This window comes from Saccharothrix sp. NBAS 001 (genome assembly GCF_056640475.1).
Genome location: NZ_CM153251.1, coordinates 284,576 through 512,715, shown reverse-complemented (window position 1 = coordinate 512,715; position 228,140 = coordinate 284,576). Strand labels below are relative to the sequence as shown.

Sequence of the window (228,140 nt, the reverse complement as noted above, 5' to 3'; positions counted from 1 at the left end):
CACCGCGTACCAGAGCACCAGCACCACGCTGTGCACCCGGCGCAGCGGCGCGAGGGCGGGCCACGTGTCCAAGGTCGTGTACCAGAACAGGGGGATCATCACGACCCACACGACGAGGCAGTACGGGCACAGGGCGTGGATGTCGTAGAGGCTCGCCACGATCAGCCAGTGCACGAACACGATCCCGAACGCCGTGCCCGCGTCGAGCGCGATCCGGTACCAGCGCGGCGGGTCGAAGCCCGCCAGCACGGCCACGCCCGTGGTCACCACGACCGCGAACGCGGCGATCCCCAGCAACGGGTTGGGGAAGCCGAACGCGGACGCCTGGGCGCTGTCCATCACCGAACCGCACGACACCACCGGGTTGAGCGAGCACGTGGGCACGTAGTCCGGGTCGCGGAGTTTCGCGATCTTCTCCAGCGTCAACGCCCCCGCGGCGACCAGGCCGAGCCCGCCGCCGACCACGTACAGCCACGCGAGCGCGCGACTCATCGGGCGAGTTCCCGGTCGATCCGGTCGCGCAACTCGCGGTCGACCTCGACCAGGGTCCGGCCCTGGGGCTGGAACTTCTCGCCGTTCACGAACAACGTCGGCGTGCCGGTGACGCCCAGCTCCCGGGCGTCGGCGACGTCCCGGTCGACGGTCCGGCGCAGCTCGGGCGAAGCCAGGTCGGCGCGGAACCTCGCCAGGTCGAGCCCGGCCGCCTCCGCCAACCGCTCGAACGTCGCGGCGGCGGCCGCCGGGTCGGTGGCGACGGACCGGCCGTCGAGCGCCCAGGACCCGTAATTCCCGTACAGGGCGTGGTACATCTCGGAGTACTTGCCCTGCTTGCCGGCCGCCTCGGCGGCGAGGGCGGCGGGCAGCGCCAGCGGGTGCATCTCCAGTGGGAGGTTGCGCGGGACGAACGTGATGCGGCCCCGGTAGTCCTCCTCCAGCTTCCTGGTGACCTCGCTGTAGTAGGACGAGCACGCCGGGCACTGGAAGTCCAGGAACTCCACCACCGTGACCTTGTCACCATCCACTGTGGACAGGGTGTGGGCATCGGCCGGGCGGAGCGCGCTGCCGGCGGACGTGCCGGCCGAGCCCCGGTCGGCGAGCAGCACTCCCCCGATCACGGCGGCGGCGACCACGACGACCGCGACGGTCAGGACCAGGTTGAGCGACGGGCCGCGCCGGGCGGTCACCGGGTTGCGGGACTTGCGGGACATCGGGTCGGCCACCTCGCGGTTCGGGGACGTGGGGCATCGACCAGGTAGTCGGATGGCGGCCGGAGTAGTTCCGGGCGGTTCCGGGAACCGAATCACACGTTCGTGCGACGGCCCGCGAGGCGGGTGGCGGCCCCATCGGCGGCGCGACCTAGCGGGCGTCCTTTGTGGACGATGTGGCGCCCGAGGTCGAGGCGGAACACCACACCCACCGGTCAGGCCGCGAACGCCTCGGCGAACGTCTCGTAGGTCCGCCCCCGGTCGAGCACCGCGAACGTCACGTGCTCGAACCACGGCGCGTCGCGCAACGCCGCCGCGAACGCACCGGCCACCTCCGCCGGGGCGTTGCCGAACACACCGCAGCCCCACGCACCCAGCACCAGCCGGCGGTGGCCGTGCGCGGCGGCCACCGCGAGCACGCGGGCCGCCCGGCGGTGCAGCGTCGCGGCGATCGCGCCGGCGGAACCGGGCTGGGTGCGCACGATCGCCGACCGGTTCGGCGCGGCGGCGGTCAGGAACGACACCGGGTACGGCTCGGGCAGCAGGTTCCCCCCGTCGTCGCGGAACACCGGCACGGCGGGCGAGTGGATCACCCGGTCGCTGTAGAGCAGCGACGGCTCGGCCCGGTGGTGGGTGTAGAACTCCTCGGCCGCGAGCAGGCAGGGGTGGAGCGCGGAGCCCCGGGCGACCGACTCCTCCTGGGCCTGCGCGCCGTTGAGGAAGCCGCCGCCGGGGTTGCGGGCCGAGGCGAAGACCAGGCACGCGAGGTCGCCGCCGAGCCGGCGGGTGGCGGCCAACGTCGACTCGCCGGTCACCTCGACGCGCGCGGACAGCCGTCCGGACGCGGGTGGCAGCACGTCGTCGGGCAGGTGCAGCCGCGTTCCCGCGACGGCGCGCGCCACGGCGTCCCCGATGTCCACCTCGGTGCCGTTCGGCGTGCGGTACGCGCCGGCCGCGGTGATCGCCGCGGTGTCCCGGGCGATCGCCCTCAACCTGCTGCTCACGGCCGTGAGCGTGGACGACGGCGGTGCGACCGGCAACCGAATTCGGTCGGAGCGGCACGCCGGGCCGGGCGACGGTCGGCAGACCGGAACCACCGCCGACCCGAACCGCCGGCGCTTCCGCCACCGCGGTGTCCACTTCGGACACCCACGACCCGGGCCAGGCCGGGCGCAGTCTCCCGGACCTCGCCACGCGCCGCCGAAGGTCGCGGTCAGGTCCGGGGGACGAGCCGGGACGGGGGCAGGCCGAAGGTCGCGGTGAAGGCCGCGGTGAACGCGGCCGGGGACGAGTAGCCGAGTCGGGCGGCCACCTCGGTCACCGGGTGGCTCCGGAGCAGGGGTGCGGCGGCGAGCAGCCGGGCCCGCAGCCGCCAGGCGGCCGGGCTGAGGCCGAGTTCGCCCCGGAACCGGCGGGTGAACGCCCGTTCGCTCATCGACATCTCCGAGGCCCACTCGGTGTTGGTCACCCGCGCGTCCGGCGCGTCCAGGTACGCCCGGCACAACTCGGCCAGGTCCGGCGACGACGGGAGGTTCACGTGCAGCGGCAGCGGGGCGAGCGCGGCGATCTCGTGCAGCAGCAGGGCCGCCACCGCGCCGTCGCGGCCGGCCAGGTCGTAGTCCGGCTCGAACTCGACCGCCGCCAGCAGGAGTTCGCGCAGCAGCGGCGTGACGTCCACCACCCGGCAGGTGCCCGGCCACCACGGCACGGCGGCCGGTTCGACGTAGAGGCTGCGGGTGCTGACGCCGAGCATCCGCACCCGGTGCGGGGTGCCGGCCGGGATCAGCACGGCGCGGTCGGTGGGCACGGTCCACGTGCCGTCGCGGGTGTCGACGGTCATCACGCCGGTCGCCCCGTACAGGAACTGGGCCCGGCGGTGCTCGTGCCAGTCCAGGACGTGCCGGGGCGGGTAGTCGGTGCCGATCGGCAGCACGGCCCGGTCGACGTGGTCGTGGTCGGCCAGCGACACGTTCCTCACAGCGGGTTCCTCACAGCGGGTTCGTCACGGGGAGTTCGTCACGGCGGCGGGTTCCTCGCGCCCACGGTACTGGCCGACTCGCGACAGCTTCGCGCCGAACATCGAATGCGAGACTGCCTCGTGTCTGATGGCATGGTGGGGTGCTCCTCGCGTTGCTCGCCATCGGCGTCCTCACCGGTCTGACCACGGTCCTGTTCGGCTTCGGGGGCGGGTTCGTCACCGTGCCCGCGATCCTCTGGGCGGACGCCCACCTCGGCGGCGACGTGCCCCGGGTCGCGGTGGCCACCTCCGCCGTGGTGATGGTGGTCAACGCCGCGATCGCCACCGCCTCGACCCGCCGGGACGTGCTGCGCACCCTGCGCGGCGGCCACGCGCTGCTCGGGCTGCTCGCGCTCGGCGCGGCGCTGGGCGCGGTCGCGGCCGGCCTCGCCCCGCCCGACCTGGTGCGGTGGGGGTTCGTCGGCTACCTGGTCGGCACGATCGCCGACCTGGTGGCCCGGCCGGGGTTCATCCGGCCGAACGCCGACCGGCCGGCACCCGGCCCCGGCGTGATCCGCTCGGCGCTGGGCCTGCCGATCGGGGCCGTGGCCGCGTTCCTGGGCGTCGGCGGCAGCGTGCTGACGGTTCCGCTGCTGCGCCGAGGCGGCCTGCCGATGCGCACCGCCACGGCCCTGGCGAACCCGCTGACGCTGGCCATCGCCGTCCCCTCGACCGCCGTGTTCCTGGCCGGCGGGGGCACGGCGGCGGCGGGCGCGCACCTGGTCGGCCTGGTCGACTTCACCGCCGCGGGCGCCCTGCTCGCCGGCGCGATCCCGGTGATCCTCGCCCTCAAGATCCGGCCGCCGCGCATCCCGGACCGCGCCTACGCCCACGTCTACCTCGGCCTGCTGGCCGTCGTCACGATCACGACGACGGTGTCCAACCTCACCGGGCCCTGACCGGTCGCCGCCGCCGGGCCGGGCGGATGATCCCGGGCGTGGACCTGCGCCCGGAACTGCTCCCGCCCGCCGTGCCCGACCGGCTCCTGGCCGACCTCGGCGCGCAGATCGAGCGGATCTCGTCACTGGTGGCCGGCGGGCGGCCGGCGGCCGACGCGGTGGCCGCGTTCACCCTGCGGACCGGCCACGACTACGCGCCCGCCGACTTCGCCGGCTACCAGGGGTCGCGCGGTCTCGCGGACTTCGCCCGGGAGGCCGCGCGACCGGCCCGGCCCGTGGTGCCCGACATCACCCACGCCGAACTCGCGGAGGTCGTCCGGCGGATCGCGGCCGCCGACGACGACTGGTTCCTGCTGCTGTTCGAGGCCAACGTGCCGCACCCGCACGCCGCCGACCTGGTGTTCCACCCGCCGGCGGAACTGGCGGACGCGTCCGCCGAGCAGATCGTGGCCGCCGCCCTGGCCTACCGGCCGATCGCGCTGTGAGCGCGGTGCGTGAGCGGAGCCACTGCCGCGCACCGGACGTCCTGTCCTAGGGTCGGGCGAAACGGCTCGGCGGGGAGTGGCGTTCGTGGGCGATGTGGACATCCGGGTGGAGGGCGGCGTCGGCCGCATCACGCTGAACCGGCCCGAGGCGATCAACGCCCTGAACCACGGCATGGTCCGGGCGGTCGACGCCGCGCTGGTCGAGTGGGCGGCCGACGACGGCGTGCGGTCGGTGCTGCTGGACGGGGCCGGGGACCGGGGGCTGTGCGCGGGCGGCGACATCCGGGCCGTGCACCGGGACGCGGTCGCCGGCGGGACCGCCACGCCCGGGTTCTGGGCCGACGAGTACCGGCTCAACGCCCGGATCGCGCGCTTCCCCAAGCCCTACACGGCGTTGATGGACGGCGTGGTGATGGGCGGCGGTGTCGGGGTGTCGGCGCACGGGTCGGTGCGGGTGGTCACCGAGCGGACCCGGCTCGCGATGCCCGAGGTCGGCATCGGTCTCGCGCCCGACGTCGGCGGCACGTACCTGCTGTCCCGGGCGCCGGGCGAAACGGGTACCTACGCGGCGCTGACCGGCGGTGTGCTCTCCGGCGAGGACGCCGTCCACTGCGGACTGGCCGACTTCCTGGTGCCGGCCGACCGGCTGGACGCGCTGCGCGACGGGGCCGACGTCGCCGGGCTCGCCGTCGCGGCCGGGCCGTCGCGGCTGGCCGGGCAGCGGGCGTGGATCGACGCGTGCTTCTCCGCCGACACCGTGGAGGAGGTCGTCGAGCGCCTGATCGCGCACGGCGAGGACGCGACGGCCAAGGAGGTCTCGGCGAAGTCGCCCACCGCGTTGAAGGTGACGCTCGCGGCGCTGCGCCGGGCCCGTGCGCTGCCGGACCTCGAATCCGTGCTGGAGCAGGAGTACCGGGTGTCCGTGGCGTGCCTGCGCGACCACGACCTGGTCGAGGGCATCCGGGCGCAGATCATCGACAAGGACCGGTCGCCGCGCTGGTCGCCCGCCGCACTGCCCGATGTGGACGACGCCGCCGTGGCGGCGCACTTCGCCGAGCCCGCCGTCCCGTTCCGGCTCGACCGGCCCTGACCGCCGGGCCTGGTCCCGGGCTACCGGGCGGGCGCGAGCAGGCCCACCGGGTTGACCTGCCACCGGCCCGCGTGCTCGACGGCGGTGAACCGGGCCCGCGCTCCCCCGCTGTCGTGCACCTCGACCGTCCGGTCGTGCACCACGACCCGCCACGGCCCGTCGTGCGGCAGCTCCGCCTGGCCCGCCAGGAACTCGGCGACCGCACCCGCGTCACCGGACACCGGGCCGCCGAGCAGGTCCTTCAGCGCCGCCGCGTCGCGCGCGTTGAGGGCGGTCTCCAGCGAGCGGCCCAGTTCGGGCGCGTCGGCCGCGCCCGGCGCGGGTTCGTCGGCGATCGACGTGACGACGACGACCAGCCACACCAGTCCGACGAGGACCAGGGCGAAGCGCAGCAACCTGGTGACGGGGTGGTTCTCCGGACCTGACCGCGCGGACACTCGGGAACCTCCTCGGCGGACCCGGCCGCACGTTCGGCCCGGCCACCCCGACTGTAGATCGCGGGAGGTCGGCCGGGCGAGCGTTCGGGGCGCAGCCCACGTGCGGGGCTACCGCCCGGAGGTCAGCGCCTCGACCTGGGCCCGCGCGAAGTGGACGGCGTACTCGTGGTCCACCAGCTGCGCGCCCGCGCCGTACCGGCCGTGGTACATGACCAGCCGGACCTGCTCGCGTTGCAGGTCGCGCAGCGCGCGGGCGGCCTTGCGGCCGTGCGCCTTGCGGACCAGCTTGCGGGCGTGCCGACGGCGGCGCAGCGACGCCAGGTCGGCGCGTTCGCGGGCGGTGATCAGGTCGTCGGTGACGAAGTGGTCGGCCAGCACCTTGAGGTACGCGCCCTCCTCCCGGCCGGCCGTCCGCCAGATCAGGTAGCCCACCACCGCCACCGGGACCGCCTTGATCAAGGTTCCGGGTAGGAAGCCCAAGTCGGTGAAGAACGGCGAGTTCCACAGGAAGTGCAGCGCCATCGCGGTGACGAACGCCGCGACCGCGACCAGCAGCCGCTGCGCGAACGGCTGGTGCTTGCGGGTCAGGAAGTAGCCGATGCCGAACGCCGCGATGGACGTGTACATGGCGTGGCTCCAGATGCCGCTGAGGATGCCGCGCGTGCCGAGCATCAGCACGACCGGCAGCACCTCGTTGTCCGACGGGAACCTGATGGCGGTGTTGATCGAGTAGCTCAGGTCCTCCACGACCTGGAACCCGAGGCCGACCACCGCACCGGTCACCACGACGGACAGGACCGTCGGGAACTGCGTGCGGGCCACCAGGACCAGCAGGACCACGCCGAGGATCTTCAGCGTCTCCTCGACCGGCGGACCGGCCAGGGCCGGGCCCCACTCGGCGGCGAACTCCGGGCCGCCGAGCTTGGACGCCAGCGAGAACACCGCCGAGTTGGCCGGGATCGCCAGGTAGACCGCGGCCAGGCCGCCCCACCCGAAGGCCAGCACGAAGCCCAGCGGCGGGTGCTGCTCGAACACGTCCAGCGCCCGGAAGAACAGCAGCACCGGGATCGTGTAGAGGGTCCACACCACCACGCCGAGCAGCACCGCCGTCGGCACGATCCGGGCCGCCGTGAGGAACTGGCTGACCACCGAGAACAGCCCGTTGGCCATGAAGAAGACCAGCACCCAGAACGCGGCCCGCCGGGGCTGGAAGAACCCGTCGACGCCGATCGGCGCGAGGAAGTCGGGTGCCGCCGGTGTCCGGTTCACCCGCCCGCCCCGGTGATCCTGATGCTGTCCACCATCGCGTCGACCTGGTCGGCGACCTGCTGCTCGACCTGGGGCGCGCTGATCGCGTACACCACCACGGCCCGCTGCGCCGCGCGGTCGACCGCGACCCACGTCCGGCCCTGCGTGCTCGGGCCGACGAAGGCCAGCCGGACGCCGGTCAGGCCGCCCTGGGAGTGGAAGGAGACGTCGGCTCCGGTGAGTTCGACCGAGTCGTCGGCCGCGAGGCCGCGCCGGGTCCGGTCGACCTGCTCGGCGAGCGTGCCGGCCCAGTCGGCGGACTTCACCGCGAAGGTCGCGCCCTGCTTGGCGATGGTCGAGGTCTCGCCGGGCGTGGTCCGCTCGCGGACCAGGTACCAGCCGTCGGCCGGCACGTAGGTCACGCCGCCGCCGACGTCGACCGTGCTGCCGGGCGGGATCGCCTCCGCGCCGGAGACGTTGTCGTCCACCACGACCAGCGTGCCCACCAGCGCCACGATCACCGCGAACACGACCGCCGCACCCGGCAGCGTCCGGTACGGCTCGCGGCGCGGCAGTTCGGGCAGTGCCCCGGCACCCGTGGCGCCGACCATCCCCACCTCCGAGGTTCCGCGCCCGCCCGGTCCCGGACCGGCGGGGTACGTGCGTCGGCAACGAACTCGCGCAACGGGCCGATCATCACACGAAGTGATCGCGACCGCGCGTCCACCCGGCGCTGATCGACGGATCGTGACCACGCGCCGGGGGGCGGGTACAGCCAGGTGTACCACCGGGGCGGCACCTCGGGCCGCCCGTGTGGCGGGGTGTCCGGACTCCTGGCGTTTGCGGGGTGGAAGGTTCAGTGTGGTCGGCGATGGCGGGCAACCCGCTGCGGTTCCCGGTCTCGGCCCGCCCGTGGCGGTGCGTGGCCTACCTGTCCGGCGCGCTCGCTTTCGCGGTGGCGCTGCCGCTGCCGGTGCTCCTGCCGGCGTTGCCGCTGGTCGGCGTGTTGGTCGGCGCGGTCGAACGCCGACGGCTCGGCTGGTCGACCCGGTGCCCGCGCGCGATCCGCACCGCGCCGCCGGGCCGGGCGTCCGGGCGTGGCTGCGGCGCAGGTTGACCGAACCCGTGACCTGGCGGGAGCCGGGTACGCGCTGTGCCTGCCGACCGTGCTCCCGGTGGTGGACGCGGCGGGGCCGGCCGTCCTGCTGCTCGCGCTGCTGGTGGCCGCCGCGCCGGTCCTGCACCTGTTCGGCGGCGCGGTCGACCTGGGGGGTGGGGCCGCTGGTGCTCGACTCGTTCGGCGGGGCGTGCGTGGTCGGTCCGCTGATCGGGCTGCCGGCGACCGCACTGGCGCTGTAAGCGCTCGCGGCCGGCCAGGCGGCGTTCGCCCGGCGGCCGATCACGCCCACACCGGACGAGCAGGGCCGGCGGGTGGCCGAACTCGTCGCCGCCGCCCGGCACCAGGCCCGGCCGGCGCTGGGGGCGGTCCGGGAGCAGGTCCGGGGCATCCACCCGCAGGTGCGGATCGGCTTCACCGCAGCCGACCGGCTGCCCGACGCGATCGAGTCGGCGGCGTACTTCGCGGTGTCCGAGGCGTTGACCAACGCGGTGCGGCACGCCGGGGGGAGCCGGATCGACATCGACGGCGGGGTGTCCGGCGGGCTGCTGGTCGTGACGGTGGCCGACGACGGGCGCGGCGGGGCCGACTTGGGAGCGCGGCACCGGGTTGCACGGGCCGGCCGACCGGGTGGCGGTGGCGGGTGGCACGCCGGCCGTGGTCAGTCCCGCCGGGGGCCGACGACGCTCCGGCTGGAGGTGCCGTGCCACTGCGGGTAGTCCTCGCCGAGGACGCCGTCCTCATGCGCGAGGGCCTGATCAGCCTGCTGGAGCGGTTCGGGCACACCGTGGTGGCGGCGACGCCGGCGCGCTGCTCGCCGCCGCCCGCGCGCACCGGCCCGACCTGGTGGTCACCGACGTGCGGATGCCGCCCGGCCACACCGACGACGGCCTGCGCGCGGGCGACCCCGCGCGGCGGTGCTCGTGCTCTCCCAGTACGCCGCGACCGCCTACGCCGCCGGACTGCTCACCCGGCCGGGCGGGCGTCGGATACCTGCTCAAGGACCGGATCGGCGAGAGCGCCGACTTCGCCGACGCTTTGGTCCGGGTCGCCGCCGGCGAGACCGTCATCGACCCGGACGTGGTGCGCCGGCTGCCAGCCTGGCAGCGCACCACCGGCCCGCTGGACCGGCTCACCCCGCGCGAGCACGACGTCCTCGGCCTGATGGCGCAGGGCCGGGCCAACCTGGCGATCGCCCGCGCGCTCGACGTCAGCGACAACGCCGTGGCCAAGCACATCGGCAACACCTTCACCAAGCTGGACCTGTCCGTCGAGGACGGGCACCGCCGGGTGCTCGCCGTCCTGACCTACCCGCGCGGCCGACTCACCGGCAGGTCCGGTCCGCCGCCGGCAGCGCACCGCCAAGCAGGTGGTCCCGCACGGCGGCGTCGGCGCACGCGCTGCCGGCCGTGACGAACACGCCGTGCCGGAACCGGTTCTCCAGCGTCACCATCCGCGAACCCGCGAGGGCGCGGTGCAGGGCGAGCCGACCGGGATGCGGCGTGGCCGGGTCGCCGTCCGCGCCCAGCATCAGCACGGGCGAGGCGTTGCGGATCGCGGTGGCGGGTTCGGCGGGCATCACCGGCCAGAACGCGCACGGCGAGATGTTGCGCGCCAGCGGACCGAACAACGGCTCGGACGCCCGATGCGCCTGGATGTCCCGGTAGTACGTCGCCGGGTCGCGCGACGCCTTGCGGTCGGCGCAGACGGTCGGCACCCCGGACCGGTCCTCCGCCTCCCCCGCCCCGGTGGCCAAGCCGTCGAGCAGTTCCTCCGGCAGCGGGGTCGACGCGGCCGGCAGGCCCCGGGAGGCGTCGGCGAGCACCCGCGCGGCACCAGTGAGGGCGGCGCGATGCTCCGGGCTGTCGCTGTACAGGCCCGCGAACAACAGGTACGGAAGCACGTGACCGTCCACCGTGTACTTTCCGATCGCGAGCGGGTGCCGCTCGACGGAGCGCGCGGTCCCGTGCACCGTCGCCACGACCTCGTCCGCCGTCGCGCCGAGGCCGGACCCGACCGCACCGCCCGCCCAAGGAGCACCGCCCCGCCGAAAGCAGGTAAGTCGAGGTCTTCCCGTCGCACCGCAACGGCGAGCCGCGCCCGACGAACCTCGGATCCACGCCGACCAGGTGGTCGTGCGCCCGCGCGGGTGGTGGTAGTCGACCGCCTGCAACCCCGTCGCCGACAACACCGCCGCGACGGCTCTTGCCCTTTGCAACGTGGGAACCCTCTCGAAAGGTGTTGCCACGGCAGGAATCCACCGGCTCCCGGCACGATGGCGCGAGGTGCGCGATCGTCGGTGCGCCAGGTGGAGTCCGTTGGTACGGCTGGGTGTACCAACGCGCGCGGTCCTGTTGCGACAAGTGGTCAATATTTCGTTCGGAAGCCGGGGGTGGCGGGGGTGCGTCGCGTAAATTCGGCGAATGGGGGAACTGGGGTTCGCAGAGGTGCCCGCGCTGCGGCGCAGGAGAGATGTCCGAACTGTCCTCGGAGTGCTGTCCGGCTTGGTCTGCCTGGTGTTCACCGCCGGCACGATCCGGTCGTCGTCGAAACCGGGCTACCGGTACGCCGACGGTGAACTGGTCGGGGAGATCGCGATCGTCGCGGTGTCCGGCGTGGTGGCCTCCCTGGCGATCCGGGCCGGGGTGCGCGCGCACCGGGCGATCGCGCTGCTCGTCGGGTGGCTCGCGGTGGTGCTCGCCCACGATCATGCCGCGCACCTTGACGTCCGACGCGACCAGCAGCTGGTTGCCGATCCGATCGGTTTTCAGCGTCACCTTCACGACCTTGGTGAAGGCGTCGTCGGCACGGCGTCGACCCTGGTGGCGGTCGGCGTCGCGGCGCTGCCACCGCGGGCGGGGTCGCGACGCACGTGGCGGTCGGCGGGGATCGTCGTGCTGATCGTCCTGTCGTTCACGTACGGGATCCCGATGTCCGCCGTGGCCGCGCACGGGTGGCCGCGCCGCTTCCGCGCGGTCCTCCGGTCGGGCCGGCACCGCGCCCACGTCGACGTCCGGACGGGAGGGCCGGACCGCCTTCCCCGCCCGCGGTTCCGCATCCGCTACGAGGACGGCAGCACCGCCGACGCGGTGGCCACCCCGGCGTTCCGCTGGCCGGTCAAGGGCGAGGATCTCCCGGTGTGGATCGGCGGGGACCGGCACGTGGTGAACGTGCTGCCGAACCTTCGTGCCGTGCCGGCGACGGTGAGCACCCGGTGATCCCGACCGAGCGCCAACTGCGGCGGGCCCGGCGCGGAGGCCCGCCGAAGTCCGTGCGATACGCCTGGGGCACCTTGGCGGCACTGGTGTTCCTGTACTTCCTGCTCACCGTGGTGACGTTGGCGGTGATGCCGAACCGGCACCAGACCCCCGGCGCGATCGCGTTGGAGGTCTTGGTGATCGCGGTCTCCGGAACGGTGGCGTTCCGGGCTTTCCGGCCCGCGCAGCCGCCACCGGCGGTCGTGGTCGGGCCGGCCACGCGTGACGCGCAGGTCGCCCGGATGCTCACCGCCCGGCTGCGGTGGTCGGTGCTGTTCGTGCTGTCGCTCGGCGCAGTGCTGATCGGGGTCGAACTGCTGGTGGTGCGGGACATGCGCGCGGACTGGTTGGCGGCCAACGGGATCCGGGTCAGCGGGACCGTGGTGGCGGTAGAGGACGACCGGACCGAGGGGTCGTACTTCGACGCCGAGTCCGGGATCGGAACGGTGCGGATCACCTCGCACTCCGGCCGGACCTACCACGTGGGCGACGCGGTGACGCTGATCCACGGCCCGGCCGACACCTCGTGGGTCCGCACCCCGGACGAGCCCAACCACCCGGAGTTCCTGGGGCTGATCATCCTGCTGATCGCCGCCGGCCTGCTGGGCGCGCCGATCTCGGCGGTGTCGGCGCGCGCGTGGCGGCTGCGGCACCGCTCCGTGGTCGAGTCCGGGTGGCAGAAGGCCCGGGGCGTGTTCACCGGGTCGCACAGCGGACGCGTCCGGTACCTGACCCTGGCCGCCCGCTACCCGGACGGGCGGGAGGTCGAGCTGTGGGCCGCCTTCTTGCTGGCCCCGCCGAGCCGCTGGAACGGGCTGCCCGACGTCCTGGTGTGGATCGGCGGCGAGGGTCCGCGCGTGGTGGTCGTCCTGCCGAACGGCGAGGGCCTGCCGATGAAGGTGTCCAAGCCGCGCACGACGACACCGGACGAGGGTCTGTACCTGTACCGGCCGGCCGCAGGACGCGGCGATCGCGCTGCGCCACGCACTGCTCGGCCAGGACCGCCGGCAGGGTCGTGATCGGGTCGGACGCGGCCGGCGCGAAGGCGGACGCGGAGACGGGCGCGGTGTCGCGGTGGCCGTGCCCGAGTTCGGCGGCGGCCATCGCGCGGTCGACGGCGGGAGCGGTGTTCATCGGCGGTCCTTTGCGAGGTGGCGGCGGAGCCTTGCCGGGCTGAGCGGCGGGTGACGACCTGCACCGGGCAATCCGCCGACCTGACGGCTCCGCACCGAAGAACGTCGCGCCGCGCGGCCCGGCGCTCGGGATCATCCGGCCGGAGCCACGCGGGGTGTGACCGCCTGGCACGATTCGCGTGTGGAGTTCGCCGTGCGCGAGGGCTACGCGTGGTACCGGGGGCCGGCGACGGACAGCGCCGCGCACCGGCACGCCGCGTTCCAGGTGGCGATCGCGGTGCGCGGCGAGGTGGTGATCGTGGACGCGGCCGGCGAGCACCGGGGCCCGGCGCTGCTCGTGCCGCCGATGGTCCGGCACCGGATGCTCGCGACCCCGGACCTGCTGTCGTACTTCGTGGAACCGCAGTGCGCGTTCGCCGACCGGCTGCGCGGGCTGTGCGGTGCCGGGGTGGTCGCCGTGCCGGCCCTGCACGGGCTGCGCGAGGCGGAGATCCGGGCCGGGGCGGGCCCGTCGGACGGGGTGGACGGCCGGCTGCTGGCGGCGCTGACCGCCTCGGGCCCGGTGCCGCTGGCGGACCTGGCGGCCGAGGTCGGGTTGTCGCCGCAGCGGTTGCGGGCGCTGGCCCGGCGGCAGTTGGGGATGCCGCTGGCGCGGTGGCGGATCTGGCGGCGGCTGGCGTCGGCGGCGGAGGCGGTGCGCGCCGGGCAGTCCCTGGCCGACGCGGCGGTCACCGGCGGCTTCACCGACCAGGCCCACTTCACCCGCCGGATGCGCGAGATGCTGGGCGTCACGCCCGCCGCCGTGCTCCCCGCGCTGCGCGGGCCCGATCCCGGCCCGGCGGGCTCCGCTCAGGCGCGGCGGGCGACGTAGACCGAGATCGAACCGTTCGCGGTGGCCACCACCTCGGCCTCGCGGACGTCGGCGAACCCGGCCGACGCGATCAGGTCCGGCAGCACGCCGTCGGCGTTGGGCTGGGTGTCGGCCCGGCCGTCGGCGAGCTGCACGACCCGGAACGCCAGCCGCATCAACCTCGTGCGCTGCCAACCGAAATCGCCGATCACCAGTTTGCCGCCGGGCCGCAGCACCTCGTGCATCGACGCCAGCACGGCCCGCTTCACCGGCATCGGGCACTGGTGCAGCACCAGGCTGGACACCACCGTGGTCACCGAACCCCGGTCCACCACACCGGTCAGCGCGTCGCCCATCGCGATGTGCCACCGGGCCGCGCCGGGGGCTTTGCGGCGCGCCACGGCGAGCACGTCGGGATCCGGGTCGACCCCGATGATCCGGGCGCGCGGCTCGATCCGGTCGAGCAGCAGCGCCAACGACCCCGTGCCGCACCCGACGTCGAGGATCACGTCGTCGGGGCGCGGGGCGACGTGCATGGCGAGCAGGCTGCGCCACAGGCGTTCCCGGGTCAGCGCGATCAGCGGGTCGTAGAGGCGGCCCAGGACGGGCAGCGCGGCCGACAAGCGGCCCGTGGCGGGGGTGAAAGGTCGGGTCACACCGGCGAGTCTGGTGCGCTCCCGGTGCCGCGGTCTTGTACGAACCGCTCGCGCTCGGCGGCGGAGGCGCGCCCGTCCACAGCGGACGTCCGGTGGGCGGTGTCGGGCGGAGCGCGATTACCGTGGGTGGCTGGTCGGGATTGGGGCTGCTCATGGTGAGGCTGGACCGCTTGGTGAACGTGCTGGGCGGCTACGGGGTGCGGTTGGCCTGCTGTCCCGTGCCGCGCTCGGCGGAGTTGCGCAGCGTGGCCGTGCACGACCCGGCGGACGGGCGGACGGTGCAGGGCGACGTGTTCCTGGCCGTCGGAGCGGGCTCGGTGGACGAAGCCGTGGCGTGGGGTGCGGCGGCGCGGGCGGCGGTGGTGCTGGTGCGGACCGGGTCCGACCGGGAGGCGGCGGCGGTCGGCGAGGCGCGCGGGGTGGCGGTGCTCGCGGTGGACCCCGCCGTGTCGTGGAGCGAGCTGGCGGGCGTGGTCTACGGGCTGGTGCTGGAGGGCCGGGAGACCGAGTCCGGGCGCGGGCCGACGGACCTGTTCGCGCTGGCGGACAGCCTGGCGGCGGCGGTCGGCGGCGCGGTGACCATCGAGGACCGGCGGTCGCGGGTGCTGGCCTATTCGAGCCTCCAGCAGCACGCGGACCCGGCGCGCTCGGCGACCATCCTCGGCCGCCGGACGCCGGAGCCGTTGCGCCGGCTGTTCGACGCCCGGGGCGTGGCGGCGCACCTGGCGTCCTCGGACGAGCCGCTGTTCGTCCCGCCCGACCCGGCGCACGGCCTGTCCGGCCGGATGGTGGTGGCGGTGCGGGCCGGGCGGGAGGTGCTGGGGTCGGTGTGGGCGACCTGCGCCGAGCCGCTGACCGGCGTGCGGCGCACCGCGCTCGCGGACGGCGCGCGGACCGTCGCGCTGCACCTGCTGCGCTCGCGGGCGAGCGCGGACCTGGAGCGCCAGGTGGAGTCCGACCTGGTCAGCCGGCTGCTGGAGGGCACGGTGGACGCCGCGACGGTGGTCAGCAGGCTCGGTCTGCCGCCGGGTCCGCTGCGGGTGATCGCGGTCCGCGCGCACGTCGCCGACGAACGGCACGCCGCGCTGCTGCTGGCCTTCGACCGGGCCACCACGGGGTTCGGCTGGTCGCGGCCGGGCCGCAGCGCGCTGGCCGGCACGTCGCTCTACACCCTGCTGCCCGGCGAGCGGGCCGCGCCCGCGCGGGAGTGGGTGGCCGCGCTGCGGTCGGCGCTGCCCCCGCAGGTCACGGTCTGGGCCGGGATCGGCGGCACGGCGGTGGCGGCCGACCTGCCCGCCGCCCGCCGGGAGGCGGACGAGTGCCTCGCCCTGCACGAGTCGCGCACCCCGGACGACCCGCCGCCGGCCTACGACGAGTCGTGGGACGACATCCTGCTCCAGCGCCTGCGGGCGGCGGCGAAGGCGGGCCGGACGCCGACTCGCGGCCCGGTGGCCGAACTGCGCCGGCACGACGTCGAGCACGGCACCCGCTACACCGCGACGCTGCGGGCGTGGCTGGCGGCGCAGGGCGACCTCGCGGAGGCCGGGCAGCGGCTGGGCGTGCACCAGAACACCGTGCGCAACCGGCTGCGGAAGATGACCGGCGTGGCGGGGCTGGACCTCGACGACGCCCGCAAGCGGCTCGCGCTGGTCATCGCCCTGGCCGCCGAGGACGACACCGACCTGGGCACCGCTGTGGGGAACGGACAAGGAGCCGACCCCGAACTGTAGGCAACGGACAGCCACCCGCCGGTCCGGCCGGTCCATCCTGGTGCCGAGAGCAGGTTTCCGGGTGCTGGAGGTGGTCATGGTCGGGCGCGTCGACGGCGGGCCGAGGTCGGCCGTCGTGGTCGGGGCGGGCATCGTGGGCCTGTCCACCGCGTGGTTCCTCCAGGAGCGCGGCGTCGAGGTGACCGTGGTGGACCGCACGGGCGTCGCCGCCGGCGCGTCGTGGGGCAACGCCGGGTGGCTCGCGCCGGGCCTGGCGATCCCGCTCAACGAGCCGAACGTGCTGCGCTACGGCCTGCGGTCGCTGCTGAGCCCGACCGCGCCGCTGCACGTGCCGCTGTCCGCGGACCCGGGCCTGTGGAGCTTCCTGGCGCGGTTCGCCGCGCACTGCCGCTGGTCGTCGTGGAACCGGGCGGTGCGGGCGAACCTGCCGCTCAACGACGAGTGCGCCGAGGCGTTCGACGTGCTGACCGCCAACGGCGTGACCGCGCCGGTGCTCGACGCGCCGATCACCGCCGGGTTCGAGACTCCCCGCCGGGCGCAGGGCCTGCTGCGGGAGCTGCGGCGGATGGCCGACCAGGGCCAGCCGGTCGAGCACGCGGTGCTGTCGGCCGACGAGGTGCGCGCGCAGGTCCCGCTGGCGTCCCCGGCGCTCACCGCGGGCGTCCGGGTGGACGGGCAGCGGTACGTCGACCCCGGCGGGTTCGTGCAGGCGCTGGCCCGTGCCGTGGTGGCGCGCGGCGCGGACGTCCGGCTGTTCGAGGTGGCGAGCATCCGCCCGTACAGCAAGGGGGTCACGGTGCACCCGCGCTTCGGTGACGCCGTGGCGGCCGACGTCGCCGTGGTGGCGACGGGCGCGTGGCTGTCGCGGCTGGCACGCGGGTGGGGCGTGCGGGTGCCGGTGCGGGCCGGTCGCGGGTACTCGTTCACCGTTCCCGTCGAGCACCCCGTGCCCGGTCCGGTGTACCTGCCGGACGTGCGGGTGGCGTGCACGCCGTACCAGGGCGGGCTGCGGGTCGCGGGCACGATGGAGTTCCGCGACCCGGACGCGCCGGGCGTGACCGCGCGGGTGGACGCCGTCGTCGCGTCGGCCCGTCCGCTGCTGCGCGGCGTCCGGTGGGACGAGCGGACCGACGTGTGGGTGGGGCCGCGTCCGGTGACCCCGGACGGGCGGCCGGTGATCGGCGCGGTGCGGGCCCCGAACGTGTACGTCGCGGGCGGGCACGGCATGTGGGGTCTCGCACACGGCCCGATCACCGGGCGGCTGCTGGCCGAGCAGGTGACCACCGGCAAGACGCCGGACGCCCTGCGCGAGTTCGACCCGTTGCGATGAGCGCCCCGGAGACCACCGCGGCCGGGCTGACCGAGGACGAGCGCGCCGAGTTGGCGTGGTTGCGCTCGGAGAACACGTTCCTGCGGGCCCAGCGCGACGTGCTGGTGCGGATCGCCACCGGCTACGCGCACGACATGGACGCGCTGCTGCGGCGGCGCGACCCGCTGTCGCACTGACCACTCCCCCATGTCCGTGGGGGCCGGCGTCGGCAGAACACCCGGCAATCACGGACCCCACCGCCGTCAGGGCGGGCCCCCAACCGCCCTGACGGCGCACTTCCCGGAGCACACGATGACCGACTGGCTGACCCCGCAGGCCCACGACCGGCTGCGCGCCGAACTGGCCGACCTGCTCGCCCTGCCCGCACCGCGCGCCGACGACGACCTGGTCACGATGACCCGGCGGCAGCGGGAGGTGCGCATCCGCGAGGTGCGCGACCTGCTGGCGCGCGCGGTGGTCGGCGAGGACCCGCCGGACGACGGGGTCGCCGAGCCGGGCATGGTGCTGACCGTCCGCTACGACGACACCGGCGAGGTGGAGACGTTCCTGCTGGGCGTGCGGGAGGCCGAGCACGGCGACGTCGAGGTCTACTCCCCCGACTCGCCGCTGGGCACCGCCCTGGACGGGGCCCGGCGCGGCGAGCAGCGCGCGTACGTCGTGCCGAACGGGGCGACCGTGCGGGTGACGCTGGTCGACGCGGTCCCCTACGGCCGCCGGGTCACGACCGGGGACGCCAGCGCCAGCTGAAGTCGGCGGGTGCCGGCGGCGGTCCGGGCAGGTCGGGGCCGTCGGCCCGGGCGAGGCTGTCCACCATCATGGCCAGCACCCGGCGGCGCAGCTCGGCGGTGCGCGCGCCGTCCGGCACCCGGATCGCGGCACAGCACTCCAGGACCAGGCCGACGTCCTGCACGACGACGTCGGCCCGCAGCCTGCCGCCCGCGTGCGCGCGGTCGACCAGCGCTTGCGCGAGCTGCCCGGCGCGTCGGGCGTCCTCGTCCATGTCCGGGGTGGGGGTGAAGGTGCCGGCCAGGTGCACGGTCAGCGAGTGCACGTCGGCGTCGACCACGCCGACCAGGAACGCGGTGAACGCGGCCCAGTCGTCCGGTTCGGCCAGCGCCGCCTCGGCCACGGCGATGTACCGGCGCAGCCCGTCGTGGCAGAGCTTGCGCAGCAGCTCCTCCTTGCTGGGGTACCGGCGGTAGAGCGCGCTGATCCCCACGCCCGCGTGCTTGGCCACGTCGGCGATGGGGGACCTCGGGTCCTTGAGGAACACCTCGCGGGCGCCGGCGAGGATGGCCTCGTCGTTGAGCGCGGCCTGCTGGCGGCGGCCGGAGAGGCCGGCTTCGGTCGGTGACGGCATGGTGACCAGAATAGCACTGGAACGGATCGTTCCGCTCCGCTATGGTGAAACGGAACAAAGCATTCCGTTCCAGAGGAGCAGAGATGACCAGCACCGCCATCCGCCCGTTCCGCGTCGAGGTCCCGCAGGCCGACCTGGACGACCTGCACCGCCGGCTGGACGCGGTGCGCTGGCCGGACGAGCTGCCCGGCGTCGGGGACGCGTACGGCGTGCCGAACGCCCGGGTGCGCCGGCTCGCCGACCACTGGCGGTCCGGGTTCGACTGGCGCGCCGTCGAGGCCAGGCTCAACTCCCACCCGCAGTTCACCACCGAGATCGACGGCGAGGACATCCACTTCCTGCACGTCCGGTCCTCCCGCGAGGACGCCACCCCGCTGGTGCTCACCCACGGCTGGCCCGGCACGGTGGTCGAGTACCTCGACCTGATCGCCCCGCTGACCGAGCCCGAGGACGACGGCCCCGCGTTCCACCTGGTGATCCCGTCGCTGCCGGGCTTCGGCTTCTCCGGCCCGACCCGCAGCACCGGCTGGGGCACCCACCGGACCGCCCGCGCGTGGGTCGAGCTGATGCACCGGCTGGGCTACCGGCGCTACGGCGCGGTCGGCAACGACGGCGGTTCGATGGTCTCCCCCGAGGTCGGCCGGCTCGACCCGGAGGGCGTGATCGGCGTGCACGTCACCCAGATCTTCTCGTTCCCGTCCGGCGACCCGGCCGAGTTCGAGGGCCTGGGCGAGGCCGACCTGGCCGCGCTGAAGCACCTGGAGTGGTTCTACGCCAACAAGTTCTCGTTCAACGCGCTGCACAGCCAGCAGCCGCAGACGCTGGCCTTCGCGCTGGCGGATTCCCCGGTGGGCCTGCTCGGGTGGAATGCGCAGTTGTTCGGCGAATCGTTGGACGACGATTTCGTGGTGGCCAACGTGGCGATCCACTGGTTGACCCGGACCGGCGGTTCCGCGATCCGGTTCTACTACGAGGACGCGCACCACACCGACCGGCCGACCGGCCCGACCACCGCGCCGACCGCACTGGCCATGTTCGCCGGCGACTTCCAGTCCATCCGCCGGTTCGCCGACCGCGACCACGCCAACATCGTGCGCTGGAACGCTTACGGCACCAAGGCGGACGGCAGCGCCAACGACGCGGCGGGCCACTACGCCGCGCACGAGGCGCCGCAGGTGCTGGCCACCGACATCCGCGAGTTCTACGCCGAGTTGGGCTGACCCGCCGAAACCGCCGGGAATCGTCCGCAATTGTGCGGCGCAATTCCCGGCGGTTTTTTCACGGGCCCGTGTCGGACTTGCCGGCGGTGGTCGACCGGTGCCATTGTCCGGGGTTCCGCCGAATCGTCCCGGCGGCGAATCGTCCGCGAGGAGTTCGAGCGTGGCGGAAAACCGCATCGACGGACCGGTCCGGCAGGTCGTGCAGGCTTCGGTGGTGCACGGCGGCGTGCACGTCCACGGGGCGGCAGGACCCCCGCACGTCGCCGACGAGTTCCCGGACGTGTTCGGCGACCTGCGCGGCCTGCACGTGACCACGCGGCCGTGGCTGCGCGACCGGGTGGACGCGTTCCTGGCGGGCGGGCCGCGCGGGTACTTCTTCGTCGAGGGCAAGACCGGCGTCGGCAAGACCACGTTCCTGGCCGCGCTGGCGCGCGAGCGCGGCCTGCCCGGCCACTTCGTCACCGGCCTGCCGTCCCGGCGCACGGTCGCGGGCGCGCTGCGCGGCCTGGGCACCCAGCTGATCAGCCGCTACGGCCTGGCGCACGAACCGGAGACCGCCGCCGACCCGGTCGGGTTCCTGGAGGTGCTGCACGCGGCGGCGGGCGCGGCGTCCCGGGAGGGCCGGCGGCTGGTGCTGGCCGTGGACGGGCTGGACCGGGCGGCCGAGGGCGCGGACCTGCCGCTCGCGCTGCCGACCAGCCTGCCGGACAACGCCTACGTGATCGCGACCGTGCGCGAGGGCGTCCCGCTGCACGCCCGGCAGGAGCGCCACGACCACGTCCGGATCGACCCCGCCGGGCAGGCCAACCTGAACGACGTCCGGCGGCACGTCGAGCAGGCGCTGGCGGCCGACGACGTGCTGCGCGCGCGGGTCGTGGCGAAGACGTCGGCGGAGGCGTTCCGGGACGAGGTGGCGCGGCGCTGCGGCGGGGTGTGGATCTTCCTGCGGCACGTGCTGGCCGACGTCCGGGAGGGCCGCACCGAGCCGGACGGCCTGGCCGCCCTGCCGGTCGGCCTGTGGGCCTACTACAGCCACACCCTCGACCAGCTGATGGCCGAGGGCGACGTGCTGCCGGCGCTGAGCGTGCTGGCCTGCGCGCCCGAGCCGCTGACCCTGGACACCGTGGTCGCGCTGACCGGCGCGCCCGACGTCGCGGACCTGCGGGCGCTGGTCTCCGGGCGGCTGCGGGCGTTCGCGACCGACCGGGACGGGCGGTTCGCCCCGCTGCACGACAGCGCCCGCGACTACCTGACCGGCGTGCGCCCGGACGGCGCGATGACCGGCGACGAACCCCGGCTGGACCTGCTGGCCACCACCGCGACGGCGACCCGGCGGCGGATCGCGGACCGACACCTCGCCGCGCTGGCCCGCGACCCGGCCGCGCTGGGCGACCTGGACGACGGCTACGGGCTGCGCAACCTGGCCGGGCACCTGGCCGAACTCGGTGCCGCGCCGGAACTGCACGACCTGCTGACCGCGCCGCACGGCGGCTCCACGGCGTGGTTCCGGGCGCACGAGGCGCACGGCACGTTCGCCGACTACCGGGCGTCCCTGGCGCTGGGCCGCCGGCTCGCCGCCGACGCGACCGACGCCGAGCTGGCCGAGGGCGGCCGGGCCCGGCCGATCGGCCGGGAGATCCGCTACGCCCTGATGGACAGCAGCGTCGAGTCGATCGTCACCGGCGTCCGGCCGGGCCTGCTGCGCACCCTCGTGGAGGGGCGGGTGTGGCCGCCCGGGGTCGCGCTGGCCAGGGTGCGGGCGGTGGAGCACTACGCGGACCGGGTGGAGCTGGTCGGCGCGCTGGCCCGGGCCCGGCGCGACGACGAGCCGTGCCTGGACCCGGCGCGGGCGGCCCGGGCGCTGGCGCTGATCAGCCCGCCCGCGTCGCGGAGGGCCCACGAGGTGGTCGCGCTGCTGGCCCCGCTGCTGGCCGCCGACGACCGGGCGCGGCTGGTCGCCGGGCTGCTGCCGGCCGACGGGACGCCGAACCGGGCGGACCGGCTGGTCGCGCTCGCCCCGGTGCTCGCGCCCGATGAGCTGGACCGGGCGGTCGCCGAGGCGCTGGACCTGCCCGACCCGGCGCGGGCGCTGGCCGGGCTCGTCCCGCACCTGCCGGCGCGGGCGCTGCCCGCCCTGCGCCCGGTGGTGGCCGGCTACCACGAGCCGTACGGGTTCCGGCAGATCGCCCGGCGGGCGCTGGTGCTGCGGCTGGCCGCCGAGGGGCTGGAGCCGGCGTGGGTGGCGTCCTGCCTGGCGCACGAACTGCGGTCGTTGAGCGTGCAGGCCGCCATCGGCGGTCCGGAGCACGTCCGCGCCTTGGTGCCGCTGGTCGACGGGCCGACCTTGGCGGCGGCGCTGGACGACGCGCTCGACCACGTGGACCAGGCCACCGAGCCGGACGTGCCGGTGCTGTCCGCGCTGGCCGAGTTCCTGCGCGGCCCGGCCGTCGACCGGGCGCTGGACCTGGCGCGCGCGGTCGGCCGGATCCGGCCGGTCCGGTTGCGCGCCGAACCGCACTGGGCGCGGGCGTCGGCGCTGGCCGCACTGCTGCGCGCGGTGCCGGCCGCGCACCGGGGGGCGGTGGTCGCCGAGGCGTTGCGCGCCCTGCCGAAGCCGGGCGACCGGTTCGACCTGGTGCGCGGCGGGACGCTGGCCGCGCTGGCCGCCCACGCCGACCCGAAGAACGCCGGCGCGCTGCGCGCCGAGGCCCGCCGGCTGGAGCCCCGGCACCGCGCCGCCGTGCTCGCCGCGCTGGCCGGCCGGGTACCGCCGCGCGACGCGACCGCCCTGCGCCGGGAGGCGCTGGAGCAGGTCGCGGCGGAACACGGGTGGCGGCGGGCGGAAGCGTTGCGGGCGGTCGCGCCGCACCTGGACCACGACTCCCGGCGGGTCGCGCTCGGGCTGCTCGCGGACGTGGACCGGGGCCGGGCCGAGACGCTGGAGGCGCTGGTCGAGGGCGTGACCGACGAGGAGGCCCTGGAGGAGGCGGCCGAGGCGGTGGCCGTGATCGGCGACGCCCGGCCGCACGTGCTGCTGCCCGCCGCGCTGGTCGGGCACGTGTCCCGGGCGCAGCGGCCGGCGCTGTGCGCGCGGGTCGAGGTGGCCGCCGCCGACCTGCCGCCGACCGACCGGGCGGACGTGCTGATCGCGCTGGCCGCCGGGGTGGCCGGGGAGGACCGGGAACGCCTGCTGCGCCAGGCGGCCGGGCTCGCGCCGGTCGCCCGGGACCCGTCCGACCGGGGACACGCGTCCCGCCTGGCGGCCCTGTGCGGCGCGTTCACCACCGCCGACCTGCACGCCCGGCTGGCCGACGCGGTCACCCTGCTCGACGACGAGGACGCGCTCGACACCTGGCACACCCTGGGCGCGCGGCTGGGCGACGACCGGGTCACCGAGCGGTTCTGGGACGCGCAGAACCGGCGGCTGCGCGGCGCGCCGGACCACCGGTACGCCCGCTTCCTGGCGATGATCGCGCCGTGGGTGGACGCCGACCAGGTGGCCGGGCTGCCCCCGGCCGCCGCCGACCTCGACGCCCGCTACCGGGGCCTGCCGCTGGCCGCCGCGGCCACCCGGCTGACCGGACCGGCCCGCCGGGACGCGGTGCGGGTCGCGTTCGCCGACCTGGCCGCCGACCCGGCGCTGACCCGCCCGCACCTGGTCGCGCTGCTGGCCCGCGCGATGACCGCCGACGAGCGCGACCGGCTGGTGGATCTGCTGGGGACCCGGGTCCGGCTGCGCTGGTTCCCCGACGTGCTGGCCCGGGTGCTGCCCGAACTGGACCAGCCGCAGCGCGAACGGCTGTGCGCGGCGGCCGTGCCGACGTTGCCGACCCAGGCCCCGTTGCCGGGCCGGGACTTCACCGCGGTGGCCGCGCACGCGACCGTGCCGTTCCTGCGTGCGCTGCTGGAGGCCGCCCGGTTCGCGCCGGAGGGCAACCGGGCGCGGGCGACGGCGGCGGTGCTCTCCGCCGGGGCGGCGGCGCGGGTGTCGTGGCAGCGGGAGGTCGCCGGGCTGCCGCCGTTGCGCGAACTGCTGTCCGGCTTCGACCGGCCGGGCCTGGTGACCGTGCTCGCGGCGGCGGTGCCGCAGCTGGTCCGGGATGGCGGGCGGCGGGCGGGCGAGGAATGCCTGCGGGCCGTGGACGACGTAATGCGCTGGTGGCCGTGACCTCGCGGCCGACGTCCGTCGATCATCCCGCCCGACGACGCCCGACCAGAAGCGCTCCGGCCCGACGTCCCGCGTGCAGCCCGAAGTCGCGGCGGCGGTGCCACAACGGGTCTGGGACGGCGGGCGGCGGGCGGGCGAGGAATGCCTGCGAGCCGTGGACGACGTGCTCCGCTCGCCGGCCAGAACACTTCGGCTCGGCATCCTGAGCCCGACAACCGCCAACGGAGTGCGGGCACCGCGCTCGCGACGGGCGGTGCCGTAACTGGTCCGGGACGGTGGGCAACGCATCGGCGGGAAATGCTGGCAGGCCGTGGAAGACACACCGCACTAGCGGGCATGGCCACGCAGCAGACGTCCGTTGGCCATGCCGCCGACGAACCCTGCGACGGCACTCCGGCCCGACATCCCGGGCCCGACGACAACCGGCCGAACCTGGTCATCGTGCTCGCGGCAGCAGTGCCGCAACCGGTTCGGGGCGACGGGCAACGAACCGGCGAGGTCGGCTCGGCATCCCGAGCCCGACAACAACCGGCGGAGTGTGGACACCGCGCTCGCGACGGGCGGTGCCGCAGCTGGTCCGGGACGGCGCGTAACGCATCGGCGGAGAACGCAAGCAGGCCGTGGACGACGCGCCGCACCGGCGGGCATGGCCACGCCGCAGACGTCCGTTGGCCATGCCACCGACGAAATCCGGCCACGGCACTCCGGCCCGACATACCTTGCCTGACAACAGCCCGCTGGCTCTGGTCATCGTGCTCGCCGCGCCGGGCCGTAACTGGTTCGCGACGAACCGGCGAAGAGTGCCTACAGGCCAGGGAAGACGTGCCGCACTGGCGAACGTGACCACGCCGCAGGCATCCATTGACCATGCCCCCCGCCGAGCCCCCACGAGAGGCACTCCGGGCCCGGCCTCCTGAGCCCGACGACAGCCGGCCGAGCCTGGTCATCGTGCTCGCGGCAACAGTGCCGCAACTGGTCCGGGACGGCGGGCAACGAACCGGCGAGGAATGCCTACGAGCCGTGGACGACGTACTGCGCCGGCGAACGTGACCACGCCGCAGACACCTGTTGATCATGCCGCCCGACAACAAACCAGCTCTGGCCACCATGTTCGCGACGATGCCTCAGCGGGTCAGCGACGGCGGGCGACGAACCGGCGAACAGTGTGTCTACAGGCCGAAGAAGACGTGCCGCACTGGTCGCCGTAGACGCCAGTACCGTGCGACGGGTGTCCACGATCATCCCGCCCGACGAAGACCGGCCCGGGGTACTCCGGCCCGACGTCCTGGTGCAGCCCGACAACGGCCGGCCGACCTTGGCGTGGTCGTTCCCGGACGGGGTGCGGGCGGTGTCGACGGCGGTGGTCGGTGGCGGGCTCGGGCCGTGTCGCTGGGTGGTCAACGTCGAGGTGGACGACGAGTACCACCGCGACCCCGTGGCGCACATCGCCGAACTGGCCGGCTCGTGGGGTCTGGTGGGTCCCGGATCGGGCCTGTTGACGGCCGCCGTGGTCACGGCGTTCGCGGTCGGCGCGGATCGGGGGGTCGAGTGCGTCGCCACGGTCGGGCTCAGCCACCCGACGTTCGCCGCCGCCCGCGCGGACCGCGCGGTGTGGGCACCGGGGACGATCAACACGGTCTGCTGGGTGCCGGTCGGCTTGGACGACGGCGCGCTGGTCAACGCCGTGGTCACGGCGACCGAGGCGAAGGCGCAGGCGTTGGCCGACGAGGGCGTGCACGGCACCGGCACGCCGAGCGACGCGATCGTCGTGTGCTGCCCGGACGGCGGTGGCGAGCCTTACGGCGGTCCACGGTCGCTGTGGGGGCAGCGGGTGGCGAACGCGGTCTACGCGGCGACGGTGGACGGCACGCGGCAGTGGCTCGTGGACAACGGCGTCACGGCGTGAGCGAGCCGTCGATGGCCGCAGCGACCATCGGGGTCATGGACCGCATGTAGGTGGCGCTGACGTGGTTGTCGTCCAGGTACACGTACACGTTGCCGATGATCGGCGGGCACGTGTCCACCGCGCAGTAGTAGTCGCTGAAGTCCAGGAACGTCACGTTCGACGGCAGGTCCGGGATCGCGGTGTAAGGCGCGTCGGGCGCGAGCAGTTCGGCGCGCGGTGTGCTGCACTGCGGCGCGTCCGGCCCGTGGGTGGCGGCGCAGATGCCCGGCGGGGACGCGAAGCGCGGGTTGTCGCGGGTCGCGAACACCGGGATGCCCTCCTGCTCCAGGATCCGCCAGGCGCCGACGAACCCGTCCGGCGTGGTCTCGGTGAGACCGGCCCGGACGTCGCGGCTGCCGTTGGCGAACACCAGGTCTGGGCGCATCGAGACGATCTCGGAGATGGCGTCGGCGTTCCACTGGGTGCACAGCTTGTCGCCCGGGATCGCCTCGGAGGTGGTCGCGAACGGGCACGCGCCGCGCAGCATGTGGATCAGCTGCCAGCCCCGGTCGCGGGCGATCGGCTCCAGCGCCGCCAGGAGCTGCTGCATGTGCGAGTCGCCGACGACCACGACCCGCTTCTCCGGGTTCGCGACCGGTGCCGAGCAGATCTCCAACGTCTTGTTGCTCGGCGAGACCTTGCAGGTCGCGTCGGGGATGCCCGCGTAGTCGCCGCCGAGCGAGATCATCGGCGGCACGGCCGGCGCGTCGGGCGCTCCCCAGTACTCGAAGTCGGGGGTCAGGGCCAGCGCGCCGGGGTGGTCCGGGTCGTCCACCAGGGCGTCGTAGGACGCGGCCTTGCGCTCGCTGACCACCTGCCAGCAGCCGGCCAGCAGCAGCACCGGCACCAGGCCGGCCACCGCGAACCGGTACCCGCCCCAGTCGGCGCGCAGCCGCACCGGGTTCTCCACCAGGTGGTGGGTGGCGGCGGCGAGCACCAGCGACAAGCCGATGATCACCGCGCCGCCGAGCGGCCCGACCTCCTCGCGCTGCCGGATCACCAGGTAGAACACCAGGACCGGCCAGTGCCACAGGTACAGCGGGTAGCTGATGTCGCCCAGGTAGCGCAGCGGGCGCGCGGTCAGCAGCCGGCCGGAGCCGCCCGCGCCGGCCGCCACGACGATCGCCGCGCCGCACAGCGTCGGCCACAGCGCGGCGTAGCCCGGGAACACCGTGCCGACCTGGAGGACCAGCCCGCACGCCACCAGCCCGACCACGCCCAGCCACCCGAGGACCGCGCGCACCGCGCGGGGCAGCACCAGGGCGTCGATCACCAGGGCCAGCAGCGCGCCCAGGGCGAACTCCCACACCCTGGCGAACGTGTCGAAGTACGCCAACTGCTGGTTGGTCGAGGTCACCACGACCGAGTAGGCCAGGGACGCGGCGAACACCACCACCAGCACCACGGCCAGGGCGCGCCGCAGGTCGCGCCGGGCGAGGACGGCGACACCGGCCACCAGCAGCGGCCACACCAGGTAGAACTGCCCCTGGATGGCCAGCGACCAGAAGTGCTGCACCGGGCCGGCCTCGTCGTGCCGGGCGAAGTAGTCGGCCGTGTCGGCGACCAGCTGCCAGTTCTCCAGGTAGAGCGCGGCGGCGACGACCTCGCGGATCGTCTGGAACCACCGGTTCTCCGGCAGCGCGACCACCGCGACGGCCATCGTGGCCGCCAGCACCAGCAGCGCCGCCGGGAACAGGCGCTTGACCATCCGCCCCCAGAACTCCCGGAACGCGATCCCGTCGCCGGCCGCCGCGCGCACCAGCTGCCCGGTCACCAGGAAGCCGGAGAGCAGGAAGAACACGTCCACGCCGCCGGACACCCGGCCCAGCCAGACGTGGTAGACGACGACCAGGGCGACGGCGAGCCCGCGCAACCCCTGCAACTCGGGGTGGTACCGGGCACGGCGGGGCAGCACGGACAAGATCGACTCCGGGGTGACGTTTTCGGCAGGGACGGTACCCCGTCGCCCGGCGGAGACGTCAACCACGCACGGCCGGCCGCGCGACAGGGCGACGGACGGTGACGGAGGGCAACGGACCGTGGACCACGCGCTCCCGTGCGGACGCGCCCGGCGTGTTCGGGCTCGGCCCGCACATCCCGCCGGGCGGGGAAGATCGGGCGCGGGCGTTTCTGCCTCGGCGTGCACGGGATGGCAGAGGTCGGCGAGGTGCACCCCGGGGATCACCGTGGCCGGACTCGACGGCGTGGCCGAACGGATCGCGCGGGTGTCCAGGTGCGTCGGGACGGCGATTCCCGGGGGTGCGGCGGTGCTGCGCGTCCGGCGTGTTCGGCGGCTGGCTGGAGTTCCTGTCACCGCACGGTGGTGCGTGACCGCTTGGACGTCCCGTGCGCTACGGGCACGGGACGTCCGGCTTCCCGATCAGGTCCGGCGGCCTCGGCGCAGGAGCAGGGCACCGGTCGCCAGCAGGGCCAGGGCCGCCAGGAGGAGTTCCAGCACCCGGGTTCCGGTGTCGGCCAGCGGTTTCGGCGCGGTCACGTCGGTCACGTCGGTCTTCGTGGTGCAGTCCGGCCGTTCCGCCGTGCAGTTCGCGCCCGGCGTCGCGGACACGGCGGTGTTGCGCAGCGGGCCCTTCGCGTCGGCGCGCACGGTCACCGAGTAGGTGATCGTGGCCAACTGGGCCGGTGCCAGGCGGCCTTCCCAGCGCAGCGTGGTCCCGGTGACGGACAACGTCCCGGTGTCGGCCTCGGCGTTGCCGTCGTAGGTCGCGTCGTCCAGCACGTCCGCCAGGTCGTCGGTCAGCTCCGCCCGCTCGTACCGGGCGGTGCCGGTGTTGTGCACGGTCACCGTGTAGCGGACGGTGCCGCCGGGCGCGACGGTCGGGCTCGGGTCGGCGGTCTTGCGCAGGGTCAGCTCCCGGATCGGCGTCTCGGTCGCGCACGCCGGGTCGACCGGGCCGGTCGCCCGCGCGTACAGCGCCGGCATCGGCAGGGGGCAGTTCGTGCCGTCCGGGCTGGTGACGGCGTTGCGCAGGAAGCGGTCGCCGGCCGGCGGGGTGCCGACGGTCACCGTGTAGGTCACGGTGACCTCCGCGTTCGGGGGCACGTCGCCGGTCCACGTCAGGCTGGGCGCGGCGTAGGCGACCGCGCCCGAACTCGCCGCCGCGTCGCCGTTGTAGGTCGCGTCGTCCACCACGCCGGTCAGGTCGTCGGTGAACCGCGCGCCCCGGTACGGCGCTTCGCCCGTGTTGCCGATGACGATCCGGTAGGTCACGGTCCCGCCGGCGGGCACCGCGTCGGGGGTGGACGTCTTGCGGATCGCCAGCTTCGGCACCGGGAGCACCGAGCGGCAGTCCGGGTCGTCGGAGCCGGGCTCGCAGTTGGAGCCGTCGGAGGTGACCACGTTGGCCAGCCTGCGGTCGCCGAGGTTGGTGACCGTCACCGAGTAGGTCACGGTGGCCGTCGCGCCCTTCGCCAGCGAGCCGGTCCAGGTCAGTTTCGGTGCGGTGTAGGCGACCGCGCCCGTCGACGCGGTGGCGTCGCCGTTGTAGGTCGCGTCGTCCACCACGCCGGTCAGGTCGTCGGTGAACGCCGCGTCCGGGTGCGCGGCCTCGCCGACGTTGGTCACGGTGATCGTGTAGGTGACCGTGTCGCCGGTCTTGGGGTCGTTCGGCGTGCCGCTCTTGACCACCTTCAACGCCGGGACGGGCGTGGTCGTGCCGCAGGCCGGGTCCGCGCTGCCCGGCGGGCAGTTCGTGTCGGCCGGGCCGGTCACCGCGTTCTTGAGGACCTTGTCGCCGCCGGGTGGGCGGTTCACGGTGACCGAGTACGTGACGCGGACCTCCGCACCCGCCCCGACGTCGCCGCTCCAGGTGAGGACCGGCGCGGCGTAGGCGACCGAGCCGGCGGTGGCCCGGGCGTCGCGGTTGTAGGTGGCGTCGTCCAGCACGCCGGTCAGGTCGTCGGCGAACGTCGCCCCGGCGTAGGTCCCCTTGCCGGTGTTGGTCACCAGCACGGTGTAGGTCACCTCGTCGCCGGGCTTCGGGTCGGCCGGCGCGACGGTCTTGGCGATGCGCAGCGCGGCGACCGGGGTGACGGTGCCGCAGTCGCCTTCGCACGTCGAGTCGGCCGGGCCGGTCACCGCGTTGCGCAGCTCGCCGTCGCCGGCGGGCGGTGAGCCGACCGTGACCGAGTAGGTGACGGTGACCGTCGCGCCGGCGGGCAGGTCGTGCCGCCACGTCAGGTTCGGTGCGGTGTAGGCGACCTCGCCCGCCGAGGCGGTGGCGTCGCCGTCGTAGGTCGCGTCGTCCAGCACGCCGGTCAGGTCGTCGGTGAAGGTCGCGCCGACGTAGGTCGCGGTGCCGGGGTTGCGGGCGGTGACCGTGTAGGTGACCTTCTCCCCCGGTTTCGCGGTCGCCGGGGACGCGGTCTTGGCCAGTTCCAGCAGCGCCAACGGGGTCACCGTCGAGCAGTCCGGGTCGGTCGAGCCCGGCGGGCAGGTGGCCCCGTCCGGTCCGACCACCGCGTTGCGCAGTCGGCGGTCCCCGGCCGGGGGTCGGCCGACGGTCACCGAGTAGGTCACGGTGACCGTGCCGCCCGCTGCGACATCCCCGTTCCACACCAGGGTTTTCGCGCCCGCGTCGAACACGGCGGAACCGGAGGTCGCGGTGGCGTCACCGTTCCACGCCGCGTCGTCCAGCACGCCGGACAGGTCGTCGGTGAACCGCGCGCCCGGGTAGTCGGCTTCGCCGGAGTTGCTCACCACGACGGTGAACGTGACGGTCTCACCGGCCTTCGGGCCGGCCGGCGCGGCGGTCTTCACGATCTTCAGCAGCGCGACCGGCGTGTCCGTGTCGCAGGCGTCGGTCGGCGGACAGGTCGAGTCCTCCGGCCCGGTCACCGCGTTGCGCAGCTTCTTGTCCCCGGCGGGCGGCGTCCCCACCGTCACCTCGTAGGTGATCGTCACGGTGCCGCCGGCCGCGACATCCCCGTTCCACACCAGGGTTTTCGCGCCCGGGTCGAACACCAGGGAACCGGAGGTCGCCGTGGCGTCACGGTTCCACGCCGCGTCATCGAGCACGCCGGACAGGTCGTCGGTGAACTTCGCGCCCGTGTAGGGGGCGTTGCCGCTGGTTTCGGTGACGACGACCGTGTACGTGACGACGTCGCCGGGCTTCACGCTGGTCGCCGACACCGTCTTCACGATCCCCAACTGGGGCTTGGGAAGCACGCTGGTGCAGTCCGGGTCGTCCGAGCCCGGCGGGCAGTTCGAGCCGTCGCCGCTGACCACGTTGCGCAGGAACTTGTTGCCGCCGTTGGTGACCGTGACGGTGTAGGTGACCGTCGCCGTCGAGCCGACCGCCAGGTCGCCGGTCCAGGTGAGCTTCGCGCCCGCCGCGTCGAACGTCGTGGTGCCCGTGGTCGCGGTGGCGTTGCCGTTCCACGAAGCGTCGTCCAGCACGTCGCTCAGGTCGTCGACGAACGCCGCCCCGGCGTAGGGCGCGGTCCCGGTGTTGGTCACCACGACCGTGTAGGTGACGACATCGCCGACCTTCGGGTTGGCCGGGCTGCCGGTCTTGCGCAGCGCGAGCGACTTGACCAGCGTCTCGGTGCCGCACGCCGGGTCGGCCGAACCCGGTGGGCAGTTCTCGCCGGTCACCGCGTTGCGCAGCTTCTTGTCCCCGGCCGGCGGCGTCCCCACCGTCACCGAGTACGTGATGGTCGCGGTCGCGCCCTTCGCCACGTCACCGGTCCACGTGAGCCGCTTCGCGCCGGCGTCGAACGTCGCGGTGCCCACGCTCGCCGTGGCCGGGCCGTCCCACGTCGCGTCGTCGAGCACGCCCGAGAGGTCGTCGGTGAACGTCGCGCCCGGGTAGTCGGCCTGCCCGGTGTTCACGACCGTCACGGTGTAGGTGACGCGCTCGCCGGGCGCGGCGGTCGCCTTGTCGGCGGTCTTGCGGACGGTGACCGCGCCGACGGGCGTCACGCTGCCGCACGCCGGGTCGGCCGAACCGGGCGGGCAGGTCGACCCGTCCGGCCCGGTCACGGCGTTGACCAGGGAGAAGTCGCCGGTGGGCGGTGATTTCACCTTGGCCGTGTAGGTGATGGTGACGGTCTGGCCGACGCCGACGTCACCGGTCCAGGTGAGCTTGCGGGTGCCGGCGTCGAACGCCGGCTGGGTGGGCGCGTTCGCGCCGCCGACGCGGGCCACCGCGTCGCCCTGGTAGTCGGCGTCGTCCAGCACGCCGGTCAGGTCGTCGGTCAGCGTCGCGCCGAGGACCGCCGTGCCGCCGACGTTCTCGGCGGTGACGGTGAAGGTGACCGTGTCGCCCGGTTTGACGGTGGTGGGCGCGGCGGTCTTGCGGATCACCAGGCCGGTGACGACCTCGTCGGTGGCGCAGTCCGGGTCGGTGGAGCCGGCCGGGCAGTTCGAGCCGTCCGGCCCGACGACGGCGTTGGTCAGGCGCTTGTCGCCGCCGGGCGGGCTGCCCACGGTCACCGAGTAGGTCACGGTCACCGTGCCACCGGGCGGTACGTCGCCCGTCCAGGTGAGTTTCCGGCCCGCCGGGTCGTAGCCGACCACGCCGCCGCTGGCCGTGGCGTCGTTGTTGTAGGCGGCGTCGTCCAGCACGCCGGAGAGGTCGTCGGCGAACGTGGCCCCGGTCCACGGCGCGGTGCCGTCGTTGGTCGCGGTGACCGTGTAGGTGACGGTACCGCCGGGCTTGGGATCGGCCGGGGCGCTGGTCTTCCTGAAGCGCAGCAACGCGATCGGCACCTCGTTGGAGCACCCGTCCGAGCAGTTGCCGTCGGGCGAGGTGACGGTGTTGCGCAGCGTCTTGTCGCCGCCGGGCGGGCTGCCCACGGTCACCGAGTAGGTGATGGTGACGGTGGCCCCGGCCTCGATGTCGCCGGTCCACCGCAGGAGGTTCGTCGCGGGGTCGAACACGGGCTGGGTGGAGGGCCCGACGGCGACCGCGTCGTTGTTGTAGGTGGCGTCGTCCACGACGCCGCTCAGGTCGTCGACCACGGACACCCCGGACGCCGGACCGGTGCCGGTGTTGCGCACCGTCACCGTGTACGTGACCTTGTCGCCCGGTCGGGCGGTGGTCCGGTCGGAGGTCTTGGCGACCACGATCTTCTTGGTCAGGTCGGGCGCGACCCGGCACGCGGCGAGGTCGGTGATCGGCCAGGTGCCGCCGCCCTCGGACTCGATCCGCCCGACCTGGTTCTGGTGCGCGTAGCCGCCGGCGACCTCCTCGGACACGCCGGTCACCGGGTCGACCTTGTAGAGCGCGCCCCAGTACGCGCCGAGGTAGATGGCGTTGTGCGCGTAGGCCATGCCGTAGTTGTTGAACCCGTTGCCGGACGCGGGCCCGGTCACGTGCACGGCCTGGGTCGTCGTCCCGGTCGCCGGGTCCAGCCGGTACACGTAGGACGAGCCGCCGTAGGAGATGCCGTAGTACGCGCCGCCGTTGCTGTCCACGAACATGTCCGGCACCATCGACCCGCCCGCGAACACCGGGTCGTCGGACGGCACGGACGTCAGGTTCGTGCCGCGCGTCCACTCCTGCGTCGCCCCGGTCGCCAGGTCCATCCGGAACAGCTTGGGCACGCCGCCGTTCTGCGCCCCGTACAGCGCGCCGGTCACCGGGTCGGCGGCGATGCCGCCCCAGTTCGTCCCGGCCGGCAGCTGCCGCCCGGCGCCGCCGGCGATCTCGTCGGTGACCGTGTTGGTGCCGGAGACGTGCTTGTACAGCGTGCGGTTCGAGGTCGTGTAGTTCGCGTAGAACGCGGCGACGTTGCCGGTGTCCGGGTCCTTGCCCAGCGCCATGCTGGTCGACCAGTAGTCCGGCGGCCCGGCCCCGACCCGCTTGCTGATCACCGTGTTGTCGATGACCGGCTCGCCGGAGGCGTCGTTCGCGAACTGCATCCCGGACCGGTAGTTGCTGTAGTAGAGGTGGTCGCAGTCGAACGTGGACGGGTCGTTCTCGCCCTCGACCGCCCACGTGGCGGCGGACGCCTCGGGCACGGCCACCAGCGCCGCCGCGATCGCCACCACGACCGCCTGGGCGACCACCCGGCGTCCCCGACCCAGCCGGGCGATCAACGACATCGTGCCTCCACCGTGCTCCTCCGCGACGACGTCCGGATCCTGACACGGGGTTTTGGCGCACGCCGGGCGAAACGTCCGCCACGAACGGGTGACCCGTCGCGTGTGGACGGTCGGCGCGGCGGTCGGTCAGCGGCGGATCAGGCCGCGCGCGGTGGCGGCGGCCACGGCGGCGGTGCGGGAGTCGACGCCCAGTTTCGCGTAGATGTGCACCAGGTGGGACTTCACCGTGGCCAGGGTGAGGTCGAGGCGTTCCCCGATGGCGTGGTTGGACAGGCCCTCGGCGACCAGGGCCAGCACCTCGGTCTCCCGCCTGGTCAGCGCGACGCCGGGGGTGCGCAGCCGGTTCATCAGCCGGTCGGCCACCGCCGGGGCCAGCGCGGTGCCGCCTGCGGCGGCGGTGCGGACGGCGGCGGCCAGCTCCTCCGGCGGCGCGTCCTTGAGCAGGTAGCCGGTCGCGCCCGCCTCGATCGCGGGCAGGGTGTCGGCGTCGGTGTCGTAGGTGGTGACGATCAGCACCCGGGGCGCGCCGGGGCGGGCGCTGATCGCGGCGGTGGCCTGGGAGCCGTTCATGCCGCCGCCGAACTGGAGGTCCATCAGCACGACGTCCACGTCCAGCTCCTCGGCCAGCGCCACGGCCTGCTCGGCGGTCGCCGCCTCGGCCACCACGACCAGGTCCGGCTCGGTCTCCAGCACGGCCCGCAGGCCCGCCCGGACCACCGGGTGGTCGTCGGCCAGCAGCAGTCGGATCGGGGTCACGGTGCCGCCTCCGGGGTGGGGAGCCACGCGGTCAGGGTGGTGCCCCGGCCGGGCGCCGAGTCGATGGTGAGGGTGCCGCCCAGCGAGCGCACCCTGGCGGCCATCGCGGCCAGGCCGAACCCGCCGGCCGCCGGGTCGGGCGCGGGCAGCGCCGCCGGGTCGAAGCCGACGCCGTCGTCGGCGACCTCCAGCGCGGTCCCGTCGGCGCGGTGGTCGAGGGTGACGGTCGCGGTGCGCGCGTGGGCGTGGCGGACGGTGTTGGCCAGCGCGGACTGGGCGATCCGCAGCAGCGCCACGTCGTGCGCGGTGGGCAGCGGCACGGGCCGCCCGACCAGCCGGAAGGTGGTGGACGGGGACCGGGTGGTGGCGCACAGCCGTTCCAGCGCGCCGGCCAGGGTGGTGCCGTCCAGCGCGGGCGGGCTGAGCGCGGCCACGAAGCGGCGGGCCTCGGCGAGGTTGTCCACGGCCGTCCGGCGGGCCTGCCCGACGTGGCGGGCGGCGTCGTCGGGGCGGTCGGGCAGGATGCGCTCGGCGGCGCGCAGCAGCAGTTGGATGCTGGACAGGCCCTGCGCGAGGGTGTCGTGGATCTCGCGGGCCAGCCGTTCGCGTTCGGCGAGCACCCCGGCCGTGTGCTGGGCCTCGGCCAGGTCGGCGCGGGTGGCGGTGAGTTCCTCGATCAGCCGGCGGCGGCGCTCGCTCTCCCGGTAGAGCGCCTGGTAGCCCCACACGACGGCGACCGCGACGGCCGCGCCGAGCACCGGTCCGATCACCGCCGCCGGGGTGAAGCCCTGGTGCAGCGCGAACGAGGTGACGGCGGCGAACGCCGTGCCGGCGACCGCGAGGACGCCCGCGCGGCGCGGCAGCAGGTGCAGTTGCAGGAAGTAGAGCGGGAACGCCACCCACAGCGCGTCGGCGGTCAGCACGAGCAGCGCCACCCACACCGCGCACACCGCGGCGAGCCACCACCCGGCGGCCCGGCGGGTGCGGCGCAGGCCCGGCACCAGCGCGCCCGCCGCGTACACGGCGACCAGCAGAGCCGCGACCACGACGGGACCGGGTGCCGCCGCGCGCAGGGCGGCGAGCGCGATCAGGCCGACGACCAGCAGGTGCAGGCACCAGGTGAGCACGACGCGGGTGGTGAGGGTGTTCTCCATGGGCACCGTCCAGGGTAGGTGAGCGGGCCGGAACCGGCATCAACCGAAAGTTCGAGGTCCGGGGCCTCCTCGCGGCGCGGGAAGTCCGTTCCCCCGCGCGATGCGGCGGACCCCTCCGCCGGGCGACCGTGGAGGCACACCGCTGCTGTGGGAGGAAGGACGAGATGTTCGTCGGCTGGAGAGACCTCAGGTTCGCCAAGGGGCGCTTCGCGCTCATGGGGAGCGTCATCGTGCTCATCACCCTGTTGGTGGGGTTGCTGTCCGGGCTGACCGCCGGGCTCGGCCGGCAGAACACCTCGGGGATCGCGGAGCTGCCCGTGGACCGGATCGCGTTCGGCGGGCCGGAGGTGTCGTTCGCCGACTCGGCCGTGACCGACGAGCAGGTGCGGCGGTGGGCGGACGCGCCGGGCGTGCGGTCCGCCGAGCCGCTGGGCATCGCCACCACGAAGATCTCGACCGGTGGCCGCAACGCCCCGGTCACGGTGTTCGGGGTGCGCCCCGGGACGTCGTTCGCCCCGGTGGGTGACGACGGCTCGATCGTGCTGTCCACCGGGGCCGCCGACGACCTGGACGCGGCCCCCGGCGACACGATCACCCTGGCCGGCCGCGCGCTGACCGTCACCGCCGTGCAGGGCGACACCTGGTACAGCCACACGCCCGTCGTCTGGACCACTGTGGACACCTGGCGGCACAGCGCGCCGCCGGACGCGCGGGCCGCCACCGTGATCGCCCTGACCACCGACGGCACCGACACCGCCGCGACCGACGCCGCGGCCGGCACCCGGACCGTGCCGACCGGCGACGCGCTGGCCGGCATCGGCTCCTACACCTCGGAGAACGGCTCGCTCCAGCTGATGCGCGCCTTCCTGTTCGCCATCTCGGCGCTGGTGATCGGCGCGTTCTTCACCGTGTGGACGATCCAGCGGGCCGGGGACGTCGCCGTGCTCAAGGCGCTGGGCGCGTCCACCGCCGGGCTCCTGCGCGACGCCCTGGGCCAGGCGGTCGTCGTCCTGGCCGGCGGGACCCTGCTCGGCACGGGGCTCGCGGTCGCGGCGGGCGCCGCGCTGGCCGGTACCGCCGTCCCGTTCCTGCTCACCCCCGCGACGGTCCTGCTGCCGGCCGCCGTGACCATCCTGCTGGGTGCGGCCGGCGCGGCGCTGGCCGTGCGCCGCATCACCTCCGTGGACCCGCTGACCGCCCTGGGAGCCGCCCGATGAGCCTCGAACTGCACGACATCACCCTCACCTACCCGGACGGCGACGGCCGGCTGACCGCGCTCGACCGGGTCGACCTCGTCGTCCCGGCGGGCACCCTGACCGCCGTCGTGGGCCCGTCCGGCTCCGGCAAGTCCAGCCTGCTCGCGGTCGCCGCCACGCTGGTCACCCCGGACTCCGGCACGGTCGTCGTGGCCGGCGTCGACACCACCGGCCTGGGCCGGGGCGAGCTGGCCGCGCTGCGCCGGCGGTCCATCGGCACGGTGTTCCAGCAGCCGAACCTGCTGCCGTCGCTGACCTCGGCCGAGCAGCTCCAGGTGATGGCCCACCTCGACGGCCGCTCGCCCACCGCCGCCCGGCCGCGCGCGCTGGAGCTGCTGGACGCCGTGGGCCTGGCCGACCTCGCCGACCGCCGACCCCACCAGCTCTCCGGCGGGCAGCGGCAGCGGGTCAACATCGCCCGCGCGCTGATGAACGAACCGCAGGTGCTGCTGGTGGACGAGCCGACCAGCGCGCTGGACCACGAGCGGGGCGCGGCCGTGGTCGACCTGATCACCCGGCTGACCCGCCGCCAGGCGACGGCCACCGTCCTGGTCACCCACGACCGCACCCACCTGACCGCCGCCGACCGGGTCGTGGAGGTCCACGACGGCCGGCTCACCGGCGCGCCGGTCGGCGCGTGACCTACCGGTCCCGCATGGACTTCGCGGTGTGGCCGGACAGCGAGTCGCCGGCCACCTCCGCGTTGTGCGCGTGCGCGGCGTGGTGCAGGCCGAACACCGAGTCCATGCCCGCCCGCAGGCCCATCAGGTCTTCGGCCTGGTTGACCGCCTTCTTCGCCAGGGCCAGGCCGAGCCTGGGCATGCCGGCCACGGTCGCCGCCAGGCCGAAGGTCTCCTCCTCCAGCCCGGCCCTGGCCACCACCCGGTTCACCATGCCCAGCGCCAGCGCCCGGTCGGCGGTGACCCGGTTGCCGGTGAACAGGAACTCCTTGGCGTGGCGGGGACCCATCACCCACGGGTGGGCGAAGTACTCGACGCCGGGGATGCCCATGCGCACCACCGGATCGGCGAAGAACGCGTCGTCGGCGGCCACGATCAGGTCGCAGCACCAGGCCAGCATCAGGCCGCCGGCCACGCACGCGCCCTGCACCATCGCGATGGTGGGCTTGGGCAGCTCCCGCCACCGGCGGCACATCCCCAGGTAGACCTCGGACTCGCGGGCGAAGCGGCTGTCCACGCCGTCCTTGCCCACGTGGTCCCACCACAGGCCGGCCCGGCGGTCGAAGGACCGGTCGACGTCCCGCTCCGGGGTGCCGATGTCGTGCCCGGCCGAGAAGTGGTCGCCGGCACCCGCCAGGACGATCACCTTCACGTCGTCGTCCGACGCGGCCCGGTAGAAGGCGTCGTCCAGGGCGTAGGTCATGGCGGAGTTCTGCGCGTTGCGGTAGCGGGGGCGGTTCATCGTCACCACGGCGACGCCGTCGCGCACCTCGTAGAGGACCGTGCTCACGGTCGGACTCCCTTCTCTCCCAGGCCCAGCGCAGCGGCGACGGCCGCGCGGTGCCAGGCCGCGGAGCCCCAGTCGGCGGCCAACGCCCAGGTCCGCTTCGCGTACAGGTGCAGGTCGTACTCGGTGGTGTAGGCGATCGCGCCGTGGCACTGGATCGCCGCCCGCGCGGCGGTCAGCGCCGCCCCGGACGCCAGGGCCTTGGCCATCGACACGTCCCGCGCCCGGTCCGGGTCCCGGCACGCCAGGGAGAACCCGGCGCGGGCCACGGCGGGCGCGGCGAACTCGACTTCCAGGTACGCGTCGGCCAGGCGGTGCTTCACCGCTTGGAAGCTGCCCACCGGGACGCCGAACTGCCGCCGCGTCCCCACGTACTCGACGGTCGTCTCCAGCATCCGCCGGGCCAGGCCGACGAGCTGCGCGGACGCCGCCAGGACTCCGCGCAGCCACGCGGTTTCCACGACTTCCGGATCGTCCACCGTGGACGTCACTGCCCCGGCCACCCGGTGCAGGTCGGCGGCCGGGTCCACGGCGGCGACGGGCTCGCGGGTCGCGTCCGCCAGGTCGACCACCCGGATCGGCCCCACGCCGCCGAAACCGCCGGACAGCAGGGTCCGCGCGTGGCCGGAGTGCCGGACCAGGCCGCGACCGCTCGGGTCCGCGACGCACTCGGCGGTCGGCAGGCCCGCCGCCGCCAGGACGCCGGACCCGAAGGCCACCGTGTCGACCAGGGGCAGGGGCACCGCCGCCCAGCCCGTCTCGACCATCACCGGCACCAGGTGGTTCTCGTCCAGCTCCAGGTCGGTCAGCAGGCCGTGCACGCCCAGTTCGGCGAGCCTGGCGCGCAGTTCGGCGTGCTCGGGCGAACCGGGGGCGGCCCGGACCACGGCCGGCGGGCACCACCGCCGCACCAGGTCGTGCACCACGGCCCGCAGGTCCGCCTGCTCGGCGGTCGGCGCGAAGCGCATCCCGGTCACCTCCTGGGCAGGCCGAGCACGCGCTCGGCGATGATGTTGCGCTGGATCTCGTTGGTGCCCGCGTAGATCGGGCCGGACAGCGAGAACTGGAAGCCCCGGCTCCACGCGTTGTCGGTCTGGCCCTCCGGGCCGAGCAGCTCCAGCGCCGTCTCGTGCAGCCGGATGTCCAGCTCCGACCAGAAGACCTTGTTGAGGCTCGACCGCGCGCCCGGCGCGCGCCCCTCCACGATGTCGGTGACCTGCGCGAGGGTGAACAGCTGGTAGGACTGCGCCCGCATCCACACGTCGGCGGTCTCCGCCGCCGCGCCGCCGCGTTCCCGGGCCAGTTCCACCAGCCGGTCGGCGGCGCGCAGGAACCGGCCGGGCGAGCGCAGGGTCAGGCCGCGTTCGGAACCCGTGGTGGCCATCGCGACCCGCCAGCCCTGGCCGACCTCGCCCAGGACCGCGCTGTCGGGCACGAAGGCGTTGTCGAAGAACACTTCCGCGAAACCCTCGTCGCCGTCGAGCCGGTCGAAGCCGCGCACGGTCACGCCGGGCGCGTCCAGCGGCACCAGGAAGTAGGTCAGGCCGTGGTGGCGTTCGGCGGTCGGGTCGGTGCGGAACAGCCCGAACAGGTGGGTGCAGAACGCGCCGCGCGTGGTCCACGTCTTCTGCCCGGACAGCCGCCACCCGCCGGCCTCCCGGTCGGCGCGGCTGCGGATGCCGGCCAGGTCGCTGCCCGCGCCGGGTTCGGACCAGCCCTGGCACCACAGGTCCCGCGCCGCCGCCATCCGGGGCAGCAGCGCGTCCCGCTGCTCCGGGGTGCCGAACTCGAACAGGGTCGGCGCCAGCAGGAAGATCCCGTTCTGGGTCACCCGTTGCGGCGCGCCCGCGCGGTAGTACTCCTCCTCGAAGATCAGCCACTCCCACAGCGACGCGTCCCGTCCGCCGTAGCGGGCGGGCCACGACACGACGGACCACCGGTCGGCGTGCAGTCGCCGTTCCCACTCCAGGTGGCGGGCGAAGCCCTCCCGGGTGTCGCCGGAGGGCAGCGGTTCGCGCGGCACGTGCTCGGCCAGCCACGCGCGGGCCTCGGCCCGGAACGCCTCCTCGGCGTCGCTCCACGTCAGGTCCACCTCACCCACGCTCCTCGACCCGGCGCAGCTCCTGCCGCGCGACCGTGCGGACGTGCACCTCGTCGGGGCCGTCGGCGATGCCCAGGATCCTGGCGCTGGCCCACATCCGGGCGATCGGGAAGTCCTCGGTGACGCCTCCGCCGCCGTGCGCCTGGATGGCCCGGTCGAGCACCGCGCGGGCCACCCGGGGCGCGACGACCTTGATGGCGGCGATCTCGGTGGCCGCGCCCTTCGCACCCACCTGGTCGATCAGCCACGCGGTCTTGAGCACCAGCAGCCGGGCCTGCTCGATCTCCATCCGGGACTCGGCCAGCCACGTGCGCACCACGCCCTGGTCGGACAGCGGGCCGCCGAACGCCTCGCGGGAGAGCACCCGCCGGGTCATCAGCTCCAGGCCGCGCTCGGCCATGCCCAGCGCGCGCATGGCGTGGTGCACGCGGCCGGGCCCGAGCCGGGCCTGGGCGATGGCGAACCCCTCGCCCGCGCCGCCGAGCAGGTTGCCGACCGGCACGCGGACGTCGGTGAACTCGATCTCGCAGTGCCCGTGCTGGTCGTGGTAGCCGAAGATGGGCAGGGAGCGGATGATCCGCACGCCCGGCGTGGCCACCGGCACCAGGATCATCGACTGCTGCCGGTGCGCGGGCGCGTCCGGGTCGATGCGCCCCATGACGATCAGCAGTTCGCAGCGCGGGTCGGCCGCGCCGGTGGTCCACCACTTGCGGCCGTTGACCACGTAGTCGTCGCCGTCGCGCACGATCGACGTGCTGATGTTGCGGGCGTCGGAGGAGGCGACGGCGGGCTCGGTCATCGAGAACCCGGAGCGGATCCGCCCGTCCAGCAGCGGTTCCAGCCACCGCTCGCGCTGCTCGGGCGTGCCGAACAGGTGCAGCAGCTCCATGTTCCCGGTGTCCGGGGCGGAGCAGTTCAACGCCTCCGGCGCGATGTAGGGCGACCGGCCGGTGACCTCCGCCAGGTAGGCGTAGTCCAGAGTGGACAGACCGGAGAGGTCGGGCAGGAAGAGGTTCCACAGGCCCAGCGACCGGGCCTCGGCCTTCAGCTCCTCCACCACGGGCGGCAGCACGTGCGAACGCGGCCCGGCGGCTGCCAGCTGCTCGGCGTACACCGGCTCGGCCGGGTACACGTGCCCGGTCATGAAAGCGTCGAGCACGTCGAGCAGTTCCCGCGCTCGCGGCCCTGGTCCCAGATCCATCATCGGGTGTCCCCCGTCCGCAACACGACCTTGCCCAGCGCACGCCGGTTCATCACCACGTCGAGCGCGGCGGCGGCGTCGGACAGCGAATACGTCAGGCCCACGTGGGGCCGCAGCAGTCCTTCGGTGTACCACTGGAAGAGCCGCGCGGTGTTCGCCGCGTCGGCGGCCGGCTCGCGCCGCGCCCACGCACCCCACAGCACGCCCAGCAGCGAAGCTTCCTTGAGCAGCAACCGGTTCAGGCCGACCTTCGGGATGTCGCCGGACGCGTAGCCCACGGTCAGGTGCCGCCCGCCCCAGTTCAGCGCGCGGACCGCCCGTTCCGCGACCGCGCCGCCGACCGGGTCGTACACCACGTCGGCCGCGACGTCCGGCAGCCCGCCGCTGTAGTCGACCAGCTCGTGCGCGCCGTTCTCCCCGCACAGGGCCAGCTTCTCCGCCGACGACGCGGCGGCGACCACCCGCGCGCCCAGCGCGACGCCGATCTGCACGGCGGTCAGGCCGACCCCGCCGGACGCGCCCAGCACCAGCAACGTCTCCCCCGCGCGCAGCCCGGCCCGGTCGACCAGCCCGTGGTACGACGTGCCGTACGCCACCGGGAACGCCGCGGCGTCGACGAAACCCATGCCGTCCGGGATGCGGTGCGCCCGTTCGGCGTCGACCACGACCTGTTCGGCGTACCCGCCCATGCCGCAGAACACCGCGACCCGGTCGCCCGCGGCGAGCCCGGCCACCCCCGGGCCGACCGCGCGCACGACGCCCGCCGCCTCGCTGCCCGGCGTGAACGGCGGATCCGGCTTGGTCTGGTACTTCCCGGCGACGATCAGGCCGTCCGGGTAGTTCACGCCCGCCGCGCGCACGTCCACCAGCACCTGTCCGGGCCCGGCCACCGGGTCCGGCACGTCGGCGGTCTCCAGGTTCTCCGGGCCGCCCAGCGCCCGGCACACCGCGGCCCTCACGGGCGACCGAACTCGTCCCGGACGCGGTCGGCCACGCCGGAGAGGTTGAGTTCGAAGGTGAAACCCTGCTCGAACCGGTAGCTGCGGTTGACGTCCCACGGGTCGATGCCGTTCAGCGACGCCTTGGCCGCCCGGATCACGTCCGGGTCCTTGGCCGCGATCTCGCCCGCGAGCCGCAGCGCGGCGGCGCGGAGTTCGGCGCGCGGCACGACGGCGTGCACCGAGCCGTAGGCGTGCAGCTCGGCGGCGGTCGCCGTGGCGGAGGTGTAGACCATGGCCCGCATCCGGTGCTGCGGCACCAGCCGCGACAGGTGGGTGGCCGCGCCGAGCGCGCCCCGGTCCACCTCCGGCAGGCCGAACGTGGCGTCGTCGGCGGCGATGATCACGTCGGAGTTGCCGACCAGCCCGATCCCGCCGCCCAGGCAGAACCCGTGCACCGCCGAGATCACCGGCACCGGGCACTCGTAGACCGCCTTGAACGCCGCGTAACAGCCCCGGTTCGCGCCGACCAGGGCGGTGAAACCCCGGTCCCGCTGCATCTCCTTGATGTCGACGCCCGCGTTGAAGCCCCGGCCCTGCGCGCGCAGCACGACGACCCGCGTCGTGGGCGCCGCGCCGGCCGCCGTCACCGCGTCGGCCAGGGCGAACCAGCCCGCGACCGGCAGCGCGTTGACCGGCGGGTGGTCCACCACGATCTCCACCACGCCGTCGGGGTGCGCGACCCGCGTCACCAGGTCCGGTTCCAGCGGCGGGAAGTGCTCAGTCGGCATCGGGGTCCTCCTGGTCGGAAAGCACGAAGGTGGACCACGCGGTGACCGCCGGGTTCCCGTTCTGCCGCCGGCAGGTCAGCTCCACGTCGACCCGCCGCCCGCCGTCCTCGGCGTACTCGCGCAGCACCTGGCCCGTGCAGGTCAGCACGTCACCCGGCCAGACCTGTTCGCGGAAGCGGACGCGGAACACCCGGACGTTCTCCGGCCCCAGCCAGTCGGTGGCGTAGGTGCCGAGCAGCCCGGCCTGCCACATGCCCACCGAGAACGGGGTGGGGAACCCGGCCGCGCGGGCGAACTCCTCGTCGTGGTGGATCGGGTTCATGTCGCCGGAAGCGCCCTGGTAGCGGACGAAGTCGGTGCGGGTCACCGGTCCCACCACCCACGGGGCCGGCGCGTCGGGCACGGTCACGGGTCCTCCCGGGCTGCGGGTTCCGCCGGCGGCCGGGCGGTTTCGACACCGGTCATGGTCGACCGGGCGACGAGCCGGCCGGTCTCGTCGTGGAAGTCGGTGTGCATCACGGCGAAGGTCATCTCGCCGCCGCGCCTGCCCTGCTTGGTGAACACCTCGCCGATCCGCGACCGCGCGGTCAACCGGTCGCCGGCGCGCGGCGGCGGGCCGAAGAACACGAACTCCTGCTCGGCGTGCAGGCCGCGCCGCTGGTCCAACTCCACGGCGGGCCACGGGTTCGCGCCCTCGGTCTGCCAGAAGAACGTGGTGGTGAGGAAGGTCGGCGGCGACACCGGCCGGTCGCCCGCCAGGTAGTACGGGTCGGTGCCGCCGGTCGCGGCGGCGAACTCGCGGATCTTGCCCCGCTCCACGTCCATCCGGAACGGGTCGCCCTCGACGCCCGCGGCGTCCGGGTTGGCCATGCTCGGCTCCTTAAGGGTGCTGGCTGCTGACCGAGACGACCTCGCCCGTCAGGTACGACGAGTAGTCGCTGGCCAGGAAGACGATGACGTTGGCGATCTCCCACGGCTGCGCCGCGCGCCCGAACGCCTCACGCGCGGACAGCTCGGCCAGCAGGTCGTCGGTGGTGACCTTGGCCAGGTGCGGGTGGATCGCGATGCTGGGCGACACGGCGTTGACGCGGATCCCGTGCGGCGCGACGTCCATCGCCGCGCACCGGGTCAACGCCATCACGCCCGCCTTGGCCGCCGCGTAGTGCGCCTGCCCGGCCTGCGCCCGCCACCCGATCACCGAGGCGTTGTTGACGATCACGCCGCGCCCGGCGGGAACCATGTGCCGCAACGCCGACCGGGTCGCCTTGAACGTCGCGGTCAGCGTCACCGCGATCACCGAATCCCACTGCTGGTCGGTCATGTCGACCACGCTCGCCGTACCGCCCAGACCGGCGTTGTTGACCAGCACGTCCAACGACCCGTGCGCCTCGACCACCGCGTCCATCAACGCGTCCAGCTGCGCCTGGTCGGTCACGTCGCACGGCACGGCCAGCGGGCGCGTGCCGGTCAGCGACGCCAACCGGTCCGCCGCTTCGCCGAGGCGGCGTTCGTGCCGGTCGCTGATCACGACCAGCGCGCCCTCCTCGGCGGCGCGACGCGCTGTGGCGTAACCGATCCCGGTCCCGGCGGCGGCGGTGACCAGCACCGAGCGGCCGGCCAGCAACCCGTGCGCCGGCCCCGCCCAGTCCCGCTCCGCCCCGGCCGATCCCGTCGTCTCATCGGACACGGTCGCTCAACTCCTCGTCCAGCTCCGCCACGGTCCACCGGGCGCCCTTGTCGACGGTCCAGCCGTAGCTCCACGGCGCGAACTCGCGCACCTCGCCGCCCTTGGCGTAGAACACCTTCCCGGTCGCCGGGCAGTTCTCCGCGAGCAGCCACGCGACCAGCGGCGAGACGTTGCCGGGGTGGTAGACGTCGAACGCGTCCGGGTCGGCGGGCGCGGCGACCAGCTCGCCGATCACCGGCAGGTCCCGGGTCATCCGGGTGCGGGCGACGGGGGTGATCGCGTTGGCGCGCACGCTGTAGCGGCCCAGCTCCTGCGCCAGGATCACGGTCAGCGCGGCGATCCCGGCCTTGGCCGCGCCGTAGTTGGTCTGGCCGACCGCGCCGATCAACCCGGAGGTGGAGGACACGTTGACCACCGACGCGCGGTGCGCGCGGCCCGCCTTGGCCTCGTCGCGCCAGTGCGCGGCGAACACCCGGCTGGGCGCGAACGTGGCCCGCAACTGGCCGCGGACCACGGCGTCCCAGTCCTCTTCGGACATGTTGACGAACATCTTGTCCCGCAGGATGCCCGCGTTGTTCACCAGGCCGTGCACCGCGCCGAACGCGTCCACCGCGAGGTCGAGCAGCTCTTGCGCCCCGGCCAGCGTCGCGACGTCCGCGACAGCGGCCACCGCACGTCCGCCGGCGGCGGTGATCTCGTCCGCAACCGCTTGCGCGACAGCGGGGTCGGTCCCCCGGCCGGCCGCGTCCGCGCCGTGGTCCGCCACCACGACGGCCGCGCCCTCGGCGGCGGCGAGCAGGGCGTGCTCCCGGCCGATGCCCCGGCCCGCGCCGGTCACCACGACGACCCGATCGGCGAGTGCCGTCACGTTGCCTCCTTCAGCCGGCGCAGGACGTCCTCTGCCTGCGCCACGATCCGCTCCACCAGCTCCGCGCAGGTCGGCAGGTCGTCGATCAGTCCCACCACCTGCCCGGTGGCCATCACGCCGACGTCCGTGCGGCCCTCCACCAGCGCCGCCCGGTAGAGCACCGGGGCGTTGGCGGCCATCACGACCTGGCTCCAGGTCAGGTCCCGGCTCTTGCGCATCGCCAGGCCCTCGCGCACCAGGTCCCGCCACGAGATCCCGGACTCGCCCCGGAACGCGACCGCGTTGCGCACCGCCCGCAGCAGCCTGGTGGGCGCGGAGCTGCGTTCCAGCCGGTCGACGGTGCCGGCCCGCAGCACCCGCTGCGGCAGCCCGTCGACCTCGTTGGTGAGCACCGTGTCGTTGACGGTCCTCGCCAGGTAGAACTCCTTGACCTGGTCGGCCACCGGGGATTCGCGGGTGAGCAGGAACCGGGTGCCCATCGCGATCCCGGCGGCCCCGTAGGACAGCGCCGCGACCAGGCCGCGCCCGTCGAAGAAGCCGCCCGCGCCGATCACCGGGATGTCCACCGCGTCCACCACCTGCGGCAGCAGCAGGCTGGTCGGCACGCCGCCGGTGTGGCCGCCGCCCTCGCCGCCCTGCACGATGACCGCGTCCGCGCCCCACCCCGCGACCTTCTCCGCGTGCCGCCGCGCGCCGATGGACGACACGACGACCAGCCCGGCGTCCTTGCACTTGGCGATCAGGTCCTGGCGCGGGGCCAGCGCGAACGACGCGACCTTCACCCCGGCGGCGATCAGCAGGTCCAGCCGCTTGCCCACGTCGGGCTGGTCGGCCCGCACGTTCACGCCGAACGGCCGGTCGGTGCCCGCCTGCACGGCGTCGACGGCGGCGGCGAGTTCGTCGTAGGACAGCAGCCCGGCGGACAGGATGCCCAGGCCGCCGGCGTTGGCGGTGGCCGTGGTCAGCCGGGCGTCGGACACGTGCCCCATGCCGGTCTGCACGATCGGGTACCGCACGCCGAACAGGTCGCACGCCCTGGTGCGCAGGGCGGTCACGCGGGCACTTCCCGGTCGCGCAGCCGCGTCGGGTCCAGCACCTCGCGGATCAGCCGCAGCTCCTCGTCGGTGGGCAGCCGGCTGGTCGGCACGTCCTCGGGGACCACCAGCGGGAACCCGGTCGCCGCGCGCACCTGCTCGACGGTCACGCCGGGGTGCACCGACGCCAGGCCCAGCACGCCCTCGGCGGTGTAGTCCAGCACCGCCAGGTCGGTGACGATCCGGCGCAGGTCGTGGAAGCGGGTCACGGCGGGCCCGGCCTGCGCGGCCCGGTCGGTGCCGACGCCCGCGACCATGTCCACCTTCGGCACGAACACCCGCGTCGAGTGCCGGGGCACCCAGTAGCTGGTGGGGTGGCAGACCGTGTTGCCGGGCGCGCCGCGCACGCCGAGCAGCTGCACCTTGGGCCTGCGGTGGTCGCCGATGGCGGAGATGTTGGTGTTGCCGTGGAGGTCCACCTGCGACGGGATCATCATCACGTGCCGCTTGCCGTGCCACACCAGGTCGAAGATCGTGCGGAACGGGGCCCACGCCTCGACCTCGTCCGGCGCGGGCGTGCCCACCGGCCAGGTGCCGCGCACCAGGTACGCCTCGCCGTCGGAGATCATCAGGTCGGGCGCGAACGTGCGGCGGGCCAGCCGCACGCCGATCAGCGGGACGGTGCCGAACGCGCTGGCGAGCACCTCGCCGCTGTCGCGGAACGCGTCCGCGCAGGCGACCGCGCACACCTCGGCGCGGGTGGCCACCCCGGTCTCGACGGTCGCGGTCATGCCGACACCTCCTGCCGCCGCGCGATCGCGGCCTCCCACTGGGACTCGGGTCCGTTCAGGTAGCGGTTCGCGAACTCCTCCCACGCGGCCGGGTCGGCGGCGGCGGTCGCGTACTCCCGCTGGAACTCCTCGTCGCGCTCGTAGTCGGGCACGCAGGAGGTGAAGTGCGCGCCGCCGGGCGCTTCCACCACGCCGGTCACCAGCAGGCGGCTGATGCGCAGCGTCGCCGGGTGGGCGGTGGCGGTCAGCTCGGCGGTCGGCACGATCTTCTCGCAGGACACGAAAGCCTGCTCGGCGGCCATGCAGTACAGGTCGTCGAAGTACGGGTCGGGGCCGAGGAACTGGGCGTTGCCGTGCACGTCGGCGCGGTTCATGTGGACCAGCGCGGCGTCCAGGTGCAGCGCGGGCATGGCCAGCACCTCGTCACCGCCGTACGGGTCGGCCACCGTGCGCAGCTCCGGGTTGACGGTGAGCACGTCCGAGCCCAGGCCCGCGCGGGTCGGCAGGAACGGCAGGTTGAGCCCGGCGGCGTAGAGGCCCCACTGGAGCATCCCCTCGTCGTACTCGGCGACCTCGACGGCCCCCGCCTGGCGGGCGGCGCGGAAGTGCGGGTCGAGCGCGATCGAGTCCAGCGACACGAACCCGTAGACCAGCTTGCGGACCTTGCCCGCCGCGCACAGCAGGCCCACGTCCGGGCCGCCGTAGCTGACCACGGTGAGGTCCCGCAGGTCCGACCGCAGGATCTCGCGGACCAGGGACATGGGCTTGCGGCGCGAGCCCCAGCCGCCGATCCCGACGGTCATCCCGGACCGGAGCCTGGAGACCACCTCGGCCCCCGTCATCCGTTTGTCGGCCATGTGCAGCTCCCCGCTCTCCATCGCTTTGTAGCAAGCGCTTGGTTGGGTACCGTACCAGGCGAGCGACCCCCGTCAAGAAGGCGCGGCTGGGGTGCGGATCACAAGGGAGGACAACGCCGATGACGGTCCACCAGGAGCGCGCGGGCGCGGTCGCCGTGCTGACCATCGACCGGCCCGAGGCGCGCAACGCGCTGGACCACGCGACCCTCTACGCGCTGCACGGCCTGCTGGTGGCGGCGGCCGAGGACCCGGCGGTGCGGGCCGTGGTGCTCACCGCGACCGGGGACCGGGCGTTCAGCGCCGGGCTCGACCTCAAGGACCTGGCCCGCCGGGGCGTGCCGGACCGCACCCGCAGCCCGGTCAACCTGCTGCGCGACGGCTACCCCAAGCCCGTGGTCGCCGCGGTGAACGGCGCGGCGGTCGGCGGCGGGTTCGAACTCGTGCTGGGCTGCGACCTGCGGGTGGCCGCCGAGCACGCGGTGTTCGCGCTGCCCGAGGCCGCGCGCGGCATCGCCGCCACCGAGGGCGGCACCGACCTGCCGCGCCAACTCCCCCTGGCCCTCGCGCTGGAACTGGGCCTGACCGGGCAGCCGCTGGGCGCCGCCGACGCCCTGCGGTTCGGCCTGGTCAACCGGGTGGTGCCGGACGTGCTGCCGGTCGCGCTCGCGCTGGCCGAGCGGATCGCCGCCAACTCCCCCGCCGCCGTGGCCGCCACCAAGCGGCTCATGCGGCTCGCGCTGCGGGTGGACGAGGCGACCGCGCGCGAGGCGAACCTGCTGGCCACCGCCGACCTGCTGGCCGGTCCGGACGCGGCGGAAGGCGCGGCGGCGTTCGTCGGCAAGCGCGCGCCGCGCTGGGCCGACCCGGTGAGACCTTCCGACACCCGGCCCAGGGCGGGCGGCTGATCGGGCTCGAACTGCCAACTGTTGACGATCAACGCCGGATAGGTCTACACCACTCGACAGCGCGACCATGGCCTCCGACCCGTGCCGCGAACTCCCTGCCGACGCACGGGCGAGGAGGATTCCATGCGCAAGTCCCTCGTGGGGGCCGCGGTCCTGGCCGCGCTCGCCGGCACCGTCTTACCGGGCGGACCGGCGGCCCACGCCGACGACCTCACCCTGGCCCGCGCCGCGACCACCGGCGACCTCGCCCCGCTGGCCACCACCGACTCCGGCGACCGCGCCACCGTCCGGTTCGGCCAGCTCCACCGGGGCGTGCCGGTGTTCGGCGCGCAGACCCTCGTGCACCTCGACGGTCCGGCGGCCAAGCGCACCGTCGCGGCCACCACCGACCGGACCGCGCGCGGCCTGACCGTGGACACCACGCCGACCGTGCCCGAGGACCGGGCGGTCGGCAGCGCGCTGGCGGCGCTGGACCCGCAGACCCGGTCCCGGGTGAAGACCGAGCAGCACGGCCTGGTCGTGCTGCCCGGCGGGACCGGCGTGCTCGCCTGGCACCTCACCGTGCGCGGCGAGGACGTGCCCAAGGGCGAGCCGCTGCGGCGCGAGGTGTACGTCGACGCGCACACCGGGACCGTCGCGCTGGAGTACGACAACCTGCACTTCGCCGAAGGCCCGGCCACCGGCGAGGGCGTGGCCGCCAACGGCAGGACCAAGCCGCTGGCCGTCTACGAGCGCGCCGACGGCAAGTACGAACTCCGCGACCGCAGCCGGGCCATGTTCCCGGCGACCGGCGGCGAGATCCTGACCTACGACGCCGAGAAGCGCGACTACTACGACTTCCTCGGCGAACTCCCGCCGGAGACCAGGCTGTTCGCCGCCGACACCGCGCGGTTCGACGGCGCGGCGGCCGAGACCGGCGGCGTGGACGCGCACTGGTCGGCGGGCCAGGTGTACGAGTTCTACAAGCAGCGGCTCGGCCGCGAGGGCATCGACGGCAAGGGCGGCTCCAGCCTGTCCGTCGCGGGCGTCACCAACCGGGGCCGGCCGTACCTCAACGCCTTCTGGGACGGGCAGAAGATGGTCTACGGCTGGGCGACCGGCGAGCGGCTCCCGCTGTCGGCCGACCTCGACGTCGTCGGCCACGAGATGACCCACGGCATCACCGAGCACACCGCGGGCCTGGTCTACCTGGGCCAGTCCGGCGCGCTCAACGAAGCGGTGTCGGACTACCTCGGCAACGCCATCGACGTGACCGTGAGCGGCACGCCGATGACCGACCCGGACGCCGGCCTGCTCGGCGAGGACCTGTGCCGCACCACCGCGCCGAAGGACTGCGCGATCCGCGACCTCGACGACGGGCGCACCACCGTGCGCGACTACCTCGGCGTCACCAACAGCACCGACAACGGCGGCGTGCACCTCAACTCCACCATCTTCGGCGGCGCGCTGTGGGACATCCGCGAGCGCCTCGACCCGGCGCTGGCGGACAAGGTCGTCTACACCGCGCTCACCGAGTACATGACCCCGCTGGACACCTTCGTCGACGGCCGCACGGCCGTGCTCGGCGCGGCGGCGGCGCTCAAGCTCACCGCGCGCCAGCAGGCGACGATCGCCAAGGCGTTCGACGACCACGGCATCGTGCCCGGCTGGGAACGCAAGCTCGGCACCGACACGACCACGCTGGTCGGCGGGGTGACCTCCGGGTCGCCGTTCCCGTCCGCCGCGAACGGCCGGTACGTGGTGCTGCTGTCCGACGCGCGCGGCGAGCAGCTGCCCGAGGTGTTCACCGGGCGCACCGACCGCACCACCCCGCCCGTGCGGCTGTCCGCGAAGGACGGCACGGGCAACGCCCAGACCAACACCGACGGCACCACGGCGGTGTGGAGCAACCGGTCGCGGACCGGCAGCCGGATCCTGGCGCGGACGCTCGACGGCGGCCCGATCCGGACCGTCGCGGACGGCGGCACGAACGCCGACCTGTCCGTGCCGGTGGTCTCCGGCGACGTCGTGGCGTGGCAGAACTTCGACTTCGCCGGCGCGTTCGAGACCGACGTGTGGGTGCGCGTCGGCGACGGCCCGGCCCGCAACCTCACGCCCGAGCCCGGCGTGCAGGGCAACCGGCCGTTCCTGCGCGGGCACCTGCTGTCCTACACGCAGGTCCGGCGGGACGCCACCGGCTGGTACTACAACGCCGTGGTGGAGAACCTGCGCACCGGCACCCGGACGGTCATCCCGTCGCCGGCGGGCTCGGTGTTCGTCAAGGACGTCGTGCTGACCGCGAGCGGGGTGGCGTGGATCCAGGACGTCGGCATCGACGGCCGGTCCGGCGTCATGGCGGCCGACAGCACCGGCGGGCACGTGCGCGCGGTCGTCGCCGAGGACGGCGAGCACGCGCCGATGTACCCGGCGCTGGACGCGAGCGACCAGTGGCTGACGTTCAGCACCCGGGTCGGCGCGGCGGGCACCAACGCCGGCCTGCCCAAGCTCGTGCAGGTCCCGGTGTGGGGCGGCAGGCCCGAGCGGGTGTCGTGCAACCGGGGCGACCAGGCCGGTTTCGCGGCCGACCGGGGCCGGCGCGTGGTGTGGCTGGACGGCACGGCGGGCGGCACCGACCTGGTGACCCGCGAGGGCCCGGCCCGACGCGGCTGCTGATCCCGCCGGGCGGTCGGGGTCGCGGCCCCGACCGCCCGGCGGGCGGCGTCCGGCGCTCGGGCGGGGTCAGCGCTCGGGCGGGGGCGCGACCAGGATCGGCCACGTCTCCTCGCCGGCCAGGGCGTCTTCCAACGTCTCGTCCGGGCCGAGCGCGAACACCGCCGCGCCCGGCTCGGCGCGTGCGAACACCCCGGGGTCGACCCGGGTCTCCACCCGCAGCACGACCACCGCCTCCGGGTCGGTCGCCGACCGCACCGGGAACCCCGCCGGGTCGACGTCGACCTGCCGGAGCGCGGCCGGGTGGGCCACGATGTCGACGGTGAGCCGGTCGCCCGTGAGCGCGGACTCCGCCCAGCCGTCGGTCTGCGAGAAGTACAGGACGCCGTCGCCCTCGTAGCAGTAGTTCGACAGGTTGTTCACGGCCTGCTCGGCCGGCGTGCCCCCGGGGTCGATCAGCACGACCACGACGGGCAACTCCGGCTCGTCCGGGTCCACCCCTGGACGCACCTGGATCCGAGCCACTCCACGACCTCCCCCTGCGACGGACGGGGTCAGTACAGCATCACGCCCGGCCGAGCCGCGCGGCGGTCCACGCCACCGCCCGGCGCAGCGCGCTCTCCGCGCCCTCGGCGTCGATCGCGGGCCCGGTCAGCTCGATGTCGACCGTGCCCCGGTACCCGGCGGCCAGCACGTCGGCGAGCAGCCGGGCCATCGGCAGGTCGGCGTCACCGGGCACCCAGCGGTTCGGGAAGCTCAGCGTGCCCACCCGGAAATCGCTCACCTGGAGCAGCCGGATCCGGTCCACCTCGGCGCGCACGGTCTCCGCCAGCCCGCCCTCCTGCCAGCAGCAGTACAGGTCCACGCACAGCCCGACGTCGAGCACGCGGGCCAGCCGCGCGGTGTCCCGCACGGTGTGCGTGAAGCTCAGGTCGCAGCGCACCGGCAGCGTGTTCTCCAGCGCCAGCGCCACCCCGACCTCGCCGGCCCGCGCCACCACCGGGGCCAGCCGGGCGGCGAACCGGTCGGCGGCGGCCTCCCAGGTCAGGTCGCCGGACGGCCCGGTGGTCAGGTAGACCGTGGGCGCGCCGAGCCGTGCCGCCCGTTCCACCGCCGCGGCCAGGTCCGCCACCTGCGCCGACCATCCGTCCTCGTCGTGCGGGTCGGCGGTGAAGGCGTGCACCAGGTACTCCAGGTCGACGCCCGCGCGGGCGATCTCGACCGACGCCTCCCGCCACCCGAACGCGGCGAGCTTCGCCGCGCCGACGCCCACCAGGTCGGTCCCGACCCGCCGGTACATCGCCAGTTCGTCGGGCAGCGGCCAGGCCACCGCCGCCATCCCGCTGACGCAGATCGGGTTCACCCGGCCCGGGTCCGCCCCGCCGGAGCCCGCCCTCGCGGCCGTCACCCGACGACCTCGGACCGCACCCGACGGACGCCGATCGGCTGCTGCCGCGCGGCGAGGTGGCCGGCGAACGCGTCCGCCACCGCCTCGACCGTCCACTCCGGGCTCCGCACGGCCGGGTCGAGCACCGCCGGGTGCGTGCACAGCATCAGCTCGTCGCCCGACAGCCGCACCACCTGGCCGGTCACCTCCGCCGCGAGATCGGACAGCAGGTAGACCACCAGGGGTGCGTTGGTCCCCGGTGGGATGCCGGCGTTGCGGCTGCCCGCTTCGCCCCGGAACGCCTGGTACGTGTCGGCCATCCGGGTGTGCGCGTTGGGCGAGACCGCGTTGACCCGCACCCCGCGTTCAGCGACGTCCAGCGCCCACGAGTACGTAAGGGTCGCCACGGCCGCCTTGGTCGCGCCGTACACGGCGGTCGCGGTGTTGCCCATCTGCTCGCCGGAGGTCACGTTCAGCACGACACCGCTGCCACGCGCCACCATGTGCCGCAACGCGTGCGTGCCGCAGGCGATGGTGCCGAACACGTTCACGTCGAGCATCCGGCGGGCGGGCTCGGGCCGCTGGTCCTCGGGCCGGGCCAGGCCGAACACGCCCGCGTTGTTGACCAGCCCGTCGATCGCGCCGAACTCGGCCACGCACCGCTCGACCAGCTCCTCGGCGCCCTCCCACGACGTGATGTCGCCGGGGTGGGCGACCACCGAGCCGGTCGAGCGCAGCTCGGCGGTCACCCGGGCGACCTGGTCGGCGTCGACGTCGTTGACCACGACCGCGCCGCCGGCGGCGACGACCGCGCGGGCGTAGGCCTCACCGAGGCCCCGGCCCGCGCCGGTCACCACCACCGCCTTGCCGGCCAGGTGCGTCACTTGGCCGCGCCGTAACGCCCGTCCTTCAGCACCGCGGCCGGCACGATCGCCACCGCCGCCGGGTCCACCGCCGGGCCGTGCGACTGCGCGGTGAACGTGTAGCTGGACAGCGCCCACAGGCCGGTCTGCGCGGGCGTGAGCTTCTCCAGCCACGCGGCCTGGGCCTTCACGTCGGTGACCGACTTGGTCTCCTCGGCGGCCTTCGCGGCGAGCATGATCGCGTCGTAGGCGAAGTAGGTGTTGAGCGGCAGCTTGATCTCGCCCTCCTTCTTGAGCGCGGCGAGCATGGTGTCCAGCGCCTCGGCGTTGGACTGCTTCGCGCCCTCCACCGCGCCCGCCAGCACGTGCAGGTAGACGTTCTCCGCGGCGGGGGTGCCGACCAGTCCGTCCGGGGCGGTCCGGTTGAGCAGCGAGGTGACCGCGGCGGTGGAGTCGGCGACCAGCGGCACGTCCGTCCAGCCGATCTTGCGACGGCTCTCCAGCACGTACCCGACGGCCGCGCCCGCGCCCTGCATGAACAGCATGTCCGGCTTGCCGGCGCGCAGCCGTTCGAGCTGGGCGGTGACGTCGAGGTCCTCGGCGGTGTAGGTCTCCTCGCCGGTCAGGGTGAGGCCGGCGGCGGCCAGCGCGGTGCGCGTGGCGGCGACCGTCGCCTGGGCGAACGCGTCCTTGCCCGCGATGATCGCGACCTTCGTCGCGCCCTTGCCCTTGGCGTGCTCGGCGAAGCTCTTGGCCCACGACGCCGGGATCGGCGGGGTCTTGAAGACGTAGGGGAACTTCTTCGGGTCGTCGAGGGCGTCGGCGCTGGCCTGCTGCACCGAGAACACCTCGTGCTCGGTCAGGATCGGGGCCATCGGCAGCGCCTCGGCGCTGGTGTTGCCGGGCAGCACCAGGTTGGGCTTCGGGCCGGAGTTCAGCCGGGCCTGGAGCTTGGTGACGGCCGTGGTCGGGTCGCCGCCGTCGTCGATGACCTCCAGCTCGACCTTGTTGCCGAGCACGCCGCCCTTCTCGTTGAGCACGGCCACGGCGGCCTTGGCGGCGTGCGCCGCGGCCTGCGCGTTGATCGCGGCCGGGCCCGCCTGGTTCTGCCCGACGAGCTGGACGATCCGGTAGGTGCCGTCCGCCTTCGAGTCGCCTTCGCCGGGATCCGGGCTGCACGCGGTGGCCAGCACGGCGGCCACCGCCACAAGTCCGCCAAGTCGCTTCCGCACGGGGCGCGCCTCCTTGTCCTTGGCTTGCCACGCCGATGTAGCAAGCGCTTGGTCGGGACCGTAGGTGTGACCCGGGACCACGTCAAGGGACCGATGCACAGCCGTGACCCGAGTGGCGCAGACCTCGGTGATCCGAGTGGCGCAAATCCGCCGGAGTGCTCCCGGGCGGTTGCGGACCGTGGTATAACAAGCGCTTGATTGGTAGTCTTCCGGCCCGGACCGGGCCCAGGAAAGGGACGACATGGTAGCGACACCGGACCGTCGCGAGATCATCCTCCAGCACGCGGCCGACCTGTTCGCGACCAAGGGCATCGTGGCCACGACGGTCCGCGAGATCGCCGACGCGGTGGGCATCCTCTCCGGCAGCCTGTACCACCACTTCAAGTCCAAGGACGAGATGGTGCTGGCCATCCTGACCGGGTACGTGGACGACCTGAACGCCCGGTACGAGGAGGTCACGGCGGCGGGCGCGGACCCGCGCACCAAGCTCGCGGACCTGGTCAGGGGCTCGCTGTCGGTCATCGAGGCGCACCCGCACGCGACCGAGATCTACCAGAACAGCGGCGCGTACCTGGCCTCGCTGGAGGGCTACGACCACATCAAGCTGACCGCGAACGCCATCCAGAAGACGTGGATCGCGGTGCTGGAGGAAGGCGTGGCGAGCGGCGCGTTCCGCTCCGACGTCCCGATCCGCGTGCTGTACCGCCTGCTGCGCGACGCCCTGTGGCTGTCGGTGCGCTGGTTCAAGCCGACCGCGGACTACTCCATGAAGCGCTTCGCCGACGACTTCGTCTCGACCTTCATGGACGGCCTGCTCCCCCGCTGACCTCGACCCGGTGCGGGCGGGCGGCGGGAAACGTGCCGCCCGCCAGCGCTCGCGGCACCGCGCCGATCGTGGTGACCACGTGTCACCGAGCGCTGGAACGCCCTGCGAGATCGAGTGAGATTCCGCCCCGTCGAGGGATCTCCGGGCCAGGGGCTCGCGGCAGGTCCGCCCGCCCGAAACCCTGGAGCCATCCGGAACGAGAAGGGGTGTTCCCGCGATGGCGACACGACAACTGGCCGCGGTGCTGGGCGTGGGCGCGGTGCTGGCCGCGGTGCTGGCGACGGCCCCGGCGGCCTCCGCCGCCCAGGGCGTGCTCAAGGTGGGCGACCGCGAGTACGTCAACCCGAGCGGCTGCTACCCGAACACCTCGACCCCGCTGCGGGTCGAGAACCGCACGGACCGGATGGCGACCATCTTCCACGACTCGCACTGCGCCGGGGCCCGCATCGGGCTGATCGGGCCCGGCGGCTACCTGGTCAGCGAGTTCGGCGGGAGCGTCCAGGTGCCGTGAGCCGGGCGGCGGGCGGCGCCGTCAGACCCGGCCGAAGTACGCCGACGTCAGCTCCTCCGCGCCGGAGATCTCCGCCGCCGGCCGGTCCAGCACGGTGCGCCCGACCTCCAGCACGGTCACCCGGTCGGCCACCTCCAGCGCCGCCGCCACCGCCTGCTCCACCAGCAGCACGCCCAGGCCGCTCTCCTTGAGCTGCACCACCGCCGCCATCACCTCGGCCACCACGGACGGGGCCAGCCCGCCGGACGGCTCGTCCAGCATCAGCAGCGTCGGCCGGGCCATCAGCGCCTGCCCGATCGCCAGCATCTGCTGCTGCCCGCCCGACAGCTGCCCGGCCACCGCGTCGCGCCGGTCGGCCAGCACCGGGAACATCGCGTACACCGGTTCCAGCTCGGCCCGCAGCTTCCGCTTGCCCAGCCCGCGCGGGTACCCGCCGAGCAGCAGGTTCTCCTCGATGGTCCGGCGCCGGAAGACCCGCTTGCCCTCCTGCACGAACGCGATCCCGGCACCGACCCGCCGGTGGGCGGCCACGCCGGTGATGTCGCGGCCGTCGAACGCGACCGTCCCGGCGTCCACCCGGTTGAGCCCGGCGACCGCGCGCAGCGTCGTCGTCTTGCCCGCACCGTTGCGCCCGAGCAACGCCGTCACCTCGCCGGCCCGGACGGTCAGCGTCGCGTCCCACACCGCGCGGATGTCCCCGTACCCGGTGGCCAGCCCGCGAACCTCCAGCAACGTGCTCACCGCTTGGCCTCCTCCACGCCGAGGTACTCCGACAGCACCCTGGGGTGGTGCTCGATCTCGTCCGGCGTGCCGTGCGCGACCAGCTGCCCGCGCGCCAGCACCCACACCACGTCGGCCAGGTCGAGCACCAGCCGGAAGTTGTGCTCCACCAGCACGACCGTCGTGCCGGCCGCCCGGATGGCCCGGATCAGCCCGGCCAGGCGGTCCACCTCGTCCTCGTCCAGACCGGACGCGACCTCGTCGAGCAGCAGCACCTTCGGCCGGGCGACCAGCGCCCGCGCCACCTCCAGCAGCCGCCGGGTGCCCAGCGGCAGGGACGCCGCCTCGACGTCGGCCAGGTGCGCCAGGCCGACCAGGCGCAGCACGCCGGTGACCTCCTCGCGGTCGGCGGCGGCGGCCCGGCGGTAGTTCGGCAGGCGCAGGATCGAGGACGGCATCCCGACGTACCGGGTCGTGTAGGTGCCCGCCGCGACCGCCTCGCGGACGCTCACGTGCGCCGGGAACAGCGGCGTCTGGAACGTGCGGGCCACGCCGGCGCGCGCCACCCGGTGGGTCGGCAGCCCGGTCACGTCGTGCTCGCCGATCCGGATCACGCCCACGTCGGTCTTGTAGTAGCCGCACACCATGTTCAGCAGGGTGGTCTTGCCCGACCCGTTGGGGCCGATCAGCGCGGTGATCCGGCCGGGTTCGGCGCTCAGCGTCACGTCGTCGAGCGCCTGGTTGCCGCCGAACCGCTTGCCCAGGTGCTCCACGGAAAGCCGCGCGCCGGGCAGTTCCGGCAGCGCCACGTCCGAGGGCTCGTCGGCGACCGCCGGCGGGGTCTTGTCCAGCCGCGCGACCAGCGCGCGGATCCCCCGGTTGGCCAGACCCGCCAGGCCGTTGGCCACCAGGGTCCCCGCGATGATCAGGAACACGCCGTAGACGACCTGCGCGTACTGCTCGAAGTCGGTCGAGCGCAACGGCCCGTACTGCATCACCGCCGCGCCGATCAGCGGCCCGTAGATGCTCTTGGCACCGCCCAGGATGGACGCCGCGAGCACGGTCACCGCCATGGTGAAGCCGAACGAGTGCGGCGAGAGGTACTTGTCGGCGAAGGCGAACAGCACGCCCGCCACCCCGGCCGGGATCGCGCCCACGGCGTAGGCGGTGAGCTTGAGCCGGTACACCGAGATGCCCAGCGACGAGGCCAGCACCGGGCTCTCCCGCAGCACCTGGAACGCCACGCCGTGCCGGGAGGTGATCAGGTTGCGGATCACCGCGAACCACAGCACGGTCACCACCGCGACGACCACGTAGAAGTCGACGTTGCCCAGCTCCGCGCCGAACAGCCGGGGCTTGGGGATGCCGACCAGCCCGACCGCGCCGCCGGTGTAGTGCTCCAGCAGGTCCAGGAAGTGCGGCACCAGCAGCACCAGGAAGAACGAGGTCATGGCCAGCGACCAGCCGCCCAGCCGCAGCCCCGGCACACCCGAGACCAGGCCGACCACCAGCGCGGCCAGCGCGCCGATCGCGATCAGCGCGGCCAGGTCGTTGAACAGGTGGATGGCCAGGTAGCCGGACAGGTACGCGCCGGTCGCGTACATGGCGGTCTGGCCCAGGGCCAGCTCGCCCGCGTAGCCGAAGCTGAGGTTCAGGCCGCTGGCGACCAGGGCGAGCACGCAGGTCAGCAGGAGCAGGCGGCGGGTGCCGGAGTCGACGCCCAGCCAGGGCGCGGCGACCAGCAGCGCGCCGAACACCAGCGGCAGCAGCCACGACGGGAGCGCGCGGAACAGCCGGGGCATCGCGCTACACCACCCTTTCCCGGGTCGTGCCGAACAGGCCGGCGGGTTTGAGCATGAGGATCAGGATCAGCACGGCGAACACCGCGATGGTCGGGAACTCGCTGCCCAGCCACCGGCCGGACAGGGATTCGACCAGCCCCACGACGAACCCGCCGATCAGCGCGCCGGGCAGGCTGCCGAAGCCGCCGATGGCGACCGCGACGAACCCCTTGAGCGCGAGCGCCGCGCCGAGCGTGGCCACCGCGAACGTCTTCGGGCCCACCAGCGGCCCGGTCAGCCCGGCCAGCACGCCGGTGAACACGAACGCGGCCAGCGCCAGCTTCTTCACGTCGATCCCGCGCAGTTGCGCGGCCTCGCGGTCCTCGGCCATGGCCAGCAGCGCGAGGCCGGTGAGCGAGCGGCGGCTGTAGAGGGTGAGCGCGGCGGTGACCACCAGGACGCCCGCGATGAGCACCAGCTCGACCACGCCGACCCGGCCGCCGAGCAGGTCGAGGGTGGCGTCGGAGGTGGTGGCGGGCACCTTGAGCACCTGGTCGCCCCAGATCAGCCGGGTCACCCCGTCCAGCAGGGTGGCCATGCCCAGGGTGGTGACCAGGTGCGCGTGGCTGCCCTTCACCGGGCGGATCGCGACCAGCTCCTCCACCAGGGCGATCAGCCCGACGCCGACGGCGGCGATCAGGAAGATCAGCAGCACCGGGAGTTCGGCCACCACGAGGCCCCAGTACGTCACGAAGATCGCGAACATCATCAGCTGCGCGTGCGCGAAGTTGAAGGTCGTGTACGCGATGAAGACCAGGTTGTACCCGATCGCGACCAGTGCGTAGACCGCTCCGATCGACAGGCCCGACCAGATCGATGTCACGGACCTCCTCCTTCCGGCCACGTCGCCGACTTGGTGGTGGCACTGTAGCTTGCCAACCAAGCGCTTGGTAGTGTCCGGACGCGAACGATTTCCGCGATTTTCGGAGGTGCCCGCGATGGGTCAGGACGACGCGCTCGGCATCTCCCCCGCAGTCGGCGACCTGCTCGCCGAAGTGCTGCCCGACCTGCGCGGACCGGTCCGCTACACGCGCCTGGCGGGCGGCCGGTCGAACCTGACGTTCCTGGTCTCCGACGCCGACGCTAACCGATGGGTGCTGCGCCGCCCACCCCTCGGCGACCACCCGGCCGGTGCGCACGACGTGCTGCGCGAGGCCCGGCTGCTGCGCTCGCTGGCCGGCCGGGTGCCCGTGCCGCAGGTGCTCGCGGTGTGCGAGGACGCCGAGGTGACCGGCGCGCCGTTCGTCGTGCTGGAGTTCCTGGACGGCCTGGTCCTGCGCGACCCCGACACCGCCCGCGCCGTCCCGCCCGGGATTCGCGCGGCGGCCGGACCCGCGCTGGTCGACGCGCTGGCCGCGCTGCACGCCGTCGACCCCGCGGAGGTCGGCCTGGGCGGCCTGGCCGCCCGCCGCGACCACCTGGCCCGCCAACTGCGCCGCTGGCACGACAACTGGCGGCGCACCGCCACCCGCCCCCTGCCGGACCTGGAACGCGCGCACGCCAAGCTCGCCGCGCACGTCCCCGCCCAGCGCCGGACGGCGATCGTGCACGGCGACTACCGGCTGGACAACTGCCTGCTCGACCGGGACGGCCGGGTGCGGGGCATCCTCGACTGGGAACTCACCACCGTCGGCGACCCGCTCGCGGACCTGGGCCAACTGCTCGTGTACTGGACCGAACCCGGCGACCGGCACACCGCCCTGCACGCCCCGCCGACGTCGGTGGAGGGCTTCGGCAGCCGGGCGGAGCTGGCCGAGCGGTACTTCCGGGCGCTGGGCGCGGACCCGGAGCCGATCGACTACCACCTGGCCTTCAACTGGTGGAAGACCGCGTGCATCGTGGAGAACGTCTACACGCGGATGGCCGCCGGCGCGATGGGCACGACCGACCGGACCCCCGCCTCGTTCGCCGACCAGGCCGCCGGGCTCGCGGCGGAAGCCTGGCACCACGCCGCCCGTCTCGGCTGAGCACCGCGCCGGGACCGCCGTCGAGGGGCGGCCCGGGTCGGCCGACTCGTGGTGGAGGTGCGTGGCCACCGGGTCCGGGCCGACCCGTGTCGCGGGGTGCGGTTGAAGCAGTCCGCCCTGCCGCTGGTCCAAGGCGGCGGGTCCGGTGAAGCGGCGGCGGATCCGGAGCGCGACTCAGGCCGCCAAGCCGGGGCACCGGTGAGAGGGTCGGCCACGGCGGCGGCCGGCGGACCGGAGGCACCGGACCGCGTCGCACAGTCCGCCGGACCCTCACGCCGACGCCACGGCGGCACGGGAATCCCGAGCCGCTCGACCCCGCCGGAGACCCCCGTTCCACCCCCGGCCCGCCGCAGTCGACCTGACCAGTCAGTACACCTAGGACAGCCGCTCCAGCACCAACGCCATCCCCTGGCCGCCCGCCGTGCACAGCGTGACCAGGCCGAACTGCCCGTCACGGGCGCGCAGGCCGTTGATCAGGGTGGTGGTCATCCGCGCGCCGGTCTGCCCGAACGGGTGGCCCAGCGCGATCGCGCCGCCGTGCACGTTGACCCGGTCCACGTCCAGCTTCAGGTCGTCGACCGCGGGGAGCACCTGGGCCGCGAACGCCTCGTTCAACTCCACCAGGTCCAGGTCGGACACCGTCATCCCGGCGTTGGCCAGCGCGATCCGGGACGCCTGCACCGGCCCGAGGCCCATGATCTCCGGCGACAGCGCGGACACCCCGGTCGCCACGACCCGCGCCAGCGGCGTCACGCCCAGCTCCGCCGCGCGCCGGTCGGACAGCACGACCAGGGCCGCCGCGCCGTCGTTGAGGCCGCAGCAGTTGCCGGCGGTGACCGTGCCGTCCGGGCGGAACGCGGGCTTGAGGCCCGCCAGCGACTCCGCCGTCACGCCCGCGCGCGGGCCGTCGTCGGACGCGACCACGGTCCCGTCCGGCAGGGTGACCGGGGTGATGTCGCCGGCGAAGAACCCGTCCGCGATGGCTTGCTGCGCGCGTTGCTGGCTCAGCGCCGCGTACTCGTCCTGCGCCCGCCGGCTCACGCCGCGCGCCTGGGCGACGTTCTCCGCGGTCTGCCCCATCGCCAGGTACACGTCGGGCACGTCGCCGGTCGCGCGCGGGTCCGTCCACACCGGAACCCCCTGCCCGGTGCGGCTTTCGCTGCGCGCGGCGGCGGCGTCGAACAGGGGGTTGCGGGTGTCGGGCATCCCGTCGGACTTGCCCCGGCCGAACCGGGACACCGCCTCCGCGCCGGCCGAGATCAGCGCGTGCGCCTCACCGGCCCGGATCGCGTGCAGGGCCATCCGGGTGGTCTGCACGCTGGACGCGCAGTAGCGCTGCACGGTCGTGCCGGGCACGTCGTCCAGGCCGAGCGCCACGGCGACCACCCGGGCCAGGCCGTAGCCCTGCTCGCCGGCGGGCTGGGCGGTGCCGAGCATCAGGTCCTCGACGGTGTGCGGGTCCAGCGCGGGCACCTGGTCGAGGGCGGCGCGGACCATCGCGACGGCGAGGTCGTCGGCGCGCACCCCGGTCAGCGAGCCCTTGAAGGCCCGCCCGATCGGGGAGCGGGCGGCGGCGACGATCACGGCTTCGGGCATGGTGGCTCCAAGGTGGGGACGGGGAACGCGGCTCACCCTCGGGCGAGCCGGAACTTCTGGATCTTGCCGCTGGGCGTGCGGGGCAGTTCGGCGAGGAAGGTGACGCCGCGCGGCACCTTGAAGTTGGCCATGGTGCGGCGGCAGTGCGCGATCAGGTCGGCCTCGGTCGGGTGCGCGTCGGCGCGCGGCACCACGTAGGCGTGGCCCACCTCGCCCAGCCGGTCGTCCGGCACGCCGACCACGGCGACCTCGGCGACGTCCGGGTGGTCGCCGACCAGCCGTTCGACCTCGGCCGGGTAGACGTTGAACCCGCCGACCACGAACATGTCCTTGAGCCGGTCGGTGATCCGCAGGTAGCCCTCGTCGTCCAGCCGGCCGAGGTCGCCGGTGTGCAGCCACCCGTCGGCGTCGATCACGGCCGCCGTGGCGTCCGGGTCCTCGAAGTAGCCGAGCATCACGTTGTGGCCGCGCACCACGATCTCGCCCTGCTCACCGGCCGGCAGCGCACGGCCCTCGGCGTCCACGATGGACACCTCGGTGCCGGGGATGGCCCGCCCGCAGCTGGTGGACAGCCGTTCCAGGTCGGTGTCGGGCGGGCAGACCGTGGCCGTGCCGCAGGTCTCGGTGAGGCCGTAGGCGGTGATGACGTCCTTGAACCCCAGCACTTCACGCATGTCCTTGAGCAGCGGGACCGGCACCACGGTCGCACCCGTCACGGCGAGCCGGACGCTCGACAGGTCGTACCCGGCCCGCCCGGGGTGCGCCAGGATCGAGGTGTACACGGTGGGCGCGCCCGGGAACACGGTGATCCGCTCGCGCTCGACCAGCCGCAGCGCGGCCTCGACGTCGAACACCGCCAGCGGCACCATCGTGGCCCGGCGCAGCAGGCACGCCAGGATGCCCGCGCGGTAGCCGAAGCTGTGGAAGAACGGGTTGACCAGCAGGTACCGGTCGCCGGGCAGCAGGCCGCACATCGCACTCCACGCCTCGTCCACCAGCAGGTCGGACCGGTGGGTCACCATCGCGCCCTTGGGGTAGCCGGTGGTGCCCGAGGTGAACAGGATGTCGGCGACGTCGTCCGGGCCGATCGCGGCGATCCGGTCGTCCACGGCGGACGCCGGCACGTCGTCGGCGGCGGCCAGGAACCGTTGCAGCGACAGCACTCCAGGGCCGGGCGCGGCGGAGCCCGGCGCGGCGTCCAGCGTCACGACGGTCCGCAGGTGCTCCAGCGCCGGCACCGGCCGGTCGGCCGGCTCGGCGGGGCCGGTCCCGCGCAGCATCGCCAGGTAGTCGTGGCCGAGGAAACCGTTGTCCACCACGAGGAAGCTCGCCCGGACCTTGTCCAGCGCGTAGCGCGCCTCCGCGCCCTTGAACCGGGTGTTGACCGGCACGAGCACGCCGCCGGCGGCGAGGACGCCCAGCGCCGCGATCACCCAGTCGGCGGAGTTCGGCGCCCACACGGCAGCGCGCTCGCCGGGGCGCAGGCCGTGCGCGATCGCGGCCCGCGCGAACCGGGTGACCTCGGCGTCCAGGTCGGCGTAGGTCAGCCGGCGCGGACCGTCGACCACGGCCTCCACGTCCGGTTCGCGCGCGGCCGCGGCGCGCAGGCAGGCCGGGATGGTGGTGAACTCCTCCGACACACGAGCCTCCCAGGGGTTGGGTTCCGGGACGATCCTAGCGGACCAACCAAGCGCTTGCTAGACTGCGCTGGACCCGTTCGCCGCACCCCACGGAGCCCAGATGGCCGAGGTCTACATCGTCGAAGCGGTCCGCACGCCGGTCACCCGGCGCGGTGGCGCGCTGGCCGGGGTGCACCCGGCCGACCTGGGCGGGCACGTGCTCGCCGGGCTGATGGCGCGCTCCGGGGTCGACCCGGCCGCCGTGGACGACGTCGTGCTGGGCTGCGTCGACACCATCGGGCCGCAGGCCGGGTGCGTGGCGCGCACCGCGTGGCTGGCCGCCGGGCTGCCCGACCACGTGCCGGGCGTGACCGTGGACCGGCAGTGCGGTTCGTCCCAGCAGGCCGTGCACTTCGCCGCGCAGGCCGTGCTCAGCGGCACGGCGGACGTCGTGGTCGCGGGCGGCGTGCAGAACATGAGCGCCATCCCGATCTCCGCCGCGATGACCGCCGGGCAGCCCTACGGCTTCGCCGACCCCTTCAGCGGGTCGGTCGGCTGGGCGAAGCGCTACGGCACCACCCCGGTCTCCCAGTTCCGGTCCGCCGAGATGATCGCCCGCAAGTGGGGCGTGTCCCGCGCGGACATGGAGGCGTTCGCGCTGCGCAGCCACCAGCGGGCCGTCTCCGCCATCGCCGAGGGCCGGTTCGACCGCGAGGTGCTCCCGCTGGGCGACGCGACCGTCGACACCTGCCCGCGCCCCGACACGTCGCTGGAGAAGATGGCGGCGCTGCGACCGCTGGAGGAGGGCGGCAGCGTCACGGCCGCGACCGCCAGCCAGATCTGCGACGGCGCGGCGGCCCTGCTGCTGATGTCCGAGCGGGCCGTGCGCGAGCACGGCGTCACCCCGCGCGCCCGCGTCCACCACCTGTCCGTGCTCGGCGCGGACCCGGTCTGGATGCTCACCGCACCCATCCCGGCCACCGCCCGCGCGCTCGCCCGCACCGGCCTGACCATGGCCGACGTCGACCTGGTCGAGATCAACGAGGCGTTCGCGTCGGTCGCGATGGCGTGGCTGGTCGAGTCCGGCGCGGACCCGGAGCGGGTCAACGCCAACGGCGGCGGCATCGCGCTGGGCCACCCGCTGGGAGCGACCGGCGCGCGGCTGATGACCACCCTCCTGCACGAGCTGGAGCGCACCGGGGGCCGGTACGGCCTGCAAACCATGTGCGAGGGCGGCGGGCAGGCCAACGTCACGATCATCGAGAGGCTCGGATGAACCGCGCGGTCGTCGTCACGGGGGGCACGCGCGGCATCGGCGCGGTGATCGCCCGGAGGTTCCTGGAGGACGGCGCGGACGTCCTGGTGTGCGGGCGGTCCCCGGCGGCGGAGCTGCCCGCCGGCGGTGGGCGGACCGCCGCGTTCGTGCGGGCCGACATCCGCGACCCGGAGGAGGCCGCGGCCGTCGTGGACGCCGCGGTCGACCGGTTCGGCCGGCTGGACGTGCTGGTGAACAACGCCGGCGGCGCGCCGCCGGCGGACAGCGCCACCGTCTCGCCCCGGTTCGTCTCGGCGGTGATCGCGCTGAACCTGATCGCGCCGTTCTACCTGGCGCAGCGGGCGAACGCGGTGATGTCCGGGCAGGACGAGGGCGGGCTGATCATCAACATCGGCAGCGTCGCCGGGCGCGACCCGGCGCCGCAGGCGGCGGCGTACTCGGCGGCCAAGGCCGGGCTGACCGCGCTGACCCGGGCGCTGGGCATGGACTTCGCACCCAGGGTGCGGGTCAACCAGGTGACCGTGGGGCTGGTGCGCACCGAGCTGTCGCACCTGAGCTACGGCGACGAGGCCGGGCAGGAGCGGGTCGCGGCGGCCATCCCGATGGGGCGGATGGCGGTGCCCGACGACATCGCCGCCGCGTGCCTGCTGCTGGCCTCGCCGGGCGCGGCCTACGTGAACGGGGCCGAGCTGCTGGTGGACGGCGGCGGCGAGTTCCCGACCCGCCACCTGGCCGCCCGGGAGCGGCCGACCGGTGGCTGACCTGCACCACCTGGACTTCCGGCTGTCCTACGCGGACTGCGACCCGGCCGGGATCCTGTACTTCGCGGCGTGGTTCCCGTGGATGGAGCGGGTGCACACGGAGTGGCTGTTCCTGCACGGGCTGCGGCAGGACGCGTTGCAGGAGCGGTACGGGTTCCGCACCATCACCCGGGCCGCCGAGTGCGAGTACCTGGTGCCCGTCGGGCTGTTCGAGCGGATCCGGATCGGGCTCGGGGTGGCGGCGGTGGGCCGCACGTCGTTCCGGTGGAGCCTGCGGATGACCCGCCTGGACGACGGCGTGCCGGTCGCGCGCGGCTCGATGACCTTGGTGACGATCGACACGGCCGGCCGACCCACCCCCGTCCCTGACCCGCTCCGACCACTACTGGAGCGAGCAGTCGCAAGCAATGTGACCTGATCGGGCTATGAAATACACCCTTTCGGGGGTATATGTGCACGGTGCGCACTTTTTCGACAGTGAGATCAGGATCCCTGGTGGCGTCCACGCTGCTGCTCGCCGCCGGCGCGGGGCTCATCGCGCCGTCCGTCGCCGCGGCCGAGTCCGAGGCGGCCCGCGCGAGCCTGGTGCGACTCACCGTCGCGGACGTGCCCGCGCTGGGCCTGAGCGCGTTCAGCGGGCAGTACGGGTCCGCCGTCAGCACCGCCCACGGTGAGGACCCCGGCGACTTCGGCGACCCGGACGGCGTGCTCGACCGGATCGGCATCGCCACCAAGACCACCCGCACCGCCTCCTCCGACGGCAAGAACTACGCCCAGGCCCAGCTCACCGCGCTGACCGTGCCCCACCACGGCCGCAACCTGCTGGAGGTCGCGTCGTTCGACTCCTACGCCGAGTGCGTGCCGCCGCCGGTCGGCCCGTGGGCGCTGGCCTACAACCGGGCCGACAGCAGCGAGATCACCGTCCTGGACCACCGGGTCGGGATCGGCGTCACCGCGCTCGGGGTGACCGGCGCGGACCTCGGCGTGGACGGCCTGGGCTCCGGCACGCTGACCGTGACCGTGACCCCGCACGAGGACCCGGCCGCGCAGTCCCGGCAGGGCGCCGCGAGCGCGTGGCTGGACATCGCCATCGCCGGTTCGTTCGCGGGCTCGTACGAGGGCTCGATCGCGTCCGTGCGGCTGGGCGAGGTGACCGCGAACTGCGGCCCGGTCACGACCACGACCCCCACCTCGCCGACCACGGACCAGCCCACCACGGCCGTCCCGACCTCCGGCACGACGACCGCGCCGACCACGCCCTCCGGCACGACGGGGGTGACCGGCGGGACGACCGGGGCGACCACCACGTCCCCCGGCGCGCTGCTGCCCGGCGACGGTTCCGGCACCGACGACTCCTCGCTGGCCAAGACCGGTTTCGGCGGCCTGCTCTGGCAGTCGATCGCGGCGCTGGCCCTGCTCGCGGCGGGTCTGGGCGCGGTCGTGGTGGCTCGACGCCGACGGAGCGCGTGACGCCTCAGCCGAGGCTGATCCGCCGCCGCGTCAAGACCCACCGACCGGCCACGCGCGCGAACTCGTCCCGGTAGACACCCATGCCGGTGAGGGCGGGCGCGTGGTCGGTCGAGGTGTAGAAGCGCCAGTAGGACACGGCGGTCGCCCGGTCGCCGTCCGGTGCCACCGACGTGCCGGTCACGACGTGCCGGGTGGCGGTGCCGGGGCCCTGGGTGCCCGCGGCCCGGCGTTCGACGACACCGGCGGCGATCTCCGCGAGTCCCGTGCGGACCTGGGCCGCGACGCCGGCCGCCGGGTGCTCGGGCATGTCCCACACCGCGTCCGGCGCGAACAGCGCCAGGTACTCCGCCACCGTGCCGTGGTCGGCGGTGTGCGCCAGCCGGGCGACGAGATCGCCGATCAGCACCCGGTCGCCGATGCCGGCCGGTGCGGGGTCGGCGGTCACAGGCCGGCCAGCCGCGCGACCCGTTCCCGCAGCACGGGCCCGGAGCCGAACAGCAGCTGGTTCGCCTTGGCGCGCTTGAGGTACAGGTGCGCGTCGTGCTCGAAGGTGAACCCGATGCCGCCGTGCAACTGCACCGACTCCGCCGCCACGGCCATCAGCGCGTCCGCGCACACGGCCTTCGCCAGCGGCGCGACCAGCGCCCGTTCCTCGTCGCCCGACACCGCGTACCAGGCGGTCGCCAGGGCGCCCTGCACCACCACCGCGAGGTCCGCGCAGCGGTGCTTGAGCGCCTGGAACGACCCGAGCGGCCGACCGAACTGGTGCCGCACCTTCAGGTACTCGACGGTCAGGTCCAGGCAGGTCTGGGCGGCTGCCGCCGACTCCACCGCGAGCGCGGTCAACGTCAAGTCGCCCAACAGGTCCACGGCCTGCGGTCCGCCGACGCGGGTCCCCCCGTCGACCGAGACGGCGGCCAGCGCGCGGGTGTGGTCGAGCGCGGTCAGCCGACGCCGGGCGACGCCAGGCGCGGCGCCGTCCACCGCGTACAGGCCGTCGTCGGCGGCGAACAGCAGGACGTCGACGTCCACGCCGTGGATCGCGATGCCGTCGACGACGTGGGAAACCGAAGCGCCGTCGGCGATCCGGGTCAGCAGGGCGTCGGCTTCGGGGGTGGCGCACGAGTCCAGCGCGGCGGTCGCCACGAGCGTGGTCAGCAGCGGCGACGGGGTGAGGCGGCGGCCGAACTCGGCCAGCACCACGGCGGCGTCGGCGAACTCCGCCCCCATCCCGCCACAGCGTTGCGGCACCAGCAGCGCCGAGACGCCCAGTTCCGCGCACGCCCGTCGCCACAGCTCCAGGTCCAGCCCCGGCTCGGTGAACGCGACGTCGCGCGGCCGGTCGTGGCCGGCCAGGAAGTCGGCGACGGTGCGGCGCATCTCCCGCTGCTCGGTGGTGTCGTTCATCGCCTCTCCTACCGGGCTCGTCGGTGCTCTACCGGGGCAGGCCGAGCATCCGCTCGGCGATGATCGTGCGCTGCACCTCGTTGGTGCCGCCGTAGATGGTGTCCGCGCGGGTGTAGAGGAACAGCCGCTGCGCGTCGGTCAGGTCGTACGGCGGGCCTTCCGCGACCAGGCCCGCCGCGCCGGCCACGTCGACGGCGAGTTCGCCCAGGTCCCGGTGCCAGTTCGACCACTGGAGCTTGGACACCGAGCCCTCCAGGCCGGACACCCCGTCACCGGCCGAGGTGAGCGTGCGCAAAGCCGTGTAGCGCATGACTTTCAGGCCGATCCACGCCTCGGTGACCCGGGCCCGCAGCACCGGATCGGCCAGCGCCCCGTTGGCGCGGGCGGCGGCGATCACCGCGTCGAGTTCGCGCTCGAACCCGATCTGCTGGCCGAGCGTGGCCACGCCCCGTTCGAACGCCAGCGTCGCCAGCGCGACCCGCCACCCGTCGCCCTCCGCGCCGACCAGGTTCTCCACCCCGGTCACCGCGCCGTCGAAGAACACCTCGTTGAACTCGGAGGTCCCGGTGAGCTGGGCGATCGGCCGCACCACGACGCCCTGCTGGTCCATCGGCACCAGCAGGTAAGACAGGCCCCGGTGGCGCGTCGAGGCCGGGTCGGTGCGGGCGACCACGAAGCACCAGTCGGCCAGGTGCGCCAGCGACGTCCAGACCTTCTGCCCGGTGATCTCGTAGTGGTCGCCGCGGCGGACCGCCCGGGTCCGCACGCCCGCCAGGTCCGACCCCGCGCCGGGCTCGGAATAGCCTTGGCACCACAGGGTTTCGCCGCGCAGGATGCCGGGCAGGAACCGCCGCTTCTGCTCGGCCGTGCCGTGCGCCAGCAGGGTCGGCCCGACCAGCTGCTCGCTCATGTGCCCGAGCCGGCCGGGCGCGCCGGCCCGCGCGCACTCCTCGTGGAAGATCACCTGGCGGACCAGCGACAGCCCGCGCCCGCCGTCCTCGACCGGCCAGCCCAGGCCGATCCAGCCGCCTTCACCGAGCCGGCGCTCCCACGCCCGGCGGCGGTCCTCCGCCTCGTGCTCGTGGCCCGGCCCGCCCGCGCCGACCACGTCGGCGAACTCGCCGGTCAGCTGCTCGGCCAGCCACGCCCGCACCTCGTCGCGGAACTCCTCGTCCTGCGCGCTCAGCAGCATGTCACGCCCCGTAGACCGGCGTCGGCGGCTCGGCGTCGGCGACCAGCCCGGCGATCACCGGACCGAGTTCGGCGGCCTCCCAGCGGCGCTCGCGCGCGGCCGGCGGCCCGTGCCGCCACCCGTCGGCCAGCGACACCTCGCCGCCCGCGATCTCGAACACCCGCCCGGTCACGCCCTCGGCCTCGTCGCTGCCCAGCCACGCGACCAGCGGCGAGACGTTCGCCGGGTCCATCTGGTCGAAGCCCTCGGCGGGCCGGGCCATCCGGTCGGCGAACACCGCCTCGGTCATCGGGGTGCGGGCGGAGGGCGCGATCGCGTTGACGACCACCCCGTAGCGGGCCAGTTCGACCGCGGCGATCTGGGTCAGCACCGCGATCCCGGCCTTGGCCGCCGCGTAGTTGCCCTGCCCGACGCTGCCCATCAGGCCCGCGCCGGAGGACGTGTTCACCACCCGCGCCGCGAGCCGCTCGCCGGCCTTGGACCGGTCGCGCCAGTAGGCGGCGGCGTGCCGCAGGGGCGCGAAGTGGCCCTTGAGGTCGATCCGCAGCACCTGGTCCCACTCCTGCTCGGTCATCGTCACGAGCATCCGGTCCCGGTTGACGCCCGCGTTGTTGACCAGGGTGTCCAACCGGCCGTAAGCGCGCACGGCGGAGGCGACGAGGTCTTCGGCGTACGCCCAGTCGGCGACGTCGCCGAGGCTCACCAGCGCCTCGCCGCCCTCGGCCCGGACCCGCGCGGCGACCTGTTCGACCGCCGGGTCCACGTCGTTGAGCACCAGCCGCGCGCCTTGGCGGGCGAACTCCAGCGCGTGCGCCGCGCCCAACCCCTGACTCGCGCCGGTGACGACCACCGACCGCCCCGCGCACACCCCTGTCACCACTGGCCGCACCTCGCCCCTTCGTCCGTTCGGCTGAGGAAACCACACGTTGACCAGACAAGCAAGCGCTTGGTAGAGATGCCCGCCATGGGCATGTTCCGCGCGATGCGCCACCGGCCGTTCCGCCTGCTGTGGGGGTCGGTGCTGCTGGTGCAGCTCGGCTACTGGTTCACCACCATCGCCTTCCAGTGGCAGGTCGCGCACCTCACCGGCAACGACTCGCTGGCGCTGGGCGTGCTCTACTTCGCCACCTTCGCGCCCTACCTGCTGTTCTCGCTGCCCGCCGGGGTGCTGACCGACACCCGGGACCGCCGGGCGCTGCTGCTGGCCGCGCTGGTCTGCTCGATCGCGCTGGCGGCCGGGTGCGTGGTCCTGGCACTGCTCGACGCGATGCCGATCGCCGTGGTGCTGCCGCTGGCGTTCCTGGCCGGGTGCGTGATCACGGTGGTGTCGCCGGCGAACCAGGCGCTGACCGCGAACGCCGTGCCGGCCGCCGACCTGGGCAGCGCGGTGCCGTTGCAGTCCATGGGCCTCAACCTGGCCCGGATCGCCGGGCCGGCGTTGGCCGGACCGGTGCTGCTGGTGTCCGGCGCGACGGCGGCGTTCGGCGTCTACGCGGTGACGTGCGTGGCCGCGCTGTCGCTGGCCCTGCGCCTGCGGGTGCCGCACCTGCCCCGGCCGCACCTGCGGGAGAGCGCGCTGCGGCGGGTCGCGGCCGGGATCGCGCACGCCCGGTCCCGGCCGCCCGCGCCCGCCGCGCTGGTCGTGGTGGCGGTGACCTCGGTGTTCGGGTCGGCGTTCCAGTCGCAGCTACCGGTGCTGGGCGCCCGGGTCGCCGACGACGGCGAGGCGGCGTTCCTGGTCCTGGTGGTGGCCGGGGGCGTCGGGTCGCTGCTGGGCGTGGTCGCGGTGGCCCGACGCCGGGAGCCCGTGACCCTCGGGTCGGCCGCCGGGCAGTTGGCCGTGCTCGGGGTGGTGGTGGGCGCGCTGGGCGCGGTCCGGTGGTTCCCGCTGATGACCGCGCTGCTGGCGGTGGCGGGCGGGTTGACGTTCTCGATCATGACCTCGGTCAACACCATGCTCCAGCGCCTGGTGGACGACGCCCAGCGCGGTCGCGTGCTCAGCCTGTACTTCCTGTGCTGGGGCGGGCTGCTGCCCTTCGGCGGGCTGGGCATCGGCTCGCTGATCCCGACCGCCGGGCCGGTGCCGGCGTTCGGCCTGGCCGGGCTCGTGGCGGCGGTGACCGGCGGGGTGATCGCACTGCGCGCCCGGCCCACCGCGCCGGGCACCGCCGGTTGACGCGGCGGCGAGGGGTTTGACGGCGGGGCGGCGCGCTCCTAGCATCCAACCAAGCGCTTGTTTGACCACGGGAGGTGGCGTGACCGACTTCGCAGCGCGCGACGGCGTGGCCGTCGTGACCGGCGGCACGGGCGGGCTGGGCGCGGCGGTCTGCCGGCTGCTCGCCGAACGCGGGTCCGCCGTCGCCCTGACCTACCGGGCCAACGCGGACGCGGCCCGGTCACTGGTCGCCGACCTCACCGCGGCGGGCGCGCGGGCGCGGGCCGAGCAGGTCGACCTCGCCGACGCGGAGCGCACCGACGAGGTGCTGACGTCGTTCGGCGAGATCCACACCCTGGTCCACGCGGCGGGCCCGCACATCCCGATGGTGCACCTGTCCGCCGTGCCGCCCGCGCGGTACGCGGCCCAGCTCAACCAGGAGGCCGCCGCGTTCTTCAACGTGGTGAGCGCGGCGCTGCCGTCGTTGCGCCGCAACAGGGGCAACGTCGTCGCGGTCACCACGGCCGCCACCACCCGCTACCCCGTGCGGGACGGGCTCTCCAGCGGTACCAAGGGGGCCGTGGAAGCGCTGGTGCGGGCCTTCGCCGCCGAGGAGGGCCGCTACGGGCTGCGGTTCAACAGCGTCGGGCCGGGGATGCTGACCGACGGGATGGCCGAGCGGCTGATCGGGTCCGGCGACCTCGACGAGCGGGCGCTGGCCGTGGCGCGCGGCAACATCCCGCTGCGGCGCTTCGGTCGCGCCGCCGACATCGCCGAGGCGGTCGCGTTCCTGGCCTCGGACCGGGCCGGGTTCGTCACCGGCCAGAAGCTCGACGTGGACGGCGGCTATGGAGTCTGAGCTGCTCGCCGAGCGCGAGATCCACCGCGCGCTGCTGCGCTACTGCCGGGGCGTCGACCGGCGGGACCGTGAGGCGGTGCGCGCGGTCTTCCACCCCGACGCGGTGATCCGGATGGGCCGGTTCACCGGCGGTGTCGAGGAGTTCGTGGCGTTCCTGTGGGACGTGGTCACCCGCCGGGACATGACCGTGCACTACCTGACCAACACCCTGGTCGAGTTCGACGCGGGCGGCGCGGACGTCGAGTCCTACGGCATCGCGTTCCAGCGCGGCCCGAACCCGCCGCCGGACGGCAACCTCGTCACCGGCTTCCGCTACCTCGACCGGTTCACGCGGCACGACGGGCGGTGGCTGCTGCGCGAGCGCAGCACCGTGTCCGAGTGGGCCCGCGTGGACGACCTGTCCGGCCGTTGGCCCCGACCCTCCGGGAGTGCACGTTGAGCGTTTCACTGGGATTCCGCGCGGGCGACGTCGTCGTGGTCACCGGAGCGGCGAGCGGTATCGGCCGGGCGGTGGCCCGTTCGGCCGCGGCGCAAGGACTCGTCGTGGCGGCCTGGGACCTCGACGGCGACGGCGCGGCGGACACCGTCGACGGGATCGCGGCCGAAGGCGGCACGGCGCTGGCGGTGACCGCCGACGTGAGCGACGCGGCGCAGGTCGCCGACGGGTTCGCGCGCACCCGTGAGCTGGGCGAGATCCGGCACCTGGTCAACAACGCCGGGCCGTCGTCGGCCGTGGAGATGGAGTTCGAGGAGGCGCTGCGGGTCTCGGTGGGCAGCATGCGCCGGATGGTCGAGACGTGGCTGTCGCCCACCGCGCCGCCGGGCGCGACGCTGGTGAACATCGCCTCGGTGGCCGGCAACGTCATCGGCACCGCGTCGGACTGGTACTGCGCGAGCAAGTCCGCGATCGCCGGGTACACCAGGCACCTGGCCGCGTACCGCAGCCACGAGGTGCGGGCGAACGCCGTCGCGCCCGGCATGACCGACACGCCCCGGCTGGCCGGTTTCGCGGCCGGCGCGGTCGGGCGGCGCGCGTTGGAGCGGATTCCGCTGCACCGCATGGGAGAACCGGAGGAGATCGGCTGGGCGGTGCTGTTCCTGCTGTCCCCCTTGGCGTCCTACGTCAACGGCGCGTTCCTGCCGGTGGACGGCGGCTGGACGGTGACCCAGTGAGCGCCGCCGAGGTGCACGAGGTGGTGCTGCGGTACTGCCGCGGTGTCGACCGCCTCGACCTGGACCTGGTGCGCTCGTGCTACCACCCGGGCGGCGTCGACCACCACACCGGCTTCACCGGCGACGTGGACGCCTACCTCGCCTGGGTGGAGCCCGCGCTGCGCCGGTTCGCCGGGACCATGCACGTCGTGGCGAACCACCTGGCGGAGTTCGCCGGCGACGTGGCCGTGGCCGAGACCTACGGGTACGCCGCGCACTGGGGCGATCCGGCCGACGACCCCCGGCTCAACTTCACCAGCGGATTCCGCTACGTGGACCGGATGACGCGGGAGGGCGGCCGGTGGGCGATCCGGGAGCGCTGGGCGGTGCGCGAGTGGACCCGGTCCGACGCGGGCCGGCTGATCCCGAAGGAAGCTGCCGGGCCCTCCCCCGCCCGGGACCGCACCGACCCCTGGTACCTGGCCCGGGAGGCGGCGTTCGGCCCCCGATGACCTCGGTCAGGACGGGGTCGGCGGGTCGGCCTTGCCGGCGGCGGCCTCCTGGTAGAGGTCCGCGTAGGTGCGCGAGTCCTTGATCAGGCCGTCGCAGAACGCGGCGACGTCGTCGCCGACGAGTTCCAGCACGCCCTTGCCGGCCGCGACGCCCTCTTCGAAGAAGTCGACCACGTCGGCGAGCAGGGTGCCGTCGAGCAGGTCGACCGGCCCGACCTTGAAGATGTACTTCTGCATCTCCTGGTAGACGATCCGGTAGTCCGGCGGGAGCGTCTTGACCCGCGCCACGTGCGCCCGCCACTGCTTCTTGCCCTCGATGATGTCCTGGATTCCCACGTCAGCCTCCCAGCCGGCCCAGTTTCCGCGCGACGTTCCGGTTCAACTGCTCGCGCCACCGGTCGCGGTAGTTCCGCGCCCCTTCGCCGCCGGCCAGCGCCGCGCAGAAGCCCGCGACGTCGTCGCCCAGCACCTCGTGCACGCCCTGCCCGTCGGCCGCCGTCACTTCGAGCAGCCCCAGCGCGCCGTCGAGGATCGGCATCAGGTTGCGGCCGGTGAAGTCCCCGTAGTGGGACAGGTGGCCCTTGACCTGTTCCCACGCCGCCCAGTGGTCGGCCGGCAACGCGGCGGCCCGGACCTCGAACGCCTTCCACTCCCTGGTGAGATCGCTGCCGGTGATGGTCTCCCAGAAATTCATGTCCCACCCTCCTTGAGCCTGTCGATCCGTGCGGTGATGAACTCCCACTTCGCCCAGAACGTCGCGAGTTGCGCGCGCCCCGCGTCGTTGAGCGCGTAGAACTTGCGCGGCGGGCCGAGCCCGGACGGCCGCTTCGCCACCTCCACGAGCCCGTTCTTCTCCAGCCGCAGCAGGATCGTGTAGACGGTCCCCTCCACGACGTCGGTGAAGCCCAGTTCGTTGAGCCGGCGCGTGATGGCGTACCCGTAGGTCTCCTCGCCGCCGATGATCTCCAGCACGCAGCCCTCCAGCGTGCCCTTCAGCATCTCCGTCAGGTCGTCCATCGTGTGAGCCCTCTTCGATCTGCCAGTACTCGGTGCCACCGAGTACTACTACACCGTATCACCAAGTAGCGGTCCTGCCCAGCTCGTCCCGGTCAGGGATTCCCCGGGCCGGTCAGCAACGCCACGACTTCGCAGTCGCAGGTGCAGGACAGGATGTTCAGGGCGCGGTACAGGCGCGACCACGGGAGTTCCCTCGCCCGCGCCCACTGCCTGGTCGAGGTGAGCTTGTCGTCGCACCCGGCGGCCACGCCTCCGGCGACGTGCGCCACGAGGCCGTCCGGCGCGCCGATGATCGAGTCGAGCCGGACGCGGGCGCGGCGGCGCTGGTCGTCGTAGAACTCCTCGCGCAGCGCCCGGCACCGCTCCTCCCGGTCGGGCAGGTCGGCCGTCCGCAACGCCAGGCGCTGCTCGAACACCACGACCCGGAACCGCTCCAGCGACAGCACGACCGCCGGAAGACCCTTGGCGGGGAAGATGATGATCTCGTCGTCGTACTCGTCGTGGCGCTCCAACCGCTCGTCGAGCAGCTCGTCGAGGTCGAGCGCCCCCGGCTCCTCGCCGTCGAGCACCAGAGCGCCCACCTCCTCCTCCAGCTCCACGAACCGGGGGTGCGGCCACAGCGGGAGGAAGAGGTTGTCCGAGCCCTCCAACTCGATCACCATGCCGCCGCCCACCGCGCACACCGCACCGGTCCGCGCGATGGTCGAGAAGAAGTACTCGCGCCGCGAGATGCCGTCCCCGCTCCACACCTGACGCGCCTCTTCTTCCGGGATCAGGGGGAACGTCGTCATCGGCGGTACTCCTCACCAGTCGCTTTACGGCGGACGACAGCCTAAAGGTGCCGCGCGGGCGCGCCGCCGCGCGGCAACTCCCCGAATTGCGGATCCCGCCGTGGTCCCGCACCCTGGGCCGGTCGGCGGGAGGCGGCAACCGGGAACGGGAGCGCGGGGCATGTGGTCGATGCCGGACGAGGGGTTGCCGCACAAGCGGACGTGGATGGCGTTCGGCGTCGGCGACCGGATCTGGGAACCGTCGCAGGTGCCGGTGGTCCGCCGCGACCTCGCCACGATCGCCACCACCATCGCGCGGTTCGAACCGGTCTCCCTGCTGGTGCGCCCGGAAGAACTGGACCTGGCACGCGACCTGCTCGGCGACGCCGAGGTCGAACTGGTCCCGGCGGCGCTGGACGACCTGTGGATGCGCGACACCGGGCCGGTGTTCGTCAAGGGCGACAACGGCAAAGCCGCGATCGACTTCAACTTCAACGGCTGGGGCCGCAAGCAGGCGCACCGCGACGACGCCCGCGTGGCGGCGTTCACCGCCGCACGGGCCGGTGTCCGGACCGTGCGCACCGATCTCGTGCTCGAAGGCGGCGGTGTCGAGGTCGACGGCGACGGCACGGCCGTCGTCACCGAGAGCTGCGTGCTCAACCGCAACCGCAACCCCGGGCTGTCGAAGCAGGACGTCGAGTCCCGGCTGGCCGAGCTGCTCGGCGTGCGGAAGATCATCTGGCTGCCCGGTGTCGCCGGGCAGGACATCACCGACGGCCACACCGACTTCTACGCCCGCTTCGCCGGCCCCGGCGTCGTGGTCGCCGCACTCGACAACGACCCGGAGTCCTACGACTACGACGTCACGCGACGCCACCGGGAACTGCTGGCGGCCGCCACCGACGCGCGAGGGCGTCGACTGCGGGTCGAGGTGATCGAGGCCCCGTCCCAGGTGCGCCCCGCGCACGCCGACGACGAGGACTTCGCCGCCGGCTACGTCAACTTCTACGTGTGCAACGGCGCGGTCGTCTGCCCGGAGTTCGGCGACCCCGCAGCAGACTCGGCGGCCCGCGCCACGCTGCAACGCCTCTACCCGGGCCGGCAGGTCGTGCAGATCGACATCGACGGGATCGCCGCCGGCGGTGGCGGAATCCACTGCACAACGCAACAGGAACCTGCGGACTGGAGCCTGACCTGAAAGCCGGGCCTGGTCACCGGCCGTCTCGGACCCGGTCGCCGGACCCCGACCCCCGGCCATGACCTGTGGACATGGTGCGGTCGTTGACGTTGCCGCCGGTCAGGGCGACCGACAGTGGCCGGAGATGCCCGTCGCGGGCGAGGCGGATCCGGTGGTGGGTCCGCTGCGGGACCGGCCGACGGCATGATCACCTGGCCCGCCGTGCCCCGGCGCGGTCCAACCGCCTGTGTGGGACGCGGACGCGATCGTGCGGCGGGCGCGCACGATGCCGGTCTCGACCAGGACCTCACGGTCGAGTTCGTCGGTCGCCTCGGCGACCACCCGCACCCCCGGCCGCCGGCGAGGACGGGGCGCCGTCCCGGGACCACCGCGCAAACGCGCGGACCGTCGACCACCCGACGGCCGTCACCTACCGCCGGACAGCGGTCCAGCCGGGTCGTCCGCCTCCGTCCGCACACCCGGCGACGCGGCACGTTCCGCGTTGCGGCGCACGAGATCCGCGCGGTCCGGGCCGCTGCGGGCACGGGCGGCGGCGCGGTTGCCGGACGTCACCCAGACCGGGCCGTCCGCGAGGTGGGCCAGCGCTTCGGCGGCGACGTCCGCCGGGTCGTCGGCGTGGTCCAGGCGCAGGCCGGCGCGGCGCATGGCCGGGGTGTCGGTCAGGCCCAGCACCAACTCCACGACGTCCACGCCGTGCGGCCGGAGTTCGGCCCACAGACCCTCGGCGAAGATCCGGCCGAACGCCTTGGCCGCCGCGTACGCGCCGATCTCCCGGTGCCCGAGGTAGCCCGCCAGCGAGCCGACGAGCAGGATCCCGCCCCGGCCACGGGCCTTGAGGTCCGGGCCGAACAGGCGGCACAGCTCCAGCCGCGCCGTGACGTTGAGGTCGACCACCTTCCGGATCTCCGCCAACTCGCTGTGCACGAACTCGCCCCGGTGCGTGTTCGCCCCGGCGTTCACCACCAGCAGGCCGACGTCCAAGTCCCGCGTGGCGTCCCGCACCGCCTCGACGGCACCCGGGGCCAGCAGGTCCAGCGCCAACGCCCGGACCTGGACCCCTTGTCGCGCAACCGATTCGGCGACCTCGGCCAGCGGCCCGGGTTTGCGGGCGACGAGGAGCAGGTGGACGCCCGCCCGCGCCAACTCCTCCGCCAGCGCCGCGCCCACGCCCTCCGAACCTCCCGCGACCACCGCCCACGGGCCGTACCGCCCGGCGTCGATCACCGGTCCGCGCCCAGCACCAGCGCACTGGTCGGCACCGGCGAACCGCCCGTCACCAGCACGTGCTCGACCCGCGCGGGCTGGTTGACCGACGTCCCCCGGACCAGCCGCACGGCCTCGGCGATCCCGTTCACGCCGTGCACGTACGCCTCGCCCAGCTGCCCTCCGTTGGTGTTGCACGGCAACGACCCGTCCACCTCAAGGTGCCCGTCCCGCACGAAGTCCTTGGCCTCGCCCCGCCCGCAGAACCCGTACTCCTCCAGCTGGAGCAGCACCATCGGCGTGAACGCGTCGTAGAGCACCGCCGCGTCCATCTCCGCCGGGCCCAACCCGCTCTGCGCCCACAACTGCTCCGCGCACACCCGGGCCTCGGGCAGGTCGGCGATGTCCGGACGGGAGAAGCTGCTCATCGAGATCTGCTGCGGCCCGACGCCTTGCGCCGCCGCCCGGATCACCGCGGGCGGCTGCGCCAGGTCGCGGGCCCGCTCCAGGCTGGTGATCACCAGCGCCTGCGCGCCGTCGGTCTCCTGGCAGCAGTCCAACAGCCGCAACGGGTCCACGATCCACCGGGACGCCTGGTGGTCGGCCAGCGTGATCGGCCTGCGGTAGCCCCACGCGCGCGGGTTGACCGCCGCGTGCTTGCGCGCCAGCACGGAAACCCGACCGAAGTCCTCGCTGGTCACGCCGTAGTCGTGCATGTACCGCCGGGCGACGACGGCCTCCTGCTGCGCGGGCGTGAGCAGACCGTAGGGGTTGATCCAGTTCCGGTACTCCTGGTCGGTGGACGGCTGGTAGGCGAACGGCGGCGGTCCCGCGCCGAACCGCACGCCCGACCGTTCGTTGAACGCCCGGTACACCACCACGACCTCGGCCATGCCGGTCGCGATCGCCATCGCGGCCTGCTGCACGGGCGCGCACGCGCCACCGCCGCCGTGCGGGATGCGGCTGAAGAACCGCAGGCGCGGGATGCCCAGCGCCCGCGCCACGGCGATCTCCGGGTTGCCCTCCATGGTGAACAGCGACACGCCGTCCACGTCCTCGGGCCGCAGACCGGCGTCGCCCAACGCCGCCAGCACGCTCTCGCAGGCCAACCGCCACTCGCTGCGCCCCGAGTTCTTGGAGAACTCGGTCGCGCCGATCCCGGCGACGGCCGCCACCCCGGAGATCACGCCCGCTCCCGCAACGTCGGCAGCACGTCGCCGCCGTGGTGCGGCGCGAACACCACCTCCACCGGCAGCCCGATCCGCACCCGCGCCGGGTCGACCGCCGGCATGTCCGCCACCAACCGCACCCCTTCGTCCAGCTCCGCCAAGCCGATCACCAGCGGGTAGTCGAACGCGGGGTCCTCGGGGTGGTAGGAGATCGCGTAGCTGTGCAGGACGCCGGTCCCCCGGGACGCGACCGCGTCCCACTCGAACGACCGGCAGTGCGCGCACGTCGGCGCGGGCGGGTGCCGGAGTTCCCCGCACGGCGCGCAACGCTGGAACACCAGCCGCCCCTCCCGCGCGGCGGCGAACCAGAACTCGTTGTCCGGCGTCACGACCAGCCGGGGCACGGCGGTCACGTGGTCACGTCCGCGGGCGTGAGGAACCGGCCGTCGCGGTCCCTCGGGATCGGCACCGGGATCGCCTTCAGCAGCCGCTGCGTGTACTCCGCCCGCGGCGACTGGAACACCTCCTCGACCGTGCCCTGCTCGACCACCTCGCCGGAGGCCATCACCAGCACCCGGTCCGCGATCACCTCCACCAGCGCCAGGTCGTGGCACACGAACAGGTAGGCCAACCCCAACTCCTCCTGGAGGTCGCGCAGCAGGTTCAGCACCTGCGCGCGCACCGAGACGTCCAGCGCCGCAACGGGTTCGTCGCACACGATCAGGTCCGGCTCCAGCGTCAACGCCCGCGCGATCGCGACCCGCTGCAACTGCCCGCCGGACAGCTCGGCCGGGTACCGCGCCAGGTAGCGGCTCCCGATCCCCACGCGGTCCAGCAGCCGGGCGACCTCGCGGTCGCGGGTCGCGCGGTCGCGACCGGTGTGCACGAGGAGGGGTTCGGCGACCGCGTCGGCCACGGCCATCCTCGGGTCGAGGGAGCTGTACGGGTCCTGGAAGATCATCTGCATCCGGGGCCGCAACGCGCGCAGCCGCGACCGCCGCACCCGCCGGAGGTCGATCCCGTCGAAGGTGATGGTGCCGCTGTCCGCCTCGACCAACCGCAGCACCATCCGCCCCACGGTCGACTTGCCCGCGCCGGACTCCCCCACCACCGCGAGGCACTCGCCCGGGTCGAGGTGGAACGACACGTCCTTCACCGCGTGCGTCCACCGGGTGCGCCGGCCGAGCAGGTCCCGCCCGGAGGAGAACGACTTGGACAGCCCCGAAACGTCGAGCAGCGCCATCAGAGCACCACGCCTTCCAGGTTCAGCTCCGCCGCGCGCAGGCACCGCGCGCGGTCCCCGTCCAGCGGCGGGTGCACGACGTCGCAGCGGCCCGCCACGCGGTGCGCGCACCGGTCCTGGAAGCGGCACCCCGACGGCCACCCGCCGGGCGCGGGGATGCCGCCGGGGATCGCGACCAGCCGCCGGGAGTGGTTGCGGGCGTTGGGGATCGACGCGAGCAGGCCCGCCGTGTAGGGGTGGCGCGGCCGGTAGAACACCTCGCCGGCGGTGCCGCGCTCGGCGATCTCGCCCGCGTACATCACCACGACCTCGCGGCACAGCTCGGCCACCACCGCCAGGTCGTGGCTGACGAACAGCAGCGACACGCCGGTCTCGGCCTGGAGTTCCCGCAGCAGTTCCAGGATCCGCTCCTGCACGGTCACGTCCAGCGCGGTGGTCGGCTCGTCGGCGATCAGCAGCCGGGGGTTGCACGCCATCACCATCGCGATCATCACGCGCTGGCACATGCCGCCGCTGAACGCGTGCGGGTACTCATCGACCCGTTGCGCCGCACCGGGAATCCGCACCAGGTCGAGCATCTCCACCGCGCGCGCCCTGGCCTGTCCGCGGTTGAGCCCGAGGTGGCGGCGCACCGACTCGGCGATCTGGTCGCCCACCGTGTACGCGGGGTTGAGGCTGCGGGTCGGCTGCTGGAAGATCATGCCCATCCCCGGCCCGCGCAGCCCGCGCCACCGCTTCGGGTCGCCGCCGGTCAGTTCCTCGCCGTCGAACACGACCGACCCGGCGGCGATCCGCCCGCCGGAAGCGCCGGTCAACCCCATGACGGCCAGCGAGGTCACCGTCTTGCCCGACCCGGACTCGCCGACCAGCGCCGTCGCGCCGCCCTCCGCCAGGTCGAACGAGACCCCTTCGACGGCGCGCACCCAGCCGCGCCCGGTGTCGTCGGGGAACTCGACGGCCAGGTCCCGAACCTCCAGCAACGCGCCCACGTCAGTCTCCGTTCCCGCCGGACCGGCTGCGCACCAGGGCCCGGCGCACGCCGTCGCCGAGGTAGGTGAACGCGAGCACGGTGAGGAAGATCATCACGCCGGGCGGCCACACCAGGTGCGGCGCGAGCGCCATGTTCGACGACGCGGTCGACAGCATGGAACCCCAGCTGGCGTCCGGCGGGCGCACGCCCAGGCCGAGGAAGCTCAGGCTCGCCTCCGCCGCCACCGCCGCGCCCAGCGACACCGACATCACCAGCACCACGGGCGGCAGCACGTTCGGCAGCACGTGCCGCACGGCGGTCCGGGTCGTGGTCAGCCCCAACGTCACCGACGCCTCGATGTAGGTCTCGTGCCGCACGTCCATGGTCGCCGCCCGCGCGACCCGGAAGAACCGGGGTGCCATCACCAGCCCCACGGCCAGCATCGCGTTGGTGATGCCGGACCCGAGCACCGCGACGATCGTGATGGCCAGCACCAGCGACGGCGCGCTCATCAACGCGTCCATCACCCGGGTCAGCACCACCCCGAGCCACCCGCCGCGATAGCCCGCGAGCACCCCCAGCGGCAGCCCGATGACGATCGAGACCACCACGGCCTGCGCCGCCGCCCACAGTGACACGCGCGCGCCGAACAGCAGGCGGCTCAGCACGTCCCGGCCGTAGTCGTCGGTGCCCAGCAGGTGCTCGCCGCTGGGTGGGCGCAGGCGCACCAACAGGTTCTGGGTGTTGGGTTCGTAGGGCGCGATGAGCGGCGCGAGCACCGCCACCACGATCAACAGCACGATGAACACCGCCGCGAACACCGTGGACCTGCGCCGCAGCACTCCACGCGCGATGCCCGTGCGGGCGGTCGTTGCGCTCATGTCCGCACCTTCGGGTTGAAGTAGCCGTAGGAGACGTCCACCAGGAGGTTGACCAGCACCACCACGACGGTGGAGAACAGCACGAAACCCAGCAGCACCGGGATGTCCCGGCTCTGCACGCTGTCCACGGCCAGCCGGCCCAGCCCCGGCATGTTGAAGATCAGCTCGATGGTGACCGTGCCCGCGAGCACCTCCGAGACCCGGAAGCCGAACACGGTCACCACCGGGATGGCGGCGTTCTTCAAGCCGTGCTTGAGGACCACGCTGCCCCGGCTGAGCCCCTTCGCCTCGGCGTTGAGGACGTAGTCCGACTTGAGCACCTGCCCCAGCGCGGAGCGCAGTTGCAGGGTCACCTCGGCGGCCGGCAGCAGCCCGAGCGCGAGGCCGGGCAGCACCAGGTGCGACAGCCACGTGCCGACCCCGGCCGACAGCGGCTGGTAGCCGAACGCCGGGAACACCTGGTAGGTCACCGCGAACAGCGACGCCAGCACCAGCGCGAACCAGAACGCCGGGATGGCGATGGCGATCGACGCGAGCCAGTTCACCGTCCGGTCAAGCGCCCCGCCGGGCCGCATCGCGGACAGCACGGCCAGCGCCACGCCGATCAGCACCGCCATCACCATGGCCACCAGCACCAACGACAGCGTGGTCGCCATCCGCCGCAGCAGCAGGTCCGACACGAACTGCCCGGACATGAACGAACTGCCCAGGTCGCCCCGCACGGCACCGCCGACCCAGCGCAGGTAGCGCTCCAGCACGGAGTGGTCCAGGCCGAGCTGGGTGCGGATCGCGGCGATCCGCTCCGGTGTCGGCTCGTCACCCGCGAGCACCACCGCCTGGTCTCCCGGCGCGAGGTCGATCAGCAGGAAGACCAGCAGCGGCACCACGAACAGCAGGGGGATGGCGGCGAGAAGTCGCCTGCCCGCATAGCGCAGCACGGTGCGTCCCTCGTCTCGTCGGATCGGTGTCGGATCGGGTCGGATCGGTGTCGTCGGCTCGGGCCGTCGCTCAGCCCTTGCGCATGGCCACGGTGCGCAGGTCCCAGATGCCGATGTCGGCCCACGGGACGTCCGCCACGTACATCACCTTGTTGTTGGAGATCGCGGCGTTGGTCAGCCGGCAGACCGGGATGTACCAGGCTTCCTTGAGCGTGGTGGTCCAGATCTGCTCGTACAGCGGCGCGCGCTGCTCCTGGGTCAGCGTCGGGTCGGCGGCCTTGGCGGCCGTCTCCTTGATCAGGTCCGGGTTCGCGGCCAGCTTGTAGGTGCCCAGCAGGAACGTGTTCACGGTGTCCGCCGGGTCGACCTTGGGGCTCATCGAGGTGGCCACCAGCAGCTCGAAGTCGCCGGCGATGAACCGGGCTTCGCTCTCCGAGTTCGGCACCGGGTTGAGCTGCGCGTCGATGCCCGCCGCCGCCAGCGCGCCCTGCACGACGTTCGCGGGCTGCTCGGCGTTGGTGCCGGCGGCGAACGTGACGCTCACCTTCGCGCCGCCGGCGGCGGTCACCAGCGACTTGGCCTTGGCCGCGTCGAAACCGTAGGGGTACTGGTAGTTCTTGATCGCCGACCACTCGTTGTCCGGGTGGATCTGGCGGTGCGGCGCGCACATGCCGGAGAACAGCGCGTTGACCGCCTCCGGGTCGATGGCGTGCGCGATGGCCTGGCGCACCTCGGGCTTGGCCAGGTCGCCCCGCCCGGCCCGCAGGTACAGGCCGACCACGTTGCGGTAGGTCACCGGCTGGAAGTTGAGCTGTCCGGTGGACGCGAGCTGCTTGGCCTGCGCGAGGTCGTTGGCGGAGCTGACGTAGGACAGGTCGGTCTGTCCTGTTTGGACGCCCTTGAGCCGGGTCGCGGCCTCCGGCACGCGTTCGAGCCGCATGCCGGCCACCCGGCCGGCCTTCGGGTCCCAGTAGCCCTCGGCGCGCTTGACGACCAGCTTCTCCTGCGGCACGAACTCGCTGACCACGTACGGGCCGGAGCCGGCGGTGCCGGGCTTGGCGGACAGGTCCGCCGCCGGGTCGGCGATCGCCTTGGGGCTGAGCATCATGCCGACGTTGGTGGCGAACGAGCTGGGCAGCGCGACACCGGTGCCCTTGGTCAGCTTCAGCCGCACGGTGGCCGGGTCGACCACCTGCACCTCGGTGATGTCGTTGAGCGCGGACTTCACCGTGCTGCCCTGCAGGGTCTTGCCCCGGTTGATGTTCGCCTTGACCGCTTCGCCGTCGAACGCCGTGCCGTCGTGGAACTTCACGTCGGTGCGGAGCTTCAGCTCCAGGTACGAGCCGTCCTCGGCGTACTCCCACGAGGTGGCCAGGCCGGGGACGATCTTGTTGTCCTTGTCCAGCATGGTCAACCGGTCGTAGAGCAGCGCGAGGTAGCCCTGGAGGCCGTAGGAGGGCTGCAACGCCGGGTCCAGCAGCGGCAGCGGCGCGGCCGAGCTGAACCGCAGCTCCGCGTTCGGGTCGATGTCGGACTCGGCGTCCGAGGGCGCGGCGGACGTGGCGCCACCGCCGCCCGAGCAGCCGGCCAGGGCGAACACCGCCGCGGCGGCCAGGGCGAGACGGCGGTGTCCCGCTTTCCGAACGTTCATGGCACTTCTCTCATTCATCGGGGGTCGGTGGTCAGCAGGAGGGCGCTGGTCGGTACGCCGACACCGGCGGTGACCAGGACGTTCGACACGTCGGCGGGCTGCGTGGTGGAGGTGCCCCGGACCAGCCGGACCCCCTCCGCGATCCCGTTGACGCCGTGCAGGTAGCCCTCCCCGAGCTGCCCGCCGTGGGTGTTGGTCGGCAACCGGCCGCCGACCTCCAGGTGGCCGTCGGCGATGAAGTCCTTGGCCTCGCCGCGCCCGCAGAACCCGTACTCCTCCAGTTGGTGCAGCACGTACGGGGTGAAGTGGTCGTAGAGCACGGCGGCGTCCACATCGGACGGTCCGAGGCCGGACTGCGCCCACAGCTGCCGCGCGCACAGCTCCACCTCCGGCACCCGGGTCAGGTCCGGCCGGTAGTAGCTGGTCATCGAGTACTGGTCGGGTCCGCTGCCCTGCGCGGCGGCGGCGATCACCGCCGGCGGGTGCGGCAGGTCGCGCGCCCGCTCGGTGCTCACCACGACCAGCGCCTGCCCGCCGTCGGTCTCCTGGCAGCAGTCCAGCAGGTGCAGCGGTTCGGCGATCCAGCGCGACCGCTGGTGCTCGGCCAGCGTGATCGGGCGGCCGTGGAACCAGGCGCGCGGGTTGACCGCCGCGTGCTTGCGCGCCACCACCGCGACCCGGCCGAAGTCCTCGCTCGTCGCGCCGTAGACGTGCATGTAGCGGCGGGCGAACATCGCGGTGTGCTGGGCCGGGGTGAGCAGGCCGTACGGGTTGACCCAGCTGCGGTACTCGTTCTCGGTGGTGCCGGCGGTCTTGCCGGGCGGCGGGCCCAGGCCGAAGCGGACGCCGGAACGCTCGTTGAACGCCCGGTACACCACGACGACGTCGGCGATCCCGGTGGCCACCGCCATGGCGGCCTGCTGCACGGGCGTGCACGCGCCGCCACCGCCGTGCGGGACGCGGCTGAAGAACGTCAGCTCGGGGATGCCCAGCGCGCGGGCCACCATGTTCTCCGAGTTGGTCTCCATGGTGAACGTGGACATGCCGTCGACCTCGGCGGGCGCGATGCCCGCGTCGTCCAGCGCGGCCCGCACCGCCTCCACCGCCAGCCGGAGTTCGCTGCGCCCGGAGTCCTTGGAGAACTCGGTCGCGCCGATGCCCGCGACGGCGGCCTTGCCGGACAGGAAATCCGATGTCACGCCGGCACCTCCAGGGTGACCTCGGAGAGGGCGTGCGCGCCCTTGCTGTTGGTGCCGCGCACCGAGACCCGGACCGTGCCGCCGTCCACCGCGAGCACCTCGCCGGTGAAGGTCAACGTGTCGCCGGGGAAGTTCGGCACGCCCAACCGGGTCTTGAGCCTGGTCAGCCGGGCGCCGGGGCCGGCCCAGTCGGTGACGTACCGGCCGACGAGTCCGTTGGTGTTGTTGATGCTCATGTACGTGTCGGGGGTGCCGCGCTCGACCGCGCGCGCCGGGTCGTGGTGCACGTCCTCGAAATCGCGGGTGGCCAGCGCGCCCGCGACGATCAGCGTGCGGGTGATCGGGACGGCCAGTTCGGGCAGCTTGTCACCGGTCTTCACACCAGACCCCCGATCCGGTGCAGGTGGTAGGAGGCGGAGCCGAAGGTGTTGGCGAGCTGGGTGGTCCACAGCATGTGCCGGTGGATCGGGTACGTGACGTCCGCACCGAGCCCGCCGTGCAGGTGCTGCACGGTCCGCGCCACCCGGTCGCCCGCGTCCGCCGACCACCAGCGCGCCACGTGCACGGCCGCCGCCGAGTCGCGGTCGGTGGCCAGCCGCCACACCGCGTTCCACAGCGTCACCTCCATCGCCTCGGTGTCGATGTGGCAGTTCGCGGCCTGGTGCGCGACGGCCTGGAAGGTGGCCAGCGGCACGCCGAACTGGTGGCGCTGCGAGACGTACTCCGCCGCCTGCCGCACGGCCGACTGGCTGACGCCCAGTTGGAGCGCGGCGAGGCCGGTCCAGGCGTGCCGGGTCAGCCAGCCCGGCCGGTCCTCCGCCGGGCCGTCGCCGAGCCGTTCGGCGGGCGTGTCGGCGAGCACGAGGTCCACGGCCACGCCCCGGTCGGTGCGTTCGGCGCGGTGCCGTTCGACGCCTTCGGTGGCGACCAGGAAAAGGTGGGTGTGGCCGGTTTCGGTGCGCGCGGGCACGATGACGGCGTCGGCGAGGTGTCCGGCGGGAACGGCCCGGGTGACCCCGCCGAGCGTCCAACCGTCGTCGGACCCCTTGGCCTCGCAGGAGACTTGCCACGGCTGTTCGAGCGCCGCCGTCAGCACGGCGGTGCCTTCCGCGATCCGGGGCAGCCAGTGCGCGCGCTGCTCGTCGGTGCCGTAGCGGACGATCGGCAGCGCGCCGAGCACGGCGGTCTCCCACAGCGGCACCAGGCCGAGCGTGCGGCCCTGTTCGACCAGGGCGGGCACCAGGGCGTCGAAGCCCAGGCCCGCACCGCCGTGGTCGGCCGGCACGACGAGACCGAGCACGCCGCTGTCGGCGAGGTCGCGCCACAGCCGCCGGTCGAACCGGTCGGGTCCGGCCTCCAGCTCCGCGAGGCGGGTCGGGTCGGCGCGGCGCTCGAACACCCCGCGCGCCAGGCCCGCGACCGTTTCCTGGTCCTCGGAGGGTCGGAAGTCCATCAGGCGTCCTCCTCGACGGGCCGGAACCGGGGCAGCACCAGGTCCGGGGCGTGCTCGACCCACTCGACCTCGACCCGCGCGCCGATCCGCGCGGTGTCCCCGGCGAAGTCGGCGACCAGCCGGGTGCCCTCGTCGAGGTCGACCAGCACGGCGGTGAGCGGGTAGTCGAAGCCGGGGGCCTTCGGGTGGTGGCTGGTGACGAAGCTGTGCACGGTGCCGCGCCCGGCGGACGGGACTTCGTGCCATTCCAGGGAGTTGCACCGCGCGCACATCGGCGTGGGCGGGTGGCGCAGCACGCCGCAGTCCGAGCAGCACTGGATGACCAGCCGCCGCTCCCGGGCCGCCGCGAACCAGAACTCGTTGTCCCGCAGGATGAACGGCCTCGGACGCGCCCCGAGGTCCGGCGCGGCGGGCTTGGGCGCGAAGCGGAGGATGCGGAACCGCTGCCGGGCCACGACTTCGCCGTCCTGGTCGGTGTAGGTGCGCAGGGTGGTGATGAAGTGGCCGTCGCCCAGCGCGGTCCGCTTGCGCGGCGAGACGTCCTCGATGACGGTGGTCATCGCGAGCTGGTCGCCGGGCACGAGTTCGCGCAGGTACTCGTGCTCGTCGTCGGTGGCGACCACGCCGGTGAACCCGGCGTCGCCGAGCAGGCCCAGCAGGCGGGTCATCGGCGAGTCCGGCGCGCCGTCGCGCAGCGCGGCGGTGTGCGCGCGGTAGCCGGCCATCAGCCAGGTGGACAGCATCGGCGGCGGTGCGACGATCCCGGCCCGGCCGGTGGCCTTGGCCGCCTCGTCGTCCAGGTAGACCGGGTTGGTGTCGCCCACGGCCTCCACGAAGTGCCGGATCATCGGCCGGTTCACCGGCTCCTGCGCGTGCCGGACCGGTGTCGCCTCCTGGCCGACGAACGCCCGCAACAGGTCCACGGTCACCGCCCCCTGCGCGGCAGGCCGAGCCCGGCGACCGCGATCATGTCCCGCAGCACCTCGTTGGTGCCGCCGCCGAACGTGTTGATGTACGACCCCCGGGTCAGCGCCTCCAGCCGGCCGCCCAGCGCAGCGTCGGGCGAGCCGGGACGCCGGGTCGCGGGCCACCCGACCGCGCCGACCAGCGTCCGGCACACCTCGTCGTGGGTCTCGGTGCCGAACACCTTGGCCACCGAAGCCGCTGCGGGAGAGGGGTTCTCGCCTTCGCCGACCACCGCGAGCTTCCAGTTCAGCAGCCGCATCGCGGCCACCCGCGCGTAGCTGCGGGCCAGGTCCGCGCGCACCCACGGCAGCTCGGCCGTCCCGGTTTCGGCGCACCACGCGGCCACGTCGTCCCACAGCTGCTCGGTGCGCCCGCCCATGGCGGCCAGCCCGGCGCGCTCGTGGCCGAGCTGGGAGGTGATGAGCCGCCAGCCGCCGTTCACCTCGCCGACGACGCTGCCCTTCGGCACGCGGACGTTCTCGTAGTAGGAGGCGTTGGTGTGGGTGATGCCGGACGTGGCGATGGGCGTGCAGCTGAAGCCCGGCGCGGACGTCGGCACGATCAGGATGGTGATGCCCTTGTGCTTCGGGGCGTCCGGGTCGGTGCGGCAGGCCAGCCACACGTAGTCGGACTGGCTCACCCCGCTGGTGAACACCTTGCTGCCGTTGACGACCCACTCGTCGCCGACGAGTTCGGCGCGCGTCGACAGCGACGCCAGGTCCGTGCCCGCCTCGGGTTCGCTGTAGCCGATGGCGAACACCACGTCCCCGGTCAGCATCCCGGGCAGGTACGCGGCTTTCTGCTCCTCGGTGCCGTGGCGCTGGAGCATCGGGCCGATGTTGTTGATGGTGACGAAGGGGAACGGGGCCTGCGCGCGTTGCACCTCGTCGAACAGGATGTACTGGTCGACCGCGCCGCGGCCCTGGCCGCCGTGCTCGACCGGCCAGCCCAGGCCGAGCCAGCCGTCGCGGCCCATCCGCCGCACGACCTCGCGGTAGGCGGGCCGGTCCTCGTTGGTGCCGCCGATCGCCTCCCGCACCTCGGGGGTGAGCAGCGCGGCGAAGTACGCGCGCAGCTCCCGGCTCAGCTCCCGCTGGTCGGGCGTGTACTCCAGGAACATCCGGGTCCTCTCCGTCGTCACGCAGGTCTGTCGTCGCGCAGGGCCGGGGTTCACGCGGGCAGCAGCGCGGTCCGGCCGTGCCGCTCGAACTCGCGTTCCAGCCCGGTGCGGGCGGGCGCGTCCAGCGGGCGGTAGGCGTGGTCGTCGCGGAGGAACACCGGGTCGTCGGTGCGCCACGCGGCGCGGCGCAGCACCGTCTTGGCGACCTTGCTGCTGCCGGTGGTCGGCACCTCGGCGGAGATCCGCACGAACCGGGGCCGCCACTTGGTGCCCAGGTCGGGCTGCGCGTCCAGGAACCGGTCGAACTCGGCCGGGTCGAACGCCGCGCCGGGCCGCAGTTGCAGGGTGCACATCACCTGGTCGCCGGTGCGCGGGTCGGGCACCGGGTAGACCAGGGCGACCGCGACCCGGTCCCAGCGCTCCAGGATCCGCTCGACCGGCGCGGCGGAGAAGTTCTCGCTGTCCACCCGCAGCCAGTCCGAGGAGCGGCCGGCGAAGTAGAAGAACCCGTCGGCGTCGCGGTAGGCGAGGTCGCCGGTCCAGAAGTCGTCGCCGCGCACGCGCTCGGCCTGCGCACCAGGGTTGCGGTAGTAGCCCTCGAACTGGGCGGCCCGGCCGACGGCGACGATCTGGCCGATGGCGGCGTCGGCGTTGAGCAGCCTGCCGCCGGCGTCGAGCACGGCGGGCGGGCACTCCGCGCCGGTCTCCTCGTCCATCACCCGCACATCCGCGCCCGCCACCGGCAGGCCGAGCGAGTCGGGCGGGCTGTCCGGCGTGCGGTTGATCCGCAGCACGCCCTCGCTGAGCCCGTAGCCCTCCGACACCCGGCAGCCGAAGCGGGCGGTGAAGCGCGCGATGTCGGCGGCGGACGCCTCGGTGCCGATGGCCAGGCTCAGGCTGCTGGTCGCGTCGCGCGGGTCATCGGGCTGCGCGAGCACGTAGGACAGCGCGCGGCCGACGTAGTTGACGAACGTGGCGCGGTAGCGGTGGACGTCGCGGACGAAGCCGGACGCGGAGAACTTGCGGGACAGGCAGATCGTCGCGCCGACCCGGATCGCCGGGGCGAAGTTCATCATCGCCGAGTTGCCGTGGAACAGCGGCATGCACAGGTACGACACCGAGTCCCGGGTCAGCTCGGTGCGCGCGGTGAGCGCCTCGGCGAGGCCCGCCAGGCGGCCCTGCGAGCAGATCACCGCCTTGGGCGCGCCGGTGGAGCCGGAGCTGAACAGCAGCAGCAGGATCGCGTCGGCGGGCGGGATCTCGTCCGGCAGGGGCGAACCCCGGTGCGGGGCGAGCAGGTCGTGGTAGTCGGGGTGGTCGATGTTCCACACCCGGGACACGCCGTGGTCGATGCCGTCGAGCAGGCCGTGCAGGCGGTCCTCGGTGACGATCACGTCGCACCGGGTGTGCCGGATGTCGTGCGCGAGTTCGGCACCGCGCCGGGTCGGGTTGATGCCGACCACGACCGCGCCCGCCAGGGCGGCCCCGGCAAGCCAGAACACGTAGTCCGGCACGTTCTCCAGCAGGACGCCGACGTGCGGGCGGCGGCCCGTGCCGGAGGTGTCCAGGGCGGCGAGCACGGCGGCCCGGTCGGCGGCTTCCCGCACCACCTGGTCCCAGGTCCACGAGTCGTCGCCGAAGCGCAGACCGATCTGCCCGTCCGCCGTCCGCGACCGCACTACCTCGGCGAATGTGGTCAACGTCGAAACCTCCCTGTGCTCGTCCGGGTGCTTCACGGGGCACCCAATCAAGCAAGCGCTTGGCCGACCATAGCCGTGGGCCGGATGGTGGTCAAGGACACATCCGGTGGCGGGCAAGGCGGTTCGGCCTTGCGCCGCAACGGCCCTCTTCCTACTGTCAACCAAGCGCTTGATCACACGAAAAGAGGTGGCCATGAGCCAGACGACGGCCGTCACCGGGACGGGACGGACCGGCGGGACGGCGGGCGTGGCGGCGGCGGCGCGGCGGCTGGTCGACGCGATCGTGCGGGCCGGCGACGCGATCGAGGACGAGTCCGGCGAGCTGGCCGCCGCGCTGGACGCGGTGGCCGACCGCATCGACCGCTGCGCTCCCCCGCTGGCCGAACGGCTGGAGCGGATGTGGCTGCCGGTGGACTCGCGGCTGCACAACCCCGTCAACGGGCTGGAGAACCCGCTCGCGCCCCCGCTGGCACTCGCCCCGGACACCGACGACGTGACCGGCACGGTGACGCTGGGCCTGCCGTACCAGGGTCCGCCCGGCCACGTGCACGGCGGGATCTCCGCGCTGCTGCTCGACCACGTGCTGGGCCTGGCGAACATCCGCTCCGGCAGCCCCGGCATGACCGCGCGGCTGACCTTGACCTACCACCACCCGCTGCCGCTGTTCGAGGAGCTGACGGTGACCGGGCGGCAGGAGGCCGTCGACGGCCGCAAGGTCCACGCGACCGGGTCGATCGGCACCGCCGACCGCGTGCACGTCACGGCCGAAGGTCTGTTCGTGCGCCCCCGGGACGTCCCGTGACCTCGCCCGCCGGGCCGGGTGCCGACGCGACTTCGCCGAGGTGACGGGTGGAACTGGTCACCACCTTGCCCGCGCGCACCGAACTGGCCGACGTCGCGGACGCCGTGCGGCGCATCGAGCGGCTCGGCTTCGACACCGTGCACATCCCGGAGACCGTGCACGACTCGCTCGCCGTCGCCCTGCTGGCCTTGGAGCACACGACTTGGCTGACCGTGCGCACCAGCATGACGCTGGCGTTCCCGCGCAGCCCGATGACCGTCGCCTACGCGGCGCGCGACCTGGCCAGGTACTCCGGCGGCCGGTTCGAACTGGGCCTGGCCACCCAGGTGCGCGGGAACATCGTCGGCCGGTTCTCGGTGCCGTGGTCGGCACCGGCGCAACGGCTGGCGGACTACCTCGTTTCGCTGCGCGCGATCTTCGCCGCCTTCGAGACCTCGGGACCGCTGCACCACGAGGGTGCGCACTACCGGTTCGACCGGTTGCAGCCGTACTTCAACCCCGGCCCGTCCGGGGTCGGCGCGCCGCCGCTCTGGACCGGCGGGGTGAACCGGCGGATGTGCCTGGTGGCCGGCGCCCACGCGGACGGGTTCGTCACGCACGCCACCAACTCCCATCCGTCCTATTTGGACTCGGTGGTGCTGCCCGCGCTGGCGGAGGGCGCCGCCGAACGGCCGGACGGCGGGCCTCGGGTCGTCGTGGTGTCCAAGTGCGTCACCGGGTTCGACCGGGCGGCGCTGGACTCGGCCCGCGACAGCGCCCGCGAGGAGTTGGCGTTCCTCTACTCCACGCCCGCCTACCGGCCCACCCTGGCCCTGCTGGGCCACTCCGAACTCGGCGAGCGGTTGACCGGGCTGGTTCGCGAGGACCGGTGGGCCGACCTGCCGGACGTGCTCACGGCCCCGGTGCTCGCCGAACTCGTGCCGCACGGGTCCTACGCCGAACTGCCGGACGTGCTGGCGCGGTGGTACGGCGGCCGGTGCTCCGGGCTGGCCGTCGCGGTGCCCGAGGACGGACGACACGACCCCGCCTTCGCCCGGATGCTCGCCGCCGTGCGGGAAATCCCCTGAGAGGGAGCGCCATGCGTTTCGGTTTGTTCAGCCCAGTCGTGATCCGCCTGCCCGACGCGCACGCGCCGTGGGAGGCCGAGGCCGGACCGGAGGACCTCGCGGCCATCGCCGAGGCCGCCGATGCGCTGGGGTACCACCACCTGACGTGCAGCGAGCACGTCGGCGTGCCGCGCGAGGTGGCCGCCACCCGAGGGGGGACGTACTGGGACCCGTTGCCCACGCTGGGTTTCGTGGCCGCGCGGACCCGACGGCTCCGGCTGGCCACGAACGTGGTGGTGCTGGGCTACCACCACCCGCTGGAGATCGCGAAGTCCTACGGCACGCTCGACCGGCTCAGCGGCGGACGGGTGGTGCTCGGCGTCGGCGTCGGGTCGTTGCGGGAGGAGTTCGAGCTGCTGGGGGCGTCGTTCGACGACCGGGGAGCGCGGGCGGACGACGCGTTGCGCGCGCTGCACGCGGCGTGGGGCCGGCCGGTCCCGGCGTACAAGGGTTCGCACTACTCGTTCCGCGACTTCGTGATCGAGCCGCACGGCGTGCGGCGGGACGTGCCGGTGTGGGTCGGCGGCCGGACCCGGCGGTCGTTGCGGCGGGCGCTGGCGCTGGGCGACGGGTGGACGCCGTTCGGCCTGACCGACGACCAGGTGGCCGGGTACCTGGCGGAGTTCGAGCTGCCCCAGGGGTTCCAGGTGGTGTTGCAGCCGCCGCCGCTGGACCCGCTGGGCGACCCGGACGGGGTGCGCCGGCACGTCGCCTCGTCGGTCCGGGCGGGCGCGACGGTGGTCAACGCCAAGTTCACCGCGCGCTCGCGGACCCACCTGGTGGATCAGCTGCACGCGTTGACCGAGCTGTACCCCTTCGACCGAGGAGAGGCATGACCGACATCGAGGACCGGCTCGCCGGGTTGGAACGGCGGTTGGCGGAGACCGAGGACCGGTTGGCGCTGCTGCAGGTGGTGGCGGCCTACGGGCCGGCGGTGGACAGCGGATCGGCGTGGGAAACGGCCCGGATGTGGGCCGAGGACGGCGTGTACGACACGTTCCCGGTGGTGTTGCGCGGACGTTCCGAGATCGCCGGGATGGTGACCGGCGAGCGCCACCAGGGCCTGATCCACGGCGGGGCGGCACACCTGGTGGGGATACCGCACATCGAACTGGCGGGTGACCGGGCCGTGGTGACGACGTACTCGCAACTGGTCCTGCGGGAGGCCGAGACCGACGGCTACCGGATCTGGCGCACCGGCGTGAACCGGTGGGAGTTCGCGCGCACGGCGGAGGGCTGGCAGGTCACGAACCGGGTGAACCGCCAGTTGGACGGCGGGCCGGAGGGGCGTGAGCTGATCGCGGAGGCCGTGCGGGGGTGAGCGATCCCCGGCCGGTGGCGCGCCACCGGCCGGGGATGCCGGACCTCCGCGAAGTCCTGCGGGGGATCAGGCTTCGTTGGGCAGGTTGGTCCAGCCCTTGCGGTCGGCGCGGGCGTACCAGCCGGAGGCGGCCAGGGTGCCGCCGTCCACCGGGATGGTGTGGCCGGTGACGAACCGGGCGTCGTCGGAGGCCAGGAATTCGACCACGGCGGCGTAGTCGTCGGGTTCGCCGAAGCGGCCCGCCGGGATCCACGTCCGGATCAGGTCCGGGTCCCGGCCCTTGAGCATCAGCTCCGCCGGGGTCTGCGGGGTGTCGGCGAGGTCGGGGGCGATGGCGTTGACCCGCACGCCGTGCTGCGCCACGTCGACCGCCAGGCTCCGGGTGAACGCGACGACCCCGGCGTTGAACGCGGCATACGGTGCCGCGTAGGGGATTCCGCGGAACGCCTCCACGGTCGCGTTGTTCACGACCGCACCGCTGCGCCGGCCCACCATCGCGGGCAGCAGTGCGTGGCACATCCGCATGACGTGCAGCAGGTTCATCTCGTACAGCTCCTGCCACTGCTCCTCGGTGCTGTGCAGGAAGGTCCGCGCCGCGGGGCGGAAGTCCCCGACGTTGTTCACCAGCACGTCGACCCGCCCGCCGGCCACCCCGAGCGCGGCGTCGCGCACCCGCGCCACCGTCGCCGGCTCGCGGATGTCGCCCACCACGATCACGCACTCGCCGCCCGCCGCCACGACGTCCGCGTGCGCCGCCTCGGCCGCTGCGCCGTCGAGGTCGTTCAGCACGACCCGCGCCCCCGACGCCGCCAGCCGGCGGCTGATCCCGCCGCCGATCCCCGACGCCCCGCCGGTCACCACCGCTACCTGTCCCGCCAGCCGTCCCACTTACCGCACCTCCAGAGCCCGCACCGGACGCGTCTCGATCCACTCGATGCGCACCGACCGCCGGGCGAACAGCCACCGCCCGCCCTCGCGCCGGTACGCGTCGCGGTACCGCAGGTGCCACACCAGGTTCCCGCGCTCGCCCACGTGGTTGGCCACGCACGCCACGACCCCGGTCCCGTCCGGCTCGGCCACCTGCCCGACCACGGCGTGCATGGTCACCGGGAACCCCAGCAGCGCGCCCATCCCGATCCGGATCGCCGCCCGCCCGCTCAACGTCCGCACCGGGCCGAGGTGGTCGGGCGGGTCGGGCAGGTCGAGCCGCGCGTCCTCGGTGAACAGCTCCGCGACCTCGCCGAACCGGCGGTCGTCCACATAAAGCGCGTACCGCGCGACCAGATCCGCGATCGCCAGCCGGTCGCGTTCGCCGAACGTCACGCGACCAGCCCCAGCCGTTGCGCGCACGCCGACAGCTCGTCCTTGACCCGCTCCAGGTCCGCCGTCGGCGAGGCGGCCAGCACGACCCGGTCCGCGCCCAGCTCCGCCAACCGGCCGGCCTTGTCCCGGTCGATCCGCCCGACGGCGTGGCCCAGCGTCAGTTCCAGCGCGTCGGGGTCGCGGCCGGACCGCTCGGCCTCCTCGCGCATCACCGCGACCAGGTCGCGCAACTCGTCCCCGGCCACGCCGAGCGGTTGCAGGCCGTCACCCCGCCGGCCCGCCCGGCGCGCCGCCGCGCGGGAGTGCCCGCCGATGTGGATCGGCACCCGCCGGGCGGGCGCGGGACGGCTCACCGCGCCCCGGAACCGGAAGAACTCACCGGTGAAGTCGGCGGGACCCCGCCACAACGCGCGCAGCACGTCGATCTGCTCGTCGGCCCGGCGGCCCCGGGTCGCGAAATCCACCCCGCACGCCTCGACCTCCTCCTTCATCCAGCCCATCCCGACGCACAGCCGCAGCCGGCCGCCGGACAGCGCGTCGACCGTCGCGGCGCGCTTGGCCAGCACCACGGGGTGGTGGTTGGGCAGCACCAGGACGCCGGTCGCCAAGCCCAGCCGGGTCGTCCGCCCGGCCAGGAAGGCCAGCAGGTCCAGCGGGTCGGGGATCGGGCAGTCGGGGGTCAGCTCCATCCGGCCGGAGCTGTCGTACGGGTAGGCGCTGTCGTAGTCCTGGACCACCACGGTGTGCTCGACCACCACCACGGACTCGAACCCGCACGCCTCGACGTGCCGGGCGAACCCGGTCATCCAGGCGGCGTCGGCGGTGGTCCCGGCGGCGACCGGGGCCAGCACGGCGTACTCCATACCCGCACCTCCAAGCAAGCACTTGCTTGGCACCGTAGCACCGGTCGGCCCACCGGGTCCACGGCCCGCCGGCGGGTCACCGGACGACGGCCTCCGACCACCGGGCCAGGATCTCGTCGACGGTCTCGTCCGGGGTCTGCGCCGAGGTGTCCAGCCACAGGCCCAGGCGCGGGGTCTCCTCGCGCAGCACGCGGTCCAGGGCGTGCACCGTCCACTCGTCGTAGGTGTTCTTCGCCCGGCCCGCCTCGCGCACGGCGATCGCCGCCGGCGTCGGGGCCAGCACCACGACCAGCAGCGGGCGGTTGCGGATCCGGTCGACCAGGTAGGGCAGGAACTCGCCGAGCACCACGTCCTGCACCACGGCGGTGAAGCCCGCCGCGAAGTACGCGTCCGCCGTCGCCGCGGCCAGGTCGTGCCGCAACCTCAACTGCCGCAACGCTTCCTCGGACGGCTCCGGCCCCATCTCCGCGCGCCCGCCGACGACCATCCGCCGGAACACGTCACCGCGCACGTGCGCCGAACTCGGCAGCCGCTCGGCCAGCGCCTGCGCGATCGTGGACTTCCCGGCCGCCTGGATCCCCGTGACGAGCACGATGGCCCGTTCCGTCGTCTGTCCCATCATCGGATGATCTCCGGGCGGAGGTGGGCCGCGCGACCCGATTTCCGCGTCGGCCCACCTCGCCCGGCGTCACTCCTCGAACGCGAAGTCCCCGCCGTCGTCCTCGAAGACCTCTTCCACGACCTCGCCGAGGATCATCCCGCCGACCACACCCGCCGCCGCGCCCGCGACGATCCCGCCCACGCCCGGCCCGCGCCGCTCGTGGTGGCCGTGCTGGTCGTAGTGGCCGTGCTGCTCGTAGCCGTGCTGCGGGTACCCCTGCTGCGGATAGCCCTGCTGGGGGTAGCCGACCTGGCCGTAGCCCGGCTGGGGGGCGCCGAACGCGGGGTTGCCGAACGCGGAGTTGCCCCCGCGCTGCACGACCTGCGCGAGCCACCCGTTGATCGCCGACGCCCAGTCGGTGTGCTGCGCGTCCTGGTGGGAGGCGTGGAACCGGCCGAACGAGTCGCCGCCGGAGCTGAACAGCCCGCCGCGCTTGTCCGCCTCCAGCACCACGACCAGTTCGTGCGGGCTGGTCACGAAGGTGAGTTCCACCTGGCTGAGCCCGCCCGCGTACTGGGCCGGCGGGAAGAACTCGATCTCCTGGTAGAAGCCCAGTTCCTGGTGCACGCCGTGGATCCGGCCGGCCTCCACGTCCGCGCTGCGGAACTGGAAGCCGAGCTGCCCGAACGCGTCCAGCACGCGGTCCTGCGACGGCAGCGGCGAGACCAGGACCGGGTCGAGGTCGCCCTTGTCCGGCGCGCCCGCGATGACCAGTTCGGTGCGCACGCCGACGGTCATGCCGGGCAGCGGGTGCCCGCCCACGGCGGTGATCGGGGTCTCCCACGGGATCGGGAGCTGGAAGGGCACGGCGACCGGCTGGTTCGCCGCGACCCGGACGCCCTGGGCGACCGCGACCCGCAGGAACTCAGACACGCCACCGTATTCGTGGTCGCCGTGCTCGACCTCGACACGGGTCACCAGGGAGAGCACGATCTGGTCGATGACGGCGTCACCGCTGCCGCCCTGGATGCGCACCTGGCCGGTGATCACCTGGCCGGGCGTGGCGTGCGGTGAGTCGAGAACGGTGTCGACGGACGGTCCGCCGACGCCGAAGGCGCTGAGCATCCGCTTGAACATGGGAAGACTTCCTCCGGGGGACTGGGTGGCCGAGGCGCTGGTCCCGCGAGCGCCCGGCCGACGGCGACAGCCGTGCCGGGTCGGCGCGTCGGGCATACGTCACACTAGCACGTGCCGCTGTACGGTTTACCGGACGTACCCGGATGGCCGCACCCGGTGACGTGCGATGGCCGGCTGGGATTGGCCGACGCACGTCGGCGGGCACCACCATCGGTCGAGCCGGGTGGGCCGCGACGGCCCGCCCGGCACCCGGCCGGGATCGCCGTCGTCGCAGGGATCGTGGCGCCCGGTCGCTTTCCGCACCACCGGGAGGCGTCCGCGGCCTGTGCGGCACAGGCCGCGGGCGGGTGCGGCCGGAACGCCTAATGTGGACCGGTGACCAGCATCCAGGAACGCCTCTACCCGGACCTCCCCTGCTTCGGCTGCGGCCACGCCAACGCGGACGGCCTGAAGCTGCGCAGCTACCCCGGCGACGACGGCGTGGTGACCGCCGCGTTCACCCCGTGGCCCGCGCACGACAACGGCCTGGGCTACCTCAACGGCGGCATCATCTGCACGGTCCTGGACTGCCACAGCGCCGCCGCCGTCATGCAGGAGGCCGACAAGCGCGGGTGGCGACCGCTCGGCGACGCCGCCCTGTCCTACGTCACCGCCGGGCTGGACGTCCGCTACCTGCGCCCGTCGCCGCTGCACGAGCCGGTCGAGCTGCGGGCGACGGTGACCGAGGCGGCCGAGGCGCAGATGACCGTCGCCGTGTCGCTGGTGTGGGACGGCAAGACCCGCGCCGAGGCGACCGCCCTGTGGAAGCGCTGGCGCCCGCGCGGCTGAACCGGTCGCGGCGGGCTCAGCCGGCCGGCCGCCAGCCGAGCGCGGGGCCCAGGGCGGTGGCGATGTCGGTCAGGATCTGCACGTAGTCGGCGTGCTCGAAGCTGAACGGCAGGGCGAACGCCACCTCGTCGACCTCCCGGAACGCCGCGTGCGCGTGCAGCCGTCCGGCGATCTCCGCCGAGTGGCCCACCAGGTCCGGCGCGAACAGCAGGCGCGCCGGTCCCTGCGGGGACGCCGTGCGCGGCAGGCGTTTCGCGGCGTAGTCGTGGTACTTCGCCTTCTGCTCCGCCGTCGCCGTGTCGGTCGGGATCACCACCAGGCCCTGGGACACCCGGGCGCGGTCGCCGTCGGGGTGGTGCGCCCGGAACGTGCGGACCTGGGAGAGCTGGATCTCCTCGAACCCCGCGTCGCCCTCGGCCTTCACCACGCTGCTGGTGAGGTAGTTCAGCCCGTTCTCGCCCGCCCACCGGGCGGACCGGGTGCTGCCGCCGCCGTACCAGACCCGCTCGGCCAGGCCCTTGGCGTGCGGCTGCACCCGGTCGGAGAACACCTCGATGCCCTCGGTGCCGCTGAACCCGGAGGCGCGCTCGCCCCGGATGAAGCGCAGCAGCCGCTCGACCCGGCCGTGGCCGAAGTCCTCCTGGTCGGCGGTGTCCGGGTAGAGCGCCTCGCGGACCCGTTCGTAGTGCATCGGCGGGCCGACGCTGACCCCGGGGTTGAGCCGGCCGCCGGAGAGCACGTCGACTGTCGCCAGGTCCTCGGCCAGCCGCAGCGGGTTCTCCCAGCCGACCGGGATGACGGCGGTGCCCAGGTGGATCCGGCTGGTCCGCTGGGACGCCGCCGCCAGCACCGCGACGGGGGACGAGATGCCGTACTGGAGGTGCCGGTGGCGCACCCACGCGCTGTCGAAACCGAGGTCCTCGCCGAACCGGATGATGTCCAGTGTGGACTCGTGGCCGGTGCGCGGGTCGTCGCCGTCGAACAGCCCGATGGTGAGAAAACCCAGCTTCCGCAACGGTTCGTCGGGCAGCGGCACGGCACCCCTCCAGCACTCCGCGGCGCGCCCCGGTGGCCGCGCGCCGACGCACCCGATCCTCCCAGCCGGACCGACGCCCGCGCGGGGCGTTCCACCAGGTGGGCAGCCGGGAAGGTCACACCGGGAGGTCACCCCGGGAAGGTCACACCGGCAGCCACTCCCGGCGCGCGCCCGCCAGCCGCCCGGCGATCGGCTCGACGCCCAGACCGGGCCCGGTCGGCACCGACATGCGGCCGGCCACCAGCTCGAACGGCTCGGTGAGGTCCTCGTGGAAGTACCGGCTGGACGCCGAGGTGTCGCCGGGCAGGGTGAAGTTCGGCAGCGCGGCCAGCGCCAGGTTCGCCGCCCGCCCGATGCCGCTCTCCAGCATCCCGCCGCACCACACCGGCACGTCGTGGGCCGCGCACACGTCGTGGATCCGCCGCGCCTCCAGGTACCCGCCGACCCGGCCGGGCTTGATGTTGACCACCTGGCACGCGCCCAGGCTGATCGCGTCGGCCGCCGCCCGCGCCGACACGATCGACTCGTCCAGGCAGACCGGCGTGGTGATCCGGCGTTGCAGCTCGGCGTGCCCGCGGAGGTCCTCCTCGGGCAGCGGCTGCTCGATCAGCAGCAGGTCGAACGGGTCGAGCCGGGCCAGCCGGCCGGCGTCCTTGAGCGTGTACGCGGTGTTGGCGTCCACCTGGAGGAGCAGGTCGTCGCCGAAGCGCTCGCGCACCGCGCGCACCGGCTCGACGTCCCAGCCGGGCTCGATCTTCAGCTTGATCCGCGCGTAGCCCTGCTCCAGGTACCCGGCCACGGCGTCGAGCAGCTGCGGCACGCCGTCCATGATGCCGACCGACACCCCGCACAGGACGCTGTCGTGCACCGCGCCCAGCTCGCGCCCGAACGACACGCCCCGGTGCCGCAGCTCGGCGTCCAGCACGGCCATCTCCAGCACCGCCTTGGCCATCCGGTGCCCCGAGAACCTGGCCAGCGCCGGCCCGACCCGGTGCGCCTCGACGGCCGGCAGACCGCCCAGCGCGGGCACCAGGTAGCGGCGCAGCACGTCCAGCACGCCGGTGAGGTACTCCGACGAGTACAGCGGGTCCAGCAGGGTCGCGCACTCGCCCCAGCCGTCGCCCTCGTCGGTCACCGCGCGCACCAGCAGCACGCTGCGCTCGGTCTGCACGCCGAACGACGTGCGGAACGGGGAGACCAGCGGGAGCGTGGTCGTGACCAGTTCGAAGCCTTCGAGTTTCACGCGTCGTCCTTCCGTGCCACCAGGTAGGAGCCGGCCCGGGAGAAGCCGGTGACGGTCGAGCCGGCCGCCAGCTCGCCCGCGAGGGCGTCGCGCACGGCCAGCCGCCACGCGGCGGCGACCGCCGGGTCGTCGCGCCGCAGCGACTCGACGTCGGCGGGCGTCGGCACGGCCACCACGGGCGCGGACGAGGCCACGACGTGCGGGACGCCGTCGTCCGCGCACCGGATCAGCGCCGGGACCCCGCTGTCGTCCGCCGCGCCGGCCGGCGGGAACGGCGCGACCACGTCCCAGCCGACCAGCAGCCGGTCGGAGGCGTCGCCGCCGTTGATCCCGTCGGTCATCGGGCCGTAGAAGTCGGTCAGGTACGCCTCGGGGCGCGCGCCGAGCTTGGCCAGGTTGAAGTAGGCGTTGCGGCGCACCAGCGGGTCGAACGTCCAGGCCACCGTGGAGATGCCGCTGGCCAGCGCCCAGGAGCGCTGGTGCAGCTTGATCGCCAGGCCGACGCTGCGGCCCTGCATCTCCGGCGCGACACCGGCCATGTGGCTGTGCAGCCGCCCGCTAGCGGGCACCCCGTTGAGGCCCACGGACACGCCCACCAGGTCGTCGCCCACGTAGGCCCCGGCGACGTAGCCGCCCGCCTTGGACAGTCCGCGCAGGATCTCCACGGTGAGCGCGACGTGTTCCGCGTCGGGCCGCCAGATCCGCCGGTACAGCTCGTAGGCGGCGCTCAGCTCGGGGAGCGTGTCGAGAGCCCGGATGGTGACCCCGGCCCGATCAGCCGCAGCGCGCGCGTCCTGTCGGGACTGCTCGACCAACGCCGAGGCGTTGTGCGCAAGGAGATCCGTCATGCCGCCAATACTGCGGATCGGCCCCGGTCCGGGTCTTTGTCCGACGCCACCTAATGCCGCCGAAGCGTTCGTGGAATCTCACCACCGGCCCGTTTCGTCACGATGAGTGAGCACGTTCGCCACCCGTGCGTGCGCCTGCGGCCATCCTTTCGCGCACTGCGCAGCGAGCACGGGGTGGTCGAGTCCTTCAGGCCGGGCTCTAGGCGAGCAGGTTGCGGATGCGCAGTTCGAGCATCGCCTTGAAGCGGGCGTCGTGGTCGGTCAGGTCGATGCCGCAGATGTCCGACAGCCGCCGCAGGCGGTAGCGCATGGTGTTCGCGTGGATGTGCAGCGCCTGCGCCGCGTCGTGCACCGAGCCGAACTCGCGCAGGTACACCACCAGCGACTCGGCGAAGTCCGTGTGGTGCTCGGCGTCGTAGTCCAGCAGCCGCGACACCGGGGTGGGCAGCGCCGGTTCGCGGGCCAGCAGCTTCTCCCCCACCTCGTGCAGCAGGACGTCGAAGTACGCGTCCTCCACCCGCACCACGGCCGGGCACGACGCGGTGGCCGGGCTGCGGTTCACCGACGCCAGGGCCTTGAGCGCGTCGCTCCACGCCGCGAACACCCCGCTCGCGCCCTTCACCGCCGAACTCACCACGACGTGCGCGGGCACGGTCTGGGCGAACCGCTCGGCCGCCGCCACCGCCCGCCGGCCGCCCGCCTCGGGCGCGTCCACCGGCAGCACGCCCACCACCCGGCCGCCGACGGCCGCGGCGATCGCGCGGCTGCTCACGCCGGTCAGCTGGAGGTGCAGGATGTCGGCGTGCCGGTCCAGGCCCCGCGCGGACAGGTCCGCGCCGCCGCCCGAGCGCACCAGCTCGGCCACCACCAGGTAGATGAACCCGGTGTCGATCTCCAGCTCCTGCGCGCTGCGCGCCGCCTCCAGCTCGTCCTCGCCGACCAGCGCGCCGACGAACCGCCGCCGCCGGTCCTGGTCGTGGGTGCCGCTGTCGATCAGCTCGCCCGCCCGCTCGGCCGCCGCCCGCAGCACGGACGTGTCGATCTCGGCGATCGGGGTCGCGGTGGCCACCCAGATCGAGCCGATCACGTACTGGCCGTTGGCGATCCGGATGGCGACCCGGGGCACGTCCAGCTCCGGCATCATCGCCAGGTCCACCAGCACCGGCTCGTCGTGGGCGTAGAGCCGCTCGAAGATCCCGGCGCGGCGCAGCTTCTCGGTGTACTTCGACGGCACGACCCGGCCGAGGATCGTCTCGTGGCGGCCCGCGTCGCCCAGGTTCTGGTTGTCCGAGTAGCCGAGCACCTGCGAGTTCAGGTCCTCGATGGTGACCGGCGCGTCCAGCGTCGCGGCCAGCGCGTTGGCCAGGTCGGACAGCGACCGCTCCTTGTTCACCCGCTCCGGCTCGCCCCACCGCCTGCCGCGCGCGGTCTCCCGGTCCAGCGCGGTGGACAGCGCCACCGACAGCTGGCTCCACGAGATGCCGGGCGCGATCCGCAGCAGCACCAGGCCGCCGGCCGCCGCCTCGGCCGCGACCGCCTCGGGCAGACCGGAGTCGTCGCGCAGCACCAGCGCGCACGCCCCGGCGGCCAGGCACGTCCACACCACGTCCGCGATCTGCCGCTCCCCCGCGACGCCGACGCCGAGCACCACCGCCCGGTCCGGCCGCGCGGCGGTGTCGTGCGGGTCGTGGATGGCGATGCCGCCGACCCGGCGGGCACCGGCCACGTCGCCCGCCAGCACGCTGAGCAGCGTCGCGCCGACCGCCTGGATCAGCGGCGCGAGCGGTGCCCCGGTGCCTGCCTGCGTCATCGACGTCCTCGTTCCTCGCGGAGTCCTTCCCCCGGATTCACTCTAATGCTCCTTTCGGAGCACTCACCCGGCCAGCAACCGGTCCAGCAGGTGGGCCAGCAGCGCCACCCGGTCCGGGATCTCGGCGATCAGCACGTGCTCGTCGGGCGTGTGCGCGCCGCCGCCCACCGCGCCCAGTCCGTCCAGGGTCGGCACGCCCGCCGCGGCGGTGAAGTTGCCGTCCGACGCGGCCCCCGCCGCCACCTCCACCGGCACGGCCAGGCCCAGTTCCGCGGCCGAGGCGGCGGCCAGCTCGAACAGCTCGCGCGAGGGCACCATCGGCGGGTGCGTGACGCCGCCGTGCAGGACGACCCGCGCGCCCGGCGTGCGCGGCGCGAGCCCGCGCAGGGCGGCGTCCACCCGGTCCAGTTCGGCGTCGGTGCGCGCCCGCACGTCCACCGCGACCTGGGCGGTGTCCGGCACGGTGTTCACCGACGTGCCGATGGACCCGGCGGTGGGCACGACGGTCGTGCCCCGCCCGGCGTCGCCGAGTTCGGCGATCGCCTGGATCTGCGCGGCCAGCTCCAGCCCGGCGTTGACGCCGCGCTCCGGTTCCAGCCCGGAGTGCGCGGCCCGGCCGACCACCTCCAGCCGGTAGCGGGCCATGCCCTTGCGGGCGGTCAGCAGCCCGCCGCCGGGCCCGGCCGCCTCCGGCACCAGCACCGCGGCGCACCCGGCGGACTCGCGCCCGATCAGCGCGCGGGCGGTCGCCGACCCGGCCTCGCCGTCGCCGGTGACCAGCACGCTGACCCCCTCCAGCCCGCCGAGCCGCTCCCGGACCAGCGCGCACGCCAGGAACGCCTGGAGCAGCCCGGTCTTCATGTCGTAGCTGCCCGGACCGCGCAGCGCGCCGCCGTCGGCCACGGCGGGCAGCCGCTCCAGGCTGCCCACCGGCCACACCGTGTCGTGGTGGCCGAGCACGAGCACGCGGCGCGGCCCGTGCCCCAGCCGCCACCGCACGTGCGGGACGCCGTCGCGCGTCACGACCTCGCCGCGCACCCCGAAGTACGCCGCGCCGATCATCGCCACCAGCCCGGCGGAGCGCTCCAGCGCCCGCGCGTCCCCCGAGGGGGACTCGCAGGCCACCAGCCGCAGCGCGTGGTCGATCAGCAGGTCCAGCCGATCGCGGGCGGCGTCCCGGTAGTTCACCGGTCGGTGCGCTTGAACAGCCGGAACATGTACAGGTACTCGTCCTCCCCGTCGACCACGTGGGTGAACTCGGTCAGCGCGCCGTTCACGTCGGTGACGAACCGGCCCTTGCCCGACGGGGTGACCCGGTGGCGCGGCTCGGGGGCGCGCTCCCCGACGGGAGCCTTGGTCTCCAGGTCCATGTAGTAGCCCTCGTCGTCGCGGCCCAGGGTCTGGCGCACCATGACGGTCTCGTAGGTGCCGAGCAGGTCGTCGAGGTCCCCGCCCTCCTCGACGACCGGTTTCGGCGCGGTGAGGCCGAGTTCGGCGCCGATCAGGGTGAGCAGCTCGTCGGCCAGGCCCAGGCCGCGGTCGGCGTTGGTCAGCACGCAGACCGCCACGCCCAGCTCGGGGAACGTGTTGAGCCGCGCGACCTGGCCGATGGTGTGGCCGCCGTGCTGCGGGGAGGTCACCGGGTCGCCGCCGGCGCGGCCCCAGTCGGACAGGATCCAGCCCAGGCCCCAACCCCGGTCCACCGTGGACACGTCGGTCAGGTCGACCTGGAGGCTGCGCATCGCCCGCGCGGACTCGGCGGAGAGCACCCGCTCGCCGTTGAGGCCCACGCCGTCGCGCAGGTGCATCGCGCCGAACCGGAGCAGGGCGTCGGCGGTGCCGGTGATCAGGCCGGCGGGCCCGACCGAGCGCGGCAGCATCCACACCTTGGCGGGCGCGACCTTGCCGCCGGGGGTGCCCTCCGGGGTGTCCTGGTGGCCCACGGCGGTGCGGAACAGCGGGGCCTGCTTGGCGCGGGTGATCACGTGGGTCAGGCCCAGCGGCTTGGCGAGGTGCTCGGCGACGGCGTCGTCCCACGCCATCCCGCGCAGCACCTCGACGATCCGCCCGGCCAGCACGAAACCGGCGTTGCAGTAGCTCAGCGGGCCGCCCGGCCGGGTGTAGGGGTGCGTCTCGGCTAGCGCGGCCACGTACTTCTCGACGCAGTCGTCGCCGTCGCCGGTGTCGAGGAAGATGTCGCCGTCGATGCCGCTGGTGTGCGTGACGAGCTGGCGGACGAGGACCCTCGGGGCGTGCTCGGGGTCGGCCAGCCGGAAGTCGGGCAGGACGTCCACGACCGGCGTGTCCAGGGTCAGCAGGCCCTCGTCCACGAGCTGCATCAGCAGGGTCGTGGTCCACACCTTGCTGATCGAGCCGTACTGGAACAGCGTGTCCTCGGTGACCGTCACGCCGGTGTCCAGGCTGGTGACGCCGGAGACCAGCACGCGGATCGCGGCGTCGCCCGCCGCGTCCAGTTCCAGCACGCCCACCTGGACGCCCGGGACGTCGTGCTCGGCGGCCAGTGCGTCGAGGCGCTCCTGCCACTCGGGGGACGCGAGGAGTGCGTAGTTCATGGTGTCCTCTCGGTCTTGACGTGCTGGGTCAGGAGGTCTGGCGGATGGACCACGGCTCGATCTGCAACGACCGGTTGGCCGTGAAGCCCTGGTAGAAGTACGAGACCCGGGACCAGCCGATCGGCAGCACGTCGGCCGCGGCGACCAGCTCGGCCTCGGCGGCCACCCAGTCGGCGCAGCCCTCCGCGCCGAGCTTCCCGGTGGCGGACGCGACCTTCGCGTCGTAGCCCGGGTTGGTGATCTTGGAGAAGTTCGCGGTGCTCGCGCCGCTGAAGAACGGCACCAGCATGTTGGGGAACGGCGCGGCGACGCCCCAGTCCGCGAGGTCCCAGTCACCGCCGGCGGGGTCGAACATGATCGCGCTCGCGCCGGCCGTGTCGGTGGTCTTCAGGGTGGCCTTGACGCCGATCTTCTGCCACTCCTTCGCCAGGTACTCGAAGGCGGCGACCCGCTCGGTGCCGGTGCGCACGATGATGGTGACCGCGAGCGGCCGGCCGTCCTTGGCCCGGGTGCCGTCGGCGCCGGCGGTCCACCCGGCGGCGTCCAGCGTGCGCTTGGCCTCGTCCGGCGAGTACTTCGGCGCGGCCTCGTGGATCTTGCCCGGCGGGCAGATCTTCGGTTCCCCGGCCATGAAGGACAGCGCCTCGCCACCGTCGCCGCCGGTCAGGATGTCCGCCACCGACTTGGTGTTGGTGCCCTGCACCAGCGCCTTGCGCACCGCCGGGTCGGCGGTGGGCCGGGTGGCGGCGTGGTTGACGAACAGCGCGGTCGCCGGGACCCGGAAATCGGCCGCCGGCACGTTCGCGTCGGCGATCCGCTTGACCTCGGGGCCTTCCAGCCCGGCGCCGTTCGCCTCGCGGGACAGCAGCAGGTTCGCCCGGGTGGTGTTGTCGCCGACCACGGTCACCACGACGGTCTTGGGCAGGCCCGGCGTCTTCGCGGTGGTGTCCAGCGGGCCCCACGTGTAGTCCTCGCGGCGGGTCAGCGTGTAGCTGTTGCCCGCCTTGACCTCGGTCAGCTCGTACGGGCCGGTGCCGTCGAACTTCTGGGCGTAGTCGGCGGGCGCCTTGAGCGCCGCGTCGCAGGCGATGAACGCCTGGCCCAGGCTCTCCATCAGGAACGGCGACGGGCCGGGCGCGGTGAGCGTCACGGTCCGCTTCGCCTCGTCCACGGTGGCCTTGAGGCCGATCGGGACGAACACGCCCAGCAGCGGCGAGGCGTTGGCCGGCGTGGTGAGCCAGTCGAAGTTCGCGGCGACCGTCTTCGCGGTGAGCGGGGTGCCGTCCGCGCACTTGACGCCCTCGCGGATGGTGAACGTGGTCGCGGTGGTGGAGGTGTCCCACTTCTCGGCCAGCCACGGCCGGGCCTTGCCGTCCTGGTCGAGGGTCACCAGGCTCTCGTAGCCGAACGCGATGACCTGCCGGCTGAAGCTGTCGGCGGTGCCGTGCGGGAACAGCGCGCCGGGGTCGGCGTTGAGCGCGAGCTTGATCGTGCCGTCCACGACGGGCTCGCCGGAGCCGCCGGCGGAGTTGCCCGACGAGCAGGCCGCCAGCGCGAGCGCGGCCGTGGCGGACACGGCGGCTATCTTGGACCGAGTGTTCATGCGGGGATGTCCTTCGGGGTCGGGCCGGTCTCGCGGCGACCGGTGAGTACGGGGTGGTTCAGCGCACGTGCCGCGCGAGCCAGGCGAGCAGCCGGTGGCGGTAGTCGACGCGCTGGGACGGGCGGCCGGTGACGACGAACAGGTGCGAGGCGCCGGGGTAGAGCACGAGCTGGGTCGGCACCCCGGTCTCGCGCAGCCCGACGAACCACTGCTCGGCCTGGCCGACCGGGCAGCGCTGGTCGTCGCCGGCGTGCAGCAGCAGGGTCGGCGCGGTCACCTCGCGCACCTTGGCGATCGGCGACGCGGCGTGCAGCGCGGCCAGGTCGACGTCGTCGCCCTGCGCCATCTCCAGCGCGGAGAAGAAGTGCGGCAGGTCCGCGGTGCCGGAGATGGAGGACAGGTCGCAGACCACGCCGCCGGCCACCGCCGCCGCGAACACCTCCGGGTGGTGCGAGGACAGGTAGCAGGTCGCGTAGCCGCCGTAGCTGTACCCGGTGACGGCCACCGCCGAGCGGTCCACCAGCCCCTCGGCGACCAGTTCGGCGATCGGCTCGACGAAGTCCCGCGCGTCGCGGGCGCCCCAGCCGCCGACGACGCCGGTGTAGAACTCCTCGCCGTAGCCGTCGCTGCCGCGCGGGTCGACCAGCAGCACCGACCAGCCGCGCTCGGCGAGTTCCTGGTGGTAGAAGAAGTTCGCGTCGGGCAGCGGCGACCACGCGCTGTGCGGCCCGCCGTGCACGTCGACCAGCAGCGGCGTCGGGCCTTCGGCGTCCCGGGGGCGCAGCAGCCGGCCGTGCACGCGGACCCCGTCGGAGATCTCGAACCAGCGCTCCTGCCACGGGAGCAGCCGCGCCGGGTCGTAGGTGCTGATCGCGGTGCGGTGCACGACCTGCGCGCCGTCGAGGAACACGACCTCCGGGAACTGGTCCACGGTGGACAGCACGGAGACCAGGCGGCCGGTGCCCGCCGAGGCCAGGCCGTCGAGGCTCTCGGTGGCGGAGCCGAACACGCGTCGCGCGGCGGCGTCCGGGGTGGCCCAGTCGACCGCGTGCAGGTGGTTCAGCCCCCGCTCGCGCACCGCGAAGTACAGCGTGCCGCCGTCCGGGGTGAACCGCAGCGGCATGGCCGGCGACACGCCGCCGGGGCCCGCGTGGACGTTGCGGTCCAGCTCGGGCGCGAGCCGGCGCAGCTGTCCGGTGGCCAGGTCGGCGGCCAGCAACTGGGCGTGGCCGATGGACACGTCCGGGCGGCCGACCGCGAGCAGGGTGGAGCCGTCCGGGGTGTACCGCAGCACGGTGCCCAGGCCGAAGAACCCGGTGAACAGCCGCGTGCGGGAGTCCGGGTCGTCGACCCGCACGGTCTCCACCGCGCCGGTGAAGTCGGTGTCCCACCGGTCGTCGCGGTGCGTGGCGTAGGCGATCGTGGTGCCGTCCGGCGACCAGGCGACGCCGTCGATCGCCGGCAGGCCGGTCACCGGCCGGGTCGCCGCGCCGGACGCGACGTCGAGCACCACCAGGTCCAGGCTCGGGTCGCCGAACCGGCCCAGCCCGTCCGCCTTGTGGAACGCGGTGTTCACCACCAGCGGCGCGGTCGGGTCCGGGTACGCGCCGAGCGTGACCACGGCCAGCCGCTTGCCGTCCGGCGACCACGCGCTGCCCAGCACGCCGAAGGGGACCAGCGCGGGCGAGGTGACCTCGACCGGGTCGCCGCCGTCCGCCGGGATCCGCCACACCTGCGGCGGGCCGCCGGCCGCGCGCACGAACGACACCGAGCCGTCCGGCAGGAACTCCGGTGAGCCGTCGGCCGGACCGGTGGTCAGCCTGCGGGTCTCGCCCTCCTCGGTGGTCGACCACAGTTCGCTCACCGCGCGGTCGCCGTCGCGGTCCAGGCTCTCCAGGACGAACACGGCGCGCGTCCCGTCGGCGGAGACGGCGGGCCGGGACGGGACCCGGTTGGTCCACAGGTCGTCGATGACGTAGGTGCGGGGCATGGCGGTTGTTCCGTTCTCAGACGCGGGTGAACAGCGGGACGCCGATCTGCGGCACGGCGGAGACCAGGGCTCGGGTGGCGGGGTGCTCGGGGCGCTCCAGGACCTCCTCGACCGGTCCGATCTCGACCAGCTCGCCCCGGTCGAGCACGGCGACCTGGTCGCACACGTACCGGACCACGGCCAGGTTGTGCGAGATGAACACCGACGACAGGCCCAGGTCCCGCTGGATGCGGCGGAACAGGTTGAGCACCGCGCCCTGCACCGAGACGTCCAGCGCGGAGGTGATCTCGTCGGCCAGGAGCACGGCGGGCCGCGCGCCCAGCGCCCGCGCCAGCGCCACCCGCTGCCGCTGGCCGCCGGAGAGCTGGTGCGGCAGCCGCCGGGCGAACGACGGGTCGAGGCCGACCAGCTCCAGCAGCCCGGCCGGGTCGTCGGGCAGCGACCCGTCGACCCGGGGCCGGTGCCGCCCGGCGTGGACGCCCTCGGCGATCGAGCGGCCCACGGTCATCCGGGGGTCCAGCGACGAGTAGGGGTCCTGGAACACCATCTGCACCCGGCTGCGGGCCTCCCGGCCGGCCGGGCCGAGCACGGACGCGCCGTCCACCAGGACGTCGCCGGAGGTGGCCTGCTCCAGCCCGACGGCGACCCGGGCGATGGTCGACTTGCCCGACCCGGACTCGCCGAGCAGCCCGAGCGTGGTGCCGGCGGGCACGGTGAAGCCCACCCCGCGCACGGCCCGCACCCGGCGGGCGCCCCGGCCGTAGCCGACCACCAGGTCACGCACCTCGAAGGCCGTCATTCCACCGCTCCCTTCACGAAGTCGCCGACCGTGGGCAGCGGTTTGGACTTGTCGGTGGTCAGCGTCGGGATGGAGGCCATCAGCGCCTGCGTGTACGGGTGCTCGGCCCGCCCGGCGACCAGGTCGGCGGTGGTGACGTCCTCGACGATCTCGCCCTGGTACATCACCAGCACCCGGTCGCAGAACCCGGTCACCAGCGCGATGTCGTGCGAGATGAACACGACCGCGGCGGCGTGCTCGGCGGCCACCTGGTCCAGCAGCCGCAGCACCTCCCGTTGCACGGTGGTGTCCAGCGCGGTGGTCGGCTCGTCGGCGATGATCAGCCGGGGCCTGCCCATCAGGCCCATCGCGATCATCGCCCGCTGCCGCATCCCGCCGGAGAACTGGAACGGGTACTGCTCGGCGCGCGCCGCCGGGTCGGGGATGCCGACCTCGGCCAGCCGCGCCACGGCCCGCTCGCGCGCCTCGGCCTTGCCGACCCGCCCGTGCAGCAGGGCGACCTCGGCGACCTGCGAGCCGACCCGCAGCGACGGGTTGAGCGAGGACATCGGGTCCTGGAACACCACCGACAGCGAGTTGCCCAGGTGGTCGCCCCGCGCCTTGACCTGCTTGCGGGTCAGCCCGGCGTACTCGAAGCCGTCGAACCGGATGGACCCGGCGTCCACCACGCCCGGACCGTCGACCAGCTGCGCCACGGACAGCGCGGTGAGGCTCTTGCCCGACCCGGACTCGCCCACGATGCCGACCCGCTCGCCCACGGCCACGTCGAAGCTCACGCCGCGCACCGGCGAGCGCCAGCCGTCCTCGGCCGGGAAGCGCACCCACAGGTCGCGCACCGACAGCACGCCCGACCGGTCCGGCTCGACGGTCCCGACCGTCCTGTTCGGACGCGGGCCCAGCCTGCGCAGCGACAGCATGGGCGTGATGCCCATGGCCCGGCCGACCGCGTCGCCCGCCATGGTGAGCGCGATGCCGGCCAGCACCACGGCCACCGCCGGGCCCAGCGCCGCGGCCGGCGCGGAGTACATCCGGGACAGCCCCTCGGCGAGCAGCCGGCCCCAGTCGTAGTCGGGGGCCTGCACGCCCAGGCCGAGGAAGGACAGCCCGGCGAACGCGGTCAGGCTGTTGGCGGCGGCGGCGGTCGCGTTGACCAGCACGACGTCCTGGATGTTCGGGACGACGTGCCGGAACAGCACCTTGAACCGGGAGACCCCGAGCACCCGGGCCGCGCTGATGTACTCCATGCCGGCCACGCTCGCGGCCATGGTCTGGCACAGCCGGGCGACGGTGGGCGCGAGGGCCAGGCCGAGCGCGAACACCGCGCCGGTCGTGCCCTGGCCGAAGAACACCGCCAGGAACAGCACGAGCAGCAACGCCGGGAACGCCACCAGCATGTTGACGGCCGACACCACGAGCCGCCCGAGCCACACCGGCAGCACGTAAGGCAGGCAGCCGACGACCACGCCCAGCACGACGCCGATGACGGTGGACAGCAGCCCGTAGAACAGCGAGGTCCGGGTGGCGACGAGCGTGCGCAGCAGGATGTCGCGCCCGGACGCGTCGGTGCCCAGCAGGTGCTCCGCGCTGGGGCCTCGGGCGATCGCGGTGAGGTCCTCCTGCGCCGCCGCGTCGCCCCACAGCACGGGACCGAGGATCGCCAGGAGGAGGAAGCCCGCGGTGCCGACCAGGCCGATGACGGCGGTCGGACTGGCCAGGTGCCGCAGCACCGGGCGGGAACGGCGCACCGGCGCGCCGGGGAGTGTGGACATACGTGCCGCCCTAGACCGTAGCGATGCGGGAACGCGGGTCGAAGAACCCGATCAGCAGGTCCACCACGAGGTTGACCACCAGGATGAGCGCGCCGTAGACCAGCACGATCCCCTGCACCAGCGGGTAGTCCCGCTGGGTGATGGAGCCGACCACCACCTGCCCGATGCCGGGCCAGGCGAACACCGTCTCCACGAACACGCTGCCCGCCACCAGCGACCCGAGCACCAGACCGGCCGTGGTCAGCGTGGGCGCGAGCAGGTTGGGCAGCACGTGCCGCAGGTACAGCCGGGTGCGGCTCATCCGCTTGGCGCGGGCGGTGCGCACGTAGTCGGTGTCCAGCACGGTCAGCGTCGCCGCCCGCACGATCCGGGCCAGCGCGCACACCGCCCCGAACGCCAGCGCGGCCACCGGCAGCACGTAGGACTCGGGCCCGGACTGCCCGGCCACCGGCAGCAGCCGGGCGTTCACCGACAGCACCAGGATCAGCACCGCGGCCACCACGAACACCGGCACGACCGTCACGAACCCGGTCACCGCGGAGAACACCGCGTCGAACACCTTGTTCCGGCCACCCCGGACGGCCTCGGCGGCGACCATGCCCAGCGGCACGCCGACCACCAGGATCACCACGATCGCGAGCAGCGCGAGTTCCAGCGTGGCGGGCATCCGCTGGGCGATGACGTCCGCGACCGGCAGCCGCTTGCTGTAGGACACGCCCAGGTCGCCCTGGAACAGGTCGGCCCAGAACCGGAAGTACTGGGTGACGATCGACTCGTCCAGGCCCAGTTCCGCGCGCCGCCGCGCCACCTGGTCGGCGGTCGCCTCCGGACCCAGCGACAGCCGCGCCGGGTCGCCGGGCAGCAGCCGCACCATCAGGTACGCGGCGGTCACCAGCACGACGACCGACCCGACGAGCCGGACGAGCCGGCGGACCAGGTAGCGCGCCAGCGGGTGTCGGACCGCGTCGGGCGCCCGCTCCCCCGGCGGGGCGTCGGCGTCGACGTCGAGTGTTGGGGTGGACATGCGGCAATCCTGCGGTTGCGACCCAGATCACTTCGTCGGACGATCCGACCGAACTTCTACCGCCGGGTAGTGGGATCCGACAAGACCGTCGCTCAGCCGGTGCGCGCGAACAGCCGACCTGCGAACAGGTGATCGACTCCCTCGTGGACGAGCAGCGCGAACTCGCGCTCGGCGCCGTTGAGCGCGAACCCGAACCGGTTGCGCGCCAACGGGGTCACCGCGCCCGCCTCGGGACCGGTGCCGGAGGTCTTCTCGGTGAGCCGCAGGACCAGCCCGGAGCCCTCCGGCACCAGCTCGCAGCGCAGCGAGGTGGTCTCGTAGACGCCCGCCACGGCGGCGAGGTCGGCCCGTGCCGCGTCCGGCCCGACCGACGGCACCGGCCGGGTCAGGCCCAGCTCGGCGCTGATCGCGTCCACCAGCTCCTCGGCCAGGGCGGGCCCGTACTCGGAGTTGGTGAGCACGCAGAACGCCAGCCCGAGGTCCGGGAACGCCGCCAGTTCGGCGAGCTGGCCGCTGGTGCTGCCGTTGTGCTGGACGGAGGTCGCCGCGCCCCAGTCGGCCAGCGACCAGCCCAGCCCCCACCCGGTCGACGTGGACAGCAGCCCGGACAGGTCGACCTGGGTCCGGCGCATCAGCCGGGCGGACTCGGCGGACAGGATCCGCTCGCCGTTGAGGCCCACCCCGTCGCGCAGGTGCGCGGCGGTGAACCGGAGCAGGTCGGCGGCGTTGCCGGTGACCAGCCCGGCCGGGCCGACCGAGCGGGGCAGCTGCCAGGTCGGCACGGGCACCAGCTCGCCGGTCTCCGGGTGGCGCACGTGGCCGATCGCGGTGCGGTGCAGCGGCGCGTCCCCGATCAGGCTGATCACCCGGTCCAGCTCCAGCGGCGCGCAGATCCGCTCGGCCAGCACGGCGTTCCAGGTCCGGCCGCGCAGCACCTCGACGATCCGCCCGGCCACCCCGAACCCGGAGTTGCTGTAGCTGAACGGGCCGCCCGCGCCGGTCACCCGCGCGGCGTCGGCGAGCGTGGCGACGTAGGACTCCAGGCAGTCGTCGTTGTCCCCGGTGTCGGTGAACAGGTCGCCGTCGATGCCGCTGGTGTGGGTGAGCAGGTGCCGCACGGTGATCTCCGGGCCGTGCTCCGGGTCGGCCACCCGGAAGCCGGGCAGGACGTCCACGACCTTCGTGTCCAGCGTCAGCAGGCCCTCGTCCACCAGCTGCATCACCAGCGTGGCCACCCACACCTTGGTGATCGAGCCGTAGTGGAACAGCGTGTCCCCGGTGACCTCGACGCCGGTGGACAGCCCGGCGACGCCGGCCGACAGCACCCGGGTCCGGCCGTCCGGGGTCAGCAGGCCCACCTGGAAGCCGGGCACCCGGTGGCGGGCGGCGACCTCGTCCAGCCGGGCCTGCCAGTCGTCTCCGGCGAGCAGGCCGGCGTCCACGTCCACCATTCGTCGTTCCTCTCGTAGGGGGCTGCACGGCCGAGCGTGTCGATCCCCGGCTGGTCGGGTCATCGGCAGAACGCACCAACCCGACCCTGCCGGCTTGTCGGTCGCGACGACGTGCCCGCCACCCCGTCCGTGGTGGACTGGTGGGCATGGTGCTGCTGCGTGGCGGCCGGGTGCTCGACCCCGGCACAGGTGTCGACCGGGTCGCGGACGTGCTGGTGCGGGACGGGAAGGTGGCCGAGGTCGGGCCGGCGCTGCCCGTGCCGGAGGGCGTGCCGGTCGTGGACGTCACCGGCCTGGTCGTCGGGCCGGGTTTCGTCGACCTGCACAGCCACGTGCACAGCATCGCGGGCCACCGCCTGCAGGGCATGGACGGCGTGACCACCGCGCTGGACCTGGAGTCGGGCCTGACCCCGATCGGCCGGGGCTACGCGCAGGCCGCCTGGGAGGGCCGGCCGCTCAACTACGGCTTCTCCGCCTCCTGGGGCGCGGCCCGCGCGCAGGTGCTGATGGGCCTGGAGCCCGACGCCGACTTCCGCAGCGGCCTGCACCTGCTCGGCGACCCCCGGTGGCAGCGCTCGTCCAGCCCGGCCGAGCTGCGGGCGTGGGTGGAGGTGCTGGAGCGGGAGGTCGGCGCGGGCGCGCTGGGCATCGGCGTGCTGCTCGGCTACGCGCCGGACACCGACCCGGCGGAGTACCTGACGATGGCCGCGATGGCCGCGCGGGCCAACGCGCCGATCTACACCCACGTGCGGGAACTGGTCGAGGCCAACCCGGACACCCCGGTCGACGGGTCGTTCGAGGTGGTCCGGGCCGCCGCCGAGACCGGTGCCCCGATGCACCACTGCCACGTGAACAGCACGTCCCGGCGGCACGTCGACCGGGTGCTGGGCCTGCTGGAGAAGACCCGCGCCGAGGGGTCGCGGGTGACCGTGGAGGCGTACCCGTACGGCGCGGGCAGCACCGGCATCGGCGCGTTCTTCCTCGCGCCCGAGCGGCTGTCGGCGTGGGACATCACGCCGCGCGACATCATGATGGTGGAGACCGGCGAGCGGCTCGCCGACGTGGGCCGGCTGCGGCAGCTGCGGGAGACCGACCCGGCGGCGCTGTGCGTGGTGTCCTTCGTGGACGAGGAGAACCCGGCCGACGCGGCGATGCTGCACCGCGCGCTGGCGTTCCCGGACGCGATCGTGGCCAGCGACGCGATGCCGGTGCTGTGGCCGGACGGCACCCACGAGCGCCGCGAGTGGCCGTTGCCGCCCAAGGGCCGCACCCACCCGCGCACGGCGGGCACGTTCGCCAAGTCGCTGCGCCTGATGGTCCGCGAGACCGGCGCGTGGTCGTGGCTGGAGGCGTTCCGGCGGTGCTCCTGGCTGCCCGCCCGGGTGCTGGACCCGATCGCGCCCGCCGCGCGGGCCAAGGGCCACCTCGGGGTGGGCGCGGACGCCGACATCGTGGTGCTCGACCCCGAGCGGATCACCGACACCGCCACCTACCTCGACCCGACGCGCCCCTCGGTCGGCGTCCGGCACCTGCTGGTGGCCGGCACGTTCGTGGTGCGCGACGGGGACGTGGACGTCGACGCCCTCCCGGGCCGTCCGCTGCGCGGCGAGCCCGCGTAGCACCCCGCGCGGGCGGTGTCCCGGTTGGTGGACCGGGGCACCGCCCGGCGCCGTCAGGCGACGAAGGCGCTGCGACCCCGGTGGCGGGTGAGGTCGTCGCCCTCCCCGCCCGGCCGGATCATCTGCACGAGGTCGCCCTCGCACTCGCGGTCGTCGAAGACGAACACGTTGTCGTCGGTCAGGTTCAGGATCTCCTCGTAGCCGTAGACGTCGAAGCAGCCGCTGGGGTCTTCGAGTGCCCGGCCGGAGAGCAGCAGCACGCCCTCGGCGGCCGACGCCGGCACGGCGGTGGCCAGGACGAGTGCCCCGGTGGCCGCCCAGACGGCGATCCCGGCGGTGGTCCGGGCGGTGAGACGTCGAGTCATCTGCTTGTCATCCCTCGTTCGGCTGTGGGCGACCGCGGCCCATGTCCGTCCAACGTGGACCACGGTCCCCACCGACCGCACGGCGATACGCCCGACCGGGTGGGCTGAACACCGGCCGCGCCGGCGGTCACGCTGGGTCAGCGGCCCGGCGCGGTCGACTCGACGCCCTTGATCCGGCCCTCGCGGAACGCGTCCACGAACAGCCGGTGGTCCTCGCGGGTGCGCTCGGCGTAGCGCAGGCCGAACTCCACCATCGACTCGGTGAACTCCGCCTCCCGGCCGTCGACCACCCGCGCGATCGCCTCCTCGACCTGGAAGTCGACCAGGGTCTGGTCGGAGTCCGAGTCGGACACGCAGTGCGCCTTCGCGGTCGCCCGGCCCAGGTACTCCAGCACCGGCCGCATGTCCGCGGGTTCGGTCAGGTCCGACCAGTCCAGATCGGACTCGTACGGCGACAGCTCGGCCACCACGTACCCGACGCCGTCGATGGTGGTGTGCCCGAGCCACGGGTCCGCGTGCGCCTGCAACGCCCGCTGGGAGACCGCCGTGCGGTGGCCGTGGTGGGTGAAGTACTCCCGGATCCGCTCGTCGGCGACGATCCGGCTGGGCGCGGCGACGTTGGCCTGCTTCATGGACAGCACGACGTCGTTCTCCAGCGCCTGGGTGCGCCCCTCCACCAGCACGTTGTAGGCCGACAGCCCGGCCGACCCGATGCCGAAGCCGAAGCGCCCCACCACGTCCTTGACCGCGTAGCTCAGGCTGCTCGCCGCGCGCTTGCCGCTCGGGATGGTGTCCAGGTACGCCTCGAACGCCGCCACCGCCTTGTCGCGCTCGGCGTCGTCCAGCTCGCGGGTGCCCTCGCGGTCGCGGCGGAACCGGCGTTCGTGGTCGACGATCACCGTCTTCTCGTTGAGCAGGTCGACGCGGGTGGCCAGCCGGGCGCGCAGCAGCACCTGGCGCAGGACGCCGTCGGTGTTGTCCAGGCGCAGGCCGAACAGCTCGTCGCCGGGGTTCTCGGCGAACGAGCGCACCTGGCGGACGTAGGCGGCGACGTAGCCGCGGATCAGGTCGGCGATGGTGTGGTCGGGCAGGGCCTTGCGCCAGCCGAGCAGCGCGAGGCTCGCCGCGAACCGGCGGACGTCCCAGGTGAACGACCCGAGGTACGCCTCGTCGAAGTCGTTGACGTCGAACACGAGCGTGCCCTCGGCGTCCATGTAGGTGCCGAAGTTCTGCGCGTGCAGGTCGCCCTGGATCCAGACCCGGCCGGTGCGCTCGTCGGCCCACTGGTCGGGTTCGTCCGCCATGTCCGCGTAGAACAGGCAGGCACTGCCCCGGTAGAAGGCGAACGGCTCGGCCGCCATCTTCCGGAACTTGTGCCGGAACGCGGCCGGGTCGGCCGACATCAGGTCCGCGAACGCGTCCTGGAGTACGGCCACGATGCGGTCGCCGCGGTCAGTCACGACGGTGCTCCTCTCGACGGCCGGACGCTAGTCCACGCCGGGCCGCCTCGGGGCCGACTCGCACACCCGTTCGCCCGCAGTTCAGCGGGCCGCCCGTGATGTCGGGTTCGCCCGGTCGGCCCAGCCCCGGCACACACTTCTGGTTCACCTTGCGTTCATCTGGAGTTTGCCCCAACCGGTTACCCCGGGAGGGCCAGTCGTGAACAGGAGGCACCCGTTGAACAAGACCGCCGACGAATTCGTCGCCGAACAGCTCGAAGGTCACCTGGCCGTCGTGGACGCCCGCCTGATCGACCACTACCCCGCCGTGCCCGCCGAGGAGATCCGCCGCCTGCGCCAAGAGGAGTCCGCGCGCCTCTCGGGGGCGCGGATCACCTCGTTCGTGGCGATCCTGGTCGAACGCGCCACCCGGCAGCGCCTGACCGGGCGGACCTGACCCGGACGCGGCCACCCGGTCAGCGCCGGGTGGCCGCCACGACCTGCGCCGCGATGATCTCCTCCAGCGGCGTGCACTCGTACGGGTCGGTCGACGTGCGGACGGTGATGCCGCCGGTCCGGCCGGTGATGAACCACCCGGACCCGCCGGCGGCCAGGCAGTCGCGCAGCGCCAACTCCTCCGCGCCGGCGATCATCCCCACGTGCAGCGGGGAGCCGAGCACCGCGTACACGTCGCCCTCGGCCAATCCCCGGTCCCGGGCGTCGCGCCGGTCGCGGACCCGGTGCAGCGTGCTGCCGAGCCGGAAGACCCGGTCGTCCCGGCTGATCGCGACCTTGCTGACCTGCCACACCTCGGCGTACGGGGTGTAGTTCGCCGGGCGGAACAGCGACGGCTTGCGGCGCGCGATGACGTGCACCGACCGCGCGCCCGCGGCCCGCAGCCGGTCCCGGCCTTCGGCCAGCAGCGCGCGCAGCCTCGGCACCGCGGCCTCCGCGACCGCGTCCGCCTCCTCCTGCCGCGCCTTCGCCGCGGCGTCCCGGCGGTCGGCCTCGGCGGTAGCCTTGCGTATCGCGTCGTCCAGCATCGGGTACCCGGTCCGTTCTGCGCGGCGGTCGACACCGCGGCACGGTGTCGACCGCTGCATCGCGGCGACCGGACGGCCCGTTACCGGCCCGTTCAGTCGATGTCGTAGGCGAGGTTCGGGCGCAGCCAGCGCTCGACCTCCCCCACCGAGGTGCCCAGCCGCTTCGCGTAGTCCTGGACCTGGTCGCGGCCGATCCGCCCGACGGTGAAGTACCGCGACGCCGGGTGCGCGAAGATCAGCCCGCTGACCGCCGCCGCCGGCGTCATCGCGAACGACTCGGTCAGCGCGAGCCCCGCCCGGTCCGCGCCGAGCAGGTCGAACAGCGGCTGCTTGAGGCTGTGGTCCGGGCTCGCCGGGTAGCCCATCGCGGGCCGGATGCCCCGGAAGCGCTCCGCGTGCAGGTCCTCCAGCGACGGCTCCGAGCCGGGCTCGAACCACATCCGCCTGGCCTCCAGGTGGATGTGCTCGGCGAACGCCTCGGCCAGCCGGTCGGCCAGCGCCTTGGTCATGATCGACCGGTAGTCGTCCTGCTCGGCCTCGTACTTCGCGGCCAGCACCTCCGCGCCGTGCACGGCCACCGCGAACCCGCCCAGGTGGTCGCCCTCGGGCGCGATGTAGTCCGCCAGGCTCCGGTTCGGCCGGCTCGGCGGCTTGGTGGTCTGCTGGCGCAGCATCGGCAGCCGCACCCGGCCGCCGTCGAGCACCAGGTCGTCGCCGTCGGACGTGGCGGGCCAGAAGCCGAGCAGCCCGCGCGCCTGGAACGCCCCGGTCGCGATGATCTCGTCCAGCAGGGCGTTGCCGTCGTCGAACAGCTCGCGGGCCACCGGCTCGTCCAGGATCGCCGGGTACTTCCCCTTGACCTCCCAGGCCAGGAAGAAGAACTGCCAGTCGATCATCGCCCGGAGCACGTCGAGGTCCGGCTCGAACAGCCGCACGCCGGTGAACTCCGGCACCGGCAGGTCGGCGAAGTCCACGACCTCCCGGTTCTCCCTGGCCTTCGGGAAGGTCAGCAGCGCGACGCTGCGGCGCTCCTCGTGCTGCTTGCGCAGCCGGTCCTGCTCGGCGTGGTTGCGCGCGGTGAGCGCGTCCGACCGGTCCGCGTCCAGCAGCTCCGACACCACGCCGACCACCCGGGACGCGTCCTGCACGTGCACGGTGGTGCCCTCGTACGCGGGCGCGACGCGGACCGCGGTGTGCTGGCGGGACGTGGTCGCGCCACCGATCAGCAGCGGCAGCTTCACGCCGCGGCGCTGCATGTCCGAGGCCACCGTGACCATCTCGTCCAGCGACGGCGTGATCAGCCCGGACAGGCCGATCGCGTCCGCGCCCTCGGCCACCGCCGTGTCGATGATGACCGCCGACGGCACCATCACGCCGAGGTCGATCACCTCGTAGTTGTTGCAGCCCAGCACCACGCCGACGATGTTCTTGCCGATGTCGTGGACGTCGCCCTTCACCGTGGCCATCACGATCTTGCCGGGCCCGCGCCGGGTGTCGATCCGGCCCTCCAGCCGGGCCTTCTCCTTCTCCGCCTCCATGTACGGCTCCAGGTAGGCCACCGAGCGCTTCATCACCCGCGCGCTCTTGACCACCTGCGGCAGGAACATCTTGCCCGCGCCGAACAGGTCGCCGACCACCTTCATGCCGTCCATCAGCGGACCCTCGATGACCTCCAGCGGCCGGGCGGCCTTCTGCCGGGCCTCCTCGGTGTCCTCCTCGATGAAGTCCACGATCCCGTGCACCAGCGCGTGCGAGAGCCGCTGCTCGACCGGGGCCTCCCGCCAGGACAGGTCGGCGACCCGCTTGGTGCCCGAGCCCTTGACCGTCTCGGCGTGCGCGACCAGCCGGTCGGTGGCGTCCGGGCGGCGGTCGAACAGCACGTCCTCGACCAGTTCCAGCAGGTCCTTGGGGATGTCCTCGTAGACCGCGAGCTGACCGGCGTTCACGATGCCCATGTCCAGCCCCGCGCGCACGGCGTGCAGCAGGAACGACGAGTGCATCGCCTCGCGGATGATGTCGTTGCCCCGGAAGGAGAACGACAGGTTCGAGATGCCACCGCTGGTGCGCGCGCCCGGACAGCGCTGCTTGATCCGGGGCAGCGCCTCGATGAACTCCTTGGCGTAGCCGTTGTGCTCCACGATGCCGGTCGCCACGGCCAGCACGTTCGGGTCGAAGATGATGTCCTCGGGCGGGAACCCGACCTGCTCCACCAGCAGGTCGTAGGCGCGGGCGCAGATCGACACCTTGCGGTCGGCGGTGTCGGCCTGGCCCTGCTCGTCGAACGCCATCACCACCACGCCCGCGCCGAAGTCGCGGATCGCGCGGGCCTGCGCCAGGAACGGCTCCTCGCCCTCCTTGAGGCTGATCGAGTTGACCACGCCCTTGCCCTGCACGCACTTCAGGCCCGCTTCGAGCACGCTCCACCGGGAGCTGTCGACCATGATCGGGATCCGGGCGACCTCGGGTTCGGTGGCGATCAGGTTGAGGAAGGTGGTCATCGCCTCCTCGCTGTCGAGCAGGTCGGCGTCCATGTTGACGTCGAGCAGGTTCGCCCCGCCGCGCACCTGCTCCAGCGCCACGTCCACCGCGCCCTGGTGGTCGTCGGCCTCGATCAGCCGGCGGAACCGCTTGGACCCGGTCACGTTGGTGCGCTCGCCGATCATCACGAACCCGGTGTCCGCGCCGATGGTGAACGGCTCCAGGCCGCTGAACGAGGTGGCCGGGGCGGGCCCGGTCGACTCCCGGCCGGGCGCGAGGTCGCGGACCGCGTCGGCGATGCGGGCGATGTGCTCGGGCGTGGTGCCGCAGCACCCGCCGACCACGTTCACGATGCCGGAGTCGGCGAACTCGCGGAGCAGCCCGGCGGTCTCGTCCGGCGTCTGGTCGTAGCCGCCGAACGCGTTGGGCAGCCCGGCGTTGGGGTGCGCCGCGGTGTAGGCGGAGGCGATCCGGGCGAGTTCGGCGACGTGCGGGCGCATCTCGGTCGCGCCCAGCGAGCAGTTGACGCCCACCACCAGCGGCTCGGCGTGCTCGACCGACCGCCAGAACGCCTCGACGGTCTGCCCGGACAGCGTCCGGCCGCTGAGGTCGACGATGGTCACCGAGATCCACAGCGGCAGGTGCGGCGCGACCTCGCGGGCGGCGGCCATGGCGGCCTTGGCGTTGAGCGTGTCGAAGATGGTCTCGACCAGCAGCAGGTCGACGCCGCCCTCGTCCAGCGCCGCGATCTGCTCCGCGTAGGTCGCCTTGACCTGGTCGAACGTCACCGCGCGGTACGCCGGGTCGTCCACCCGGGGCGACAGCGACAGGGTGACGTTGAGCGGGCCGACCGACCCCGCCACGAACCGGCCGCCGACCTCGTCGGCCGCCTGCCGGGCCAGCTTCGCGCCCTGCACGTTCATGTCGCGGACCAGCGACTCCAGCCCGTAGTCGGCCTGGGCGATGCCGGTCGCGGTGAACGTGTTGGTGGTGGTGATGTCCGCGCCCGCCGCGAGGTACTGGCGGTGGACGTCGAGGATCACGTCCGGCCGGGTGATGTTGAGCAGGTCGGGGTCGCCGGTGACGTCCTTGTGGTGGTCGTGCAGGAAGTCGCCGCGGTAGTCGGCGGGGGTGAGGCCCGCCGTCTGGAGCATCGTGCCCCACGCGCCGTCGAGCACGGCCACGCGGCGGTCCATGAGCTGCCGCAGGGCGTCGATCTTCGCCGATCCGTTCATCCGGACACCTCCCATTGACATGGAAGGCGCCCTTGTCCGGTGGTCACCGGGGCGAGCGTGGCGGATTCGCATCCGTTGCAGCGCCTCTCGCTCCCAGGGTTCCCAGCATACCGAAAGATCAACTTCCGACGCCCTCTGCCCACTTCCGGTTCCACCATGTGGACAGGATCGGCCACACGGCGTTCACCTGGCCGAACACCGCACCGGCGGGGTCCCGGCCACCGCCGGCGAACGCCGCCACCCTAACCCGCTCGCGTTTCGCGCGAACCCTTCCTTTACCCGAATAGAATTCACGTAAAAGTGGTGCCCGATCAGCCGGATCGCCGGACGTCTTCCGGCGGGCGTTCAGTCGCCGATCTTGTTCTGCTGGTCGATCAGCCAGCCGTCGCCGGAGCGGACCAGCGTGTAGACGTTCACCTCGGTCTCGCTGTGCCCGTCGCGGTAGTCGAGCGTCACCCGCGCGGTGACCCGGTCGCCGTCCGCCCGCACGTCGGAGAGCCGCGCCTTCGCGACGGTCGACCAGAACCCCTGGTACCCCGCCGGGGTCAGGGAGCGACCGGCCTTGAAGTTGTCGGTCAGCCTGGCGAAGGCCGCGTCGGCGTTGCCGGGCAGCGACTCGTAGTAGTCGGTCAGCGCCTTGTCCGGCCCGACCGGTCCGGACGCGGTGGTCGACGTGGTGGTCGGCGCGGTGGTGGTCGGGCCGCCGCTCTGCCCGGTCGTCGCCTCGCCGGTCGGCTGGTCCGCACCGGTGGGCTGGTCCTGGCCGGCCGGCGGTTCACCGGCCGCGGTCGTGGTGGTGCCGTCCTGCCCGCCGGGCGGCTGCCCGCCCATGTTGAGGACGACCACCAGCACCACGCCGAGCAGCACCACCAGCCCGGCGACGATCAACACCACCCGCCGGCGGACCCCGTCCGACTCCTCGGCCAGGCCGGCCCGGACCGGCGCGGGCGCTGCGGGCACGGGCGCGGCGGGCACGGGCGCTGCGGGCACGGGCGCGGTCGCGGCCGGCACGGTCGCCGCCGGGGTCGTCTCGACCGGGGTTTCCCGGACCGGGGCCGTCTCGACCGGCGGCACGTCGACCGCCGGTTCGTCCCGCACGGTCTCCGCCGCCTCGACGGCCGCGTCCGGCGCGGGAGCCTCGGGTGCCGGCTCGACCGGCGGTGTCGGGACGGGCGTCGCCTCGGCGGAGGGGACCTCGACCGGCGGCGTCGTGAACGGCAGGCCCGCACCGGGCAGCGCCGCCGCGCCGGCAGCCGCCGCGTCGGGGGCAGCGGGCTCCGCAGCGGCATCGGGGGCGGGCAGCGGCACGGAGGGGCCGGTCTCGGCCGGCGGGGCGAGCACCGGCAGCACGATCCGGGTCGCGGCGGCGAAGGGCAGCGCCTCGGCCAGCACGGTGGCCGGTTCCGCGGAGCCCTCGGCGAGCATCCGCACCGCCTCGGCCATGGTGGGCCGGTTGTCCGGGTCGCGGTCGAGCAGCCGGGCCAGCACCGGGGCGAGCGGTCCGGCGTTCTCCGGCGGCGGGTACTTGCCCTCGGCCGCCCGGTGCAGCAGCAGGATCGGGTTGCCGTCCACCCCGAACGGCGGCGTGCCCTCCAGGGCCGCGTACAGCGTCGCGCCCACCCCGAACACGTCGGACGGGAAACCCTGCTCGGCACCGAGCGCGACCTCCGGCGCGAGGTACGCGGGCGTGCCGACGAGCATCCCGGACGCGGTGAGCGTGCCCTCGCCGGCCACCCGCGAGGTGCCGAAGTCGGTCACCTTCACCGTGCCGAACTCGGTCACCAGCACGTTGCCGGGCTTGACGTCCCGGTGGATCACGCCGGCGGCGTGCGCGGACGCGAGACCCGAGGCGAGCTGGTGGCCGATCCGGCGCACCTCGTCGTGCGGCAGCGCGCCCCGGTCGGCCAGCAGGGTCGCCAAGCTCTGCGACGGCAAGTACTCCATGACCAGCCACGGCCGGTCGTCGTCCTCCACCACGTCGTAGAGCGCGATCACGTTGGCGTGCTGGAGCCGGGCGGCGATCCGACCCTCGCGCACCGCGCGCTTGGTCGAGTCGGCGTCGAAACCGTTGCGGGTCAACAGCTCCTTGACCGCCACGATCCGCCGCAGCCGGGTGTCCTCGGCCCGCCACACGACACCCATGCCACCCGCGCCGATCCGGTCCGTCAGCCGGTACCGGCCCGCGATGGTGCGCTCCTCCACCACTGCTCCCATTCCCGCGGCGCGCGTCGGGCACCCATGACCCGATCCAGCGACCTTCGAACGTGTGTACCCGACCACGATGCCGGCCAAGCGTCACCTCATCGGCGAGCACCCGGCGGTGTGTCGCGCGCGGCGACCCCCGGCCGGGTCACCCGTAATCCCCGGGGAAATGGTCGCGCGATATCGAAAAATGGACCGTGGTTAGCCTTACCTAATCATTACTCGGGTTGCGACCTTGTTTTACCGGTGGCAATGTCCACAACACCGAACCGGCATGAGGAGCAACCATGACCACCACCGAAATGCCCGCGGTCAGCTCGTGCACCGTCGCGGGTTGTTCGTACAACCACGACGGCTGCCACGCGTTCGCGATCACGGTGAGCGGCGTGAACGGCACCGCCGACTGCGGCACGTTCGTCCCGCTGGGCACCAAGGGCGGCCTGCCCAAGGTCGTCGCCCAGGTCGGAGCCTGCTCACGGGTGGACTGCGTGCACAACGCGAACCTGGAGTGCACCGCCTCGGACGTGCGGGTCGGCCCGGGTTCGGGCGACCACGCGGCGAACTGCCTGACCTACACCCAGGGCTGACCGGGGCCCGCGCGCAAACGACGGATCGCGGGGGCGCACCACCGCCCCCGCGATTGCGCGCGAGAATCGCAGAGCACTCGCGCGGCGGCCGGTGATCACCCCCGGAGCGCGTTTTCCCAGTGCGCCGCACCGGCTTTGCGGACGACCTCCCGGGCCTGCCGGAAATGTTCTTCGGCATCACCCGGACGGCCCAGCGCCCCGGCGAGCCGGCCGAGCAGCCCGGCCACCGGCCCGAGCGCGAGCAACCCGCTGCCCGCCCCGGCCAGTTCCCCGGCCGCCGGCCGCAGCGCCGCGTACACCTCACCCGTCAGGTCGCGGTCGTCGAGACCGAGCGCGACCAACCCGGTCAGCCACGTCCGCGCCTCGTAGAGCAGGTCGCGCGGTGATTCCCGCACGGCGGCGCGCGCCTCGACGGCCCGGCCGGCGTCGAGCAGGCTCAGCGCGAGCGCCCACGGCCGGTACGGGCCCCAGTCCTCGCCGAGGTCGACCCGGACCGGCCCGCCGGCCCCGATCCCGTGGCACAGCAGGGCGAACGGCCCGATGCCGGCCTCCAGACCCGTCATCCCGGTGCCGCCGAGCCGGGCGGCGGCGACCCTGTAGGCGGCCCGCGCGTCGGCGTCGCGCCCCGCGACCGACGCCCGCAGCGCGGCGTACCAGTCGGTGAACACGCCGACCAGCGGCAGTTCGTGGCGTTCGGCGATGCGGTCGACGGCGTCCGCGTGCCCGTCGGCGGCGGTGAACCCGGCGAGCGCGGAATGTGCTTGCAGCAGCACGAGGTGGGCCAGCACCTCGAACGCGACGAGGCCGTGCCGGGTGGACACGTCGAGCAGGTCGCGCCCGATCCGGACGCGGTCCGGCGCGAGGCCGGCGCGTTCGAAGGACTGCATGAACCGGCCGTTGAGCGCGAACGCGAGCAGCGCCGGGTCGTCCAGTTCGCGGGCGATCGCCTCCGCTTCCCGCGCCGCCCGCCGACCCCGGTCCCCGGCCGTGCCGCGCAGTTCCAGCGCGACGGTGGCCAGCAGCCTCGCGCGCTCGGCGCGCCGGTCCGGGGCGAGCGCGGCGAGCGTGCGGTCCGCGACGGCCACCACCCGGTCGGCCAGCGCCTGGTCGTCGTTGCCGGTCCAGATCGCGGGCACGTCGAACAACCCCAGCACGGCGGCGACCAGGTCCGGGTCGCCGACCCGCTCGGCGGCGGCCAGCGCCTCGGCGCGCGACCGACGGGCGGCGGCCAACTCCCCCGTGACGGCCAGCGCACGCACGTACCCCATCACCGCCTCCAGCCGCGCCCGTTCCGCCGCGGGCCCGCGTGCCGGCTCCGCCCCGGGGCGCGTCACGTCCTGGGCGCGGTCGTAGGCGGCGATGGCGTCGCGCCACCAGCGGACGGCCTCGTGCGGGGCGAAGCGGCGTTCGGCGCGCTCGGCGGCGCACCGGGCGTAGTGCGCCGCTTTCGCCGCCGTGGCACGGCTTTCCGCCCGCACGTAGTGGTGCGCGACGGTCTCCACGTCGTCCGGCCGGTCGCGTTCGACCACCTGCGCGACGGCGGCGTGCCAGCGCGACCGGCGCGACTCCGGGATGTCCGCGTACAGCGTGTCGCGCACCAGGTCGTGCGAGAACCGGACCGCGTCCGGCCCGCGTCCGGCGACGAAACCCAGCAGTTGCGCGGATTCCACCGCGTCCAGCACGACGTCCTCCGCCCCGGCGAGCGCGACCAGCACGTCCAGGTCGACGTCCCGGCCGAGGACCGCGGCCTGCCTCAGCACCTGCCGGTGCGCGGGCGGCAACCCGTCGACCCTGCGCCGGATGACGTCCCGCACGCCCTCGGGCACGGCGGACAGCACCGCCACGCCCTCGTCGTCCAGCAGCCGGGCCAGTTCCCGAGCGAAGAACGGGTTCCCGCCGCTGCGCCGGTGGACGGCCCGCGCGGTGGCGTCGTCCACGTCCCGGCCGGCGGTCGCGCGCACCAGCCGCGCCACGTCCGCCTCGGGCAGCCCGCCCAGGTAGACCCGCACGGGTTCGACCCGGGCCAGCCGGGCCAGCGCCTCGCCCAGCGCGGCCGGGATCTCGGTGCTCCGGTAGGTGCCGACCAGCAGCACCGGCAGGTCGACCGGCTCGGCGACCAGGGCCGTCAGCAGCTCCAGCACGTCCGGCCCGGCCCAGTGCAGGTCGTCCACGACCAGCAGCAGCGGGCCGGGCGCGGCGGCCAGGTGCTCGACCAGCGCCCGCCGCCGGTCCGGCCCGGCGTCGTCGGGCAGCAGCCGCCCGCCGCCCTGCTCGTGGTGCCGGCTCCACTCGGCGGTCCAGCCGGCGAGCCGCGCGGCGAGTTCCTCGACGAGCGCGGTCTTGCCCGCGCCCGCGTCGCCGGACACCAGCGCGACGCCGAGCCGCCGCCGCGCGCCGACCTCGCCGGCGGCCCCCAGCAGCCGGGCCAGTTCGGCCTCGCGACCCACGAACGTCCCGCCCGTGGACGTCGCACCGGGGGCGACCGCCAGAGCCGGGGCGACCACGGCGGGGGCGACCGGAGCCGGGGTGCCGGCCAGGTGCGGCGCGTGGTCGAGGATGTCGGCCTCCAGCAGGCGCAGGCCCGGCCCGGGGTCGACGCCCAGCTCACCGGCCAGCGAGTCCCGGGCCCGGCGCAGCGCGCCCAGCGCGTCGGCCTGCCGCCCGGACCGGTAGAGCGCGAGGGCCAGCAGCCGCCAGGCGTTCTCCCGCCACGGCCACGCGGCCAGGTGCGCTTCCAGGTCGGCCACCGCCTCGGCGGGCCGGCCCAGCGCCAGCACCGCCTCCACCCGGCGTTCCACGGCGAGCAGGCGCAACTCGTCGAGCCGGGACACCTCGCCGCGCGCCCACGGCTCGTCGGCGAACTCCGAGTAGGCCGGTCCGCGCCACCGCGCGAGGCCCGCGTCCGCCGCCGCGAGCGCGGCTCCCGGGTCGCCGGCCGCCAGCCGGTCGCGGGACTCGTGCACGGCGGCTTCGAAGCCGAGCGCGTCCACCTCGTCGGTGACCAGCGCGTAGCCGGGTGCGGCGGTGACCAGCAGGCGGGGCGGGGTGCGGGCGGGCCGGTCCGGTTCCAGCGCGCGGCGCAGCGTGAACACGAAGCTCTGCACCGCGCCGACCGCGCCGTCCGGCGGGTCCGGCCACAGGTCGTCGACCAGCCGGGACACCGGCACCACCCGGCCCCGGGCGACCAGCAGGCGGGCCAGCACCGCCCGGTGCCGGGGCCCCTTGAGGTCGACCGGGCCGCCGGGTCCGCTCGCGGTGAGCGGGCCGAGCACCCCGAACTCCATCACCCGGTCAGCCTAGCGGGGTGCCTCGTCGCCGCTGGTCAGCGACGTGGCGAAGCCGATGCTGACCGGTTGCTGATCGGGCTCGGACAGCCTGGCGGCACCGATCGAGAGGAACCACCGATGACCATCACCGGATTCGACCAGCAGCGCGTCACCGTCGCCGACGGGGTGCGGCTGAACGTGGCCGTGGGCGGGTCGGGGAGCCCGGTCGTGCTGCTGCACGGCTTCCCGCAGACCCACCTGATGTGGCGGCACGTCGCCGCCGACCTGGCCGCCGACCACACCGTGATCTGCCCCGACCTGCGCGGCTACGGCGACAGCGACCGGCCCGCCGACACCGGCCGGACCTACGCCAAGCGCACCATGGCGGCGGACGTGGTGGCCCTGGCCAAGGCGTTCGGCTTCGACCGGTTCGCGCTGGCCGGCCACGACCGGGGCGCGCTGGTCGCGATCCGCGCCGGCCTGGACCACCCGGACGCGGTCACCCACCTGGCGTCGCTGGACGTGCTGCCGACGTTGGACGCGTGGGAGGTCATGCAGGGCCGTTCGGCGGCCGTCGGCTTCCACCTGTACCTGCTGGCGCAGGCACCGGACCTGCCCGAACAGCTCATCGCGGGCGCGCCGGACGCGTTCTTCGGGCACTTCCTGGACGTCTGGGCGAACAAGCCCGAGGCGATCGCCGACGTGCGCGACGCGTACCTGGCCGCGTCCCGCGCGGCGATCCCGTCGATCGTGGCCGACTACCGGGCGTCGGCGGGCGTGGACGTGGCCGACGACGAGCAGGACCGCGCGGCCGGCAACCGGCTGCGGATGCCGGTGACCGTGCTGCAGCAGGACTGGGGCGCGGCGCTGGGGTTCGACGCGGCCGGCCGGTGGCGGGCGTGGGCCGACGACCTGGTGCACGAGACGGTGACCTGCGGGCACTTCATGGCCGAGGAGGCGCCGGCCGAGGTGGTGCGGGCGCTGCGCGACCTGCTCGCGCGCTGAGCTTGCTACGGGCGCAGCACCCGGTCGATCTGGTGGTCCAGCACCTCGCGCGCGGCCTCCGGGGTGCGGTGCCCGATCGCGATGTCCACGCCCAGCGAGGTGGCCAGCGACCAGCAGATGTCGGCGTCGAGCCGGTCGTCACCGGTGCCCCGGCGCGCGGCGGCGATCAGCCCGGCGGTGAACGAGATCAGCTCGTCGTCGCCGGGCGCGAGCACCCTGGCCAGGGTCGGGTCGGAGATGGTCCGGCCGAGCACCGCGACGGAGAACCGGATCAGCCGGGTGCTCTCCTCGTCGGGGCGGATCAGGGCGTGCAGGCACTCCCGGAGCACGACGGCGGCCCCGGCGTCGGCGACCGCGAGGATCGACCGCTCGATCCGGGCGTTCAACTCGCGGACGCAGCGCTCCAGCGCGTCCCGGACCAGGGCTTCCATCGTCGGGAAGTAGTGCTGGACCTGGCCCATCGACACACCGGCCTCGGCGGCGACCCCGCGCAGCGTCACGCCTTCCAGCCCGCTGCGCACCGCGAGCGCCCACACGGCCTCGACCAGCCGCCGCCGACGTTCCTCGTGGTCCACGACCTTCGGCACCCGCGCCCCTTTTCCCATGCACCCGCATTGCATAAGCCCCCTCCATCCTATTACAGTGCAACTGCATTGGAACGGGTGTGAGGGGGAAGGTCCGTGAAGTACGACGTCTTTCAGATCATCGGTGCGATCGTGCTGGTCGTCGGCGCGCAGGGCGCGATCCGGCTGCTCGTCGACCACGCCGACAGCGGCCTGCTGGGCTGGGTGCCCGGCGGTTTCGGCGGGCAACTGGCCGCGCACCTGGTCGGCGCGGCGCTGGGCGCGGTGCTCGCGGGGTGGGCGCACGACAAGGCCAAGGCGCTGGGCCGGCGCGGCCGCTGACGACCGGTGGCCCGGAGCGGGCAGCTCCGGGCCACCGGTCGCGGGTGGGTCAGCCGACCGGGGCGGGAGCCTTCGGCCGGGCCGGGGCGGCGACCGGCGCGGTCGTCGGCGCGGTACCGCGGAACCCGCGCAGCCGCAGGCTGTTCGACACCACGAACACCGACGAGAACGCCATCGCCGCACCCGCGATCATCGGGTTGAGCAGCCCGGCGGCGGCCAGCGGCAGCGCCGCCACGTTGTAGGCGAACGCCCAGAACAGGTTGCCCTTGATCGTGGCCAGCGTGCGCCGCGAGAGCCGGATCGCGTCCACCGCCGCCAGCAGGTCGCCCCGGACCAGCGTGAGGTCGCTCGCCTCGATCGCCGCGTCGGTCCCGGTGCCCATGGCCAACCCGAGGTCCGCCTTGGCCAGCGCCGCCGCGTCGTTCACGCCGTCACCGACCATCGCGACCACCTTGCCCTCGGCCTGGAGCCGGGCCACCACGTCGACCTTGTCCTGCGGCAGCACCTCGGCGAACACCTCGTCGATGCCCACCTCGGCGGCCACCGCGCGGGCCGCGGCCTCGTTGTCGCCGGTCAGCAGCACCGGGGTCAGGCCGAGTTCGCGCAGCCGCCGGACCGCCTCGGCCGACGTGGGCTTCACCGCGTCGGCGACCACCAGGACCGCCCGCGCCGCGCCGTCCCACGCGACCAGCACGGCCGTGCGGCCCTGCCGTTCGGCGTCCCGCTTGGCCCGCGCCAGGTCCTCGCCCAGGTGCACGCTCCACTCGGCGAGCAGGCGTTCCCGGCCGACGAGCACCGCGTGCCCGTCGACCACGCCCTGGACGCCCAGACCGGCCAGGTTCTGGAACCCCTCCACGGCGGGCAGGTCGCCCACCCGCTCCCGCGCGCCGGCCGCGACGGCCTTGGCGATCGGGTGCTCGGAGGCGTTCTCCAGCGCACCCGCCAGCCGCAGCACCTCGTCCTCGGCACCGGTGGCGTGCACGGCGAGCAGGCTCATCCGGCCGGTGGTGACGGTGCCGGTCTTGTCCAGCACGACGGTGTCCACCCGGCGGGTCGACTCCAGCACCTCCGGCCCCTTGATCAGGATGCCGAGCTGCGCGCCCCGGCCCGTGCCGACCAGCAGCGCGGTCGGCGTGGCCAGGCCCAGCGCGCACGGGCAGGCGATGATCAGCACCGCGACCCCGGCGGTGAACGCCGCCGCGACCCCTTCGCCGGTGCCCAGCCAGAACGCGAGCGTCCCGACGGCCAGCGCGATCACGATCGGCACGAACACCGCCGACACCCGGTCGGCCAGCCGCTGCGCCTGCGCCTTGCCGTTCTGCGCGTCCTCCACCAGCTTCGCCATCCGGGCGAGCTGGGTGTCCCCGCCGACCCGGGTGGCCCGCACCACGAGCCGGCCGCCCGCGTTGACCGTCGCGCCGACCACCGCGTCGCCGGGGCCGACCTCGACCGGCACCGACTCGCCGGTCACCATGCTCGCGTCGACCGCCGAGCCGCCGTCCTCCACGACGCCGTCGGTGGCGACCTTCTCCCCCGGCCGCACCACGAACCGGTCGCCCACCGCGAGGTCCGCGATCGGGATCCGGGTCTCGCGGCCGTCCCGCAGCACCGCCACGTCCTTCGCGCCCAGTTCCAGCAGCGCGGTGAGCGCGGCACCGGCCCGGCGCTTGGACCGCGCCTCGAAGTACCGGCCCGCCAGGATGAACGTGGTGACGCCGGCGGCGACCTCCAGGTAGATCGAGCCCGCGCCGTCCGTCGGCGCGATGGTCAGCTCGAACGCGTGGGTCATGCCGGGCGTGCCGGCCGTGCCGAACAGCAGCGCGTACAGCGACCACGCGAACGCGGCGAGCGTCCCCATCGAGATCAGCGTGTCCATCGTGGCCGCGCCGTGCCGCAGGTTCGTCCACGCCGCCCGGTGGAACGGCAGCGCGCCCCACACCAGCACCGGGGCCGCGAGCACCAGCGAGATCCACTGCCAGTAGGTGAACTGGAGCGCGGGCACCATCGCCAGCGCGACCACCGGCACCGACAGCGCCGCCGAGACGACCAGCCGCTGCCGCAGCGCCGCCGTCGGGTCTTCCTCCGCCACGTCGGCGGTTCGCGCGTGCGGCAGGGTCGCGCCGTACCCGGCGGCCTCGACCTGCTCGACCAGCGTCGCCGGGTCGAGCCCCTCGGGGAAGGTGACCTTGGCCTTCTCGGTGGCGTAGTTGACCGTCGCGGTCACGCCGTCGAGCCGGTTGAGCTTGCGCTCGATCCGGGCCGCGCAGGACGCGCAGGTCATGCCCGTGATCGACAGTTCGAGGTCAGTGGCCATGACCCGCCTCCACGGTGAACTCGGCGGTGCGCACCACGCCCGCGTGCCGGAAGTCCAGGAACAGCCGGTAGGTCCCGGCGGTCGGCACCTGCGCGACGAACGAGATCTCCGGCCCCGGCGCGGTCCTGCCGTCGCCGGGCGCGCCCTCGGGGTGCACGTGCAGGTAGGCGAGGTCGCTCTGGCGCAACGCGACCAGGTGCCCGTACGCGGCGAGGTAGGGCTGGAGGTCGGTGACCGGCGTGCCGCCCTCGGCCACCGTCACCTTCAGCGGCGACGCCTCGCCGGGCACCAGGTCGCCGGTGAGCCGGACCTGGTAGCCGTCGACCTCGGCGACCCGCGAGGGCGCGTAGGCGCGGGGCTCGAACGCGCCGGCGACGGAGACGTCCGCGCCCAGCGTGACGGCCTGGCCGCCGGTCGGCGTGAAGTCGGCGAACACCCGGTAGGTGCCCGCGTCGGGCAGGTCCAGCGGCACCGACCAGGTGCCGTCCGGTGCCATCTCCGGGTGCACGTGCCGGAAGCCGGAGGTGTCCCGGCGGACCACGATCAGGTGCATCCGCCGGTCGTGCTCGACCTCGAACGCGGTGACCGCACGGCCCTCGCGGTCGGAGATCCGGAAGGTGAAGGGTGATCCCGCGGTGGGCGTCGAGTCGGTGGGCGTGAGGGTGTAGCCGCCCCTGGACGACGCCAACCCGGCGGGTTGGTCCTGCTCGGCCCCCGCGACGGTGGCGCTGTGGTCGTCCCCGTGCCCGGCGTCCTCGCCGCCGTGCGCCTCGCCGTGACCGCGCTCGGCGGAATCGGCGCGAAGGGGACCGACAGCGCTCCCGACCGCCCAGGCCGCACCCGCGACCAGGACGAGCGCCACACCGTAGGCGGAGAGCTTCGCTGCTGTGTTCATGGTGGTGTTCCTCGGTGAAACCGGGGAGCCCGCCCCGCTCGGGCGGGCTCCGGTGGGTCCTGCTCAGGTGGCGAGCGCGTAGCCCGCCTCTTCGACCGCCGCGCGCACGTCCGCCTCGGCGACCGGCTCGGCGCTGGTGACCTTGACCGCGCCGGTGGGGACGTCGACGGCCACGTCGGTGACCCCGGCGATCCGGGTGACCTCCTCGGTCACCGACGACGCGCAGTGCCCGCAGGTCATGCCGGTGACGGTGAAAGTGGTCTCTGCCATGGGGAAAAGTTCCTCCTCGTGAGTGCCGGAGCCGTTCAGGAGCGGACCAGGCGGGCGATCGCGTCGCTCGCCTCGCGGACCTTCTCCTCCGCACCGTCGCCGCCCTGCGCGAGCGCGTCGGCCACGCAGTGCTTGAGGTGCTGGTCGAGCAGGCCGAGCGAGACGGCCTGGAGCGCCTTGGTCGCGGCGGCGATCTGGGTGAGCACGTCGATGCAGTACTCGTCGTTCTCCACCATCCGCTGCAACCCCCGGACCTGCCCCTCCACCCGGCGCAGCCGCGCCAGGTAGTCGTCCTTGCCGGTGCTGTAGCCCCGCATGTCCCGCTCCTCTCAGCCACCGCATTTATACCCCCATGGGGTATACCGGTGTCAACTTGGGAGAGACCCATCACACACCCATGCCCGGTAGGGGTATACCTCACCGGACCCGGACTGTCGGACCCCGCCGCTGCGGTGTCGAGGTCGTGGTGGCCGGACCGGGTGGGGTACGTGGCGTTGCACGTGACGAGTCGGCGGCGAAGCGCCGTGGCGATCGAGAAGGCGCACCCCGGCGCGGTGGTGGTCGACGTGACCTCGCGCGGGCCGCAGCCGTGGGTGCGGCTGAGCCCGTTCTACCCGCACGGCGGGATCCCGGTGCCGTTCACCCCGCACGTGACCGGCGCGTCCGCGGAGGGGATCTGGCAGGCGCCCAAGGTGTTCCGGGAGGCGGACGTCGACCTGGCCAAGCTCCGGGTCGCCGGGATGACCGGGCTCAAGCGCACGGTCCGCCGCCACGGCGAGGTGCTCGGCCACCGCACCGGCGCGCACGGCGCGGAACTGCTGTCCTACGAAGACGCCCGGCGGCGCATCCACCTGCCGGTCTACCGGTGGGTCCTGGAGAACCGGGTGGTGGACGAGGTCGCCGCCCTGCGCGCCTGCGCAACACGGCGTGGTCGGGATGAGCGGAGTTGGCGATGACGAAGGTGCGTAGCGGCCCGACGTTGTGGCCGGCCGCCCTGGGACTTCCGGGGTCCTGTCGGCGGACAGGTCGTCCCCGCCCGGCCAGGATCCGACGCCAGGATGATCATCGACCGCCGCACCCGGCTCGCGCCCTGCTCGCCCCGCCGCACGTACCCGGTGACCGTGCGCGGTCCACGCACTAGGCGGACTTGCGCCAGACCAGTTCGAACGCCTTCCACTCCTGTTCCCAGTGCCGGGCCCGGATCCGGTTGTGCGCCAACCGCGTCAGCACGCACACCAGCACCATGCCGCCGCCGGCCGCCACCCAGATCCCCGCCGTGACCAGCAGCGCGGTCCCCAGGCCGCTGGTCACGTTCGTCTCGGACCCGATCGCCGCCGCGACCGGCAGGCTGAGCAGCACCACCGCCGCGGTCGCCACCAGCAGCGCGCCCTCGAACCGGTCACCGGGCCGGGCGAGCGGGTTGCGGCCGGGGAACACCCGCCGCACCAGCCGGGGAATCCGCGCGTCCATGGTCGACCTCCCTCACGTCACAGCACACCTTGGTCCGCACCCGCCCGCACCGCCCAGGGCCGGAGGTCAGTACCGGGGTCCCTGTTCATCAGGGACTTCCGACTCTGCGGTCGACCGCGCCCCGGTGGCACCGTGGCAGCCGACGCCGCTCCCGGGTCCGACCAGGGGCGGCTCCCGGACTCGGAGTGGCGATCGGGCCGCCGCTCCCACCCCGGCGACCGGCGAGGACGGCACCCCCAGGCCGTGCCGCCGGCTGCCGGCCGGGACGCGCCACCCGGTGCACGCCGGGTGCGCGTCCTCTCCCCGTGCCGCACCCTCGCCGGCACGGATCGGCCGCCGTCACCGCCTGCGCCCCCACTTGAAGTACGCCAGCGGGCCGACGAAGTTCACCGCGATGAGCAGCGCCCAACGCCGCTTGGGCCCGTTCACCGCGGCCGGCGCGCGTCGGGCCAGGTCGATCCAGGCGGCCAGCGCCAAGGCGACCTGCGCCGCGCCGAGGCCGACGACCGCCCGCCGCTCCCCCGGTCCGAGCCCACTCCACCCGCGGTGCTTGTCCATACCGGCCGATTCTGCGCGCCGCCGGCGAGTGCCGCGAGCCGGAGCGGGCTGCCAGAGTGGGCGCATGAGCTACGACGTCGAGGCCGTCCGCGCCCGCTTCCCGTCCCTGTCCTCCGGAACCGCGCACTTCGACGGACCGGGTGGCTCGCAGATGCCCGCCGTGGTCGCGGACGCCGTGCGGGACGTGATGGTGTCCTCGATCTCCAACCGGGGCACGGTCACCGCCGCCGAACGCGCGGCCGACGACGTGGTCCGCACCGCGCGGCGGGCGGTGGCCGACCTGCTGGCCGCCGACCCGGCCGGGATCGTGTTCGGGCGCAGCGCCACCCAGTTGACCTACGAGTTCGCCCAGGTGCTGGCCAAGACGTGGCAGCCGGGCGACGAGGTCGTGGTGAGCAGGCTGGACCACGACGCGAACATCCGCCCGTGGGTGCAGGCGGCGGCACGGGTCGGCGCGGTGGTCAGGTGGGCCGGCTTCGACCCGGCGACCGGCGAGCTGACCCCCGACGACGTGGCCGCCGTGCTGTCACCCGAGACCAGGCTGGTCGCGGTGACCGGGGCGTCCAACCTGATCGGCACCCGTCCGCCGTTGGCCGACATCGCCCGCCTGGTGCACGATCGCGGCGCGCTGTTCTTCGTGGACGGCGTGCACCTGACGGCGCACCACGCGGTGGACGTGACGGCGTTGGGCGCGGACGTCTTCGTGTGCTCGCCGTACAAGTTCTTCGGCCCGCACTGCGGCGTGCTGGCGGCGGACCCCGCCCTGCTGGCAACGCTGGACCCGGACAAGCTGCTGCCGTCCTCCGACGCGGTACCCGAACGCTTCGAGCTGGGCACGCTGCCGTACGAACTGCTGGCGGGCACCACCGCCGCCGTGGACTTCATCGCCGGCCTGACCCCGGGCGACGGCGACCGCCGAAGCCGCATCGTCACGTCGTGGCAGGCAGTGGGCGCACACGAAGACCGCCTGCGGGCGGCCGCCGAGCAGGGCCTGCGGGACCTGCCGGGGGTGACCCTGTGGTCCCGCGCCGCCTCCCGGACCCCGACCCTGCTGGTCACCTTCGCCGACCGGCCCCCGATCGACGCCTACCGCTACCTGGCGACCCGGAACATCAACGCCCCCGCGAGTTCGTTCTACGCGATCGAGGCATCCCGGTGGCTGGGCCTCGGCGACACCGGCGGCCTCCGGGTGGGCCTGGCCGCCTACTCCACGGACGCCGAGGTCGATCGCCTGCTCACCGCGCTGCGCGACTTCCTGAAGTCCTGACGGCGCAGGGCAACCGGTCAGCGGCGGTCGCGGAAGGTGCGGCGCAGGTCGTCCACCCACAGGTCGGGGATCTCCCACGGGATGAAGTGGCCGCCGCGATCGTGCGCGGTGAGGTTGACGTGGTGGTACCAAGCGGCGCGTTCGCTGTCCAGGAAGCTGCGCACCCGTTGGTCGGTGGTCACGCCGGGCGGGTTCTCGTGGGCCACGAACGTGATGCCGGTCGGCGCCTCGACCACCGGCCACCGGTCGTGCGACGGCTGCCACGGGTAGCGGTTGTTGTTGGCGTAGGTGCGGATCGACGTGGAGATCGCGTTGTTCACCCAGAAGATCATCGCGTGGGTGAGCAGGTCGTCCTTCGAGAACACCGACTCGACGTCACCGTCGTTGGCGCTCCAGGTGATCCACCGTTCGAGGATCCACGCGAGCATCCCCGCCGGCGAGTCCGACAGGCCGAACCCGAGCGTGCTCGGCCCGAGCACGTGGACCGCCAGGTGCGCGGCGAACCGGCGCTCCAACGCGACCAGCCGCGCCCGGACGTCCGCCGGCAGGCCGTCCGGGATGGGCCGCCCGCCGCTGAGGTCCCACCCCCGGTCGCCGTTGAACATGGTGAGCATCTGGCCCGACCCGATGTGGATGCCGTACAGGGAGTCGGCGTACTTGTGCCCCAACTGGCCGGTGACCAGCGCGCCCACGTCGCAGCCGGCGGCGGCGTAGCGGGTGTGGCCGAGCGTGTCGGTCATCAGCCGGTGCCACAGGTCGGCGACCTTCCAGAAGTTCAGGTCCGGGTGGTCGGGCAGCGGCGTGGAGAACCCGAAGCCGGGGAACGACGGCACGATCACGTCGAACGCCTCGGCCGGGTCGCCGCCGTGCGCGCCGGGGTCGGCGAGCGGGTCCACCACCTTGGCCCAGTGCCAGAACGTCCACGGCCAGCCGTGCGTCAGGATCAGCGGCACGGGAGCGGGTCCGACGCCGGGCTTGCGCATGAAGTGCACCGGCACGCCGTCCACGGTCACCCGGTAGTGCTCGTAGGCGTTGATCGCGGCCTCGGCCGCGCGCCAGTCGTACTCGGTGAGCCAGTAGTCGACCAGCTCGCGCAGGTACCCGCGATTCACCCCGTAGAACGAATCTTCGTTGCCGGCGTCGTCCGGCCACCGGGTCAGCCGGAGCCGGGTCCGCAGGTCGGTCAGCACGTCGTCGGGGACGTGGATCGGCTGGGCTGCCAACGGGAACGCGCCGCCAGGCGTCACATCAAGTTCGTCGACCACCGGACCAGTCTTCCACCACACCCATTAGGGTGCCGGTATCACCGGGTCGAGGGACGTGCGTACGCAACAGTTGAGCGTTGCGTACGCGCAACTAGTATGTCCGCGTGAGCCCAGAGCAGAACATCACGCCGTCGCCCCTGTGGACCTACATCGAGACCAACCTGGAGAACCGTGGCCTGAACACGGGTGACCTGGCGCGCGCCACCGGCGTGCACCGCAGCCGGTTCACGGACTGGCGGCGCGGCAAGTCGATCAGCATCGAGACGGCGCGCGCCATCGCGAAGCTGTTCGAGGTGAGCCCGCTGGAGGTGCTGGTCGCCGCCGAGCTGCTGACCCCCGAGGAGGCGCAGCTGCGGCACACCCGACCGAACCCGGCCGAGCTGAGCGACGAGGAGTTGGTCGCCGAGCTCAAGCGCCGCCTCAAGCGCTCGTAGCGGGCGGGCGGTCCGGGTCAGGGGCGTTCGGCGGCCTGCTTGAGGCGGGCCAGCGTGGTTTCGATGTTGCGCTGGTTCTCCCGCGTGCGGTCGCGGACGCCCGTGGCCAGGACGGTCACCGGGCGGAACCACGCCGGGCGGCGGTCCCAGGCGCTCTCGGTGACCCGGCAGCCTCCCGGCCCCGGCTCGATGTCGTACTGCCACCGCGACACCGCCAGCCCCAGCGACCGCACCTCGAACGCGAACCTGCCCGGCTCGGCGTGCGTGACGGTGGAGACCGTGGACCAGAAGCGCACACCGCGCTTGTTGGTGCCCCGGAAGCGCGCGCCCACGCGCGGGCCGTCGGCGTTCAGCCACCGCCCGCCCGAGTACTCCTGGGCCAGGTCCGCCATCCCCGGCAGGTCGCTGACCAGGTCGTACACCCGGTCGGCCGGGGCGGCCACGTCGATGCTGCCACTCGCGTCGGGCTTGTCCACGGCGTGAATCTACTGACCGGTAAGGGCCACCGGAAGATCCTCGTCACGACCTCGCGGGGTTGACCGGGCCGCCACGCCCTCGTATGTTCGTATGTAGAACTTTTGTTCGGTATACGAACACGTGAGGATGCCGTGGCGGAGATCGGAACACTGGCGGAGGCGGTCGGCGACCTCGTCGGCGACGGGGACGTGGTGGCCCTCGAAGGGTTCACCCACCTCATCCCGACGGCGGCGGGGCAGGAGATCATCCGGCAGGGGCGGCGCGACCTGACCCTGGTGCGGATGACCCCCGACATCGTCTACGACCAGCTCATCGGCGCGGGTTGCGCGCGCAAGCTGGTGTTCTCCTGGGGCGGCAACCCCGGTGTCGGGTCGCTGCACCGATTCCGGGACGCCGTGCAGAACTCGTGGCCGGTGCCCCTGGAGATCGAGGAGCACAGCCACGCCGGCATGGCCAACCGGTACGTCGCCGGCGCGTCCGGCCTGCCGTTCGCGGTGCTGCGCGGGTACGTCGGCACCGACCTGTCGTCGGTGACCGGCACCATCAAGCCCATCACCTGCCCGTTCACCGGGGAGGAGCTGACGGCCGTGCCCGCGCTCAACCCGGACGTCGCGATCGTGCACGCCCAGCGCGCCGACCGGAACGGCAACGTGCAGCTCTGGGGGCTGCTCGGGGTGCAGAAGGAAGCCGTGCTGGCCGCGCGGCGCAGCCTCGTGACGGTCGAGGAGGTCGTGGACGAGCTGACCCCCGTGCCGGGCGCGATCGTGCTGCCGTCCTGGGCGGTCACCCGGGTCGCCGAGGTGCCCGGCGGCGCGCACCCCTCGTACGCGCAGGGGTACTCCGAGCGGGACAACGCCTACTACGCCGCGTGGGACCCGATCAGCCGGGACCGCGACGAGTTCGGCCGGTGGCTGGAGCAGGTCAGGGAGGCGGCATGAACCACACGTCGGACGAGATGATGGCGGTCGCCGCCGCCCGCGCGCTGTCCGGGCGGCAACGGGTGTTCGTCGGCATCGGCCTGCCCTCCACCGCCGCCAACCTGGCCCGCCGCACCCACGCGCCGGACCTCGTGCTGGTCTACGAGTCCGGCACGCTCGGGTCCAAACCGGACCGGCTGCCCGCGTCCATCGGCGACGGCGTGCTGGCCGAGACCGCCGACGCGGTGATCAGCGTGCCCGAGGTGTTCAACTACTGGTTGCAGCCCGGCCGGATCGACGTCGGCTTCCTCGGCGCGGCCCAGCTGGACCGGTTCGGCAACATCAACACGACCGTCATCGGCGGCGACTACCACCACCCCAAGGTGCGGCTGCCCGGCGCGGGGGGTGCCCCGGAGATCGCCGCGTCGTGCCGCGAGGTGTACGTGGTGGTGCGGCAGAGCAGCCGGTCGTTCGTGGACCGGGTCGACTTCGTCACCTCGTTCGGCCACGGCCGGGGCAAGGGCGACCGCGAGCGGCTGGGTCTGCGCGGCGCGGGCCCCACCCTGGTGATCACCGACCTCGGCGAGTTCCGCCCCGACCCGGAGACCTCGGAACTGGTGCTCACCGCCGTGCACGAGGGCGTGGCGGTGGACGACGTCCACGCCGCGACCGGCTGGGATCTGAAGGTCGCCCCGGACCTCGACCGCACTCCCCCGCCCACCGACCAGGAGCTGGCCGCGCTGCGGGCGCTCAAGGAGGCATCGAAGTGACCGACGTGTTCGTGCTCGACGGCGTGCGCACCCCGTTCGGCCGCTACGGTGGCGCTCTGTCCGGCGTGCGCCCGGACGACCTCGCCGCGCACGTCCTGCGCACCCTCCGCGACCGCACCGACCTCGACCCGGCGACCGTGGACGAAGTGGTGTTCGGCGACGCCAACCAGGCCGGCGAGGACAACCGGAACGTGGCCCGGATGGCGGCGCTGCTCGCGGGCTGGCCGACGTCCGTGCCGGGGACCACGGTCAACCGGCTGTGCGGCTCGGGGATGGACGCCGTCATGCAGGCGTCGCGGACCGTCGCGGTCGGCGACGCGTCGCTGGTCGTGGCGGGCGGCGTGGAGTCGATGAGCCGCGCCCCGTGGGTGCTGCTCAAGCCCGGCAAGGGTTTCCCGACCGGACCGGAGACGCTGCACTCCACCACGCTGGGGTGGCGGATGACCAACCCGGCCATGCCCGCCGAGTGGACCACGTCGCTCGGCGAGGCCACCGAGCAGCTCGCCGAGCGGTACGGCGTGACGCGCGAGAGGCAGGACGAGTTCGCCCTGCGCAGCCACCGACTCGCCGCCAAGGCGTGGGACGACGGCTTCTACGACACCCACGTCGTGCCCCCGCCCGGCGTGGCGGCGGCGCTCGACGAAGGCATCCGCGCCGACACCAGCCTGGAGAAGCTCGGCGGGCTCAAGCCCGCGTTCCGTCCACAGGGGACGGTCACGGCCGGCAACGCCTCCCCCCTCAACGACGGCGCGGCGGCCCTCCTGCTCGGCTCGAAGCAGGCCGCCGACGACGCGGGCCGCACCCCGTTGGCCCGGATCGCGGGCCGGGGCGCGGCCGGCGTCGACCCGCAGGTGTTCGGCCTCGGCCCGGTGCAGGCCGCCGAGACCGCGCTGCGCCGAGCCGGGATCGGCTGGGGCGACCTCGCCGTGGTGGAGCTGAACGAGGCGTTCGCCGCCCAGTCGCTGGCGTGCCTGACGGACTGGCCGGAGCTGGACCCGGAGATCGTCAACGTCAACGGCGGTGCGATCGCCATCGGCCACCCGCTGGGCGCGTCCGGCGCACGGGTGGTGCTCCAACTGGCGCACGAGTTGCGGCGGCGCGGTGGCGGGTGGGGCCTGGCGGCGCTGTGCATCGGCGTCGGCCAGGGGCTGGCGGTCGTGCTGGAGGCGTAGCGCCGGCCACCGCGCGTCGGGCGGTTGGTGCAGGGTGGGCGGTTGTCGCACGGTGAGTCGGGGTGACCGGCGGATAAGGTGGACGCCACCATGACCGAGCAGGAGGCTCCGCCGGAGCGCGGGGCGCACTACGTGCAGTCGCTGGAACGCGGCTTGGCGGTGATCCGCGCGTTCACCGCCGACAGCCCGGCGTTGACGCTGACCGACGTCGCCAAGCGGACCGGGCTGACCCGGGCCGGGGCGCGGCGTTTCCTGCTGACGTTGGTCGATCTCGGGTACGTGCGCACCGATGGCAAACGCTTCTCGTTGACGGCTCGGGTGTTGGAGCTGGGGTACGCGTTCCTGTCGAGCGCGGCGCTGCCCGATGTGGCGCAGCCACACCTGGAGCGGTTGTCGGCGGAGGTGCGGGAGTCCACTTCGGCCTCGGTGCTGGACGGGGCCGAAGTGGTGTACGTGGCCCGGTTCGCGGTGTCCCGGATCATGGCGGTGTCGATCACGGTGGGCACCCGGTTCCCGGCTCACGCGACGTCGATGGGGCACGTGCTGTTGGCGGGCCTGCCCGCCGGTGAGTTGACGGCGTGCCTGGGCGGGGTTCGGTTGGAAGCGTTGACCTCTCACACGATCACCTCCTTGGACGTGCTGCGGACCGAGCTGGACAAGGTGCGCGACCAGGGGTGGGCGCTGGTCGACCAGGAGTTGGAGGAAGGACTCCGCTCCATCGCCGCTCCGGTACGCGACCGGGCGGGACGGGTGGTGGCGGCGGTCAACGTGTCGACCCACGCCAGCCGCACGACGGTGGACCGAATGCGACACGAGATGCTCCCTCCGCTGCTGGCCGCCTGCGCGGGAATCGAGAAGGACCTCGCCGGCTGAGCCGTGGGCGCGCCTGGTCGCGCACCACGCCGTGCGACGGGGAACTCCCGATGCCCAAGGGCCCGCGAACGCCGACGCGCCGAACGGCCCAAGAACTCCCGGCACTCCACGAACCGCCGAGTCGCCATCGAAGCCGACACCCGCGTCGCCCCATGCCGCCGGGCAGCCGCTCCCCCAACGGCCGGGGCGGCCGCAGGTCACAGCCGACCACGTCGGCCAAGTACATCCCCCGGGTCGCCGACGTGCCCGGGAGTCGAACCCAAGTGGCGGCGGTGACCGTCACCCCGTCACCGTCGTCCGCGAAGTCCACCACTTCCCAACCCGGACACACGTCCGCACCGAGTTCCCCGGCCCACTTCCCCAACACGGCCTCGGTCCGCGACTGCGGAATGCCCCGCACGCCGAAATGCCCATCGGGCAACACGCCGTAGTCGAACCGCACACCACCGAAATGACCCAGCCGGCTGGTCTCCGCCCCACCGAACCACGGCAGCAGCCCGCGCTGCCCGAAGGTCTCCACCGCCAGCGCGGTGAAACCCAACCCACGCGACTGCCCGGTGGGCTGAGCCAACTGTTCCAGCAACACCACCCGGGCACCGCCCAGGCACAGCTCACCCGCCAGCATCAGCCCCGTCGGCCCCGCCCCGACGACGATCACGTCCGTGTCCACGACACTCCCCTCCACTCCACAGTCCGCGCCGGGTGCGGCGGACAAACCAACGCCGCAGCACGGCGACCGCGCACGCCTGCCCCCCGCCGGTCCACGCCAGATCGCCGCCTGAACCGGGCAACCTCAACGACCGCACCGCCTACCGCGACTCCGGCATCGCCAACGCACTCGCCGGACGCCCGGTCATGGCAGAAGGCGAACTTCGACACCACCCACCGCCGCACCCACACCCGCGCCGAACACATCCCGGCCCGCATGGGTTACGAGACATCCCTTACGAACTCGTACATGGTTGGGCGGCCGGGCTGGGATGATCTTGGCGTGGGTCGTGTTGCGGTGCTGTCGTCGCGCCGGATCACCGGGTTGTCGTCGGGGCTGATCGCCGAATTGGCGACGGAGATCGGGCCGCTGTGGCAGGACCGGCAGGACGCCAGGTTGGCGGCTCGTCCGCAGCGGCGCGCTCCGGGTGCGGGCACGAAGTACAAGCCGGTGTTCGTGGATCGTCTGTCGGCGACACCGGTGCATCTGCGTCACGGAGTCACACACGATGTGCTCGCCGCGTGGTCCCGTGTCGACCCTTCCACGATCACCCGTACGGTCAACCAGATCCGGCCGCTGTCGGCCGAACACGGTTGTCGGGTCGAGGATGGCCGGCGGTCGCGAACCCTGGCCGAGGTCGTCGACCACCTCGCCGTGGGCGGCACGGGTGCGATCCCGGACGCCACCGATGCCGGGATCCGCCGCCCGCCGGCGACCACGGTCGACCGGGACCGGTTCGCCTCCGACAAGTCCAGGCAGAACGCCGTCAAGACCATGATGCTCACCGACCCCGCGGGTCAGGTGGTGACACCGCCGCACCACAAATTCCGGAAGAACCCACCACCCCGGTACGAGAGACTCCACGCGGCACAACGCAAAGCCCACTCGCCACGACGTATCCGCGTCGAACACGCCATCGCCCACCTCAAGAACTGGCGATCCCTCACCCGCCACCTCGGCCGGCGCGAGGTCTTCGACCACACCATCCGGGCGGCAGCCGGGCTGCCCTCCGACCACCAACACCACCACCGCACTCCACCCACCACACGGTAACCAACACGTTCGCCTGTCACCGCTGCACGCCTGGCCACCAACCATGCACGAGGTCGTTACGACTCCGCTAACAGATCAGTTCAACATGAGCTGGGGTGTCGGCTTTGTCGGTCGCGCAGGGGGTTCCACCCTCGCCGTGTGCGCGAGGAGGCCCTGACCGACGAGCCGTGGTTCCGGCTCGAACCGCTGATCCCGTTGCATCCCAGGCGTTTCCGTCACCCAGGTCGCAGACGTGCCGACGACCGGGCGGCGTTGGAGGACATCCTGTACGTGGTGCGTACCGGCATCGGCTGGAACCGGCTGCCCACCGCCCTGTTCGGCGCGCCGGGCGCGACGTGTCGGCGGCGGTCGACCAAGTGGCACGAGGCCGGTGTGTGGCAACGGTTGCACGAACGCCTGCTCGCCGAGCTACGCGCCGCCGGGCCGCTGGACCTGTCCACCGCGCGGGAGGACTCGACACATCCGCGTGCCCTCACAAGGGGGGACCACACCGGGCCGAGCCCGATCGACCCGCGCAGACCGGGCTCCAGGCACCACCTGATCACCGACGCCACCGGCATCCCGCTCGCCGCCACGCTGACAGGTGGACACCGCAACGACGTCACCCGGTTGATCCCGTTGATCAATGTGGTCCCCCCGATCCGCGGGATGGTCGGCAAGCCCAGGCGGCGCCCGCGCCGGCTCCACGCCCACCACGACCACGACCACGACAAGCACCCCCGCCCGGTCCGCACCTGCGGCATCACGCCGGTCATTGCCCGACGCGGCGTCGAACACGGCTCCGACCTCGGCGAGATCCGGTGGCCGGTCGAACGCACCGTCACTCGGCCCAAAGGCTTCCGACCACCCCGCGTCCGCACCGAACGCCGAGCCGACGTCCACCAGGCGACCCTCAGCCTGGCCTGCTCGATCATCTGCCTACGAAAGCTCATCTGATCTGATCGCCAAGTCGACCTGGCCCACTGCCCCACTTCGACGGTGCCGGAGCTGTGTCACGGTGCCGAAGTGCGGTCGGCAGTGGCTCTCCGCCGGGAACTGGTCGCTGGGTGGGGAGGGATCAGCGTTCGCTGTCCAGGTCGCTCATCATGGGCGCGGCGTAGCGGGTGCCTGCCGCGGCGCCGGCTGGGATGGCTCGTTCGATGGCGGCCAGGTCTGTCGTGGTGAGGGGCAGGGTTGTCGCTGTCAGGGCTTCGGACAGGCGGGTTCGGGTTCGGGCTCCCACCAAGGGGATGATGTCGTCGCCTTGGTGGTAGGCCCAGGCGATGGCCACTTGGGCGACGGTGGCGCCCTTGGTTTCCGCCACGGCCCGGAGAGCGTCGACCAGTTCGAGGTTTCGGGTCAGGTTGTCGCCCTGGAACCTGGGGCTGATGGCGCGGTAGTCCTGGTCGGGCAGCTCACGGGCCGGGGCCCAGTGGCCGGAGAGCAGGCCCCGGGCCAGGACTCCGTACGCGGTGATGCCGATGCCCAGTTCCCGCGCCACGGGCAGGATTTCCGCCTCGATGCCCCGGGACAGCAGGCTGTACTCGATCTGGAGGTCGGCGATCGGGTGCACGGCCTGGGCTCGGCGCAGGGTCTCGGCACCCACCTCGGACAGGCCGATGTGGCGGACGTGGCCCGCTTCCACCAGTTCCGCGATGGCCCCCACGGTGTCCTCGATCGGGACGGCCGGGTCCAGGCGGGCCGGGCGGTAGATGTCGATGTGGTCGGTGCCCAGCCTGCGGAGGCTGTAGGCGGCGAAGTTCTTGACCGCCTCGGGCCGCCCGTCGGTACCCGACCAGCCCCCACCGGGGTCGCGCAGGGCGCCGAACTTGACGCTGATCACCACGTCGTCCCGCGAGCGGGACGCGGAGCGCAGGGCGTCGCGCAGGAGCAGTTCGTTGTGGCCCATGCCGTAGAAGTCGCCGGTGTCGAGCAAGGTCAGGCCCGCGTCCAGCGCGGCGTGAACGGTGGCGGTGCTCTCCGCCTCGTCGGCCGGGCCGTAGAGGTCGGACATGCCCATCAGGCCCAGGCCGAGGGCGGAGACCTGCGGGCCGGACCGGCCCAGGGAGCGGGTGGGGAAGGGAGACATCGGGGTTCCTCCGGGGGTGGGTAGCGGTGGTAACGACTCCACGTTAGCAGTGGTCCGGTATCAGCGCTACCCACGATCGTGTTAACGTTGTTCCCATGACTGAGGGCGCGGGTGGCACAGCCCGGGAGCGGATCATCTCGGCGGCCGCCGGGTTGCTGAGCGAGGGCGGGATCGACGCGGTGTCGACGCGGGCCGTCGCGACGGCGGCCGGGGTGCAGGCACCGGCGCTGTACCGGCTGTTCGGCGACAAGCAGGGGCTGCTCGACGCGGTGGCCGCGTACGGGTTCGAGCGGTACCTGGAGACCAAGCTGGCGACGCCCAGCGACGGCGACCCGGTCGAGGACCTGCGGCGCGGGTGGGACAGCCACGTCGACTTCGGGCTCACCCACCCGGCCTTCTACGTGCTGATGTACGGCGCGGCGCGGCCCGGCAAGCGGCCCGCGGCGGCGGCCGACGCCTACCGGATCCTGCTCTCCATCGTGGAACGGGTGGCCGAGGCGGGCCGGCTGCGGGTGCCGCCGGAGACCGCCGCGAGCATCATCCAGGCGGCCGGCGCGGGCGTGACGCTGAGCCTGATCGCCGATCCTCCCGGGGAGGGCGGCGGCGACCCCGACCTCTCCGCGCACACCAGGGAGATCGTGCTGGCCTCGATCACCACCGACGACCAGCCCGAACTGGACGCCTCGCTGTCCGCCCGCGCGCTGGCCCTGGACATGACGCTCAACCGGCAGTCCCACCCGTTGAGCCCGGCCGAGGCCGCGTTGCTGCAGGACTGGCTGCGGCGGCTGGCCGCCGGCTGAGCGGGCGGGTCAGCGGGCCGGGGACGGGCGGCGGACGCGGCGGGCGGCGAGCATCCGCGCCAGCCGGACGCCTTGGCGGATGTTCATGCCGGGCAGGTAGGCGCGGCCGACGGCGTTCGCGATCCGGGGCAGCGCGGCGGGGTCCGGGTAGGCCATGAACATCGGGCGGTAGAGCGGCTGGAACTTGGCCTTGAAGGCGAACAGCGAGCGGAAGCCGTAGACCGGTTCCAGGACCTGGCCGGCGAAGTCCAGCACCCGCTGCACCCCGCACGCCCGGACGCCCCGGTCGAGGCGGGCCAGGGGTGCGCCGGAGAGGCTGAGGAAACCGGCCCCCTCCTCCTTCAACGTCATGGCCGCCGACGCGATCAGGAACTCCATGGACCCGGCGAACGCGTTGGCCCGCCGCCGCATGAAGTCCAGCGTCCACCCCGCGACCTGCCCGTCCACGTACACGGGCAGCCAACTCGTCACGCCGTGCACGGTCCGGTCCGCGTCGACCGCGATCAGCACCCGCACACCGTCGCCGGACAGCTCCTCCAGCCCGCCCAGCGTGAACCCCATCTCCGGCAGGCCCTTGTCGGCCACCCACGCGGCCGAGATGGACCGGATCTGGTCGGTGAGCGCGGGCGGCGCGTCGGCGTAGCGCACCCATTCGGCGGTCACGCCCTGCTTGGCGGCCTTGTTGAGCGCCGTGCGCACGTCCTGCCACTTCTTGCCGGTGAACTGGAGTTCCGACAACGGGATGACGGTGTCCTCGGCGACCTGCACGGCGTGCCAGCCCAACGGCGCGACTTCGTTGCGCAGCTCCTCGCTGATGCTGTACAGGCACGGCGTCCAGCCTTCGTGCGCACAGAACTTCGCGAACCCGCGCACGGCCTCACGGCACGCGTCGGGCGGACCGATGGGGTCGCCGACGGTAAGGGCGATCGTGGCGACCACGCGGTAGGCGACGACCGCTCGGCCGTCCGGCGTGAACCAGTACCGGTTGCCACGCCACGTCGTCATGTAGGACAACGACGTCCCGCCGTGCGCGACCATCAGCTCACGGGCCCGTCCGGCGGCGTGCTCGTCCTCCACGCGGCGCGCGCTCCACGACGCCTGGAGGATGGCTCCGAGCACGATCAGCCAGAACACCGCGCCGATGTACTCGAACAGCACGGCGGCGAGGAAGTCGTCCGGCCGGAACGGCGTGGACACCAGGCCGAGGTACCCCGGCGGCAGGAACCGCGCGGGCAGGTCGGCCAGCAGGTCGAGGAACTCGGGCTCGGGGGTGAACTGCTCGCGCGCCAGCCACCCGCCGAGCAGGTACACGGCGCTGAGCCCGACCAGGCCGCCGATGGTGACCTTCCAGAACCGCCGCACGGGCGTGGCCAGCGGGAAGTGCGGGCGGGTCGCCAGCAGCACGACCGCGATGCCCAGCGGCAGCAGGAACGGGATGCAGTACTCGATCAGCACGCTCGGTGTCACGGTGGTGCCGGTGAGCAGCACCGCCTCCCACAGGTACCAGCCGATCAGCCCGGTCATGGCGATGTTGACGACCAGCGCGGCCCACCACGCGAACCGCCGGCCGCGCCGCAGCCCCTCGGCGAGCACGAGGAGCAGCAAAGCGGGCATGACGGACATCAACAACGCGGGCAGCCGGTCGTACACGGCCTGCGTGGACAACGTGTGGCACAGGTCGACCAGGTCGGGCTCGGAGCAGTAGGACGCCAACGTCTCGGCGTCGGGCTGCGGGACGGCGAGCACGTCGGCGAACCACGACAGCGGCCCGTTGGAGTAAGGCGACATCAGCACGACCACGGGCCCCAACGCGGACGCGGCGATCAGCAGCGCGACCAGCAGACGGGTCTCTTCACGGGACGGCGGCGCGGGTGCGGGACGTCCGCGCACGGCGATCGCGCCGATCACCAGTCCGGCGATGCCCCCGCACAGCCGCAGCACGTCCTGGAGGTAGCCCGAGTACAGGGCCAGCACCAGCAGCGTGAGCACGAGCAGCAGGCGCACCCGCCGACGCCACAGCGGCGGCAGGCGGAAGCTCAGCGCGAGCGCCATGCCGACGACGCCGGGTGACGGGCCGACCGCGAGGTCGTAGCCCAGGTAGTCCAGCCAGCTCCACCCGGCCGCCGCGCCGACCTGCACCAGGCCGCTGCCCGCGAGCACGCCGAGCACGTGGGTCGACACGAGGAGCCCGGCCGCGCGCAGCGACCCGAATTCACGCTCCGCGGTAGGCCCGAACAGCAACAACAGGACGGTCGTCGCCAGGTAGCCCGCGAGGTTCGCGCACCACAGCGACGACGTGAGGGAGGTCCACAGCGGCGAGGTGACGCCGAACCCGACGTACTCCAACAGGTCGTCGGACGGCCCGGCCCACAGGCTCCCCGTGGTCGCGCCGATCGTCCACAGCATCACCAGGGCGATCACGGTGACCGGCGCGCGACGGGTGAACGAGCCGAGTCCGCCTGCCCGGCGCGCCACGGCGGCGAGCCGCACCGCCCCGGCCGCTACCCGTTCCAGTCGGGCCCGCCGGGCGACCCCGCCCAGCGCACGTCCACTCACGCCCGTCAACACGCCTCGAACACCTTCCCGTACTCGTCACGGTGACCCGTGTCCGGCCGCACGACGACACCGGCGGTCTGCGGAGTGCCGGCGGCCGTCAGGATGTCACGGGGGTGCGCAAGGCCAAACGCCCAGGCGGGCACGTGTGACCGACGGCCCCGTCCCGGTACGACGTTCGTCGGAACGGGTCCGCCGATCGGTGCACGGTCGAGCTGCCCGGTCATCCGCCCCCTGTCACATCCCTGCGATGTGACCAGTCCACCGCGTGGGAGCGGTCCGGCACATCGGCCCAACGGATGCGGGCGGTCCGTCCGAGGATGGAAAGGGCATCAGACCGAGGTAGGACAACCCGAGGTCACCGCCGCTCCGGCGAGGCACCTCGCCTGCCTCGGTCGAGAGGGCGGCCCGGCCCGCCAGGTGCAGCGGGCCGGGCCGCCGAACACACCACGACGTGGTCGAGGTGTTTCCCCGGTGAAGTTCGCGAACACCGTTTCCCAGCGTGTCGGCGCAGGTCAGCGGAGGTGGCGGTCGAAGAACGCGGCGACCGTGCCGCGCACCAGCGGAACCGAGCGGTTCGGCTCGATCGCGCCGATCAGTGCGACCCGTTCGGCCTCCGTCATCAGGCCGGCGGACCGGAACTGCGGGGCCATCGCGGCGAAATCGGTGAACACCCAGTGCCTCGCGTTGGTCACCACGCGTTTCGTAGTGCACCCGCCGTGCGCCAGCATCGCGGCCCACGAGCTGTCGTAGCGGGCGTCGCGGTAGCCGTCGGTGCCGAACAGCAGCAGCGGGCGGTCCACGCCGTCGCGTGCGACAGGCAGCAGCTCACCCGGCTGTCCGGGCTGCGCGGTGCCGTGGTCGAGGTAGCCCTCCAGGTTCACGGCGGCGTCGACGCGGCGGTCCTCGTACATGGTCTCGGCAGCGGTCGTGCCGCCCGCCGAGTGCCCGTACACGCCGATCCGCCGCAGGTCCAGGGCCCGTGACAGGTTGCGCGGGAGGGCGCGGCCGGCCGCGTCGGGGTTGTCGCCGCGCGCCAGCACCTCCAGTTGGTCCAGGACGAACTTCGTGTCGGCGATCCGGACGTCGACCATGGCCCGGAAGACCTCCGGGTGGACGCGGGGGTCGGCGGGCAGGGCGATGGTGCGCAGGCGGCCGTCGGGGAACTCGACCTCGCTGGTCTCCCCCGGGTGGTCGATCGACACCACCACGTACCCGCGACTGGCCAAGTCCTCGGCGAGCGTCGTGTTGATCGTGCGCGGATCGGCGGCTCCGGGGCTGTAGAGCAGCACGGGCCGCCTTACCGGCGACGCGGGCGCTCCGGTGTGCGAGTGGGTCTTGGTGGCCGCCCAGTCGACGCCCGATGCGGGCAGTTCGGGGTGGGCGTGGTTCACGTCGAGCCAGGCGAACGTCTCGGCGGCTTTCGGCGTCATCTGCGGCGCGACGGGATAGCCGCGCACGTCCTGGGCCGGGTAGTGCACGGTCGCCATCAGCTCACGGGCGCGCCCTGACGCATCCGGCCACGGGTCGAGGCGGTCGTGGTCGACCAGGTGCAACGTGGTGACGCCGACCTGGTGCGGTCCGGACGGCGCGGGCAGTCGCACGGTGTCGGCGGCGTTCGCCGCTCCCGTCCAGGCGAGCAGCAACGCCGCGGTCAAGCCTGCGGTTTTGCGCAACACGGTATTCCCCCTGTTCTCGATTTCGGGCAGCGCCGACCGCCGGAAGCAGCGGTCGCAATCCCGGTACGCGGCTCCCCCGAGCCGCTGTGCCGGGCACGTCTAGCGGGCGGCCGAGTGCACCCGGCCCACGTAGTCCCAGAGGCCGTCGCCCAGGTCGGACACCGGCTCGTCGGGCAGCACGTCGCGCAGCACGCCGTGGCCGTGCGCCCGGAAGAAAGCGCTCATCGAGGCGATGATGGTCGGGTCGCCGCCCGCGAAGTCACGGCCGATGCCGGCCAGCCGGCGGCCGAGTTCGCGGACCTCCGGATCGTCCGGCGGGGTGTTCGCGCGGTAGTGGCCGATGATCGCGACCAGCACCTGCGGCCATTCGGCGTCGAGTTCCTTGCGGCCGACCTCACCGAGCCCGGCGGACTGCCCGTCGAGGAACTCCCGCTGGTCCCGGGTGAGGTAGTCGTCGAAGATGCCGGTGCAGCCGAGCAGCGCCAGCAGGCCGCCGGAGTCCTGCTGCGGCGGGCCGTCCAGCTGGTCGAGCAGGCCCCTGGTCTGCCGGCGCAGCGCCTCCAGCCGCCACACCTGGTCGTCGAGCTGCTCCAGGTGCCCGGCCAGCACCTCGCGCAGCGGTCCGTGCGACGGGTCGGCCAGCACCTCGCCGATCTCCTCCAGCGACATGCCGAGCTGCCGCAGCAGGCGGATCCGGTAGAGCCGCTGGACGTCCGGCTCGGTGTAGCGGCGGTGCCCGGACGGCGTCCGCTCGCTGGGCCGCAGCAGGCCCAGTTCGTCGTAGTGGTGCAGGGTGCGCACGGTCAGGCCGGTGACCTTCGCCAGCGCGCCGACGCTCCAGCGCGGCTGCTTCACGTGCCCCGTCCCCGTCATGGATCCGACTCTAAAACCTCACGTCGGGTCAGTTTCAACACCGATTTCGGCGGGCACGTCGAGAACGCCCGGCCGGCTCCGTCCCCGGGTCGCAGCTGCACCCGACCGTGGAGGAGTGACCGATGAGCACCGTCGCCGACGTGCTGGCCAAGCCGATCTCGCAGGACCTGCTGACCTCGTCCACCCCGGCCCGCCTGTCGTACGTCGGGCTCGACGGCGACCCGCGCGTGGTGCCGGTCGCGTTCCTCTGGGACGGCGCGCGGATCGTCGTGTGCACGGTGCCCAAGGCCGCGAAGGTCCCCGCGTTGCGGCGCAACCCCCGGGTCGCGCTGACCGTCGACACCGAGGGCTACCCGCCCAAGGTGCTGCTGGTGCGCGGGGCGGCGACCGTCGAACTGGTCGACGGCGTGCCGGACGAGTACGTCGAGGCGAGCCGCAGGTTGGTGCCGGCCGACCGGTTCGGCGAGTGGGAGGCGGGCGTCCGGGCGTTGTACGCGCGGATGGCGCGCATCACGATCGAACCCGACTGGGTGAAGCTGCTCGACTTCGAGACCACGATCCCGAAGGCCGTCGAGGATCTCGTGCGGGCTCATCACGGGTGAGTGTCCTTTTCGAGCGCGCCCGTTCGACGTAGTGGTGGAATGCCGACCGACGACGGGAGCGACACCATGAAGTACATGCTGCTGATCTGCGCCGACCCGGACCTGCCGGTGACCGAGGGCGAGCCGACCATCGACCAGTGGGTGGACGAGGTCGAGGGCCGGCGGCTCGACGGGTCCGCGCTGGGGTCGCGGCGGGACGCGACCACCGTGCGGACCCGGGGTGACGAGGTGCTGCTGTCGGACGGGCCGTTCGCGGAGACCAAGGAGCACATCGTCGGCTACGACATCGTGGAGTGCGCCGACCTGGACGAGGCGATCGTGATCGCGTCCCGGCACCCGGTGGCCCGGTTCGGCGCGGTCGAGATCCGGCCGTTCCGGGACCTGTGAACACCGTCCGGGACGAGGTCGCGGCGGTCTTCCGGGCCGAGCGCGCCCGGATCGTGGCGACGCTCATCCGGCAGACCGGCGACTGGGGCCTGGCGGAGGAGTGCGTGCAGGACGCCTTCGCGCAGGCGTTGGAGGCGTGGCCGCGCGACGGCGTGCCGCGCAGTCCGGGCGGGTGGCTGACCACGGCCGCCCGCCGGCGCGCGGTGGACCGGCTGCGCCGCTCGTCGGTGGAGGCGGCGAAACTGCGGGAGGCTGCGGACGTGGCGGTGCCCGAACCGGAGGACGACGGCGGGATCGCGGACGACCTGCTGCGGCTGGTCTTCACGTGCTGCCACCCGGCGCTGCCGCTGGAGTCACGGGTCGCGCTGACCCTGCGCACGGTCGCGGGCCTGACCACGGCGGAGATCGCGCGGGCGTTCCTGGTCTCCGAAGCGGGCATGGCCAAGCGGCTGGTGCGGGCCCGGCAGAAGATCAAGAACGCGGGCATCCCGTACCGCGTGCCGCCCGCGCACCTGCTGCCCGAGCGCACCGGGTCCGTGCTGGGCGTGCTGTACCTGCTGTTCAACGAGGGCTACTCGGCGGCCCCGGAGCGCCGGGTGCTGTGCGTGGAGGCGATCCGGCTGGCGCGCACCCTGGCCGGGTTGATGCCCGACGAGCCGGAGGCGCTCGGGCTGCTCGCGCTGATGCTGCTGCACGATTCGCGGCGGGAGGCCCGGGTCGCCGACGGCGACCTGGTGCCGTTGGCCGACCAGGACCGGGCGCTGTGGGACACCGCGAAGATCGACGAGGGCACGGCGCTGCTGGACGGCGCGCTGCGCCGGGGCCGGCCGGGCCCGTACCAGGTGCAGGCGGCCATCGCGGCGTGCCACACGGCCGAGGAGACCGACTGGCCGCAGATCGTCCTGCTGTACGGCCAGTTGGCGAAGTTCGTGCCGTCGCCGACGGTGGAGCTGAACCGGGCGGTGGCGGTGTCCATGGCGGACGGTCCGGCGGCCGGGTTGGTGCTGGTGGACGGGGTGGCAGGGGCGCTGGCCGGGCACCACCTGGTGCCGGCGACCCGGGCGGACCTGCTGCGCCGCCTCGGCCGCGACGCCGAAGCCGCGGCGGCGTACCGGGAGGCCGTGGCCCTCGCGCCGACCGAGGAGGAGCGCCGCTACCTGTCGCGACGCCTGGCGGACCTGCCCGGGTCCACGACCTGACCGGGCGCGGTGTGCGCCGTCAGGACCAGTCCCAGCCGATGCCGAGCACGCCCGGCTGCACGTCCTTCGCCGTCGCGTGCAACACCCGGCCCGGCGTGAGGGCGAGTTCGTCGCCGTGCACGAGCACCGCGTCCACACCGGGCTGGGCGAGGGCGTAGCAGCGGACCGGGAGCCGGGGTTCCGTGAACTGCACGCTCAACACGTACGTGCCCACGGGGTAGCGGAACGCACGGCGGTAGTCACGGGCCTGTGCGCCGTTCTCCGCGATGGTGAACCGGTACTCCAGCAGGTGCGTTTGGCCCGCGCGCAACGTGTGGTCGAACAACAACTCCGCGGCGATCACGGGCGCGCCGGGGTGTGTGCGCACGCGGCCCAGCCGGCAGTTCCCCATCGCCTCCGCGCCCAACGCCCCCGGTGGCGTGCCGGGATCCGCGCAGTACACCGCCAGGTAACGGTCGGGGTGGCCGGCGACCGCGCGCAGCACCTGTCTGGTGTGGACCGAGCGGAGGACGCCGCACGCGTCCACTGTGGCGGCGTCGTCCTGCGACCACAGGCGGAGGTCTCCGTCGGACGGGCCGACCAGAGCCTCCACGGTCTCCGCCAACGATTGCGCGGGCTCCAGCATCCGGCCGTACTGCCGGGTCGACAGCGGCCGTGACACCCACCGGCCGCGCGGGCGGCGCGGGCCGAGCAGGGCCTCCAGCGAGTGCCGGGGCAGGCCCAGGATCGCCTCGATGGCCTGCACGGCGCGCAGCGAGTCGGCGCGTTCGGGACGGCTGCGGCCCAGCCGCCAGTAGCTCAGCGTGGACAGGCTGACGTGGATGCCGCGCCGGTCGAGCCGGTCGCGCAGGCGTTCCAGGGTGAGCCCGCTGCGCTCGACGGCGGCGCGCAGCGCGGCGTGGAACGGTCCGGTGCGCAGCAGCACGTCGACCTCGTGGTCGGCGTCGGGCGGAACGACCACCGCACACCCCCTCCACTGTGGAAGAAAACAGTTTAGAAGGCGGATTACGCCCGATATGACCGACGAAGGTGGGTATCCCTCCACAGTATTGGGCGCCGGTTCCACAGTTGGGCCGACCGGGCGCAGGCGACCTTGACCGCGTCGGACGCCCGGTATGTCATCGGCGCGGCGGCCCCCTGCAAGAGCCGCCGGAATCCCTGCCCTGTGCCGATTTCCCTTGGAGGGCACATGTCCCGTCCGTTGTCCGCGCGGCGGTTCGCCGCGCTGTTCTCCGCACTCGTGGCCGGTGCCGTCGTGCTGGTCGCGCCGTCCGCCACGGCCGCCGCGCCCGAGACCGACCTCGCCGCGACCGTCCGCGCCACCATGCTCCAGCAGCACGGCGACGCGATGAAGCGCCAGTGGGGCACGCAGACGTTGCGTGAGCCGCTGTTCGAGCCGACCCGCACGTCCGGCGCGTGGGTGTTCGGCAGCACCACCATCCCGATGACCTACGGCCAGGAGCACGGCGCGCCGCACATGGCGTTGTTCCTGGCCCGCAAGGAGCGGTCCGCGTGGCGGGTCGAACTCGACGGCACCGCCGGGTTCGCCGCCCTCGCCGCGCAGGCACCGTCCGCCGTGCTCAGCGACGGCGAGAAGAAGACGTTCGCGGCCAACCAGAGCAACCGCGCGCAAGCGCTCGCGCCCACCGGTCTCGGCCTGCCGTGGCCGGTGAACGTGGCGTGGTGGATGGGCGGCGGTCCGCACGGCAACAGCGGCGACAGCCGGCCGTTCAGCTCGATCGACTTCAACGGCGGTGACGGCCGGGTTCTGTCGGCCGGTGACGGCCGCGTGTACAAGAGCTGCATCGTGGGCCGCAGCGCGCTGGTGAAGGTCGTGCACGACAACGGCTACAGCAGCACGTACTACCACATGTACAACCTGACGACGCTCGCCGACGGCAGCGCCGTGCGCACCGGGACGTACCTCGGCAACATCGGCAACGAACTGCCGTGCGGCGGTTCCAGCACGGGTGCGCACGTGCACTTCTCGTTGCTGCGCGGTAACACGCACATCAGCGTCAACGGGATGACGATCGGCGGTTGGACGTTCTACGAGGGCTCGCAGGCGTACGGCGGCTACGCGCAGCGCGGCAGCACGCGCGTGTCCGTCGGCGGTCGGGTCACGAACTACGGCGGTGGCGGCACGACGCTGCCCACCGGCACGGTCGACGCGGGTTCGAACAGCACGGTGAACCTGCGTTCCGGCCCCGGCCTGAGCTACTCGGTCGCGGGCACGGTCGCGGACGGCGCGGTGGTGTCCATCGCGTGCACCAGCCGCGGCGAGGCCGTCGAAGGGGTCTGGGGCCGCACGGATCTGTGGAACCGGCTCGACGACGGCAAGTGGATCAGCGACGGTTTCGTGGACACCGGCTCGAACGGCCCGGTGGCTTCGGCCTGCTGACCCCGTGGTGCCGATCCCGCCCGCCGCCGGGGCGGGATCGGTACCGTCCGTGCGATGACGTTCTGGAAGTCACGCCGGACCCCGGAGCCGCTCGGCGACCCGGGCCAGGCACGGCTCGCCTTCCTGCTCCACGAGTACAACGCGATCCGCGCCGAACTGGTCGCGGCGGTCGCCACCCAGCAGACGGTGATGAACTACGGGCTGGCCGCGATCGCGGTCATCTACACGGGGGTGCTGGCGACCTGGGCGAACGTGCCGCTGCGCACCGGGATCCTGGCGCTGTCCCCCGCGCTGCTGATGTTCGTGTGGTTCGTCTGGTACGGCGAGGTGAAGCGGCTGGGCCGGACCCGCTGGTTCCTGTGGGAGCTGGAGAAGAAGGTCAACGGCCTGCTGCGGTCCTCCGAAGCCGCCGAGAGCGGGTCCGACCTGCCCGCCGGGGACGTGCTGCACTGGGAGAGCTGGGTGCGGGGCCGCAACCGGTGGCGGGCGAACCTGCACTCGCGGCCCGCCTACCACCTGTCCACGGGGTTGTTGTGCGGCACCGGACTGGGCACCACGGCGCTGTCGGTGGGGCTCGCCGTGGCCGGCGGGCTCGCCACGCCGTTGCTAATGCTGGTCTACGGCGGCGCGGCGGCTTTCCTGGCGTTGCTCTGGTACGCGCTGCGGCTGGTCCGCAAGAACCCGCTGCTGGCCGGCGCGGGCCGGCCGATCACCTGACCGGCCTGGGGAAACCTCGGCTGGTCAGCACCACGGCGAGCACCGGGACCAGCAGCACCAGCATGGTCCACGGGAACGACATCGGGCCGACGGCGTCCAGCAGCAGGCCGCCGATCGCGCCGCCTGCGGCCATCGCCACGTTCCACAGCGTCACCAGCATGGCCTGCGCGCTGTCCGCCTCGTCGCCGGCGGCGTCCGCGACGGCCGTCTGGAGCAGGGTCGGGATGCCGCCCCAGCCCAGACCCCACAACGTGACCGCGAGGTAGACCAGGACGTGGCTGCCGCTCGGCACGGCCAGCGCCGCCGCCGCGACGGCGACCACGACCGTGCCCGCGACGGTGAGCGCGCGCAGCCTGCGGTCGATGTGCGCGCCGACGTACCAGATGCCGACGATCGAGGCGACGCCGTAGACCAGCAGCACCACGTCGACGGAATCCCCGAGGCCGGCTTCGCCGAGGTAGGTGGCGATGTAGGTGTAGAAGACGGTCTGCGCCAAGACGAACACCAGGGTCGTGAACAACACCGCGGGCACACCGGGCCGACGCAGCGCGGCGCGCGGTTCCAGGTGGCCGGCGGGTGCGCCCGGCTGGTCCGGCACGAACGCGACGATCGCCGCGACCAGGACCGCGGTCAGCGCGGTCACCACCCAGAACGTCGCCCGCCAGCCGACCAGGTGGCCGAGGAACGTGCCCGCCGGGATGCCCAGCGACAGCGCCACCGGCAAGCCGGCCATCACGATCGCGACGGCCCGACCCGCCGACTGGGCGGGCACCAGGCGGCGGGCGTAGCCGGCCAGCAGCGCCCACACCACGCCCGCCGCGATCCCGGCGACGAACCGGGCCGCGAGCGTGAGCACGTAGTCGGCCGAGACCGCGGTGACCGTGTTGGCCACCGCGAAGCCGAGCATGGACGTCAGCAGCAGGCGTTTGCGCCGCCACGCGGCGGTGGCCGTGACGAGGGGGATCGCCGACACGGCCGTGCCGACGGCGTAGATCGTGACCAACTGCCCGGTCGCGGACTCCGCCACGCCCAGGCCGGCGCTCATCGCGGGCAGCACGCCGGCCGGCAGCGCCTCGGTCAGGACGGTGACGAACGCGGCGAGGGTGAGCGGCAGCAGGGCCCGCAGCGGGAGCCGGGGAGGCGCGGAAGTGCGGTTCGACATGCCCGTATGCTCGAACCCTCACACATGTGTGAAGGTCCAATCCCATCGGGCGTGAGGTGGAGCACATGCGCATCGGGGAGCTGTCCGAGCGGACCGACACGTCCCGCCGACTGCTGCGCTACTACGAGGAACGCGGGCTGATCGTGTCCACCCGTTCCGCCAACGGCTACCGCGACTACGACGAGAACCTGGTGGACCGGGTGCTCCAGATCCGGGGGCTGCTCGACGCCGGGCTGCCCACCCGCATCATCAAACAGATCCTGCCCTGCCTGGACAAGCCCCGGGCGATCCACTTCCCGGACGCCACCCCGGAGATGCTCGCCACCCTGGAGCGGGAGCGCGACCGGATGACCGAGCGCGTCCGCTGCCTGACCCGCAACCTGGACGCGATCTCCGAGTACCTCGACGCGGTGCGCTCCTACGTGCCGTAGACGAGTGTCGACTGCGGCCACCCCGCCGCTTACGACCACTGATCGACTTGGGCACCACTCGTCTCGCGGTACGCCTCGGCCAGCGCGGCGAAAGACTTCTTCGGCACCCGCGTGCCGTCCTGGTCCACCCGCACCACGCCGAAGCTGCCCAGGTCGAGGTCAGGTTCACCGCCGTGCGGCAGGTGGAAGCACGCGTAGGTGCAGACGAACGCCGCGTCCACACCGGTCCGCTCGAAGACGCCGACCAGGTCGCGCAGGTACCCGGCCTGGCCGTGCTCGTCGCGCACCAGGTCGCTGCTGAACCCCGACGGGCGGCCGTCCAGGTACTCGACGACGAGCGTGCCGCGCGCGCCCAGGTCCGCCGCGCCCTCGTAGGTGGCCGCGCCGAACTCCGTGATGGCGACGGGTTTGCCCTGCGCGACCACGGCGCGGATCAGGTCTTCGTAGCGGTCGGCGATCTCGGCGGCGCGGTAGGCGTCGACGGACACGATGTCGAACGGCGTCCAGTCGACGCCCTCGAACGGGACGGACGCGTAGGTCACCGGTCCGCCGAACCGCGCCCGCACCACCCGGACCGCCTCGGCGAGGAACTCGTTGATCCGCCGGGGCAGGTCCGCAATCAGCGCGGCGACCTGCTCGCGGGAACCGCCGAGCAGCGCGGCGGTGCGCTCCAGGCCGTCCTCGCCGGGCAGGAAACCCTTGGTGAACAAGCTCAACTCGGCCCCGGTCACCAGAACCACGTCCGCGCCGCCGGCCCGCACGCGCTCGGCGCGTTGCGCGCAGTCGGCCAGGACGGCCAGCAGCTCGTCGGTGGTGAGTTCGCCGGTGAACGGCGAGAACCACACCGCCAGGCCGAGGGAGGCGGCGATCCGGGCGGCGGTCTCCAGCCGCTCCGGGTCGCCGCCGGTCAGCCGCACCGCCGTGCAGCGCAGGTCGTCCCGGATGGCGCGCAGGTCGCGCGCCACCTCCTCGGGGTCCCACTTCTCGTGCGTACTGACACCGAACTGGTTGATGTACCCGGTGTCGTACCCGATGCCTTTGACGCGCATGCCCACCCCTCACCATTACGGTACGAGACGTACCCTAACGGCGAAGTTAGCACAGCCCAGCGACGCGGTGTTAAGGTACGCCGCGTACCAGGAGGTGAGCGGGTGACGGAGACCCGGCGACGCGGGGCGGAGCTGGAGCGGGCGATCCTGACCGCCGCCGCCGAGGAACTGGCCGAGTCCGGGTACGAGGGTCTGACCATGGACCGGGTCGCGAAACGCGCCGGCACCAACAAGAACGCCATCTACCGCCGCTGGCCGAACCGGGCCGCGCTCGGCGTGGCCGCCTACCGGCACCTGATGACCGCGGCGGTCGACCTGCCCGACACCGGGGACCTGCGCGAGGACGTGCTGACCCTGCTGCGCGGCGCGAACCGGCACTGGGACTCGCCCGAGGGCGCGATCCTGCGCGGGCTGATGACCGGCATCGGCGTGCCCGAACTGCTGGCGCAGATCCAGGACGCGGTGAGCGACGCGGGCAGCGCGCTCTGGCTGACCGTGCTGGGCCGCGCGGTGGCCCGCGGCGAGGCCCGCCCGGAGGCCCTGCACCCCAGGGTCGCCACGGTCGCGGTCGCCTTGCTGCGCAACGAGTTCCTCGCCGCCGGGGGGCCGAACGTGCCGGACGCCGCGTTGGTCGAGATCGTGGACGAGGTCTACCTGCCGCTGGTGCGCGCCCGCTGACTAGCCCGCCGGGCGCAGCTCGCGGCCGGACGCGGTGAGGTGCTCCCACGTGCGTCCGCGCTGGCTGGGCGGTTCGGAACCGTCCGCCGTGCGCAACGGGTACACCAGGCCGAACGGAACAGGCTGGTCGAACTCGTCGCCGCTGCGGACGTCGACCAGGTCTCGTACGTGCGCCATGACGTCCTCCTCGCCGGAGAGAGGCGGAACGGCCCCGCCGCCACGGGGCCGTTCCGGTTGTGCGGCCTGGATACCCCTTGCACCACAACGACATGCTGCGGCATAAGGGTGAACCTCAACCCGTTGCGGATCGCGTGTTGCCCTCGCCGGCCGCCTGACGCGCCCCGCTCGGCGCGACGCCGACGTTCAACTCCGCCAACGAAGTCCACGGGTTGCCGCCGACCTCGCTCGACGCCCGCAGCTTCACGTACCGCGTACTGCGCGCCGTGAAGCACGCCGACTGCTCGACCGCGCTGTCCGCCCACGTGCCGCTCGCCGCCGTGGACCACGTCGTGCCGTCGACGGACGTCTGCACCTCGTACCCGGCGATCCGCCCGTTGGACTGGGTCTGCCGGGGCGCGCCGTACAGGCACTTCACCGAGTACGGCCCGCCGAGATCCACCTGGATCTCGTGCGGCATCGGATCGGATCCGCCGGACCACCTGGTGTGCCAGATGGTCGAGGTGTCGCCGTCGAGCACGTTGACCGCCGCGCCGTTCTCGCCCGACGTCTCCTGGCTGTCGACGTGCTTCACCGACATCTGCGACTGCGCCACGCGGACCGTGCCGCCGCCCGCCGCCGGACCGATGTCGTCCACCACCAGGTCGTCGATCACCAGGTCGTGCTGCTGCCCTCCGGTGTCCGCGCCCAGCGGGGTCTTCACCACCCCGATGAACGCCGTCGGGTCGCCGTCGAGTTCGACGGCGAACCGCTCGGGGGTGCGGGACTGCGCGAGACCGGTGGTGGTGCTCGCGGTGGTCCCGGTGCCGGTGACGAACTCGTACTCGCCGGAGTTCGTGGCCAGGTAGGTGAAGCTCACCGAGTAGCGGCGACCGGCGTCGAACCGCAGGGTCTGCGGCAGGGTGCGGTAGATCAGGCCGGCGCGCTCCTCGTGCGATTTGAGCGAGAAGCCGCCGGCGATCACGTCGTCGATCAGCTTGCCGTTCCAGCCGGCCGTGTACGGGGCGTGCGGCGTGGAGAGGTGGGTGCGCGGATCGGTCGCGGTGCCGCCCGCGTTCCCCGTCACGAACGGCCCCCAGCCGGAGTCGACGTTCTCGAAGTCCTCCACGAAGTGGTGCCCCGCCTGGGGAGTGCGGCCCGACCGCACGGCCCGGACGGTGTCGAACGTCGCCGCGTCACCGCTGAGCTTCAGCGTCGCCGCGGACTGCCCGGCCGGCACGTCGACCAGCACCTTGATCCGCTGCATCGACGTGCGGTTGTACTCGTCGGCCCCGGTGTTGTTGGCGTACAAGGACGATTCCGTCCACGCCGTCACCTCAGGGCCACCCGAGGGCGTCACGGAGAGCGTGGCGCGCTTCCCGTTCTGCGTCGACACGTACGCCGACACCGCGTACGTCCCCCCGCCGGTCAGGCCGGTCAACTGCTGCGACACCGCGCCCCCGGCGAGCTTGACCTGCTTCTGCCCGTTGGACGTGGTGGCGACGGACGCGTTGCCGCTGACCGTCCAGTCCGCGAGCCCACCGTAGAAATCGGGGTCCTTCAACGGGGTTCCGCTCCCCCACTGCGGGTTCGGCGCAGTGCCCGGATCGGACTTGTAGACCACGTAAGGCGTGTTGGCGGTCGCGTTGATGCTCACCTGACGGTTGGTGACGTTCAGGTTCTGCACGAACTGCCGCCCGGTGTCGGTGAGCTTGTACAGCTTCACGGCTCCCGGAGCGCCCCACGACGTCGGCAGCGTCCACGTGGTCGTGCCCGCCGTGCTGTTCCAGTGGTACAGCTTGCCTTCGTCGTCCCACGGCAGCAGGTACGAGCCGCCGTTGAGCACGAGGTGGCCGTCCTTGCTGATCTGCCGTGTGCCGCCGTTGGTCACGGTCACGCCGTTGGCCAGCGTGATGCCGGACGCCGTCCACTTCACGATCGGCGCGCCCTGGAGGTACTTGGTGGGCAGGTTGGTGCCGAACGTGCTGCGCAGGAACGCGTTGTAGTCGGTCTTGCCCTGCCACCCCTCGTACGCCGCGAGGTCGCCGCCGCCCAGCAGCGGGTGGCCGGCGATCCAGTCGTCGCGCTGGTGGTTGCGGATGAACCGGACGAGTTGGCTGTTGATGCCCTTGAGGTTGCCGCCGCCGTAGGCCACGTCGTTGGCCCAGTGCGTCCAGGTGGCGTTCTCCTCGAACTTGTCGGGGAACTCGGTGGCCACCTCGTAGCCCAGCCCGTTCATCTCGCGGGCGAACTTCCGGGTCACGTAACCGTCGCCGTACCAGACGTCGACGTACAGGAAGTCCAGGCCGGGCACGGCGTCGCGGAACTGCCGGAGCCGGGCGAGCCGCTTGCCGCCCTGCCCGTCCGCCCGGGTGTCGATCAGGTAGCTCTGGTCGAGCCAGTCCCAGCCGCCCTGCACCGGGTTCTTCAGGATCGCCGGGTCGAAGTTCTCCGCCTCCGGGTAGGTCTCGGTGGCCTGGACGTGCACGCCGATGTCGGCGTTGAGCGCGTTCGAGTCGGTGACGAGCTTGTTCAGGTCGGCCACGCCGCCCTGGCGCGCGCCGACGTCGGCGTAGTCCGGGTGGCCCGAGTCGTGGCCTTCGCTGCCATATCCCTTGAGCAGCACGAACTGGCCGAGGCCGTCGGTGTTGAGGGCGACCCGCTTGGTCTCGTCGAGGGTGCGCAGGAACGGGTGCGCGGCGTTGGACGCGAAGTTGAACGGGATGCGCATCACCGGCCGTTGCGCGACCTTCTGCCAGCCTTGCGGGCTGGTCATGACGTCGCGGAACGCGATCGCGCCGTCCTGCCAGTCGACCGTCGAGTCGGCGTTGCGGTCGCCGGTCACCACGATCTTGGCGTAGGGCAGCGGTTCCGGGTCGCCGAACGCCGCGCCCGCCGCGCGGTGCAGCCAGTCGCCGCTCCACAGGCCGAGCCGCCGGTACCCGGGTTTGGCCACGGTCTGCTTCCGGATCCGCCCGTTCTCGCCCGCCGTCACGCCGGACGGGGTGTCGTAGTAGGAGTTCGTGCTGATCGACGCGGCGAGCTGCCCGGTGTTGACCACGCCGTACATGTAGCCCTGCGGCGCGGTGTCGACGGCGGTGGACGCGGTCAGCGCGGCGAACGCGTCGCCGCTGCCGGTGGTGGCGGTGTGCATCCGCGCCCCGGCGAACGCCGGGCTCGGCTGCGTGCTGCGGACCGACACCAGCGCGTGGTCGGGGACGGCCAGGGTGCGCACGGGGTTGGCCGGGGTGTCGCCGATCCGGGTGACGGTGAACTCGACCTGGCGGCCGGAGACCGTGATCGAGGCGTCCAGGGTGATGCCGCCGTACTGGGCGAAGGTGAGCGCGTAGTCGATCCGGTCGGCGGTCTTCGTGCTGGTCACGGTCGGGGTGTAGGCGGTGCCGTTCAGGGTGACCTGGCCGAGGGTGTCCTCGTTGCCGGTGAGCACGGTGCCGGACGCGAGGTCGGTGTAGGACGCGATGCGCGGGAACTGCGGGTCCACCTCCACGCGCAGGGCGGAGGACGTGATGGTGACCGGGGCGGCGGCGCCCGCTGCGGGCACCGGCACGGCGAGGCCGGCGGCGAGCGCCGCGAGGGCGATGAGGCTGGGGACACTGCGGAGGTGCATAGCGGCTCCCGGGGGAGGGCCGAGCGCGCAGGAGCGCTCGACTGTACCCGAGATTCTCCGAGCGGAAATGCGCAAAAGTCAAGACAAAACGTCAGGACTGAACATCCACCCGCAAGATCCTGCACAACTCGGTCAGCGCGCGGCCCAGCGGCAGGTCGACCCGCGCGGTCGCGTGCCGGTCGCCCCTGGTCTCGCCCTGGTTCACGATCACCACCGGCGTGCCCGCCCCGGCCGCCCGCCGGACGAACCGCAGCCCCGACATGACGGTCAGCGACGAGCCCAGGACCAGCACCGACCGGGCCCGGTCCACCATCCGCGCGCACTCGTCCACCCGCGCCCGGGGCACGTTCTCGCCGAAGAACACCACGTCCGGCTTGAGCACCCCGGCGCAGTCCGCGCACCCGACCACCCGGAACCCGCGCACGTCCTCGTCGGCCAGGTCCGCGTCGCCGTCCGGGTTGATCCGCGCGACGTCGGCGGTGAAGTCCGGGTTCGCCGCGCGCAGCCGGCGGTCCAGCTCCTCGCGCGGGCTCGGCCGGCGGCAGTCCAGGCACACCACCCGGTCGAGGTTGCCGTGCAGCTCCACGGCGTCCGCCGTGCCCGCCGCGTGGTGCAGGCCGTCCACGTTCTGGGTGATCACCCCGGCCACGAACCCGGCCGAGCGCAACGCGGCCACCGCGCGGTGGCCCGCGTTCGGGTCGGCGCGGGCGATCGTGCGCCACCCCAGGTGGCTGCGCGCCCAGTACCGCCGCCGGCCGGCCTCGCTGCCGGTGAACTCGTCGTAGGTCATCGGGGTGTGCCGGCGCAGGCTGCCCGCCGCGCCCCGGTAGTCGGGGATGCCCGACTCGGTGGACAGGCCCGCCCCGCTGAGCACGACCACGTCCCGCGCGGCGACCGCCCGCACCACCTCGTCCAGGCTGGTCGTGCGCGGCAGCGGCGCGCCGGTGGCGGTCCAGCTCAGCGTCGGGCGTGTGCGCACGAACCCAGCCTACGTGCGGTTTCTAGAGCCAGCCGCGGTCCTCGGCCACGCGCACCGCCTCGGCCCTGGTGCGCGCCCCCGTCTTGCCGATCGCGGACGAGAGGTGGTTGCGCACCGTGCCCTCGGACAGGTGCAGCACCTTGGCCAGGTCCGCCACCGTCGCGCCGTCCCTCGCGCACGCCAGCACGTCGCGCTCCCGGTCGGTCAACGGGCTGCGCCCGCTGGCCAGCGACTCGGCGGCCAACGCCGGGTCCACCACGCGCAGCCCCGCGTGCACCCGGCGCACCGCGTCCACCAACTGCTCCGGCGAGGCGTCCTTGACCACGAACCCCGCCGCGCCCGCCGCCATCGCCCGCGCCAGGTAGCCGGGCCGGCCGAACGTCGTGCACACCACCACCCGGCACGACGGCAGCGCCTCGCGCAGGTCGGCGGCGGCGGTCAGCCCGTCGCGGCCGGGCATCTGCACGTCCAGCAGCGCCACGTCCGGGCGGGCCCGCAGCGCCGCCGCCACCACCTCGTCACCGGCGCTGACCTCGGCCACCACCTCGATGTCCGCCTCCAGCCCCAGCATCGCCGCCAACGCCCCGCGCACCAGCGCCTGGTCGTCCGCCAGCAGCACCCTGATCACGAGACCTCCGTCTGCGCAGTCCCCGTCTGTGTGGTCCCCGCCCGCGCGGTCCCCGTCGGGCCGGCCACCTCCGCGCGCAGCCGGTACCCGCCGCCCTCCAGGGGCCCGGCCCGCACGGTGCCCCCGACCTCGGCGAGCCGCTCGGCCAGGCCGGCCAGCCCGCTGCCGGGCTCGCCGACCCCCGCGCCGCGCCCGTCGTCGCGGACCTCCAGCCACGTGTCACCCAGCCGGATCTCGCACCGCGACGCCGCCGAGTGCCGCAAAACGTTCGTAACCCCCTCGCGGAGGACATAACCGAACACCCGCTGCAAATCCGGGTGCACGTTGTCCACGGCGTGCGGCAGGTCCGCCTCCACCCCGGCCGCCCGCAACGCCGCCCGCGCGCCCACGACCTCCGCCGACAGCGACACCTCCCGGTACCCCGAGACGGTCGCCCGCACGTCGCCGAGCACCTGCCGGGTCAGGTTCTCGATCCCCTTGACCTCGTCGTAGGCCCGGTCGCGCTGGTCCTGCTCCAGCAGCCGCCGGGCCAGCCCCGCCTTGACCGTGATCGTGGTGAGGCTGTGCCCGAGGATGTCGTGCAGGTCCCGGGCCAGCCGGTTGCGCTCCTCGGTCACCGCCAGCGTCGCGATCTCCTCCTGCGCCAGCTGCAGCTCCTTGTTCGCCCGGAACAGCCGGCCCAGCGACACCATGCCCACCGACACCGACACCAGCGTGATCAGCTCGCCCGCGTCGCGCGGCAGCGCGTCGGTCGCCAGCATCGCCCCGGTCAAACCGACCAGCACCACGCCGTCGACCAGCACCGCCCGGCGCACCGGCAGGGCCATCGCGGTGGTGGCCATCGCGTAGACCATCAGGCCGGCCGCGTCCAGGCCGAGCACCGCGACGACCGCCAGGCCGGCGGCGACGAGCACCACGCAGGCGACCGTGCGGCGCCGGTCGTCGTCGTAGCGCGCGAGCAGGAGCGGCATCAGCAGCCAGCTGCCCGCGTAGAGCGCCAGCAGCACGATCGACACGACCTTGAGCCAGACGTCCTGCCCGCCGTTCACGATCCCGTACACCACGCCCGGGATGTAGAACAGGATGAACAGCGAGCTGAACGCCAGCCACTTCCAACCGACCCGCATGGTCGCCAACCTAAAGGTCAGACCCGGCCCGCGCGGAACCGCCGGGCCGCGATCACGCCGAGCACCAGCACCCACGCGCCGATCACCAGCAGGGCGTGCGCGACCGGCGCGTCCGGCACCAGCGGGGCCTGCGCGAGCTGCTTGGCCCAGTAGGTGGGCAGGATCTCCATGACCGTGCGCAGCCAGTCCGGCGCGACGTCCGACGGGATCCAGATGCCGCCCAGCAGACCGAGCAGCATCGACGCGCCGGCCGTGATCGCCTGCATCCCGTCCGGGGTCGCGATCAGCCCGATCACCACGCCCAGCAGCACGAACGGCACCGCCGCCAGCCACAGCGTGAGCAGCACGCTCACCCACTGCCCGGCGTCGAGCCGCACGCCCTCGCCCGCGCCCACCGCACTGACCAGCACGATCGCCGGCAGCGCGACGAGCATCCCCAGCACACCCTTGGTCAGCACGTACCCGGTGCTGGTCAACGGGGTCAGCCGGAGCTGGCGCTGCCAGCCCGAGCCGCGTTCGACGGCGATCCGCGCGCCCGTGGACAGCGGACCGGACATCACGCCGAACAGCGCCATGTTCATCATCAGCGACGTCGCCACCGGCAGGCCGTTGGGGAACGTCTGGTCCGCGCCGCCGTAGAGGTTCACGAACAGCAGGAACATCACCGACGGCAGCACCACGGTGAAGATCAGGTAGCGCCCGTTGCGCACCGCGCGGCGCACCTCCAGGCCCAGGAATCGGACGTTCACCGGTTCTCCCCCGTCAGCGCCAGGAACGCGTCTTCCAGCCCCAGCGCGGTGATCTCGATGTCGTGGGCCGCCGGGTGGGCGGCCAGCAGCGCGCGCAGCGCCGCGTCCGAGTCGTCGCACACCAGTTGCAGCAGGTCGCCCCTGGTCTCGACGCTGCGCACACCGGGCAGCGCGCGGCCGTCGAAGCCCGGCACGACGGCCCTGATGGTGCGGCCGGAGACGGTGGCCCGCACCTGCGCGACCGAGCCGTCCGCGACGATCCGGCCGGACCGCATGAGCACCACCCGGTCCGCGTAGTCCTGCGCCTCCTCCAGGTAGTGGGTGGCGAACAGGACCGTGCGGCCGGCGTTGGTGTACTCGCGCATCGACTGCCAGAACTGGCGGCGGGTCTCCACGTCCATCGCCACCGTCGGCTCGTCGAGCACCAGCAGGTCCGGCTGGGAGACCAGGGCGAGCGCGAACCGCACCCGCTGCTTCTGGCCGCCGGAGAGCTTGGTGCACCTGCGGTCCTTGAGGTCGGTGATCCCGGCCTGCTCCAGCACCTCGGCCACCGGCAGCGGCTTGCGGTGCAGGGCCGCGACCAGGCCGATCGTCTCGGCCACCGTCGCGTCGTCGAGCAGCGCGCCGCTCTGCAGCATCGCGCCGACCGCGCCGTCGACCACCGCCTGCCTCGGCGTGCGGCCGAACACCGTGACGTCGCCCCGGTCCGGCTCGGTCAACCCGAGCAGCATGTCCACCGTGGTCGACTTGCCCGCGCCGTTCGGGCCGAGCAGCGCCACCACCTCACCCGGCGACACGACGAGGTCCACCCCGTCGACCGCCCTGACTTCCCCGAACCCCTTGTGCAGTCCGCTCAACGCCACCGCGGCGCCCGCTCGGACCGCTGTCCCCTGTGTCATGGCCCAAGCGTGTCCGCACGGCCCCGCCCGGACGGGTTCCACTCGTCACGACCCGCGCATGACATCCGTCATGGGTGCCGGAATTGAGCGGTATGCCGCTTCCTTTTCCAGGCCGGCTCCCCGGCGGGCGGCGGTGGCCGCGTGCGCGCCGGTCACCAGGCCGGACGTGGACCGACCGGCGGTTTCGACCACGGCGGGAACAGCGCCGGAAAATGCCCGAGCGCGCCACCGGAAAGGCCCGGGAAAGCCGGGAAACGGTCGCCCGGAATGAGCGGGAAAGCATTTTCGCCGTGACGGGCGGAGCCGGTGGCCCCGCCCGTCCGCGAGGTCAGAACTTGACGGTCGCGCAGCCCAGCCGAGCGCCGGCCGTGCCCGCCTTGCCGGGTTCGGTGGCGGTCTTCTCGGCGTGGATCACGACCGAGCCGGCCCGCCGGTCGTCGAACTGCCACGGCACGACGGACGTGATCACGGCCCGACCGCGCGAGTCCGTGGTGAAGTCGAGCCAGATCTCGTTCTCCGGGTTGGCGTACGCCGGGTCGACCGAAGGCTGCTTCGGGTCGACCGTGTGCTGGTGGTGCGCGCCCGCGTCGGCCGGCAGGAGGCCGCAGGGCTTCTGGTGGGCGTGCGAGCCGTACGTGCGGTTGGGGATCAGGCCCCACACGCTGAGCTGCACCTTGGTCGAACGCCGCTTCGGCGTGGCCACCACCATCACCTTCGAGCCCGGCTCGATCAGCGCGGAGTCGTAGGTGAAGGCGTTGGTGGCCTTGTCGGGCGGCGCGAACCGCCCGATCGTCACCGCGTTGCCGCCGTGCCCGTGCCCGTGACCGTCAGGGCTGTGCGCGGAGGCGACGCCGGCGGCGGCCACGAGAGCCGTGGCAGCGCCGAGCAGGGGAAGAAGACGTTTCACACCTCATGCCTTTCCGAATAGTCGGCGGCCGTTTTGTCCGTACTTCCCGACGCTAGCACAATGATCATGGACTGATTCGGCGGCGGAATCCGGGGCCGGGTTCGGCCCGCCCCGGACAAACACCCGGAACCTGCGAATTCACCACCCGCTCAGGCGTCTTGATACCACCATCGGGTGGTATCGGGGGTGTCCTCGATGACGATCCCCCGGTCGCGCAGCGCGGTGCGGATCTCGTCCGCCTCGGCGAACCGCCGGGACGCCCGCAGCTCCCGCCGCAGGGCCAGCTCCGCCTCCACGTCGCCGCCCGCGCCGGGGGCCGCCGGCGCGAGGTCGAAGGCGTCGAACAGCTCGTCCACCTCGTGCAGCAGGGCCAGCGCGGACGGGCCGGGCGGCTCGCCCCGGCGGTTCTGCTCCCGGACGTACTCGAACAGCGCGGCCACCGCGCCGGGGGTGTCCAGGTCGTCGTCGAGGTGCGCGAAGAACCGCACGCGCGCCCGCTCGACCAGGTCGCGCGCCGCGTCGCTCTCCCGGTGCCCGGGTTCGACCGACCGGGCGAAGTTCTCCACCCGCCGCCGGGCCGCGCGGGCGTGGCCCAGCGTGACGTCGTTGAACTCCATGGACGAGCGGTAGTGCTGGCTGAGGAACGCGTACCGCAGGGTCCGGAAGTCGGCCAGCTCCAGCGCCTGCCGGATGGTCAGGAAGTTGCCGGTGCTCTTGGCCATCTTCGCGCCGTCCACCCGCAGCAGCCCGGCGTGCAGCCAGTACCGGACCAGCGGGGACTTCCCGGAGGCCGCCTCCTGCTGGGCGATCTCCGCCTCGTGGTGCGGGAAGATCAGGTCGACCGCGCCGCCGTGCAGGTCGTACTGCGGCCCGAAGACGGCTTCGGTGATCGCGGTGTCCTCGATGTGCCAGCCCGGCCGGCCAGGCCCGAGCGGCGTGTCCCAGAACGGTTCGCCGGGCTTGCGCGCCTTCCACAGCGCGAAATCGCCGGGGTTGCGCTTGCCCGCGTTCTCGTCGATGCGGGCCACCGAGTCCTCGGCTTCGACGTGCGTCCGGCCGGACAGCTTCCCGTACTCCGGGAAGCTGTCCAGGTCGAAGTACCAGCCGTCGTCCAACCGGTAGGCGTGCCCCCGGTCGATCAGCGCCCGGACCTGCGCCACGATGTCGTCGATGTGGTCGTGGGCGCGTTCGTAGGTGTCCACGGAGGTGTTCCGCAACGCGGCCATGTCCTCCAGGTACCGGGCCTCGAACTCGGCGGACAGCTCGCGCGGCTCGACGCCCAGCCGCGCGGCCCGGCCGATGATCTTGTCGTCCACGTCGGTGATGTTCTGCGCGTAGGTCACCCGGTAGCCGCGCTTGCGCAGGAAGCGCGCCAGGAAGTCGAAGTGGGTGTAGGTCTTCGCGTGGCCGATGTGGCTCAGGTCGTAGACGGTGGGTCCGCAGACGAACATCCGGACCTCGCCGGGCGTCATCGGCACGAACGGGTCTTTGCGCCTGGTGAGCGTGTTGAAGAACCGGATGGGCACCGGGTATCTCCTCGGAGAGCGGGGACGGGGACGCGGCTACGCCTGGACCCGACACTCCGCCACGACCCGGCGCACGACGCCGGCCGAGAAGTCGTGAATCACCCACATGACGCCGAGTGTATCAGGCACCACGATCCGTGATGATCACTCGGAGTGGAAGAACCGGCGCGCCCCGCGCAGCGCCGACGCGCACCGCTCCGGGTCGTGCCGGGGGCTGTGCCGGTCGCAGAACCCGTGCCCGGCGTCGACCACCTCGACCGCGACGGTGGGCCCGACGATCCGCCCGGCCACCTCGTGCGGGTCGGACCCGGGACCGTGCCCGGCGAAGATCGCCAGGCACGGGATGCGCGGCACGTGCCCGGCGTGGTCGCGGATCCGCGCGCCGTACACGCACACGATCGAGTCGAACGCGTCGGAGGCCAGCCACACGGCCGTCGCGCCGACGCCGAAACCCAGGCACACCACGCGTTCGTGCGCCGTGCGCAGTCCGCCGGCGTGCGCGGCCAGCAGCCGTCCCATCTCGACCACGCCGAGTTCGGCGGTGAACCGCCGGTGGGCCACGGCTTCCCGGCCGGGCGGGTGGACCACGTCGCCGGGCAGGAAGTTCGGCGTGGAGACCGTCCAGTCCGGACGGCGCACCGCCTCGCCCATCGCCCGGATGTGCTCGTTGGGGCCGTGGACGTCGTGCGCCACGACCAGCGCCGTGCTCATGCGGGGTACGTCCGGATCTCGGTGGCCTTGAGCGCGGCCCACAGCTCGTCGCCGGGCCGCACCCGCAGGTCGGCCAGCGTCGCGGTGGTGATGTCGGCCAGCACCGGCGGCGCTCCCGCCAGCCGGACGCGGGTGGTGTGGGCGTGCTGCTCGACGCCCGCGACGGTGACCCGCCAGGTGTTGCGCGGGCTGCCCGACGGCGGTTCGGGGTGCAGGCTGACCGCGCTGGGCGGGAACGCCACGTGCACCGGGCCGGACGCGGGTTCGGCGACGGTGAGGGTGCTCCCGTCGGCCAGCGCCACGGTGGTCCCCTCGGCCCGCCCCCGGTACAGGTTGAGGCCGACCAGGTCGGCCACGTAGTCGGTGCGCGGCCGGCGGGCCACCTCGGCGGGCGGCCCCTCCTGCACCGGCCGGCCGTCCTCCACGATGACCAGCCGGTCGGCCAGCACCATCGCGTCCAGCGGGTCGTGGGTGACCAGCAGGGTGTGGCCGGGGAAGTCGGCGAGGTGGCGGCCGAGTTCGGCGCGCACGGTCAGCCGGGTGCTCGCGTCCAGCGCGGCCAGCGGCTCGTCGAGCAGCAGCAGGCGCGGGTCGGTGGCCAGCGCGCGGGCCAGCGCGACGCGCTGCGCCTGGCCGCCGGACAGCGCGCGGGGCCTGGCCCGCGCGAGGTCGGCCAGGCCGACCCGGTCGAGCCACTCGTGCGCGCGGGCGCGGGCCGGGGCGCGGGGCGTGCCCCGGGCGCGCAGCCCGAACGCCACGTTCTCCAGCGCGGTCAGGTGGCCGAACAGCAGGTAGTCCTGGAACACCACGCCGACCGGGCGGCGCTCGGCGGGCACGAACACCTCCGGCGGCACGTCCCACGGCTCGTCGTCCAGCCGCACGTGCCCGGCGGTGAGCGGGAGCAGCCCGGCCAGCGCGCGCAGCGCCGTGGTCTTGCCCGCGCCGTTGGGCCCGAGCAGCGCCACCACCTCGCCGGGCGCGACGGTCAGCGGCAGTTCCAGCCGGAACCGGTCGCGGCTCACCCGCAGGTCGGCGGCCACGGTCACGTCGCGCCCCGGATCCACCGGTCGCGCAGGCCCGCCAGCACGCCCACCGACACCACCAGCAGCACGATGCTGAGCACGATGGCCGCCTCCGGTTCGGTCTCCAGCGCCAGGTAGACGGCCAGCGGCATGGTGGTGGTCCGGCCGGGGAAGTTGCCCGCGAACGTGATGGTCGCCCCGAACTCGCCCAGCGCCCGCGCCCAGCACAGCACCGCGCCCGCCACCACGCCCGGCGCGATCGACGGCAGGGTCACCCGCCGGAAGGTCAGCCAGCGCGACGCGCCCAGCGTCGCCGCCGCCTCCTCGTAGCGCGGGTCGGCGGCGCGCAGCGCGCCCTCGACGGAGATCACCAGGAACGGCATCGCGACGAACGCCTCCGCCACCACCACGCCGGCGGTGGTGAACGGCAGCGAGATCCCGAACCACGCGTCGAGATACTGCCCGATCAACCCGCGCCGGCCCAGCACCAACAGCAACGCCACGCCGCCGACCACCGGGGGCAGCACCAGCGGCACGGTCACCAGCGCGCGCAGGAACCCGCGTCCGGGCAGGTCGGCGCGGGCCAGCAGCCAGGCCAGCGGGATGCCGAGCACCAGGCACACCACCGTGGCCAGCGACGCGCACACCAGCGACAGCCGCAGCGCCTCCCCCACCTCGGCGCTGAACAACTGGTCCGGCAGCGTCGACCACGGCGCGCGGACCAGCAGGCCCGCCAGCGGGATCAGCAGGAACGCCAGCCCCAGCAGCGCGGGCAGCACGAGGACGGCGGGCAGCCGCCCCCGTGCCCGGCGGGACGTCACGGCCCGTCGAACCCGGCCTCGGTGAGCGCGGCCCGGCCCTTCTCGGAGAGCACGTAGTCGACGAACGCCTTGGCGGCGGCCGCGTTCGGGGCCTTGGCCAGCGGCGCGATCGGGTAGTCGTTGACCGCCTTGTCCGCCTCCGGGAAGGTGATCCCCTCGACCTCGCCGCCGGCGGACTTCACGTCGGTCCGGTAGACCAGCGCGCCGTCGACCTCGCCGAGCTTGACCTTGGTGAGCACGGCCTTGACGTCCTGCTCCAGCGTGTCGGGCTGCGGCGTCACGCCGGCCGCCTCGAACGCCTTCTTGGCCGCCGCGCCGCACGGCACCTGCTCGGCGCACAGCGCGATCTTGGCCTCGGCCTTGCCGAAGTCGGCCAGCCCGGTGATCTTGCCGGGGTTGCCCTTGGGCACCGCGATCTGGAGCTTGTTGCGGGCGAACACGGTGGGCGTGGCGGTGATGCCGCCCGCGTCGGTCACCTGCTTGAGGTTGGCGGGCGCGGCGGAGGCGAACACGTCGGCCGGCGCGCCCTGGTTGATCTGCTGGGCGAGCGCGGAGCTGCCGGCGAAGTTGAACTTGACCTTCGCGCCGGGGTTGGCGGCCTCGAACTCCTTGCCCAGCTTGGTGAACGTCTCGGTGAGCGACGCGGCGGCGAACACCGTGACGTCCCCGGTGACGGCGGCGGCGGCCGAACCGGACGTCTCGGGTGCGCTGGACGGCTTGTCCGACGCGCTGCACCCGACCAGGGACGCAGCGGCGACGGCGATGGCAAGCGCGGTGCGGAACACGGTCAGCCCTCCGGGATCTCTACGACGACGTGCGTGGACTTGATGGAGGCGACGGCGACGCTGCCGACCTCCAGGCCGAGTTCGTCGGCGGCCTCCCGGCTCATCAGGGACACCACCCGGAACGGGCCGGCCTGCATCTCGACCTGGGCCATCACCACGTCCTTGACCACGCGGGTGACGATGCCCCGCATCCGGTTGCGGGCCGAGGCGGCGATCGTCGCGCCGGGTTCGGCGGCGTCGGCCAGCCGCTGCGCGAACTCGGCGAGTTCGCGCCCGTCGATGCCCTTGCGACCGTTGTCCAGCTGGACGGCGGGCAGCCGCCCCTGGTCGACCCACCGCCGCACGGTGTCGTCGCTGACGCCCAACAGGGAGGCAGCCTCGCTTATCCGCAGATTCGGCACCAGAGCATCCTAGACGCCGCAAACGCGGATCCGACAAGTCCACTCGCCCCGGTGGTCCCCGAAGTCGCCGGACTGTCCGCACGAATGCGCGCCCCGGGCCTGCCCGGCCCGGGGAAGCACTGGACGAACCGGGCGGATCGGGCACGAACAGGACGACTGACCCCTCCGGGGGAGCCCGGCGGATGCAAGCCCTTGGGCCATTCCGCTCCCGACTTCCGGCTGTGCCGCTGGGACCGTGCCGGCGCATACGGTCCCGCACGAACCACTTTCACCTATCAGCGAGGGGGACTCGTGCGCAGACTCCTAGCCGGCGCAGCAGCGATCGCGCTGGCCACTGCGGGCATCACGATCATGCCCGCGGCCGCCGCCGCGGCACCCGACACCGCCACCGACACCGTCCAGTCCCGACCCGACGAACTGCCGCACCCGCTGGAGGACAAGCGGCGCGCCCTGCGGCAGGAGGCGTTGGCGAAGGTCCTGACCGGCGAGGCGACCACGGAGAAGCGTGGCGCCAGCACCGTGGTCAAGGTCGGCAGCAAGGACGCGAAGAAGGGCGGCCCGAAGGCCGCCAAGGTGGACCAGTACGTCGAACTGGAGCGCGAGAAGGTCGACAAGATCTTCGTCGTGCTCGCCGAGTTCGGCAACGAGCGCCACCCGCAGTACCCCGACCAGGACACCTCGCCCGCCACCGCGGGCCCGGTGCGCTTCGACGGGCCGAAGCACAACGAGATCCCCCAGCCCAACCGGGGCGTGGACAACACCACGATCTGGCAGCCGGACTTCAGCCGCCAGTACTTCCAGGACCTGTACTTCTCCACCACGCCCGGCGCGAACTCGGTGGCGAACTACTACGACAAGCAGTCCTCGGGCCGCTACAGCGTCTCCGGCTCGGTGACCAACTGGGTCAAGGTCCGCTACAACGAGGCGCGCTACGGCCGTTCCGACGGCTACCCGTGCGGCTCGAACGTGTGCAACAACAGCTACGAACTGGTCCGCGACGCGGTCACGCAGTGGGTCGCCGACCAGAAGGCCGCGGGCCGCACCAGCGAGCAGATCCGGACCGAACTCGCCTCGTTCGACGAGTGGGACCGGTACGACTACGACGGTGACGGCGAGTTCAACGAGCCGGACGGCTACATCGACCACTTCCAGATCGTGCACGCGGGCGGCGACCAGGCCGACCGCGACCCCTGGCAGGGCGAGGACGCCATCTGGAGCCACCGGGGCTACGCGTTCAAGAACTACAACACCGGGCCGGGCACCAACAAGCTCGGCGGTGCCCCGATCGGCGACACCGGCCTGTGGGTCGGCGACTACACGATGCAGCCGGAGAACGGCGGCGTCAGCGTGTTCGCCCACGAGTACGGCCACGACCTCGGCCTGCCGGACCACTACGACATCAGCAACGGCGGCACGAACAGCGTCAACTGGTGGTCGCTGATGGGCCAGACGCGGGTCGGCGAGCCGGGCGAGGCCCCGGGCACCCGCGCCAACGAGCTGTCCGCGTGGGACAAGCTCCAGCTCGGCTGGCTGGACTACGAGGTCGCGGTGGCGGGCCAGGAGCGCACGTTCGACCTCGGACCGCACGAGTACAACACCGCCAAGGCCCAGGGCCTGGTGGTCGTGCTGCCCGACGTGTCCAAGACGTTCACCTACGGCAACCCGTTCGCGGGTTCGAAGATGTGGTGGAGCGACAAGGGCAACGACATCGACCACTCGATGACCCGGGCGGTCGACCTGACCGGCAAGTCGACGGCGGAGCTGACCCTCAAGGCGCGCTACGAGATCGAAGAGGACTTCGACTACCTCTACGTCGAGGCCCAGAACGCCGACGGCAGCTGGACCCAGCTCGACGGCACGTCGGACGGCAAGCCGTTCCTGCGCGACTCCGGCGACGCCCCCGCGCTCAGCGGGACGACGGCGGGCCGCTGGGTGGACATCAAGGTGCCGCTCAACGCCTACGCGGGCAAGAACACCAAGATCCGCTTCGCCTACCGGACCGACGGCGGCCTGGCGCTCCAGGGCTTCTTCGCCGACGCGCTCAAGCTGACCGCCGACGGCGCGACGGTGTTCGAGGACGGCGCGGAGACCGGCACGGGCTGGACGCTCAAGGGCTTCCGGAGCACGGCGGGCACCGAGACGAAGGCGTACGACCAGTTCTACATCGCCTCGAACCGGACCTACGAGTCCTACGGCAAGTACAACCAGACCGGCCCCTACCGGTACAGCTTCGCGGACAAGCCGAAGTGGGTGGAGCACTTCCCCTACCAGGACGGCCTGCTCGTGTCGCTGTGGGACACCAGCTACCTGGACAACAACACCAGCGAGCACCCCGGTGAGGGCCTGATCCTGCCGATCGACGCGAACCCCGCGCCGATCTACAACCTCGAAGGCGGGGTGTGGGCGCCCACGGTCTCGGGCTACGACGCGCCGTTCGGGTTGCAGAAGTCGGACTCGTTCACCTTGCACATCAACGGCAAGGCGTCCTACGTGCGCGGCCAGCCGGCCAAGCCGGTGTTCGACGACACCAAGCAGTTCTGGTTCCCGCAGACCCCGACCGCGGGCGTGAAGACGCCGGGCGTCGGTGTCGGCCTCAAGGTGCTCTCGCAGTCGGGCACCTCGATGAAGGTGAAGCTGTACAAGACCAAGTGACCGGCCGGCGCTCGACCACCGGGCACTCCTGCCCGCTGACCGACCGGTAGACCGTTCGGCGCCGGACGTGATCCATTCAGTGTCACGTCCGGCGTCCGTCCGGCGATGTAGACGGACATGGTGAGATCTCGTGGTGCGGTAGCCGTCGCCGTCCTGGCCGTCACGCTCGGTGCGTGCGCCCAGCAGGTGTCCCCGGCGGCGTCGGTCGACTCGACCACGCGGACCAGCGAGCCGCTGCGCATCAGCCTGTGCGACAGCAAGGGCGACCTGACGTCGTGGATGCGCGCGGAAGGTCTGCCGGTGGCCGACGCCAAGTGCACCGCCGAGTCGACCGACAGCCGCAAGCTGCGGGCGTTCGGCAAGTGGGCCTTCCCGCCGGGAGCGCGCGGGCAGTCGCACGTCGAGTCGGTGGAGATCGCGGTGTTCGCCGACAAGGGCCCGGACGGCGTGAGCGCGTTCGACAACCTCAAGGGCTCCTACCCGCCGCACGAGCAGCGCGCGGTCGCGGGCAACTACGCGCGGGTCGCGAACGCGCGCGGCAAGACGATCGTGAACCTGCCCGAGCTGGCCGAGCCGCTCGACATCACCATCACCACGACGGCGGGCGCCGCGTCGGACACCGAGTACGCCGAGATCCGCGCCGGGCACCTGCGCGCGCTGGAGCAGCTCGTCCCCGCCCTGACCCGGCCCTGATCCCGGCCGAGCACCCCCGCACCGGAGCCCCGGCCGCGCCCGAAACGCGGTCGCCGGCCGCCCGGTCGCGCCCAATTCCGCGGTTGTGCCCGAAAAGGAATCCCGGTTCGCCCGCGCGGTTCCCGACCACGGTCGACGTGGAATAAGGGCCGACTCGCGCGAATGCACACGAGTGATATTCGCCAAGTCCCGGACAGTCGCCGGACGAATGCGGCAAGGGATCGCGCCGTTCGCGCCGAATTTCCTGTTTTCACCCGTTCGGCCCCTTCCGGGGCGCGTGAGCGACACAATACGGTGCTGTCCGGGCAGTGTTCTCGGGGAAGAACGCGGCGTGTTCCAGGGGACGAGGGGCAGCGGATTCCCTTATCGGGTAGACATCTTCTGCCCCGAGTGCACAGCCACTGATCGGCCATTACTCCCGGACGGCCATTCCGCGGGAATGGCGCAGGCTCCGCGTCAGGCGAGGTCCCCCAGTCCCGCCTGGCGCCGGCGAGGGGTCGGGGGGTCCGTCCACGGGACTCCCCGACCCCGCTTTCCGCGCATTACCGCCGTTTCCCGGACATCGACCCGGTTCGACTCCGTTCGACTCCGTTCGGCGCGCCCGGGACGGGCCACCCCCACCCGCAATCCGCAATTGTGCACCCGAAAGGGTGGAATCAGACCGTCGGCCGGGTCTCCACCCGAGACCGGCGACGGCGCGTGAACGTCCGGTCGGCGGCGCAGCCGGCCAGCAGCACACCCGACAGCAGAACCAGCGATTCCCCTCCGTGGACCGCGCACGCGCAGACCAGGACGGTCCAGAGCAGCAGCCTCATGAAACAAGGCTAGGGACGCAGGTCACAGCCGTCGAAGGATTTGAGCATGACTTAGGGTTGACACTTCGGGCACCTGTCCGGACCCGCTGCGGGAGCGGGGGCCGGCGAGCCGAAGCGCACCGGCCCCGTCCGTCACGCCACGGCGTGCAGGTTGCCGTCCGAGCCTTCGAGGCAGCGGGCGCTGCCCGCGCCGCTGGTGACGAACTCCGTCACGCAGCGGCCCAGCTGGGCGTGCGCGGCGGCGTTCGGGTGGAACGACTGCTGGGCCAGGTGGATGCCGATCGCGTCCAGGCCGCCGTTGACCAGCGCGTACGGGTCGACGGTGAGCCGCCGCTGCCACTCGCCGGTCGAACTGCCGCCCTTGCTGCACGCCTCCCGGCCCTCGGTCGCGCGGGAGAAGTCGATGAACTTCGCGCCCGACCGGGTCGCGGCACCGCGCAGCGCCTCGGAGAACTGCGGCACGGCCACGGTCCGCCCGTAGGCCGCGTCGGGCAGCCGCAGCGGGCAGCCCTGCGGGCCGTGCAGGAGCTGGTCCATCTTCTCGGTCACCGGCGACGCGTAGGAGGTCAGCACCAGCGAGTACGCGGAGGCGGCGTAGCCGGCCTGGGTCATCGCGGAGCGGACGTCCCGCAGCGCGTTCTCGACCTTGGGCGCCATCGCGGCCAGCCGGGCGGGCCACTCGTTGGCCAGCTTGGACCGGCAACTCGGCCCGAACGGGTTCACCCACGCGACCACGCAGTCGACCATGGTGTCGGCGAAGTGCGGGTCGTCGTTCGCGCCGACCTGCACCAGCACCGTGGTCACCCGGTACTGCCGGGCGAGGTCGATCAGCCGCCGGGACTGGGAACCCTCGGTGTAGTGGCTGGTGTCGGCCAGCGACACGTTCGCCGAGTCCGCGCCCGAGCAGGCGAGGTTGAACGTCCGCTCGGCGAGCGCCGTCTTGTGGATCATCGACTGGGTGGAGCGGTGGCACCAGTTGCCGTTCTGCCCCTCGGTACCGGGCTCGTAGGAACCCGCGCCCTCGCCGGACATCGCGCTGTCACCCAGCGACACGACCGCCGTCTGCCGGTTGTCCACCGCGCCGGCCGACGTCGGCAACACCACCAGTGACGCTCCGACGAGCGCCACCGCGCCCACGAGCCGACTCCACGTCATCGCCAGACCTCCACCGCTCCGCGACGTCCGCCAGTGGACGCCGACTCACGGTAAACGGACTGTCACACAGCGACAATGCGCCGATTCGGCTATCCGCAGGCCGGGAACGCGGCCGATCCCCGGCCGTGCGGTCGGCCGAACGCGGTCAGCCCAGCGCGGCGGTGACCTCGTCGGCGGTGGCGGGCACCGAGAACATCGGGTAGTCGAAGCGGATCGCGTTGTCGTGCTCCTCCTGCGAGGTCGCCGCGACGCAGTCGGTCACCGTGATCACCCGGTAGCCGTTCTCGTAGCCGGTGCGCATGGTCGACTCCACGCAGCAGTTGGTGAGGAAGCCGCCGAGCACGATGGTGCCGATGCCCTTGCTGCGCAGGATGAAGTCGAGGTTGGTGCTGGCGAACGTGTCCAGCCCGCGCTTGCCCTCGATCACGATGTCACCCTCGCGCGGCGCGAGGTCGTCCACGATCGCCGCGCCCCAACTGCCCTTGACGAACGCCTTCCCGTCGACCACGCCCTTGAGAATCCCGTACGGGTGCTTGGAGATCTCGTGGTAGCCCTCGGCGAACGTGATGGGCGCGTGCATCACCGTCGCACCGGCGGCGCGGGCGGCCTCGGCCAGCGCCACGGTCTTGGGCAGCATCCCGGTCCCCTCCATCACGCCGCTGACCGCGCCGTGCAGTACGCCGCCCTCGGTGGTGAAGTCGTTCTGGTACTCGATCAGCACCACGGCGGTGGTGGCGGGGTCCAGCGTCAAGTCGGTCATCGGAGGCGCTCCACGGGCTCGGCGGGCAACAGCGCCGATTCAACGTCCGCCGGCCGTGGCGCGCAATGCGACGTCCGGGTTGTCGGACCGGGCGGGTGTCCGGCGGCCACCGACGTGCCGTCGGCTCCTGCCGTGCCGAGGACGGGGTGGGCGGGCGACGGTGGCCGCGAGGTGGGTCGTGAGTGCTGCGACGGCCGGTCGTCCCCTGGCCGCTGGTTCTGGCTTGTGGTCGACATCGGGGTCGGCGGTGCCAGGGGGACCAGTGGGGGCATCGCGTCGGAACGTTCAGCACCCTCGATGCCGGCGGGTGGACGTTGGAACAGTCGGGGTCCCGGGGAACGGTCCGCCGACGAAACAGGAGGGTCCGTCGACGCCGGTACCGGGATCGGGTCCTTGTTGTTGTGGCACCAATCGCGTTGCCTAGTGGGCGAACAAGCGGAGTGCGGCATCTCCAACGCGCCGGGACGCACTCCGGCGGCCCCTGTAGTTGCAGTTCGAGTCTGCCGGTCGCGGTGTATCGGACGGGGCACGACGACGTGCCGCTCACCGAGGCTGAGTAGTGTCGCGGTGTCGTCCCGGGAACTCCGGCACCGGAGTGAACCGAGTGAAAACGACGATGAGCCGGCACGAACGCCCAGGTCAGAAAGTGTCTTCCCCGCACACGCGGGGGTGTTCCGTGGCAGGTGACGAGGTGAACCTCGCGCCCGCCGTCTTCCCCGCGCACGTGGGGGTGTTCCAACTGCTCTGGTGGGAGACGACGAACTGTGGTCGTCTTCCCCGCAAATGCGGGGGTGTGCCCACATCGATCCGGTCGCCGGCCGGATCTGCCAGTCGTCCCCGCACGCGCGACGTTCCAGTATCAGCCCCGGCGACCAGGGCTTTCCACGACCTCAACGCCCCGGCACCGATTGACCACCCGGCCAACCGCCCCACCCGCCGCTACCGCTCCGGACGGACGGCCAACGACCACAGGTAGCTCAACGCCTCGCCGTCGGGCTCCTCACGCGCCAGGAACTCGTCGATCAGCTCCCCCAGCCGACTCTTGAACTCGGCCTGCGCCTGAGCCCCGAGCCTGAGCACACCCCGTGCCATCCCCCGGCTCGACTCCGGCCCGGCCTCGACGATCTCCGCGCGGTGGGCGGCGAGCACCGCCAGGTCCACCTGCTGCACCAGCCCGACGCCCTCGACGTCGATCAACCCGAGCTGCCACGTCCGCCCCGTCGCGCGGTAGGGACGTTCCAGCGCGCCTTTGGCACTGGTCCGCACCGGTTCGGCGACCAGGAAGTCGGTGTTGACCAGCGCCCGGACGTGCCGCAGCACGGTCGCCGGCGCGACTTCCAGCCGTTCGGCCAACTCCTGGTTGGTCCACGCGCGCTCGAAGCACAGGCGCAGGATGCGCCACCGCAGCGGGTGGGCCAACGCCTTCAGCTCGTCCACCGTGGCGGTTCGCGCGGGGGGATCTCCGGACACCGCACGAGGCTAACCGACCGCACCTTGCCCGGCACGGCGTGATTTGGTTCACTGACATCGATTGCACAAAGTGAAATCACCAGCGGGGAGCGACGATGGGGTTGGCCGAACAGGTCCGCGACTGGGTGCGGGACCGGGAGCCGGAGTTGCTGGCGGAGCTGGCGGCGTGGATCGCCCAGCCCAGCGTGAGCCGGACCGGCGAGGGCATGGCGGAGGCCGCCGAGCACGGCGTGGAGCTGCTGCGGCGCAGCGGGTTGACGCCCGAGGTGGTGCAGACCGGCGGGTGGCCCGCGCTGGTCGGCACCGCGCCGGGACCGGAGGGCGCGCCGCACGTGCTGATCTACGGGCACTACGACGTGCAGCCCGCCGGGCCGCTGCACGAGTGGCTGTCACCGCCGTTCGAACCGGACTTCCGGGACGGCCGCGTCTACGGCCGGGGCACCGGCGACAACAAGGGCCAGCACCTGGCCCAGCTGCTCGGCCTGCGGGCGTTGCGGGAGATCACCGGCGGGCTGCCGTGCCGGGTCACCGTGCTGCTCGACGGCGAGGAGGAGACCGGCAGCCCGAACCTGGCCAAGGCCGTGCGGCAGCTGCCCAAGCCGGACCTCGTGGTGTGGAGCGACGGGCCGGTGCACGAGTCCGGGCGGGCGTCGGTCGTGCTCGGGGTGCGCGGCATCGTCACGTTCGAGCTGCGCGTGCGCGGCGCGAACGGCGTGCTGCACTCCGGCAACTGGGGCGGTGTCGCGCCGAATCCCGCGTGGCGGCTGGTGCAGGTGCTGGCCGGGATGCGCGACGCGCGGGGCAACGTGCTGATCGACGGCTTCGCGGACGACGTCGTGCCGCTGAGCCCCGGTGAGCGGGACGCGCTGGAGAAGCTGCCCGTGGACGTGGCCGACGTGCTCGGCGGCATCGGGGTGAGCGGCATGGAACCGCCCGCGAACCTCGGGTTCTACGAGCGGCTGACCGGGCCCACGTTCTCCATCAACTCGCTGACCTGCGAGGACGCCGGTGAGCACCGGACCGTCGTGCCGAACGTCGCGGTCGCCAAGTGCGACATGCGGCTGGTCGGCGGGCAGCGCGCGGACGTGGTGTTCGCGGCGATCCGGGCGCACCTGGCCCGGCACGCGCCGGACGTCGAGTTCGTGCCCGGCGGCGCGATGAACCCGTCCCGGACGCTGCCCGAGACCCGCTGGACGCAGGCCGTGCTGCGCGGTGCGCGGACCGGGCTGGGCGAGGAGCCGCTGCTGCTGCCCGCGCTCGGCGGCAGCCTGCCGATCGCGGCGTTCACCGACGAGCTGGACGTGCCGTGCTACGGCGTGCCGTTCGCGAACGTGGACGAGCAGAACCACGCGCCCAACGAGAACCTCGTGCTGGACTGGTTCCGGCGCGGGATCGTCGCGGCGGCGACCGTGCAGCGGGCGATCGCGGAGGAGGGCCGATGAGCCTGACCGACTTCGAGTGGGTGACCGGTGCCGAGGCCGCCCCGGACGGCCGGATCGTGTGGCTGTCCGACCGGACCGGCAAGCCCCAGCCGTGGCTGGACGGCGTGCACCTGCCGGTGCCGGGCGCGGTGCGGCGGTGCGCGTGGCGGCCGGACGGCGCGCGGCTGCTGGTGCTGACCGACCCGGACGGCGGCGAGGACCACCGGCTGGCCGAACTCGACCCGGTGACCGGCGAGATCGACTGGCTGGTCGCCGAACCGGGCGTGCGCTGCGAGATCGGCGTGCCCTACGGCAGCACGGGCACGCCTTACAGCGCCGACGGCCGACTCCTGGCCTACGCGAGCAACGCGCGTGACCCCGAGGTGTTCGACGTCCTGGTCCGGGAGGACGGCAAGTCCCGGATCGTGCTGCACGGCGACGACCGGTACCTGCCGCTGGGCTTCTCCCCCGACTCGCGCCTGCTGCTCGTGCAGAAGCTGCACCAGAACGTCGACCACGAGTTGTACGTGGTCGACCTGGCCTCGGACACCCCGCGCAAGCTCACCGACCACGACGGACCGGCGAAGTACCTGCCGGTCGCCTGGCTGCCCGACTCGTCCGGCGTCTACCTGGCCACCACGCAGGGCCGTGACTTCACCGGTTTGGCGACGCTGTCCCTGACCGGCGAGCTGTCCTGGTTGGACACCCCGGAGGCGGACGTGGAGGGCGGCGCGCTCTCCCCCGACGCCACCCGGCTCGCGTGGGGCCACAACGAGCACGGCTACACCCGGCTGTTCTGGTCGACGGTCGGCGGCGCGCCCGCCGAGGTGACGGGGCTGCCCGCCGGGATGGCGGTGTGCGAGCACGGCATGGACGGCTTCAAGCTGGCGTTCACCCCGGACAACCGGCTGCTGGTGCAGCTCGCCCGGGGCGACGCGGCCACCGAGCTGTTCCTGGCCGACCTCGACGCGGGCACCGCCGAGCAGCTCAGCGATTTCGGCGCGGGCCTGCCCGACGACCTGGTCGCGCCCACCGTCGTGCACGCGACGAGCGCGGACGGCCTGCGCGTGCCGTGCCTGCTCTACCGCCCGCCGGGGGCGAGCGCCGACGCGCCCGCGCCCGTGGTGATGACCGTGCACGGCGGTCCGGAATCGCAGGCGTTCCCGGCGTACTTCCCGATGGTGCAGGCCCTGCTGGCCGAGGGGATCGGGGTGATCTCGCCCGACTACCGGGGCTCGTCCGGCTACGGCCTGACCTTCCAGCGGATGATCTACCGCGATTGGGGCGGTGGCGATCTGGAGGACTTGGCGGCCACGGCGGCGCTGGTGGGCGAACTCGACTGGGCGGACGGCTCCCGTCTGGGCGTGCACGGCGCGTCTTACGGTGGTTTCGCGGCGCTGTCGTGCGTGACGCGGTTGCCGGACCTGTGGCGGGCCGCGGTGAGCGAGTGCGGGACTTCCGACCTGCTCACCGACATCGAGAACTCGCCTCCGACGTGGCGCAGGCGCACCAAGGAGTGGATCGGCGACCCCGACGACCCGGCGGACCTCGCGAGGCTGGTGGAGCACAGCCCGTTGAACCACGCCGAGCGCGTGCGGGCACCAGTGCTGTTCCTGCACGGCGAGAACGACACCCGGGTCAAGCCCGAGGAGTCCGAGCAGATGTACCGGCGGCTGACCGAGCTGGGCAAGCCGGCCCGGCTGGAGCTGCACCCCGGGATCGGCCACGAGGTCGACCGGGAGGGCCTCGCGGACACCACGGCGCTGATCGTGGAGTGGTTCAAGACCAACCTGTGAGCCCGGCGGATCGGCCCGTGGCCCGGCTCCCGAGCCGGACCACGGGCCGATCCGCGCGTCGGTCGCGGCACGGTAGGGCCGCGCACGGCGTTCCTCTCCGCAAAAGTGCGGTTCTTGCACGTGGGCGCAAAGCCGAACCTTCGGGCCGTACTGGTCACGATTGCGCTATTGCCGCTGGTCGGTGCTCTCGGGTGGGTGAGCGCGGCCAACCGGCCGTTCATGGATGTGAACAGCCTTCAGGTGACGGATTCCCGGTATCCACCGAATGGCGGTTCCCCCTTGTTGTATGTGGGCGGGCGCACCAGGGGGTTGCGTTCGCCCTGTCCGGTGGGGATCCGGACCTACCACGGGGGAGACAAATTGAAACACCACGGGAGTAACAGCTTCTTCGTCGTGGGCGAGGGAGTGCTGGAGTTCGACGGCAACGGGGAGCCGACGGCCCGGCAGCCGCTGACGGTGGAGGAGCTCCGGCGGTTCCGGTTCTCGCGACTGGGACCGGAGGGGGAGCAGACGACCGAGGAGATCCGGACCGCGCTCGCCGAGGCCATGACGGCCAACGTGGCGCAGCCGGACTCGGCGGACCCGGGCATCCCGGCCGGCTTCACCTACCTCGGCCAGTTCGTGGACCACGACCTGACCATGGACCGCACCGAGTCGCAGCTGGGCGGCGACGTCAACCTGGACGACCTGGTCCAGGGCCGCTCGCCCGCGCTCGACCTCGACTCGGTCTACGGCCGGGGTCCGCTCGACCCGAACGACCGGGTCTTCTACGCCGCCGACCAGGTCAAGATCAAGGTCGGCACGACGTCCGCGACGCCCGTCCCGGACGCCGGGACCAACGTCCCGCGAGAGGGCTTCGACCTGCCGCGCGCGGGTTCGGGGGCCACTCCCGGGGACCGCCGGCGCGCGCTGATCCCGGACGCGCGCAACGACGAGAACCTCGCCGTCGCGCAGACCCACCTGGCGTTCATCCGGTTCCACAACCGGGTGGTCGACGAACTGGCGATGACCGGGCTGTCCGGTCAGCGGCTGTTCCAGGAGGCGCGGGCCCAGGTCGTCCGGCACTACCAGTGGATGCTGCGGTTCGACCACCTGCCGCGCATCGTCGACCCGGCGATCGTGGACGACGTGTTCACCAACGGCCGGCGGTTCTTCGAGGCCACCGACCGCGGCTACCGGGGCGGGGTCCAACCGGCCACCATGCCGCTGGAGTTCTCGGTGGCGGCCTACCGGCTGGGCCACAGCATGATCCGCGGCGCGTACCAGTGGAACCGGGTGTTCCGGTCGAGGCAGAACGACCAGGACGTCCGGGCGCTCGGCCCCGGCAGCCTGTTGCAGCTGTTCACCTTCAGCGGCACCAGCGGCAACTTCGTCAACGGCTCGAACCTGGACGACCCGACCGTGGTCGGCCCGGACACCCTGCCGACCAACTGGATCGCGGACTTCCGCCGGCTGTACGACTTCGCGGAGGCCGGGCGGCCGGACCTGGCGCCCGGGGCGGCCGGCGGCAACGTGACCAAGCTGATCGACACGCTCCTGGTCAACCCGCTGACCGCGCTGCCGGCGGGCACGTTCGACGGCCGCGGGCAGCAGATCCCGTCGATCCACCGCAACCTGGCGTTCCGGAACCTGACCCGGGCGAACATGGTGAAGCTGGCCAGCGGTCAGCAGATGGCGGAGCTGTTCGAGGTCGAGCCGCTGAGCGCGGAGCAGGTCCTGGACGGCAACGGCGGGGTGGCGCTGGGCTCGCTGACCGAGGAGCAGCGGACGTCGCTGGTCGCGTCCACGCCGCTGTGGTTCTACGTCCTCCGGGAGGCCGAGTTCAACGGCGGTGTCCTGGGCCAGGTGGGCGGCCGGATCGTGGCCGAGGTGTTCCACCGGTCGATGGAGGCGTCGCGGTGGTCGATCGTGCGGGAGCCGTACTGGCGGCCGGTGTTCGGGCCGGACTCCGGCACGTTCCGGATGACCGACCTGCTGCTGTTCGCCTTCGAGGGCAAGGCCGACCTGCTCAACCCGTTGGGCGACTGACATGTCCACGACACAGGACTACGACGTCGAGGAGGTCAGCCCGGACCCGCCGCAAGCGTGGTGGGACCGTTTCGAGCACCGGGTGCGCGTGGTCGCGCCGACCGCGTTGCGGATCGCGATCGGCCTGGTGTTCATCTGGTTCGGGATGCTGAAGGTCGTCGGCGAGTCGCCGGTCGCGGACCTGGTCCACGCCACCCTGCCCTGGGTGTCGCGCGACCTGCTGCTGCCGGTGCTCGGCGTGGTCGAGGTGGTGCTCGGCCTGGCGCTGGTGGTCGGCCGCCCGTGGCGGACGACGCTGGTCGCGGTGGGCCTGCACCTGGCGGGCACGTTCCTGGTGTTCGTCCAGGCGCCGGCCCTCACGTGGGCCGACGGCAACCCGCTCCTGCTCACCGCGAACGGCGAGTTCGTGCTGAAGAACCTGGTGCTCATCGCCGCGGTCCTGATGCTCCTGGGCCACGGCCGCAGGGCGACGAGGTGATCGACGGCGGCCCCGCTCCTCGGCGGGGCCGCCTCACCGCCCGTCGAGCCACAGCTTGAAGCCCTGGTGCGATCCCACGAACCCGAGCCGCGTGTAGAACCGGTGGGCGTCCTCCCGGCGCGAGTCGGACGTCAACTGGACGACCGCGCACCCGAGCCGCCGCGCCTCGGCGACCGCCCAGAGCACCAACTGCCCGCCCAGCCCGCCCCCGCGCCGCCCACCGGCCACCCGGACCGCTTCCACCTGGGCCCGCGCCATGCCGCGCTGGGCGAGCCCGTGGAGCACGGTGAGCTGCAACGTGCCGACCACGACGCCGTCGAGTTCGGCGACCACGAGCGTCTGGTGCGGCGACCGGTCGATCACCGAGAACGCCTCCAGGTACCGCCCGAGGTCGTCCGGCGTCTCCCGCCGGGCACCGAGTTCGTCGTCCGCCAACAACGCGACGATCGCCGGCACGTCCTCGATCGCGGCACGACGGATGATCACCGGGAACCCCCCAGCTCCGGACGACACGGTCGACCCAGCGTAATCCTCGCCCGTTCCCGTTCCCGTTCCGCCCGTGCCCCGGCGAGAACGGCACGCCCGCCCGCGCCGGGTGTCCGCCGGCGCGGGGCGGTCAGACCGGGGTCGGGCGGCGGTCGGTGAGGGATCGGCTGGTGGTGACCAGCTCGGCGGCCACGCGGTCCACGGCCTCGGTGAACTCCGGGTCGTCGCACTCCCAGTCGACCAGTTTCGCGCGCAGCCAGTTCCGCCACGACGCGACCAGCGTGGTGAACGTCTCGGTGCCCTCGGGGGTGAAGCTGTAGTGGTCGGCGGATTCGGCCACGAGGCCCTTGGTCATCAGTTGGCGGGCCACCGGTTCGAAGACGCCCGCCGGGACCTTGGTCTCGGCCGACAGCCGGTCCAGGGTGGCGTCGCCGTGGTGGGCCGACTGGCGGAAGACCTTGACCAGCAGCCACGCCTGCGCGTGGGTCAGCGGCAGGCCGGACTTCGCCAGCACCTCGGGCGTCGGGTCGTGGTGCTCCTTGCTCACGATCAGGGCCACCAGCTTCTCCAGCTCCTGGCTGGAGGCGGTCGACTGGGGCACGGCGAAGCTCTCCCCGACGCCGGTGTTGCCCGTCGCCGCGACCCGGGCGGTGTCGCGCAGGGGGACTTCGCGCAGGAACAGGGCGACGACGAACGCCACCGCGGCCACCGGTGCCGCCCACAGGAAGACGATCTGGAGGGTCTCGGCGTAGGCCGCGACGATCGGCGCCTTCACCTGATCGGGTAGCGCGTGCAGGGCCTGCACGTTCGAGGCCGCCCGGGGATCGACGCCCGGCGGGATCGCGGCGGCCAGCTTCCCGGGCAGGTTGCTGGCGTAGATGGTGCCGAAGATCGCCACGCCGAACGAACTGCCGAGCGTTCGGATGAAGCTCACGCCGGACGTCGCAACGCCCAGGTCTTCGTAGCTGCTGGTGCTCTGCACGACCACCACCGGCACGGGCATGCACATGCCGACGCCCAGGCCGAGCACCAGCATGTACATCGACGCCTCCCAGAACGCCGTGTCCACGTCCAGCAGCGACAGCAACAACATCCCGGCGACCATGAGCAGGCTGCCGAGGATCGGGAAGACCCGGTACCGGCCGGTCTTGCTGATCACGTTGCCGGTCACGATCGACGCCACCAGCAGCCCGACCACCAGCGGCAGCATCTCCAGCCCCGACTGGGTCGCCGACGCGCCGTGCACGTACTGGAGGTAGGTCGGCAGGAACGTCACCCCGCCCAGCATCGCGAACCCGACCACGAAGCTGAGCACGCAACACACCGTGAACACCGGGCTGCGGAACAGCCTCATCGGCAGCATCGGCTCGGCCGCGCGCAACTCCACCCGCACGAACAGCGCGAGCGCGACCAGCGACCCGACCGCCATCCACAGGATGGTCGGCGACGCCCACTCGTACTCGACCCCGCCCCAGCTCGTGACCAGCGTCAACCCGGTCGCGGCGAGCGCGATCAGCAGGATCCCCGCGTAGTCGATCCGGGGTTTCGCGGTGGCCTTCACGCCGGGCAGTCTCAGCGCACCCACCACCAGGACCAGCACGCCCAGCGGCAGGTTCACGTAGAACGCCCACCGCCAGCTCAGGTGGTCCACGAACAGCCCGCCCAGCAGCGGCCCGACGACCGTCGACACGCCGAACAGCGCGCCGATCAGGCCCTGGTACTTGCCCCGCTCGGACAGCGGCACGACGTCCGCGATCACCGCCATCGACGTCACCATCAGGCCGCCCGCGCCCAGCCCCTGGATGGCCCGCGCGACGATCAGCCACGTCATCGAGTCGGCCCAGCCGCACAGGAACGACCCGACCATGAACAGCGCCACGCTGACCAGGAACGCGGGTTTGCGCCCGAACAGGTCGCCGAACTTGCCGATCAGCGCGGTCATGATGGTCTCGGCCAGCAGGTACGAGGTGACCACCCACGACAGGTGTCCCGCGCCCCCGAGGTCGCTGACGATCGTGGGCAGCGCGGTCGCCACGATCGTCTGGTCCAGGGCCGCCAGCAGCATCCCCAGCATGATCACCGCGACGATGGCGTTGCGCGCACCGCGCCCCACCTCGACCTGTTCCCGCTCCCCGACCGTGTCTGCGACCACGTCGAACCTCCCGTGTGGACGATAGGGCCGCCGGCCGGACTCCGCTCGGGACGCGGACCCGTCGGGGACCGGACGACGCACCGGCCCCGGGAGGGTCGGTGCCGTGACCGACCGGACGTTCTCCGGCGCAGTTCTGCGGAAACCGGTGCCCCGCGCGCGACGATGATGACCTCTCCATCGCAAGGGGAGGGCGCGGTCGTGGCGATCCTGGAAGTGGCGGCGAAGGCACTGGCTTCCGCGGCGGGCAAACCCGTCGGGGGCTGGCTCGGCCGTCAGGAGAAGGTCGTGGCGCTGCTGAAGAAGCTCAAACTTGAGCCCAGGGTTCCGCCGCGCGACTTCGACGGCCTCTACGCGTACGCGCTCGTGGAGCACTGCTACGGCAAGCCCGAGCCCATCATCGAGTTCTTCCGCCTGGCGCACATCCGCGAGGCGTTCGTCCAGTCCTACGCCACCGGCGATCCGACGCACCTGGACCGCGAGGCCGAGGGCGTCATCGAGTGGAACGACGAGACCGGCACCCTCGGCCGGGTCGACTACGACTTCCGCCGCGAGTTCGCGGGGTTCACGGCCGTGTTCAACGCCCTGGTCGACCGCAGCCGGGGCGCGGCCGAGGCCAGGGCGGAGCGCAAGATCGACGGCCTCCAGCAGCAGCTGTCCGACCTCAGCCGCCGGCTGCACTCGCTCGACACCCTCGCCGAGGTCCGCGAGGTCGCCACCACGCCGGCCGCCGGCCAGCAGGACCCGCTGGGCTGGCTGGCCGCCGAGGTCAAGGCGTGGTTCGAGGCCGTCGGCTACGCGTTCGAGTCCCACCGGGAGCCGTCGACGTGGTCGTTCGAGTGGATCATCAAGGTCCCCGCCCGCCGCCGCTTCGACCGCGTGGTCGTGCTCGGCGTGGCCGGTGAACTCGCCGCCGCCCACGTGGCCGAGGCCGACCGGCTGCTCCGGGAGCACGGCGCGGACGAGGCGTGGGTGGTGGCGCCGCGCCGGATCAGCCCGGCCGCGCGGGAGGCCGCCACCGAGCGCGTGGCCTGCTACAGCCTCGACGAGCTGATCGACCAGGACGCCGATTTCGACGGCTACCTGACCTGGCTGGAGAACGAGGTCGCGCGGCGCGGCATCGCCGAGAAGTACGTGGCGGTGTCGTGCGAGAAGACCGAGTACGACCAGGCGACGGGCCGGCCGAGGGCGCGCAGCACGTACGGCGACCAGGCCGGTGGCCTCGACGGCTACGTGGACGGGTGGCTCGCCGACCCGTCCAAGGAGCACCTGTCGGTCCTCGGCGAGTTCGGCACCGGCAAGAGCTGGTTCTGCCTGCACTACGCCTCGCTGCTCGCGGCCCGCTACCGCGAAGCCAAGCGACGCGGCCTGCCGCGCCCCCGCCTGCCGCTGCTGATCCCGTTGCGCGACTACGCCAAGGCCGTCAGCGTCGAGTCGCTGTTCTCGGAGTTCTTCTTCCGCAAGCACGAGGTCCAACTGGCGGGCTACTCGGTGTTCGAGTACCTGAACCGCTCGGGCCGGCTGCTGCTGATCTTCGACGGCTTCGACGAGATGGCCTCACGCGTCGACCGGCAGGCCCGGATCAACAACTTCTGGGAGCTGGCGAAGGTCGTCGTCCCCGGCGCGAAGGTGCTCCTGACGTGCCGCACCGAGCACTTCCCGGAGGCCCAGGAGAGCCGCGACCTGCTCAACGCCCAGCTCAAGGCGTCGACCCAGGCGCTGACCGGCACGCCGCCGCAGTTCGAGGTGCTCGACCTGATGCCGTTCACCGACGAGCAGATCCGCGAACTGCTCGGCCACATCACCACCCCGGACGTGATCGACATGATCACCGCCCACGACCAGCTCCGCGACCTCATGCGCCGCCCGGTGATGTCCGAACTGGTCCTGGACGCCCTGCCGGAGATCGAGGAGGGCAGGCAGGTCGACCTGGCCCGGGTGTACCTCTACGCGGTACGCCGCAAGATCGACCGCGACATCCAGGCCGAACGCACGTTCACGTCGATGAGCGACAAGGTCTTCTTCCTGTCCGAACTGTCCTGGGAAATGCTCTCCACGGACACCATGAGCATGAACTACCGCCAATTCCCGGACCGCATCCGGGCCTGCTTCGGCGCGGCCGTCCGCCAGGAGAAGGACCTGGACCACTGGCACCACGACATGCTCGGCCAGTCCATGCTGATCCGCAACAGCGAAGGCGACTACTCCCCCGCCCACCGGTCGCTGCTGGAATTCTTCGTCGCATACAAGTTCGCCGCCGAACTGGGCCTGCTCAACGAGGACTTCCTGACCCTCGTGCACGACGGCGAAGGCGGGCGCGAAACCGTGAAGTGGTCCGAACACTTCTACCGCGACCACGCCACCGCCACCCGCCCGCTCATCGGCAGATTCGAAACCGAGTCGCTCGAACGCCTGTCGATCAGCTTCGGCTCCGTAATGCTCGCACCCGCCGTCGCCGACTTGCTGGTCCCCATGCTCGACGCCGCTGCCGTCGAACCGACGTTCATGCCACTCATCGCCGAGACGGCGACCGTGGACCTCGACCGGGCGGCGTACGTCGGGGGCAACGCCGCGACGGTGTTGACGAAGATCGACCGGAACGCGCTGCGCGGCAAGGATCTGCGCGGCACCAGTTTACGTGCCGCCCGATTCCTGCCAGACCAATCGCGGGTGGTGGACCTCACCGGGACGGCAATGGCGGGTGCCGACGTCCGCGGCGCGGATTTCGAAGGTGTCGTGTTGACGGGAGTCGACCTGACCGAGGTCGTGCTGGACGTGGCAATCGATTTCGGCCAAGAGGTCCGGCACCCCTGCCGGGTAGCGGAGCGCGACGGCGAGATCGTCGTCGGGTTCTCCACCGGCGAGGTCGTGAGCTGGCAGGGGGCGGAATGGCTCACCGAACCGCGGACCGTGGCGCAGACCGGCACCAAGTCGCTGTGGCTCGAATTCCTCGGGAACGACCACCGGCTCGCGGTCTGGGCCGACGGGGAGTTGCGCCTGGTCGACTCCCGCACCGGGGTTTCCGAGGTGCTCGCCGCGAAGGTGACGGAAATCGCCGATCTGGGGAATGCGGATTACTCCGGCATCCTCGCGCGCGGCAGCTTCGATCCGGATTCCCCGTGGCGACTGATCGACCTGACCGGGACCCGCGAGCTGCGCAACACGCGATTCGCCTCCGAGTCCAGGTACTACTTCCGGGAGGAGGCGACCGGGAACATCCTGCTGGTGGACGGCAAGGGTAGCGTACTGGCCGCCCGGATCACCCCGGAACACGTCACCGTGGACAAGATCGGGAAGCTCGATTTCGGCGCAGCCGCAGCGGATCGACTACCGCTGGCCAATTTGACCGTCGACTACGCGGAAGGCCATTTCGTCGCCCATTTCGATGGGGCGCGCACACTGTTCTTCTTTGCCCAGAACGGAAATTTCCTGCGACAGGTGGAAATGCCTCACACAATCGCTGCGACCTGGCTGGCCTGGGCCACGGGTGAGGATTCCGTCGTACTCTGCGGGGGTGCCACGATCATGGCCGTGGATTCGCGGACCGGGGAGCTGCGGTGGGAGGAGGACTACGCCTCTCCCTGGGGCATGAGGTTGTGCTCCGACGGCAAGCACATCGTCGTGATCGGCCGGTACGGGGACATCTCGGTGCGGTCCGCCCGGACCGGCGAGGTGGTGGCCAGGACGTCGACCGGCACCGGGAACGTGGGACTGCGGATCAGCGCGGACTGCGGACTGCACCCGGCCGTGCTCAAGGCGCTCGAACTCGCCGGGGCGATCATCGTGTGAACGCGCGGCCGGCCGTCGTGCCCGGAATCGGGCACGGGGTTTGGTCCGGTGGTTGGCTGTGGCCATGCTGGAGCCCGTGGAGGACGAGGTACCGGAGGACCTGCTCCGCCACATCGTCCGGACGACTGGCATCCCGCCCGCGGTGGCGGCGCGGGTGGTGTCCGACGTGATGGGCTACTTCGTCGAGACCGCCGAGGAGTACGTGCTGCGGCGGCACGGCGAGTTGCAGGCCCAGGGGGTGCCCAACGCGCGCATCTGGCCTCGTCTCAGGGACGAGCTGGACGTGCGCCCGGTGGCCGCTCCCCCGCTGTCGGAACGCCAGTTGCGCCGGATCGTCTACGGCTGAGGGGAAACACGTATGTGCGGGATCGTCGGGTACGTCGGCGCGCGGGACGCGACGCGGTTGCTGTTGGAGGGCCTGCACCGGCTGGAGTACCGGGGCTACGACTCGGCGGGCATCGCCGTCGCGGGCGATGAGCTGCACGTGGTGAAGACCGCCGGACGGGTCTCCGACCTGCGCCGGGTCGTTCCGGACGACCTGGCGGGCACGGTCGGGATCGCGCACACGAGGTGGGCCACGCACGGCGAGCCGAGCGACCGCAACGCGCACCCGCACGTCGCGGGCCGGATCGCGATCGTCCACAACGGGGTGTTCGAGAACTCCGAGCGGCTGCGCCGCCGGCTCACCGAGGACGGCGTCGCGCTGTCCTCCGACACCGACAGCGAAGTCCTCGCCCACCTGGTCGCCCGCAGCACCGCGGCGACCCTGGAGGACGCGGTCCGCGAGGCGCTCGGCCAGGTCGAGGGCACCTACGGCGTGATCGTGATGGACGCCGACCGCCCCGGCGAACTGGTCGCGGCCCGGCGAGGCAGCCCGGTCGTGCTGGGCGTCGGCGAGCACGAGATGCTGGTGGCCTCGGACGTGACGGCGCTGGTCCGGTTCACCCAGCAGGTCATCTACCTGGACGACGACGAGCTGGCCACGATCACCGCCGACGGCTACCGCACCAGCACGATGGACGCCCGCTCCACCACGAAGTCGCCGACCGCGATCGACGTCGCGTCCGCCGAGTACGAGCTGGGCGACCACCCGGACTTCATGCGCAAGGAGATGCGCGAGCAGCCCGACGCGGTGGACCGCTGCCTGCGCGGACGCCTGGACCGCCGGTTCATGAGCGCCCGGCTGGACGGCGTGGGCCTGACCGCGCAGGAGTACCAGCGGATCCGCCGGGTGAAGCTGCTGGGCTGCGGCTCGGCGTACTACGCGGGCCAGGTCGGGGCGGGGCTGATCGAGGAGCTGGCGCGCATCCCGGCGGACGCCGAGCCCGCCTCCGAGTTCCGCTACCGCAACCCGGTCGTCGACCCCGACACCCTGTACGTGGCGATCAGCCAGTCCGGCGAGACCCTGGACACGCTGGCCGCCGTGCAGGAACTGAAGCGCAAGGGCGGGCACGTCATCGGCGTGGTCAACGCCGTGGGCAGCACGATCGCCCGCGAGTGCGGCAGCGGGATCTTCCTGCACGCAGGCCCCGAGGTGTCGGTGGCGGCGACCAAGTCGTTCACCGCGATGACGGTAGCGCTGGCGCTGCTCGCGCTGGACCTGGGCCGGGTGCGCGACCTGTCGATCACCGAGGGCAGGCGGCTGGTCGCGGGCCTGTCCGAGCTGCCCGCCCAGATCTCGGCGATCCTCGACCAGGAGGACGCGATCGCGGAGATCGCGGCCAAGCACGCCAAGGCCCAGCACATGTTCTTCCTGGGCCGGGTGCGCGGCTGGCCGGTGGCCCGGGAGGGCGCGCAGAAGCTCAAGGAGATCTCCTACCTGCACGCCGAGGCGTACCAGGCGTCGGAGCTGAAGCACGGGCCGTTGGCGCTGATCAACCCGGAGATGCCGACCGTGTTCGTGATCCCGGACGACGAGCTGCTGGCGAAGAACACGGCCACCGTCGAGGAGATCAAGGCGCGCGGCGGTCCGGTGATCGCGGTGACCGACGCGGACCTCCCGGACGGCTTGGCGACCGACGTCATCCGCATCCCGAAGGCGCACGACGCGTTGACGCCGATCACCCTGTCGGTGCCGTTGCAGCTGTTCGCCTACCACGTGGCGCAGGCGCTCGGCCGGGACATCGACCGGCCGCGCAACCTGGCCAAGAGCGTCACCGTCGAGTAGTCCTGACGCCGTCTTGACGCGGTGCCGGGTTACGCTGCGGGTTCAGCGGACCTTCGAACGGGAGTGGGGTGAGTGGCACATGCCGAGTGACGGAAGTCCGGTCGGCGCGGTCCCCCCTCCGGTGGGTCCACCGCGCTGACCTCGTCCTGAGCCTGTGTTCCCCGCCCTGCCCCGTCGCCACCCGGCGGCGGGGCCGGTCGCGCTGAACAATCCACTCCGGACACACCGGGAGGTGAACGCGGTGACCACCGTGGACATGCTGTTGCGGATCGGCTCGGGGCTCGGGCTGGGCGCGCTGATCGGGTTCGAGCGCCAGTACCGGGCGCGGATGGCGGGCTTGCGGACGAACGCGCTGGTGGCGGTCGGTGCGACGCTGTTCGTGCTGCTGTCGGCCCACGGGTTCGGCGACGCGCCCGGATCGGCGGACCCCACCCGGGTGGCCGCCCAGGTGGTGTCCGGCATCGGTTTCCTGGGCGCGGGCGTGATCCTGCGCGACGGGCTGAGCGTGCGGGGGCTGAACACGGCGGCCACGCTGTGGTGCTCGGCGGCGGTCGGCTCGCTGGCCGGGGCGGGGCTGCACCTGGTGGCGGCGGTCGGGACGGTCGCGGTGATCGTGGTCAACATCGCGTTGCGGCAGCTGGGGCGGGCGGTGGACCGGCGACCGGAGAGCGGTGAGGAGTCGCCGACGAACTACACGTTCCTGGCGACGACGAAGGACGACGCCGAGGCGCACGTCCGCGCGTTGTTGGTGCAGTCGTTGACACGTACGGATTTCCGGCTGTTGTCGATCGCGTCGAGCAACAGCTCACCGGGGTACGTCGAGGTGCGCGCCGAACTGGCGGGCGACCAGCGCGACGACCGGCAGATGGAGTCGGCGGTCTCGCGGCTGAGCCTGGAGCCGGCCGTGACCAGCGTCCGGTGGCAGGCCGAAGCACCTGCCACCGAGGAGAAGGGCGCTGACTAGGCCAGGTCGAACACGCCCAGCTTCGCGCCCCGCATGAAGAACTCCCACTCGTTGAACGTGAACCGCTGCGGAACCTCATCCGGCCGATTCGAGTTGCGCACTAGCACTTCGGCCTCCGTGCGCAACACCTCGACGCAATTGGAGCCTCCGCCGCTGAACTTCGTCCACTCACCCAGTTTCAAGGTCATCTGATGTCCTCCTTGGTGCGGGCCAGGAGTTCACGGCTTTCCTCAAGCCCCAGCGCTTTCGCCCGGGTGAAGTCGAGCCAGCGAACGGTCCGCTCCACCTGGTCGGGACTGTCAGCGAAATGATCACCGAAGGGCGTGTCGACGCTGATCAGCGACGGCAGGTCCGCCGGTAGCCGGAACAACGTGAGTGTAGTGCCGATCAGCGGGTGCACCCCTGCTCCCCTGGGCATGACCTGGAGGTTGACGTTCTCCAGCTCGGCCATCTCCAGCAGGTGCGCGATCTGCTCGCGCATCACCTGCGGGCCGCCGATGTCGGCCCACAGCACGGGTTCCGCGATCACCGCCCACAGCCGCAGCGGCACTTCGCGCTCGGTCAGCAGCGCCCGCCGCCCGAGCCGGAGTTCGAGGTTCTTCTCCAGCGCCTCGCCGGCCAGCCCGACGTTCGCCATCAGCACACGGGCGTAGTCCGGGGTCTGGAGCACGGCCGGGATCAGGTCTGGCGAGGAGAACACCGCTTCCACCGCGATGGCCTCGACGTCGAGGATGCGGCGCAGCCACGGCGCGATCTGGCCGCCGATCTTGCTCTTGGGTCGCCTGCGGTGCGCCTCGGAGTTCAGCGCGAGCAAGTCGTCACGGGTGGGCTCGTCGGCCCCGTACAGGGTGAGCAGCTTCTCCAGTTCGGCGTGCTTGACGCCGGAACGCGCGTTCTCGATGTTGCCGATCTTGGTGATGGTGCAGCCGAGCGCGTCACATGCCCGGTCGCGCGGCATCTTCGCGTCCTCCCGGAGCCGGCGCAGCGTGGTGCCGATCTGGATGCGGGCCGCACTGCGGTGTGGGCTGGTCATCGCGCTCCTCGAAACATCACCCGATCGAATGTGGCATCCAACTCGCACATACAACTTATCATGACCGGACACTTGGAGTGCCAGATCATAACAAGGAGTGACAGATTCATGGCCCACCGGTTCCAGCAGTTGAGCGTCATCGAGAGCACCGGTCTCAGGTCGAGCTACGTCCTGCTCGAACGCCACGACGAGGTGACCGACGAGCCACTGGAGTCCTGGGCGGTCGACCGGTTGCGCACCGGCGGCTACGCCAAGGGCCTCTACGTCGCCGAGCGCGGGCACAAGGCCGACGACTGGCCGGAAGACGAGTACGACTCGGACGTAGAGATTGTCACCGACGGCCACGGAACGGTCAAAGTCGTGTGAGCACAAGGATATTCGGAGTCACGGCTTTCAACGGCGTTGTCGCTGCCGGTGAAGTCCGCGCGGCTCTCCTTAGGCGTTGTTCCAGGCTTCGCCGACACAGGAGGTCTCGAAGGCCCACCATCCCTCGTTTTGACCACGGACGAGCAGCGCCTTGATCTGGCGGAGGTCTGCGTCCGCCGGAACATCAATTGCGACCAGGGGGAGTTCTGGACTGTAGGCCTCACCGCCGATGCCGAACGGTGCGAGAAGCTCGTGGACGGCGGTGGCGCTGGGGCCAAGCGGTCCGCCGGCGATCGGCAGGATCCGGACTGTGTTGCTGCCCGAGCACTCCACGCGTTGCGTTGCCCAGTTGAGTCCATCGGTGTCGGTGGTGAATCGGACGATGTCGCCTTGGGCCACGCCGACCGCGAGGAACGGCACGTTGTCGATGCGCGCGGTGTCGGCGTTCACCGGCGTGGCCCAAAGCCCTTCGGTGTCATAAGGGAGCCGGCCCTCGCGGGGCACGAACCGGAACCAGACCTTGATGTGACCGGGTGTGGCCTGACCGCGTCCGGCGGGGGCGGGTGAACTCATGGCGGCAATGATCGCGTATCCGCGCTTGGTGGTGATCGGCGACCATTCCGTCGCACCAGGGCTGTGTGCGAGCCGTACCTGCGTGAAGCGCTTCGCTGACGCCCTCGTTGGGGCTCCGGATACCCTAAGGTTCGGTTAAGCCTGGTCCCCGATCGCGGACCGCCGCGCCGGACCGCTCTACCTTGGGTTTCAAGGGGTGGTCACGATGTCCGCACTGTGGCGGATCCGGATCGCCGAGGCCGGTCGGGCGCACCGGCTGCTGGTGGTCTGCGATTTCGACGAGTCGGTGCCGGGCGACGTCCGGTTCCGGGAGTCTGCGCGGGGGCTCGCCGCGCTGCCGGCGACGACGGTCGCGCTGGTTTCGTGGCGGTGCTGCCGCGAGCTGGCCGCGCTGTCCGGGCTGGCCGCGCCGGTCCTGCTGATCGGCGAGTTCGACCGGGGCGCGGTCCGGGCGCTGGTGGCCGAAGCCGAGGCCGCCCTGGTGCTGGGTGCCGCGCTGGGCGGCTGGAACGTCCCGGTGGGGCGCGCGCTCGCGATCGTCTTCGAGGAACGCGCTAGGCGTGGCCGCGCCACAACCGCCACGCCCGGGGGCTCGCGGGTTCGTGGTGGCTGTCCGACTCGCCGAACCGGAGCCTGATCCGCGCGCCGCCGAGACGTCCGCGTTCGACGTGGATGGTGCCGCCGGTGGCCTCGGCGGCGGCCCGGGCGATGTCCAGGCCCAGTCCGGTCGAGCCGCCGCCGGACGAACCCCGGTGCAGGGCGCGCTCCGGGTCGGCGATGCCGGGGCCGCCGTCCTCCACGGCGAGGGTGATCCACCCGGCGTGCTTGACCACCGCGACGGTGAGCGCCGACCGGGCCGGGGTGTGGTGGAAGACGTTCTCCAGCAAGGCGTCCACCACCGCGCCCAGTTCGTCGCCGGACAGCGGCACGGGCGTCGGCTCGTACGGCAGGTCGACCTCGCACGGCCTGCCCTGGTCCTCGGCGTGCGCGGACCAGAAGCCCATCCGGGCGCGGACCACCTCGACCACGTCGCAACTCCCGCCGCCGGCCGCCGCCGCGACCGGGTGCAGGGACTCGATGATCCGGTCGACGTCGTGCCCCAGCGCGGTGACCGCGCTGCGGATCCGGTCGGCGACCGGGCCGCCGCCGATGGCGTCCGCGTCCAGCCGCAGGGCGGTCAACGGCGTGCGCAGGCGGTGCGAGACATCGGCGATCATCTCCCGCTCCTTGGCCAGCAGGCGTTCCGCGCGGTCGGTGGCGGCGTTGATCGCGGACGCCAGCGCGGCCAGCTCGGGCGGGCCGTGGACGCGGACGTGCTTCTCGCCGCGCGCGATCCGGGTGGCGGTGTCGGCCAGCACGCGCAGTGCGCGCACCACCGGGCCGGTGCGCCGCCGACCTGCCAGGACCGCGACCGCCGCCGCCAGGAAAGTCAGCAGCAGCAACGTTCCCAGCTCGGCGAGCAAACCCGCCGTGACGACCGTCGCCGAGTCGGAGATCTCCACCGCCGCGCGTTCACCATCCACAGTGGACACTGCGGTGAGACCGCCCGTCGCGGTCCCGGCACCGATCGTGGTGCCGTCCGGCAGGTGCACGGCCAACCGACCCTCGGAACCGGCGGCGGTGCGGAACACCGCGCCGCGCACGGCGTCCGGGTCGGTGGTCACGGCGAGCACGGCGGCGACCGTGACGACGTCGTGCGCGTCGTCCGACGCGGCCCGCTCCCCCGCCGCCACCACCAGCAACACACCCGCCCCCACGAACAGGAGCACACCCATCAGCGCCGCCGACCGCGCGAACGCGCGGGTGAGCAGCCCTCTCATTCCGGAGCTACCAGCTTGAACCCGACGCCGCGAACCGTGTGCAGGTAGCGGGGTTTCGCGGCGGTCTCCCCGAGCTTGCTGCGCAGCCACGAGACGTGGACGTCGATGGTCTTGTCGTCGCCCAGATAAGGCTGCCCCCACACCGCCTGGAACAGCTCGCGGCGCGCGATCACCCGGTTCGGCCGGTGCGCCAGGTAGGCCAGCAGGTCGAACTCGCGGCGGCTGAGCGCCACCGGGCGGCCGTCCCGCAGCACCTGCCGCTGCGCCAGGTCGACCCGCAGGACGCCGACGACGAGCACGTCCCGGTCCGGGCGCGGGGCGCCGGAGGTGCGGCGCAGCAGGGCGTTGATGCGGGCCGCCAGGTGCTCGGCGGAGAACGGCTTGACGATGTAGTCGTCCGCGCCCGCGTTCAACGACCCGACCACCGAACTCTCGCCGCCGCGCGCGGTCGCGATGATCACCGGCACGTCGCTGACGCCGCGCAGCATCCGCAGCGCGGCCACGCCGTCCAGGTCCGGCAGGCCGAGGTCGAGGATGACCAGGTCGGGCTCCTCGGTACCCGCCTCGCGCAGCGCGGCCACCGCCGTGCCGACCGCGCGCACCTCGTGCCCGAGGTCGGTCAGCGCGTGCACCAGCGCCGCCTGGACCACCGGGTCGTCCTCGACCAGCAGCACCTTGGACATGTCAGGAGGGTAGGGCCTGATCGCGTCCTGTCGAGGGCGAGTCGGGGAGTTGTTGCGGCTTATCGAAACCGTGCCTGGCCCTTAGGGGTCTCTTAGGGAAGTGCGCACTACTGTCTGCCCCACCTGAAAACGGGGGTGCCGCGGATCACACCGCGGCGGAAACGCAATTCTGCGGACGACCGGGGAACGCCGTCCCGGGCGGGGCGAGGAGTGGGCGTGGCGGAAGTCGTGCTGAGCGGTCTCGGGAAAGTCTACGTCGACGGCACCCGCGCGGTCGCCGACCTGAACCTGGAGATCCGGGACGGGGAGTTCCTGGTGCTGGTGGGGCCGTCCGGGTGCGGTAAGACCACGGCGCTGCGGATGATCGCGGGCTTGGAGAGCGTCAGCGAGGGGTCCATCCGGATCGGCGAACTGGTCGTCAACGAGGTGCCCTCGCGCGATCGGGACGTGGCGATGGTGTTCCAGTCCTACGCGCTCTACCCGCACTTGAACGTTTACGACAACATCGCGTTCGGGCTCACGTTGCGGAAACTGCCGAAGAAGGAGATCGATCGGCGGGTGCGCGAGGTCGCCGAAGTCCTCGAATTGCACGAGCACCTGGAGCGGAAACCGCGCAACCTGTCCGGCGGCCAGCGCCAGCGGGTCGCCATGGGGCGGGCGATCGTGCGCGCGCCGCAGGCGTTCCTGATGGACGAGCCGCTGTCGAACCTCGACGCGAAGCTGCGGGTCCAGATGCGCGCGCAGATCGCCCGCATCCAGCGCGACCTCGGCGTGACCACCGTGTACGTCACCCACGACCAGACCGAGGCGATGACCCTCGGCGACCGCGTGGCCGTGATGAAACGCGGTGTGCTGCAACAGGTCGGGCCGCCGCAGGAGCTGTACGACCGGCCGGTCAACCTCTTCGTGGCCGGGTTCATCGGCTCGCCGGGCATGAACCTGGTGACCGCGCGGCTCGACCGCGACGACGACGGCCGGCACTGGGTCACCGTGGGCTCGGACGCCTTGCTGCTGCCCGAATCCGTGCTGCGCGCCCGGCCTGCGTTGGAGGGGTACGCGGGCCGGGACGTGGTGCTCGGCATCCGCCCCGAGGACATGGAGGACGCGGCGCTGGCCGACGCGCAGGAGGGTTCGATCCTGCACTCGGTGGCCGACCTGGTGGAGGCGATGGGATCGGACGTGCTGGTGCACTTCCCGGTCGACGCCGCGCCGGTGGTCACCGACGACACCAAGGCGCTGGCCGAGGACGACGGCACCGCCGACCTGCCCCGGGGCAGCGGCGTCGTCCTGGTCGGGCGCTTCTCCCCCCGCACGCACATCTACGAGGGCCAGCCGGTGGCCGCGTGGGTGGACACCTCCCGCTTGCACTTCTTCGACCCGACGACCGGGTCGTCCGTGTGGACCGACACGTCAGGAGAGCTGGAATGAGCCGCTTGAAGGTGACCGCCGCACTGGTCGCGGCACTCGGCGTGGTGACCGCGTGCACCGCGGGCACGACGACCCCCGGACCGGACGGCCAGAAGGCGTTGAGCGGGCAGACCGTGGAGGTCATCGGCCCGTGGACCGGTGACGAGCAGCTGCGGTTCGAGCAGGTGCTCGACGCGTTCAAGAAGCTGACCGGTGCCGAGGTCCGGTACACGCCCGCGGGCGACGAACTGCCGACCGTGCTGCAGACCAGGGTCCAGGGCGGCACGCCGCCGAACGTCGCGCTGGTCGCGCAGCCGGGCCTGGTCGAGCAGATGGCCAAGGCCGGGTCGGTCAAGGTGGTGTCGGCGGAGGTGGAGAAGGCCGTCACCGAGCACAACGCGGGCGTGTGGAAGAAGCTCGGCACGTTCGACGGCAAGCTCTACGGCGTGCACTTCAAGTCCGCCAACAAGTCCGCCGTCTGGTACAGCGAGAAGGCGTTCGGCGCGGTCGGCGCGGAACCGCCGAAGACCTGGGAGGACTTCCTCAAGGTCGGCGGCGCGGTGGTGGACACCGGGCAGGCGGCGGTGTCGGTGGGCGGCGCGGACGGCTGGACGTTGACCGACTGGTTCGAGAACGTCTACCTGCGCACGGCCGGACCGGAGAACTACGACAAGCTGGCCCGCCACGAGATCCCTTGGACCGACCCGTCGGTGCGCAAGGCGCTGGAGACGCTGGGCCAGTTGTTCGGCGACGCCCGGCTGGTCGAGGGCGGCGCTCCGGGGGCGTTGCAGACCGAGTTCCCGCAGTCGGTGATCAACGTGTTCGGCGAGACGCCCAAGGCCGCCATGGTGTTCGAGGCGGATTTCGTGGCTTCGGTGATCAGCACCAGCACCAAGGCGAAGGTGGGCGAGGACGCGAAGTTCTTCAAGTTCCCGGCGATCGGCGGCAGCAAGGACGCCGTCGTGGCGGGCGGGGACATGGCCGTGCAGCTCAAGGAGGACCAGGCCACCACCGAGCTGATGAAGTTCCTGGCCTCGCCGGAGAGCGGCCGGGTGTGGGCGGGGCTGGGCGGGTTCCTGTCCCCCAACAAGAGCATCCCGGTCGACGCCTACGCCGACGACACGACCCGTGAGCTGGCCAAGCAGTTGGTGGACGCGGGCGACAACGTGCGGTTCGACATGTCCGACCTCGCGCCGGCCGCGTTCGGCGGCACCAAGGGCGCGGGCGAGTGGAAGGCGTTGCAGGACTTCCTGGCCAACCCCAAGGACATCGACGCCACCGTGCAGCGGTTGGAGTCCGAAGCCGCCAAGGCGTACCAGAAGTGACGCTCACCCAGTCCCCCGCCGGCCCGCGCCTCCGGGCCGGCGGGGTGGACCCGACGCCCGGCCGCTCGCCGCGCCAGGCGCTGCCGTTCCTGTTGCCCGCCTTGGTGGTGCTGTCCGCGCTGGTCCTCTACCCGCTGGTGTACTCGCTGATCCGCAGCTTCTTCGACCGGTCGGGGTCGGGGTTCGTCGGCGTCGGGAACTACGTCGACCTGTTCACCGACCCGCGCACGCTGACGGCGTTCAAGAACAACGTGATCTGGGTCGTCATCGCGCCGGCGGTGGTGACCGGGCTCGGGTTGATCTTCGCGGTGCTGACCGAGCGGATCCGGTGGGCCACCGCGTTCCGGCTGGTGCTGTTCATGCCGATGGCCATCTCGCTGTTCGCGTCCGGGATCATCTTCCGGCTGGTGTACGACGAAGATCCCGCGCGCGGGATGGTCAACGCGATGACGGTCGGCGTGCACGACCTGTTCTCCGCGCCTTCGCCGTACCCCGGGGCGCGCCCCCGTGACGGGGTTCCGTTCGCGGCGGCCGAGGACGGGTTCACCAGCACCCGGACGTTCGCGCCGGGGTCGTCGGTGATCGTGCCGCTGGCGGGCTTTCCGCCGGGCCAACTGCCGCAGGGCGCGTCACGGGCGTCCGAGCCTGCGTCCGACGCGCGGGAGCTGCGCGGTGTGGTGTGGCTGGACGTTTCCGTCGGCGGCAGGGCCGGCGCGTTGGACAACGGGGAGCGCGGACTGCCCGGCCTGGCCGTGGAGGCGTTGCGGGACGGGCAGGTCGTCGGCCGCGCGACGACCGGGAACGACGGGCGGTTCACGTTCCCGGACCTGGCGCAGGGGCAGTACGCGGTGCGGTTGGCGGCGTCGAACTTCGCGTTGCCGTTCCGGGGTTTGACGTGGCTGGGGCCGTCGCTGATCACGCCGGTGATCATCTCGTCGTGGATCTGGATCATGACCGGGTTCGCCATCACGTTCATCGCGGCCGGGCTGTCGGCCATCCCGCGTGACGCGCTGGAAGCGGCCCGGGTCGACGGCGCGACCGAGTGGCAGGTGTTCCGACGGGTGACCGTGCCGTTGCTGTCGCCGGTGCTGCTGGTGGTGTTCGTGACGCTGGTGATCAACGTGTTGAAGATCTTCGAGCTGGTGTTCGTCATCGCGCCCGGATCGGTGCAGGAGGAGGCGAACGTGCTGGCGCTGCAGATGTGGCAGGTGTCCTTCGGCGCGGGCGGCGACCAGGGCGTGGGCAGTGCGCTGGCCGTGGTGCTGTTCCTGCTGGTGGCCCCGGCGATGCTGTTCAACATCAGGCGATTCCGACGGGAGCGGACGTGACCGTGGTCGAGGTGTCGGTGGCCGGCGCACCCCGCCGGGGCGTGCTGTCCCGGTTGGTGTCGCGGGTCGGCGGTGGTGCGGTGCAGGTCGGGCTGGCGCTGGTGGCGTTGTTCTGGCTGGTGCCGGTGTTCGGGTTGCTGATCGCGTCGCTGCGCAACGAGGCGGACAACACCGCGTCCGGCTGGTGGACGATCTTCACCCGGCCGGCGGAGCTGACGCTGGCGAACTACGCGGACCTGGCCGGGAACGCGACGGTGCTGCGGTCGTTCCTGAACACGGTGTACATCGCGGTGCCGGCCACGGTGCTGGTGGTGGTGCTCTCGGCGTTGGCGGCGTACGGCCTGGCGTGGATCGAGTTCCCGGGCAGGCTGTGGCTCACCACGCTGGTGGTGGGGCTGCTGGTGATGCCGATCCAGGTGGCCCTCATCCCGGTGGCGAGGCTGTTCGGCGCGCTGGGCCTGTTCGGGACCATCGCGGGGGTGGTGCTGTTCCACGTGGCGTTCGGGCTGCCGTTCGCGATCTTCCTGCTGCGCAACTTCTTCGTCGGGATTCCGCGCGACCTGATCGAGGCGGCGCGGATGGACGGCGCGCGCGAGTGGGTGATCTTCCGCCGGGTGGTGCTGCCGATCGCGAAGCCGGCCATCGCGTCGTTGACCATCTTCCAGTTCTTGTGGGTGTGGAACGACCTGCTGGTGGCGCTGGTGTTCGCGGACCAGGACTCGGCCCCGATCACGGTGGCGCTGCGGGCGCAGCTTCGGCAGTTCGGCGCGAACATCGACCTTCTGGCGAGCGGTGCGTTCCTGTCGATGATCGTGCCGTTGGCGGTGTTCCTGGCGTTCCAGCGGTACTTCGTGCAGGGCGTGCTGGCGGGGTCGACGAAGTAACCGCTCGCGGGCACGCGACGATGATCTCCACCAGACAGTGCGGTCATCGTGGAGGGAAGCGTGCGGGTGGGCGAACAGCGGAGGGCGTGGCTGATGCTCGCGGCCGGGGAAGGGCAGAAGCGCTACAGCAACAACGGCTACGACGACACGCCCGCAGCGCACTACAGCTGGGACAGCGAAGTCGACAACGCCACGTTACCGCAGGTCGGTGACGCGATCGTGCTGTGGGACAAGAAGGGTCTGCTCGGTGCCTCGGTGCTGGAGAAGATCGTTGCGGGCGCTGAGGAGAAGATCCAGAACCGCTGCCCGTACTGCGGTCTGACGACCATCAACGTCCGCAAGACCAAGACGCCGCGTTTCCGGTGCTACAAGTGCACCGAGGTGTTCGAACAACCGGACACCGTCCAGCTCGACGTCACCACCTACCGGTCCCACCACGGGACGGCCTGGGTGGATCTCGCCGGCGCGTTGACCAGTGCTCGACTGCGCGAGTTGTGCTTCCTCCCCAAGTCGCAGCACAGCATCCGCGAACTCCACTACCAGAGGTTCCGGTGGGCCCTCCGCTACGCAACAGGACTCCCGTCCCTCTCCCCGGTCGATGCCGCCTTGGCGGTCGAGTCGAGGGGTGGTCACACGACGGCCGTCGTACGGGTGCGACTGGGCCAGACCGCCTTCCGCCACCGCCTCCTCCAGCAGTACGGCGACGTGTGCGCGTTCACCGGGCCCGCGCCGCACGAAGCCCTGGAAGCCGCCCACCTCAACAGCTTCGCCGCCGACGGTACGCACCACGACCAAGGCGGGCTGCTGCTGCGGCGGGACGTGCACCGCCTTTTCGACCTCGGCCATCTCGCCGTCGACCCTCAGGCACTCACCGTCGACGTTTCACGGGCCGTCGCCGAATACCCGGACTACGGCCGCCTCCACGGTGGGAAGCTCCACGTCGACCTCACCCCGCGCCAATCGGCGTGGATCGCCAAGCACTGGGCCATGCACCGAAGTTGACCACGGCCCAGCACCCGGCGAAGGTCAGGACCGGCGGCTGAGCAGCTCGGTCCACGCTTCCACGGTCGGCGTCTCCGCCAGGTCCACGAACGCGATCGTCGCGCCGCCCGAGCGCCACGACTCGACCAGCGACATCACCCGCACCGAGTCGAGGCCGTGGTCCAGCAGGTTGTCGTCGTCGGCGATCTCGGCGGCCGGGATGTCCAGCACCGCGGCGATCTGGTCGCGCACGTCGTCCTTGGTCATGACGCTCCGTTCAGTTCGGTGATCAGCCGCGTCGTCGTGGTGGTGACGGCGCAGCGGCCGGCGGCGTAGCGCACCGCCATGCGGTGGTCGTCGGGGGTGAAGTCCGCTACCGCGTCGGCCACGAAGAACGCCTGGATGTCCTGCATGAACGCGTCCGCCGCGGTCATCAGGCAGCCGATGTGGGCGTAGATCCCGGTCACCACCAGCTGGTCCCGGCCGGTGGTGTCGAGCAGCGAGCGCAGGTCCGTGCGGTGGAAGGCGTTGTAGCGCCACTTCGTCAGGCGGACGTCGGACTCGGCGGGCGCGAGCGCGTCGTGGATCTCGGCGTCGAACGGGTCCGGGCCGATGCCCGTGCCCCACATGTCCAGTTGCAGGCCGCGCTGGGTCGTGCTCTGGCCGCCGGGCTGCGCGGAGTACACCACCGGCACGCCCAGCGCCCGGCACGTGTCGCGCAGCGCGCGGATGTTCGCCACCAGTTCCACGACCGGGGAGGCGTCCGGGCTGAAGGCGCGCAGGAAGTGGTTCTGCATGTCGTGGATCAGCAGCACCGAGCGGGACGGCTCGCAGGTCCACTTCACCCGGTTGACGGGCAGGTCCGCCTCGGTGGGCATCGGGTACGGCTCGATGGTCGGCAGACCCATCTCACTGCGCCTTTCTGAACGTGTCGGCCAGCGCCCGGCGCAGGTCGCGCCGGCTGGTCTTGCCGACCCCGGTGTGCGGGAACGCATCCACGAGTTCGACGCGGTCCGGGATCTTGTAGGCGGCCAGTCCTCGGCCGCGCAGGAACGCCCGCAGCGCCGGGCCGGTCGGCGGCTCGCCGGTCGCGATCACGAACGCGCACGTCCGCTCGCCCAGGTAGTCGTCCGGGATCGCGACCACCGCGGCGTCGTGCACGGCGGGGTGCGCGAGCAGGTGGTTCTCGATCTCCTCGGCGGCGATCTTCTCGCCGCCCCGGTTGATCTGGTCCTTGGCCCGCCCCTCGACCACCAGGTGCCCGGTCGGCAGGCGGCGCACCAGGTCTCCGGTGCGGTAGAAGCCGTCCGGCGTGAACGCGACCAGGTTGTGCGCCTCGGCCCGGTAGTAGCCCCGGATCGTGTACGGGCCCCGGGTCAGCAGTTCGCCGACCTCGCCGGGCGCGACCGGCGCGCCCGCCTCGTCCACGATCCGGATCTCGTCGGCGGGCGAGATCGGGCGGCCCTGGCTGGTCACCACGATCTCGTCCGGGTCGTCCAGCCGCGTGTAGTTCACCAGGCCCTCGGCCATGCCGAACACCTGCTGCAACGCGCAGCCGAGTTCGTCGCGCACCCGCCGTGCCGCCTCGGGCACGAACTTCGCGCCGCCGACCTGGATCACCCGCAGGCTGGACAGGTCGTGGTCGGCGCGCGCCGGGGAGTTCATCCACTGCAACGCGATCGGCGGCACGACCCCGGTCGAGGTGACGCCCTCCTCCGCGATCAGCGGGAACACCACGTCCGGGCTGGGCGCGGGGGCCATCACGATCCGGCCGCCGGCGCGCAGCACGCCGAGGATGCCCGGCGAGGACATCGGGAAGTTGTGCGCGACCGGCAGGGCCACCAGGTAGGCGGTGTCCTCGCCCAGCCCGCAGATCTCCGCGCTCTCCCGGACGCTGTAGAGGTAGTCGTCGTGGGTGCGCGGGATCAGCTTCGGGATCCCGGTGCTGCCACCGGAGAGCTGGAGGAACGCCACGTCGCCGGCGCGCACCTCGGGCAGCTCGCCGCCGGCCACCGGCACGTCGGCCAGCGCGGTGTGCTCGCCCGGATCACCGTGCACGAACACATGTTCCAGCGCGGACGCCCGCTTCACCTCGGCCGCCAGCGCGCGGAAGTCGAAGCCACCGACCGAATCCGCGATCACGTACGCCACCGCGTCGGTCATCCGGCAGAACGCCGAGATCTCGGCGAACCGGTGCGGTGGCAGCGCGAAGACCGGCAGCGCACCGGCCCGGAACAGCCCGAACACCACCGAGGTGTACTCGGCGACGTTCGGCAGCTGCACCACGACCCGGTCCCCGGGCCGGATGCCGCGCGCCAGGAACCCGTGCGCCATCAGCGAAGCGCGCTCGTCCAGTTCGCGGTAGGTCCAGCGGCGCGCGCCGTCGACCACCGCCACCCGGTCGGCGAACGCGGCGGCCCGCGCGGCGAGGAAGTCGCCGAACGTCTCGCCGGTCCAGTACCCGGCTTCGCGGTACGCGCGGGCGAACTCCTCGGGCCACGGTGTCCAGTCGTTCACGCCGACTCCTTCAGTCCCAACGCACCCAGGAAGGTCCGGAACTTCGCGCTGGTCTCCGCCAGCTCGGCCTCCGGCGTGGAACCGGGCACGACGCCCGCGCCCGCGTACAGCCGCAGCCTGCGGTCGGCGACCTCGCCGCACCGCAGGGCGACGATCCACTCGCCGTCGCCGCGCTCGTCGGTCCACCCGACCAGGCCGGTGTAGAACCCCCGGTCGAACGGCTCCAGCTCGCCGATCAGGGTGCGCGCGGTGTCGGCCGGCACGCCGCACACGGCGGGCGTCGGGTGCAGCGCGGACGCCAGGTCGAGCGCGGAGGTCGACTCGTCGCGCAGCACGCCGGTCACCTTGGTCGACAGGTGCCACATCGTCCGGGTGGGCAGCAGTTCCGGCGTGGCGGGCACGGTCAGCTCGCGGCAGAACGGGGCCAGCGCGTCGGCCACCGCGCCGACCACGAACGCGTGCTCCCGGAGGTCCTTGGGCGAGGCCAGCAACTCGGTGGCGTGCCGGCCGTCCTGCTCGGGGTCGGCGCTGCGCGGGCGGGACCCGGCCAGCGGGTTGGACACGACGTCCGGGCCGGTGCGCCGGATCAGCAGCTCCGGGCTGGTGCCGATCAGCGTGCGGCCGCCCAGGTCGGTGGCGAACGTGTAGCCGCGCGGGTCGCGGGCGGCCAGCGCGGACAGCACCTGGCGCACGTCGATCCGCTCGGCGGAGGTCAGGTCGAGCGCGCGGGCCAGCACCACCTTGCTCAGCGCGCCGTCGGCCATCAGGTCCAGCGCCCGCCGCACGCCGGAGGTGTAGGCGTCGGCGTCGGTGCGCTGGTCGAGCCACCGGCCGCCGGGCGTGGGGCGGTCCGGGAAGGAGACGGTGTGCAGGGGCGCGCCCCGGCGGACCGCGCCCGGCACGGTGAGGCGGGACGGCACGTCCGGCCGGAACGGCACCGCGCCCACCACCACCTCGCCCGGCCCCAGCGGTGCCGCGTGCGCGGCGCCCGCTTCCTCGGCGACCAGGACCCCGGTCGGCGAGGCGAAGAAGAACCCGCCCTCCCGGTAGGTGTCGAGACCCGGCAGGGCACTGGATGTTTCGGCGGCTAGCACCGGCTGCTCCGTTCGCTGTTCACGGTTCAGGCGCGCAGGGTCGCGCCGCCGTCCACGTAGAGGTTCTGCATGGTGATGTGCCGGGCCTGGCCGGAGACCAGGAACAGCACGGCGTCGGCGATGTCGGCGGGGTCGGCGATGCGGCCCAGCGGGATGCCGGCGCGGAAGGTCGTGGGGTCGCCCGCGATCACCCGGGACGGGCCGTCGTCGTCGGTCCACAGCGAGCGCTGCATGGCGGTGTCGGTCGAGCCGGGCGAGACGACGTTGCAGCGGATGCCGTGCTCGGCCAGTTCCAGGCCCAGGCAGCGGGTGAACATGGTGGTGGCGGCCTTGGACGCGGCGTAGGCGGCCATGCCGGTGCGGGGCACGCCGGACGCGTTCGAGCCGACCGTGACGATCACGCCGTCCCGCCGGGGCACCATCCGCCGCGCCACCGCCCGGGACACGTGGAAGACGCCGTCGGTGTTGACCGCGAACGTCCGCCGCCAGTCCTCGTCGGTGGTGTCCAGGACCCGGGCGGGGTGCAGCACCCCCGCCACGTTCACCAGGATGCCGATCGGCCCCAGCGTCCGCTCCACCCGGTCCACGACCGCGCCGACACCGTCCACATCGGACACGTCGACCTGGTGCGTCGCGCCCTCCAGATCGACGTCCGCGACCAGCGCGCCCTCCTCCGCCAGCGCCGAGGCCACCGCCGCGCCGATGCCCTGCCCGGCACCGGTCACGAGGGCGACTCTGCCCGCGATCCCCCTGTCGACCATGTGCGATGTCTCCCGGTGAGTGCGGTGTGCGGTCGGAACATCACTGTAGCCTGTCGATTAGGCTAGGCTAACCAACGTTTGAGGTACACCACAGTGCTCCGGTCGATCGATTCGGCACCGGTCGGGTCAGCCGCGCCCGGAGCGCCACTCCCGCAGCAGCAGCCAGCCCAGGTACGCGCCGCCGACCGCGCCGGTCACCACGCCCACCGGGAGTTCGCCGGGCGAGGTGATCCGCTGCGCCACGACGTCGCTGATCAGCAGCAGCGCGCCGCCGAGCAGGCCGGCGGGCAGCAGCCCCGGCCCGGCCGACCCGGTGAGCCGGCGGGAGACCTGCGGCGCGACCAGGGACACGAACGCCACCGGCCCGGCGCACGCCGTCGCCACGGCGGTGAGCCCGACCGCCGCCACGATCAGCGCGAGCCGGGAGCGCTCGACCCGCACGCCGAGCGCCGTCGCGCCCTCGTCGCCGATGTCCAGCACCGACAGCGTCCGGCTCAACGCGAGCACGACCGGCAGCAGCACCAGCAGGCCCACCGCCATCAGCGTCGCTTCCGGCCAGCGCCGTTCGTAGAGGCTGCCGACGATCCACACCGTGGCGGCGCGCGCGTCGTTGAGGTCGGCCCGCGTCACCAGGTAGTTGTTGAACGCGATCAGCATCGCGCTGACCCCGATGCCGACCAGCACCAGCCGGTAGCCGTGCGCACCGCCCTTGAGCGCCAACAGGTACACGACCGCCGCCGACACCAGGCCGCCGACGAACGCGCCCACCGCCGTCTGGGTCGTGCCGCCGCCGAACAGCAGCAGGACCATCACCGCACCGGTCGCCGCGCCGTGGCCGAAGCCCACGATGTCCGGGCTGCCCAACGGGTTTCGGGTCAGGCTCTGGAACACCGCGCCCGCCACGCCCATCGCGATGCCGACCATGACGGCGGTCAGCGCGCGCGGCAGCCGGCGGCGGTGCACGAACAGCTCGGCCATCCGCGTGCTCTCGCCGAACACCGCGCGCACCGCGTCGTCCACCGGCACGTGGTAGTCGCCGACGACCAGCGCCGTCACGATCCCGCCGGCGATGATCACCAGGAGCAGACCACACACCCACAGCGTGCGGGCGTGCAGCCGGAACGAGACCCGCCCGTCCAGCAGCCGCACCGGGCTGAGCGCCGTCACAGCTGGGCGACCTTTCTCCCGCGCACCAGGGCGATGAACACCGGAGCGCCCAGGAACGCCGTCACCAGACCGGCTTCCAGCTCGCTGGGCGGCAGCACCACGCGCCCGACGACGTCCGCGCCCAGCAGCAGGCACGGTGCGAGCACTGCGGAGAACGGCAGCACCCAGCGCTGGTCCGCGCCGACCAGGGACCGCGCGATGTGCGGCACGGTCAAGCCGATGAACGAGAACGGGCCGGCGGCGGCCGTCGCGGCACCGCACAGCAACGTGATCGCGGCGGCGGCGGCCAGCCGCACCTTGCCCAGGTTCGCGCCCAGCGCGCGCCCGGTCTCGTCGCCCAGCGCGATCACGTTCAGCGGACGCGCCAGCAGCAGGCCGATCAGCAGGCCCAGCCCGAGCATCGGCCCGACGCGCACCAGCACGTCCAGGTCACGCCCGGCGAGCCCGCCGACGATCCAGAACCGGAACTGGTCCAGGGCCTTGTCGTCGGCCAGCTGCACGGCGAACGTGTACGCCACGAGCACCGCGCTGATCGCGGTGCCCGCCAACGCCAACCGCACCGGACCGCCGGCCCGGCCGGAGCTGCCCAGCCCGTAGAAGACCAGCGCCGCCGCGGCCGCGCCGAAGAAGGCGAACCACACGTACTCCAGCGGGCTGGTGAGCCCGAGGAAGCTGATCGCGGACACCACGGCCGCCGCCGCGCCGCTGTTGACGCCCAGCAAACCCGGGTCCGCCAACGGGTTTCGGGTCAACGACTGCATCAACGCACCGGCCAGCCCCAGCGCGGCCCCCACCAGGATGCCGAGGATCGTGCGCGGAACCCGTTGCTGAGCGACGACCATGGCGTCGTAGGAGCCGTCCGGCGACCACAGCGCGTCGAACACCGTGGACAGCGGCACGGATCGCGCACCGACCGCGATGCTGAGCACCGCGAACCCGGCCAGGGCGAGCAGGCACACCACGAGTCCGGCGGACCGGCTCAGCACGGATCACCGTCGAGCAGGTCGGCGAACCCGGTGAACAGGTCGGCATACACGGCGTGGTCGAACGCGTGCCAGCGATCGGTCCACAGGTGCGCGCCCGGCACGGCGATCCCTTCGTCGAACACGAAAAGCAGGTCGACCCCGGCCGGCACCCGGTCCGCCGGCCACCGGCCGGGCGGCGCGAGCCGGACCCCGAGTTCCCGCAGGGTGACCAGCCAGGGGTAGCGCTGCGGGTCGACCACGGCCAGCGACCCGGCGCGGACGAACGCGAACGCCACCGCGCGGTCGGGCCGCCACAGCGCCGCCTCCCGGACCCGCCACTTGGCGGCCCGGTACCGGGCGCGGGCGACCTCGGGCACCGGCGGGCAGCCCAGCGCCGCGGCCAGCGAACCGACCTCGCCGAACAGGGCGTCCAGCGACTGGCCGGGAGCCTTGAGCGTGAGCCCGATCGCGGGCACGGGCGAGTCCGCCGCCCGGTGCAGCCCGTCGCCGTGCGTGCGGTCGACCACCAGGTCGACCTGGCGCAGCAGCGACGGGTCCGGCGACGGATCGTCCACTGTGTCCAGTCGTGCCACGCCGAACGGGTCGAAACCCACGGCCGACAGGCATTCGTCGGCCGGGTCCTCACCCATCGCGGCGGCCACCGGGCGCACCCCGGCCGCCCAGAGGGTCGAGGTGGCCAGGAGGTCGACCACCGCCACCCGCTCCGGCCGACGGGGCAGGACCACGGTGATCCCGCGCCCGTCCGTGTACCGCCACACGCGCCCCTCCCCAGGTGGCTACTTGCCCAGCGCCTTGCGGATGTCGTCCAGCACGATGCCGGCCGCGACCGGGCCGCCGCGCGAGGTCCACGGCACGCCGTCGACGGTCACCACGTGCTTGGCCTGCACGGCCTTGAGCTGCGTCCAGGTCGGGTTCGCCTCGGCCTGCTTGAGCGCGCCCGCGCCGTCGGCGTTGAGCGTGCCCAGGAACAGCCAGTCGGCGTCGAGCACGTCCAGCTTCTCCAGGCTGACCGGCTCGGACGGGCCGGTGCCCTCGGTCTGCTGCGCCTGCGGGCGCTTGAGGCCCAGCTCGGTGACGACCGTGCTGGCGAAGTGCTGCTTCTGCAGGTACGTCGGGCCCTGCGGGTTCCAGCGGACCAGGCTCACCTCGGCGGTGGCGTTGGCGCCCAGCGCGCTCTTGGTGTCGGCGACCTTCTTGTCGTAGTCCTTGAGCACCTCGTCGGCCTTGGCCGACAGGTTCAGCGCGTTGGCCACGCCCTTCAGGCTGGCCTTCCAGTCGTCCTTCACCAGGCTGGTGACGACGGTGGGCGCGATCGCGTTGAGGTCGGCGAGCTGCGCCGGGTCCGGCTCGATGAAGTGCCCGTAGAGGATGATGTCCGGCTTCGGGTCCAGCGCCGCGATGGCGTCCAGGTCCGGCTCGACGATCTCGCCGACCAGCTTGACGCCCGGCACCTTGCTCGCGAGGTAGCCCGCGACGCTGTCGCCCTGGCGGGACTTGCTCGCGCCGATCGGCGTGACGCCGAGCGCGATCGCCGCGTCCAGGTCGGTCTCGGCGAGCGCGACCACGTTCTTGGGCTTGGCGGGCACGGTGAGCTTCGCGCCGGTCGCGTCCGTGATGGAGCGCGGGCCTTCTTCGGCGGCGGCCGAGGACGACGAACCGGTGTCCGTGCCGCCGCCACCACCGCACGCGGTGAGCGACAGCGCGGCGAACGCCACGGCGGCGATCAGCTTTCTACTGCGGGACATCGTTCTCCCAAAGGGCAAGCGGGGGTCGGGGAAGCAGGGGCACCTTACCTCAACATAAGGGAAGCCTAACCTTATGAATCGGGTAACGGTTCGGCATCACGGGCAGAGATCGCCCGCCGTGGCCACCACGGTCGCCTCGGTGGGCCCGTAGGTGTTGATCAACCGGACTCCGGTCGCCCGCCACTGCGCGACCCTCGTGGCCAGCGCGGCTTCACCGCCGATGACCACCGCGCGCACCGATTCCGGCAGCTTCTCCCCACCGGCCACGGCGTGCGCCACCTCGTGCCAGAACGCGGTCGGAAGATCCAGGAACGTGACGCGGGATTCATCACAGGCGCGCAGGAATCCGCCGATCGACGCCGTCATCTCGTCGCTCCTCAACACCAGAGCCGCACCCGCGCACAACGTGCCGAACACCTCTTCCACGCTGGCGTCGAAGTGCAGCGCGGCGAACTGGAGAACGCGGTCGTCCGCCGTGATCCCGTACCGCGCGACCGCCGCCCGGACGAACCCGGCCAACGCCTCCCTGGTCACCAGGACGCCGTTGGGCCGTCCGGTCGAGCCCGAGGTGTGGACGACGTACGCGAGGTTGCCCGGTTTCGCCTGCCCCGGCAGGGCCTGCGCCCGTCCACTGAGGACCTCCGTCACCCGGATCGGCGGGTTCGACGCCTCCAGCACCGCCCTGGTCCGCTCCTCGGGGGCGTCGGGGTCCAGCGGCACGTACGCCGCGCCCGCGAACAGCACGCCGAGCAGGGTGGCGATCGTTTCCGGGCGGCGTCGCAACTTCAGCGACACCAGCACGTCCGGGCCCGCGCCGCGATCGCGGAGTTCGGCGGCCAGCCGATCCGCCTCGGCGACCAGTTCGGCGTAGGTCAAGCGGGTGGCACCCTGCTCCACGGCCGGCGCGTCGGGACGTTCGGCGGCCCGGCGGCGGATCAGGTCCACCACGTCCGGTGCCGGCGGCAGCGGTTCCCGGCGCGCGATCACCCGGTCCGCCAACGGGATTCGGCCGATCGGCCGATCGGGGTCGCGCACCCCCTCGTCCAGCAGGCGCAACAGGCGGTCGCGGTGCCGGGCCAGGTCGCGGTCGTCGTAGAGCGCGGGGTTGCCGTCCAGTTCCACGCTGAGCCCGGAGCCGTCGGAGAAGTCCCGCACACCGATCGCCAGGTCCTCGACCGGACCGGCGGCCAGGTTGCGCATCCGACCCCGGAACCCGTCGAACCTCAGGTCGTTGTCGAACGGCATCACGTTGACGACGGGCCCGAACAGCTTCCGGTTGCCGCCGACCAGCGACAGGTCCCGGCGGATCTGCTCGTGCCGGTACCGCTGGTGCGGTCGGGTCCGCCGGACCTGCGCGGCGACCTCCCGGGCCAGCGACGCCAAGGTGTCGCCCGAGGTCACCGGGACCCGCAACGGCACGATGTTCATCACGACCGAAGGCACCCTCAGCAGCGGTGTGCCGAGCCGGCCCATCACCGGCAGCCCCAGCACCACCTCGTCCGCGCCGGTCGCGCGGTGCAGGTAGCCGGCCACGGCGGCGGTCACCACGTCCGGCCAGCCGACGCCCTCCCGCAGCGCCACCGCCCGCAACCGGTCGGCGGGCACCTGGGCGGTCGCCCGCACGGTGTGGTCCCCGATGCCCGCCAACCGGTCCACCAGACCGGGCGGCTCGGGCAGGTCGGCCAGGTAGTCCCGCCAGAACCCGCCGTCCGCCGAACGCCGCTCGGAGTCCACATAGGACGCTTCCGCCTCCAGCACCTTCGCGAACCGGCCGAACGCCGTACCACCGCCGTCGGTGTACAGGTCGGCGACCCGGCGGGCGAGCAACGAGAACGCGTAGCCGTCCACCGCGATGTGGTGCACGCGCTGGTGCCAGATCCACCGGTCGTCGGCCAGCTTCACCAGTGCCTGCGCGAACAGCGGCCCCTCGGCCAGGTCGACCGGGGTCCGCACGTCCGCGCGCATCCACGCCTGCGCCGCCGCGAGCGGGTCGGCCTCGGCGGAGAAGTCCAGCACCGGGAACGGCCAGTCGCGCGGCTCGTGCCGCTGCCGGGGCTCCTCGCCCTCCAGCGCGAACCGGGCGTGCAGGGACTCCGCCTCGGCGACCGCCGCGCGCACCGCCCGTTCCAGCCGAGCGGGCTCGACGGGGCCTTCCACCAGCACGTAGTCGGCGGTGTTGTAGACCGGGTTGGCCGGGTCGAGCTGCTGGCCGAACCAGATCGAGGTCTGCGCCTCGGACAGCGGCAGGGTGGCGGTCATGACGGGAACTCCTGGTCCAGGACGGGGCCGATCACCGCGAGGGCGTCGGGGTCGGTCATCTCGTCGTGCAGCGCGTCCACCTCGACCACCCGCACCCGCCCGGCGACGTGCGGGTGCCAGCGCTGCGGGGTGAAGGCGGGCTCCGGCTCCTCGCGGGCGGCGGTGAACAGCAGCAGGTCGCCGTCGAACACGTCCGGCTTCGCCCCCGCGACCTGGTCGGCGGACGCGAGCAGGTTGTCCACCACGGCGAGCAGGGCGTCCCGGTCCAGGCCGAGCGCGCCGTGCGCCAGCACCTCGTCCACCACCTTGTCCCGGTCGTCCACATCGGACAGTTCGAGACCGGCCATGGCCAGCAGGAACCGGTGCGCGTCGGCCACGTCGGTGCGCTCGGGCCCGCCGGGCGGGTAGGCGTCGAGCATGGCCAGCAACGCGACCCGCTCGCCCCGGTCGCGCAGCAGGCCCGCCATCCGGTGCGCGACCAGGCCGCCGAGCGAGAAGCCCAGCAGGTGGTACGGGCCCTGCGGCTGGACCTCGCGGATCAGCGCCAGGTAGTCCTCCGCCATCTCCTCGACGGTCGGCGGGCGCATCCCCGGCGTGCTCAACGTCCTGGCCTGCAAGGCGTAGACCGGGCGGTCCGGCAGGTGCCGGGCCAGGCCCGCGAACGACCAGCCCAGACCGGCCGCCGGCGGCAGGCAGAACAGCGGCGCGCCACTGCCCCGCTCCCGCAGCGGCAGCAGCGGCCGGGTGCCCGACGAGCCGTCGCCCAGGTTCGCCGCCAGCGCCGCCGGCGTCGGGTTCGCGATCAGGTCGGGGATGCCGATCGTGCGGCCCAGCGCCGTGCCGAGCACCGCCTGCAACCGCACCACGAGCAGCGAGTGCCCGCCCAGCGCGAAAAAGTCGTCGTGCAGGCCGATTTCCGGCAGGCCCAGGACTTCGGCGTACGCGCCGCACAGCAGGCGTTCGACCGGGGTGCGCGGGCGTGCGCCCGGGTGCCCGGCGAACTCCGGCGCGGGCAGCGCCTTGCGGTCGAGCTTCGCGTTGGGGGTCAACGGGAAGCTGTCCAGCACCACGACCGCCGCCGGCACCAGGTGCTCGGGCAGGACGGCCGCCAGCTCGGCGCGCAGGTCGTCGGGCGCGCGGTCGGTCGTGGCGTAGCCGACCAGTTGCTTGACGCCCGGCCGGTCCTCCCGCAGCACCACCGCGGCCTGGCGCACGCCGTCCAGTGCGGCGAGCACGTTCTCCACCTCGCCCGGCTCGACCCGGAACCCGCGCAGCTGCACCTGGTCGTCGGTGCGGCCGTGGAAGTCCAGGTCACCGGTGCCGCGCCAGCTCACCAGGTCACCCGTGCGGTACAGCCGGGAACCGGCCGGGCCGAACGGGTCCGCGACGAACCGCAGCGCGGTCAGCCCCGGCTTGCCGTGGTAGCCGCGGGCCAGACCGGGACCGCCCAGGTACAGCTCCCCCGGCACGCCGACCGGCACCGGCCGCAGCGCCGCGTCCAGCACGTACGCGCGAGTGCCCGGGTCGGGAACGCCGATCGGCACCTTGCGGGCGTCCCAGTTCTCGTGGTGCGCCCACAGCGTGGAGTTCACGGTCGCCTCGGTCGGGCCGTACGCGTCGTTGAACCGGACCACGCCGCCCCAGCGGTGCACCAGCTCCGGCGTCACCGCCTCCGTGCCGCACAACAGGGTCGCGCCGTGCGGCAGGGTGCACTCCTCGGGCAGTGCGCCCAGCACCGCCGGCGGGAGCGCCAGGTGCGTGACCTGGTGCTCGGCGACGTACTCGGTCAGTTCGCGCGACGCGACGCGGCGGTGCGCGGGCACGACGACCGCCGTGCCGCCGGCCAACACCGCCATGGCGAGTTCGAAGAACGCCAGGTCGAAGCTGATGGACGCGAACAGCAGGACGCGGGATTCCGCCGTCACGCCCAGGGACCGGGTCGCTGTGGCGACCAGCGCCGGAACGCCCTCGTGCGTCACCACGACGCCCTTGGGCAGGCCCGTCGAGCCCGACGTGTAGATCACGTACGCCGGGTGCTCCGGCCTGAGCCCGTGATCGGGTTCCTCGGCCGGTGCGGCGTCCCACTGCTCCCGGAAGGCCGGATCGTCCAGGAGCAGGCCGTCCCCCGTCGGGTTGGTGTCCGTTGTGGACAGTACCGCGATCGGCCCGGAGTCTTGGAGCAGGTGCGCGATCCGCGCCCGCGGGTAGGACGGGTCCACCGGCAGGTAGGCCGCGCCGGAACGCAGCACCCCCAGCACCGCGACCACCATCTCCGCCGTGCGCGGCAACGCCAAGGCGATCGTCGTCTCCGGGCGTGCGCCGCGCGCGGCCAGCAGGTGGGCGAGTTTGGCGGAACGTTCGTCCAGCTCCCGGTAGGTGAGGCGGACGTCCTCGCACACCACGGCGATCGCGTCCGGGTTCCGGCGGGCGTGCTCGGCGAACATCTCCGGCACCGTGCGGACCGGGTCGTCGATCGCCGTGTCGTTGAAGGCTTCCACGACCTGGCGCCGTTCGGCGGCGGTGATCAGGTCGAGCGTGCCGACGCGGGCGTCCGGGCGGGCGACGACCTGTTCGACCACCGACCGCAGCCGGGCGGCGAGAGCTTCCACCTCGGCAGCGCCGAACACGTCCGGCCGGTAGCCCAGTTGCAGCACGAGGTTCGCGCCGGGCAGGACCGACAGGCTGAGCGGGTAGTGCGTGGCGTCCTGGTCGACCGCGCCGGTCACCCGCACGCCGTCGAACGACTCCACCGCCGACTCCGGGTCGTACGGGTAGTTCTCGTACACGGCCAACGTGTCGAACAGCTCGCCGATCTCGGCCAGGCCGACGTGCTGGTGGTCCAGCAGAGCGGCCTGCTCGTCCTGGATCCGGGCGGCGAGCGCGGTCACCGTCTCGTCGAGGTCCAGCCGCACCCGCACCGGGACCGTGTTGATGAACAGGCCCACCATGTCCTCGACGCCGGGAACCTGCGGCGGGCGGCCGGAGACGGTCGTGCCGAACACGACGTCCGTGCGGCCGGTGAGACCGCCGAGCACCAGCGCCCACACCACCTGCACCACGGTGTTGGACGTGACGCCCGTGCCGCGCGCCCAGGCTTCGAGCCGGCCGGTGAGGTCGGCGGACAGCTCCACCTGCACCTGGTCCGGACGCATCGGCTCGCGATCGCCGGGCGGGGCGACCAGTGTCGGACCGTCCACATCGGACAAAGCCTTGCGCCAAGCGTCGAGTGCCGCGCCGTGGTCCTGCGCGGTGAGCCAGCGGAGGTACTCGCGGAACGGGGTGCGGCGCACAGGAGGTTCGCCCGCGTACCGGCGGAACAACTCCTGCACGAACAGCGGCGTCGACCAGCCGTCCAGCAGGAGGTGGTGGTTGGTGATCAGCAGCCGGTGGCCACCGTCCGTGCGCTGCAACGTGATCCGCAGCAGCGGCGGCGCGGTGAGGTCGAAGCGGGCCTTGTCCTCCTCGGCGGCGTCCGGCGAGTCGGTGACCCGCCACCAGCCGTCGACGTGCTTGGGCACCACGGCGACGACCCGGCCGCCCGGCGCGGTGTGGAACGCGGCGCGCAGGTTGGGGTTGTCGCGGAGGAGTCCCGCTGCGGCCTGCCGGAGGCGTTCCGCGTCGAGCGGTCCGGTCAGGTCCAGCGCGAGCTGCACGGTGTAGACGTCGGGGCCGTCGTCGTCCAGCAGTGCGTGGAAGTACAGGCCTTCCTGCAACGGCGTGGCGGGCCAGATGTCCTCGACGTCGTGCGCGAGCGCATCCACGTCCCGCTGGGTCAGCGCGACCAACGGGAAGTCCGACGGGGTGTGGCCGGACTCGTTGCTGCGGGCCAGCTCCGCGACGTGCCGCACCCACCGTTCGGCCAGCGCGCGGACCTCGGCCTCGGTGAGCACCCCCGAGGGCCACGACCACGTCGCGACCAGCTCGCCCGCCACGTCCTCGACGTTGATCTCCAACGCGTGCGTGGCGGGCATGTCGGCGTCCGCGCCGCCCGCCGGCCCGATGTTCTCCGGCGCGGCCGTCCACTCGCCGTCCGGCGACGCCGTGGCGCGCCCGAGGTAGTTGAACGCGATCTGCGGACCGGGCCGCTCCGGCAGCCGGTCGCGCAGCAGGCCGAAACCGATGGTGGACGGCGTGGCGCGCAACTGCTCCTTGACCGCCTTCAACGGCGTCCGGGTGCCCGGTTCGAGCCGCACGGGGTGGATGGAGGTGAACCAACCGACCGTGCGGGAGGTGTCGACACCCGGCGCGATGTCCGCGCGGCCGTGGCCTTCCAGGTCGACCAGCACCGCTCCGCCGTCCTCGCGCACGGCCAGTGCCAGCGCGGTGAGCAGCACGTCGTCGATCCGGGCGTGGCACGCCTTGGCGACCTCGGTGGGCGGCGCGCCGGCCGTGATCCGCAGGTGCGCCATGGTCTCGGTGGTGTCCCGGGCCGGGTCCAGCGGACGTGCGCCGATCAGCGGTTCGTCGGCGGCCAGGACCCGCTGCCAGTGCGGGACCTCCGCGCTCAGGTCGAGGCCGGTCAGGGTGCGCGCCCAGCGGCGGAACGACGTGCCGGTGGCGGGCAGGGTCTCGTTGCGGCAGGCCGCCGCCAGGTCCGGCACCAGGATCCGCCACGACACCTCGTCCACGACCAGGTGGTGGATCACCAGCAGCAACCGGCCCGGCGCCGCGACGGCCCGGACCATCGTGCGTGCCGGGTCGAGTTCCTGTTGCGCCCGCTGGGCTTCGGCCGCCCAGTCGACCTCGCCGTGCAGCCAGCGCAGGTCGGTGCCGCCGGTCGGCTCGACGGTGAGCGTGCGGCCGACCAGCCGGGCCCGCAGCATGTCGTGCGTGCGCACCACGGTGTCCAGCGCCGCGCGCAGCCGCGACTCGGCGAGGTCGGGGGTGCGCAGCAGGACGGCCTGGCTGAAACCCTTGACGCCGGCCGGGAGGTCGAGCAGCCAGCGCACGATCGGCGTCGTCGGCACCTCGCCCCAGGCTTCCTCCGGTCGTTCCGCGGTGGTCGCGGTGCCCGCGACGGCGGCCAGCGCGGCGGGCGTGCGCAGGTCGAACACCTGACGCGGGGTGATGACGACCCCGGCCGCGCGAGCGCGGCTGACCAGTTGGATGGAGACGATGCTGTCGCCGCCCAGGTCGAAGAACCCGTCGTCCACGCCGATCCGCCGCCCGCCGAGGAGGTCGGCGAACAGGCCGCACAGCACTTCCTCCGCCGGAGTCGAGGGCGCGCGGTACGAGCCG

209 protein-coding genes and 2 pseudogenes (2 of these 211 running past the window's edge) are annotated in these 228,140 nt (G+C 73.2%); 77 read left to right on the top strand and 134 right to left on the bottom strand.

The genetic code is table 11. The annotated features are described in order from the left end of the window. The 4 genes from AC0HI0_RS02355 to AC0HI0_RS02340 form a co-directional block, all read right to left on the bottom strand. A protein-coding gene (locus AC0HI0_RS02355; protein WP_480930565.1) for a vitamin K epoxide reductase family protein crosses the window boundary here: on the bottom strand, positions 1-492 show its 5' portion. The gene continues 54 nt to the left of window position 1, outside the view; the window shows 492 of its 546 coding nt (coding positions 1-492); it begins with the start codon at positions 490-492; its stop codon lies off the left edge, out of view. Then, positions 489-1,208 carry a DsbA family protein gene (locus AC0HI0_RS02350; protein WP_480930564.1) on the bottom strand — a complete coding sequence of 240 codons (720 nt, stop codon included), beginning with the start codon at positions 1,206-1,208 and terminating at the stop codon, positions 489-491. Before AC0HI0_RS02350 ends, AC0HI0_RS02355 begins: the two co-directional genes overlap by 4 nt. Before the next feature lie 212 nt (positions 1,209-1,420). Further along, the gene (locus tag AC0HI0_RS02345) at positions 1,421-2,209 is read right to left on the bottom strand and encodes a TIGR02452 family protein (RefSeq protein ID WP_480930563.1); all 789 of its coding nucleotides are present in this window, start codon (positions 2,207-2,209) and stop codon (positions 1,421-1,423) included. Positions 2,210-2,418: 209 nt separating this feature from the next. Then, complete coding sequence (locus AC0HI0_RS02340; RefSeq protein ID WP_480930562.1) at positions 2,419-3,183, bottom strand: helix-turn-helix domain-containing protein; 765 nt, start codon at positions 3,181-3,183, stop codon at positions 2,419-2,421. A 140-nt stretch (positions 3,184-3,323) separates the two neighbouring features. Between AC0HI0_RS02340 and AC0HI0_RS02335 the strand changes: the two genes are divergently transcribed. From AC0HI0_RS02335 to AC0HI0_RS02325, 3 genes are all read left to right on the top strand, one after another. Continuing rightward, positions 3,324-4,121 (top strand): sulfite exporter TauE/SafE family protein, encoded by a 798-nt coding sequence (locus AC0HI0_RS02335; protein ID WP_480930561.1) that lies wholly within the window; start codon positions 3,324-3,326, stop codon positions 4,119-4,121. A 38-nt stretch (positions 4,122-4,159) separates the two neighbouring features. Further along, a complete protein-coding gene (locus tag AC0HI0_RS02330; RefSeq protein ID WP_480930560.1) occupies positions 4,160-4,606 on the top strand; it encodes a hypothetical protein in 447 nt (148 codons plus the stop codon). A gap of 85 nt (positions 4,607-4,691) precedes the next feature. Next, positions 4,692-5,696 (top strand): enoyl-CoA hydratase/isomerase family protein, encoded by a 1,005-nt coding sequence (locus AC0HI0_RS02325; RefSeq protein ID WP_480930559.1) that lies wholly within the window; start codon positions 4,692-4,694, stop codon positions 5,694-5,696. 20 nt (positions 5,697-5,716) lie between these two features. Here the strand turns inward: AC0HI0_RS02325 and AC0HI0_RS02320 are convergent, their stop codons facing one another. The 3 genes from AC0HI0_RS02320 to AC0HI0_RS02310 form a co-directional block, all read right to left on the bottom strand. Next, positions 5,717-6,133, bottom strand: a complete 417-nt coding sequence (locus tag AC0HI0_RS02320) for a hypothetical protein (protein ID WP_480930558.1) — start codon at positions 6,131-6,133, stop codon at positions 5,717-5,719. Positions 6,134-6,241: 108 nt separating this feature from the next. Beyond that, a complete protein-coding gene (locus AC0HI0_RS02315) occupies positions 6,242-7,402 on the bottom strand; it encodes a PrsW family intramembrane metalloprotease (protein WP_480930557.1) in 1,161 nt (386 codons plus the stop codon). Next, complete coding sequence (locus AC0HI0_RS02310) at positions 7,399-7,992, bottom strand: hypothetical protein (protein ID WP_480930556.1); 594 nt, start codon at positions 7,990-7,992, stop codon at positions 7,399-7,401. The genes AC0HI0_RS02315 and AC0HI0_RS02310 overlap by 4 nt, the downstream gene beginning before the upstream one ends. A gap of 236 nt (positions 7,993-8,228) precedes the next feature. Between AC0HI0_RS02310 and AC0HI0_RS02305 the strand changes: the two genes are divergently transcribed. From AC0HI0_RS02305 to AC0HI0_RS02295, 3 genes and pseudogenes are all read left to right on the top strand, one after another. Continuing rightward, on the top strand, positions 8,229-8,498 hold the full coding sequence (locus tag AC0HI0_RS02305; RefSeq protein WP_480930555.1) for a hypothetical protein: 270 nt from the start codon (positions 8,229-8,231) through the stop codon (positions 8,496-8,498). Positions 8,499-8,812: 314 nt separating this feature from the next. Then, entirely contained in the window at positions 8,813-9,217 is a 405-nt protein-coding gene (locus AC0HI0_RS02300; protein WP_480930554.1) for an ATP-binding protein, read from the top strand. Further along, a pseudogene (locus AC0HI0_RS02295) lies at positions 9,208-9,815 on the top strand (LuxR C-terminal-related transcriptional regulator); the annotation flags it as partial. The gene AC0HI0_RS02300 and the pseudogene AC0HI0_RS02295, both read left to right, overlap by 10 nt. A 7-nt stretch (positions 9,816-9,822) precedes the next feature. Here the strand turns inward: AC0HI0_RS02295 and AC0HI0_RS02290 are convergent. Continuing rightward, complete coding sequence (locus tag AC0HI0_RS02290) at positions 9,823-10,479, bottom strand: alpha/beta hydrolase (RefSeq protein WP_480930553.1); 657 nt, start codon at positions 10,477-10,479, stop codon at positions 9,823-9,825. Between the two features lie 442 nt (positions 10,480-10,921). On the opposite strand from AC0HI0_RS02290, the gene AC0HI0_RS02285 reads away from it, so the two are divergent. From AC0HI0_RS02285 to AC0HI0_RS02275, 3 genes are all read left to right on the top strand, one after another. Then, entirely contained in the window at positions 10,922-11,716 is a 795-nt protein-coding gene (locus AC0HI0_RS02285) for a hypothetical protein (protein WP_480930552.1), read from the top strand. Then, the gene (locus tag AC0HI0_RS02280) at positions 11,713-12,774 is read left to right on the top strand and encodes a hypothetical protein (RefSeq protein ID WP_480930551.1); all 1,062 of its coding nucleotides are present in this window, start codon (positions 11,713-11,715) and stop codon (positions 12,772-12,774) included. The genes AC0HI0_RS02285 and AC0HI0_RS02280 overlap by 4 nt, the downstream gene beginning before the upstream one ends. A gap of 295 nt (positions 12,775-13,069) precedes the next feature. Beyond that, positions 13,070-13,759: a helix-turn-helix transcriptional regulator gene (locus AC0HI0_RS02275; RefSeq protein ID WP_480930550.1), complete on the top strand. Its 690-nt coding sequence runs from the start codon at positions 13,070-13,072 to the stop codon at positions 13,757-13,759. On the opposite strand, the gene AC0HI0_RS02270 is transcribed toward AC0HI0_RS02275, so the two are convergent. Continuing rightward, positions 13,738-14,394, bottom strand: coding sequence for a class I SAM-dependent methyltransferase (locus tag AC0HI0_RS02270; protein WP_480930549.1), 657 nt, complete (start codon positions 14,392-14,394; stop codon positions 13,738-13,740). The genes AC0HI0_RS02275 and AC0HI0_RS02270 overlap by 22 nt on opposite strands. 152 nt (positions 14,395-14,546) lie before the next feature. On the opposite strand from AC0HI0_RS02270, the gene AC0HI0_RS02265 reads away from it, so the two are divergent. From AC0HI0_RS02265 to AC0HI0_RS02250, 4 genes are all read left to right on the top strand, one after another. Further along, positions 14,547-16,124 (top strand): PucR family transcriptional regulator, encoded by a 1,578-nt coding sequence (locus AC0HI0_RS02265; RefSeq protein ID WP_480930548.1) that lies wholly within the window; start codon positions 14,547-14,549, stop codon positions 16,122-16,124. 76 nt (positions 16,125-16,200) lie between these two features. After that, positions 16,201-17,454 carry an NAD(P)/FAD-dependent oxidoreductase gene (locus AC0HI0_RS02260; protein ID WP_480934241.1) on the top strand — a complete coding sequence of 418 codons (1,254 nt, stop codon included), beginning with the start codon at positions 16,201-16,203 and terminating at the stop codon, positions 17,452-17,454. Continuing rightward, positions 17,451-17,630 carry a hypothetical protein gene (locus tag AC0HI0_RS02255; RefSeq protein WP_480930547.1) on the top strand — a complete coding sequence of 60 codons (180 nt, stop codon included), beginning with the start codon at positions 17,451-17,453 and terminating at the stop codon, positions 17,628-17,630. The genes AC0HI0_RS02260 and AC0HI0_RS02255 overlap by 4 nt, the downstream gene beginning before the upstream one ends. 115 nt (positions 17,631-17,745) lie before the next feature. Next, entirely contained in the window at positions 17,746-18,201 is a 456-nt protein-coding gene (locus AC0HI0_RS02250) for a GreA/GreB family elongation factor (protein ID WP_480930546.1), read from the top strand. Here AC0HI0_RS02250 and AC0HI0_RS02245 read toward each other — a convergent pair. Beyond that, positions 18,173-18,814 carry a TetR/AcrR family transcriptional regulator gene (locus tag AC0HI0_RS02245; RefSeq protein ID WP_480930545.1) on the bottom strand — a complete coding sequence of 214 codons (642 nt, stop codon included), beginning with the start codon at positions 18,812-18,814 and terminating at the stop codon, positions 18,173-18,175. The genes AC0HI0_RS02250 and AC0HI0_RS02245 overlap by 29 nt on opposite strands. A gap of 83 nt (positions 18,815-18,897) precedes the next feature. Between AC0HI0_RS02245 and AC0HI0_RS02240 the strand changes: the two genes are divergently transcribed. From AC0HI0_RS02240 to AC0HI0_RS02230, 3 genes are all read left to right on the top strand, one after another. Beyond that, complete coding sequence (locus AC0HI0_RS02240; protein WP_480930544.1) at positions 18,898-20,034, top strand: epoxide hydrolase family protein; 1,137 nt, start codon at positions 18,898-18,900, stop codon at positions 20,032-20,034. A 160-nt stretch (positions 20,035-20,194) separates the two neighbouring features. Next, complete coding sequence (locus tag AC0HI0_RS02235; protein WP_480930543.1) at positions 20,195-24,202, top strand: hypothetical protein; 4,008 nt, start codon at positions 20,195-20,197, stop codon at positions 24,200-24,202. A 1,228-nt stretch (positions 24,203-25,430) separates the two neighbouring features. Further along, entirely contained in the window at positions 25,431-26,108 is a 678-nt protein-coding gene (locus AC0HI0_RS02230; protein WP_480930542.1) for an adenosylcobinamide amidohydrolase, read from the top strand. Here AC0HI0_RS02230 and AC0HI0_RS02225 read toward each other — a convergent pair. From AC0HI0_RS02225 to AC0HI0_RS02210, 4 genes are all read right to left on the bottom strand, one after another. Next, positions 26,098-28,062, bottom strand: a complete 1,965-nt coding sequence (locus tag AC0HI0_RS02225; RefSeq protein WP_480934240.1) for an acyltransferase family protein — start codon at positions 28,060-28,062, stop codon at positions 26,098-26,100. The two genes, AC0HI0_RS02230 and AC0HI0_RS02225, sit on opposite strands and share 11 nt — an antisense overlap. Positions 28,063-28,527: 465 nt before the next feature. Then, complete coding sequence (locus AC0HI0_RS02220; protein WP_480930541.1) at positions 28,528-34,218, bottom strand: DUF7927 domain-containing protein; 5,691 nt, start codon at positions 34,216-34,218, stop codon at positions 28,528-28,530. A gap of 126 nt (positions 34,219-34,344) precedes the next feature. Continuing rightward, positions 34,345-34,974, bottom strand: coding sequence for a response regulator (locus tag AC0HI0_RS02215; protein ID WP_480930540.1), 630 nt, complete (start codon positions 34,972-34,974; stop codon positions 34,345-34,347). Next, the gene (locus AC0HI0_RS02210) at positions 34,971-36,128 is read right to left on the bottom strand and encodes a sensor histidine kinase (RefSeq protein WP_480930539.1); all 1,158 of its coding nucleotides are present in this window, start codon (positions 36,126-36,128) and stop codon (positions 34,971-34,973) included. Before AC0HI0_RS02210 ends, AC0HI0_RS02215 begins: the two co-directional genes overlap by 4 nt. 164 nt (positions 36,129-36,292) lie before the next feature. Between AC0HI0_RS02210 and AC0HI0_RS02205 the strand changes: the two genes are divergently transcribed. Next, positions 36,293-37,345, top strand: coding sequence for an ABC transporter permease (locus tag AC0HI0_RS02205; protein WP_480930538.1), 1,053 nt, complete (start codon positions 36,293-36,295; stop codon positions 37,343-37,345). Further along, complete coding sequence (locus AC0HI0_RS02200; protein ID WP_480930537.1) at positions 37,342-38,025, top strand: ABC transporter ATP-binding protein; 684 nt, start codon at positions 37,342-37,344, stop codon at positions 38,023-38,025. Before AC0HI0_RS02205 ends, AC0HI0_RS02200 begins: the two co-directional genes overlap by 4 nt. 1 nt (position 38,026) lies before the next feature. On the opposite strand, the gene AC0HI0_RS02195 is transcribed toward AC0HI0_RS02200, so the two are convergent. Genes AC0HI0_RS02195 through AC0HI0_RS02135 form a run of 13 tightly spaced genes read right to left on the bottom strand, consistent with a single transcriptional unit; the run spans position 38,027 to position 49,119 of the window. Then, positions 38,027-38,854, bottom strand: coding sequence for an enoyl-CoA hydratase (locus AC0HI0_RS02195; protein WP_480930536.1), 828 nt, complete (start codon positions 38,852-38,854; stop codon positions 38,027-38,029). Next, complete coding sequence (locus AC0HI0_RS02190; protein ID WP_480930535.1) at positions 38,851-39,819, bottom strand: acyl-CoA dehydrogenase family protein; 969 nt, start codon at positions 39,817-39,819, stop codon at positions 38,851-38,853. Before AC0HI0_RS02190 ends, AC0HI0_RS02195 begins: the two co-directional genes overlap by 4 nt. A gap of 5 nt (positions 39,820-39,824) precedes the next feature. Then, positions 39,825-40,943 (bottom strand): acyl-CoA dehydrogenase family protein, encoded by a 1,119-nt coding sequence (locus tag AC0HI0_RS02185; protein ID WP_480930534.1) that lies wholly within the window; start codon positions 40,941-40,943, stop codon positions 39,825-39,827. A 1-nt stretch (position 40,944) separates the two neighbouring features. Continuing rightward, on the bottom strand, positions 40,945-42,153 hold the full coding sequence (locus AC0HI0_RS02180) for an acyl-CoA dehydrogenase family protein (protein WP_480934239.1): 1,209 nt from the start codon (positions 42,151-42,153) through the stop codon (positions 40,945-40,947). Then, the gene (locus tag AC0HI0_RS02175; RefSeq protein ID WP_480930533.1) at positions 42,153-43,112 is read right to left on the bottom strand and encodes an NADPH:quinone oxidoreductase family protein; all 960 of its coding nucleotides are present in this window, start codon (positions 43,110-43,112) and stop codon (positions 42,153-42,155) included. Before AC0HI0_RS02175 ends, AC0HI0_RS02180 begins: the two co-directional genes overlap by 1 nt. Then, positions 43,109-43,882 (bottom strand): enoyl-CoA hydratase family protein, encoded by a 774-nt coding sequence (locus AC0HI0_RS02170; RefSeq protein ID WP_480930532.1) that lies wholly within the window; start codon positions 43,880-43,882, stop codon positions 43,109-43,111. Before AC0HI0_RS02170 ends, AC0HI0_RS02175 begins: the two co-directional genes overlap by 4 nt. Beyond that, positions 43,872-44,291 carry a MaoC/PaaZ C-terminal domain-containing protein gene (locus AC0HI0_RS02165; protein ID WP_480930531.1) on the bottom strand — a complete coding sequence of 140 codons (420 nt, stop codon included), beginning with the start codon at positions 44,289-44,291 and terminating at the stop codon, positions 43,872-43,874. Before AC0HI0_RS02165 ends, AC0HI0_RS02170 begins: the two co-directional genes overlap by 11 nt. Then, a complete protein-coding gene (locus AC0HI0_RS02160) occupies positions 44,288-44,752 on the bottom strand; it encodes an FAS1-like dehydratase domain-containing protein (RefSeq protein ID WP_480930530.1) in 465 nt (154 codons plus the stop codon). Before AC0HI0_RS02160 ends, AC0HI0_RS02165 begins: the two co-directional genes overlap by 4 nt. Positions 44,753-44,762: 10 nt before the next feature. Then, positions 44,763-45,506 carry an SDR family oxidoreductase gene (locus AC0HI0_RS02155; protein ID WP_480934238.1) on the bottom strand — a complete coding sequence of 248 codons (744 nt, stop codon included), beginning with the start codon at positions 45,504-45,506 and terminating at the stop codon, positions 44,763-44,765. A 52-nt stretch (positions 45,507-45,558) separates the two neighbouring features. Next, positions 45,559-46,437 (bottom strand): SDR family NAD(P)-dependent oxidoreductase, encoded by an 879-nt coding sequence (locus AC0HI0_RS02150; protein WP_480930529.1) that lies wholly within the window; start codon positions 46,435-46,437, stop codon positions 45,559-45,561. Further along, on the bottom strand, positions 46,434-47,483 hold the full coding sequence (locus tag AC0HI0_RS02145) for an NAD(P)H-dependent flavin oxidoreductase (protein ID WP_480934237.1): 1,050 nt from the start codon (positions 47,481-47,483) through the stop codon (positions 46,434-46,436). Before AC0HI0_RS02145 ends, AC0HI0_RS02150 begins: the two co-directional genes overlap by 4 nt. 5 nt (positions 47,484-47,488) lie before the next feature. Further along, positions 47,489-48,262, bottom strand: coding sequence for a CoA-transferase subunit beta (locus AC0HI0_RS02140; protein WP_480930528.1), 774 nt, complete (start codon positions 48,260-48,262; stop codon positions 47,489-47,491). Next, a complete protein-coding gene (locus tag AC0HI0_RS02135) occupies positions 48,259-49,119 on the bottom strand; it encodes a CoA transferase subunit A (RefSeq protein WP_480930527.1) in 861 nt (286 codons plus the stop codon). The genes AC0HI0_RS02140 and AC0HI0_RS02135 overlap by 4 nt, the downstream gene beginning before the upstream one ends. Positions 49,120-49,238: 119 nt before the next feature. Between AC0HI0_RS02135 and AC0HI0_RS02130 the strand changes: the two genes are divergently transcribed. Further along, positions 49,239-50,024 carry an enoyl-CoA hydratase/isomerase family protein gene (locus AC0HI0_RS02130; protein ID WP_480930526.1) on the top strand — a complete coding sequence of 262 codons (786 nt, stop codon included), beginning with the start codon at positions 49,239-49,241 and terminating at the stop codon, positions 50,022-50,024. Positions 50,025-50,147: 123 nt separating this feature from the next. Further along, positions 50,148-52,676 (top strand): M4 family metallopeptidase, encoded by a 2,529-nt coding sequence (locus AC0HI0_RS02125; protein ID WP_480930525.1) that lies wholly within the window; start codon positions 50,148-50,150, stop codon positions 52,674-52,676. Positions 52,677-52,742: 66 nt separating this feature from the next. Here AC0HI0_RS02125 and AC0HI0_RS02120 read toward each other — a convergent pair whose 3' ends face one another. The 4 genes from AC0HI0_RS02120 to AC0HI0_RS02105 are packed head-to-tail and all read right to left on the bottom strand — an operon-like array spanning position 52,743 to position 56,155. Further along, positions 52,743-53,198: a hypothetical protein gene (locus AC0HI0_RS02120; protein ID WP_480930524.1), complete on the bottom strand. Its 456-nt coding sequence runs from the start codon at positions 53,196-53,198 to the stop codon at positions 52,743-52,745. Between the two features lie 40 nt (positions 53,199-53,238). Further along, entirely contained in the window at positions 53,239-54,081 is an 843-nt protein-coding gene (locus tag AC0HI0_RS02115; protein ID WP_480930523.1) for a sugar phosphate isomerase/epimerase family protein, read from the bottom strand. After that, a complete protein-coding gene (locus AC0HI0_RS02110) occupies positions 54,078-54,944 on the bottom strand; it encodes an SDR family NAD(P)-dependent oxidoreductase (protein WP_480930522.1) in 867 nt (288 codons plus the stop codon). The genes AC0HI0_RS02115 and AC0HI0_RS02110 overlap by 4 nt, the downstream gene beginning before the upstream one ends. Then, positions 54,941-56,155: an ABC transporter substrate-binding protein gene (locus AC0HI0_RS02105; protein ID WP_480930521.1), complete on the bottom strand. Its 1,215-nt coding sequence runs from the start codon at positions 56,153-56,155 to the stop codon at positions 54,941-54,943. Before AC0HI0_RS02105 ends, AC0HI0_RS02110 begins: the two co-directional genes overlap by 4 nt. 241 nt (positions 56,156-56,396) lie before the next feature. On the opposite strand from AC0HI0_RS02105, the gene AC0HI0_RS02100 reads away from it, so the two are divergent. Beyond that, positions 56,397-56,981, top strand: a complete 585-nt coding sequence (locus AC0HI0_RS02100; protein ID WP_480930520.1) for a TetR/AcrR family transcriptional regulator — start codon at positions 56,397-56,399, stop codon at positions 56,979-56,981. A 217-nt stretch (positions 56,982-57,198) separates the two neighbouring features. Beyond that, a complete protein-coding gene (locus AC0HI0_RS02095) occupies positions 57,199-57,492 on the top strand; it encodes a hypothetical protein (protein ID WP_480930519.1) in 294 nt (97 codons plus the stop codon). A gap of 21 nt (positions 57,493-57,513) precedes the next feature. Here AC0HI0_RS02095 and AC0HI0_RS02090 read toward each other — a convergent pair whose 3' ends face one another. The 3 genes from AC0HI0_RS02090 to AC0HI0_RS02080 are packed head-to-tail and all read right to left on the bottom strand — an operon-like array spanning position 57,514 to position 60,876. Beyond that, entirely contained in the window at positions 57,514-58,233 is a 720-nt protein-coding gene (locus tag AC0HI0_RS02090) for an ABC transporter ATP-binding protein (protein ID WP_480930518.1), read from the bottom strand. Beyond that, positions 58,230-60,014: a branched-chain amino acid ABC transporter ATP-binding protein/permease gene (locus tag AC0HI0_RS02085; protein ID WP_480930517.1), complete on the bottom strand. Its 1,785-nt coding sequence runs from the start codon at positions 60,012-60,014 to the stop codon at positions 58,230-58,232. Before AC0HI0_RS02085 ends, AC0HI0_RS02090 begins: the two co-directional genes overlap by 4 nt. A 4-nt stretch (positions 60,015-60,018) precedes the next feature. Next, on the bottom strand, positions 60,019-60,876 hold the full coding sequence (locus tag AC0HI0_RS02080; protein ID WP_480930516.1) for a branched-chain amino acid ABC transporter permease: 858 nt from the start codon (positions 60,874-60,876) through the stop codon (positions 60,019-60,021). Between the two features lie 115 nt (positions 60,877-60,991). Here AC0HI0_RS02080 and AC0HI0_RS02075 point away from each other — a divergent pair, with 115 nt between their 5' ends. Next, complete coding sequence (locus tag AC0HI0_RS02075; protein WP_480930515.1) at positions 60,992-62,020, top strand: phosphotransferase family protein; 1,029 nt, start codon at positions 60,992-60,994, stop codon at positions 62,018-62,020. Between the two features lie 375 nt (positions 62,021-62,395). Here the strand turns inward: AC0HI0_RS02075 and AC0HI0_RS02070 are convergent, their stop codons facing one another. Both AC0HI0_RS02070 and AC0HI0_RS02065 read right to left on the bottom strand, forming a co-directional pair. Next, on the bottom strand, positions 62,396-63,616 hold the full coding sequence (locus AC0HI0_RS02070; RefSeq protein WP_480930514.1) for an acetyl-CoA C-acetyltransferase: 1,221 nt from the start codon (positions 63,614-63,616) through the stop codon (positions 62,396-62,398). Between the two features lie 32 nt (positions 63,617-63,648). Next, complete coding sequence (locus AC0HI0_RS02065; protein ID WP_480930513.1) at positions 63,649-65,256, bottom strand: FadD3 family acyl-CoA ligase; 1,608 nt, start codon at positions 65,254-65,256, stop codon at positions 63,649-63,651. Positions 65,257-65,356: 100 nt separating this feature from the next. On the opposite strand from AC0HI0_RS02065, the gene AC0HI0_RS02060 reads away from it, so the two are divergent. Genes AC0HI0_RS02060 through AC0HI0_RS02045 form a run of 4 tightly spaced genes read left to right on the top strand, consistent with a single transcriptional unit; the run spans position 65,357 to position 68,742 of the window. Continuing rightward, the gene (locus AC0HI0_RS02060; protein ID WP_480930512.1) at positions 65,357-66,511 is read left to right on the top strand and encodes an acetyl-CoA C-acetyltransferase; all 1,155 of its coding nucleotides are present in this window, start codon (positions 65,357-65,359) and stop codon (positions 66,509-66,511) included. Continuing rightward, positions 66,508-67,272, top strand: coding sequence for an SDR family oxidoreductase (locus AC0HI0_RS02055; RefSeq protein ID WP_480930511.1), 765 nt, complete (start codon positions 66,508-66,510; stop codon positions 67,270-67,272). The genes AC0HI0_RS02060 and AC0HI0_RS02055 overlap by 4 nt, the downstream gene beginning before the upstream one ends. Further along, a complete protein-coding gene (locus tag AC0HI0_RS02050) occupies positions 67,265-67,690 on the top strand; it encodes an acyl-CoA thioesterase (RefSeq protein WP_480930510.1) in 426 nt (141 codons plus the stop codon). Before AC0HI0_RS02055 ends, AC0HI0_RS02050 begins: the two co-directional genes overlap by 8 nt. Positions 67,691-67,749: 59 nt before the next feature. Further along, complete coding sequence (locus AC0HI0_RS02045; RefSeq protein ID WP_480930509.1) at positions 67,750-68,742, top strand: hypothetical protein; 993 nt, start codon at positions 67,750-67,752, stop codon at positions 68,740-68,742. 4 nt (positions 68,743-68,746) lie between these two features. Here AC0HI0_RS02045 and AC0HI0_RS02040 read toward each other — a convergent pair whose 3' ends face one another. From AC0HI0_RS02040 to AC0HI0_RS02025, 4 genes are read right to left on the bottom strand one after another with little or no spacing between them, the layout of a single operon-like run. Beyond that, a complete protein-coding gene (locus AC0HI0_RS02040) occupies positions 68,747-69,187 on the bottom strand; it encodes a nuclear transport factor 2 family protein (protein ID WP_480930508.1) in 441 nt (146 codons plus the stop codon). After that, positions 69,184-70,149 carry an acyl-CoA dehydrogenase family protein gene (locus AC0HI0_RS02035; protein WP_480930507.1) on the bottom strand — a complete coding sequence of 322 codons (966 nt, stop codon included), beginning with the start codon at positions 70,147-70,149 and terminating at the stop codon, positions 69,184-69,186. Before AC0HI0_RS02035 ends, AC0HI0_RS02040 begins: the two co-directional genes overlap by 4 nt. Positions 70,150-70,177: 28 nt before the next feature. Beyond that, positions 70,178-71,341, bottom strand: coding sequence for an acyl-CoA dehydrogenase family protein (locus AC0HI0_RS02030; protein WP_480930506.1), 1,164 nt, complete (start codon positions 71,339-71,341; stop codon positions 70,178-70,180). Position 71,342: 1 nt separating this feature from the next. Next, positions 71,343-72,218, bottom strand: a complete 876-nt coding sequence (locus AC0HI0_RS02025; protein WP_480934236.1) for an SDR family oxidoreductase — start codon at positions 72,216-72,218, stop codon at positions 71,343-71,345. An 87-nt stretch (positions 72,219-72,305) separates the two neighbouring features. Here AC0HI0_RS02025 and AC0HI0_RS02020 point away from each other — a divergent pair, with 87 nt between their 5' ends. From AC0HI0_RS02020 to AC0HI0_RS02000, 5 genes are all read left to right on the top strand, one after another. After that, positions 72,306-73,517, top strand: coding sequence for an MFS transporter (locus AC0HI0_RS02020; protein ID WP_480930505.1), 1,212 nt, complete (start codon positions 72,306-72,308; stop codon positions 73,515-73,517). Between the two features lie 79 nt (positions 73,518-73,596). Beyond that, positions 73,597-74,355, top strand: coding sequence for an SDR family NAD(P)-dependent oxidoreductase (locus tag AC0HI0_RS02015; protein ID WP_480930504.1), 759 nt, complete (start codon positions 73,597-73,599; stop codon positions 74,353-74,355). Further along, positions 74,345-74,794, top strand: coding sequence for a nuclear transport factor 2 family protein (locus AC0HI0_RS02010; protein WP_480930503.1), 450 nt, complete (start codon positions 74,345-74,347; stop codon positions 74,792-74,794). Before AC0HI0_RS02015 ends, AC0HI0_RS02010 begins: the two co-directional genes overlap by 11 nt. Continuing rightward, the gene (locus tag AC0HI0_RS02005) at positions 74,791-75,528 is read left to right on the top strand and encodes an SDR family NAD(P)-dependent oxidoreductase (RefSeq protein ID WP_480930502.1); all 738 of its coding nucleotides are present in this window, start codon (positions 74,791-74,793) and stop codon (positions 75,526-75,528) included. Before AC0HI0_RS02010 ends, AC0HI0_RS02005 begins: the two co-directional genes overlap by 4 nt. Beyond that, on the top strand, positions 75,525-76,019 hold the full coding sequence (locus AC0HI0_RS02000) for a nuclear transport factor 2 family protein (RefSeq protein ID WP_480930501.1): 495 nt from the start codon (positions 75,525-75,527) through the stop codon (positions 76,017-76,019). The genes AC0HI0_RS02005 and AC0HI0_RS02000 overlap by 4 nt, the downstream gene beginning before the upstream one ends. 6 nt (positions 76,020-76,025) lie before the next feature. Here the strand turns inward: AC0HI0_RS02000 and AC0HI0_RS01995 are convergent, their stop codons facing one another. The 4 genes from AC0HI0_RS01995 to AC0HI0_RS01980 form a co-directional block, all read right to left on the bottom strand. Further along, positions 76,026-76,355, bottom strand: a complete 330-nt coding sequence (locus AC0HI0_RS01995; RefSeq protein WP_480930500.1) for a DUF1048 domain-containing protein — start codon at positions 76,353-76,355, stop codon at positions 76,026-76,028. A gap of 1 nt (position 76,356) precedes the next feature. Beyond that, entirely contained in the window at positions 76,357-76,713 is a 357-nt protein-coding gene (locus AC0HI0_RS01990) for a DUF1048 domain-containing protein (protein ID WP_480930499.1), read from the bottom strand. Further along, complete coding sequence (locus AC0HI0_RS01985; RefSeq protein ID WP_480930498.1) at positions 76,710-77,036, bottom strand: PadR family transcriptional regulator; 327 nt, start codon at positions 77,034-77,036, stop codon at positions 76,710-76,712. Before AC0HI0_RS01985 ends, AC0HI0_RS01990 begins: the two co-directional genes overlap by 4 nt. 92 nt (positions 77,037-77,128) lie before the next feature. Continuing rightward, the gene (locus AC0HI0_RS01980) at positions 77,129-77,827 is read right to left on the bottom strand and encodes a DUF2695 domain-containing protein (RefSeq protein WP_480930497.1); all 699 of its coding nucleotides are present in this window, start codon (positions 77,825-77,827) and stop codon (positions 77,129-77,131) included. Positions 77,828-77,987: 160 nt separating this feature from the next. Between AC0HI0_RS01980 and AC0HI0_RS01975 the strand changes: the two genes are divergently transcribed. Further along, positions 77,988-79,004 carry an agmatine deiminase family protein gene (locus AC0HI0_RS01975; protein ID WP_480930496.1) on the top strand — a complete coding sequence of 339 codons (1,017 nt, stop codon included), beginning with the start codon at positions 77,988-77,990 and terminating at the stop codon, positions 79,002-79,004. A 405-nt stretch (positions 79,005-79,409) separates the two neighbouring features. On the opposite strand, the gene AC0HI0_RS01970 is transcribed toward AC0HI0_RS01975, so the two are convergent. The 14 genes from AC0HI0_RS01970 to AC0HI0_RS01905 all read right to left on the bottom strand — a co-directional run bounded on the left by AC0HI0_RS01970 (position 79,410) and on the right by AC0HI0_RS01905 (position 93,497). Next, complete coding sequence (locus AC0HI0_RS01970; protein WP_480930495.1) at positions 79,410-80,228, bottom strand: SDR family NAD(P)-dependent oxidoreductase; 819 nt, start codon at positions 80,226-80,228, stop codon at positions 79,410-79,412. Next, positions 80,225-81,394, bottom strand: a complete 1,170-nt coding sequence (locus AC0HI0_RS01965; RefSeq protein ID WP_480930494.1) for a lipid-transfer protein — start codon at positions 81,392-81,394, stop codon at positions 80,225-80,227. The genes AC0HI0_RS01970 and AC0HI0_RS01965 overlap by 4 nt, the downstream gene beginning before the upstream one ends. After that, the gene (locus AC0HI0_RS01960) at positions 81,391-81,789 is read right to left on the bottom strand and encodes a Zn-ribbon domain-containing OB-fold protein (protein WP_480930493.1); all 399 of its coding nucleotides are present in this window, start codon (positions 81,787-81,789) and stop codon (positions 81,391-81,393) included. The genes AC0HI0_RS01965 and AC0HI0_RS01960 overlap by 4 nt, the downstream gene beginning before the upstream one ends. After that, positions 81,786-82,619: an ATP-binding cassette domain-containing protein gene (locus AC0HI0_RS01955; protein WP_480930492.1), complete on the bottom strand. Its 834-nt coding sequence runs from the start codon at positions 82,617-82,619 to the stop codon at positions 81,786-81,788. Before AC0HI0_RS01955 ends, AC0HI0_RS01960 begins: the two co-directional genes overlap by 4 nt. Continuing rightward, positions 82,619-83,608, bottom strand: coding sequence for an ABC transporter ATP-binding protein (locus AC0HI0_RS01950; RefSeq protein WP_480930491.1), 990 nt, complete (start codon positions 83,606-83,608; stop codon positions 82,619-82,621). Before AC0HI0_RS01950 ends, AC0HI0_RS01955 begins: the two co-directional genes overlap by 1 nt. A gap of 1 nt (position 83,609) precedes the next feature. Continuing rightward, positions 83,610-84,470, bottom strand: coding sequence for an ABC transporter permease (locus AC0HI0_RS01945; RefSeq protein ID WP_480930490.1), 861 nt, complete (start codon positions 84,468-84,470; stop codon positions 83,610-83,612). After that, positions 84,467-85,408, bottom strand: coding sequence for an ABC transporter permease (locus tag AC0HI0_RS01940; protein WP_480930489.1), 942 nt, complete (start codon positions 85,406-85,408; stop codon positions 84,467-84,469). Before AC0HI0_RS01940 ends, AC0HI0_RS01945 begins: the two co-directional genes overlap by 4 nt. A 70-nt stretch (positions 85,409-85,478) precedes the next feature. Beyond that, positions 85,479-87,059 (bottom strand): ABC transporter substrate-binding protein, encoded by a 1,581-nt coding sequence (locus AC0HI0_RS01935; RefSeq protein ID WP_480930488.1) that lies wholly within the window; start codon positions 87,057-87,059, stop codon positions 85,479-85,481. 14 nt (positions 87,060-87,073) lie between these two features. After that, positions 87,074-88,258: a lipid-transfer protein gene (locus tag AC0HI0_RS01930; protein WP_480930487.1), complete on the bottom strand. Its 1,185-nt coding sequence runs from the start codon at positions 88,256-88,258 to the stop codon at positions 87,074-87,076. Further along, the gene (locus tag AC0HI0_RS01925) at positions 88,255-88,638 is read right to left on the bottom strand and encodes a MaoC/PaaZ C-terminal domain-containing protein (RefSeq protein WP_480930486.1); all 384 of its coding nucleotides are present in this window, start codon (positions 88,636-88,638) and stop codon (positions 88,255-88,257) included. Before AC0HI0_RS01925 ends, AC0HI0_RS01930 begins: the two co-directional genes overlap by 4 nt. Then, positions 88,635-89,711 (bottom strand): acyl-CoA dehydrogenase family protein, encoded by a 1,077-nt coding sequence (locus tag AC0HI0_RS01920; protein WP_480930485.1) that lies wholly within the window; start codon positions 89,709-89,711, stop codon positions 88,635-88,637. The genes AC0HI0_RS01925 and AC0HI0_RS01920 overlap by 4 nt, the downstream gene beginning before the upstream one ends. Further along, on the bottom strand, positions 89,711-90,640 hold the full coding sequence (locus AC0HI0_RS01915; RefSeq protein WP_480930484.1) for a bifunctional MaoC family dehydratase N-terminal/OB-fold nucleic acid binding domain-containing protein: 930 nt from the start codon (positions 90,638-90,640) through the stop codon (positions 89,711-89,713). Before AC0HI0_RS01915 ends, AC0HI0_RS01920 begins: the two co-directional genes overlap by 1 nt. Beyond that, positions 90,637-91,797, bottom strand: a complete 1,161-nt coding sequence (locus AC0HI0_RS01910) for an acyl-CoA dehydrogenase family protein (RefSeq protein WP_480934235.1) — start codon at positions 91,795-91,797, stop codon at positions 90,637-90,639. Before AC0HI0_RS01910 ends, AC0HI0_RS01915 begins: the two co-directional genes overlap by 4 nt. 50 nt (positions 91,798-91,847) lie before the next feature. Continuing rightward, complete coding sequence (locus AC0HI0_RS01905) at positions 91,848-93,497, bottom strand: AMP-binding protein (RefSeq protein ID WP_480930483.1); 1,650 nt, start codon at positions 93,495-93,497, stop codon at positions 91,848-91,850. A gap of 193 nt (positions 93,498-93,690) precedes the next feature. On the opposite strand from AC0HI0_RS01905, the gene AC0HI0_RS01900 reads away from it, so the two are divergent. The 4 genes from AC0HI0_RS01900 to AC0HI0_RS01885 are packed head-to-tail and all read left to right on the top strand — an operon-like array spanning position 93,691 to position 96,726. Then, positions 93,691-94,299 (top strand): PaaI family thioesterase, encoded by a 609-nt coding sequence (locus AC0HI0_RS01900; protein WP_480930482.1) that lies wholly within the window; start codon positions 93,691-93,693, stop codon positions 94,297-94,299. Positions 94,300-94,346: 47 nt separating this feature from the next. After that, complete coding sequence (locus AC0HI0_RS01895; protein WP_480930481.1) at positions 94,347-95,366, top strand: LLM class flavin-dependent oxidoreductase; 1,020 nt, start codon at positions 94,347-94,349, stop codon at positions 95,364-95,366. 11 nt (positions 95,367-95,377) lie between these two features. After that, positions 95,378-96,241 (top strand): TIGR03619 family F420-dependent LLM class oxidoreductase, encoded by an 864-nt coding sequence (locus AC0HI0_RS01890; RefSeq protein ID WP_480930480.1) that lies wholly within the window; start codon positions 95,378-95,380, stop codon positions 96,239-96,241. After that, complete coding sequence (locus tag AC0HI0_RS01885) at positions 96,238-96,726, top strand: nuclear transport factor 2 family protein (protein WP_480930479.1); 489 nt, start codon at positions 96,238-96,240, stop codon at positions 96,724-96,726. Before AC0HI0_RS01890 ends, AC0HI0_RS01885 begins: the two co-directional genes overlap by 4 nt. Positions 96,727-96,792: 66 nt before the next feature. On the opposite strand, the gene AC0HI0_RS01880 is transcribed toward AC0HI0_RS01885, so the two are convergent. The 5 genes from AC0HI0_RS01880 to AC0HI0_RS01860 all read right to left on the bottom strand — a co-directional run bounded on the left by AC0HI0_RS01880 (position 96,793) and on the right by AC0HI0_RS01860 (position 100,650). After that, positions 96,793-97,614: an SDR family NAD(P)-dependent oxidoreductase gene (locus tag AC0HI0_RS01880; protein ID WP_480930478.1), complete on the bottom strand. Its 822-nt coding sequence runs from the start codon at positions 97,612-97,614 to the stop codon at positions 96,793-96,795. Further along, positions 97,615-98,049 (bottom strand): nuclear transport factor 2 family protein, encoded by a 435-nt coding sequence (locus tag AC0HI0_RS01875; protein WP_480930477.1) that lies wholly within the window; start codon positions 98,047-98,049, stop codon positions 97,615-97,617. Next, positions 98,046-98,912, bottom strand: coding sequence for an LLM class F420-dependent oxidoreductase (locus AC0HI0_RS01870; protein ID WP_480930476.1), 867 nt, complete (start codon positions 98,910-98,912; stop codon positions 98,046-98,048). The genes AC0HI0_RS01875 and AC0HI0_RS01870 overlap by 4 nt, the downstream gene beginning before the upstream one ends. A 76-nt stretch (positions 98,913-98,988) precedes the next feature. Beyond that, positions 98,989-99,534 carry an AAA family ATPase gene (locus tag AC0HI0_RS01865; protein WP_480930475.1) on the bottom strand — a complete coding sequence of 182 codons (546 nt, stop codon included), beginning with the start codon at positions 99,532-99,534 and terminating at the stop codon, positions 98,989-98,991. 66 nt (positions 99,535-99,600) lie between these two features. Beyond that, positions 99,601-100,650, bottom strand: coding sequence for a sporulation protein (locus tag AC0HI0_RS01860; protein ID WP_480930474.1), 1,050 nt, complete (start codon positions 100,648-100,650; stop codon positions 99,601-99,603). Positions 100,651-101,025: 375 nt separating this feature from the next. Between AC0HI0_RS01860 and AC0HI0_RS01855 the strand changes: the two genes are divergently transcribed. After that, positions 101,026-101,478 carry a PaaI family thioesterase gene (locus AC0HI0_RS01855; protein ID WP_480930473.1) on the top strand — a complete coding sequence of 151 codons (453 nt, stop codon included), beginning with the start codon at positions 101,026-101,028 and terminating at the stop codon, positions 101,476-101,478. A gap of 16 nt (positions 101,479-101,494) precedes the next feature. Here AC0HI0_RS01855 and AC0HI0_RS01850 read toward each other — a convergent pair whose 3' ends face one another. The 12 genes from AC0HI0_RS01850 to AC0HI0_RS01795 form a co-directional block, all read right to left on the bottom strand. After that, on the bottom strand, positions 101,495-102,514 hold the full coding sequence (locus tag AC0HI0_RS01850; RefSeq protein WP_480930472.1) for an LLM class flavin-dependent oxidoreductase: 1,020 nt from the start codon (positions 102,512-102,514) through the stop codon (positions 101,495-101,497). 142 nt (positions 102,515-102,656) lie between these two features. Then, entirely contained in the window at positions 102,657-103,757 is a 1,101-nt protein-coding gene (gene menC, locus AC0HI0_RS01845; RefSeq protein ID WP_480930471.1) for an o-succinylbenzoate synthase, read from the bottom strand. Beyond that, on the bottom strand, positions 103,754-104,605 hold the full coding sequence (locus tag AC0HI0_RS01840; RefSeq protein WP_480930470.1) for a GNAT family N-acetyltransferase: 852 nt from the start codon (positions 104,603-104,605) through the stop codon (positions 103,754-103,756). Before AC0HI0_RS01840 ends, menC begins: the two co-directional genes overlap by 4 nt. 199 nt (positions 104,606-104,804) lie before the next feature. After that, complete coding sequence (locus AC0HI0_RS01835) at positions 104,805-106,415, bottom strand: PucR family transcriptional regulator (RefSeq protein ID WP_480930469.1); 1,611 nt, start codon at positions 106,413-106,415, stop codon at positions 104,805-104,807. 63 nt (positions 106,416-106,478) lie between these two features. Next, a complete protein-coding gene (locus AC0HI0_RS01830; protein ID WP_480930468.1) occupies positions 106,479-107,603 on the bottom strand; it encodes a M20/M25/M40 family metallo-hydrolase in 1,125 nt (374 codons plus the stop codon). Continuing rightward, positions 107,600-108,988, bottom strand: a complete 1,389-nt coding sequence (locus tag AC0HI0_RS01825; protein ID WP_480930467.1) for a serine hydrolase domain-containing protein — start codon at positions 108,986-108,988, stop codon at positions 107,600-107,602. Before AC0HI0_RS01825 ends, AC0HI0_RS01830 begins: the two co-directional genes overlap by 4 nt. A 28-nt stretch (positions 108,989-109,016) precedes the next feature. Then, complete coding sequence (locus tag AC0HI0_RS01820) at positions 109,017-110,591, bottom strand: ABC transporter substrate-binding protein (RefSeq protein ID WP_480930466.1); 1,575 nt, start codon at positions 110,589-110,591, stop codon at positions 109,017-109,019. Positions 110,592-110,649: 58 nt separating this feature from the next. Beyond that, on the bottom strand, positions 110,650-112,581 hold the full coding sequence (locus tag AC0HI0_RS01815; protein ID WP_480930465.1) for a S9 family peptidase: 1,932 nt from the start codon (positions 112,579-112,581) through the stop codon (positions 110,650-110,652). A gap of 16 nt (positions 112,582-112,597) precedes the next feature. Beyond that, on the bottom strand, positions 112,598-113,380 hold the full coding sequence (locus tag AC0HI0_RS01810; protein WP_480930464.1) for an ABC transporter ATP-binding protein: 783 nt from the start codon (positions 113,378-113,380) through the stop codon (positions 112,598-112,600). After that, on the bottom strand, positions 113,377-115,149 hold the full coding sequence (locus AC0HI0_RS01805; protein ID WP_480930463.1) for a dipeptide/oligopeptide/nickel ABC transporter permease/ATP-binding protein: 1,773 nt from the start codon (positions 115,147-115,149) through the stop codon (positions 113,377-113,379). The genes AC0HI0_RS01810 and AC0HI0_RS01805 overlap by 4 nt, the downstream gene beginning before the upstream one ends. Before the next feature lie 10 nt (positions 115,150-115,159). Beyond that, on the bottom strand, positions 115,160-116,173 hold the full coding sequence (locus AC0HI0_RS01800; RefSeq protein ID WP_480930462.1) for an ABC transporter permease: 1,014 nt from the start codon (positions 116,171-116,173) through the stop codon (positions 115,160-115,162). A gap of 92 nt (positions 116,174-116,265) precedes the next feature. Further along, positions 116,266-117,624 (bottom strand): serine hydrolase domain-containing protein, encoded by a 1,359-nt coding sequence (locus tag AC0HI0_RS01795; RefSeq protein ID WP_480930461.1) that lies wholly within the window; start codon positions 117,622-117,624, stop codon positions 116,266-116,268. Between the two features lie 146 nt (positions 117,625-117,770). Between AC0HI0_RS01795 and AC0HI0_RS01790 the strand changes: the two genes are divergently transcribed. Then, the gene (locus tag AC0HI0_RS01790; RefSeq protein WP_480930460.1) at positions 117,771-119,243 is read left to right on the top strand and encodes an amidohydrolase family protein; all 1,473 of its coding nucleotides are present in this window, start codon (positions 117,771-117,773) and stop codon (positions 119,241-119,243) included. Positions 119,244-119,296: 53 nt separating this feature from the next. Here the strand turns inward: AC0HI0_RS01790 and AC0HI0_RS01785 are convergent, their stop codons facing one another. Then, positions 119,297-119,608, bottom strand: coding sequence for a hypothetical protein (locus AC0HI0_RS01785; protein ID WP_480930459.1), 312 nt, complete (start codon positions 119,606-119,608; stop codon positions 119,297-119,299). A gap of 137 nt (positions 119,609-119,745) precedes the next feature. After that, complete coding sequence (locus AC0HI0_RS01780) at positions 119,746-121,011, bottom strand: DUF2252 domain-containing protein (protein WP_480934234.1); 1,266 nt, start codon at positions 121,009-121,011, stop codon at positions 119,746-119,748. Between the two features lie 256 nt (positions 121,012-121,267). Here AC0HI0_RS01780 and AC0HI0_RS01775 point away from each other — a divergent pair, with 256 nt between their 5' ends. Continuing rightward, positions 121,268-121,504 (top strand): three-helix bundle dimerization domain-containing protein, encoded by a 237-nt coding sequence (locus AC0HI0_RS01775; protein ID WP_480930458.1) that lies wholly within the window; start codon positions 121,268-121,270, stop codon positions 121,502-121,504. Between the two features lie 19 nt (positions 121,505-121,523). Here AC0HI0_RS01775 and AC0HI0_RS01770 read toward each other — a convergent pair whose 3' ends face one another. From AC0HI0_RS01770 to AC0HI0_RS01760, 3 genes are all read right to left on the bottom strand, one after another. After that, a complete protein-coding gene (locus AC0HI0_RS01770) occupies positions 121,524-122,090 on the bottom strand; it encodes a hypothetical protein (protein ID WP_480930457.1) in 567 nt (188 codons plus the stop codon). A 92-nt stretch (positions 122,091-122,182) separates the two neighbouring features. Beyond that, the gene (gene metH, locus AC0HI0_RS01765; RefSeq protein ID WP_480930456.1) at positions 122,183-125,803 is read right to left on the bottom strand and encodes a methionine synthase; all 3,621 of its coding nucleotides are present in this window, start codon (positions 125,801-125,803) and stop codon (positions 122,183-122,185) included. A gap of 345 nt (positions 125,804-126,148) precedes the next feature. After that, positions 126,149-128,005, bottom strand: a complete 1,857-nt coding sequence (locus tag AC0HI0_RS01760) for a serine/threonine-protein kinase (protein WP_480930455.1) — start codon at positions 128,003-128,005, stop codon at positions 126,149-126,151. Positions 128,006-128,292: 287 nt separating this feature from the next. On the opposite strand from AC0HI0_RS01760, the gene AC0HI0_RS01755 reads away from it, so the two are divergent. After that, positions 128,293-128,592 carry a DUF1540 domain-containing protein gene (locus tag AC0HI0_RS01755; protein WP_480930454.1) on the top strand — a complete coding sequence of 100 codons (300 nt, stop codon included), beginning with the start codon at positions 128,293-128,295 and terminating at the stop codon, positions 128,590-128,592. Between the two features lie 95 nt (positions 128,593-128,687). Here the strand turns inward: AC0HI0_RS01755 and AC0HI0_RS01750 are convergent, their stop codons facing one another. Then, complete coding sequence (locus AC0HI0_RS01750; RefSeq protein ID WP_480934233.1) at positions 128,688-131,876, bottom strand: ATP-binding protein; 3,189 nt, start codon at positions 131,874-131,876, stop codon at positions 128,688-128,690. A gap of 120 nt (positions 131,877-131,996) precedes the next feature. Between AC0HI0_RS01750 and AC0HI0_RS01745 the strand changes: the two genes are divergently transcribed. Then, the gene (locus AC0HI0_RS01745; protein WP_480930453.1) at positions 131,997-132,863 is read left to right on the top strand and encodes an alpha/beta fold hydrolase; all 867 of its coding nucleotides are present in this window, start codon (positions 131,997-131,999) and stop codon (positions 132,861-132,863) included. 5 nt (positions 132,864-132,868) lie between these two features. On the opposite strand, the gene AC0HI0_RS01740 is transcribed toward AC0HI0_RS01745, so the two are convergent. Beyond that, positions 132,869-133,450, bottom strand: coding sequence for a TetR/AcrR family transcriptional regulator (locus tag AC0HI0_RS01740; RefSeq protein ID WP_480930452.1), 582 nt, complete (start codon positions 133,448-133,450; stop codon positions 132,869-132,871). 93 nt (positions 133,451-133,543) lie between these two features. On the opposite strand from AC0HI0_RS01740, the gene AC0HI0_RS01735 reads away from it, so the two are divergent. Beyond that, positions 133,544-133,768: a hypothetical protein gene (locus tag AC0HI0_RS01735; protein ID WP_480930451.1), complete on the top strand. Its 225-nt coding sequence runs from the start codon at positions 133,544-133,546 to the stop codon at positions 133,766-133,768. 49 nt (positions 133,769-133,817) lie between these two features. Here the strand turns inward: AC0HI0_RS01735 and AC0HI0_RS01730 are convergent, their stop codons facing one another. From AC0HI0_RS01730 to AC0HI0_RS01715, 4 genes are all read right to left on the bottom strand, one after another. Continuing rightward, positions 133,818-136,082, bottom strand: coding sequence for a heavy metal translocating P-type ATPase (locus AC0HI0_RS01730; RefSeq protein ID WP_480930450.1), 2,265 nt, complete (start codon positions 136,080-136,082; stop codon positions 133,818-133,820). Continuing rightward, positions 136,072-136,977 carry a hypothetical protein gene (locus AC0HI0_RS01725; protein WP_480930449.1) on the bottom strand — a complete coding sequence of 302 codons (906 nt, stop codon included), beginning with the start codon at positions 136,975-136,977 and terminating at the stop codon, positions 136,072-136,074. The genes AC0HI0_RS01730 and AC0HI0_RS01725 overlap by 11 nt, the downstream gene beginning before the upstream one ends. 63 nt (positions 136,978-137,040) lie before the next feature. Beyond that, on the bottom strand, positions 137,041-137,247 hold the full coding sequence (locus AC0HI0_RS01720; protein WP_480930448.1) for a heavy-metal-associated domain-containing protein: 207 nt from the start codon (positions 137,245-137,247) through the stop codon (positions 137,041-137,043). A 35-nt stretch (positions 137,248-137,282) separates the two neighbouring features. Continuing rightward, positions 137,283-137,564: a metal-sensitive transcriptional regulator gene (locus AC0HI0_RS01715; protein ID WP_480930447.1), complete on the bottom strand. Its 282-nt coding sequence runs from the start codon at positions 137,562-137,564 to the stop codon at positions 137,283-137,285. Positions 137,565-137,612: 48 nt separating this feature from the next. Here AC0HI0_RS01715 and AC0HI0_RS01710 point away from each other — a divergent pair, with 48 nt between their 5' ends. After that, positions 137,613-138,203, top strand: coding sequence for a DUF6939 family protein (locus AC0HI0_RS01710; RefSeq protein WP_480930446.1), 591 nt, complete (start codon positions 137,613-137,615; stop codon positions 138,201-138,203). A gap of 181 nt (positions 138,204-138,384) precedes the next feature. Here the strand turns inward: AC0HI0_RS01710 and AC0HI0_RS01705 are convergent, their stop codons facing one another. Both AC0HI0_RS01705 and AC0HI0_RS01700 read right to left on the bottom strand, forming a co-directional pair. Beyond that, positions 138,385-138,717 (bottom strand): hypothetical protein, encoded by a 333-nt coding sequence (locus tag AC0HI0_RS01705; RefSeq protein WP_480930445.1) that lies wholly within the window; start codon positions 138,715-138,717, stop codon positions 138,385-138,387. Between the two features lie 339 nt (positions 138,718-139,056). Then, positions 139,057-139,275 (bottom strand): PLDc N-terminal domain-containing protein, encoded by a 219-nt coding sequence (locus tag AC0HI0_RS01700; protein WP_480930444.1) that lies wholly within the window; start codon positions 139,273-139,275, stop codon positions 139,057-139,059. Between the two features lie 64 nt (positions 139,276-139,339). Between AC0HI0_RS01700 and AC0HI0_RS01695 the strand changes: the two genes are divergently transcribed. After that, positions 139,340-140,542 carry a cysteine desulfurase-like protein gene (locus AC0HI0_RS01695; protein ID WP_480930443.1) on the top strand — a complete coding sequence of 401 codons (1,203 nt, stop codon included), beginning with the start codon at positions 139,340-139,342 and terminating at the stop codon, positions 140,540-140,542. Positions 140,543-140,559: 17 nt separating this feature from the next. Here the strand turns inward: AC0HI0_RS01695 and AC0HI0_RS01690 are convergent, their stop codons facing one another. Further along, entirely contained in the window at positions 140,560-141,807 is a 1,248-nt protein-coding gene (locus tag AC0HI0_RS01690) for an epoxide hydrolase family protein (RefSeq protein ID WP_480930442.1), read from the bottom strand. Positions 141,808-141,911: 104 nt separating this feature from the next. On the opposite strand from AC0HI0_RS01690, the gene AC0HI0_RS01685 reads away from it, so the two are divergent. Then, positions 141,912-142,241, top strand: coding sequence for a helix-turn-helix domain-containing protein (locus AC0HI0_RS01685; RefSeq protein ID WP_480930441.1), 330 nt, complete (start codon positions 141,912-141,914; stop codon positions 142,239-142,241). A gap of 17 nt (positions 142,242-142,258) precedes the next feature. Here AC0HI0_RS01685 and AC0HI0_RS01680 read toward each other — a convergent pair whose 3' ends face one another. Beyond that, positions 142,259-142,717, bottom strand: a complete 459-nt coding sequence (locus tag AC0HI0_RS01680) for an SRPBCC family protein (protein ID WP_480930440.1) — start codon at positions 142,715-142,717, stop codon at positions 142,259-142,261. Between the two features lie 132 nt (positions 142,718-142,849). On the opposite strand from AC0HI0_RS01680, the gene AC0HI0_RS01675 reads away from it, so the two are divergent. The 4 genes from AC0HI0_RS01675 to AC0HI0_RS01660 all read left to right on the top strand — a co-directional run bounded on the left by AC0HI0_RS01675 (position 142,850) and on the right by AC0HI0_RS01660 (position 146,450). Continuing rightward, a complete protein-coding gene (locus AC0HI0_RS01675) occupies positions 142,850-143,656 on the top strand; it encodes a CoA transferase subunit A (RefSeq protein ID WP_480930439.1) in 807 nt (268 codons plus the stop codon). Continuing rightward, positions 143,653-144,405 (top strand): CoA-transferase subunit beta, encoded by a 753-nt coding sequence (locus AC0HI0_RS01670; protein ID WP_480930438.1) that lies wholly within the window; start codon positions 143,653-143,655, stop codon positions 144,403-144,405. Before AC0HI0_RS01675 ends, AC0HI0_RS01670 begins: the two co-directional genes overlap by 4 nt. Beyond that, positions 144,402-145,577 (top strand): thiolase family protein, encoded by a 1,176-nt coding sequence (locus tag AC0HI0_RS01665; RefSeq protein ID WP_480930437.1) that lies wholly within the window; start codon positions 144,402-144,404, stop codon positions 145,575-145,577. Before AC0HI0_RS01670 ends, AC0HI0_RS01665 begins: the two co-directional genes overlap by 4 nt. A gap of 90 nt (positions 145,578-145,667) precedes the next feature. Then, the gene (locus AC0HI0_RS01660; RefSeq protein ID WP_480930436.1) at positions 145,668-146,450 is read left to right on the top strand and encodes an IclR family transcriptional regulator domain-containing protein; all 783 of its coding nucleotides are present in this window, start codon (positions 145,668-145,670) and stop codon (positions 146,448-146,450) included. Here AC0HI0_RS01660 and AC0HI0_RS01655 read toward each other — a convergent pair. Continuing rightward, complete coding sequence (locus AC0HI0_RS01655; RefSeq protein WP_480934232.1) at positions 146,341-147,108, bottom strand: FAD-dependent monooxygenase; 768 nt, start codon at positions 147,106-147,108, stop codon at positions 146,341-146,343. The two genes, AC0HI0_RS01660 and AC0HI0_RS01655, sit on opposite strands and share 110 nt — an antisense overlap. A 267-nt stretch (positions 147,109-147,375) precedes the next feature. On the opposite strand from AC0HI0_RS01655, the gene AC0HI0_RS01650 reads away from it, so the two are divergent. Both AC0HI0_RS01650 and AC0HI0_RS01645 read left to right on the top strand, forming a co-directional pair. Beyond that, positions 147,376-148,212 carry a transposase family protein gene (locus tag AC0HI0_RS01650; protein ID WP_480930435.1) on the top strand — a complete coding sequence of 279 codons (837 nt, stop codon included), beginning with the start codon at positions 147,376-147,378 and terminating at the stop codon, positions 148,210-148,212. A 138-nt stretch (positions 148,213-148,350) separates the two neighbouring features. Further along, positions 148,351-149,148: an IS5 family transposase gene (locus AC0HI0_RS01645; protein ID WP_480930434.1), complete on the top strand. Its 798-nt coding sequence runs from the start codon at positions 148,351-148,353 to the stop codon at positions 149,146-149,148. 121 nt (positions 149,149-149,269) lie between these two features. Here AC0HI0_RS01645 and AC0HI0_RS01640 read toward each other — a convergent pair whose 3' ends face one another. Beyond that, entirely contained in the window at positions 149,270-150,280 is a 1,011-nt protein-coding gene (locus tag AC0HI0_RS01640; RefSeq protein WP_480930433.1) for an aldo/keto reductase, read from the bottom strand. A 95-nt stretch (positions 150,281-150,375) separates the two neighbouring features. Here AC0HI0_RS01640 and AC0HI0_RS01635 point away from each other — a divergent pair, with 95 nt between their 5' ends. Beyond that, on the top strand, positions 150,376-151,080 hold the full coding sequence (locus AC0HI0_RS01635; protein ID WP_480930432.1) for a TetR/AcrR family transcriptional regulator: 705 nt from the start codon (positions 150,376-150,378) through the stop codon (positions 151,078-151,080). A gap of 9 nt (positions 151,081-151,089) precedes the next feature. Here the strand turns inward: AC0HI0_RS01635 and AC0HI0_RS01630 are convergent, their stop codons facing one another. From AC0HI0_RS01630 to AC0HI0_RS01620, 3 genes are all read right to left on the bottom strand, one after another. Then, complete coding sequence (locus AC0HI0_RS01630; protein ID WP_480930431.1) at positions 151,090-153,648, bottom strand: rhomboid family intramembrane serine protease; 2,559 nt, start codon at positions 153,646-153,648, stop codon at positions 151,090-151,092. Positions 153,649-154,148: 500 nt separating this feature from the next. Continuing rightward, a complete protein-coding gene (locus AC0HI0_RS01625) occupies positions 154,149-155,312 on the bottom strand; it encodes an alpha/beta hydrolase family protein (protein WP_480930430.1) in 1,164 nt (387 codons plus the stop codon). A gap of 99 nt (positions 155,313-155,411) precedes the next feature. After that, positions 155,412-156,185, bottom strand: a complete 774-nt coding sequence (locus tag AC0HI0_RS01620) for a MerR family transcriptional regulator (protein ID WP_480930429.1) — start codon at positions 156,183-156,185, stop codon at positions 155,412-155,414. A gap of 122 nt (positions 156,186-156,307) precedes the next feature. On the opposite strand from AC0HI0_RS01620, the gene AC0HI0_RS01615 reads away from it, so the two are divergent. From AC0HI0_RS01615 to AC0HI0_RS01605, 3 genes are all read left to right on the top strand, one after another. Next, positions 156,308-156,787, top strand: a complete 480-nt coding sequence (locus tag AC0HI0_RS01615; protein ID WP_480930428.1) for a pyridoxamine 5'-phosphate oxidase family protein — start codon at positions 156,308-156,310, stop codon at positions 156,785-156,787. Between the two features lie 66 nt (positions 156,788-156,853). Next, on the top strand, positions 156,854-157,174 hold the full coding sequence (locus tag AC0HI0_RS01610) for a YciI family protein (protein ID WP_480934231.1): 321 nt from the start codon (positions 156,854-156,856) through the stop codon (positions 157,172-157,174). Next, complete coding sequence (locus AC0HI0_RS01605) at positions 157,171-158,373, top strand: RNA polymerase sigma factor (protein WP_480930427.1); 1,203 nt, start codon at positions 157,171-157,173, stop codon at positions 158,371-158,373. Before AC0HI0_RS01610 ends, AC0HI0_RS01605 begins: the two co-directional genes overlap by 4 nt. A 19-nt stretch (positions 158,374-158,392) precedes the next feature. Here AC0HI0_RS01605 and AC0HI0_RS01600 read toward each other — a convergent pair whose 3' ends face one another. Further along, positions 158,393-159,334 carry a hypothetical protein gene (locus tag AC0HI0_RS01600; RefSeq protein ID WP_480930426.1) on the bottom strand — a complete coding sequence of 314 codons (942 nt, stop codon included), beginning with the start codon at positions 159,332-159,334 and terminating at the stop codon, positions 158,393-158,395. A gap of 228 nt (positions 159,335-159,562) precedes the next feature. Here AC0HI0_RS01600 and AC0HI0_RS01595 point away from each other — a divergent pair, with 228 nt between their 5' ends. Together AC0HI0_RS01595 and AC0HI0_RS01590 are read left to right on the top strand one after the other, a co-directional pair. Then, the gene (locus AC0HI0_RS01595; protein WP_480930425.1) at positions 159,563-160,774 is read left to right on the top strand and encodes a M23 family metallopeptidase; all 1,212 of its coding nucleotides are present in this window, start codon (positions 159,563-159,565) and stop codon (positions 160,772-160,774) included. Between the two features lie 54 nt (positions 160,775-160,828). Next, on the top strand, positions 160,829-161,491 hold the full coding sequence (locus AC0HI0_RS01590) for a hypothetical protein (RefSeq protein ID WP_480930424.1): 663 nt from the start codon (positions 160,829-160,831) through the stop codon (positions 161,489-161,491). Here AC0HI0_RS01590 and AC0HI0_RS01585 read toward each other — a convergent pair. After that, a complete protein-coding gene (locus tag AC0HI0_RS01585; protein WP_480930423.1) occupies positions 161,484-162,653 on the bottom strand; it encodes an MFS transporter in 1,170 nt (389 codons plus the stop codon). The genes AC0HI0_RS01590 and AC0HI0_RS01585 overlap by 8 nt on opposite strands. A 65-nt stretch (positions 162,654-162,718) precedes the next feature. On the opposite strand from AC0HI0_RS01585, the gene AC0HI0_RS01580 reads away from it, so the two are divergent. Continuing rightward, positions 162,719-163,084 (top strand): MerR family transcriptional regulator, encoded by a 366-nt coding sequence (locus tag AC0HI0_RS01580; protein ID WP_480930422.1) that lies wholly within the window; start codon positions 162,719-162,721, stop codon positions 163,082-163,084. A gap of 29 nt (positions 163,085-163,113) precedes the next feature. Here the strand turns inward: AC0HI0_RS01580 and AC0HI0_RS01575 are convergent, their stop codons facing one another. Continuing rightward, positions 163,114-164,133 (bottom strand): hypothetical protein, encoded by a 1,020-nt coding sequence (locus AC0HI0_RS01575; protein WP_480930421.1) that lies wholly within the window; start codon positions 164,131-164,133, stop codon positions 163,114-163,116. Positions 164,134-164,235: 102 nt separating this feature from the next. Here AC0HI0_RS01575 and AC0HI0_RS01570 point away from each other — a divergent pair, with 102 nt between their 5' ends. Further along, positions 164,236-164,811 carry a TetR/AcrR family transcriptional regulator gene (locus AC0HI0_RS01570; protein WP_480930420.1) on the top strand — a complete coding sequence of 192 codons (576 nt, stop codon included), beginning with the start codon at positions 164,236-164,238 and terminating at the stop codon, positions 164,809-164,811. Here the strand turns inward: AC0HI0_RS01570 and AC0HI0_RS01565 are convergent, their stop codons facing one another. The 14 genes from AC0HI0_RS01565 to AC0HI0_RS01500 form a co-directional block, all read right to left on the bottom strand. Next, on the bottom strand, positions 164,812-164,988 hold the full coding sequence (locus tag AC0HI0_RS01565; protein WP_480930419.1) for a hypothetical protein: 177 nt from the start codon (positions 164,986-164,988) through the stop codon (positions 164,812-164,814). A gap of 115 nt (positions 164,989-165,103) precedes the next feature. Beyond that, positions 165,104-168,595, bottom strand: coding sequence for an endo-alpha-N-acetylgalactosaminidase family protein (locus AC0HI0_RS01560; RefSeq protein WP_480930418.1), 3,492 nt, complete (start codon positions 168,593-168,595; stop codon positions 165,104-165,106). A gap of 91 nt (positions 168,596-168,686) precedes the next feature. Further along, a complete protein-coding gene (locus AC0HI0_RS01555) occupies positions 168,687-169,574 on the bottom strand; it encodes an NAD-dependent protein deacetylase (protein WP_480930417.1) in 888 nt (295 codons plus the stop codon). Between the two features lie 22 nt (positions 169,575-169,596). Beyond that, entirely contained in the window at positions 169,597-170,202 is a 606-nt protein-coding gene (locus AC0HI0_RS01550; RefSeq protein WP_480930416.1) for a response regulator transcription factor, read from the bottom strand. Then, on the bottom strand, positions 170,199-171,329 hold the full coding sequence (locus tag AC0HI0_RS01545) for a sensor histidine kinase (RefSeq protein WP_480930415.1): 1,131 nt from the start codon (positions 171,327-171,329) through the stop codon (positions 170,199-170,201). The genes AC0HI0_RS01550 and AC0HI0_RS01545 overlap by 4 nt, the downstream gene beginning before the upstream one ends. 17 nt (positions 171,330-171,346) lie before the next feature. Further along, positions 171,347-172,078 (bottom strand): ABC transporter permease, encoded by a 732-nt coding sequence (locus AC0HI0_RS01540; protein WP_480930414.1) that lies wholly within the window; start codon positions 172,076-172,078, stop codon positions 171,347-171,349. After that, positions 172,075-172,977: an ABC transporter ATP-binding protein gene (locus AC0HI0_RS01535; protein ID WP_480930413.1), complete on the bottom strand. Its 903-nt coding sequence runs from the start codon at positions 172,975-172,977 to the stop codon at positions 172,075-172,077. Before AC0HI0_RS01535 ends, AC0HI0_RS01540 begins: the two co-directional genes overlap by 4 nt. Before the next feature lie 328 nt (positions 172,978-173,305). Then, on the bottom strand, positions 173,306-173,884 hold the full coding sequence (locus AC0HI0_RS01530) for a superoxide dismutase (RefSeq protein WP_480930412.1): 579 nt from the start codon (positions 173,882-173,884) through the stop codon (positions 173,306-173,308). Between the two features lie 149 nt (positions 173,885-174,033). After that, a complete protein-coding gene (gene cysS, locus AC0HI0_RS01525) occupies positions 174,034-175,410 on the bottom strand; it encodes a cysteine--tRNA ligase (protein ID WP_480930411.1) in 1,377 nt (458 codons plus the stop codon). Between the two features lie 144 nt (positions 175,411-175,554). Further along, complete coding sequence (locus tag AC0HI0_RS01520) at positions 175,555-176,121, bottom strand: dienelactone hydrolase family protein (protein ID WP_480930410.1); 567 nt, start codon at positions 176,119-176,121, stop codon at positions 175,555-175,557. Continuing rightward, on the bottom strand, positions 176,118-177,167 hold the full coding sequence (locus tag AC0HI0_RS01515; protein ID WP_480930409.1) for an ABC transporter ATP-binding protein: 1,050 nt from the start codon (positions 177,165-177,167) through the stop codon (positions 176,118-176,120). Before AC0HI0_RS01515 ends, AC0HI0_RS01520 begins: the two co-directional genes overlap by 4 nt. After that, positions 177,164-177,964, bottom strand: a complete 801-nt coding sequence (modB, locus tag AC0HI0_RS01510) for a molybdate ABC transporter permease subunit (protein ID WP_480930408.1) — start codon at positions 177,962-177,964, stop codon at positions 177,164-177,166. The genes AC0HI0_RS01515 and modB overlap by 4 nt, the downstream gene beginning before the upstream one ends. Next, positions 177,961-178,749, bottom strand: coding sequence for a molybdate ABC transporter substrate-binding protein (modA, locus tag AC0HI0_RS01505; RefSeq protein WP_480930407.1), 789 nt, complete (start codon positions 178,747-178,749; stop codon positions 177,961-177,963). Before modA ends, modB begins: the two co-directional genes overlap by 4 nt. Positions 178,750-178,751: 2 nt before the next feature. Continuing rightward, the gene (locus tag AC0HI0_RS01500) at positions 178,752-179,150 is read right to left on the bottom strand and encodes a TOBE domain-containing protein (RefSeq protein ID WP_480930406.1); all 399 of its coding nucleotides are present in this window, start codon (positions 179,148-179,150) and stop codon (positions 178,752-178,754) included. 291 nt (positions 179,151-179,441) lie between these two features. On the opposite strand from AC0HI0_RS01500, the gene AC0HI0_RS01495 reads away from it, so the two are divergent. Both AC0HI0_RS01495 and AC0HI0_RS01490 read left to right on the top strand, forming a co-directional pair. Continuing rightward, entirely contained in the window at positions 179,442-181,802 is a 2,361-nt protein-coding gene (locus AC0HI0_RS01495) for an immune inhibitor A domain-containing protein (protein WP_480930405.1), read from the top strand. Between the two features lie 117 nt (positions 181,803-181,919). After that, complete coding sequence (locus AC0HI0_RS01490; protein WP_480930404.1) at positions 181,920-182,495, top strand: hypothetical protein; 576 nt, start codon at positions 181,920-181,922, stop codon at positions 182,493-182,495. Between the two features lie 656 nt (positions 182,496-183,151). On the opposite strand, the gene AC0HI0_RS01485 is transcribed toward AC0HI0_RS01490, so the two are convergent. The 4 genes from AC0HI0_RS01485 to AC0HI0_RS01470 all read right to left on the bottom strand — a co-directional run bounded on the left by AC0HI0_RS01485 (position 183,152) and on the right by AC0HI0_RS01470 (position 186,695). After that, on the bottom strand, positions 183,152-183,310 hold the full coding sequence (locus AC0HI0_RS01485) for a hypothetical protein (RefSeq protein ID WP_480930403.1): 159 nt from the start codon (positions 183,308-183,310) through the stop codon (positions 183,152-183,154). A gap of 132 nt (positions 183,311-183,442) precedes the next feature. Continuing rightward, complete coding sequence (locus tag AC0HI0_RS01480) at positions 183,443-184,465, bottom strand: GDSL-type esterase/lipase family protein (protein WP_480930402.1); 1,023 nt, start codon at positions 184,463-184,465, stop codon at positions 183,443-183,445. Positions 184,466-184,610: 145 nt separating this feature from the next. Next, complete coding sequence (locus tag AC0HI0_RS01475; protein ID WP_480930401.1) at positions 184,611-185,225, bottom strand: cysteine hydrolase family protein; 615 nt, start codon at positions 185,223-185,225, stop codon at positions 184,611-184,613. Between the two features lie 939 nt (positions 185,226-186,164). Further along, a complete protein-coding gene (locus AC0HI0_RS01470) occupies positions 186,165-186,695 on the bottom strand; it encodes a helix-turn-helix domain-containing protein (RefSeq protein ID WP_480930400.1) in 531 nt (176 codons plus the stop codon). 95 nt (positions 186,696-186,790) lie between these two features. Here AC0HI0_RS01470 and AC0HI0_RS01465 point away from each other — a divergent pair, with 95 nt between their 5' ends. The 4 genes from AC0HI0_RS01465 to AC0HI0_RS01450 all read left to right on the top strand — a co-directional run bounded on the left by AC0HI0_RS01465 (position 186,791) and on the right by AC0HI0_RS01450 (position 192,418). Further along, positions 186,791-188,137, top strand: coding sequence for a M20/M25/M40 family metallo-hydrolase (locus tag AC0HI0_RS01465; protein WP_480930399.1), 1,347 nt, complete (start codon positions 186,791-186,793; stop codon positions 188,135-188,137). Next, entirely contained in the window at positions 188,134-189,912 is a 1,779-nt protein-coding gene (locus AC0HI0_RS01460; protein WP_480930398.1) for a S9 family peptidase, read from the top strand. Before AC0HI0_RS01465 ends, AC0HI0_RS01460 begins: the two co-directional genes overlap by 4 nt. A gap of 393 nt (positions 189,913-190,305) precedes the next feature. Continuing rightward, positions 190,306-191,940, top strand: a complete 1,635-nt coding sequence (locus AC0HI0_RS01455) for a peroxidase family protein (protein ID WP_480930397.1) — start codon at positions 190,306-190,308, stop codon at positions 191,938-191,940. Between the two features lies 1 nt (position 191,941). Next, on the top strand, positions 191,942-192,418 hold the full coding sequence (locus tag AC0HI0_RS01450; protein WP_480930396.1) for a hypothetical protein: 477 nt from the start codon (positions 191,942-191,944) through the stop codon (positions 192,416-192,418). A 33-nt stretch (positions 192,419-192,451) separates the two neighbouring features. On the opposite strand, the gene AC0HI0_RS01445 is transcribed toward AC0HI0_RS01450, so the two are convergent. Together AC0HI0_RS01445 and AC0HI0_RS01440 are read right to left on the bottom strand one after the other, a co-directional pair. Continuing rightward, positions 192,452-192,904 (bottom strand): GNAT family N-acetyltransferase, encoded by a 453-nt coding sequence (locus AC0HI0_RS01445; RefSeq protein WP_480930395.1) that lies wholly within the window; start codon positions 192,902-192,904, stop codon positions 192,452-192,454. 130 nt (positions 192,905-193,034) lie between these two features. After that, entirely contained in the window at positions 193,035-194,978 is a 1,944-nt protein-coding gene (locus tag AC0HI0_RS01440; RefSeq protein ID WP_480934230.1) for an MDR family MFS transporter, read from the bottom strand. A gap of 276 nt (positions 194,979-195,254) precedes the next feature. On the opposite strand from AC0HI0_RS01440, the gene AC0HI0_RS01435 reads away from it, so the two are divergent. The 4 genes from AC0HI0_RS01435 to AC0HI0_RS01420 all read left to right on the top strand — a co-directional run bounded on the left by AC0HI0_RS01435 (position 195,255) and on the right by AC0HI0_RS01420 (position 201,973). Beyond that, complete coding sequence (locus AC0HI0_RS01435) at positions 195,255-198,842, top strand: NACHT domain-containing protein (RefSeq protein ID WP_480930394.1); 3,588 nt, start codon at positions 195,255-195,257, stop codon at positions 198,840-198,842. Between the two features lie 64 nt (positions 198,843-198,906). Next, positions 198,907-199,188 carry a hypothetical protein gene (locus AC0HI0_RS01430; protein WP_480930393.1) on the top strand — a complete coding sequence of 94 codons (282 nt, stop codon included), beginning with the start codon at positions 198,907-198,909 and terminating at the stop codon, positions 199,186-199,188. A gap of 12 nt (positions 199,189-199,200) precedes the next feature. After that, complete coding sequence (glmS, locus tag AC0HI0_RS01425) at positions 199,201-201,009, top strand: glutamine--fructose-6-phosphate transaminase (isomerizing) (RefSeq protein ID WP_480930392.1); 1,809 nt, start codon at positions 199,201-199,203, stop codon at positions 201,007-201,009. 241 nt (positions 201,010-201,250) lie between these two features. Beyond that, positions 201,251-201,973 (top strand): MgtC/SapB family protein, encoded by a 723-nt coding sequence (locus tag AC0HI0_RS01420; RefSeq protein ID WP_480930391.1) that lies wholly within the window; start codon positions 201,251-201,253, stop codon positions 201,971-201,973. Here the strand turns inward: AC0HI0_RS01420 and AC0HI0_RS01415 are convergent. Then, positions 201,970-202,161 carry a DUF397 domain-containing protein gene (locus tag AC0HI0_RS01415; RefSeq protein ID WP_480930390.1) on the bottom strand — a complete coding sequence of 64 codons (192 nt, stop codon included), beginning with the start codon at positions 202,159-202,161 and terminating at the stop codon, positions 201,970-201,972. The two genes, AC0HI0_RS01420 and AC0HI0_RS01415, sit on opposite strands and share 4 nt — an antisense overlap. Continuing rightward, positions 202,158-203,006, bottom strand: coding sequence for a helix-turn-helix domain-containing protein (locus AC0HI0_RS01410; protein WP_480930389.1), 849 nt, complete (start codon positions 203,004-203,006; stop codon positions 202,158-202,160). The genes AC0HI0_RS01415 and AC0HI0_RS01410 overlap by 4 nt, the downstream gene beginning before the upstream one ends. 108 nt (positions 203,007-203,114) lie before the next feature. On the opposite strand from AC0HI0_RS01410, the gene AC0HI0_RS01405 reads away from it, so the two are divergent. Beyond that, a complete protein-coding gene (locus tag AC0HI0_RS01405) occupies positions 203,115-203,372 on the top strand; it encodes a hypothetical protein (protein WP_480930388.1) in 258 nt (85 codons plus the stop codon). 69 nt (positions 203,373-203,441) lie between these two features. Here AC0HI0_RS01405 and AC0HI0_RS01400 read toward each other — a convergent pair whose 3' ends face one another. Then, the gene (locus tag AC0HI0_RS01400) at positions 203,442-203,945 is read right to left on the bottom strand and encodes a DUF4265 domain-containing protein (protein ID WP_480930387.1); all 504 of its coding nucleotides are present in this window, start codon (positions 203,943-203,945) and stop codon (positions 203,442-203,444) included. A gap of 205 nt (positions 203,946-204,150) precedes the next feature. On the opposite strand from AC0HI0_RS01400, the gene AC0HI0_RS01395 reads away from it, so the two are divergent. Continuing rightward, positions 204,151-204,582, top strand: coding sequence for a hypothetical protein (locus AC0HI0_RS01395; RefSeq protein WP_480930386.1), 432 nt, complete (start codon positions 204,151-204,153; stop codon positions 204,580-204,582). Here the strand turns inward: AC0HI0_RS01395 and AC0HI0_RS01390 are convergent. Together AC0HI0_RS01390 and AC0HI0_RS01385 are read right to left on the bottom strand one after the other, a co-directional pair. Beyond that, positions 204,500-205,765, bottom strand: a complete 1,266-nt coding sequence (locus AC0HI0_RS01390; protein ID WP_480930385.1) for a sensor histidine kinase — start codon at positions 205,763-205,765, stop codon at positions 204,500-204,502. The two genes, AC0HI0_RS01395 and AC0HI0_RS01390, sit on opposite strands and share 83 nt — an antisense overlap. Then, positions 205,762-206,448, bottom strand: coding sequence for a response regulator transcription factor (locus AC0HI0_RS01385; RefSeq protein ID WP_480930384.1), 687 nt, complete (start codon positions 206,446-206,448; stop codon positions 205,762-205,764). Before AC0HI0_RS01385 ends, AC0HI0_RS01390 begins: the two co-directional genes overlap by 4 nt. 216 nt (positions 206,449-206,664) lie before the next feature. On the opposite strand from AC0HI0_RS01385, the gene AC0HI0_RS01380 reads away from it, so the two are divergent. Genes AC0HI0_RS01380 through AC0HI0_RS01360 form a run of 5 tightly spaced genes read left to right on the top strand, consistent with a single transcriptional unit; the run spans position 206,665 to position 212,394 of the window. Continuing rightward, positions 206,665-207,876 carry an ABC transporter ATP-binding protein gene (locus tag AC0HI0_RS01380; protein WP_480930383.1) on the top strand — a complete coding sequence of 404 codons (1,212 nt, stop codon included), beginning with the start codon at positions 206,665-206,667 and terminating at the stop codon, positions 207,874-207,876. Continuing rightward, positions 207,873-209,180, top strand: coding sequence for an ABC transporter substrate-binding protein (locus AC0HI0_RS01375; protein ID WP_480930382.1), 1,308 nt, complete (start codon positions 207,873-207,875; stop codon positions 209,178-209,180). The genes AC0HI0_RS01380 and AC0HI0_RS01375 overlap by 4 nt, the downstream gene beginning before the upstream one ends. Continuing rightward, positions 209,177-210,508, top strand: coding sequence for an ABC transporter permease (locus AC0HI0_RS01370; protein WP_480930381.1), 1,332 nt, complete (start codon positions 209,177-209,179; stop codon positions 210,506-210,508). Before AC0HI0_RS01375 ends, AC0HI0_RS01370 begins: the two co-directional genes overlap by 4 nt. Next, positions 210,505-211,392 carry a carbohydrate ABC transporter permease gene (locus AC0HI0_RS01365; protein ID WP_480930380.1) on the top strand — a complete coding sequence of 296 codons (888 nt, stop codon included), beginning with the start codon at positions 210,505-210,507 and terminating at the stop codon, positions 211,390-211,392. Before AC0HI0_RS01370 ends, AC0HI0_RS01365 begins: the two co-directional genes overlap by 4 nt. A gap of 60 nt (positions 211,393-211,452) precedes the next feature. After that, positions 211,453-212,394: an HNH endonuclease gene (locus AC0HI0_RS01360; protein WP_480930379.1), complete on the top strand. Its 942-nt coding sequence runs from the start codon at positions 211,453-211,455 to the stop codon at positions 212,392-212,394. 24 nt (positions 212,395-212,418) lie between these two features. Here AC0HI0_RS01360 and AC0HI0_RS01355 read toward each other — a convergent pair whose 3' ends face one another. The 11 genes and pseudogenes from AC0HI0_RS01355 to AC0HI0_RS01305 form a co-directional block, all read right to left on the bottom strand. Beyond that, complete coding sequence (locus AC0HI0_RS01355; RefSeq protein WP_480930378.1) at positions 212,419-212,640, bottom strand: phosphopantetheine-binding protein; 222 nt, start codon at positions 212,638-212,640, stop codon at positions 212,419-212,421. Further along, positions 212,637-213,281: an isochorismatase family protein gene (locus AC0HI0_RS01350; RefSeq protein ID WP_480930377.1), complete on the bottom strand. Its 645-nt coding sequence runs from the start codon at positions 213,279-213,281 to the stop codon at positions 212,637-212,639. The genes AC0HI0_RS01355 and AC0HI0_RS01350 overlap by 4 nt, the downstream gene beginning before the upstream one ends. 1 nt (position 213,282) lies before the next feature. After that, positions 213,283-214,890, bottom strand: coding sequence for a (2,3-dihydroxybenzoyl)adenylate synthase (locus AC0HI0_RS01345; protein WP_480930376.1), 1,608 nt, complete (start codon positions 214,888-214,890; stop codon positions 213,283-213,285). Further along, positions 214,887-215,984, bottom strand: coding sequence for an isochorismate synthase (locus AC0HI0_RS01340; protein ID WP_480930375.1), 1,098 nt, complete (start codon positions 215,982-215,984; stop codon positions 214,887-214,889). Before AC0HI0_RS01340 ends, AC0HI0_RS01345 begins: the two co-directional genes overlap by 4 nt. A gap of 26 nt (positions 215,985-216,010) precedes the next feature. After that, positions 216,011-216,745: a 2,3-dihydro-2,3-dihydroxybenzoate dehydrogenase gene (locus AC0HI0_RS01335; RefSeq protein WP_480930374.1), complete on the bottom strand. Its 735-nt coding sequence runs from the start codon at positions 216,743-216,745 to the stop codon at positions 216,011-216,013. A 126-nt stretch (positions 216,746-216,871) separates the two neighbouring features. Beyond that, on the bottom strand, positions 216,872-217,912 hold the full coding sequence (locus AC0HI0_RS01330) for a FecCD family ABC transporter permease (protein ID WP_480930373.1): 1,041 nt from the start codon (positions 217,910-217,912) through the stop codon (positions 216,872-216,874). Continuing rightward, positions 217,909-218,898, bottom strand: a complete 990-nt coding sequence (locus AC0HI0_RS01325) for a FecCD family ABC transporter permease (RefSeq protein WP_480930372.1) — start codon at positions 218,896-218,898, stop codon at positions 217,909-217,911. Before AC0HI0_RS01325 ends, AC0HI0_RS01330 begins: the two co-directional genes overlap by 4 nt. Then, positions 218,892-219,656, bottom strand: a complete 765-nt coding sequence (locus AC0HI0_RS01320) for a hypothetical protein (protein ID WP_480930371.1) — start codon at positions 219,654-219,656, stop codon at positions 218,892-218,894. The genes AC0HI0_RS01325 and AC0HI0_RS01320 overlap by 7 nt, the downstream gene beginning before the upstream one ends. A gap of 18 nt (positions 219,657-219,674) precedes the next feature. Next, the gene (locus AC0HI0_RS01315; RefSeq protein ID WP_480930370.1) at positions 219,675-220,643 is read right to left on the bottom strand and encodes an ABC transporter substrate-binding protein; all 969 of its coding nucleotides are present in this window, start codon (positions 220,641-220,643) and stop codon (positions 219,675-219,677) included. A gap of 96 nt (positions 220,644-220,739) precedes the next feature. Next, complete coding sequence (locus AC0HI0_RS01310; protein ID WP_480930369.1) at positions 220,740-222,902, bottom strand: condensation domain-containing protein; 2,163 nt, start codon at positions 222,900-222,902, stop codon at positions 220,740-220,742. After that, positions 222,899-228,140, bottom strand: a pseudogene (locus AC0HI0_RS01305) (non-ribosomal peptide synthase/polyketide synthase); its annotated part runs 14,864 nt beyond the window's last position; the annotation flags it as partial. The gene AC0HI0_RS01310 and the pseudogene AC0HI0_RS01305, both read right to left, overlap by 4 nt.

Bases quoted from the DNA above. Each gene is read 5' to 3' on its own strand.
- AC0HI0_RS02350 (WP_480930564.1), bottom strand. From the start codon at position 1,208: ATGTCCCGCAAGTCCCGCAACCCGGTGACCGCCCGGCGCGGCCCGTCG.
- AC0HI0_RS02310 (WP_480930556.1), bottom strand. From the start codon at position 7,992: ATGGTCGGCGCCACGGGTGCCGGGGCACTGCCCGAACTGCCGCGCCGC.
- AC0HI0_RS02285 (WP_480930552.1), top strand. From the start codon at position 10,922: ATGGGGGAACTGGGGTTCGCAGAGGTGCCCGCGCTGCGGCGCAGGAGA.
- AC0HI0_RS02265 (WP_480930548.1), top strand. From the start codon at position 14,547: ATGGTGAGGCTGGACCGCTTGGTGAACGTGCTGGGCGGCTACGGGGTG.
- AC0HI0_RS02260 (WP_480934241.1), top strand. From the start codon at position 16,201: ATGGTCGGGCGCGTCGACGGCGGGCCGAGGTCGGCCGTCGTGGTCGGG.
- AC0HI0_RS02255 (WP_480930547.1), top strand. From the start codon at position 17,451: ATGAGCGCCCCGGAGACCACCGCGGCCGGGCTGACCGAGGACGAGCGC.
- AC0HI0_RS02250 (WP_480930546.1), top strand. From the start codon at position 17,746: ATGACCGACTGGCTGACCCCGCAGGCCCACGACCGGCTGCGCGCCGAA.
- AC0HI0_RS02245 (WP_480930545.1), bottom strand. From the start codon at position 18,814: ATGCCGTCACCGACCGAAGCCGGCCTCTCCGGCCGCCGCCAGCAGGCC.
- AC0HI0_RS02240 (WP_480930544.1), top strand. From the start codon at position 18,898: ATGACCAGCACCGCCATCCGCCCGTTCCGCGTCGAGGTCCCGCAGGCC.
- AC0HI0_RS02220 (WP_480930541.1), bottom strand. From the start codon at position 34,218: ATGTCGTTGATCGCCCGGCTGGGTCGGGGACGCCGGGTGGTCGCCCAG.
- AC0HI0_RS02210 (WP_480930539.1), bottom strand. From the start codon at position 36,128: ATGGAGAACACCCTCACCACCCGCGTCGTGCTCACCTGGTGCCTGCAC.
- AC0HI0_RS02205 (WP_480930538.1), top strand. From the start codon at position 36,293: ATGTTCGTCGGCTGGAGAGACCTCAGGTTCGCCAAGGGGCGCTTCGCG.
- AC0HI0_RS02200 (WP_480930537.1), top strand. From the start codon at position 37,342: ATGAGCCTCGAACTGCACGACATCACCCTCACCTACCCGGACGGCGAC.
- AC0HI0_RS02190 (WP_480930535.1), bottom strand. From the start codon at position 39,819: ATGCGCTTCGCGCCGACCGCCGAGCAGGCGGACCTGCGGGCCGTGGTG.
- AC0HI0_RS02180 (WP_480934239.1), bottom strand. From the start codon at position 42,153: ATGGATCTGGGACCAGGGCCGCGAGCGCGGGAACTGCTCGACGTGCTC.
- AC0HI0_RS02170 (WP_480930532.1), bottom strand. From the start codon at position 43,882: ATGCCGACTGAGCACTTCCCGCCGCTGGAACCGGACCTGGTGACGCGG.
- AC0HI0_RS02160 (WP_480930530.1), bottom strand. From the start codon at position 44,752: ATGGCCAACCCGGACGCCGCGGGCGTCGAGGGCGACCCGTTCCGGATG.
- AC0HI0_RS02140 (WP_480930528.1), bottom strand. From the start codon at position 48,262: ATGACCGCGACCGTCGAGACCGGGGTGGCCACCCGCGCCGAGGTGTGC.
- AC0HI0_RS02135 (WP_480930527.1), bottom strand. From the start codon at position 49,119: ATGGCCGACAAACGGATGACGGGGGCCGAGGTGGTCTCCAGGCTCCGG.
- AC0HI0_RS02130 (WP_480930526.1), top strand. From the start codon at position 49,239: ATGACGGTCCACCAGGAGCGCGCGGGCGCGGTCGCCGTGCTGACCATC.
- AC0HI0_RS02125 (WP_480930525.1), top strand. From the start codon at position 50,148: ATGCGCAAGTCCCTCGTGGGGGCCGCGGTCCTGGCCGCGCTCGCCGGC.
- AC0HI0_RS02100 (WP_480930520.1), top strand. From the start codon at position 56,397: ATGGTAGCGACACCGGACCGTCGCGAGATCATCCTCCAGCACGCGGCC.
- AC0HI0_RS02095 (WP_480930519.1), top strand. From the start codon at position 57,199: ATGGCGACACGACAACTGGCCGCGGTGCTGGGCGTGGGCGCGGTGCTG.
- AC0HI0_RS02085 (WP_480930517.1), bottom strand. From the start codon at position 60,014: ATGCCCCGGCTGTTCCGCGCGCTCCCGTCGTGGCTGCTGCCGCTGGTG.
- AC0HI0_RS02075 (WP_480930515.1), top strand. From the start codon at position 60,992: ATGGGTCAGGACGACGCGCTCGGCATCTCCCCCGCAGTCGGCGACCTG.
- AC0HI0_RS02070 (WP_480930514.1), bottom strand. From the start codon at position 63,616: ATGCCCGAAGCCGTGATCGTCGCCGCCGCCCGCTCCCCGATCGGGCGG.
- AC0HI0_RS02060 (WP_480930512.1), top strand. From the start codon at position 65,357: ATGGCCGAGGTCTACATCGTCGAAGCGGTCCGCACGCCGGTCACCCGG.
- AC0HI0_RS02055 (WP_480930511.1), top strand. From the start codon at position 66,508: ATGAACCGCGCGGTCGTCGTCACGGGGGGCACGCGCGGCATCGGCGCG.
- AC0HI0_RS02035 (WP_480930507.1), bottom strand. From the start codon at position 70,149: ATGAACGACACCACCGAGCAGCGGGAGATGCGCCGCACCGTCGCCGAC.
- AC0HI0_RS02030 (WP_480930506.1), bottom strand. From the start codon at position 71,341: ATGCTGCTGAGCGCGCAGGACGAGGAGTTCCGCGACGAGGTGCGGGCG.
- AC0HI0_RS02020 (WP_480930505.1), top strand. From the start codon at position 72,306: ATGGGCATGTTCCGCGCGATGCGCCACCGGCCGTTCCGCCTGCTGTGG.
- AC0HI0_RS02010 (WP_480930503.1), top strand. From the start codon at position 74,345: ATGGAGTCTGAGCTGCTCGCCGAGCGCGAGATCCACCGCGCGCTGCTG.
- AC0HI0_RS01990 (WP_480930499.1), bottom strand. From the start codon at position 76,713: ATGAATTTCTGGGAGACCATCACCGGCAGCGATCTCACCAGGGAGTGG.
- AC0HI0_RS01985 (WP_480930498.1), bottom strand. From the start codon at position 77,036: ATGGACGACCTGACGGAGATGCTGAAGGGCACGCTGGAGGGCTGCGTG.
- AC0HI0_RS01980 (WP_480930497.1), bottom strand. From the start codon at position 77,827: ATGACGACGTTCCCCCTGATCCCGGAAGAAGAGGCGCGTCAGGTGTGG.
- AC0HI0_RS01975 (WP_480930496.1), top strand. From the start codon at position 77,988: ATGTGGTCGATGCCGGACGAGGGGTTGCCGCACAAGCGGACGTGGATG.
- AC0HI0_RS01955 (WP_480930492.1), bottom strand. From the start codon at position 82,619: ATGGCGCTGCTCGACGTTTCGGGGCTGTCCAAGTCGTTCTCCTCCGGG.
- AC0HI0_RS01945 (WP_480930490.1), bottom strand. From the start codon at position 84,470: ATGAGCGCAACGACCGCCCGCACGGGCATCGCGCGTGGAGTGCTGCGG.
- AC0HI0_RS01935 (WP_480930488.1), bottom strand. From the start codon at position 87,059: ATGAACGTTCGGAAAGCGGGACACCGCCGTCTCGCCCTGGCCGCCGCG.
- AC0HI0_RS01920 (WP_480930485.1), bottom strand. From the start codon at position 89,711: ATGGACTTCCGACCCTCCGAGGACCAGGAAACGGTCGCGGGCCTGGCG.
- AC0HI0_RS01910 (WP_480934235.1), bottom strand. From the start codon at position 91,797: ATGTTCCTGGAGTACACGCCCGACCAGCGGGAGCTGAGCCGGGAGCTG.
- AC0HI0_RS01900 (WP_480930482.1), top strand. From the start codon at position 93,691: ATGAGCCAGACGACGGCCGTCACCGGGACGGGACGGACCGGCGGGACG.
- AC0HI0_RS01890 (WP_480930480.1), top strand. From the start codon at position 95,378: ATGCGTTTCGGTTTGTTCAGCCCAGTCGTGATCCGCCTGCCCGACGCG.
- AC0HI0_RS01885 (WP_480930479.1), top strand. From the start codon at position 96,238: ATGACCGACATCGAGGACCGGCTCGCCGGGTTGGAACGGCGGTTGGCG.
- AC0HI0_RS01870 (WP_480930476.1), bottom strand. From the start codon at position 98,912: ATGGAGTACGCCGTGCTGGCCCCGGTCGCCGCCGGGACCACCGCCGAC.
- AC0HI0_RS01865 (WP_480930475.1), bottom strand. From the start codon at position 99,534: ATGATGGGACAGACGACGGAACGGGCCATCGTGCTCGTCACGGGGATC.
- AC0HI0_RS01860 (WP_480930474.1), bottom strand. From the start codon at position 100,650: ATGTTCAAGCGGATGCTCAGCGCCTTCGGCGTCGGCGGACCGTCCGTC.
- AC0HI0_RS01840 (WP_480930470.1), bottom strand. From the start codon at position 104,605: ATGACGGATCTCCTTGCGCACAACGCCTCGGCGTTGGTCGAGCAGTCC.
- AC0HI0_RS01835 (WP_480930469.1), bottom strand. From the start codon at position 106,415: ATGACGCAGGCAGGCACCGGGGCACCGCTCGCGCCGCTGATCCAGGCG.
- AC0HI0_RS01825 (WP_480930467.1), bottom strand. From the start codon at position 108,988: ATGAACTACGCACTCCTCGCGTCCCCCGAGTGGCAGGAGCGCCTCGAC.
- AC0HI0_RS01820 (WP_480930466.1), bottom strand. From the start codon at position 110,591: ATGAACACTCGGTCCAAGATAGCCGCCGTGTCCGCCACGGCCGCGCTC.
- AC0HI0_RS01815 (WP_480930465.1), bottom strand. From the start codon at position 112,581: ATGCCCCGCACCTACGTCATCGACGACCTGTGGACCAACCGGGTCCCG.
- AC0HI0_RS01810 (WP_480930464.1), bottom strand. From the start codon at position 113,380: ATGACGGCCTTCGAGGTGCGTGACCTGGTGGTCGGCTACGGCCGGGGC.
- AC0HI0_RS01805 (WP_480930463.1), bottom strand. From the start codon at position 115,149: ATGTCCACACTCCCCGGCGCGCCGGTGCGCCGTTCCCGCCCGGTGCTG.
- AC0HI0_RS01800 (WP_480930462.1), bottom strand. From the start codon at position 116,173: ATGTCCACCCCAACACTCGACGTCGACGCCGACGCCCCGCCGGGGGAG.
- AC0HI0_RS01795 (WP_480930461.1), bottom strand. From the start codon at position 117,624: ATGGTGGACGTGGACGCCGGCCTGCTCGCCGGAGACGACTGGCAGGCC.
- AC0HI0_RS01790 (WP_480930460.1), top strand. From the start codon at position 117,771: ATGGTGCTGCTGCGTGGCGGCCGGGTGCTCGACCCCGGCACAGGTGTC.
- AC0HI0_RS01785 (WP_480930459.1), bottom strand. From the start codon at position 119,608: ATGACTCGACGTCTCACCGCCCGGACCACCGCCGGGATCGCCGTCTGG.
- AC0HI0_RS01780 (WP_480934234.1), bottom strand. From the start codon at position 121,011: ATGTCGGCCGACCCGGCCGCGTTCCGGCACAAGTTCCGGAAGATGGCG.
- AC0HI0_RS01770 (WP_480930457.1), bottom strand. From the start codon at position 122,090: ATGCTGGACGACGCGATACGCAAGGCTACCGCCGAGGCCGACCGCCGG.
- metH (WP_480930456.1), bottom strand. From the start codon at position 125,803: ATGAACGGATCGGCGAAGATCGACGCCCTGCGGCAGCTCATGGACCGC.
- AC0HI0_RS01755 (WP_480930454.1), top strand. From the start codon at position 128,293: ATGACCACCACCGAAATGCCCGCGGTCAGCTCGTGCACCGTCGCGGGT.
- AC0HI0_RS01750 (WP_480934233.1), bottom strand. From the start codon at position 131,876: ATGGAGTTCGGGGTGCTCGGCCCGCTCACCGCGAGCGGACCCGGCGGC.
- AC0HI0_RS01745 (WP_480930453.1), top strand. From the start codon at position 131,997: ATGACCATCACCGGATTCGACCAGCAGCGCGTCACCGTCGCCGACGGG.
- AC0HI0_RS01730 (WP_480930450.1), bottom strand. From the start codon at position 136,082: ATGGCCACTGACCTCGAACTGTCGATCACGGGCATGACCTGCGCGTCC.
- AC0HI0_RS01725 (WP_480930449.1), bottom strand. From the start codon at position 136,977: ATGAACACAGCAGCGAAGCTCTCCGCCTACGGTGTGGCGCTCGTCCTG.
- AC0HI0_RS01720 (WP_480930448.1), bottom strand. From the start codon at position 137,247: ATGGCAGAGACCACTTTCACCGTCACCGGCATGACCTGCGGGCACTGC.
- AC0HI0_RS01715 (WP_480930447.1), bottom strand. From the start codon at position 137,564: ATGCGGGGCTACAGCACCGGCAAGGACGACTACCTGGCGCGGCTGCGC.
- AC0HI0_RS01705 (WP_480930445.1), bottom strand. From the start codon at position 138,717: ATGGACGCGCGGATTCCCCGGCTGGTGCGGCGGGTGTTCCCCGGCCGC.
- AC0HI0_RS01700 (WP_480930444.1), bottom strand. From the start codon at position 139,275: ATGGACAAGCACCGCGGGTGGAGTGGGCTCGGACCGGGGGAGCGGCGG.
- AC0HI0_RS01695 (WP_480930443.1), top strand. From the start codon at position 139,340: ATGAGCTACGACGTCGAGGCCGTCCGCGCCCGCTTCCCGTCCCTGTCC.
- AC0HI0_RS01670 (WP_480930438.1), top strand. From the start codon at position 143,653: ATGAACCACACGTCGGACGAGATGATGGCGGTCGCCGCCGCCCGCGCG.
- AC0HI0_RS01660 (WP_480930436.1), top strand. From the start codon at position 145,668: ATGACCGAGCAGGAGGCTCCGCCGGAGCGCGGGGCGCACTACGTGCAG.
- AC0HI0_RS01650 (WP_480930435.1), top strand. From the start codon at position 147,376: ATGGGTTACGAGACATCCCTTACGAACTCGTACATGGTTGGGCGGCCG.
- AC0HI0_RS01640 (WP_480930433.1), bottom strand. From the start codon at position 150,280: ATGTCTCCCTTCCCCACCCGCTCCCTGGGCCGGTCCGGCCCGCAGGTC.
- AC0HI0_RS01635 (WP_480930432.1), top strand. From the start codon at position 150,376: ATGACTGAGGGCGCGGGTGGCACAGCCCGGGAGCGGATCATCTCGGCG.
- AC0HI0_RS01620 (WP_480930429.1), bottom strand. From the start codon at position 156,185: ATGACGGGGACGGGGCACGTGAAGCAGCCGCGCTGGAGCGTCGGCGCG.
- AC0HI0_RS01615 (WP_480930428.1), top strand. From the start codon at position 156,308: ATGAGCACCGTCGCCGACGTGCTGGCCAAGCCGATCTCGCAGGACCTG.
- AC0HI0_RS01610 (WP_480934231.1), top strand. From the start codon at position 156,854: ATGAAGTACATGCTGCTGATCTGCGCCGACCCGGACCTGCCGGTGACC.
- AC0HI0_RS01595 (WP_480930425.1), top strand. From the start codon at position 159,563: ATGTCCCGTCCGTTGTCCGCGCGGCGGTTCGCCGCGCTGTTCTCCGCA.
- AC0HI0_RS01590 (WP_480930424.1), top strand. From the start codon at position 160,829: ATGACGTTCTGGAAGTCACGCCGGACCCCGGAGCCGCTCGGCGACCCG.
- AC0HI0_RS01585 (WP_480930423.1), bottom strand. From the start codon at position 162,653: ATGTCGAACCGCACTTCCGCGCCTCCCCGGCTCCCGCTGCGGGCCCTG.
- AC0HI0_RS01580 (WP_480930422.1), top strand. From the start codon at position 162,719: ATGCGCATCGGGGAGCTGTCCGAGCGGACCGACACGTCCCGCCGACTG.
- AC0HI0_RS01575 (WP_480930421.1), bottom strand. From the start codon at position 164,133: ATGCGCGTCAAAGGCATCGGGTACGACACCGGGTACATCAACCAGTTC.
- AC0HI0_RS01565 (WP_480930419.1), bottom strand. From the start codon at position 164,988: ATGGCGCACGTACGAGACCTGGTCGACGTCCGCAGCGGCGACGAGTTC.
- AC0HI0_RS01560 (WP_480930418.1), bottom strand. From the start codon at position 168,595: ATGCACCTCCGCAGTGTCCCCAGCCTCATCGCCCTCGCGGCGCTCGCC.
- AC0HI0_RS01545 (WP_480930415.1), bottom strand. From the start codon at position 171,329: ATGCGGGTCGGTTGGAAGTGGCTGGCGTTCAGCTCGCTGTTCATCCTG.
- AC0HI0_RS01535 (WP_480930413.1), bottom strand. From the start codon at position 172,977: ATGACACAGGGGACAGCGGTCCGAGCGGGCGCCGCGGTGGCGTTGAGC.
- AC0HI0_RS01520 (WP_480930410.1), bottom strand. From the start codon at position 176,121: ATGAGCACGGCGCTGGTCGTGGCGCACGACGTCCACGGCCCCAACGAG.
- AC0HI0_RS01490 (WP_480930404.1), top strand. From the start codon at position 181,920: ATGGTGAGATCTCGTGGTGCGGTAGCCGTCGCCGTCCTGGCCGTCACG.
- AC0HI0_RS01485 (WP_480930403.1), bottom strand. From the start codon at position 183,310: ATGAGGCTGCTGCTCTGGACCGTCCTGGTCTGCGCGTGCGCGGTCCAC.
- AC0HI0_RS01480 (WP_480930402.1), bottom strand. From the start codon at position 184,465: ATGACGTGGAGTCGGCTCGTGGGCGCGGTGGCGCTCGTCGGAGCGTCA.
- AC0HI0_RS01475 (WP_480930401.1), bottom strand. From the start codon at position 185,225: ATGACCGACTTGACGCTGGACCCCGCCACCACCGCCGTGGTGCTGATC.
- AC0HI0_RS01465 (WP_480930399.1), top strand. From the start codon at position 186,791: ATGGGGTTGGCCGAACAGGTCCGCGACTGGGTGCGGGACCGGGAGCCG.
- AC0HI0_RS01460 (WP_480930398.1), top strand. From the start codon at position 188,134: ATGAGCCTGACCGACTTCGAGTGGGTGACCGGTGCCGAGGCCGCCCCG.
- AC0HI0_RS01450 (WP_480930396.1), top strand. From the start codon at position 191,942: ATGTCCACGACACAGGACTACGACGTCGAGGAGGTCAGCCCGGACCCG.
- AC0HI0_RS01440 (WP_480934230.1), bottom strand. From the start codon at position 194,978: ATGCTGGGGATGCTGCTGGCGGCCCTGGACCAGACGATCGTGGCGACC.
- AC0HI0_RS01430 (WP_480930393.1), top strand. From the start codon at position 198,907: ATGCTGGAGCCCGTGGAGGACGAGGTACCGGAGGACCTGCTCCGCCAC.
- glmS (WP_480930392.1), top strand. From the start codon at position 199,201: ATGTGCGGGATCGTCGGGTACGTCGGCGCGCGGGACGCGACGCGGTTG.
- AC0HI0_RS01415 (WP_480930390.1), bottom strand. From the start codon at position 202,161: ATGACCTTGAAACTGGGTGAGTGGACGAAGTTCAGCGGCGGAGGCTCC.
- AC0HI0_RS01410 (WP_480930389.1), bottom strand. From the start codon at position 203,006: ATGACCAGCCCACACCGCAGTGCGGCCCGCATCCAGATCGGCACCACG.
- AC0HI0_RS01405 (WP_480930388.1), top strand. From the start codon at position 203,115: ATGGCCCACCGGTTCCAGCAGTTGAGCGTCATCGAGAGCACCGGTCTC.
- AC0HI0_RS01400 (WP_480930387.1), bottom strand. From the start codon at position 203,945: ATGAGTTCACCCGCCCCCGCCGGACGCGGTCAGGCCACACCCGGTCAC.
- AC0HI0_RS01395 (WP_480930386.1), top strand. From the start codon at position 204,151: ATGTCCGCACTGTGGCGGATCCGGATCGCCGAGGCCGGTCGGGCGCAC.
- AC0HI0_RS01390 (WP_480930385.1), bottom strand. From the start codon at position 205,765: ATGAGAGGGCTGCTCACCCGCGCGTTCGCGCGGTCGGCGGCGCTGATG.
- AC0HI0_RS01385 (WP_480930384.1), bottom strand. From the start codon at position 206,448: ATGTCCAAGGTGCTGCTGGTCGAGGACGACCCGGTGGTCCAGGCGGCG.
- AC0HI0_RS01375 (WP_480930382.1), top strand. From the start codon at position 207,873: ATGAGCCGCTTGAAGGTGACCGCCGCACTGGTCGCGGCACTCGGCGTG.
- AC0HI0_RS01355 (WP_480930378.1), bottom strand. From the start codon at position 212,640: ATGACCAAGGACGACGTGCGCGACCAGATCGCCGCGGTGCTGGACATC.
- AC0HI0_RS01350 (WP_480930377.1), bottom strand. From the start codon at position 213,281: ATGGGTCTGCCGACCATCGAGCCGTACCCGATGCCCACCGAGGCGGAC.
- AC0HI0_RS01335 (WP_480930374.1), bottom strand. From the start codon at position 216,745: ATGGTCGACAGGGGGATCGCGGGCAGAGTCGCCCTCGTGACCGGTGCC.
- AC0HI0_RS01315 (WP_480930370.1), bottom strand. From the start codon at position 220,643: ATGTCCCGCAGTAGAAAGCTGATCGCCGCCGTGGCGTTCGCCGCGCTG.
- AC0HI0_RS01310 (WP_480930369.1), bottom strand. From the start codon at position 222,902: ATGACCGCCACCCTGCCGCTGTCCGAGGCGCAGACCTCGATCTGGTTC.